The following is a 230,686-nucleotide window of genomic DNA, read 5'->3' as shown; positions in this document are numbered from 1 at the left end:
CGTCGTCGTTGATGGACGAGTCCTGCCAGCCGTCGAAGTCCTCGGTGACGTCGATGTCCCAGTCGGTCAGGTCGCCCGTGCCCACACCGGCCACCGACTCCGTCGGGGGCTCGCCGTCGTAGCAGTAGACGCCGAAGTCGGCGATGAGGGAGACCGTGCCCTCGCGCTCGGCGAGGTCGACGCCCTGGCAGAGGTCGGTCCTGGTCTTGTAGAGCGTCTTCCACTTGCTCCACGTCCCGCTTCCGGCGGCCCGGTGCCGCTCCTGCACGCCGGTGCCCTTCACCAGCCGCACATGGACCGTGCGGCCGTCGCTCAATTCGAGGGTCGACTCGTAGTCGTCGTCCACGGCATCGGCGGCCGGCTCATGCCGCACGTTCGCGTTCCGCGCGCCCGCCGCCTCCGCCGCGCCCGCCCGCACACCGTCGCCGGCGGAGACGCCCTGTGCCGTGCCGTACCCCGCCGCCAGTAAGCCGAGGGCGGCCAGCCCCGCGAGCCCCGCCCGGTGCGCCTTGCGAATTCCCACGCCCGTTCCCCTCTGATGGTCCCCGTCGGTCGGCCTCCACACCGCGGCGGAGACCTTCCGAAGACGCACCCCACGCCCTCCGCGGTTCCCTTCGACCCGTACGCCACGGGCACCAACACCCCGCTCTGCCCGACGAGTTCACCCGGGCCCGGCCCTGCTCGCTGCGATCAGGCCTGCACGGTGGGGCGGACGACGATCTCGCTGACGTCGACGCCTTCGGGCTGCTCGATGGCGTAGCCGATGGCGGACGCGATCGCGGAGGGCGGCATCGCGATCTCGTCGCGCTGCTGGATCATCGCGGCCGCGGCCTCGGGGCTGGCTCCCTTGCCGACGCCTTCGGTATCCGTAAAGCCGGGCGAGACGAGGGTGACGCGCAGGTCGGGACCCGATTCCTGGCGCAGGCCCTCGGTGAGCACCTTCACCGCCGTCTTGGTGGCCGCGTAGACCGCCTGCGGGGTCTTGACGACATAGGCCGCGGTGGAGCCGACGTTGACGAACTGGCCGAAGCGCTGCCTGCGGAAGACGGGCAGCGCCGCCCCGATGCCGTTGAGCAGGCCGGTGATGTGAGTGGAGACCATGGCGTCCCAGTCGTCCTGGCGCAGGTCGTCGAACGGCGAGACGGCCATCGTGCCCGCATTGGAGACGAGGACGTCGAGCCGGCCGTACTGGTCCAGGGCCGCGTCCGTCAGGCGCTGGAGGTCTTCGCGGCGGGTGACGTCGACGGTGACTCCGGCGGCGGTGCCGCCCGTCGCGGTGATGCTGCCCACGACGGCGTTCAGCCGGTCCTCGCGCCGGGCTCCGAGCACGAGTCGGGCGCCTCTTTCGGCGAGGTAGGTCGCGGTCGCCTCCCCGATGCCGCTGCTGGCACCCGTGATCGCGATGACTTTGCCCTGGATAACGGACATGATCGGCTTCCTTTCCCGGGGTGCACGCAGGTCAGTGAGGTGACCTACAGTGAAACCGGAGGCATCCCCGGTTAGTTCACACTAAGCGGGGGCGTCTCCGCTTAGCAAATCAGGAGGGCTTCCAAGAGGGGACGGCGATCACCCATGACCGACGGAACGCTTCGGCCGTTGCGAGCTGACGCACGGCGGAACAGGGAGAAGATCCTCAAGGCTGCCGTACGCGTGTTCACGACGGAGGGGCTGGACGCGCACCTCGACCGCATCGCCAAGGAGGCAGGCGTGGGCAGCGGGACCCTGTACCGCAACTTCCCTACCCGGGAGGCCCTGATCGAGGCGGTCTACCGCAACGAGGTGGCCCAGCTGTGCGACGCCGCCCCCGCTCTGCTCGCGCAGAAGCCGCCGCTAGAGGCCCTGCGCGCGTGGACACGCCTGTTCCTGGATTACGTCACCGCCAAGTACGGCATGATCGACGCCCTGCGCGCCATCGCCGCGACGGGAAACAGTCCTTATGGCCACAGCCGGGAAATGATCCAGGCCGCCATCACCTCCCTCATGGACGCTTGCACGGCCGCCGGAGAGATCCGTACGGATGTCCGCCCCACCGACATCGGCGCCGCCCTGGAGGGCATCGCCGTCACCTCGGCGGGCGCTGAACACCGGCAGCAAGCAGAGCGCCTGCTCGACCTCACCTTGGACGGCCTCACGGTCCGCCCCTGAGGACTCGCGCGCGGATCCGCTCCGCCGTCGACGGGAGCGGACGGACGGACTCGCCTGTTACGGGAGCCGGACCACAATGATGGCGGGTCAGCGAGGTGTGGCACGCCGCTCGGGGCTGTCCTCCAGGGCGCTCCGGTCCCACCTTGCGTGCTCGGCTGCGGCCTCGTAGCTGCTCTGCAGGAACTCCATCAGCGTCTGGTCGGGATCCTCCGCGGTACGCACGGCCTCGTAAGGGAGCAGGAACTCGCCCGCGTCCGCGCTGTATGCGGCAGCGGAGGGCTCCACCGGGTGGCCGGCGTAGCCGTCGGGCTCCGGGTAGGCGTAGGAGTAGAAGGTGCCCTCGGCAGAGCCGCCGGGCCAGAAGCCGCAGCTGGACACCTCGTGGGAGTAGGCCTCGACCATCACCCAGTCCGCGAGGTGCGGCGAACCTCCGGGGTGCGGTGGCGCCGCTCGGCCGGAGAAGCGAGTGACAGCGAGGTCCATGGCGCCCCAGAAGAAGTGCACAGGGCTGACCTTCCCGATGAACCTGGACCGGAACTCCGTCAGCACTCGCTGTACGGAGACGAGTTGCTCCCAGAACCTGCGGACGTGCTCCGGCTGGTAGGAAGCATGGCCCGTGTCCTCGGGGAAGGGGACGGCGGGCTCGACCTCTACCGGATTCGGCCGCAACCGCACGTCGATGCCGAGTGCGTCGAGGGCGGCCATGGTCTCGCGGTAGAAGGCGGCCACGGACTTCGGCTCCAGGGCCACCCGGCGCTCCCTGCCGTCGCTGGAGCGCACGTGCAACTGGTGGTCGCAGAAGTCGAATTCCATCTCGAAGGTGTGGTCCCGGCAGGGGATGGCCGAGGTAGTCAAGCCTCGAGCGGACACGTACAGGGGCACCTGCCACCAGTGGTTCACCATGGGCGCCTCGGCAAGCCGTACCTTGCCCACGATCTGGGTCCACATGTGGAGGGTGTCCCTCGTATCCGCCCACTCCTGAAGGGGCGCGATCGGCCAGTCCTCGACGATGTGCGAGGAAGGCCGAGGTGTTCGAGGCATCGCGCGATCCTCCGTTTCCTCGCCGGGCCATCGGCTCTCTCGGGGAGCGAATTCCCGGCTCGCAAAGAAACTAACTGGTTCCCGAGCGGATATCCATGGCCGGCCTCACGGCGAAGAAAAGAGAGATCAGACGGACTCGTGGTGAACAGCTGTAAGCGCGCTGTACACGTATTCTCCGGTTTTGCCGTCGCGAGCGACATTCCAAGGAATGCCCTACGGTCAACGTATGGCCCGGAAGAGCACGAGGACCGCGGAAGAACATCTGCACCGCGCTGACCCGGAATTGGGCGCGGTCATCGACGATGTCGTGCACGGCGGCGGTATACGTCCTACACTGCCGCCCGATCCCGCGCTGGCGGGCGATCCGAACATGCCGACCGACTGCTATGGCGTGCTGATCCGCGGAGTCGCCAGCCAGAACATTTCCGCTTTCGCATCGCGTGCCATCTACCGGAAATTGACTGAGCGGTTCGGTGGCCGGCCTCCGACGCCTCAGGAGATCCTCGACGACGATCCCGACGAGCTGCGCGTGGCGGCGGGTCTTTCGCACGCGAAGACGCAGTCCCTTCGCTCACTCGCCGAGCACATCCTCTCTGGAGAGCTCCAACTCGGCCAACTGCACGACCTGGCCGACGAAGACGTGATCGCACAGCTCACGGCGGTGAAGGGCATCGGCCCGTGGACGGCCGACATGTTTCTCATCTGGCACTTGAACCGGCCGGACGTCCTGCCGGTCGGCGACCTCGACATCCGCCGCGCGGTGGAGAACCTGTACACGCTGCCGGCTCTTCCCGCTGCCGCCGAGCTCGAGCGTATTGCAGAACCGTGGCAGCCGTACCGGACGCTGGCATGCCTCTACCTGTGGCGACTCACGGAGACGACACCGCAGGTCTAGAGAGCCAAGGTGCCGACGATCGTCGGCGACCGGCAAGCAACGCTGCCCTCTTGGTTTCCGACACGAGACGAGGAGTACATGGTGGACCTGCACATGGACGGCAAGACCGCCGTGGTGACGGGCGCGAGCAAGGGCATCGGACTCGCCACCGTCCAGGCCCTCACGGATGCCGGCGCACATGTGGTCGCAGGGTCGAGGACCCAGACCGAGGAACTCAGAGAAGTGGTCGAGGCAGGCAAGGCGACATTCGTGCCGGGCGATCTGACCGAACCGGCTGCTGCCACCTTGCTGATGGATGCGGCCATTGAGCGTGGTGGACCGGACATCTTGATAAACAACGCCGGAGCCACCGCCCCCCGGCCCGACGGCTTCCTCAGCATCACGGATGAAGAATGGAACAGAACCTGGACACTAGGGCTCATGGCGGCGGTACGCACCACCCGAGCAGCAATACCGGCGATGACGCGGCAAAAAAGCGGTTCGATCGTCATGGTCGGCTCGGTGAACGCATTCCTGCCGGATCCCACGGTGCTTGACTACTCCGCGGTCAAGGCAGCACTGACGAACTTCGCGAAGGGCATTTCAAAAGAGCTGGGCCCCAAGGGTGTTCGCGTCAACTCGGTGAGCCCCGGACCGGTCAAGACCGACCTGTGGCTGGGAGCCGGGGGTATGGCGCAGACGCTGTCCGCCGCCAGCGGCGACGATCCCCGGGAGGTCGCCGACTCCGCTGTCGCGAACACCCCTCTCGCACGGTTCAACAGTCCACAAGAAGTCGCAGACTTGATCACGTTTCTGGCAAGCGACCGTGCGGCCAGCATCACCGGCGAGGACATGACGATCGACGGCGGGATGATCGCCACGGTGCGATAGTGCGTCGTGCCCACCGGCTTCGCTGAAGCATCCCGCCCTCTGACCGGTGTGAGTCGCCAGGTGTTCCGCAGGGGATCGCGCCCTAGTCCTCCGCCCGTTGGGTGACGGGCGCCTCCGTACGCTCTGCCGGAAACTCGTACCACCGGCGTTTCAGGCAGACGTAGCGCACATCGGCTTCGACCAGGCGGAGAAAGGCGGCGACGGTCTCGGTGAGACGCTGTTGCAGGCCGGGGTCGCTGAGCGAACCGTCCTCGGCGAAGCCCTGGTGGGACCTGGCAAGGCCGAACATGTCGGGATAGACGCGCGTACCCAGGTGCTCCAGCGGAACCCTCAGCGCCCACAGTCCGCGGTTGCCTCCGACCAGGGACGGGGAGGCCGAGACGAGCAGGGCGTGCTTGCTCTTGAACGGCTGAGGCCGGACGCGTGAGACCCAGTCGATCGCATTCTTCAGCACCCCGGGCACGGAGGCGTTGTACTCGGGAGAGGAGATGACGAAGGCGTCACACCGCTCAAGCCGGTCGCGCAGCGCGAGCGCACCCGCCGGCAGCCCCTCGGCAGCCTCCACATCGCTGTCGTACGGCGGCATGTCGAAGTCCTGCATGGCGGCGAGATCGACGACGGCACCGTCGGCGTCAGCGAGGCGGGCTACGAGGGAGGCGAGGCGGGCGTTGGTGGATCCGGCTCGCAGCGCGGCACCGAAGACGAGCACTCGCAAGGGCCCCGGATGACCGTTCCCAGGCATCCCAACGCCCTGTCGGCTTGCGGGTTCTCCGGGCCGAGGTGTCATGCGGACCAGTTTCGTCCAGGCGGAGCCGGCGCGCGATCGGGGACTGGTCCTCCGAGCCGGGTCGCGGTCCCGCCGGCCGCGGTCATGGGCCGCACCGAAACGGCCTCACCGCAGAGGCCATGGAACCGGTTGTTTCATCGACGGTCAGGGACCGGGACAGTCAGGGACCGGGACAGTCAGGGACCGGCAAGCAGTCGAGGGAACGACCGCGGGCTAGCACGAACCTTCCCTCGACTCCTGGTCAGGGTGGGCACAACTGGGATCGAACCAGTGACATCTTGCTTGTAAGGCAAGCGCTCTACCGCTGAGCTATGCGCCCTCGAACGACGCCACAGACTACCTTGTCCCGCGGCCGGGGGCGCAAACCCTTGATCCGGCCGCCCCGCAGGCCGCAGGCACGCGGCCGGCGCGGTTGTTCGGTGTCTTTTGCACGTATCGTGAACGAACTGGCTCGTGTGTTCGTTGGCCCAAGGGTGGGACAATGACCGGCGATCGCTGTGCGGCACACGTGGGGACGCGGGGAGAGGTTCGGTGGCGGCTATGAACGGCGGCGGTTCCCGCCGCTGGGGCTGGGGCAGCGCCCGCGCGGAGCACCAGCGTGCCGACGCGCAAGCAGCCAAGGACGACGCCGCGGCCGCCTTCTACGAACTGGACACGGCCCAGCGTGACCTGCGGATCTCCATCGAGACGCTGAACGCGGTGGACGACTCTCCCGCCGCCCGCAAGGCCGTCGCGGACTTCGCCGAGTTCGGCTCCCGCATCGACCAGGTCAGCCAGGAGTACATCACGGTCGTGGACGCACACGACCTGGACCGCGACGACCTCGACTCCGGCGCCGCCGCCCGTGCGCGCGCCGAGCTGGCGCGGGCGCGGCAGGAGCTGGAGCGGGTCAGGGGCGAGCTGCAACGGTTCGGGGAGAGCCTGGGCCCGCTGCTGTCGCAGGCGGAGACGCAGCTCGCACGGCTCGCTCCGGCGGTGGAGCGGGCCAAGCAGAGCCTGATCGCGGCGTCCAACGCGCTGGACGCCACCCGGGAGTCCGGGCTCAAGGCCGACGATCTCGCCGCGCGGCTCGCGGCGCTGTCACCGGACCTGACCAAGCTCAACGAGGGCGCGGGGCAGCACGGCGTGCAGGAGACGCTCCGGCGTGCGGACCACGTCGTGCGCGAGGCCGAGGCCGTACGGGGCGAGGCGGAGCGCCTGCCCGAGCGCGCCAAGGAGATCGACAAGCGGCTGGCCTCTCTTCGTACGCGCACACAGGCCCTCAACACCCGCGCGGGACAGGTCGAGCCGATCCTCAGCGAGCTGCGGCGCCGCTTCAGCGCGGCGTGCTGGCAGGACCTTCAGCAGGTTCCGGACCAGGCGGCCCGGTCCGTACGGCAGGCGGAGGAGAAGCTGGCGGAGGGCCGCAAGGCGCGGGAGGAGCAGCGCTGGGCGGACGCGACGTCGCAGCTGTCGACGGTACGGGCGCTGCTGAACGCCGCCGACGAGGCGATCAAGGCCGCCGGCGACCGGTTGCAGAGGCTCAACGAGGTCTCCTTCGACCAGACGAAGGAGGTCGAGCGGACGCGCTTCGCGATCCGCGACGCCCAGCGGCTGGCGATGGCGGGCCGCAGCACACCCGACCCGAGCCACGCGGGGCCGCTGGACGACGCGGTCGCGCGGGTGGACCGCGCAGTGGCCGGGCTGACGGGCCGCCACCCCGACTACTGGCATCTGCTGACCGAGCTGGACGCGGTGAAGGAGACGGTCCAGCGCGTGGTCGAGCAGATCCGTGAGCAGCGGGCGGCGGGCCGCTGACGCGCGGCCGGAGCGGCCGGAACGTCCGGCCGCTCGGTGCGACGGCACGGCGGCGGCGAGGCCGCGTGCCGGATAGCATGCGGGCATGCCGCGATACGAGTACCGCTGCCGCGAGTGCGACACGCAGTTCGAACTGGCCCGTCCCATGGCCGAGTCCGGTGCGCCGGCCGACTGCCCGAGCGGGCACGCCGACACCGTGAAGCTGCTGTCGACCGTGGCCGTGGGCGGCGTCTCCGCGGCGGCGTCCGCCGCTGGCGCGAGCGCCGCGCCGGCCGGTGGCGGTGGCGGAGGCGGCTGCTGTGGTGGGGGCTGCTGCGGCTGACCGCGCGGCCCGCCGCCCCGCGATGCGGGTCGCGGCGAGGCGACCGCACAGCACATGCGGGGCACGCCCGCCCCGCAACCGGTTCGGTTTTCCGCTTCGAGCGAGGAGCACGGCTCCCGACTCGGCTCCAGTCCCCGCTTCTCCAGCCCCGGCTTCGAACTCGCGCCCCGAGCCGCAGGTCCAACGCCCTCTTCCGACTTGTCTCCGGCTCGCTACCAGTGCGCCGGGCGGCGGAGTGCGTCCGGGATGCGGGTCTTCGAGCTGCCCTTCGCCGCGTCGAGTTGCGGCTGGGTCAGGAAGAGGCTTCCGGTGAGGTCGGCTCCGCTCAGGTCGGCGTCGCGCAGGTCCGCGCCCGTCAGGTCGGCCAGGCGCAGGTCCGCGCCGGTGAGGTCGGCGGCGATCGCGCAGGCCCCGCGCAGTGACGCGCCCCGCAGGTCCGCGCCCGCGAGCCGGGCCCCGGCGAGGTCGGCTCCCCGGTGGTTCCTCTTCCGGCCCGGCAGTTCCGCCCGTACGAGTTCGCTGGTGCGCAGCAGCAGGGCGTTCACGCGGTCCCGGTACGACCAGACGTCCAGCCCGGCGAGTTCGTCCGGGCTGCCGTACGTGACGCGGGTGATGTCCTCGCGAGCGCTTCGCAGCGCGCCGTGGAGCGGCCGGGCCGCGGGCAGTGACTCCGCCTCCGTGAGATACAGCAGCAGTTCGTGGAGCTGCCGCACTACAGGGAAGACATCGAACATCCGCCGTGCCACTGCCGGGTCGTCCCGCCAGTCGTGCCCGGCGAAGGTGTGCCAGGTGACCTTCTGGCCCGCGCCGAAGCAGTCGTAGACGGTGCAGCCGGAGTAGCCGCGCTCACGCAGCCTCGCGTGGATTCCGCAGCGCGAGTCCGCCTGGAGGTTCGGGCAGGGCTGCCCGGCGTCCTTGTCGACGGGGAAGTCCGCGGACGCGGCGAAGGGCAGCGCGACGCAGCACAGGCCGGAGCAGTTCGCGCAGTCGGCCCGCAGATGCGGAGGCCGGAGTGGACTCACGGCGGTCTCCTGCGTTCTGGGTGATTCAGGGGGGTGGTCCGAATCCTCGCACTCGCTCGGCGCCGCCGGTAACGGATTTCCGCCCTCCCCGGTATTGCCTGCCCGGACTCGCGGACCGCGTGCTCAGAGCCCGGTGCGGCCGGTCGCCCAGTACGGCTGGGTTCGGATCGCGCGGCGGTCGAGGCCGTGCCGCGTGCGCAACGCGTCGCGCTGCCGCTGTATCGAACCGCCGTGTCCGGCGAGGAAGACGGTCTGCGGTGCGAGCGTGCCGATGCGCTCCTCGGCGTCGCGGAGCCACTCGTCGAGGGCGGCACCGTGCACCTCGTCCGCGGGCAGTACGACGGCGCCGGGCAGCAGCGTGCGGACGTACTCACAGTCCGGCGGCTCGACTTCGACCGCGACGAGCGAACGAGCGCCCTCCGCGTTGACGCGTTCGGTGAGGGCCGCCATCAGTCCCAGCGTGCTCGCGTCTCCCATGGCGAGCGTCGCGCTCGGCGAGGTCCAGCGGAATCCCCTCGCGGACTCCAGCCCGCACCAGACGATCTCGCTGTCCGGCGTGAGCGATTCGATCAGGGCGAGTCCGGGGGCGTCGGTGCGGCCGTGGTCGTGGAACAGGATGGTGGCCGTGCCGGCGCCGGGGTCGTGCGACTCGGGCGTGTAGTGGCGGAAGTCGTTGCCGCGCACGCGGAACGCCGTGGCATCGCACGGCGAGATGGTCCGGGATCTCAACGACGGGCTGTGAAAGGTGACGCGCAGAAGCGAGGGAGAGGGACGGTCGACGGCCGTCACCTTCGTAGTGAAGCCGCGCCGCTGCGCGTAGTCGGCGAGAACCTTCGGAACTCGCGCCATACGTCGCCTCCTTGACGTGTGCCGTCTGACGGCCGGATGCGCCGTCGCTTGCGATCCGAATTCTTATTTAGGTTAGGCTAACCTAAATAACGTCTGCCATGGGAGAGTTCGCATGCGCCCCTTCCGCCCCCGCGTCACACGGCCTGGCCCCGCCGAACGCGTGCGGTCGATCCTGGTCGCGGCCCACTCGATGACGGTGGTGAGCGACGGGCTCCAGGCCGAGGTGCGCCGGCTCCACGGAGAGGGGACGAGGGGACTCGTCCACCTCCACGCACCGTCCGGGGCCGCTCCCTCCAGGGGCGAGACGCGTGTCCCGGTGCGGCTGGAGCTGACCGACGTCGCGCCCACACCCGTGCGGGACCGGCTGCGGGCGCGGGTCACCGTGACCGGGCTGCTGACGGCCCCGTACGACAAGGAAGCCGAACACAGCACGTGCATGGAGTTCGGCCAGGCGGTCCTCGAGGACTCCGGCGGGCGTGCGTTCGTGACGCTGGACGAGCTTCAGGCGACGGCGCCCGACCCCTTGGCCACCTGCGAGGCCGCGATGCTCACTCATCTCCTGGACGAGCACGCCGACTTCGTGCCGCGGCTGCTGCGTCTCGTACGGCCGCAGCCGGACGCGGGCATGCTGCGCGCCGTTCCCGTGGCGCTGGACCGGTACGGCGTGACGTTGCGCCTCGAGTATCCCGGCAGCCATCGCGACGCCCGGCTGCCGTTCGCGAGGCCCGTGGGCGGCCCGGACCAGGTCGCCTCGCGGATCCAGGCCCTGCTGGCGGCACAGCGCCGCGCTCCCCACGCGGGACGGCTGCCGGCCTGATCGCCGCGGGGGCGCCGGCCGGTTCAGCCGCCGGCGGCCCTGTCCCGCGCGTGCAGGAAGCGGAACTTCGGTGCGGGGTGCATCAGGAAGTCGTGGTGGGAGATGTTCCACGCGTACGCGCCCGCCAGAGCGAACACCACCCTGTCGCCCGCCCGCAGTCCGGGCGCCGGTACGTCGCGGGCCAACACGTCCTTGGGGGTGCACAGTTGGCCGGTGAAGGTCACGCGGCTGCCCCGCACGGCGGGCCGGGGCGGCGGATGGCGCCAGCCGTCCACCGCGAGGACCTCGGCCGGCTGGTCGTGCCCCTTGGCAGCCGGCGTGCGCAGATGGTGGGTGCCTCCGCGGACGACCGCGAACTCCGCGCCGTGGCTGCGCTTCACGTCCAGCACCTCGGTCGCGTACCAGCCGCAGTACGCCGTCAGCGACCGCCCCGGCTCGATCCGCAGCACGGGGCCGGGGTACCGCTCGGCGATGCGGGCCATGCCCGCCCCGAAAGCGGACCAGTCGAAGCGTGCCGACGGGCGGGAGTAGTCGACGTGCATGCCGCCCCCGACGGTCAGTTCGCGCAGGCGGACGCCGCACCGCCCGGCGAGGCGCACGGCCTCGGCGACGACCTCCTCGACGAGCGCGAGCTGTGCGCCCGCGGCGAGTCCGCTCGCCAAGTGGGCGTGGAGGCCGGCGAGTTCGAGCCCGGGCAGTCCGTCGTCGGCGAACAGCCGGACGGCCTCGGCCGCCTCTGCCGGGTCCATGCCGAAGGGCGTGGGCCGGCCTCCCATGGCCAGGGCACTGCCCTCCAGTGCCGTCGCGGTGACAGGCGGGTTGAAGCGGATCAGGACACGCGGCCGCGCAGCGGCAGTACCTCGGTGGCGTGGGGCCAGCCGGGCCAGCAGCCGCAGTTCGTGGAGGCTCTCCACGTGGAAGCGCCGCACACCGGCGGCCAGGGCCGCCTCGATCTCCTCCTCTGTCTTGCCGGGGCCGCCGAAGGCGAGCGGCCGGTCGTGAACGGCCCTGTTCACGTGGGCCAGTTCGCCGCCGGAGGAGACCTCGAAGCCGTCCGTGTACGGTGCCAGCGCCCGCAGGATCTCCGGTTCCGGATTGGCCTTGGCCGCGTAGTACAGCTCCACCGCCCGCGGAAGCGCTCCGCGCACGGCGGCGGCGTGCTGCTCCAGCGCGCTCAAGTCGTAGAGGTAGCACGGCAGTTCGCGGTCGGCGAGGGCGAGGGCCGCGTCCCGTACCGCCGGGGTGAGCAGGCTCGGCTCGCTGGGCTCGCTCAACTCACGTGTCCGTTCGTGTCGTTCGTTCCGTCGGCCAGGCTCTCGTCCGTCAGCGGGGAGGGCAGCCGTACGTAACCGGCCTCGCGGTCCGGCACGCGCTGCCAGCGCGTGAGCAGGTTGGCCTTCGCGGGAAGAGCCTCCCCTGCGAGCAGCGACCGCAGCAGCGGCGGATCGCCCAGGTTCCCCGCGCACTCGGCGAGCGTGCGGCGCACGCACCGCCACAGTGCGGCTTCCGTGCCGGGGTACAGGTCGGCGACGGCCGCCAGCATGTCGGCGAGGTGGTTGACGAGGAGGCAGTAGACGACGCGGTCCCAGCCGCGGCGGACGTCGTACGTGAGGACGCGGGCGACCTCGCGGGGCAGCGTGGCCAGCGCCTCGCGGTGCGTTCCGGCGACCAGCTTGGTGCCCTCCAGATCGCGGAAGACGACGCGGACAGGCGCGCCCTCGTCGTCGACGCAGACGACGACGTTCTGGAGGTGCGGTTCGAGGATCAGCCCGTGCAGGAAGAACGCGGACAGCACGGGCGGGACGACGAGGTCGACGTACCTGCCCCACCATTCTGTGGCCGCGGACGGGCCCGCGCCGTCCAGCAGGGCGGCCACGCGCCCGGGGCCGGCGGGGTACTCGTCCGCAAGTGCCGCCGCCAGCAACGGCGTTGCCCCGGCCGGCACGTACGGGCCGAGCCCCTCGCGGACGATCACCCCGAAGCCCTCCAGCAGCGCTCGGTCCGCACGGCCGTCGGGGGCGCGCACGGCGAGGGTGCGGTAGGCGGGCTCGCGGAGCACGGCGGCGCCGGGGTGGCGCACGGCCAGGTCCTCCAGCACGGGACGGAGCAGCCGGGTGAGGGCGACCGCCCCTGTGAGCTCGTAATGGGCGTTCTTTCGCAGGCAGTTGGTGATGCGCACGTCGAGGCTGAACTTCAGGAACGCCGTGCCGTCGTACACCGTGCGGACCGACGCGGTAGGGGTGACCGGGGCCGTTCCGGTGCCGAGGTCGCGCACGTCGCCGTTCGAGAGGGCGGCGGCGAACGCCGGGTGCCGGTGCAGCATGTGGAACTGCCAGGGGTGTGCGGGCAGCAGCCGGAACCCGGCGGGCGCCTCGCCCAGTCCGTCCAGCGGCGCGAGCGCCCCGTGCTCCGCGGAGTCCTGGTCGACGAGGTCCTCGCGCACGGCGAGCAGCCGCAGCGGGAAGCGGGCGCCCTCCTCGGGCGCGTACGCCGCCCAGGTCGCGGGGTCGGCGCCGTGCGCCTTGGGCGTGGGGTGGAAGCGGTGCCCGAGCAGGAGCGACTGCTCGCTGCCGAGATACGCGGCGAGCCGGTCGCCGGGGCGCGGAGCAGGAACGCGGCCGTGCGACGTGCGGGGGCGGGCGAGCGCGCTGCTGACGGCCCGGTGGCTCGCCGCGACCTGGGCGAGGAACTCGTCGTTGTGGATGCCCGTGCGCAGCGAGAGTTCGGCGTGCACGCGGGCGGCCAGCGTGTACCAGCCGATCGGCGTCCAGCCCTGCGGCGTGTGTTCGTGCACGGGGCCGGTGAAGCGGTGGGCGCCGATCAGGGACGTACGGCGCAGCGCCACCCGCAACTCGGCGCCGGAGAGCGGCAGTCGCAGCAGGAGGAGGCCGTCCTCGTTGACGCGACGCGTGTGCTCGTCCGTCATCTCGCGCAGCACGCAGTTGAGAAGGGTGTGGGCGACCGCGTCGTCGGCGCTCGGCAGTACTGCGGGGGCGGGAACCGGCGGGTGGGCCGTGGTGGTGCCGGGCATCGATGGTCAAGCCTTCCGCAGCAGGTAGTTGGGGCCGGTGGTGTAGTGCTTGTTGACGTCCTCGGCGCCGGACCGTGCCTTCGTCAGCAGGGTTCCGGCCGTCACCATGGCCTTGACGGGCAGTTCGGGTGCCTCCAGGACCCGGGAGCGCAGAACGGCGGCGGCCGAGGGGTGCGCCGCGGCGAGCCTGTCCACGGCCTCGGCGAGCCGTCTGCGCACCAGGCCGATCAGGGCCTCGCGGGCCGGTGAGCCGTCGCCGGTGAGGCTGAAGGCCCAACTCCCCGCGCACAGATGCACGGTGACGGTGGTGAACAGGTCGGCGACCGGTCCGTCCTCCGTGACGCTGATGCGCGGATCGGCGAAGCCGAGACGGCCGGCGTCCACGCCGGGGAGCGCCTCGCGCAGCCGGACGGTGTTGACGCGCGGCCCGTCGTTGTCCTTGAACAGCAGCCGGGGCGCGGGACCTTGGGAGCCGCCGAGCACGAGGGAGACGTTCTGCTGGTGGGATTCCAGAGCGATCCCGTAACCGAAGAGCGTGGTCTGCCAGTCCAGCAGCAGCGTCAGCATGGCGTCGAGGAGGGCGGTGACGTCTCCGCCGTAGAAGCGGTCGGCGAGCGCGCCGATCACGGGGCGGCCGTCCGGTGACCGGGACGCCAGCGCCGCCAGCGGGACGACGACGCAGTCGTCCAGGCCCGGCGGCTGACGGCGGATCAGCACGGTCAGCAGCTCGTGGTTCGCCGTGGCGTGGCGGGTCTCGTCGGCGAGCAGCACCCGGCCGCTCAGCCGCCGTTCGCGTTCGAGCACCCGCTCCAGCAGCCGCTGGCAGGCGGCTCCGTCGCGCAGCGTGCCCGGCCGTATCGAGCGGCGGTTCAGCAGGCCCAACGTCGAGGTGGGCAGGGGCAGTTTGAGGTGGGTGCGGGGGTGACCGGTCAGGGCGACGGTCCGCATCGAAAGGGTGGGCACCGCCTCCAGATACGGCTGTTCCAGCAGCACGGCCGGGCCGCTCAGGCCGACCGCGTCCAGGGCCGCCTCCAACGGCCGCCCGGCGGTGAGGGGATGCACCGGCATCAGTACGTGGGTCCGGCGCCACCCCGAGAAGAGTTCCGCGTCCCCCAGGGCCGCAAGCCCCGCCCCGGCCTTGGCCGGCAGCCCGAGACCGGGGGCGCCGCCGGGGTCCGTACCGGACACGGCGACGTCCGCGGCGGGCAGGGCGAGCCAGCGCAGCGGGAACCTCGGCTGGAACTCCGGGCCCCAGGCCCGCAGTTGGCGCTCCGTCATGCCGAGGCGGGCACGGGAAGCGGGATACACCGGGTGATCGGTGCGGGCCGCGAGGCCGTCGAAGGCGACGGACGCGGCGAGGCCCTGCCAGCGTGCGGGGTCCGGCCCGTGGCGGGCCGTCACGTGTGCGTACAGCTCGTCGCGGGTCGCGGCGTGCAGACGGCGGGCGAGAAGATCCGCGCGGCACTCCGCCGCGAAGGCTTCAAAGCCACGCCTGTCCGCCGGATCGGCCACGGTGGACAGCGCGGTGAGCACGCCGGTGACCGTCGTCAGGACGGCGCCCTCCGGTTCGCGGCGCAGCAGCGGGAGGCGGGCCGCCGCCGTGCACTGGAACCCGTCGGCGCGTACGGGTAACAGCAGGGCACGACCGCTGCCCGCGGGGAGCCGGAGCCAGCGGCCGTCCGGGGCGCTGATCTCGTCCGAGCGGCTGCGCAGTCCGGCGACGTCCTCACGCAGCAGCGCGCTCAACACCCGTAGCAGCAGCTCGCGTTCGGCCGGGCACGCGCCGGGTGCCGCGGCCGCCGCGAGTGCCGTACGGGCCGCCGGGGCGGGTCCCGGGGTCAAGGGTCCGGGACCGGCGGTCACGGGGTGATCTCCCACCGCTGCGCGGCGAGGAAGTCCTCGGCGGCCCGGTCCACGGACGGCTGGTCGGGGCCGGTGGTGCGCAGGGCGCCCAGGTAGTCGCGGTTGGTGTGGTGGAGGTCGTGGCGTTCTCCCACGGCGCGCATCGGCCCGTAGACCTGCCGTACTCCTGCCCTGTCCTCGTCGGAGGCGGCCGGCGCCGCGGTGAGGGTGCCCGCGCGGTCGGCGCACGGATAGTCGATCCGTGCCGCGCCGCCCCGCCGTACGGGCAGCTCCGGCGGCAGCGGTTCACCGAGGTGGACCCCGAGTATGTACTCGAAGAGCGGGATGCCGAGCTGATCCGCGAGGAGCAGATCGCCGTGGTCGCCGACGGCGCGGTAGTTGACCTCGACGATGCGGGCGCGGCCGTCGTGCACCACGAACTCCGTGTGGCACGCCCCGAGTTGCACGCCGAGCACGCCGAGCTGGGCGAGGACGGCCTCCCTCAGCGGAGCGGGGAGCTCTCGCTCGTACGTCATCCGCTGCTCGACGAAGTACGGCGGCGGGGAGAGCCGGGTGCGGAAGCCGCCGAGGCCGTGCAGGCGGTCCGCGTCCCCCACGGTCTCGAGCGTGTGCAGCTCGCCGGGGAGGTACTCCTCGACCACGAGCGCGGCGCCCGGGCGCCGGGCCCGGATCTCGGCGCACCGCCGGGCCAGTTCGGCCGCGTCCTCGGCGAGGAAGACGTCCTCGCTGGCCACACCCTCGCGGGGCTTGACGACGCAGGGGAACGGAACCTCCAGTACCGCCAGCCGGGACGGCAGATCGTCCTCGGAGGTGATCTCGTCCGCCCGTACGGTGCCGGCGCCCGCGGCGGCGAGGTGCCGGCGCATCTCCGCCTTGTCCTTGGTGCGTAACGCGGCCTGCCAGTCCTTGCCCGGGAGCCCGAAGTACTCGGCGGCCAGGGCGGCTTGCATCTGAAGATGATCGCTGTTGGTGAAGACGGCGCCGGGCGGGCGGTGGCCGGAGATCCGGGCGATCACCGACGCCGCGTCCCGCACGTCGCACCCGAGCACCTCGACGGGCGCGCCGGGCTCACCGCCGGGGCCGGGGGCGGTCTGTGCGGTGTGCTCCTGCGGGCGGTCCGTGAGCAGCGTGACGTGCAGACCCATCCGCCGGGCCGCCGGCAGGAAGCCGCAGGTGACCGAGTCGGTCGGGTTCAGGGCGAGCAGATACAGCTGCAATGTCGGAACCCTTCCGGCGCCGTTCGACGAGAGCCGGAGCTGAGCTTAAGTTAGGTAACCCTAAATCCGCCAACTGGCCGAGGGGCGGAGGGCGTTCACACCCGATCATGTGAGTAAGGTTCACCTTACCCAGCGGGCGCCGCGCGGGTCGGCACGCCCGCGCGCCCGCCCCCGTGAGACCGCTCAGAACCGCAAGGAGCACCGTTGAACCTGGCCCCGGCGTCGGCCTCCGCACGAGGCGTCGAGAGCTGCACCGCACTGCTCACCTCGGCCTACCGGCGCCTGAGCACTCTGAGTCCCAATCTGAACCTCCACATCGCGGCCCCCGGTCGCGAGGCCGGAGAGGTCGAGGCGCGAGAGGACTGGGCCGATCTCGGCCTGGCGGCCCGTCAGCCGGACGTCCTCGACGCCCTCCTGGAGGCGGAGACGGCCCGGTACGCCGACCGCTGCGCGGCCCTCCCCCGGCCCGACGTGGTGGCCTCGCGCATGCTGCACCGCTTCCTGTGGTCCACCTGTCTGCTGCTGAGCGGGCCCTGGTACCTGGAGCGCCGTGTGCCGCGTCTGCGCGCGGAGGATGTGCGGGTCGGCCGCCGGGAGGAGGCCTGCCAGGTCGCTCCCGGGGGCTTCGCCTGCCTGCCGGGCGACAGCGCCGCCTCGCTTTCCGGGGCCGAGGTCGTGCCGGACGAGGAGGCGCTTCGCCGGGAGCTGCGCACCGCCGCCGCCGAGCAGGCGGCCCCGCTCATAGCGGCGCTCGGGCCCCGGCTGCGCCGCGGGCCGAGGGCGCTGTGGGGCATGGCGGAGGACGACCTCGTCTCCGGCATCTGGCACCTCGGCCGGGCCACGGGGGACGAGGAGAGGGCGGTCGCCGCGGCGGGCGAGCTGCTGCCCGCCCCGATCCCGCCGTTCCCGGCCGGCGCGGGTTTCCGCCGGCTGCGCGGCGGCGACGGGACGTCGTACCCGACGCGCACCCGCGCCGGATGCTGCCTCTACTACACGGTCCCGTCCGGCGAGGCGTGCGCCACCTGTCCGCGCCTCGGGGACGCGGAGCGCCTGGCGCGCATCGACGCCGGGTGACGCGCGGGGCCGCCGCGGCTCCCCCGGCGTAATCAAAGTGGTCAGGGAATGCGGGCGACCGCTCCGTACGAGCCGACCCGTACATCGTCCTCGGCCAGATCCTCCTCGGAGCGTTCCGAGCGCCAGCGATGCACCAGGACGATGCCGGGCTCCACGAGCTCCAGGCCGTCGAGGAGCGCCGCGACCTCGTCGCGCGTACGGGGCTTGACCTCGATTCCGGCCATCTTCTCGTACTGCCGGCACACGCTCTCCGTCCCCTCGGGATCGAAGTCGGCGGTGAGGTGGGAGAGCATCAGAAAGCTCCCGGAGGGCAGCTCGCCGGTGAAGCCGCGGAGCATCTCGTGCGCGACCCGGTCGTCGGGAACGAAGGGCAGCAGCGCCACCGCGGAGAGCGCGACCGGCTGGGTCAGGTCGAGGCTCTCGCGGACCTCGGGGGACGAGAGGACTCCGGCGGGGTCGGCGGCGTCGGCGTGGAGGAAGGCGGTGCGCCCGGCGGGGCTCCCGCCGAGCAGGACCTGGGCGTGCGCCTGGACGACGGGGTCGTCGTCGACGTAGACGACGCGCGCGGCGGGGGCCTCAGCCTGCGCGACCTGGTGCAGGTTGGGCTCGGTGGGGATGCCGGCCCCCAGGTCGAGGAACTGGCGGATGCCGGCCTGCGCGGCGAGATGCCGTGCGGCGCGGAGCATGAACGCGCGGTTCTCGCGGGCCATGACGGCCACGCCGGGCGCGGCTTCGACCGTCTTCTGGGCGGCGATCCTGTCGGCCGCGTAGTTCGTCCTGCCGCCCAGGAAGTAGTCGTACAGGCGGGCGGGATGAGCCGTGTCGGTGCGCGGCTGCGCGAGGTCCTCTCCCGGCGCCGCCTCCGTGACCGCGGCCGCTCCGGTGCGCGCCGCCTCTCCTTCGCTGCCGGTGACGGTGGAGGGACGGACGTGACCGGCCGTGTACAGCGCCCAGAGCAGTTCGTGCACGGCACCCGGCCTGTCCTTGCGCAGCGGCAGATGCGTGAACGTTCCGGCCTCCCGCAGCCAACTCGCCAGCGTCGCGGGGGAGATGTCGAGTGCCCGTGCGGTCTCCTCCCGGTCGAGTTCGTGCTCGACCCAGGTCGCCAGCGCGGAGATCAGGCGTGAGGAGAGTCCGGACAGCACGCCGTTGCCCCACACGGCGGCGCCCTCGTGGTCGAGGACCTGGCGCACGCCTCCGGCGGGCGCAACCCCCGGCACGGGCGGCGGCAGATCCGCCAGGCGCATCGCCAGATCCAGCTTCGCGCGGTCCGCGAGCAGCGCCCGGTCCAGGCCGACGCGCGCCGTCAGCTCGTCCAGCCGTGCGGTGACGGTGTCGCGGTGCAGCCCGAGCAGCCGTCCCGCGCCCTGCGCTCCCATGGCGATGCCCGCGCTGCACACCTCCAGCAGGCGCCGCCGCTCGGCATCCGCGAGGTTCCGCTCCAGCGGGGCCAGCAGTTCCCGCGCCCAGCCGCCGGCCGAGGCGTCGAGCAGCTCCGCGAGAGGCGGCCGTCCGTCGTGCACGGCGACGCCGCCCGGAGTGCGCCGGGCGGCCTCCACACTGACGACGGCCGCCTCGTACAGGCGGGCCGCGTGCTCCAGCGGTCCGCGGCCGCTGACGCCGACGGCGCGGTCGGGGTCCGCCTCCGCGACCGGCTCCAGCACGGTGTTCACCGGGGCCTGCGCGCCGTCCCAGATGATGATGAGCTGGGCGTCGTCCACGGGGCAGAGCACCGTCAGCGCCCGGGCCCATTGCAGGGCCTCCTCCACCTCGGCCGCGACCTCCTCGCGCTCCTCGCCCGGGGCCTTCTCCAGCACCGCGACCTGCACCACGCCCGCGGCCATCAGGCCGGGCGCCAGGGGTTCGACGGCGCGGCCCGCGGAGGTCACGTCGCCCACCATCAGGTACTGGAACGCCGAGGTGCGTGCCGCCTGCACGGCCGCGTGGAGGCGGCGTTCGCGCTCGGTCACGTCCTCCTCGCGCAGCAGCCCGGCGACCATCACCGCGACCTGTTCGAGGCCGAACCGGCCCCGTCCTCCCCACGGTCGGTCGCGGGACGCGATCAGCAGCCGGTGGGGCGGCCCGACGCCCACGGGCCACACCTCGACGTAACGCCCGTCCCCCTTGCCCCGCACCGGCCCCTGCTCCCGGCCCCGTACGAGCTCGCGCAGCAGGTTGGTCTGCCGGGACACCTCGGGCGGCCAGTCCTGCTCGCGGTAGCCGTCGACAACCTCCAGCTCCGCGCGGGTCTCGCGGGAGACCCACTCCAGTACGCCCTGCGGTCCGCCGCCCTCCGCCATCGCGTGCGCCGCGACGTTGGTGTACGTCTCGACCTGGCGCACCTCCGCCTGCAACACAGCGACCTGCGCACCCATGAGCGCCTCGGCCACCCGGACCGGACCGCCGGGGACCAGCGGGGTCAGGACGGGCACGAGGCCGCAGTCCGGCACCTCGTCGAGGTCGCCGATCTCGCCGCAGAGCACGACCCCGGCCGCGTTCTCCGCGCGCAGCCGCACCCACTCCAGGGTGCTGTCGGCGGACGTCACGAGCAGCACACGCTCCGTACGCTCACCGACCGGCGGGCCGTCCGGGCCGCAGCGCGTGATCCTCTCGACCACCCTGCCGGGGTCGTCGGGCGCGTCGCCCGTACTCGCCCATCTCAGCAGCGGCGGCGCACCGGCGGTCAGATGGCCGAGCGTCAACATGGGTCCAGCGTCATCCCGGGCACCGTCGCGCGCACCTCGGGGTGCCGGGACGGGGCCGGCCGGCTCCGTCCCGGGATCGGGCGGGACGGGGCGAGGCCGGCACAGCCCCGTATGCCACAAATGGGTGAATTCTCAAGCAGAGCCGCGGCAACTCCCCGCGGATATCCGGAATACCGCGCTCCCCATGGCCGCTGAGCCGGTCAGAACCGAAGCGTCACGATCAGGACCGGTCGTCCGAAAACCGCTCGTCCGAAGTCGCCGGGGCAGGACGCCGGTCCGAGACCGAACCGACCCCCGAAGACCGATCGACCGCACCCCGAAGGGATCCGCTGTGACCACCTCGTCCCCGCCTGTCACGGTCGCCGAACTCTCGCCACGGCTGAACAGCGCCACCGTCATCGACGTCCGCACCCCGGCCGAGTACGGCTCCGGGCACATCCCGGGAGCGTTCAACATCCCGCTCGACCGCCTCGACGACGCGCTTCCCGCGCTGCGTACGGCTGCCGGAAAGGGCGAACTGGTCGTCGTCTGCGCCTCCGGAACCCGTTCGGGCCTGGCGTCCGGCCGGCTCTCGGGCGAGGGGATCGCGGCACCGTCGCTCGACGGCGGAACCGAGGCCTGGGCCGCGGCCGGTCACGAACTCGACCGTCCCGCGGGCGCACGCCCTGTGTGGCCCATGGAGCGTCAGGTCAGGCTCACGGCCGGTTCCCTGGTGGTGCTCGGCATCCTCCTCGACCTGGCGATCCCCGGGTTCCGCGTACTGTCGTTCCTCATCGGCGGCGGACTGGTCTTCTCCGCGCTCAGCAACACGTGCGGCATGGCCGCCGTGCTCTCGAAGCTCCCGTACAACCGGCGTCAGCCCGCCGGCGCGGGACTGGACGCCACGCTCAGCAAGCTGACGGAGCGGGCCGGCACGAGCTGATCCGGAGCGGGCGGCGCCACGGAGCAGCGCGAGCGGGCCCAGCCGACGGGACGCGGCCCGGGGCTCCGGCGGTCGAGCCGGTGCGCGCCACTCTGTTCGCCTGTGTCATGCGCGTCGCCCGTACCGCCCGCGCCGTACGGCTCTGCCGCCTCACTCGCCGCCGCCGGCCGCCGCCCCCCACAGCTCCCGTACGATCCGCTCGCCCGCCGCGACCCCGCGCTCGCTGAGCGCGGTGACGTGGCCCGCGCCGAACCCGCTGTCCGCGAGTTCGCCGTGGCCCGGGAACCAGCCGCGCCCGGCGGCGAGCAGCAGGTCCGCGTCGAGCAGCGAGTCACCGGCGGCGTATGTGCGGGTCGCCCCCGTACGCCGGGCGATCTCGGCGACGGCGGCGCTCTTCGTCAGCGGCACCGGCACGGCGTAGATCTTGCGTCCCTGAAGCGACACCGTCCAGCCGAGGGGCTCCGCCCAGGCGGCCAGCTCCTTCACCCACGTCTGCGGCAGGCGGCCCCGGTCCACGACGAGGTACGCGAACAGGCCGTCCGCGACGCGCTGTTTGAGCACCCAGTCGCCGCCGCCGGACGACTCGCGCAGATGCGCGCACACGTCCTCCAGCGGCGCACAGCCCGCGAGGCCGCGCCGGACCTGCGCGTTCCACTCCGGGTCGGGCTCGCCGTCGACCAGCAGATGCCCGCCGTTCGCGCAGACCGCGTAGCGCGCGGGGCCGCCGGGCAGCCGCACCCTCCGGTACTGCTCGCGGGTCCTGGTGGTCGTGGGCACGAAGACGCAGCGCTCGGTCAGCTCCGCCAGCAGCCCCGCGGCCGTCTCCGTCATGTACGACAGCGGCCTGCCCTCGTACACCTCCACGCACAGCAGCCGCGGAGCCTCGGCGTCCGGCACGCTCAACCCGAGCGCCGCGGCGGAGTAGATCAGCGTGCGGTCCAGGTCGCTGGCGACGAGCGGACGGCCGGGCGCACCCCGCCCGGGCGGGCGGGTCATCCGGCGGCCCTGCCGTCCGCGCCCGTGGCCCCGCGCGTGAACCGGGGGTGGATCAGACCGACGCAGCTGTACGGGAGGCCGTCCGTCTCCTCGACGGGAACGCCGCGCTGCGCCGCCAGCAGCCGCACATGGTCCAGGTCGCGGCCCGCGCCGCGGCGCGTCAGCACCCGCCAGGGCACGCGGCGCAGCAGAACCCGCGTCGTCTCCCCCACCCCGGGCTTGACGAGGTTGACGTCGCCGATGCCGTACTCCTCGCTGATGCGATCCACCGCGCGCCACCCGGCCCACGTCGGCTCGCGGTCGGCGGCGAGCAGCGCGGCCGCGTCCTCGGCGGCGCCCGCGCGGACCTCGCCGAAGCGTTCCGTCACCGTGTCCAGGAAGAGGCCCGAGACATCGGAACCGGCGAGTGCGCGATAGCACTTGGCGCCGTGGTAGTCGTCCGGGCCGACCAGGTCCGCGCGCAGCACGGTGCGCGATATCAGCCCGGAGACCGTGGAGTTGAGGCACGCGGACGGTATGAGGAAGTCCTCGCGCGTTCCGTACGTGCGCACGCAGCCGCCCGGGTCCGCGAGCACCGCGATCTCCGGGTCGAACTCCCCGAAGTGAGCGAGTGCGTCGGCGAGTTCACGGGTGATGGCGCCCTTGCCCGTCCAGCCGTCGACGAAGACGACGTCGGCGGGGTCGTGGTGGGAGGCGATCCAGCGGAGCGCGTTGGCGTCGATGCCGCGTCCGCGCACGATCGACACCGCGTAGTGCGGCAGGTCGAGCCCGTGCGCCCGCTGCGCCCAGCGCCGCATCAGCACGCCGACGGGCGTGCCCGCACGGGCGAGCGAGACCAGCACGGGGCGGCCCGTTCCGCGCGTGCCCCGTTCGGCGAGCACCGCCTCGGTGACGGTGCCGACCGCGCGTGCGACGCGGCTCGCGGACGCCTCCAGCGCGCTGTGGAAGAGGCGCTCGTACTCGGCGCTCGGCTGGTACTCGACGGGCAGCGACTCCGCGTAGTGCGCTCCGCCGCTCTGGATCGCCTCCTCGCGCTCCTCGGTCGGGGCCTCCAACTCCCTCTGCGACAGGTCCTGAAGAAGCCAGCCGACCTCGTCGGGCGCATACGAGGAGAAGTCCGGACCGCGCAGCGGCGCCGGCAGCGGACGGTAGGACGGGACGACCGCGAGCAGCACGCTGTCCGTGTGCTCGCGCAGCCTGTCCAGCAGGCCGCCGGGCGCGTGCAGCGCGGCGGTGTCGGCGGCCGAGTCGACAACGACGACGACGGCGTCGAAGCGGCGCCGCGGGTCGGTGCCGGGCGCCACGTTGTAGGCGAAGCGCGTGGCGGCGCCTCCATCGCTCCCCTCGCCGCCGGCGCCGTCGTGCGCGGGGAAGGAGAGGCACGTACGGACCGCGTAGGCCGGGTCGTCCAGCGCGAGCACCGGCGAGCGGGTCGTCGTGGAGAAGCGCACCTCCGCGTCCCTGCCGAGACGTTCCTCCAGGGCGGCGGCCAGGCGCAGCGGCGCGTACATCAACTCCTCGCAGCCCAGCACCAGTACGCGCGGTGCGCGCGGTGCGCCGTCCGCTTCCGGGCGGGCGGGCCGCGCGCCGGACGAGGACAGGCACCCAGATGAGGACAGGGACCCAGATATGGACCCGGGCAGGGCCGAGGCCACGCGCTCGGCCATGCCGGGCAGCGCCGCGTCCAGGCGCGCGCGGTGCGCGGGCGTGAAGCCGTGCCGTCCGCCGTCGGGGAGCCGCAGGGGCCAGCCGAGGTCCACCCGTACGGGCGGGTCCGCGCGGCCCGGCGCCTCCGGGGCCCCCGGCTCCGGGGCCGCGGACGCCTCCGCCTCGGCTTCCCCCTCCGCCTCGGCTTCCGCCACGAGCCGCTGCCCCCGCTCCAGTACGTCGGGCGGGAGCGAGACGCGGCCGTGTGCGAGCGCCACCACGTCCACGCGGGCGCCGAGTTCGGCCGCGGCCTTCTCCAGCGCCGCCGCGTCGTCGGGCGAGCGCATGTCGGTGAGCGCCACGACGACGTACCGCTCCCGTGGACGCCGCCGGTGCAGCGCGGCGATGGTGTTGCGCACGGTGCGCCCGGTGGAGAACTCGTCGTCGACGAGCACGAGCGGCCCGTCCCGCTCCAGCAGCGCGGGATCCTCCGGCAGCAGCAGATGGGACGTGGCGTGGCTGTGCTCCTCCTCGAACCCGCCCGCGGTGGCCACCCCCCGCACCGGACGCCGGGTCGAGTGCAGATACGTCACGCCGCCGACGCCGTCGGCGACGCTGTGCCCCAGGCCCGTCGCCGTCTCCGCGTAGCCGAGCACCACCGCGCGGTCGGCGAGCGCGTCGCCGAGCAGCGCCCGCACCCGCCGGCCGAGCCGCAGGCCGACGCCGTAGACGGTCGCAGGACGCTCCGGCACATGCTTGCCCAGGACGCGCGAGACGAGAAGATGCGCGCGCTTGGGGTTACGGCGCAGGGCGAGACCCATGAGGTCCCGCAGTCCCTCGCCGCTCAGCGCGACGCCGAGCCGTTCGGCGACCCACTCACCTGACCACACCGCCTCACCGGAGCCGCCCGCGCCGCCCGTACCGCCCGTACCGCCCGCGTCGTACCTGCCGCTCGCGCCGCCGGTCACGCCCGTGCTCACGTCGCTCACCGCGTCGCTCATCCCGTCGTCCGTCCCTCTCGCGCCGGCTTCCCGGTCGCCCGTGTCCCCGCCGCCAGCAGGTCGACGAAGCCGACGCCCTCGCGTGCCACTCCGAACAGCTCCGCGCGCAGCAGGGTCCGCTCGGCCCACGCCCGGTGCGGCTTCACCTCGTTCATCTTGTTCGTGTACGCGGAGCGCACAACACCGCCTCCGCTGCGCTCGGGCCGCAGGATGTCCGTGGCGTCGCTGTGCTCCTCCAGGGTCACGACCGACAGCGCGTGCACGGGCAGTACGTGCGAGGGGTGGATGCACGTCTTGCCCTGTAGCCCGTTGGCCCGGTCCAGCTCGATCTCGCGCAGCAGCCCGTCCATGTCGTGGTCGATGAGCGCGGCGCGCAGCTCCTCCGCGCGCCCGGTGAAGATGCTCTGCCGCAGCTGGGGCTTGAACATCCGCTCCTGGGGCCGGAAGTACTCCCAGACCGGTCCGGTCACGGTGTAGCCCGTACCGTCCGCGCGGCCCAGCACGTTCACCACGTCGCCGATGACGGAGGCGACGAGCTGGACGTCGTACGCGGTCATCTCCGGTGTACGGCGCAGCCCGTGGGCCGAGCAGAAGTCCGTCACGCCCAGCCGCAGTGCGAGAACGCGCTCCCGGTACTTGTCGACGGTGCGGGCGATTCCGGCGAGCGTCGCCGCGCGCGTCTCCATGTGCAGCAGCTCGGGTGACTCCAGTACGGGCATCGCGAACAGGCGCCTGCCCGCGGCCGATTCGGCCTCCGCCAGCGCCTCCAGGAACGGAATGCCGCGCTCCTCGGTGAACTTGGGCAGCACGAACCCCGACAGCAGTCCCGCCGCCGGTCCCAGCCGCGCCACCAGGTCCATGATCTGCGCCGGTTCGCGGACCCGTATGAACAGCAGAGGGAGATCGGGCTCGCGCGAGCCGTCGCCTTCGGCTCGGGGGCCGGTCCCAGCGCCGGTCGCGCCGTCGTCCGCCCGCATCCGGTCCAGCTGCACCAGCTGGCGTACGAGATTGGCCTCGGCCGCGGCGACGTCCGCGTCCCCTATCGAGTCCTCCAGGCACAGCACCATCGAGACCACGCCGAGCCCGGACTGCTTCACCACGTCGTCCGCGAGGCACGTTCGCGTGGCGGGGCAGTAGAGGGTGCCGCCCAGCGCGATGGCGAGCGTGCCGGTGGGCGACTGCTCGCTGAACCCGGCGGGCTCGTACTGGAAGAGCTCCCGCCGCACCTCAGGCGGTAGATGGCCGAAATGCCGCATGCGTGACCCCGTTCCCCATCGCGCGGCATCGGTAGGGCCGACGCGACCGCTGTCAGTCGGGTGCCGCCCCTCCGCCGTACGGTCCGGTGGCAAGAAGCAGCCGCTCATCGTACGTACGGGAGGGGTCCATTGGTTCCAATCGGGGATGAAAAATGTGTTACCACCCCGTACACCGCCCGCTCCCCGCGTTGTCCCGACGCACGCGCGGAAGGCAGGATGAGCCCATGACGCACGCCATGGTGAAGGGCTCGAACGTTCGGCTGGAGACTGTGGCGGTGCGCGCCGTCCTGTGCTGGATCCCCGGGCAGGGTGTGCCCGACGTCGACGCCTCGGCGCTGCTGCTCGACGACACCGGACGCGTCGGTTCCGACGAGGACTTCGTCTTCTACAACCAGCCGCGGCATCCGTCCGGCGCGGTGCGCCACACGGCCCAGACGCAGGACCAGGACGGGATGCGCGAGGCGGTCGAGGCCGACCTGGACGGGCTCGGAGGGCATGTGGACCGGGTGCTGCTCGCCGCCTCCGCGGACGGCGGCACCTTCTCCGACGTCCAGCAGCTGCGGCTTCTGCTCTACCCGGCCGGGGAACCGTCCGCGGAGCCCCTGGTGCGCTTCGACATCGAGCCGGAGACGGGCGCCGAGACGGCGATGATCTGCGGCGAGCTGTACCGGCGCGGCACCGGCTGGAAGTTCCGCGCGCTGGGGCAGGGGTACGACACGGGGCTTGTCGGCCTGGCCACCGAGTACGGGATCACCGTCGAGGAGGGCGCGGGAGCGGGGAGCGGCGCGGGCGCCGCCGCACCGGGACAGCAGGCACCGCAAGCACCGCAGGCACCGGCGGATCAGCAGGCGGAACCGGCGCCCACGGCCCGGACAGCACAGCCGGCGCACTCGGCGCACTCGGCGCCGACGCAGCAGTCCGCCCCGCCCGCGTCCCCGGTGCCGCCCGCCCCGTCGGTGCCGCCCCAGCCGCCCGCTCCCTCGCCGGACGACGCGACCGTACCGGCAGTCGCGAGCCCGCACCGCTCCTCGGAGCCCGACGACTTCCCCCTCGCGGCTCCCGCGCCCTCGCCCATCGCGGCGGCCGGGCCGGGCCCCGCGGCACCGGGCACGGCGCCCGGTTACGGCTACCCCCAGGCTCCGCAGCCTCCCCAGCAGCCGCCGGCCACCCGGCCCGCGTACGGATATCCGCAGCCCGCATACGGCTATCCGCAGCCCGACCCGGACTTCGCGCTGCCGCCGCAGGGGCCGCAGTTCCAGCACGGCTGACCGGCCGGCGCGGCTCGCCGGGCCGCGCCGGCTCGCTGCCGGTCAGGTCTGCGGTGTCGTGCCGTCCGTCAGGCCTTGCCCGCCTTGTAGCCGCGGCCCCACTGGAGGCCCCAGCCGTAGAGCCGGTCCAGCTCGGACTGGAAGCCGTACACATAGCGCACCTGGCGCCGGACCATCAACTGCTCCTTCTCGTGCTGGAGAAGGAGCACCGCGCACGAGCGCGCCTGCGGAGCCCGCTGGTCGAGGGCGACTTCGACGCGGGGGCCGTTGCTCGGAAAGAGCGTGAGAATCGCGTGCGTACGGTCGAACGCCGGGGTGCCGTCGTAGATGTAGACGAAGAACAGCAGCCGCCTGATGTCGTCCTTGTGGTCGAGGTTCACGTAGATCGTCTCGCCGGACGGTGAACCGAACCGGTCGTCGCCCGTGAGCTTCACATACGGCGGTGAGCTCCAGTCGCCGAGAAAGTTACCCAGCGGCTGCACAACGCCCTTGGTCCCGTCGGCCAGTTCGTACATGCAGGCAAGGTCCAGGTCCACGTCGACGATGCCCTGCGTGTGCGCCTGCACGACCTGCGGCTTCAGTGCCTGGAGAGGATGCCGGAGCGAGCCGCGGCTCCCCGTTCTCCCGTCGAAGTCCGAAGAGCGCATGCGCCAGGAGAGGTTGACCCGCAGACTTCCGTTGTCCGCGCCCTGCTCCGTGAGCGACACAGCAGAGTGACGCTTGGTCAGCTCGACGGCATAGGTCGAAGGCCCGCCCACCGTGTCGAACTTCGGACCGCGCCGCATCCTGGCGCTGTTCCGCCAGTTCTCCCAAAGGGAGACCATCCCGCACCCCCACTAGAACTCCAACTGCCGCGGGGCGGCTCCGAGTCGGGACTCGGAACCGCCCCGTCAAGAGCGTTCCGCAAACAGGCCGCCGTGACACCCGGAAGGCGCGAGCCGCCGCGCCTTCCGGATTCACACGGGTCTCACGCCTTCGAGCCGACCTCCTCGTCTAAGGCCCTCTCGCCCTCGTCGCCGCCCCCGCTGCCCTGGGCCGCCTCCACTGCGCGGTTGCGCCGGACCGAGGACCAGAAGGACGCGGCGATCAGCGCGACGCCGAGAAGGCCCGTGACCACCTCGTTGATCTGGTACTTGATGGTGACGAGGAGGATCACCGCCAGCGCACCGATCGCGTAGTGCGCCCCGTGCTCCAGGTAGACGTAGTCGTCGAGGGTGCCCTGCCGGACGAGATAGACCGTGAGGGACCTGACGTACATCGCGCCGATGCCGAGGCCGAGCGCCATCCAGAAGATGTGGTTGGTGATGGCGAACGCACCGATGACGCCGTCGAACGAGAAGGACGCGTCGAGCACTTCGAGGTAGAGGAACATGAAGAAGGCGGCCTTGCCCGCGAGGCCGAGCGCCGACGGCTGCCGGCCCTCCTTCTTCGCCTCCTCCTCGGCCTCCTGCTCGCGTTCCTCCTCCTCTTCCAGCCTGTTCTCGAAGTGGCTGGAGAGACCGCCCACTATCAGGTACGTGATGAGCCCGGCCACTCCGGACAGCAGCACCGTGGCGGACTTGTCGGCGTGTGCCCCGCCGTGCTGGTGTGCCGCGACGGCGAAGGTCATCGCCGAGACCAGCAGGACGATCAGGGCGATGCAGACGGAGAGCATGTCCACCTTGCCGAGCTTGGCCAGGGGCCGCTCCAGCCAGGCGAGCCACTTGTACTCGCGCTCCTCGAAGATGAAGTCGAGGAAGATCATCAGCAGGAACATCCCGCCGAAGGCGGCGATGGCGGGGTGCGCGTCGGTGACGAGCTGCTGATACCTGTCGGGGTCCGCCAGCGCCAGATCGACGGCCTCGATGGGGCCGATCTTGGCGCTGATGGCCACGATCACGACCGGGAAGACCAGCCTCATCCCGAACACCGCGATGAGAATGCCGATGGTCAGGAAGATGCGCTGCCAGAAGGTGTTCAGCTTCTTCAGCACACCGGCGTTGACGACCGCGTTGTCGAAGGACAGCGAGATCTCCAGGATGGACAGGATCGCCACGACGGCGAGCCCCTGCCACCCCCAGAGCAACGCGGCGAGGGCGAACCCCGCGGCCGTGACGCCGAGGGACCAGCCGAAGGTTTTCAAGAGCACTGGGCTACCCAATCCGCTTTACGAACAAATGACCTTGGCTTACGAAACATTGACTCCGAAGTCTAGAGCGATGCCTCGCAGACCCGAGGCGTACCCCTGTCCAACGGCCCGGAACTTCCATTCGCCTTCGCGCCGGTACAGTTCACCGAAGATCATCGCGGTCTCCGAGGAGGCGTCCTCGGTGAGGTCGTAGCGCGCCAGCTCCTGGTCGTCCGCCTGGTTGACGACGCGTATGTAGGCGTCGGTGACCTGCCCGAACGTCTGCTGCCGGGGCTCGGCGTCGTAGATCGACACCGGGAAGACGATCTTGTCGACGTGTGCCGGGACGAGGGTCAGGTCCACCAGGACCGTCTCGTCGTCCTCGCTTCCCGTGCCGCCGACCAGTTCGTCGCCGGTGTGCTCGACGGAGCCGTCGGGACTCTTGAGGTTGTTGTAGAAGACGAAGTACTCGTCGCCGAGAACCCGGCCGTTCGCGCACAGCAGCGCGCTGGCGTCCAGGTCGAAGGCGGCGCCGGTGGTGGAACGGGCCTTCCAGCCCAGCCCGACCCTGACTTGGGTCAGATTCGGTGCGGCCTTCGAGAGGGAGACATTTCCCCCCTTGGCGAGCGTCACGCCCATGTTCTGATCCTCTCCCCGGTGTTGATGCACCCCAGTGTCCCGACATCACCAGGCGCCGCACACCTCCAGATCACGGAAGTCTGCGGCGCCGGTGGCTGCCGGGATCTGTCAGACGTTGACCCCGAAGTCCTGCGCGATGCCGCGCAGTCCCGACGCGTAACCCTGGCCGATGGCACGGAACTTCCACTCCGCGCCGTGCCGGTAGAGCTCGCCGAAGACCATGGCCGTCTCCGTCGAGGCGTCCTCACTGAGGTCGTAGCGCGCCAGTTCGTTGTTGTCGGCCTGGTTGACGACGCGGATGAACGCGTTGCGCACCTGGCCGAAGCTCTGCTGGCGGCTCTCGGCCTCGTAGATGGAGACCGGGAAGACGATCTTCTCCACGTCGGCGGGCACTCCCGCCAGATTGACCTTGATGACCTCATCGTCGCCCTCGCCCTCACCGGTGAGGTTGTCGCCGGTGTGCTCGACCGAGCCGTCGGGGCTCTTGAGGTTGTTGAAGAATACGAAGTTCTGGTCCTTGCTGACCTTGCCCTCGGCGTTCGCAAGCAGGGCGCTGGCGTCGAGGTCGAAGTCCGAGCCGGTGGTCGTACGGGCGTCCCAGCCCAGTCCGACGATGACCGCCGTCAGGTTCGGGGCCTCCTTGGTCAGCGAGACGTTGCCGCCCTTGCTGAGGCTGACTCCCACGAGTCCTCCAGGTTTCTGTTCGAAGGAGCACCGTGTACGTGCCCCAAATGCGTGTTTCCTGTTGCTGCCGGATCAACGAATCGATCCTAGTGAGCGGTTCCCCCGCACACAGCGCTTCGGTCAGAGGGCTTCGAGCGCCTTCACGTACTCGTTGAGGTCGCGGGCCTCCGGGATGGCGTTGACGACGCTCCAGCGCACCACGCCCTCGGTGTCGATGATGAAGGTCCCGCGCACGGCGCAGCCCTTCTCCTCGTCGAAGACGCCGAAGGCGCGGGAGGCCGCGCCGTGCGGCCAGAAGTCCGAGAGGAGCGGGTACTCCAGGCCCTCCTGGTCGGCGAAGACCCGGAGCGCGAAGGGCGAGTCGTTGGAGACGGCGAGCAGCTGCACGTCGTCGTTGACGAAGGACGGGAGCTGGTCGCGCAGCGCGCACAGCTCGCCCGTGCAGACCCCCGTGAAGGCGAAGGGGTAGAAGAGCAGAACGACGTTCTTCTTGCCGCGGAAGTCGGCGAGCGAGACCGCTTCGCCGTGCTGGCTCTTCAGCGTGATGTCCGGTGCCTTGGTGCCGACCTCGATTGCCATGGGAGGAAGAGCCCCTTCTGTGGAGACGATCTTTGGAAGACGGCGAGTGCCTGCCGGCTCCCGCCCGGCGTGAGGCGGCCGGACAGGGGGCGAGCACCGCCGTACGGACGTCGCGGCAGTCTTTCACTCCCGCCCGTACGACGAAGCCGGGCCCCCGGCAGTCTGGCTGCCGGAGGCCCGGAATCTGGTCTCGTGCTGTTCCCGCTTCCCCTCGGGCCGCTCGGGCTCCGCCTCGGGGAGGCTTGCCGCGGGCCGCCGTGCGGAGGGCTCACGCATGGGGGCGCCGGGAGGCCGCGAGCTACCGCTTGCCGGTACGAGCGGTTTTGGGCGTGACGAGGCGGCTGCCACTCCAGTCCTTGCCCGCGTTGACAGTGCTGGTCTGCGAGAGTCCGGCGGTCTGTGCCGCCTCGCCGATCTCGCTCGGCTCGACGTAGCCTTCGCGGCCCGTCTTGGGCGTCAGCAGCCAGACAGGAGAACCCGCATCGATCATCGTGGTGGCGTCCACCAGCGCGTCCGTCAGGTCGCCGTCCTCCTCGCGGAACCACAGCATCACGGCGTCGGCCACGTCGTCATGGTCCTCGTCGACGAGCTCCGTACCCGTGATGGCCTCGATTCCCTCACGGAGTGCCTGCTCGACGTCGTCGTCGTAACCGAGCTCCTGGACCACCTGTCCGGGCTGGAAACCCAGCCTTGCGGCGGGGTTGGTCCGCTCCTCCGCGTGGTCCGCGGTCGCGCTCACGGATTGCCTCCTGTCTCTTGCTGGAATCTGCCTTGTGCCCCGCGCGCACGCGAGGCAATGGCCGTAGTCCACACGGGCAGGGCGGATCGCGCAAGTACCCCACCATCCATCCCGCCCAAACGTTGACGTGTCGTCCCACAATGCCCGATGAGCAGTGATTCACGCCACATGCGCCGGGTGGATATACGCCGGTTCCATCCCTTCCGTACCGACTGCCCCGGCGGCGGCGCAGCGCCCTCCCGGCGGGCGTAGGGTGGCAATTCGGCCTCCCCATATGACCCTGCATTTCGAGGCGTTGTGAGACGGAACCGGGTTACCCCGCAGTAGAGGTGACGTGGACGCAGCGGCGGTACACGATGGAGGCGGCGCGACACCATGCAGACCGATCACGAACAGCGAAGGAACAGCGTGGCTTCCGGATCCGATCGCAACCCGATCATCATTGGCGGCCTTCCCAGCCAGGTCCCGGACTTTGATCCCGAGGAGACCCAGGAATGGCTCGACTCGCTCGACGCTGCCGTCGACGAGCGCGGCCGGGGACGTGCCCGCTATCTCATGCTCAGGCTCATCGAGCGGGCGCGCGAAAAGCGCGTCGCCGTACCGGAGATGCGCAGCACGGACTACGTCAACACGATCGCCACGCGGGACGAGCCGTTCTTCCCCGGCAACGAGGAGATCGAGCGCAAGGTCCTCAACGCGACCCGCTGGAACGCGGCGGTGATGGTCTCCCGTGCGCAGCGCCCCGGGATCGGGGTGGGCGGCCACATCGCCACCTTCGCCTCGTCGGCCTCCCTGTATGACGTCGGCTTCAACCACTTCTTCCGCGGCAAGGACGAGGGCGACGGCGGCGACCAGGTCTTCTTCCAGGGCCACGCCTCTCCCGGCATCTATGCGCGTGCGTTCCTGCTCGACCGCCTCTCGGAGGCGCAGCTGGACGGCTTCCGGCAGGAGAAGAGCAAGGCGCCCAACGGGCTCTCCAGCTATCCGCACCCGCGGTCCATGCCGGACTTCTGGGAGTTCCCCACGGTCTCGATGGGGCTCGGGCCGATCGGTGCGATCTATCAGGCCAGGATCAACCGCTACATGGAGGCCCGCGGCATCGCCGACACCTCCAAGTCGCACGTGTGGGCCTTCCTCGGCGACGGCGAGATGGACGAGCCGGAGTCGCTGGGCCAGCTGTCGCTGGCGGCCCGCGAGGGTCTGGACAACCTCACCTTCGTCATCAACTGCAACCTCCAGCGGCTCGACGGCCCGGTGCGCGGCAACGGAAAGATCATCCAGGAGCTGGAGTCGTACTTCCGCGGTGCCGGCTGGAACGTGATCAAGCTGGTCTGGGACCGCTCGTGGGATCCGCTGCTCGCCCAGGACCGCGACGGCGTGCTGGTCAACAAGCTCAACACCACGCCCGACGGCCAGTTCCAGACGTACGCCACCGAGAGCGGCGCCTACATTCGCGATCACTTCTTCGGCGGGGACCAGCGGCTGCGGGCGATGGCCGAGAACATGACCGACGACCAGCTGCTGCACCTTGGGCGCGGCGGCCACGACCACCGCAAGGTGTACGCGGCGTACAAGGCGGCCAAGGAGCACCAGGGCCAGCCCACCGTGATCCTCGCGCAGACCATCAAGGGCTGGACGCTGGGGCCGAACTTCGAAGGCCGCAACGCCACGCACCAGATGAAGAAGCTGACGGTCGACGATCTCAAGGGCTTCCGCGACCGGCTCCGGCTGCCGATCCCGGACAAGGAGCTGGAGTCCGGCGCCCCGCCCTACTACCACCCGGGCCGGGACTCGGAAGAGATCCAGTACATGCACGACAAGCGCAAGGAGCTGGGCGGCTACGTGCCCACGCGCCTGAACCGCTCCAAGCCGCTGAAGCTCCCGGGCGACAAGGCGTACGCGGCGGTCAAGAAGGGCTCCGGCCAGCAGCAGATCGCCACGACGATGGCCTTCGTGCGGCTGCTGAAGGATCTGATGCGGGACAAGGAGATCGGGAAGCGCTTCGTACCGATCGCGCCTGACGAGTACCGCACCTTCGGAATGGACTCCTTCTTCCCCTCGGCCAAGATCTACAACCCGCTGGGGCAGACGTACGAGTCCGTCGACCGCGAACTCCTGCTCGCCTACAAGGAGTCGCCGAGCGGCCAGATGCTGCACGACGGCATCACGGAGGCGGGCTGCACCGCCGCCGCGACCGCCGCCGGCTCGGCCTACGCGACGCACGGCGAGCCGCTGATCCCGATCTACGTCTTCTACTCGATGTTCGGCTTCCAGCGGACCGGCGACCAGTTCTGGCAGATGGCCGACCAGATGTCGCGCGGCTTCGTACTGGGCGCGACCGCCGGACGCACGACCCTGACCGGTGAGGGGTTGCAGCACGCGGACGGCCACTCGCAGCTGCTCGCGTCCACCAACCCGGCGGCCGTCTCCTACGACCCGGCCTTCGGCTACGAGATCGCGCACATCGTCAAGGACGGTCTCCAGCGGATGTACGGCTCCACCCCCGAACACCCGCAGGGCGAGGACGTCTTCTACTACCTGACCGTCTACAACGAGCCGATCCGGCAGCCCGCCGAGCCGGAGAACGTGGACGCCGAGGGCATCGTCCGGGGCCTGTACCGCTACCGCCTGGGCGAGAAGGGGACCATCCCGGCGCAGATCCTCGCCTCGGGAGTCGCCATGCCGTGGGCTCTGGAGGCGCAGCAGATCCTGGCCGACGAGTGGAACGTCAAGGCGGACGTCTGGTCGGCGACTTCGTGGAACGAGCTTCGCCGCGAGGCGGTGGACGCCGAGGAGCACAACCTGCTCCACCCCGAGGAGGACCAGCGCGTCCCGTACGTGACGCGGAAGCTCCAGAACGCCGACGGGCCGAAGGTGGCCGTCTCCGACTGGATGCGCTCCGTGCCGGACCAGATCGCCCGCTGGGTGCCCGGCACCTACCAGTCGCTGGGAGCCGACGGCTTCGGCTTCGCCGACACCCGCGGCGCGGCCAGGCGCTTCTTCCACATCGACGCGCAGTCGATCGTGCTCGCCGTGCTCACCGAGCTGGCGAGGGAGGGGAAGATCGACCGCTCGGCGCTGAAGCAGGCCCTCGACCGGTACCAGCTGCTGGACGTGGCCTCCGCGGACCCGGGCGCCGCGGGCGGCGACGCGTAGCCTCCACGGGCCTGCGGACCCGAACACCGATCGCGACGGCGCGGTACGGCACTGCCGGACCGCGCCGTCGCGCTGTCGGCGTCCCCTTCGGAGGCGGGACCAGGTGCGGAGACGGGACCAGGTGCAGAAGCGGGGCCGGGCTCGGAGGCCGGGCCGAAACGCGGACCGCTCCGGCATCGGCACCGGCCGGAGCAGGGCGCAGAGCACTGACACCGAGCTCACCGCAAGCCGGCCCGCCCACTCGGCCACGGACCGTCGACGACGGCACCGCATCAGCGCTCCCAGACCTTGAACGCCCGCACCCTGTACGCGCCTTCGGGAGTCCACGAGCCGGAAGGGTGGGTGTGGAACTCGGCGGTCTCCGCGCACTCGCCGCTCTCGTAGACCGTGACCGGACGGCCCGTGCGGTTGGCGAACGACTCGGCGCCCGCGCCCCCGGGAAGCCTCCGGCAGCTTCCGATCGTCACGCTGCCCTGCTCGTACGCACGCCGCTCGCCGCGGAAGCGGGGCTCCGGCCACAGGCAGAGCTCGCCCGCCGCGCAGTCGCCCAGCCTCGGCCCGGCCGCCGCGGGCGGAGGGACCGCCAGGGTCCCCGCAGCCGCCGCCCCCAGCGCCAGCGCCGCCGCGGTGCCCCGCGCCGCCGTCCGCCCAGGGCGCGCTCCGCGACCCACTCCGGGCATGGCTCGCCCGTGTCCGCGCATGCTGATCACACTTCCCCCGTACCGGCCGGGCTCCGACCGCCCGGCGACGTGACCAGCATCTACGCGGCTCAGCGCGGGGCCAAGAGAGATCCGCCCGATTCACCAGGACAGGTGGCGGAGTTGTCCACAAGCGGCACGGCACGGGAGCGCCGCAGCACACGGAGACCGGCCTCCGACGCACCGCGGGGGCGAGCGGTCCGCGCCGCCCGCCCCCGGTTCACGACCGTGGCCCGTCCGTCACACGTGGACGGACGGCCCCGCGTCGTTCGTGCCGCGCTTGGTGAAGAAGGCGACCGCCGACGCGAACACCGCCACGATGCCCGCGCACATGAAGGCGAGCCCCATGCCCGAGATGAACGAGTCGTGCACGACGTCCTTCATGGCCTCGGCGATCTGCGCCGGAGTGCCGCCCGGAGCGGGCGGAGCGACCCCCACCTCCGCAGCGCTCTTGAGCTTGTCCTCCTGGCCGGGCGGCAGCGGCGGAAGCTTGGCGTCCGCCCACTTCTCCGGCAGTACGGAGTCGACGCGAGTGGCCATGACGACGCCCAGCACCGCCGTGCCGAGGCTGCCGCCCACCTGCATCGCCGCCTGCTGGAGTCCGCCCGCGACGCCGGAGTGCTCCAGCGGCGCGTTGCCGACGATCACGTCCGTGGCGCCCACCATCACCGGCGCGAGGCCCAGGCCCAGCAGCGCGAACCACAACGAGGTGGCGGCGGCGCCGCTCTCCGCGTCCAGCGTCGAGAGCCCGAACATCGCGGCGCCCGCGATCAGCATGGCGGCGACGAGCGGTACGCGCGGCCCGATCCTGGAGATCAGCGCGCCCGCGACGGGCGAGGCGACGATCATCATCGCGGTCAGCGGCAGCAGCCGGATCCCGCTGTCGACGGGCGACATGCCGTGCACGTTCTGGAGATAGAAGGTGACGAAGAAGATGCCGCCCATGAAGCCGAAGGCCATCAGGACCATCAGCACGGTGCCCGCCGTGAGCGGAATCGAGCGGAACATGCTCAGCGGAACGAGCGGTTCCTTCGCCCTCGTCTCGCAGAACCCGAAGACGAGGAAGGCGGCGAGCGAGCCACCCAGGAAAGCCAGCGTGGCCGGGTCGCTCCAGCCCCACGTCGGCGCCTTGATCAGTGCCCAGATCAGGCAGAACATCGCGCCGGACAGCAGCACGATGCCCGGGATGTCGAAGGAGCGCGGCGCTTTCTCCGCCCGGTGGTCGCGCAGGATCACCAGACCCATAAGCAGCGCGAGGAGGCCGACCGGGATGTTGATGAAGAAGACCGACTCCCAGTTGACGTGCTCGACCAGGAGCCCGCCCACGATGGGGCCCGCCGCCGTCGAGGCGCCGATGACCGCGCCCCAGACGCCGATGGCGGCGTTGAGCTTCTCCGCCGGGAAAGAGGCACGCAGCAGGCCGAGCGCCGCGGGCATCAGCAGCGCGCCGAAGAGGCCTTGCAGCACGCGGAAGGTGACGACGAGGGACACGCTGCCGCCGAGCCCGATCGCCCCGGAGGCCGCGGCGAAGCCGACGACGCCGACGAGGAAGGTCTGCCGGTGGCCGAACCGGTCGCCGAGCTTGCCCGCGGTGATCAGGGCGACGGCGAGCGCGAGCAGATAGCCGTTGGTGATCCACTGCACGTCGGCGAGCGACGCTCCGAGGTCCTTCTGGATGGCGGGGTTGGCGATGGCGACGATCGTGCCGTCGAGGGCGACCATGGTGATGCCGAACGCGACGGTGACGAGGGTCAGCCAGGGGTGGCCGCGAACACCCGAGCGGGGCTTGGGAGCACCCGGTGCGCCCGGTATGCCTGGTTCACTCGGGCCGGGCCGTTCCGGCGGCCGGCCCGCGGCCGTGCTGGTCTGGGAGCTCATGCCGGCGAGGCTAATGACAGCGACTGACAATTGACAAACAGAATCCTTCGTCGGTAGATGTCACGCTGCTCACATCCCCGGCGGAACCCCCGCCTCCGCATTCGCACCCCACCGAGGCCTCCACCCAGGCAGCTACCGAGACCGGTGCCGAAGTCCCCGAAGTCCCACCGAAATCCGCACCCAAGCCCGCACCCCAAGTCCGCACCGAATCCGTGCTGTCGACCGTACGGTTCACGCCGTGCCGTCCATGCCGCGCCGTCCAGAGCGCCAAGGGCAGTGCCGTGGAGAGTGACAGCACCAACCACTGGGAGGTGGCCGAAGTTGACCGGTCTGCGTGAGCGCAAGAAGCAGCGCACCCGTGACTCGCTCGTCCGCGCCGCCCACGAGCTGTTCGTCGCGCAGGGGTACGAGGAGACCACCGTCGACGAGATCGTGGCCGCGGTCGACGTCTCCCAGCGCACCTTCTTCCGCTACTTCTCCAGCAAGGAGGAAGTGGCCTTCTCCCTCCAGAGGCTCGTCTCGGAGCGGTACGTCGAGGCGGTCCACCGCCGCCCGCCCGGAGGCTCACCGGTGCAGGTGCTGCGCAGCACCCTGGACGAGACGTGGGAGAGCATCGGCGAGGCCATCGAGGAGGTCGTCCCCCTCACCCTCTATATGAGGATGTGGCAGATCATCGAGACCACGCCCGCCCTCGCCGCCGCCCAGCTGCGGCACGGCGCGGAGATGGAGGAGCGGCTCGCCGCCGAGATCGCGAGACGCGAGGGCCTGGACCTCGAAGCCGACCCCAGGCCACGCGTCCTGGTGGCCGCGTTCTCGGGCGTGATGAACGCCGCCTTCCGCTCCTGGAGCGCGGGCGACGACCTCACGGTGAGCGCGGCACAGCAGGCCGTCGAGTCGTACGTGGACCAGCTCGGGCCCGCCCTCTCCGAGGACTGGGGCGGCCCCCGAGCCCCCAGCGCCGGCCGCCGCCCGCGGCGTACGACGTCCGCTCCCCCGTCGTAGAACGCGACATTCCGTCAGAACACCGCCGAACCGCACGGCACGGCACAGCCGCCGAAGCGTCCCCCGGCGCACCCTTCCCGTCCGGCTGCCAACCCGCCCCGCCCGCACGCCAGTTCGCGGAGACGCCGCTCCGCCGGGCGCCGTCCGGAGAACCGCCCGTACGCCCCCGCACCACCACGACCGCCCCACCCCCGCGCGAACTGACCCAATCAGGCATGGTGAAACGTGAGATGGGTCACGGCGCACACGAGCCCTCCGCCCGGTCTCCTAGGGTTGCTGCCCAGTGACTTCCTTCCCGGCCCTCAGCAACCCCCTGTCCGGCTCGGGCCTCCCGTCCGCTGGAGCCCCGGGCACGGCCTTCTGGCGCACGATGCTCGCGCTCGCGGTGGTACTGGTCCTGCTGGCGACGACGGGCTGGACGGCGATCCGCGAACACCAGGGCACCCCCGGTCCGTACGCGGCGGGGCTGATCGCCTGGGAGAAGGGCTCCATCGCGGGACGGCGGCTGCCCGCCCCGGACGCGAAGCCCGGCGCCGTCGCCCGGTTCTTCCGCTCGCTCGGCACCGGCCAGCAGCAGCGGCTGGCCGACCGCTACCCGCTCGTGGTGGGCAACATGGGCGGAGCCCCCGTACAGCTGCGCTACCGCGCCAACCGCACAGCGATCGCCGAGGCGCGGAACGTGGAGCGGGAACGGATGCACGACCAGCGGCTGACCGACGACGGACGCCAGACCGCGGCCAGCCGCATGGAACGCCTCGACGCCATGCTCCGACCGCACCGCCAGATCCTGGCCTTCGACCCCACGGGGCGCGGCCGCGTCGCCGAGGTCTTCGGCGATCTGGACCGGGCGCAGCGGGTGTCGGTCGTCGTCCCGGGCGTGGACACCAACCTGCTGACCTTCGAGAAGACCGACCGGCCTTACTCCGCGCCCGCCGGCATGGCCCGCGCCTTGGAGGAGCGGCAGCGCACCGCGGCACCGCGCACCTCCACCGCGACCATCGCGTGGGCGGACTACACCGCCCCGACGGGCCTGGGCGTCGACGCCGCCTCCGGCAACCTCGCCGCGGACGGCGCGAAGCGGCTCAAGGACTTCGTCCGCGGACTGCACAGCCCGCACATCGCGCTGTTCTGCCACAGCTACGGCTCCGTCGTCTGCGGCGACGCGGCGGACGAACTGCCGGACCGCGTCACCGACATCGCCGTCTCCGGCAGTCCCGGGATGCGCGTGGACCACGCCGACGACCTGGGCACCGGAGCCAACATCTGGGCGGTGCGCGACAAGGACGACTGGATCGCGGACGTGCCGCACATGGAGGTCGGCGGACTCGGCCACGGAGCCGACCCCGTCTCCCCCGGCTTCGGCGCGCGCCGGCTCTCCGCGCACGGCGCGCTCGGGCACACCGGCTACTACGTGCCCGGCACCGGCAGCCTGGACAACTTCGCCGGGATCGCGACCGGTTCGTACAACACCGTCGACTGCGCGTCCAGCGACCCGGGCTGCGTCGGCACTCCCACCAGGACGCTGTAGCTCCCGGTGCGGGCCGTGAGCGGCCATGCGCAACAGGGCATATGCCCGGCATAGACAGGCAATTACGCGCGTAGCGTCGAGGAGGGGGACGAGCGGGCGCCTCGCGCATACGATGGGCCGCATGGGTGACGTACTGGCTGGAATTCACTCCACCTGGGAGTTCGAAGCCGACTCCGTGCTCATCCGCTTCGAACGGGGGATCCGCACGCCGAAGCTCTTCCATGTGCTCGGGGAGCGGCGCGTTCCGTACGAGGCGCTGAGCAGCGTCGAACTCGCACCCGGTGGCAAGCGCGGCACCGTGGTGCTGCGAGCCGAGCCCCGCACAGGTGCCGACCCGCTGGTCGAGGCCGCGGCCGGCCAGCTGAAGCACGGCAGCGATCCCTACCGCCTGGTGCTTCCCGCAGAGCGCGAGACGCTCGCCGACTACTACGCCACGGAACTGCGCGCGGTCCTGGGCGCGGACGCCGACAAGCCCGCCGAGCACCATCTCGTCGCCGCCCCCAAGCCTCCGCACAGCTTCAAGGCGTACGACGGCAAGGCGTCCTTCGACGGCAGTACGGTCTCCTTCCGCTGGTTCTGGACAGGGGCCTCGTCGAGCAAGTGGAAGGCCGGGGACCAGAGCTTCCCGGTGAGCGAGCTGGAGGGCGTCGAATGGCGTTCCCCGGAGATCGCGAGCGGCCACCTGCGCGTGCTGCCGCGCCGCGGCAGGCCCCCGGAGAACGGGGAGCCGGACAAGGACCCGGCGTCGGTCGTCTTCGGCATCGGCTACGGGCTGGTGCACGAGTCGCTGCCGTTCGCCGCCTCGGTGCTGGAGGCCGTGCGCGCCGCGGAGCCGGCGACCGTGGCCGGTGCGTCGAATCCGTCCGGCTCGTCCCGGCACGGGCACTCGGGCACCCGCGCCGACCCCGCGGACATCGCCGAGCGCATACGGCACCTCAAGGAGCTGCACGAGGCCGGTCTCGTCACGGACGACGAGTTCGACAAGAAGAAGGCCGACCTGCTGTCCGAGCTCTGAGCGCGGCGAGGCCCCCGAGCGGACCGGGTCCGGCCGCCGCGCCGTTGCCCCCATGCCCTACCGGCGTAGGGGTGCACCGGTACCCACGTATGACGTGCGGTCATCGGCCGCGCCATAGCCTGAACCCGCGATGAACGCCTCCACCCCTACGGGACCGCCGGCACCCCCGCCCGCCGGGCCGTCGCACGGACCCGCGCGGGCGGCGCGGCACGGGCTGCGCGTCTTCTGGGCTGCTCTGACCACGCCCGCGAGCACGGAGGCGCGTCCCACCGCACCCGGTTCGACGGGGCGCGGACGGCGCTGGGCTCACCTGCTCGTCCTCGGGGTCGTCGCCGTGCTGATCCCGGTCACCGGCACTGTCCTCACGGAGGGGTACGGACTGCCCGGCCCGATCGCGGTCTCGCTGGGCTTCGCGCAGGCCGGGCCGCTGCTCCTGGCCGTGACGCGCCCGCTCCAGGCCTGGTGGATCGTGATCATCGCGGACACAGTCGGCGCTCTGCTGGCGCTGTTCCCGCCGCCCGGGGAGGAGCCGTGGCCGTGGCCGGCCACCGTGATCGTCGGCTATCTCGCGCTGTGCCTGATGCTGGCGCTGCGGGAGCGGCGCAGCACGCTCATCGCGGTGTGGACGGTCACGCTCGTGCTCTCGCTCGTGCTCGGCTTCGTCGCCCAGGACCGCAGCGACGGCACGAACGTGCTGCTGACCGTCCTCAGCGGGGTCGTGCTGCTGCTCTTCGGGGCGGTGCGCGAGCGGGGCGACGCGCAGCGGAGGCTGGCCGAGCAGGAGACGATCAGCGAGGCCGAGCGCGCACGGCGCACGCTGCTGGAGGAGCGGGCCCGTATCGCACGCGAGTTGCACGACGTCGTCGCGCACCACATGTCGGTGATCACCGTCCAGGCCGACAGCGCGCCCTACCGGCTGAGCGGGCTCCCGCCGCAGGCGCGCGAGGAGTTCGGCTCCATAGCGGAGACCGCGCGCGAGTCGCTGTCGGAGATGCGGCGGCTGCTCGGCGTGCTGCGCAGCGAGGAGGCCCACGGCGAACGGGCGCCGCAGCCCGGGCTGGAGCGTCTCGGTCAGCTGGCGGAGGCGACCGTACGGGCCGGCGTCCCCACCGAACTCTCCGTGGCGGACGGCCTGTCGGGGCTGCCGCAGGCAGTGCAGCTGTCGGTCTACCGGATCGTGCAGGAGGCGCTCGCCAACGTCGTACGCCATGCTCCCGGGGCCACCGCGCGGGTCTCGGTGACGGGCGGCGGGGACCCGGGGGACGGCGGCGGTGACGGTGACGCTGACGGCTCCGCGACTGCCTCTCCCGCCGGGCTCACCGTCCTGGTTGTCAACGGCCGCGCGTCCGGCCCCTCGGGACCGCCCCTGGAGACCACCGGCACCGGGCACGGACTGGTCGGCATGCGCGAGCGCGTACGCCTCATCGGCGGCACCCTCGACACCGGCCACCTGCCCGACGGCGGATTCCGCGTCGCCGCCCGCATACCGCTGCCGCCCGCACCGCCGACCGGGAAGGACCCCGCCCCCTCATGACGACCCGCGTGATCATCGTCGACGACCAGGCCATGGTGCGGGCGGGCTTCGCCGCGCTGCTCTCCGCTCAGTCCGACATCGACGTGGTGGGCGAGGCCGCCGACGGAGCGGAAGGCGTCGGACTCTGCGGACGCACGCACCCCGACGTCGTGCTCATGGACGTCCGCATGCCGGAGATGGACGGGCTGGAGGCGGCCAGGAGGATTCTGCGGCCCGGCGCGGGCGCGGGCAGCGCGGGCTCCGAGGGCGGCGGCACCCACCAGCCCAAGGTGCTGATGCTGACCACCTTCGACGTCGACGACTACGTGTACGAGGCGCTGCGCGCCGGAGCCAGCGGCTTCCTGCTCAAGGACGCGCCCCCCGACGACCTGATCGCGGCCGTACGGATCGTGGCGGAGGGCGAAGCGCTGCTCGCGCCCTCCGTCACCCGGCGCCTCATCGCGGACTTCGCCCGACAGCGCCCGATGCCGTCCGCGTCGCGCGGGCTGCGGCTCAACGGCCTGACGGACCGGGAGACCGAGGTCCTGGAACTGCTCGCACGCGGCCGGTCCAACACCGAGATCGCGGAGGCCCTCGTCCTCGCCGAGCAGACCGTCAAGACGCACGTGAGCCGCATCTTCACCAAGCTGCGGCTGCGCGACCGCGCGCAGGCCGTGATCTTCGCGTACGAGTCGGGGCTGATCTCCCCCGGCGAAGGCTGACGAACCGCCGGGCCGCGCCCGTTCCCTCTCTCTCCTGTCGTCTTACCTCTCCCACCTCCCCTCTCCTCCTCTCGTCCTGCCCTTCTCTCCGCTCTCCTCCTCGCGGACGGCATCCCGATACCCCGGTATCACCCGGGAGTTGGCTCCCCGGTGTGACGTGAGGACGACGGCCGCCGTCCGACTCTGCTCCCCGCAGGCCGCCGGTCCCTCCGGCAGCCGCCGGAGGGAGCACGGGGATGAAGCGCCGCCTGGACCGCCAGCCGACCAGCCGCAGGACCAGCCGCCCGACCGGCCCTGCGAAGGGCCGCCGGATGAGCCGGCTGAAGCGCACGATGACCGCGGCGGCGCTCGCGGGAACCGTCGTCGCGGCCACCGCAGGCTGGGCCACGGGGTCGGCGCAGCACGCCGTGACCGGACCGCCGCCCGGCACGGCCTCCTGGCGTGCCGACGGCGACACCCTCGGCCGCGCCCTCCCCGACCCGGCCACGGCACCGCCCGAGCGGATCGGCTCCTTCTTCGACGCCCTCACCGGCAGGCAGCGCGACGCGCTGCTGCACCGGCATCCCCTGGTGGTGGGCAACCTCGACGGCGCGCCGACGGCACTGCGCTACGCGGCCAACCGCCGGGCCCTGCGCAGCGAGGCCACGCGCGAACGGACCCGCGCGGCCGACGCCTCCCGTACACCGCAGGACCGCCGCCGGGCGCGGGCGAAGGCGGACCGCTACGCCCAACTGCTCGCGCCCGGACGGCACATCCTCGCCTTCGACCCGCGCGGCCGCGGCCAGATCGCCGAGGTCTACGGCGACCTGGCCACCGCCGAACGTACGGCCGTGATCGTTCCGGGCTCCGACATCGATCTGGCGACCTTCGACCGCAAGGGGCCCGGCCGGTACGGGACGCCCGCCGGGATGGCCGCCTCCCTGCGGTCCCGCATGGGGGACGCGGCACCCGGCACGCGTACGGCGGTGATCGCCTGGTCCGGCTACACGACGCCGGTCGGGCTCGGCCCCGACGCCGCGACCGCGCGCCTCGCCGCCGCGGGCGCGCCCCGTCTGGAGCGCTTCCTGCGGGGCCTCGCCCGCACCGGCGCACCCGCGCCCGCGGTGCTCTGCCACAGCTACGGCTCCGTCGTCTGCGGCAGAGCCGCCGCCGGGCTGACGCGGCGGGACGCCTCCGACCTGATCGTCTTCGGCTCGCCCGGCATGCACGCGGACTCGGTGCGCGGACTCGGCACGCGCGTGCGGGTCTGGGCCGCCCGCGACGCCGGGGACTGGATCGGCAGGGTGCCGAACGTGGAGTTCCTCGGCCTTGGTCACGGAACCGACCCGGCCTCGGCGGAGTTCGGCGCCCGCGTGGTCTCCTCGGAGCGCGCGGACGGCCACACCGGCTACCTCGCGCCGGGCACCGACTCGCTCGCCAACTTCGCCGCCGTCACGCTCGGTTCGTACGAGTCGGTGACGTGCGCGTCTCCGGCGGGCGCGTGCGCCGAGGGCACGGCGGCGTGAGCCCAGCGGGCGGCTTGAGCGGCGTGAGCGACCTGAGCCGCCTCGGCGACCCGGGCGGTGTGCGCGGCGTCATTCCCGTCCGGCCGAGCTGAACGACATGTCCGCGTACCGGTTCCCCGCCACCTGTCCCGCGATCGGCTCCAGCAACGCCAGCTCGCTGTCGGACAGTTCGATGCGGGTCGCCGCGGTGTTCTCCTCCACCCTGGAGCGCTTGCGGGTGCCGGGAATGGGCACGACGGTCAGCCCCTCCCACAGCCGCGACTGCTGCTGCACCCACGCCAGCGCGATCTGTCCGGGCGTCGCGCCGTGCGCCTCCGCGACCTGCTTCACGGGTTCCAGCAGCGCGGCGTTGGCCGCCGCGTTGTCCCCGGTGAACCGGGGCAGCGTACGCCGGAAGTCGTCGCTGGTCAGGTCCTTCTCGGCGTCGCCGATGGCGCCGGTGAGGAACCCCCGTCCGAGCGGCGAGTACGGGACGACGGTGACGCCCAGGTCGGCCGCCGCACCCACGACGTTCGTCTCGATGTCGCGGCTGAAGAGCGACCACTCCGACTGAAGCGCCGCGATGGGATGCACGGCCTGCGCCGCGCGCAGCTCTCCGGCCGTCACCTCGCTGAGCCCCAGATGCTTGACCTTGCCTTCCTGCACCAGCTCGGCCATGGCGCCGACGGTCTCCTCGATGGGGACGTTCACGTCGCGCCGGTGCATGTAGTAGAGATCTACCGCGTCGACGCCCAGCCTGCGCAGGCTGCCCTCGATGCACTGCCGGATGTACGGGCGGTCGTTGCGGATGGCGCGCCCGCCGGGGGCGGACGGGTCCACGCTGATGGCGAACTTCGTGGCCAGGGTGATCTCGTCGCGGTGGGCCGCCACGAACGGCGAGATGAACTTCTCGTTCTCCCCCGCCCCGTACATGTCCGCGGTGTCGTAGAGCGTGACACCCAGCTCCAGGGCCCGCTCCAGGGTCGCCCGTGCCTCGTCGGTGTCGGTCGGTCCGTAGGCGAAGCTCATGCCCATGCAGCCCAGGCCCTGGACGCCCACCTCCGGGCCGTCCGCGCCGAGCCTGGCCGTCGTGATCTTCGCTCCGTCGTCCGTGTGGGAAGTCATGCTGTCCTCTCGGGCTCTCTGATTGCTCAGGCCTCGGGCCTCAGATGTAAGGCGCCAGGCCTCGGGCGTCTCAGGCGCTCTCCGGCACCCTGTACGCCGCATAGATGTCGATCTTGTAATTCAGCACCGCGAGGGTCTCTTGCAGCTCGGCGACACGGCGCAGCACGTCCTCCCGGGTCGCCACGAGCAGTTCGTGCCGCTCGGGGCAGGTGTGCTCCCCGGCCCGTACGAGTTCGGCGTAGCGCACCATGTCCGCCACCGGCATGCCGGTCAGCCGCAGCTTGGCCACCAGATCCAGCCAGTCCAGATCCTTGTTGGTGAAGCGCCGCTGCCCCGTGTGCGACCTGTCCACGTGCGGCATCAGCCCGATCCGCTCGTACCAGCGCAGCGTGTGTGCGCTCAGCCCGCAGATCGCGGCGACCTCGCTGATCGTGTACCGGTCCTGGCCGTCGGGCCTGGGATGGGGCAGCCCTTGGGTCGCGCACACATCCGGTTCGACTGCTTCGACCGCTGTCTCCGTATCTGTCTCCGTCACGGTCATAAGTGAACGCTACGGACTTGGAGCGCACTCCAAGCAAGCGCAAAATCAGGGCCAATTCGCGCCGCGTTACGCTCGGGCCCATGAACAGCCTGCGGACGATCGACAATTGGCCCGTGCCGACCGCTGCCGCCGCCGTCGTGGCGCACTCGGGCGGCGCGGACGGCGCGGACGGCGCAGAGACCGCCGCCGTCACCGCCGCGCACGGCAGCACCGGCCACCGTTTCGCACTCGCGTCCGTCACCAAGCCCCTCACCGCGTACGCCGTGCTCATCGCCGTCGAGGAGGGAGCCGTCGAGCTCGACGAACCCGCCGGCCCCGAGGGTTCGACGGTCCGCCACCTCCTCGCGCACACTTCGGGGCTCGCGTTCGACGAGGACCGCCCGGTGGCGGAGCCGGGCACGCGCCGCCTCTACTCCAACGCCGGGTTCGAGGCGCTCGGCGACCACATCGCGAAGGTCACCGAGATCCCGTTCCCGCAGTACCTGTACGAGGCGGTCCTCCAGCCGCTCGCCATGGCGTCGACGGACCTTCCCGGCTCGCCGGCCAAGGACGGCGTCTCCACCGCGGACGACCTCGCCCGCTTCGCGGCCGAGCTTCTCGCGCCGCGCCTGCTGAGCAGGGCCACGCTCGACGAGGCGACCTCGGTGGCCTTCCCCGGGCTCAGGGGCGTACTGCCGGGCTACGGCAGCCAGTCGCCCAACGACTGGGGCCTCGGATTCGAGATCCGGGACGGCAAGTCCCCGCACTGGACGGGCAGTTCGTCCTCGCCGCGCACGTACGGCCACTTCGGGCAGTCGGGCACCTTCCTGTGGGTCGACCCGGACGCGGGCGCGGCCTGCGTCGCCCTCACGGACCGCGACTTCGGGCAGTGGGCGGTCGACGCGTGGCCGCCGTTCACGGACGCGGTGCTCGCCGAGCTGAGCGAGGGGTGAGTGGTGGGGCTGGGGCGGACGATGAAGGGCTGACAGATATCAGAATCTGTCAGCGCGACATTGTTCGCCGACACCTGCCGATCGTTCGCTGATACCCGACGATCGTTCGCCGGCATCCGGCCAACGTCAGCTGCTATCCGGCGAACGTCGGCTGACGCCCTGACGATCGCCGACCACCGCCCCTCAGCCGTACCCCGGCTCCGCGTGCATCTCCCACATCAGCAGCTCCACCGGGCCCCCGGCCCCGCGTGCCTCCAGGTCACGGGCGTCGGTGACGCGTGCCGCGTCGCCCGCGGTCAGCCGCTCGCGGACCGGCCCCGCGCCGATCTCCGCCTCCCCGCGCACCACATGCACGTACACCCACGCCGCGTCCGGCACGGCCGTACGCTCGCCCTCCGCGAGCCGCCGCACATGCATCACGGCCTCCGTGCGCGGTACGGCGAAGGGCGTGCCGTCCGCGATGCCGTGCACGACCTCGTACTCGGGCTCGTATCCCTGCTCGGAGCCGCGCGACCCCGGAACCAGCCACATCTGCACGAAGCACAGCGGCCCGGACCCCGCGTTGCGTTCGATGTGCCGCACGCCCCGCCCCGCGCCCATCCGCTGCACGTCGCCCGCGCGGACTCGCGACGTACGTCCCGTCGAGTCGACGTGCTCGAGCTCTCCCTCGACCACCCATGTCACGATCTCGACATCCCTGTGCGGGTGTTCGGGAAAGCCCGCACCCGGTGCGAGCCGCTCCTCGTTGCACGCCACCAGCTGCCCGAAGCCGACGTTGTCCGGGTCGTAGAAGCCCGAGAAGGAGAAGGCGTGCCGGGTGTCGATCCCCGCCGCCTCGTCACCGCCCCTGTACCGGTCGGACCCCCGCCACACCTGAAGCATGAGGCCACGGTAATCCGCTCCGCTGCCGCACAGCAGTGCCCCCCGGCCCGCACGTGCGGTCCGATGAGGCAGGCTTGGCACGTGCCCGAATCCTCAGATCCTCCCGCGAACCCGCCCCCCGACGAGCGCCCGGAGCACGCCGAGCACCCGCACGGCGCGACGCTGCGGCGCCTGGAGCAGTCCTCCGGCAAGCTCGCCGCCGCGGCCATTACGCGCATGGACGAGCAACTGCCGTGGTATCGGGCGATGCCGCCGGAGAACCGGTCCTGGATCGGGCTCGTCGCCCAGGCGGGCATCGCGGCCTTCACCGAGTGGTTCCGGCACCCCGAGACGCCGCAGGCCATCAGCACGGACGTCTTCGGCACGGCCCCCCGCGAGCTGACCCGGGCCATCACGCTGCGCCAGACCGTGGAGCTGGTGCGTACGACGATCGAGGTCGTCGAGGCGGCGATCGAGGAAGTCGCCGCACCGGGCGACGAGTCGGCGCTGCGCGAGGCGCTGCTCGTCTACGCCCGCGAGATCGCCTTCGCCACCGCCCAGGTCTACGCGCAGGCCGCCGAGGCGCGAGGCGCGTGGGACGCGCGGCTTGAGTCGCTGGTGGTCAACGCCGTGCTCTCGGGCGAGGCGGACGAGGGCGCCGTCTCCCGGGCCGCCGCGCTCGGCTGGAACTCGCCGGAGCACGTCGCCGTCGTCCTCGGTACGGCGCCGGACGGCGACAGCGAACTCACCGTCGAGGCCATACGGCGGGCCGCCCGCCACGCGAAGCTCCAGGTGCTCACGGGCGTGCTCGGCAGCCGCCTCGTCGTCGTGGCGGGCGGCAGCGACGACCCGCTGCGCGCGGCGAAGTCGCTGATCGGACCGTTCGCGCCGGGTCCCGTCGTGGCAGGCCCGATCGTCGGCGACCTGCTCTCCGCGACCCGCTCGGCGCAGGCAGCCGCGGCCGGGCTGCGGGCGTGCGCGGCCTGGCAGGACGCGCCCCGTCCGGTGCTCGCGGACGATCTGCTGCCGGAGCGCGCGATGGCCGGCGACCCCACCGCGCGGGAGCTGTTGGTGGAGGAGATCTACAGACCGCTCGAAGAAGCGGGCTCCGCGCTCCTGGAGACGCTGAGCGTCTATCTGGAACAGGCGAGCAGTCTCGAGGGCGCGGCGCGGATGTTGTTCGTACACCCCAACACCGTGCGCTACCGGCTGCGACGTGTGACAGACGTCACCGGATGGTCGCCCTCCGACGTCCGCTCGGCCTTCACACTGCGTATCGCCCTGATTCTGGGGCGTCTCAGCGACTTCGGGAACCAGGCCTAGACAGATTCGGGCCCCTTTGTCGGACCTCGACAATTTGCCCTCCGGTTCTTCGTACCGCTCCGTACCGGCGCGGAAGGCATCCGACAAGAGAGAGTGAAAGAGTGCTCGTACTCGTAGCTCCCGGCCAAGGCGCGCAGCAGCCCGGCCTCTTGACTCCCTGGCTCGAACTCCCCGGCGTCGCCGACAGGCTCGCGGAGTGGTCGGCCGCCATCGGCATGGACCTCGTCCGCTACGGCACGGAGGCCGGCGCCGAGGAGATCCGCGACACCGCCGTGGCCCAGCCGCTCCTGGTCGCCGCGAGCCTCGTCTCGGCCGACGCCCTGCTGGACGGCAGGCCGGTGGCCGAGGTGGCGGGTGCGGTGGCCGGGCACAGCGTGGGCGAACTGGCCGCGGCGGCCACGGCCGGCGTGCTCTCCCCGGCCGACACCATGACGCTCGTACAGGCCCGCGGCCGGGCCATGGCCGAGGCCGCGGCCGTCACCGGCACCGGGATGTCCGCGGTGGTCGGCGGCGAACCCGAGGCGGTCGTCGCGCACTTGGAGAAGCTCGGGCTGACCGCGGCCAACATCAACGGCGGCGGCCAGATCGTCGCGGCGGGCACCACCGAGCAGCTCGCCGCGCTCGCCGAGGACAAGCCTGAGAAGGCCCGCGTGATCCCGCTGAAGGTCGCGGGCGCGTTCCACACCCACCACATGGCACCGGCCGTCGACGTCCTGGCCACCGCCGTCGAGGGAGCACAGGTGCACGACCCCGTGCTGCCCTACGTGTCGAACCTGGACGGAGCCGTCGTCGACGACGGGCGGCAGATCGTGCGGCGCCTGGTCAACCAGATCTCCGCGTCGGTGCGTTGGGACCTGTGCACCGAGACATTCCAGAAGATGGGCGTCACGGCGCTCATCGAGGTCTGCCCGGGCGGCACCCTCACCGGCCTGGCCAAGCGCGGCCTTCCCGGCGTTCGCACCCTGGCACTGAAATCCCCTGATGATCTCGACGCGGCGCGCGAGCTGATCGCCGAGCACACGCAGACCGCCTGAGCCTCAAGGAGCTCGAGAGCATGACCGCGAAGATCAAGCCCGCCAAGGGTTCCCCGTACTCGCGCATCCTCGGCGTGGGCGGCTACCGTCCGACCCGCGTGGTGTCGAACGACGAGATCCTCAAGCACATCGACTCGTCCGACGAGTGGATCCGCTCGCGCTCCGGCATCGCCAGCCGCCACTGGGCCGGCCCCGACGAGACCGTCGCCGAGATGACGCTGGAGGCGGCGGGCAAGGCCGTCGCCGACGCGGGCATCACGCCGCAGCAGGTGGGCGCCGTGATCATCTCGACGGTCTCCCACTTCAAGCAGACCCCGGCGATCGCCACCGAGATCGCCGACCGCATGGGCGCCGGCAAGGCCGCCGCCTTCGACATCAACGCGGGCTGCGCGGGCTTCGGTTACGGGCTCACGCTCGCCAAGGGCATGATCGCCGAAGGCAGCGCCGAGTACGTGCTCGTGGTCGGCGCCGAGCGGCTCTCGGACCTGACGGACCTGACGGACCGTTCCACCGCGTTCCTCTTCGGCGACGGCGCGGGCGCCGTCATCGTCGGGCCCTCCGAGGAGCCCGGCATCGGCCCGAGCGTCTGGGGCTCGGAGGGCGACAAGGCGGACGTGATCAGCCAGACAGTCCCGTGGGACGCCTACCGCGAGGGCGGCGTGGAGAAGTTCCCCGCCATCCGCCAGGAGGGCCAGGCGGTCTTCCGCTGGGCCGTATACGAGATGGCGAAGGTGGCCCAGGAGGCCCTCGACGCCGCCGGGATCACCCCGGACGACCTGGACGTCTTCATTCCGCACCAGGCCAACATGCGGATCATCGACTCGATGGTGAAGACCCTCAAACTGCCGGAGCACGTCACGGTCGCCCGCGACGTGGAGACCACCGGCAACACCTCGGCCGCCTCCATCCCGCTCGCGATGGAGCGGCTGCTGGCGACCGGACGGGCGAAGAGCGGTGACACCGCGCTCGTCATCGGCTTCGGGGCGGGTCTCGTCTACGCCGCAACGGTGGTTACCCTCCCCTAGTCAAGATCCACACAGTCCGTACAGCGCCGTGCGGCAGCGTGTGGCGACCTCGCACAAGACAACACCCAGTCACGCATCACGCAGAACACCGAAGGAGCGCCGAGATGGCCGCCACGCAGGAAGAGATCGTCGCCGGTCTCGCAGAGATCGTGAACGAGATCGCCGGTATTCCCACCGAGGACGTCCAGTCCGACAAGTCGTTCACGGACGACCTGGACGTCGACTCGCTGTCCATGGTCGAGGTCGTCGTCGCCGCCGAGGAGCGCTTCAGCGTCAAGATCCCGGACGACGACGTGAAGAACCTCAAGACCGTGGGCGACGCGACCGAGTACATCCTCAAGCACCAGAGCTGAGACGGCGCCCGCGCGTTCGTCGCCATCCGCCGCGTCCCCGGGACCCGTACCGGGGCCGCGGTAGAGGTGGTTCGCAGGCTCACCCCCTACCAGTGGAGACATGAATCCAGTGAGTACGACCCAACACTCCGTGGTCGTCACCGGTATCGGCGCAACCACACCGCTGGGCGGCGACAGCGCATCGTTCTGGGAGGGTCTGGTCGCCGGACGTTCCGGCGTGGCCCTTCTCACCCAGGACTGGGCGGCCGATCTGCCCGTCCGCATCGCCGCCGAGATCGCGGTGGAGCCCACCGAGATCATTCCGCGTCCTCAGGCACGCAAGCTGGACCGCTCCGCGCAGTTCGCGCTGATCGCGACCCGCGAGGCGTGGGCGGACGCGGGCTTCACCTCCAAGGCCGGTGAGGACGCGAGCGTCTCGCCGGACCGGCTGGGCGCGGTCGTCGCCTCCGGCATCGGCGGTGTCACGACGCTGCTCGGGCAGTACGACATCCTGCGGGAGAAGGGCGCACGCCGCGTCTCGCCGCACACGGTGCCGATGCTGATGCCGAACAGCCCGAGCGCGAACGTCGGCCTGGAGGTCAACGCGCGCGCCGGTGTGCACACCCCGGTCAGCGCCTGCGCCTCCGGTTCGGAGGCGATCGGCTACGCGGTGGAGATGATCCGTACGGGCCGTGCGGACGTCGTCGTCGCCGGAGGCACGGAAGCCGCCATACACCCCCTGCCCATCGCCGCGTTCGGCAACATGATGGCGATGTCGAAGGACAACGACGACCCCGAGGGCGCGTCACGTCCGTACGACGCCGGCCGCAACGGCTTCGTGATGGGCGAGGGCGCCGGCGTCATCGTCCTGGAGTCGGCCGAGCACGCCAGGAAGCGCGGTGCGCGGATCTACGCGGAGGCCATCGGCCAGGGCATCTCGGCCGACAGCCACCACATCACCCAGCCCGAGCCGAGCGGCAACGGCATCGCGCTGGCGCTCCAGAACCTCATCGAGCAGACGGATCTCAAGCCTGCCGAGGTCATGCACATCAACGCGCACGCGACGTCGACGCCTCTCGGCGACATCGCGGAACTCAAGGCGCTGCGCAAGGTCTTCGGCGACGACACCGACCACATGGCGATCTCCGCGACGAAGTCGATGACGGGGCATCTGCTGGGCGGCGCGGGCGGCATCGAGACCGTCGCCTCGATCCTCGCCCTGCACCACCGCACGGCGCCGCCGACGATCAACCTCAACAACCTCGACCCGGAGGCGGACGCCGACATCGTCGGCGGCGAGGCCCGCCCCCTGCCCGGGGGCACGATCGCCGCGCTGAACAACTCGTTCGGCTTCGGCGGGCACAACGTCGTGCTGGCCTTCCGTACGGTCTGATCCGGCACGCGGCGACACACACGCGGCGACACAAGGTCGCAGCACGCGCACGGAATGAGGGGCGGCTCCCGACGGGGCCGCCCCTCTTCGTCTGCCGTGGAGCCTCAGCCGCCCGCCGGCGCCTTGCCCTCGGGGAAGCTGGCGAAGTACGAGGCCGCCATGTCCTCGCCGCCGTGGCCCAGTTCGGCCGCGCGCCGGAAGCGCTCCGCGCCCGCGGCGGCCACGTCCAGCCGCACACCCGCCTGCTCGCCCGCGGAGACGATGAGCCGTGCGTCCTTCTCCGCGGTGGCGACGGCGAAGCTCGGCGCGAACTCCCCGGAGCGGATCGCGTCCGCCTTGATCCGCAGATAGCCCATGTCGAGGGTGCCGCCCTCGACGGCGTCGAGGAAGCCCTGCGGGTCGACGCCCAGCCCCTCGGCGAGGGCCAGCGTCTCGGCGGTGCCGTGAGTGACGGCGAGGACCCAGGAGTTGCAGACGAGCTTGAGGCGGGTCGCCGCGCCGGCTTCCTCGCCGACCCAGACCGTACGGGAGCCGATCGCGTCCAGCACCGGCTCGATCCCCGGCCGCGCCCGCTCGGGCCCGGCGGCCAGCACGAGCAGCTTGCCGGCCTCCGCCGGCTGGCGGGTGCCGAGGACGGGGGCGTCGACGAAGGTGAGCCCGTACTCGCGGGCGAGTTCGGCAAGGGGCGGCAGCCCGTCGACGCCGGCCGTCGTGCACTGGAGCCACACCGTGCCGGAGCGCAGGCCCGGGGCCGCGGCACATACGGTCTCGGCGGTCGCGGGCCCGTCGTGCAGCATCGTCAGCACCACATCGGCGCCCTCGACCGCCTCGCGGGGGCTGTCCGCCACCCGGGCCCCGGCCTCGGCCAGCGGCTCCGCCTTGGCTCTGGTGCGGTTCCACACGCGCACGTCGAGTCCGGACTTGCACAGGTTGCGAGCCATCGGGGCACCCATGATCCCGGTGCCGAGGACAGCCACGGAGAGCGGTTCTGACATGGGGGCAGATTAGGCGCTGTCCGTACGGTGCGCGAACGCCGGCGCTACGCGGCACCGGGCAGTACGCCTGGGGAAACGTGTGTCAGACGACCTGATGGAGCCAGCGCACGGGGGCTCCCTCGCCCGCGTAGCGGAAAGGTTCCAGCTCGTCGTCCCAGGGCTTGCCGAGCAACTTCGAGATCTCCGCCTCGAGTTCGCTCTCGCCGCGGGAGGCGCGGCCCACCGCGGCGCGCAGCCGGTCCTCCGGGATGAGGATGTCTCCGTGCATGCCGGTGACGGCGTGGAAGATGCCGAGCTCGGGCGTCGAGCTGTAGCGCTCGCCCTCGGCTGCGGAGCAGGGCTCGGCGGTGACCTCGAAGCGAAGCAGATGCCAGCCGCGCAGCGCGGAGGCGAGCTTGGAGGCGGTGCCGGGATCGCCCTGCCAGGAGAACTCCGCGCGCCAGGTGCCCGGTGAGGCGGGCTGTCTGATCCAGTCGAGATTGACGCGGGCGCCCAGGACACCTGCCACGGCCCACTCGACGTGCGGGCACAGCGCGCGGGGCGCGGAGTGCACGTACAGAACTCCACGTGTCGTCACCGGGACCTCCAGTGCGGTTCGAGGGCGTCTTCGCCGACTGCCTCGACTACCTGCCGGTCACGCGCCGGGTCAGCGCCTGACATCCTGCACCACCGGTCACTTCGTCATGAGCGCCGAGGTTACGAATAGTAAACACCATTGGCACCAATTCTCCCCGAAAGGGACATGAGGTGACGCGGCGTAATATTTTGCTGTCACCGAACGCGCTCCCCTGCCGGGCCGGCACGGTGCGAAACTCGCAGGAGAGCACAGGGCAAAGCTATCGCGCGGCACGGGACGCCCGGTGACGTACCGTCGTACGGACAGCGGAGAACGAGGGGCAGATGCCGGAGAGACGCGCGGCCGCGGGCGGCGGCCCGAGCACCGGGGGCCGTAGAACACGTCGTGGACGGGCGGTCGCGGTCACCTCGGCGGCTCTCCTGCTCGCCGGAGGTCTCGCTCTCGCCGCAGCGTGCGGCATCGGAAGCGGGGGCACCACTGGGGAGCGCCCTCAGGACAGCGCGCGCCCCTCTCCCTCTCCCACTCGTCCCTGGGACCGGCATCCGGAGTCCGTGGCGGCGGTCGGCGACTCCATCTCCCGGGGTTTCGACGCCTGTTCACTGCTGGCGGACTGCGACCGCGTCTCCTGGGTCACCGGCACGGACCCTTCGGTGCGGAGCCTCGCCGCACGGCTCATCGACAAGTCCCCGGCGCGGCACAGCTGGAACTTCGCGGTCAGCGGCTCCGTGATGGCCGATCTGCCGGCACAGATGGAGCGCGCCGCCCGGAAGCGGCCCGAGCTGGTGACCGTACTGGCGGGCGCGAACGACGCGTGCCGGCCCACCGTCGAGCAGATGACGCCCGTCGGGGAGTTCCGCTCGGACTTCCGTGCGGCGCTGCGCACGCTGCACGAGTCGCGTCCGAAGGCGCAGATGTACGTGTCGAGCCTGCCCGATCTCAAGCGGCTGTGGTCGCAGGGCCGTGACGACGCGTGGGGCGAGCGGATCTGGGACCTGGGGATCTGCCAGTCGATGCTGCGCGATGCGCGGTCGATGAAGCCTGCCGCCCAGGAGCGGCGGCAGCAGGTCCACGAGCGCGTGATGGCGTACAACTCCGTGCTGAAGGACGAGTGCGGGAGGTTTCTGCGCTGCCGCTACGACGGCGGGGCCGTCTTCCGCTACCGCTTCACGAAGACCGAACTGAGCCGCTGGGACTGGTTCCACCCCAGCAGGGCCGGGCAGCGCAAGCTCGCCGAACTCGCGTACCGCGGCATCACCGCGCGGCGCTGAGCGCGCGCCTGACGGGTGCTGTGCCGTACGGCCCGGCACTCCGCGCAAGAAGCGCCGTACCACCCATTGACGCCGTTCACGGAGCATCAATACATTCGCGTCAGCATTTCGAACGTACGTCGAAATCTCGAACAGCAAGTGGCTACGAGCAGCATGAAGGGCCGATCGCCGTGCGCATCACCGGAATCACTACCCACGTCGTCGGCACACCCTGGCGCAACCTCACCTACGTTCTGGTGCACACCGACGAAGGCCTCACGGGCGTCGGCGAGACGCGGATGCTCGGCCACACCGACGCGCTCCTCGGCTACCTGCGCGAGGCGGAGGCCAACCACATCGCCGGATCCGATCCGTTCGCGGTTGAGGACCTGGTGCGGCGGATGAAGTACGGCGACTTCGGGCGGGCCGGCGAGATCGTGATGTCCGGCATCGCCTGCGTCGAGACGGCGTGCTGGGACATCAAGGGGAAGGCGCTCGGCGTACCGGTGTGGCAGCTGCTGGGCGGCAGGGTCACGGACCGGGTCAAGGCGTACGCGAACGGCTGGTACACCACCGAGCGCACGCCGGACGCCTACCACAAGGCGGCACGCGCGGTCGTCGATCGGGGCTACCGGGCCCTGAAGATAGACCCGTTCGGGACCGGTCATCTCGAGCTTGACAACGATGCCACCCGGTACGCGGTCTCGCTGATCGAGGCCGTACGGGACGCGATCGGGCCGGAGACCGAGCTGATGCTGGAGATGCACGGCCGGTTCAGCCCGGCGACCGCCGTACGGCTGGCGCGTGAGATGGCGCCGTTCCGTCCGGCGTGGCTGGAGGAGCCGGTGCCGCCGGAGAACCTCAAGGCGCTCGCCAAGGTCGCGCAGAAGGTGGAGCTGCCGATCGCGACGGGTGAACGCATCCACGACCGCATCGAGTTCAGGGAGCTCTTCGAGTCGCAGGCCGCCGACGTCATCCAGCCCGACGTCGGTCACATCGGCGGAATCCTGGAGGCGCGGAAGCTCGCCGCCACCGCCGAGACGCACTACACGCTCGTCGCGCCGCACAACGTGGGCGGCCCGGTGCTCACCTCGGCGTCTCTCCAACTCGCGGGCTGCACACCCAACTTCAAGATCCTGGAGCACTTCAACGACTTCGCGGACGCCAAGATCAAGCGGGTCGTCAGGGGCGCCCCGCAGGTCGTCGACGGCTACTTCGAGCTGCCCTCCGCGCCCGGCCTGGGCGTCGAGCTGGACACCGACGCGGCGGCCGAATTCCCGCAGCAGCAGGCCCGGTTCGACCTGTGGGCCGAGGGCTGGGAGAAACGCGATCCGGCGGCCGGGAAGGGTGAGCGCGCATGAGCGGCCGGTCCCGGGACACCGCCGGCGTGCCCTCGATGCGGTCCGTCGTCGTCGACAAGCCCGGCGAGCACCGGCTGGTCACCGCGGCGCAGCCGCAGCCGGGCCCCGGTGAGGTGCGGGTCGCCGTCCATGCGGCGGGGATCTGCGCCAGCGACCGGGAGGTCTACGACGGCACGCGGGCCGCGGGCTACGTCCGCTACCCCGTGACGCCCGGCCACGAGTGGGCGGGCACCGTCGACGCGATCGGCGAGGGCGTTCCGGCGGAGCTGCTCGGGCGCAGGGTCGTGGCCGAGGGCTTCCGTGCCTGTCTGCGCTGCGACCGCTGCCGCGAGGGCGCGACCAGTCTCTGCACGAGCGGCTACGACGAGACGGGCTTCACGCAGCCCGGCGCCTTCGCCGATGCGCTCGTACTGCCGGCTCGGCTGCTGCATCTCCTTCCGGACGACGCCGACTTGCGGGCCGCCGCGCTGCTGGAGCCCGCGGCGGTCGTCGCGGCGGCGGTGCTGGCGGCGGAGCCGCGGGCGGGCGAGCGGATCGCCGTCCTGGGAGCGGGGACGCTGGGGATGCTCGCGGTCCAGCTGCTCGCGGCGCACTCACCGGCCGAGCTGCTGGCCGTCGATCCGCGGGAGCCGCGTGCGGAGCAGGCCCTGACGATGGGCGCGACGCATGCCCGTACGCCGGGAGCGGCGAACGGCGCGAACACCGCGGACGACGCGGACGGCGAGAACGGCGACGGCGGCTACGACCTCGTCGTGGAGACCGCGGGCGCCCGCGGCACCGCGCACGACGCCTGCATGCTCGCGCGGCGCGGCGGACGGGTCGTGCTCACCGGCATGTTCGAGCCGGGCGCGCAGGGCATCGACCCCGTCCATCTGTCCGTCAGCCAGCTCACGATCCGGTCGGTCTTCGGGGCGTCGCCCGCCGCGTGGTCGTACGCCGTACGGGCCTTCGGCAACGGGCTGCTCGATCCGGCACCGCTCATCACGCACGAACTGCCGCTGACCGCGTTCGGCGAAGCCGTCGCGCTCGTCGGCAGCGGCGATCCGGCCGTCGGGAAGGTGCTGTTGAGGCCATGAGTTGCTGAATCCCGCGGGGCCCGGCCCCGCACACGACCGCACACCGGCACCGAGCACCCGTCGGCAACCAGAAAGTGCCGACCGCCGAGCACCGATCTTCCCCGCCCCGAACGTCAGGAGCACCGTGGCCACCCGTACTTCTGAATCCTCCGGTTCCCCGGGACCCCGCCGTCCCGCCGCCGACGCCCTGGACGCCCTGGGCATGGGCGCCCCCGCCCCCGATCCGGCCGACGCCTCACCGCACGCCTTCCCCGACGGCGGCACCTGGCGCACCGAAGTCCCCTCCTGCGAGGGGCCGGAGGCGCTGGCGACCGTGCTGAAGGAGGCGGCGGCCCTCGACGTGCCCGTGCACCGCATCAGCCAGGGCAGCGGCGTGTGGATGCTGACCGACGCGGAGATCACGGAGATGGTCGGCGCGTGCGCCCGGCAGGACGTCGAGCTGTGCCTGTTCACCGGCCCGCGCGGCACCTGGGACATCGGCGCCTCGACGCGTACGGACTCCGGCGGCGGCGGACTGCGCGCCCGCGGCCACGACGCGGTGGCGGGGTGCGTCGAGGACGCGCTGCGAGCGGCCGAACTGGGCGTGCGCTGCCTGCTGGTGGCGGACGAGGGCGTCCTGTGGACTCTCCACCGGCTGCGCGCCCGCGGCGACTTGCCCGCCGACACCACGCTCAAGGTGTCCGCGCTCGTGGGCCCGGTGAATCCGGCCTCGTACAGCGTGCACGAGCGTCTCGGCGCCGACTCGCTCAACATCCCGTCCGATCTGACGCTCGCGCAGATCACCGAGATACGCCGCGTCAGCGCGGCCCCGATGGACTTCTATCTGGAGGCCCCCGACGACCTCGGGGGCTATGTGCGGATGTACGACGCGGCCGAACTGATCCGGCGGGGCGCCCCGATCTACCTCAAGTTCGGGCTCAGCAAGGCCCCCGGCATCTATCCGTACGGCGCGCATCTGCGCGATCTGACGCTCGACACCGCGCGCGAGCGGGTACGGCGGGGCAGGCTCGCCCTCGATCTGCTCGCCCGGCTCGGCGCCGACGGCGGAATGTCACCGCCGGGTTCACGACTGCCCGGCACGCTCCAGCGTTTCCCCCTCCCCGAGAGGAACTGACACATGGGTACCCGCATCCCTCACCGAAGCCGGATCCGTTTCCGGATACCCGCTCCGTCACGGCGCCGCCGAAGCGCGCCCGTCGCCGCGCTCGCCGCAGCCGCGCTGCTGACGGCGTCACTCGCGGCCTGCGGCCAGGAGGCGAAGGGCGGCAGCCGCTACAAGGCCGAGAAGGGCAAGGGAGGCACGGTCGGACTGGCCATGCCGACCAAGTCCTCGGAGCGGTGGATAGCCGACGGCAAGAACATGGCGAAGCAGTTCAGGGCCGCGGGCTACAAGGCGGACCTCCAGTTCGGCGACGACAAGGTCGAGAACCAGGTCGCCCAGATCGAGAACATGATCGCCAAGGGGCACCGGCTGCTCGTCGTCGCCGCCATCGACGGTTCGGCGCTGACGGACGTGCTGCAGCGGGCGAAGGACGCAGGCGTCCCCGTGATCTCCTACGACCGGCTCATCCTGGGGACTCCGAACGTCGACTACTACGCCTCCTTCGACAACGAGCGCGTCGGCGAGCTCCAGGGCGGCTACATCGCCGACAAGCTGAAGCTGGACGAGAAGAAGGACGAGGAGTTCAACATCGAGCTCTTCGCGGGCTCTCCGGACGACAACAACACCAAGTTCTTCTGGGACGGGGCGATGAAGGTGCTGCGCCCGTACATCAAGAAGGGCCAGCTGAACGTCCGCAGCAAGCAGACGAAGATGAACCAGGCCACCACGCTGCGCTGGGACGGCGGCACGGCGCAGAAGCGGATGGACGACCTGCTCTCGAAGAACTACGGCTCCGAGGACGTCGACGCGGTCCTCTCCCCGTACGACGGCATCTCGATCGGCATCATCTCCGCGCTCAAGAGCGCCGGTTACGGCAGCGGCGACAAGCCCCTCCCCGTGGTGACCGGGCAGGACGCCGAGCTGGCCTCCGTGAAGTCGATCATCCGCGGCCAGCAGACGCAGACCGTCTACAAGGACACCCGCAAACTCGCCAAGCAGGCGGTGCAGATGGGCGACGCGGTGCTGACCGGCAAGAAGCCCGAGGTCAACGACACCAAGACGTACGACAACGGCAAGAAGATCGTGCCGTCGTACCTGCTGAAGCCGGTGAGCATCGACAAGTCCAACACCCAGCGGCTCGTCGACGACGGCTACTACACGGCTGGACAGCTCAAGTGACCGCCCCGGCAGAGCAGTCGGGCAGCGCGCCGGCGGATGCTGGCGGCACGGTCCTGGAGATGCGCGGGATCACCAAGACCTTCCCCGGCGTCACGGCGCTCTCGGAGGTCAATCTGACCGTGCGGGCCGGTGAGATCCACGCCGTGTGCGGCGAGAACGGCGCGGGCAAGTCGACGCTGGTGAAGGTGCTCAGCGGCGTGCATCCGCACGGGAGTTACGAGGGCGAGATCCTCTTCGGCGGCGAGCCCTGCGCGTTCAGGGACATCCGCGCGAGCGAGCAGCGAGGCATCGTCATCATCCACCAGGAACTCGCCCTGGTGCCCTACCTCTCCCTCGCCGAGAACATCTTCCTCGGCAACGAGCACGCGACCCGCGGCATCATCAGCTGGGGCGAGACGCTGCGGCGCGCGGACGCGCTGCTCAAGCGGGTCGGCCTGCCGGACAAGCCGCAGACGCGCATCGCCGACGTCGGCGTCGGCAAGCAGCAGCTCGTGGAGATCGCGAAGGCGCTGTCCAAGGAGGTGAAGCTGCTCATCCTCGACGAGCCGACCGCCGCGCTCAACGACGAGGACAGCCGCAAGCTGCTGGAGCTGATCCAGGAGCTGCGCGAGCAGGGCATCGCCTGCATCGTCATCTCGCACAAGCTGAACGAGATACGCCAGATCGCCGACTCCGTCACGATCCTGCGCGACGGCCGCACGATCGAGACGCTCACGGTGCGTGAACACCGCGGCGCCGAGCCGGAGATCTCCGAGGACCGCATCATCCGCGGCATGGTGGGCCGCGACCTCGACCAGCGTTTCCCGCCGCGCACACCGTACGAAGGGAAGGACGCGGGCCGGGTCGCCATGGCGGTCTCCGGCTGGACGGTGCGCCATCCCATCGACCACCAGCGCAAGGTCGTCGACGACGTATCGCTGGAGGTGCGGCGCGGGGAGATCCTCGGCATCGCCGGGCTGATGGGCGCGGGGCGCACCGAGCTGGCGATGAACGTCTTCGGGCGCTCGTACGGCGTGTACGAGCAGGGCACCGTCTCCGTGGGGGGCCGCGAAGTCCTCACCCGTACCGTGCCGGAGGCGATATCGCACGGCATCGCGTATGTGACGGAGGACCGCAAGACCTACGGGCTCAACCTCATCGACGACATCAACCGGAACATCTCGCTCGCCTCGCTGAGCGGGCTGACCCGGCGCGGCGTCGTCGACGAGCATGAGGAGCGGCGGGTCGCCGAGCGCTACCGGCGCTCGATGAACATCAAGGCGCCGACGGTCCACGAGCAGGTGCAGCGCCTCAGCGGCGGCAACCAGCAGAAGGTCGTGCTGAGCAAGTGGATCCACGCCGAACCCGAGGTGCTCATCCTCGACGAGCCGACGCGCGGCATCGACGTCGGCGCGAAGTACGAGATCTACACGGTCATCGACAAGCTCGCCGCCGACGGCAAGGCGGTGGTCTTCATCTCCTCCGAACTGCCCGAACTCCTGGGCATGTGCGACCGGATCTACACGATGTCGGCGGGACGGCTGACCGGCGAGGTCACGCGCGAGGAGGCGACGCAGGAACTCCTGATGCGGCACATGACCGAGTCCCTGGAGACCGGCGCGACCACCCGGGCGAGCACCGGCACGACGACGACAAGCACAACCACCCCCGCCGACGGCACGAGTGACAAGAGCTGAGGGCCGACCCATGACGACACCGACAGACACGCCCGCCCACACAGGTTCCGGTCCCGGGCCCGGCTCCGGTCCGGGCTCCGGCGGGGCCTCCTCCGGAGCCGGGACGCTCCTGATGGACGCCGTCCGCAACAACATGCGCCAGTACGGCATGCTCTTCGCGCTCGCGCTCATCGTCGTGCTGTTCCAGATATGGACCGACGGCTCTCTGCTGCTGCCGAACAACGTCTCCAACATCGTCCAGCAGAACAGCTACATCCTGATCCTGGCCATGGGCATGATGATCGTCATCATCGCCGGCCACATCGATCTGTCCGTCGGCTCGCTCGCCGCGTTCGTCGGCGCCGCCGCGGCGGTGATGATGGTCAAACACGACATGCCGTGGGTGCTGGCGCTGGTGCTCTCGCTGCTGATCGGCGCCGCCGCAGGCGCCTGGCAGGGGTTCTGGATCGCCTACGTCGGCATTCCGTCCTTCATCGTGACGCTGGCCGGGATGCTGCTCTTCCGCGGCGGCACGCAGATCCTGCTGGAGGGCCAGTCGATCGCCCCGTTCCCGAAGGGGTTCCAGGAGATCGCCCAGGGGTTCATCCCGGAGATGGGCCCCTACATCCAGTACCACAACCCCACGCTGGTCATCGGCCTCGTCGTGATCGCCTTCGTGCTCGTACAGGAATGGCGGGACAGGCGGCGGCAGTTGGCGTACGAGCTGGAGGTGCTGCCGTTCAATCTGTGGGTGCTCAAGTGCACGGCGATCGTGGCGGCCGTGGTGGCCTTCACGCTGACCCTGGCCAGCTACCACGGTGTGCCGGTGGTGCTGCTCATCATGTGCGTGCTGCTCATCGGGCTGGGCTTCGTGATGCGCAACGCCGTCGTGGGCCGTCATGTGTACGCGCTGGGCGGCAACAAGGCGGCGGCCAAGCTCTCCGGCGTGCGCGACAAGCGGGTCACCTTCCTCGTCTTTGTGAACATGGGCGTGCTGGCGGCGCTCGCGGGATGCGTGTACGCGGCGCGGCTCAACGCGGGCACGCCGCAGGCGGGCATCAACTTCGAACTGGAGGCCATCGCCGCGGCGTTCATCGGCGGCGCGTCGATGAGCGGCGGTGTCGGCACCGTGCTCGGTGCGGTCATCGGCGGTCTCGTACTCGGCGTCCTGAACAACGGCATGTCGCTGGTCGGCATCGGCACCGACTACCAACAGGTCATCAAGGGCCTGGTGTTGCTGGCGGCCGTCGGCTTCGACGTGTGGAACAAGCGTCGGGTCGGTTCCTAGGACCCCCCGCGGAGTCCCGCCTCCGTAGGGCGACCGCGAGGGCCGCACGGCACCACCGTGCGGCCCTCGTGCGTGGCGCCCGCACCCGCTGCCGCCGCGAACGGCCCTGTGCGACAGGCGAGTTGCCTACGTCAGGCGACGCCGAGGCTGACCTCGATGTTGCCGCGGGTGGCGTTGGAGTACGGGCAGACCTGGTGCGCCTTCTCCAGCAGGTCCTTGGCGGTGGCCTCGTCGACGTTCGGAATGTGCGCCTCCAGCGCGACCGTGAGGCCGAAGCCGCCCTCGGGTGTGCTGCCGATGCCGACGCGGGCCGTCACCGTCGACCCGGATATGTCGGCCTTCTCCTTGCGGGCCACGACGCCCAGGGCGCTCTGGAAGCACGCGCTGTAGCCGGCGGCGAACAGCTGCTCCGGGTTGCTGCCCTGACCGCTGCCCCCCAGCTCCTTGGGGGCGTTGACCACGATGTCGAGCTTGCCGTCGTCGCTGGCGACGCGACCGTCACGGCCGCCCTCGGCGGTGGCGACAGCGGTGTACTTGACGTCGATGGGCTGGATGGACATGGACTCTCCGTAGGTTGTCGCCGGGCGCCCGGAGGCGGCCCGGAGGTGGCTGAAGTTCTCTCAGTGGCTGTTCTGTCGGGTGGTTGTGCTGTCCGGGCGGCTGCGCTGCCAGGCGGGAGCGGGCCCGCGCCGGTGGGCGTGCACGCGGGTCAGTCCGCGAGGCTGACGATCATCTTGCCGGTGTTCTCCCCCTTGAGCAGACCGAGGAAGGCGTCCGCGGCCTGCTCCACACCCTCCACGACCGTCTCCCGGTACTTGAGTTCGCCCGAGCGGACCCAGGCCGAGACCTCCTCGAAGAACTGCGGCATCAGCTCCTGGTGATCCATCACCAGCATCCCCTGAAGGCGCAGCCGCTTGCCTATCACCATCGCCAGATTCCGCGGCGCGGCGGGCGGTTCGGTCGCGTTGTACTGGGAGATCATCCCGCAGATCGTGGCGCGGCCGTGCACGTTGAGCCTGTTGACGGCCGCCTCCAGGTGCTCGCCGCCGACGTTGTCGAAGTAGACGTCGATGCCGGCGGGGGCCGCCTCCTTCAACTGGTCGTTCACGGGGCCGGACTTGTAGTTGAAGGCCGCGTCGAACCCGTACTCCTCGGTGAGCAGGCGCACCTTCTCGTCCGAACCGGCGCTCCCGATCACTCGCGAGGCGCCCTTGAGCTTGGCGATCTGCCCGACCTCGCTGCCGACGGCGCCGGCGGCACCGGAGACGAAGACGGCGTCGCCCTTCTTCATGGACGCCACCTCCAGCAGGCCCGCGTACGCCGTGAGACCCGGCATGCCCAGCACGCCCAAGTAGGTGGTCAGCGGGGCCAGTTCGGCGGAGACCTTGGTGGCGTGCTTCGCCCGCAGGGTCGCGAACTCCCGCCAGCCCAGGTCGTGCAGCACATGGTCGCCGGGGGCGAAACCCTCGGCCTCCGAGGCCACGACGATGCCCACGGCACCGCCGGTCATCGGTGCGTCGAGCTGGAAGGGCGGGACGTAGGACTTCACATCGTTCATCCGGCCGCGCATGTACGGGTCGACGGAGAGATGGAGGTTGCGGACCAGGATCTCTCCCTCGCCGGGCGCCGCGACGGGACCTTCACGCAGCGCGAAGTCACTTGGAACCGGCCAGCCTTGGGGCCGGGAGACGAGGTGCCATTCGCGGCCGGCGGTGGGGAGGGACTCGGGCGAGCTCATGTGGGGGCCTCTCTATTTGTTTCAGGTACTGAAACAACCCTGCACCTTGATATTTCATGTTGTCAAGCAAAGAGCTAGACTGCCCGTATGGCCCCCCACACGAGCGCCGCCACCCGCAGAGTCGACCCCGACCCCGTCACACGGGAAGTCGTCGATCTGATCGGCACGGTCGTCGCCCGCTACCACGAGGAGTACGAGCTGGCCGCCGCCGATCACTCGCTGACCGGCGCCCAGGCCCGGGTCCTCGCGCTGCTCGCACGCGAGCCGACCCCGATGCGCCACGTCGCACGCCAGCTCAAGTGCGAGCCGTCGAACGTGACGGGGATAGTGGACCGCCTCGAATCCCGCGGCCTGGCCGTGCGCCGCCCCGACCCGGCGGACCGCCGGGTGAAGCTCGCCGCGGCGACGGACGAGGGCATCGACATGGCCCGACGGCTCCGCGCCGCCCTCGACTTCGCGCGCGAGCCGCTGGCCGGCCTGACCCCGGTCGAACGGACCATGCTGCGCGACCTGTTGCAGCGCATGCTCGGCGAAGAGCCCACGGAAGAGAGCTGACGCGGGCGCGGAACCGGCGTGCCGCGAGGGCGAGTTCGGGCGGCAGGGAACCAGCGGAGACCATGCCGGCACGGAGCAGGGCCCGGAAGCGCGCGGGACCGGGCGGGGCTCAGCCCTCGAAGGCCGGCTGCGGCAGCCCCTGACCGATCCCGGGCAGCACCAGCAGGGAGCCCGCGAGCGGTGTCGCGGAGGGGTCGGCCCCGGCGCTCGCGGTCGTCACGTACAGGTCCCGCAGATCCGCGCCCCCGAAGGCGCACGCGGTCGGACGGGGCACCGGCAGTCCGATCGTGCGGTCCAGCCGGCCCTCCGGTGTGTAACGGCGCACGGCGGCGCCGTCCCAGAGCGCGACCCACACGCAGCCCTCGGCGTCGACCGTCAGTCCGTCGGGATAGCCCGCGCCCTCTTCGATCTCGGCGAGCGGCCGCCTCCCCGTGACGTCCGCGCCGGAGGCACCGCCCTCGCCGGGCACGTCGAAGACGTCGATGCGCCGCGTCGGGGTGTCGTTGTAGTACATCAGCGAGCCGTCGGGGCTCCAGCCGATTCCGTTGCTGACCGTGACCTCCGGCAGCACCGTCACCGCCGAACCGTCACCGGTCACACGCTTGAGGTCGCCGCCGCCCGGCTGTTCGTCGTACGTCATCGTCCCTGCCCACAGGGCCCCGTCGGGGGCGACCGCCGCGTCGTTGCCGCGCCGCCCCGGCACGACCTCGCGGTGCAGCCACGAGAACCCGCCGTCCGCGGTGTAGAGGCCGACGCCGTCGCGGAGGTTGACGACGAGACCGCCGCCCGTCCTGGGCTTGGCGGCCCCCACATGCTGTTCGGTCGTCATCACCGTGCATGCGCCGTCGGACGGATCGAAGGTGTGCACACGGGAGTTGAGGATGTCCACCCATATCAGCCGCTTCCGCGCGCCGTCCCAGGTCGGCCCCTCGCCGAGCCAGGCCTGCGTCCGTACGGCCACCGCCACCTCTGCCGCCCGCGCTCCGCCCACACCGCTCACCCCTTCTTCTTTACGCGCGTCTTCCGTACGCGCCGCGTCCGTACGCTCGCCCTCCGCGCAGTCGTGTCCACGGCCGAGCCTGTGGCTTCCTACCCCGTCACCGGTGGCCGAGACGCCCGGACAGCTCCGCCGCGCCCTTGACCGCGAGCCCTTCCAGCTCGGCCCGCCGCTCCTCGCTCCAGCGGACCGTCGGCACGGAGATACTCAGCGCCGCGACGACCGTCCCGCTCGAATCCCGTACCGGCGCGGCCACACAGCTCACGTCAGGGTTGGACTCCTGCTGCTCCACCGCGACCCCGCGCTCGCGGACCTCTGCCAGAGCGGTGCGCAGGACGTCGGGTGAGGTGATGGAGGCGGGCGTCATCGCCGTCAGCGGACCGGCGCCCGAGAGCGTCTCCTCCAGCTCCTCCTCCGGCAGCGACGCCAGCAGCATCTTCCCCACGGACGTGCAGTGCGCGGGCAGCCGGCGCCCCGCCGCCGAGACCATGCGGACCGCGTGCGTGCTGTCGACCTTGGCGATGTAGATGACGTCGCGCCCTTCGAGGATGGCCACGTGGACGGTCTCGTCGCAGGTGTCGGCGACGCTGCGCGCCACCCGCTGCCCCTCGGCGGCCAGATCGAGCTGCTCGGCGTAGCGGCTGCCGAGCTGATAGCCGCGAACGCCGAGCCGGTAACGGCCCGGCTGGTCCGGCGGCTGCTCCAGATAGCTGCGGGCGGTGAGCGTGGTCACGAGTTCGTGCACCGTCGTACGGGGAAGCCGGAGCCGGCGGGTGATCTCGGGGGCCGAGAGAGTTCCCTCGCTGTCGAGGAAGAGTTCCAGCACGTCCAGGGCCCTGGTCACGGCCGGCACGAGACGACCCATGTCCCCGCCCCTCCCTCGCTCGCTTCGCGCGTTACCGCCGGTTCGAAATACCGACAAGTGGTCGGCATAGCGAACAGCCTAGCCACGGCCCCACGGGCCGACAATCCTCCGGGACCGGGGCCGACGGCGGCTACGCGGACTTACGCGTGCGGGCCGTCTTCTTCGCGGCGGTTCTGGCGGCAGGCTTCGATGCGGTCTTCGCCGCGGTCTTCGCCGCGGTCTTCGCGGGAGCCTTCTTCGTGCCGGGCGCGTTCTTCGCCGTCCCGGCCGTCTTCTTCGCCGCCGCGCTTTTCTTCGCGGACGTCCTGGACGGGGCCTTCGTGGCCGTCTTCGAGGCCCCGGTCGTCGAAGTCGCCCTCCGCGCGGGCGACTTCGAGGCGGGCTCCTTGCCCGCCTTGCCCGTCTTCCCCGCCGCCTTCTTCGCCGGTGCCTTCTTCGCCGCCGCCTGCTTCGCGGGTGCCTTCTTCGCCGTCGCCGAGGTCTTCTTACCGGCGGTCCTGGACGGGGCCTTGGCACCCGGCCGCTTCGCGCCGCGCTGCCTCGACAGCTCGTGCACGGTGGCGTCCTCCGCCTCGCCGCCGCCCTCCCCTCGGGACCGCCTGGCCGCCTGCACGCTGCTCTCCAGTACGGCCATCAGGTCCACGACCTGCCCCTTGCCGGGTGCGGCCGCCTCCTCGCCGAGGGCGGCGGTGTCCACTCCCTCGGCCTTCGCGGCGACGAGCTGTTCCACCGCCGCCCTGTACTCGTCGCGCAGCTCCGACCAGTCCAGCTCCCCCAGCGTCTCCATCAGGGTGTCGGCGAGATCCAGTTCGGCCTCGCGGATCGTGACGTCCTCCTCGGGCGCGACACCGCTCACCGACCGGATCTCCTCCGGCCAGAGCATCGTGTGCAGGGCGAGCACGTCCTCGTACACGCGCAGCAGCCCGAGACTCTCCCGCCCCCGCATCGCGAGCTTCCCGACGGCCACCTTGCCCGAGCGCTTGAGCGCCTCCCGCAGCAGCGCGTACGGCTTGGTGGCGGAGCGGCCGTCACCGGCCAGGTAGTACGAGCGGTCCAGCTGGATCGGGTCCACGTCCTCGGCCGGGACGAAGCCGAGGATCTCCACGGTCTTCGCGGTCGGCAGCGGGAGCGCGGCCAGATCGGAGTCCGTCAGCTGCACGGTCGTGCCGTCGCCGGTCTCGAACCCCTTGCCGATCTCCTCGCGCGGCACCTCGCGCTCCTCCAGCTCGCACACCTTGCGGTAGCGGATGCGCCCGCCGTCCGCCGTGTGCACCTGGTGGAAGGAGACGCTGTGGCTCTCGGTGGCCGAGACCACCTTGATCGGTATGGAGACCAGGCCGAAGGATATCGACCCTTTCCAGATGGATCGCATGGTTCGTCCCTTCCATGGGACTCTCAGGGTATGCCGTACACGGAGGTCGAGGGCCGCCGTCTCGCTCTCAGCAATCTCGACAAGGTGCTCTATCCGGCCACCGGATTCACCAAAGGTGAGGCACTGCACTATTACGTGACCGTCGCCGAGGCGCTGCTCCCGCATCTGCGGGGCCGCCCCGTCTCGTTTCTGCGGTATCCCGACGGCGTGGATTCCACAGCCTTCTTCGCCAAGAACGTGCCGCCCGGCGCCCCCGACTGGGTGACCGTCCGCGAGGTCACCACGGTCAGCAGCACGCCGCTGCGCCAGGTGCTCATCCACGATCTCGCCACCCTTGTCTGGGCGGCGAACCTCGCCGGGCTGGAGCTGCACACTCCTCAGTGGCGGGTCGAGCACGAGGCTCGGGCGGACCGGCTCGTCTTCGACCTCGACCCCGGCCCGGGAGCCGGCATCCTCGAGTGCCGCACCGTCGCGCTGTGGCTGCGGGAGCGGCTGGCGTCGGACGACATCACTCTGCTCCCGAAGACCTCCGGCGGCAAGGGGCTGCATCTGCTGGCGCCCATCGAGGTCACACCGTCCTCGTCCGTCTCCGCATACGCGAAGAAGGCCGCCCTGGAGGCCGAGGCGGCCATGCCCGACCTGGCGCTCAGCAAGATGGCCAGGGCGCTGCGCCCCGGCAAGGTCTTCGTCGACCACTCGCAGAACGCCGCGGCCAAGACCACCGCCGCGCCCTACACGCTCCGGGCCAAGCAGCGGCCCAGCGTCTCCACGCCGCTCACATGGGACGAGCTGATCGCGGCGCGGACCGCGGACGAACTGGTCTTCCTCGCCGAGCAGCTGCCCCTGCGGCTGGAGCGCGAGGGCGATCTGATGGCGCCGCTGCTCGATCCCGAACTGGTCCGCCCGCTGCCGGGTTCCTGAGTACGGCGCCGCGTCCGGCGGCACGCGCTGCGGGACGTTCGGCGCGCGACCGTACGCGACGGCGGGCGGCCGGAAGAAGTTCCGGCCGCCCGCCGTCGCGTGGGGTTCGTACGGGGCTATTTGCTGCCGCTGCCCCAGTCGTCGTCCATAGGCGTTCTGTGGTCGCGGAGCGAGCGGACCCGCTCGTTGACCGATTCCGGCAGCCGGTGCCCGACCTTCTCCGTGACGACGCCCGCCGCCTTCGAAGCGGCTTCGCGGCCGGTCTGCGCCGCGCTCTCGGTGGCGTTGCGCACGGCGGGGTTCTCGGCCAGCCGCTGTGCGGTCTCCCGCAGTCGTTCGTAGCGCTCGCGGCCGGCACGCGTACCGAACACGTACCCGACGGCAAGCCCAGCGACGAACGTGAGCCGGTAGCGCATGGCTCCACCCTTCTCTCGGATCTCTCGGTTCAATCGGTTACCCGGAGGGCGCGGGGCCGAACCGATACCGATTTCGGAGTACCCCCTGGCATGCGCTAATGTATGCCCGCGGCAAGGGAACGCCGCCCATGGCCAAGTGGGCGCGTCCGAGCAGCGCATTCCCGTGTAGCTCAATCGGCAGAGCAGCCGGCTGTTAACCGGCAGGTTACTGGTTCGAGTCCAGTCGCGGGAGCAACCGAAAGAGCCCTCCACGGGGCTCTTTTTCTTTGCCGGGCAAGTCCGTTGGGACGGGCGGGAACCGATGACAGGGTGCCCGCAGTCCTCCCTCCCGTACGGCAACCCCCGGCAGGGGCGGGAGATCGTATGAGCAGCTATGCTGCGGCAGACGCGGGCGCGCACAGATGTGCGTGACCCGGCGAACGGGGCGGTAGCTCAGCCGGTTAGAGCAGCGGACTCATAATCCGTCGGCCGTGGGTTCGAGTCCCACCCGCCCCACGACCTCAGAGGACGCGTGTCCGCGGAGAGCACGGACCGGGCCGGTCGTTGCACGGGACGTCTCGTCCCGTGGTTCCGGCCGGTTTTCCAGTGGCCGTCCGGCGGTCCCGGCAAGCGGGTCTCCGTCGGCCGGGACCGTGTTTGCGGGTGGCAACTCCGCGGGTGCGGAGACGCGCGGCGAGTACAGCGTTCTCAGGGACGGCGTGAGCGTCTCCGGTGTGCTGTGCCGGCCGTCCGCTTCCGCGTGGTCGGGCCCAACTGCGCTGATCTGCGGGGAGTTCACCGTGCGGTGCCGTTGCCCTCCCCTCATCCGGGACGGGAGTGGCCGCGCGCTACCATCCCGCGATGGTCATGGACATCGCCACGTTTCTCCTCGCCGCCACCGGCGCCGTGCTCGCCATCGTCCTGATAATCAAGCAGAACGACCTCGAGCGCAGGGCCACCGCGCTGCGGCAGGACGTCGCCGTGATCCTGGACCACTTGGGCATCAGCGGGCGCGGTCCCAGCATCGAGAAGGTGAGCGCGCTGGCGGCGGAGGGCAAGAAGCTCGAAGCGATCAGGATGTACCGGGAGATCACCGGCGCCAATCCCGTGGAGGCGAGGGAGGCCGTCGAGCGGGCCATGGACAAGGGCAGCGCGGACGACGATACGGATGGCACCAAGGGCGATGGCACGAAGGGCGAAGGCAGCGCGGGCGAAGTCTGAGGCCTGCCACGCCTGTTCGCCTGGTCGGCGGGGCAGCCTGCCTCAAGTGGCGTACGGAGGCCGGTCGTCAGGGCTTGCGCCCGATGGCGCCGTACATGGCGATGTCCTCGTCGTTGACATGGTCGATGGTTCCCGGCTCGGGACGCCACTTGTGCATCTGGACCAGCCCGGGCTCCTCCAACTCCAGGCCGTCGACGAAGCGTTCGGCCTGAGCCCTCGTACGGAAGACCAGCGGCTCGCCGCGGGACTCGTACTCGCGTGAGACACCGGCCAGCACGACGGGGTTGAAGTCGTCGGTGGCGACGGTGATGGCCACGTAGCTGCCGGCGGGCATGGCGCCCACCAGGCGCTTGACGACCCGGTAGGCCTCGTCGTCGTCGAGGATGAAGTGCACGACGGAGACCAGGGTCAGGCCAACGGGCTCGTTCAGGTTCAGCGTCCGCTCGACCTCGGGGCTGGAGAGGATGGCCTCCGGGTCCCGCATGTCGGCGAGGACGAAGTCCGTACGGCCCTCACCGGCGCTGACCATCAGCGCCTCGGCGTGCACCAGCACGATGGGGTCGTTGTCGACGTAGACGATCCGCGCTCCGGGGTCGACCTGCTGAGCGACCTCGTGGAGATTGGGCCGGGTCGGGATGCCGGTGCCGATGTCGAGGAACTGGCGGATGCCCTTCTCCGCCGCGAGATACCGGACAGCACGGTGCATGAAGGAGCGACCGGCCTGCATATGGGTCCGCAGCGCCGGCCAGACCTCGAGCGCGGCGTCGCCCGCCTGCTTGTCGATCGGGTAGTAGTCCTTGCCGCCCAGGATGTAGTCGTAGATCCGGGCGCCGTGTGCACGCTGCGTGTCGAGGTCCATCTGTATGTCGTTGCGGTTCCGCTCGCCGCCGGCCGGCTCTCCACCTGGTGTCTCGGTCATCGGCGTACCTCGCATGGTGATGGGTCAGCGGTCCAACGGCCAGGGCACACAATACAGTTGGCCGGTTTTCCCGTTTCCCGGCTTCCCCGCTGATCCGCGAGCGGCTCGCGTCCTGAGGTGCGGCGGAAGCTTCAAGCGTCGCACGTCTGTCAATCGCAGTTGACACGGCCGCCTTGTCATCCTAAGTTGACAGCATGGCCGCATCGGACGCACGAGAAGCAGTGGATACAGCCGAGGCCGCCCTGAACAGCGATCCGGGCGTGGGGCTGCGGGCCGTCGCCGCGCTGCGGCGGCTGACCGAGCGCCTGGAGGTGCTCCAGGTCGACAGCGCCCGCGCGCAGGGCTGGTCCTGGGACGAGATCGGGGCCGCGCTCGGCGTGAGCAGGCAGGCCGTACACAAGAAGCACGCGAGGAGGTAGGCGGCGATGTTCGAACGTTTCACCCGGCCTGCACGGCAGGTCGTCGTGGGAGCACAGGAGGAGGCGCGGAGCCTCGGCCACGACTGGATCGGCACGGAGCACCTGCTGCTCGCCGCCTTGCGCCAGCCCGAACAGCCGGGAGCCGCGACGCTCGTACGGCTCGGCGTGAGCGAGGAGAACTGCCGGGCGGCCGTGTCGAGCGTGGTCGGCGGCGCGGACGGCGACAAGCTGGGCCCGGAGGACGCCGAAGCCCTCAAGGCGTTCGGGATCGATCTGGACGAGATCCGCCGGCGTGCCGAACGCGCCTTCGGCGACGGCGCGTTGGACGGCCCGGTGAGCGATCCGGGGGCCGGCGCCTCGCGCCGTCGGCGCCTGCTGAAGCGGAACCGGCGGGAGGAGAAGCGGGAGGGGAAGGAGGGTGGCCCGGGCGTCCCCGGCGCGACTCCCGGGCCGTCGGGGCACATCCGCTTCACCGGACGTGCCAAGAAGGCGCTGGAGCTGTCGCTGCGCGAAGCGATCGCACGCAAGGAGCGGCACATCGGCGTCGAGCACGTCGTGCTCGCGCTGCTGCGCGGCGACGACAAGATCTCGCAAGGGATGTTCCAGCAACTCGGGGTCGCGCCGAAGGAGATGCGCGATCTGGTACTGGCGGATCTGCGCTCGGCCGCGTGACGGGGTCCCTGCCGGGACGGGGTTCTGGGTTCTGGGCTCTGGTCCGGTTGCGGCCCGAGCGGGTCGCCGACGTCCCGTACCGGCTCAGCCGGGGTGCGCTCTCGGGGTGGTCGGGCCTACGGCCCGACTCCCGTCCATGCCAGGGAACTTGGCCCCGGGTTCCCACGTCCCGCGCAGGACCCTGACGCACCTGGTCAGGGGCAACAGGCCCAAGACCCAGAGCCGCCAACACGACTCAGCGGGCCGCGCCCGCGTCGGGCCGAAGGCCCGACTCCCGTCCATGCCAGGGAACTTGGCCCGGGGCTCCCACGTCCCGGGTAGGACCCTGACGCGCCTCGTCAGGCCAACAGGTCCCAGGTTCAGGACCACCCACCCCGCCCAGCGGGCCGTGCCCACATCGGGCCGAGCGCCCGACTCCCGCTCGTGCCGGGCGACTTGCTCCCGTGCACGGCTCCTCGGGCCCCTCGCGGGTCCCGTTCGGGGCAACAGCCCCGAGCCCAGGGCCACCGAGACCGCTCAGCGGGGGGCGCCCGCGTCGGGCAACGGTCCGGCGACCGTTCGCACGGGACTTGGCCCCGGGTTCCCACGTCCCGGGCAGGACCCTGACGCGCCTGGTCAGGGGCAACAGGCCCCAGACCAGGGGCCGCCGAACACCACTCCGCGGGGCGCGCCCACGTCGGGCCGAAGGCCCGACTCCCGTTCGCCCAACCGGACTTGGCCCAGGGGGCGTACCGCGCGGGTGCCCCCTGCTTCGGGCAGGCGCGGAGACCAGAGCGGCAGCGGGTCCCGCGGAGGGGGATCGGCGGCCCCGCCGAACTGTCGTGGATCCGCGTACAACCACTCGGCCATGTCGGGTGTCTTTCATGATGTCGGATTCTTCCGGGCAATAGCCCACAAGATTCGTCTGTCCTGATCCGTCATGCTTTATAGAACTTGAGGGGGAGTAATGCGTATTCGTTATGCAAAGACCGCCATAGCAGCGCTGACCTGCGCCATGCTGGCGGTCCCGGCGGGAGCCGCCTACGCGGGCAGCGGGCCCGCGCCCAAGCCGTCCGAGCGCGGCGTCGCCAAGTCCACCGCGCCGTCGGCCAAGGGGAACCCGGAGAGCAGGCTGGCCGAGGCCGCCGGAGTGTGCGACGACGCGTACCAGATCGGCACCACCGGATACGTGAAGCGCAGCGGCGTCACCATCGCCTCGGTCAAGCAGTTCTACTCGCCGGACTGCCAGGAGAACTACAGCTACGTATGGGTCTGGGACAGCTTCCGCAACACCGCGGGCGACTACGACGTCACCGCGGCCGTCTACAGCTACTCCCAGGACGAGGTGCTCGGCAGCAGGGCCTGGACGAACACCACGCAGCAGGAGTTCTGGTCCTACGGCACGGCCACGGTGTCCGAGTGCACCGCGGCCGTCGGTTCCGTGCGCAAGGCGGGCGACCCGACGCCCAACCACGGCGCCTCGTCGAAGCGTTGCTGAGCCTGCCCGGCAGCCTGCCCGGCTGACAGGGGTGCGGCGATGCTCCCTGTGCGGAGGTCCGTCCGCACGGGGAGCATCGTGTGTCCCGCACGTCATGCCGCCTGCGTAAGGCGGAGGCGTCAGACAGCGGACGCCATCCGCCGCACCGCCTCGTCCAGGATCTCCGGTGACGTCGCGATGTTGAGCCTCGCGTGCCCGGCGCCGCCGGTGCCGAAGGCCGGGCCCGGGATGAGCGCGACGCGGCCCCGGTCCAGGAAGGCCGCCGCCGGGTCGTCGCCGAGGTTCAGCGCGCGGCAGTCCAGCCACGCGAGGAACGTCCCCTCGTGGGAGCGGTAACCCACCTCCGGCAGATGCTCCTTGAGCAGATCGGCCAGCAGCCGCCGGTTCTCGTCCAGCCCGGCCAGCAGCGCCTCCAGCCAGGCGTCGCCGTGCCGCAGGGCCGCAGCGTGCGCGATCACCCCCAGGTGGCTGGGCCCGTGGCTGACCTCCTCCGGCATCCGGCCGAGGTCCTCGGCGGCCTCCGCGCCCGCGACGGCCATGGCCGCCTTCATCCCGGCCAGGTTCCACGCCTTGGACGCCGAGATGAGGGAGAAGGCGCGCTCCGTGCCGGGTACCGACAGATACGGCACGTGACGGGCACCGGGCAGCACGAGCGGTGCGTGGATCTCGTCGGCGACGACGCGTACGCCGCAGCTGTTGGCCAGTTCCGTGGCGGCGGCCAGCTCCTCGGCGGTGTGTACGGTGCTGGTGGGGTTGTGGGGGCTGCACAGCAGATACGCGGCAGCGCCGCCGTCCCCGTCCCCGCCCGTACGGAAGGCCGCGGCGAGGGTGTCCATGTCGAGCCGCCCCTCCGCGGTCAGCGGCGCCTCGACGACCCGGCGGTCCATGTGCGTCACGAACTGGTAAAAGGGCGGATAGACGGGCGAGTTGACGACGACGGCGTCTCCCGGCGAGGTGATCAGCTTGAGCACCTCGACGGCTCCGGTCATCACGTCCGGGACGATCGCCGCACGGTCCGGCCGCACTCTCCATCCCCAGTGCCGCTCGGCGAAGCCGTCCAGGGCCTCGATGTAGGAGTCCGCCATCGCATAGCCGCTGTCACCGGCGTCGACGGCCGCGTGCAGCGCCTCGGCGACCGGGGCGGCCAGGTGCACGTCCATCTCCGCGATCCACATGGGCAGCACGTCGTCCGGGTAGACGCGCCACTTCGCACTCGTACGGCGGCGCAGCTCGTCCAGGGAGCACTGCCGCAGCGGGTTGCTCACATAGGTGTCCACGGTCACCACGCTAGGGCGCTTCTCCTCGCGGCAGCAGACCGCCGTACGGCGACAGCACCGGGCGAAGGCCGCTGACGGCGGGTGAGGGCGGCATCTCGGCGCCGCCGCCCGTAGGGCATCATTCCGCTCATGGGGATAGTCGCCGGTCTGGAGAGCTCTGCCGAGTACACGCGCATCACCGTCTGCGACGCGGACTCGGGCGCCGTCGTCAAGCACGGGTACGCGGAGCATCCCGCCGAGCGCGACGATCCGCAGTCGTGGCTGCTGTCTCTCGGACGGGCCGCCGGCTCGGGCCAGTTCGCCGACGTCGAGGCCATCGGGGTGGCCGCCCAGCAGCAGGGGCTCATAGCACTGGACTCGGCGGGCAATCCCGTACGGGCCGCGCTGCTCGGCAACGACAGACGGATGCAGCCCGCGGCCGCCGATCTGGTGGACGCGCTGGGCGGCCGCCACGCGTGGGCGGAGGCGGTCGGCGCCGTGCCCGAGGCGGGCCATCCGATCTCCAAGCTCCGCTGGCTCGCCCGCAACGAGCCGCAGAACGCCGCCAGGGTCGCCGAGGTGCTACAGCCCCACGACTGGCTGGTGTGGCAGCTGATGGCCAGGCCGTCGCGGCGTACGACGGACCGCGGCGAGGCGTCCGGCACCGGCTACTGGTCGGCGGCCGTGGAGACCTACCGGCCCGACCTCGTCGAACTCGCCCTCGGCCACCGCGTCGCGCTGCCCGAGGTCGTCGGCCCCTCCGAACCCGCCGGGCGCACCCCCGAGGGCCTGCTGATCTCCGCCGGTACGGGCGAGACGATGGCCGCGGCCCTGGGCCTGGGGCTGGAGGTGGGCGACGCGGTGATCTCGCTCGGCGCCTCGGGCTCGGTCTGCGCCGTGCACCACGGGCCCCTGACCGACCCGAGCGGCACCATCACCTCGTACGCGGACGCCACCGGAATGCACATGCCCGCCGTGCGCACCCTCAACGCGACGCGCGTGCTGCGCGGTGCCGCCGAGATGCTCGGCACCGACGTGAAGGGGCTCTCGGATCTGGCGCAGCAGTCGACGCCCGGCGCGTACGGACTGGTGCTGCTGCCGTATCTGGAGGGCGAGCAGACCCCGGACCTGCCGCACACGGCGGGATCGCTGCACGGCCTGCGGCGCGAGAGCATGAAGCCCGAACACATGGCGCGCGCGGCCTTCGAGGGGATGCTGTGCGGGCTGGCCGACGCGCTCGACGTGCTGCGCGGCAGAGGCGTGCGGGTACGAAGACTCTTCCTGCTGGGCCCTGCCGCGGGGCTGCCCGCGGTGTACCTGGCGGCGCCCGCGCTCTTCGGCACGCAGGTCGTGGTGCCACGGCCCGCGGACTACGTCGCGATCGGCGCCGCACGGCAGGCGGCCTGGGCGCTCAGGGGCGGGGCGCAGCCGCCGCAGTGGCCGCCCGCCGAGTGCGAAGTGTTCGACCCCGGCGAGGACCTGGCCGCCGGGCAGGCGGTCCGGCAGCAGTACGTGACCGTACGCGAGGAGACCCATCCCGGCGCCTTCGGCGCCTGATGCGCCTGAGCGGCCGGGACCGCCGGCCTTGATGATCCGGGAGACCTCGGGACCTGCGCGGATTCAGCCGGCAGCGATCAGCACGGTCTTTGCCCGCAGTTGGGGGAGCCTCCGGGCCGGGCGCCGGAAAATGGGAATACACGGCCGCTGCCCCACGGGTAATGTCGATCGGCCGCGTTCGATCCGCACCGTCTTCGCATCGCCACCGCACACCTTCCGCACGCCACCGAACTCGACGCGCCGCAGGGCGGCGTGAGCCCTTCTTCTTCACGTCTTCACGGGGGACCTTTGTGCTGATACGTCTGCTCCGCGAGCATCTGGGCCCGTACCGGCGCCCGGTGACTGCGCTGGTTCTGCTGCAACTGGTGCAGACGTCCGCGACGCTCTATCTCCCCACGCTCAACGCGGACATCATCGACCACGGTGTCGTGCTGGGCGACACCGGCTACATCCTCACCTACGGCGCCGTCATGCTCGGCGTCTCCCTCGCGCAGGTCGTCTGCAACATCGGGGCCGTGCTCCTGGCGGCGCGCACCGCCGCGGCCGTCGGCAGGGACATCAGGGCGAGGGTCTTCGACCGCGTGCAGACGTTCTCCTCGCGCGAGGTGGGGCACTTCGGGCCGCCGTCCCTGATCACCCGCACCACGAACGACGTCCAGCAGGTGCAGATGCTGGTGCTGATGACCTTCACGCTGATGGTGTCGGCGCCGATCATGTGCGTCGGCGGCATCGTCATGGCGCTGGGTCAGGACGTGCCGCTCTCCTCCGTGCTGCTGGGCGTCGTGCCGGTGCTGGCCGTGCTGGTCGGCCTGATCGTGCGGAAGATGCGGCCGCTCTTCCGCACGATGCAGAAGCGGCTCGACGGCGTGAACCGGGTGCTGCGTGAGCAGATCGGCGGCATCCGCGTCATACGGGCCTTCGTCAAGGACGAGTACGAGCAGCGGCGCTTCCACGAGCACAACAGCGGGCTGACCGGTGTGCAGCTGCGCGCCGGGCGGCTGATGGCTCTGATGTTCCCGACCGTCATGACCGTCGTGAACGCCTCCAGCGTCGTGGTCGTCTGGTATGGCGCGCACCGTGTCGACAGCGGCGGAATGCAGATCGGGGCGCTCACGGCGTTCCTGTCGTACCTGATGCAGATCGTGATGTCCGTGATGATGGCCACCTTCATGTTCATGCTGGTCCCGCGCGCGGAGGTGTGCGCCGACCGCATCACGGAGGTGCTCGGCACCTCGTCGAGCGTGGTGCCGCCGTCCAAGCCCGTGCGGGCGCTGCGCGGCCATGGGGTGCTGGAGCTGCGCGGCGCCGGCTTCCGCTATCCGGGCGCGGAGGCGCCCGTGCTGCAAGGTGTCGATCTGCTGGCGCGGCCGGGCGAGACCACGGCGGTCATCGGCTCGACGGGCAGCGGCAAGTCGACGCTTCTGGGCCTGCTGCCGCGGCTGTTCGACGTCACCGAGGGCGCCGTGCTCGTCGGCGGCGAGGACGTACGGAGCCTCGATCCGCGGTTGCTCGCGAGCACCGTGGGGCTGGTGCCGCAGCACCCGTACCTCTTCTCCGGGACGGTCGCCTCGAATCTGCGCTACGGACGCCCGGACGCCTCGGACGACGAGCTGTGGGAGGCCCTGGAGACCGCGCAGGCACGGGAGTTCGTGGCGGCGATGGACGGCGGACTGAACGCCCCGATAGGCCAGGGCGGCAACAACGTCTCGGGCGGGCAGCGCCAACGGCTCGCCATCGCCCGCGTGTTGGTCCACCGGCCGGAGATATATCTCTTCGACGACTCCTTCTCCGCCCTCGACTACGCGACGGACGCGGCGCTGCGCACGGCGCTCGGCCGCAGGACGGCCGACGCGACCGTCCTCATCGTCGCCCAGCGCGTCGCGACGATCCGCGACGCGGACCGGATCCTCGTGCTGGACGAGGGCCGCGTCGTCGGCTCCGGTGGGCACCGCGAACTGATGGACGGCAACGAGACGTACCGGGAGATCGTGCTCTCCCAGCTCACCGAGGAGGAGGCAGCGTGAGCGGCCCCGGCAGAATGCTGGGCGGCGGTGCCCCGCCCCGGCGCGCAGGCGACTTCCGCGGATCGGCGAAGCGGTTGCTCGCGCAGTTCCGCCCCGAACGGGCCACGCTCACCGGCATGGTGGCGTTCGGCCTGCTCGGCGTCGGCTTCAGCGTGCTCGGCCCGAAGATCCTCGGCGAGGCCACCGACCTGATCTTCGCGGGCTTCATCGGCAAGCAGCTGCCCGGCGGGGTCAGCCGGGAGCAAGTGCTGGACCGCATGCGCAGCGAGGGCGACACGGGCGTCGCCGACATGCTCTCCGGCACGGACTTCACCCCCGGCCAGGGTCTCGACTTCGGCGCGCTCGGCCTAGTACTGCTGCTGGTGCTCGCGGTCTACGCGGTGGCGGGCGTGATGATGCTCGTCAGCGGCCGCCTGTCGGTCCGGGCGATCAACCACACCGTGTTCCGGTTGCGGGAGCAGGTGGAGGCGAAGCTGTCGCGGCTGCCGCTGTCGTACTTCGACAAGCAGACGCGCGGCGAGGTCCTCAGCCGCGTCACCAACGACATCGACAACATCGGCCAGACCCTTCAGCAGACCATGGGGCAGATCGTCAACTCCCTGCTCACCGTGGCGGGTGTGCTGGTGATGATGTTCTGGATCTCGCCGCTGCTGGCGCTCGTCGCGATGGTGACCGTGCCGCTGTCGCTGCTGGTGGCCACGCGCCTGGGCAAGCGGGCGCAGCCGCAGTTCGTGCGGCAGTGGTCGGACACGGGCAAGCTCAACGCCCATGTGGAGGAGATGTACACCGGGCACGCGCTGGTGAAGGTCTTCGGACGGCAGGAGGAGTCGGCCGCGGTCTTCCGCGAGCACAACGAGGCGCTGTACCAGGCGAGTTACAAGGCGCAGTTCGTCAGCGGCATCATGCAGCCGGCGATGATGTTCGTCGCGAACCTCAACTACGTGCTGGTGGCCGTGGCAGGCGGACTGCGGGTGGCCTCGGGTGCGCTGTCGATCGGCGACGTCCAGGCGTTCGTGCAGTACTCGCGGCAGTTCAGCCAGCCGCTCAACCAGATCGCCTCCATGGCCAACATGGTGCAGTCCGGAGTGGCCTCCGCGGAGCGCGTCTTCGAGATCCTCGACGCCGAGGAGCAGTCGCCGGAGCCGGCGGCCCCCGAGCGGCCCGCGGAGGTGCGCGGCCGCGTCGAGCTGGACCGCGTCTCCTTCCGCTACTCCCCCGACCGGCCCCTCATCGAGGATCTGTCGCTCACCGTCGAACCGGGCAGCACCGTGGCCATCGTCGGCCCGACCGGCGCCGGGAAGACCACGCTGGTCAATCTGCTGCTGCGCTTCTACGAGACGCGCAGCGGGCGGATACTCCTGGACGGAACGGACACCGCCGCCATGAACCGCGAAAACCTGCGCTCCCGCATAGGGATGGTCCTCCAGGACGCGTGGCTCTTCGGCGGCACCATCGCCGAGAACATCGCCTACGGCGCGCAGAGTTCGGGCCGGGAGCAGGTCGAGGAGGCGGCGCGCGCGGCACACGCCGACCGCTTCATACGGACCCTGCCCGACGGCTACGACACGGTGCTCGACGAGGACGGCACCGGCGTCAGCGCCGGCGAGAAGCAGCTGATCACCATCGCCCGCGCGTTCCTCTCCGACCCGGTCATCCTCGTGCTCGACGAGGCGACGAGCTCCGTCGACACCCGCACGGAGGTGCTCATCCAGCAGGCCATGGCGCGGCTGGCGCACGGCCGTACGAGCTTCGTCATCGCGCACCGGCTCTCCACGATCCGGGACGCCGACGTGATCCTGGTGATGGAGAACGGCTCGATCGTGGAACAGGGCGCGCACGGCGAGCTGTTGGCGGCCGGCGGCGCGTACGCGCGCCTGTACCAGGCGCAGTTCGCCGAGGCCGTGGCGGAGGTCGACTGAACTAAGCCCCAACTGGCCCGGGGCCGCGACGAGTTGACCCGGGTCCGGTCAGCCTGCTGCCGTCGGCGGGGGCCGCCGATGAGCGCCGGCGTCGGCCGCCTTGCGACCGTGGCTCTCAGTCGAGGTAGCCGCGCAGCTGGTCCGCGAAGGCGTGGTCGCGGAGCTTGCTGAGGGTCTTGGACTCGATCTGCCGTATCCGCTCCCGGGTCACGCCGAAGAGCGTGCCGATCTCCTCCAGGGTGCGCGGCCGGCCGTCGTCCAGCCCGTAGCGCAGCTGCACGACCTTGCGTTCGCGCTCGCCGAGCGTGGAGAGCACCGCTTCCAGGTGCTCGCGCAGCAGGAGGAAGGCCGCCGTCTCGACGGGTGAGGGCGCGTCGCCGTCCTCGATGAGGTCGCCGAAGTTGACGTCCTCCTCCTCGCCGACCGGGGCGTGCAGCGAGACCGGTTCCTGCGCGAGGCGCAGCACCTCGCTGACGCGTTCGCCGGTGAGGTCGAGATGCGCGGCGACCTCGTCGGGCGTCGGTTCGCTGCCGCGCTCCTGGAGCAGCCGGCGCTGGACGCGTACGACCCGGTTGATCAACTCGACGACGTGCACGGGGACTCGGATCGTGCGGGCCTGGTCCGCGAGAGCGCGGGACATCGCCTGCCGGATCCACCAGGTCGCGTACGTCGAGAACTTGTAGCCGCGGGCGTAGTCGAACTTCTCGACTGCCCGAATCAGTCCGAGGTTTCCCTCCTGCACCAGGTCCAGCATGGTCAGTCCGCGCCCGACGTACCGCTTCGCGACGGAGACGACGAGCCGGAGGTTCGCCTCTATCAGACGGCGCTTGGCGATCCGGCCCATCACGACGAGCTGGTCCAGCTCGTGGGCGAGGCTGCCGTCGGGGTGGGTCGCGGGGTCGGTGAGCTTCTCCTCGGCGAAGAGACCCGCCTCCACACGGCGCGCGAGCTCGACCTCCTCGGCGGCCGTCAGCAGCGGGATGCGGCCGATCTCGCGCAGATACTGCCGGAAGAGATCGGCGGAGGCGCCGCTGCCGGGAGCCTCCTGCCTGTCGCTGTGGGGCTCGTCCTTCTCCTGCTGGGCGGGGGCGTCGGTCCCGGGCTGCGGCACCGGGGCGAGATGTGCCGCGCGCGCGGCGGGAGTTCGTACGGGCGGAGGCTGGACGGGCGGAGGCGCGGACGCGGATGCGGGAACGGGCGCGGGAGCGGCTGCGGTTGCGGCTGCCGGCGCCGCAACCGTCGGGGCGGCGGGAGGAGCCGCGCTGGTCAGGGTCCGGGTCTGCACGGGGGCGACCTCCAGTGTGCTCGCTGCCGGTTCGGGGGGCGGCGTACATGCTGTTCGGATCCGCGGGGGACTCTCCGGCACGTGCGGCCGGCGCATGCCCCGCGCCGAGGACTCAAGCACCGCCCACCAGTGTGCGGTACGACACACTCCGCCCACGAGGGTCGTGCGCCCGGTTTTTGAGATGGACGGTGACTTTTCGCATACGTACGGCTACGAACCACTGGCCCGGGAGAGAGCCCGGACGAGCGCGCAACGAAAGGGGCGCCAGTGGCGCCACCGGCAGGGGAAGCCCTCCACGGGAGGACCTACAGGGCCGCGGCGCCCCGTTCCTGGAGGGAGCGGCCGTACTGCGTGAGCGTCCAGATCTCCTGCCGCACGGCGGCCGAACGCTCGTAGTCGCGCTGGGCCTCCAGGCGCCGGGCGCTGCCTTCGAGGTCGGCGATGCGGGCGTTGACGGCGGCGAGGCGGACGGCGACGAGCTGCGTCCCCGCGTACATCTCGTCCGGTTCGCGGCCGCGTGCGCTGCGCAGCGGCTCGACGACGAGTTCGTGTACGAGCGCCCGCACGGTGTCGTCGGGGGCGGCGGCGCGGACCCGGCTCAGAAAGTCGTCGTCGCCGGCGGCGTCGCTCACGCCGCCCGCGGCCTCGATGGTCTCTCGCACCGCTGCGTACGGCGGGGCGGTGAACTCGTCCGCGCCGTAGGCGTCGAAGGCCGGTGCGACCAACTCGGGCCACTGGAGGGCGAGTTTGAGCAGCTCCCGCTCCACGCGGTGCGCGGGGCTGCGGAGGTTGAGCGCCGGACCGCCGCCCTGGGCGGACGCGGAAGCGGGGCGGCCGGTCTGCGCGGCGGAACCCTCAGCGGCGCCTGCGCGGGCCGCCCCCGGTCTGGGCGCGCCCGTGCCCTGCGTGCGCCGCCGCGCGAGCTGGCCGAGGCGCCGCACCACGAACTGCGTGTCGAGGATGCCGAGTAGGCCGGCGAGACGCACCGCGTACTCGTGCTGGATCGCGGGGTCCTTGATCTGCGCGACGGCGGGCGCGGCCTGCTCCAGCGCGGCCGAACGGCCCTCCGCCGTATCGAGGTTGTGCTGCGCGACGATCGAGCGGATCGCGAACTCGAAGAGCGGCGAGCGGTCTTCGACGACCTTCGCCACCGCCTCGTCGCCCTCGGCCATCCGCAGCTCGCACGGGTCCATGCCCTGCGGCGTGATCGCGATGGAGGTGCGGGCCGCGAACTTCTGGTCGTCCTCGAACGCGCGCAGCGCGGCCTTCTGGCCGGCGGCGTCGCCGTCGAAGGTGAAGATGACCTCCGAGCCCGAGTTGTCCATCAGGAGCCTGCGGAGGATCTTGATGTGGCCCTCGCCGAAGGACGTGCCGCTCGTGGCGATGGCGGTGGTGACACCGGCGAGGTGGCAGGCCATGACGTCCGTGTAGCCCTCGACGACGACCGCGCGGTTGGCTTTCGCGATGTCCTTCTTGGCGAGGTCGATGCCGTACAGCACCTGGGACTTGTGGTAGATCGGCGTCTCGGGGGTGTTGAGGTACTTCGGGCCGTTGTCGTCGTCGCGCAGCTTGCGGGCGCCGAAGCCTACGACGTCGCCGGTGATGTCTCGGATGGGCCACATCAGCCGGCCGCGGAAACGGTCGATGGGCCGCCCGTTGCGCGCCTCCTGGGCGAGCCCGGAGGCCGTCAGCTCGCGGTCGGAGAAGCCCTTGCCGCGCAGGAAGCGCACGAGGTGGTCCCAGCCGGCGGGGGCGTAGCCGATGCCGAAGTGCTCCGCCGCGGACTGGTCGAAGCCGCGCTCGGTCAGGAAGCGGCGGCCCGTCTCGGCCTCGGCGCTCTGCAACTGCTCGGCGTAGAACCGGGCGGCGGCCTTGTGTGCCTCGACCAGGCGGGTCCGCTCGCCCTGCTGGCTGGCCCGGCCGTAGCCCCCCTCCTCGTACCGCAGCGTGATGCCCGCCTGCCCGGCGAGGCGCTCGACGGCCTCCGAGAAGGAGAGATGGTCGACCCGCATCACGAAGTCGAGGGTGTCGCCGCCCTGCTGGCAGCCGAAGCAGTGGAAGAGGCCCTTGGCCGGACTGACGTGGAACGAGGGCGACTTCTCGTCGTGAAACGGGCACAGCCCCTTGAGATTGCCGCCGCCGGCGTTGCGCAGCTGGAGATACTCGGAGACCACGGTGTCGATGGGGACCGCCCCCCGCACCGCCTTCACGTCCTCGTCGTTGATCCTGCCCGCCACACCGGAATTGTACGGCCGGCCGCCGACACGTCTTCCGGCCCGGGCGGGGCCGGGACCGCTGCTCGGGCCGCTCCCCGCCCGGCGCGACCTGCCGCAGGCGCCCACGTCGCACCGTCCGCACGCGGCTCGCGGCGGCGGACGCTGGCGGCGCCGCTGCCCCACACACACTGCGCGTCACACACTGCGCGTCGCGAACTCGCCCCCGGCCCCCGGGCGGTGCCCGTCAGGCCTTCTGTGCTTCCTTGTCCTCGCCGTCGCCGTCGCCGTCGCCGTCGCCGTCGCCGCCGCCGAGTTCGGCGAGCGGCACCCCCGGATCGGCGAGCGCCTCGGGCTCGACGGGCGTGCCGGAGCGGATCAGGTCCTGCACGGCGCCCGTCACGTCCCAGACGTTGACGTTCAGCCCGGCCAGTACGCGGTTCTCGCGCAGCCAGAAGGCGATGAACTCCCGCTTGGCGACGTCCCCGCGGCAGACCACCTGGTCGTAGGTGCCGGGCGGCGCGTAGCCCGAGTACTCCAGGCCCACGTCGTACTGGTCGGAGAAGAAGTACGGCACCCGGTCGTAGACGACGTCCCGTCCGAGCATCGAACGGGCCGCGGCCGGGCCGCTGTTGAGGGCGTTCGCCCAGTGCTCGACGCGCAGCGACGTGCCCCACGGGGTCTCCCGCAGCGACGCGACGTCACCTGCCGCGTGGATGTCCGGGTCGGAGGTGCGCAGCGCGGAGTCGACGGCGACGCCGCCGCCCGGCCCGTCCGCGAGCTCCAGCCCGGCCGCCTCGGCGAGAGCCGTGCGCGGAGCGGCGCCGATGGCCGCGAGCACGTCGTGGGCGGGGTGTTCGTCGCCGTCGTCCGTGCGTGCGGCCTGCACCATGCCGTCGCTGCCGGCGATCTCGGACAGCCGCGCCCCGAAGTGGAAGCGCACGCCGTGCTCCTGGTGGAGGTCGGCGAAGAGCATGCCCATCTCGGGGCCGAGCACGGAGTACAGGGGCGTCGGCTCCGGTTCGACGACGGTGACCTCCGCCCCGTACACCCTTGCTGCCGCGGCGACTTCGAGCCCGATCCAGCCGGCGCCGGCGATGACGAGGTGGCCGTTCTCCTGCCCGAGTGCGGTGAGGCGGCCGCGCAGCCGGTCGGCGTGTGCGAGGCGGCGCAGATGGTGCACGGAGGCGAGGGAGGTGCCGGGGACGTCCAGGCGGCGCGGTTCGGCGCCGGTGGCGAGCAGCAGCTTGTCGTAGTGGAGGCGGGTGCCGTCGCCGAGTTCCACGCTCTTGGCGCGGCGGTCGAGGCGTACGACGGTCTGACCCAGGTGGAGTTCGATGTCGGCGCCCGCGTACCAGGCCGGTTCGTGCACGAAGACGCTCTCGCGCTCGTCGGAGCCGGCCAGATATCCCTTGGACAGGGGCGGACGTTCGTAGGGGTGGTCGCGCTCGTCGCCGATCAGGATGACCCGGCCGGTGAAGCCTTCGGCACGCAGCGCCTCCGCGGCTTTCGACCCCGCGAGCCCTCCGCCGACGATGACGAACGTCCGGTGTGCGTCGACCACTTGATTCCTCCTCGCTGACCTGACCCCCCGACTGAAACGTCCACTTGCGAGCGTCCCGCATCGGGCGGGCAGCGGGAAGAGGCCCCGGGCAGGTGGCGGGCACAACCGGACACGAACGGGTCATGGGACGGCCGCGGCCGGGCGGTACGGCGGCGGCATACGGGCGCCGTGCGCTGCCGCGACGCGGAACGGGCCCGCGTGGCCGCGGCGGTCAGGCGCGCGCCCGGGTGAGGCGGCCGTGAAGGGAGCGCGCCGAGACGTCCGTCAGCGCGGCGATCTGGTCGACGACCACACGCAGCCGGGCCGCGTCGTCCTCCGCCTCCCCGAACAGGGCCCGGAACTGCGGATCGAGCCCCTCGGGAGCGCGCGTGGTCAGCGCGTCCGCGAGCTCGCCGAGCACCACGCGCTGGTCGGCGCGCAGCCGCTCCAGGTCCGGACGCTGCATCACATAGCGGTCGGCGACGGCCTTGAGCACGGCGCACTCCAGCCGGACGCCGCGCGGCACGACGAGTTCCGCGGCGTAGCGGGTGAGCGGTCCGGAGCCGTACGCGGCGCGCGTCGCGCCCTCGGCCGCGAGGCAGAAGCGGCCGATGAGCTGGCTCGTGGCGTCCTTGAGGCGGGCCTGCGCGACGGCGGACCCGTCGTAGCTGTGCGGCCACCACTCCTGCTCCAGCAACCGGTCGAGCGCCTCGGCGAGTTCGTCGTGCGCGGCGTCGGGTGCGTAGCGGCCCGCGGCGACGGCGAAGATGTCGCGGCGCTCGGGCTCGGCGAGCAGCACGTTGGGGTCGAGGTGGCCCGCGTGCAGACCGTCCTCGACGTCGTGCACGGAGTAGGCGACGTCGTCGGACCAGTCCATGACCTGCGCCTCGAAGCACGTACGGTCGCCGGGCGAGCCGCGCCGGATCCAGTGGAAGACGGGCAGGTCGTCCTCGTAGACGCCGAACTTGTGCGAGGCGGGGTCGGTGGGGTGGGAGCCGCGCGCCCAGGGGTACTTGGTGGCGGCGTCGAGCGCGGCGCGGGTGAGGTTGAGGCCGACGGGGATGCGGAGGGTCCGCCGGCCGGATGCGTCCCCGTCCTGGTGCGCGGCCGCCGGGTCCGGGCCGTGCGCGAACTCCGGGGCGACGCCTCGTGCGGCGGCGGCGTCGGCGCCCTCGGCGGGATCCACCTCCAGGAAGCGCTTCGGCTCCAGCCGGGAGAGCAGCCGCAGCGACTGCGCGTTGCCCTCGAACCCGCCGCAGGGCGCGGCGATCTCGCTCAGCACGCGCTCGCCGTTGTGCCCGAACGGGGGGTGCCCGAGGTCGTGCGCGAGGCACGCCGTCTCGACCAGGTCGGGGTCGCAGCCGAGGGCCGCTCCCAGCTCCCGTCCGACCTGTGCGCACTCCAATGAGTGGGTGAGGCGGGTGCGCGGGCTGGCGTCCCACGCCTGTGCGCTGGTGCCGGGCGCGACGACCTGGGTCTTGCCGGCGAGCCGCCGCAGCGCGGCCGAGTGCAGCACACGCGCACGGTCGCGCTGGAACGCGGTGCGGCCCGGCCGCTTGTCGGGCTCGGGCGCCCAGCGCTCGATGTCGGCTGGGCCGTAGGGGCCGGGCGCACCGCCGGGCCCGGAGCCCGTGCCACCGCCCGGGGTGGTGCCGGTGCCCGTGCCGTGGGCCTCTGTGTCGTACGTGCCGTGCATACGCCGACGGTAGCGGCAGGCCGGGTGCGCACGGCCGGCACGTTGGACGTCCGCGCCGCGGCCCTGCGGGCCGGTCGGTCCGCAGGGCCGCAGGGCCGTCGGCCCGTCTGTCCGTCTGTCCGTCTGTCCGTCGGTCCGTCGGTCCGTCGGTCCGTTCAGCGGATGACGTACGCATCCTCGCTCCTCGCCCGGCCCTTCCCCGGATATCCGGAGCCGGTCCCCGACTCCTCTGGTCTTCTTGGGAGCTTGATGGTGTATTGGGTCCTCGTATCGAACGTGGGGGGCTTGGGTGGATCCGCTGCGGCCCAGCGATCCGAGGCGCGTCGGCAAGTACCAGCTGGTGGGGCGGCTCGGCGAAGGCGGCATGGGGCAGGTGTTCTTCGGTCGTTCCCCAGGGGGACGTCCGGTCGCGGTGAAGCTGATCCGGTACGAATACGCTCACCGCGAGCGGTTCCGCGCCCGGTTCGCCCGCGAGGTCGAGGCCGCCCGCAGGGTCGGGGGGTTCCACACCACACTGGTCGTCGACGCCGATCCCGGCGCCGATCCGCCGTGGATGGCCACCGCGTACATCCCCGGCCCTTCGCTGCACGGTGCCGTGACCGAGCACGGTCCCCTCGCCACGCGGGCCGTACGGACTCTGGGCGCCGGGCTCGCGGAGGGGCTGGCCGCCATCCACGCGTGCGGTTTGGTGCACCGGGATCTCAAACCGGGCAACGTGATCCTGGCCGCCGACGGTCCCAGAATCATCGACTTCGGCATCGCCAGCGCGCAGGATGCCAGCAGGATGACCGCGACCGGCGCCGTCCTGGGCACCTACGCCTACATGTCTCCGGAACAGGTGAACGGCCATCCGCCCGAAGCCGCCGGCGACGTGTTCGCCCTCGGCGCGGTCCTGGGATTCGCGGCCACCGGTCGCAGCCCGTTTGACGCCGAGTCGATTCCCGCCATCCTCCGCCGCATCGCCGGCGAACAGCCCGATCTGGGCGATGTCGCCGTGGAGGGCGAGCTTCGCGAGTTGATCGTCGCCTGCCTGGCGAAGGACCCCGCCGCCCGGCCTCCGCTGGCCGACGTGCTCGACCGGCTGGCCGGCCCCTGGCCGAGTGCGGACTGGCTGCCTCCCGCCGTGATGGACATGATCGCCTCCACGGAGTCCGAGTCCGCCTGCGCACTGGCCTCGGAAGCGGAGGCACCGGGCCACGGGCCGCATGGGCTGCACGGGATGCACGGGATGCACGGGCAGACCACGGTGGAATCCGCTGCCGCGGACCCCGACCCCGGCCCCGGCCCCGGCCCCGGCCCCGGGGAATCAACCTCCGGGGAGCCCGCCTCCGGGAATCCCGCCTCGGGACGCGGGATTCCGCGCCGTGCCGTGCTGCTCACCGGGCTCGTGGCATGCCTGGTCGCCGTTGTCACGGGGGCGACGCTCCTCGTTCCCCCCGATTCCGACGAGCCCTCGGCGGACTCCAAGCGCATCGTCACCGACGACGGCCGCGCGTTCGGGCCCGGCGGATGGAGCCAGTTCGAAGTGACGGTCGATCCGGACAACACCGGCGTGCGTCTGACGCGCCGTCTCGATTCCAGCGTCTCCGGGCAGCGCGCGTCGATCTCCGTGAACGGCGAACGGGCCGGATTCTGGGAGCCTTTGGGGAGAGCCCTCACCAGATGGGCGGATCAGACCGTCGAGCTGTCGAAGTCGTCCACGAAGGGCCGCAGAACTCTCACCATCAGGAACACCTTCGAATCCTCGACAAAAGACTTCAACGAGTTCACGTACTTCGTGGATCACAAAATCGACGGTGCCTGGCGCCGTGCCGACGTGGTCGACATCGGACCCGGTCACCGCGCCGAGGAAAAGGCGCATGGATACCGCATCAAGAGGAAGGCCTGGGAGGGAACGCGGTCGTTCAGTTACCGGCGTGGCTGACCGGCGATCAGGACCGCGATCAGGACCTCTCGGCCAGGGACCGGGCCTCCGCCGGGGACACGGCCTTGCCGAAGGCCCGCACATCGTCGATGGTTCCGCCGACTCCCCTGAAGAACTCGTTCTCCGCCAGCCCGCGGCCCACCACGAAGTTCCCCGGTGACGCGAAGTCCTCTTCGTGGTCGACCGATTCACCGGGGCGGCCGTCGACGTACAGGCGGACCTTTCCGGCGGCCTCGTCGTAAACACCCGTCAGATGCGTCCATTCGCCCGCCTCGACCTCGACGTCGGAGACGGCCTCGTCCGCGTCGGCGTCCACGTCGTCCGAGGGTCCCTCCGGAATCCGCATCTCCCACTGCGACTCTTCCGCGTCGTATTGCAGCAGGAAACCGCTGGACTCCGGTCCGTCCTGGCTCACCACCGTCTGGGAGCGGTCCGTGTCGTTCAGCCTGACCCGTGCCGATACGGAGAAGCTGCTGCTCGTGTCGACCAACGGGCCGTCCGACGCAACGAATTGGCCCCCGTCGAACCTCAGCGCTCCTCCCGTCACACTGCTCGCGGGGGTCCCGCCGAAGAGAGTGCCGTCCTTGTCGTTGCCCGAGGTGTCGGGAGTGATCCGGCCGTCCACCTCGCCGAAGAGCCACTCCACTGCCGAGCCGTCGGCGGGCGGCGAGGGGGCCCGTCCCCTGCTGGGTTCCGACGGCGGGCCGGGCTTCTTCCCCGTGGGAGAGGGCGTCGTGCTGGTGGCCGAAGTACTCGAAGGGGAGGGCGTCTTGGAGGGCGACGACGTGGGCTGCACGGGCGGTCCCGGCTCCTTGCTCTGCGGCTTCCCCTTCGGGGGGTCGTCTCCGGTGAAGCCCAGAACGACGACGGCCGCGACGCCGCACAGTGCGGCGACTGCCGTACACCGGACGACGAGATCGGTCCGTCGCCTGCCGTTCATACGTGCACCGGCGCCCGCCGCGCCAAGGACCGCGGGCCGGGGCCTGCCGCTCGCCGGGGCGCCCCTTCCCGGGCCGTCCCTCCCCGGGATGTCCCTCTCCGGACTGTCCCTCTCCGGACCGCCCTTGCCCGGGCTTCGGTCGGCCCAGAGTTCGGTCGCGAGGGCCTCGGCCACCAGGGGTTCGGGGGCCGGGCCCTCGGGTCGCCCGTCCCCGGGCGCGAAGGGCCCCTGGCCGACGTCGTCCCTCGTACGGCGGGCGGCGTACTCCGGGCCGCCCCACGGCAGCAGAGCCCGCGCCAGCAGCGCGCCGCAGTCGTCCCGCACGGACCCGAGATCGGTGACGGCCTGGGAGCACCGAGCGCAACTCTCCAAGTGCGGTGCGAGTTCCGCGGCGATGTTCGAGGACTTCTCGTCCGCGTAGGCGAGCACCATGCGGTGGAAGCGGCGGCATTCGTCCCGCATCCCGCTCTGGAGGATCTGGACGTACGAGTTGTGCAGCTCCCTGCGTGCACGGCCGGTGAGCGCGGACACCTCATCGGGGCCGGCACCGGCCAACCGGCCCGTCAGCGCGCTGTCGTCGCGCTCGACCGTCTGGTGCCACAGAACCACCTGGCTGCGGTCCGCGAGACCGGCGAAGGCACGTGCCACGAGTGAGCCGGGGAGCGATCCCGGCGCCGGGGCGTCCGCGTCCTGGAGCGCCAACGGCCCGTTCGTCCCGATCCAGGTGGCCAACTCCGGTTTCAGCGCGCTCCGTTGGCTCTCCCCCGCCCACCCGGAAGCGGTACGCAGCACCGAAGCCAGCGCGTGGGGCCGTACGGCACCGCCGGCGCTGCCGTCCTCGTACTGCCGCAGCGCCTCCTCCCACGACGGGTACGCCAGCTCGCCGGCGGCTGTCTCGCTTACGGTGCCGGCGGACGCGAAGGCCCGTACGGCAGGGAAGTGGCGCCGCTCCAGCTCATCGAGCGCAGCGGAGGAGGTCTCCCCCATCTCCCGTACGAGACGGAGCAGTTCGGCATCGGACAGGCGTGCGCGATCCATCTCTCCCCGTTCGACTTACGCCGGTACCCGGCGTCTCCTTCGCGGATCCCGCGGCTGCGCGGCACACGCTCATGCGGTCACGCGGTCACGCAGTCACGCGGTCATGCGGTCACGCGGTCGGGTGGTCAGACGGCGCGGTCACGCGGTACGAGAAGAAGCGGTACGAGAAGAATGCTTCGTGCGCCGACTCAACGATCCGGATCCGCGCCGCGGTCATGGTCGGTCGTCTCCTGGCCCCACGCAAGGGCTTCGAACGCCAACGGCCCCTGAGCAGCCGTTCGTTGACGACGGACTTGACGACAGACGCCCGGGCCGTGGGCTGCCGTGCTCCGCGATTCGCCGGTTACCGGCGGGTCGGGACCGGTCCCGGGCGACGTCCCCTAGCGTCACCGCGCACCAGCAGACCAGGACCTTGTCGCGCCATGTCCAAGGGTCAACCGCCGGCGCGCTGCGTCCTGCCGTGAGGAGGCGCCAAGCATGCATCTACGGAGAGTTCCGGACCCACCCGGCCGATCCCCGAAGGCGGAGGCACGTTCCGGTCCCGGCTCAGCGGTCGGTTCACCGGGAGATCACGCGGGTCGTGCCTGTCTGGTGCTCGTCCGGGACCCTCGACTCGCTGACGCCGTCGCCGTGGGGATGCGGTCGCGGTTCGCCGAGTCCGGCAGGGACGTCCCAGTGCTCGTACCGCCCATGTACGGGGACGAGTTGGCCGCTCCAGGGGCGGCGCGGCGGCTGCGGGCCTGGTGGGACCGGCAGAGCACCGGTGTGGAGCTGTCGGCGGCCACGCTGCTGATCGTCGGCGTAGAGGAGGAACTGGCCCGCCTCGGGCGGGTCACGTACGTCGCGGTGCAGCCGGAGCTGACGAAGACTCGTTCGCGCCGGCACGGGGACGCGGTGATCGAGGTACCGGCGGCCACCGTATGCGAGTTGGTGGACGCCGTGGCGTCGGGCACGGTCGGTGCCCGCGATCGCGGCGGACCGTCGAAGAGGGCGGGGGCGGCGTTCTCTTCCCCCGGCGGCGCCGGGAGGTCCCCTCAGTCGCGATCGGAGTGGCACGCGAAGCCGCTGTGGGACCGCCGTCTGGTCCGTACGGCGGTGCTGACGGGGGCGTTGGGGTTCGGCGCCTGGCTGCTGCCGGCCGTCTTCGCTCCGAGCAATGCGCAGGCCGCGACCGTGCAGCAACGGCAGGAGCAGCCGGAACTGCCGGGGCAGTCGGGCCAGTCGGGCCAGTCGGGCCAGCAGCAACGGCAGGAGCCGCTGGAACCGCAGCCGTATCAGCAACAGCCGCGGTATCCGCAGCAGTCCGGCGACGCGGCGTCGGCGCAGCGCGCGGGAGCGGACTTCTCGCGGTCCGGGCAGCCGTCGTTCGAGCAGGAGGTCCGGGAGCGCGTCGCCCAGCGGTTGCGTGCCGCCGGGGTGGACGAGGAGGCGTTGCGCCAGATCCAACGGGGGCTGCGGGCGCCGGACTTGGCCGACCGTAGTTCTTCAAGTCCCGCTGATCCCGCGGGTGACGGGACGCGCGAGGCGCAGGCCGAGGACGGGACGCCTCAGGCCGCGGACCGCGCCGCGGACCCGCGTACTCTTCCGGCCCCCGTATCGCAGGACCCCGAGGACGACTCCGGGGACGACTCCCAGGACGCCGGGGATTCCGAGGACGAAGCTGTCGACGGCGCCGACGAGGACTCCGCGGACGACTTCGAAGACTCCGACGACGGGTCCGAGGACTCCGCCGACAGGTCCGACGACGGTGACGACGAAACCGACGCGGACGCCGGTACGCCCGTGCCCGACGTCCCTTCGCCGGAAGGGGCCGACAGCTACCCCGAGGCGCAGAGCGACCAGCCGTACGGCGGACCGGGTACTACGCAAGCGCCTGAGGACGACGGGGCCGGAGCACCGTCCGCGGCTCCCGACTCGTCCTCTCCGGGTGCGCCCCCGGCCGCTGCCGGCCAGGGCCCTGAGACCGGACGGGACGTTCCCGCGGACAGGCCCGCGCCGCCGGCCGAGGGGCAGAGCCCGGCTCCGGCTCCGGGGGCTCCGGCTCCTGAGGGCGGTGCTCCCGCTCCGGCCGGGCCGCAGCAGGCGCCGCCCGGTTCGTCACCTTCGGAGCTGGCGCGTGCGGAGGAAGCCCAGGCCGAGCAGGCGCAGGCGCCGCAGCAGGCGCCGCCCGCTCCTGCGCCTCCGCCTGCGGAGTTCAACTGGGGCGACTTCGCGGGGCGCACCTTCGACGGTGCTTACACCGGCTTCGTCAACACTGATCAACTCGTCGAGGCCACCGGGAACTTCAGGGACCCGGAGAATGCCCGCCCGCTTCCCCAACCTGAGGGCAGTGATGCAGGCAAGGCCGCATCGAAAGGCGCTTCCAGGTGGATTGCACCCGTCGCCGGTGCCGTAGGCGGCGTGTGGAACGCGAGTGAGTACGTCGGCTCGACCCTCAGCCCTGAGGAGAGGGAGTCCATCGGGGAGTGGAACAAGGACGGGCCGATGATGGAATCTCAGGAGCCCCCAGCTCCGGAGAACAGCCCACCCACGTACATCCCCGGGCCTGTCAACAACGGCTGGGCGGGCAGTCTGCCCTTTGCCGAGCTCTGGCAGCAGGAGCCCCCGGCGGCGGGGCCTGGTTCGTCGCCTTCGGACCTGGCGCGTGCGGAGGAGGCGCAGGCTCCGCCGGTGGCACCGCCGCCCGGAGCGCCGGCTCCTCCTGGAGCGCCGCCGCCTGAGGGCGGAGCTCCCGCTCCGGCGCCTGCGCCCGCGGCTCCCGCTCCGCCCGCCCCTGAGGGTCAGGCCCCGGCTCCGCCCGCACCCCAACCAGAGCCCGCGCCTGCGCCAGCACCCGAGCCCGCACCGGAACCGGCGCCTGCACCCGAACCCGCACCCGCACCCGCACCGGCACCTGAACCCGCGCCCGTCCCCGCTCCGGAACCCGCGCCCGCACCGGAGCCCGCACCGGAACCGGCACCTGAACCGGCCCCTGAGCCCGCACCCGAACCGGCACCTGAACCCGCGCCTGAGCCCGCTCCGGAACCCGCACCGGCACCGGAACCGGCTCCCGCGCCGCCTCCCGCGCCGTAACCGCCGGCCCGCTGCCGCCCGCCCCTCCGGGCGGCAGCGGGCCTTTCCCGTCTACGAGTTCGGAAGCTCAGAAGCTCGGAGTGACGCCATGCCGGCCCAGGAGGAAGGCCACGGCCCCGCGGCGGAACGGGGACAGCTTGATCGGACTGATCGGACTGATCGGGCAGGTCGGCGACGCTCCCGTCCGGAAGTGGCTAGCGTGACCCCGGACATCCGGGACGAGGAGGCAGAGCCGATGACGCTGTCGCCGCGGCCACCGAGCAAGGTCAGCCTGCTGCCGAGGGACTACGGGAGCCTGTCTCGGGACCTTCCGCCCACGCAGCCCGGCACCCTGTTCGTCATGGGCGTGAACGGCGGCATGAGCATGGCCCCCGACGCCGCCTTCCCCCTCGTGTTCGGCCGCAACGAGCCCGAAGTCCACGTCTGCGTCGCGCCGGACGACCCGCATGTCAGCCGAAAACAGGGCTACATCACGCGGGAGCACTCGCGATGGGTGCTGAACAACACCGGGCGCCTGCCCGTCCGGCTCCCGGGGGGACGCCTGGTGCTGGGCGGTGACCGGGTCGAGCTGCGGTCCGGCTTCACCCCGCTGTTCATCGTCGCCCCGAAACGGGAGCACCTGCTGGAGGTGCGTGTCGCCGCACCGACACCCGGCGCAGGTGACGACGGCCTGCATGAGGCCGCCACGCACGAGGGCGACGTGTGGGACCTGACCGCGACCGAGAAGCTGGTCCTGATCTGCCTCGCCCAGCGTTATCTGCGCAACGACCCCATGCCCCAACCTCTCCCCTGGGCCGAGGTCGCGGCCGAACTGGCAGATCTGCGCCCGGCGGAGACCTGGAGCAAGCAGCGGGCGGCACGCATCGTCGCCGGCGTACGGACGAGGCTCAGCTCCACGGTGCCGGGGCTCATGGAAGACGAAGTCCCCCAGCCCGTCGGCAACGCGCTCAACCACAACCTGATCACCGAGCTCCTCGTGACCACGACCATCGTCAAGTCCGACCTCGGCCTCCTGGAGAGCGACGGCCATCGCTGAGAGCGCCTGCACGCCGCCCGCGAGGCCTGCCGGCTGACCGGTGTTGGCACGCCGTACCGAATCGCAGTCCCGCCAACACGCCGCAGCCTGCTCGCAATTCGGCCCATGCAGTGCGTGCGTACGGGCCTACGCCGGTACGAGCCGCCGCTGTTCCGCCGAAGCGGCCCGTGCGCGTGCCTCGTCGAAGCGGTGCAGTACGAGCCGCGCCAGTGCCGGATGCGCGCCGATCGGCGCCGACGCCGCCCAGGGCGCCTCGGCCGCGCAGCGGGCCGCGAAGTACCCGGGCGCGGTGAAGCACGAGGCGAGCGCGATGCGGCGGTGCCCGGCGCCGCGCAGTGTCCGTACGGCCTCGGCGACGGTGGGGCTCGCGGCGGAGGCGTACGCGGGGAGTACGGGAGTGCTGCCGCCGAGCCGTTCGCCCAGGTCCGCGGCGATGCGCCGGGCACCCTCGGCGGACTCGGGGTCGCGCGAACCGGCGGAGGCCAGCACGACGGCGTCCGGGCCGGGGTTCCCGGCGTCGTTCGCCGCGTCCTCGCGGGACCCCCCGTTCTCGCGGGACTCCGCGTTCTCGGCGGTCTCCCGCCGGACCGCTTCGGTGAGCCGCTCGTGCAGGGCCTCGGCGAGGAGCGGATGCGGTCCGAGGGGTTCGGCGACCGTGCCGCGGAGATGGGGAGCCGCTGCGAGCGCGCCCGGGACGTCGTGCTTGACGTGGTGTCCCCGGCCGAACAGCAGCGGTACGAGCACGACTTCACCGCGCGGCGGCAGCGCGGCAAGGGTGTCCGGCAGCGCGGGTTCGTTCAGCTCGATGTGCCCCAGCTCGACGCGGAGGCCCGGCCGCATGGCCCGTACGGATGCGAGCAGCGCCATGACGGTGCGCAGCGCGCCGGGGTCGCGCGAGCCGTGGGCGACGGCGACGAGCGTGGGGGCCGGGACCGGACGGATCGCGGTCAGCTGGGTGTGGAGCTGGGAGGTGAGGCGGGTCATGAGCTGCGCCGTACTGTCGAGGTCGTGCAGTGAGAGGGGGCCGGGACCGGGCCCCGGTTCGGAGCCGGGATGGGGGCCGGGACGGGATTCCAGGGGTAGCGACGCCGTCATGGAGAGAGGTTGCCGGACGGTCTTTGCCGCGCTGTTGCGCCCGCGCGCTCGCTTCGTTGCGGTGCCCTCACAGTCCGTCCGCCTCACCGGCGAGACGGTACGGCGCTGAGGACCGGTTGCCGGGGGTGTTACCTGCGCAGCGGACGCTCGTAACAGGCGTGTTCCACGCTGGCGCCATGCACGTGAACCCCGTCGCCGCCGCGTCCGGAACCGACACGCACTGCCCGTACTGCGCGCTCCAGTGCGGCATGACGCTGCGGCCCGCATCCGGCGGCCACGGCCGTGGCGACTCCGAGGGCGGGGGCGAAGGCCACAGCGAGCGGCCGGGCCTGGAGGTGGCCGAGCGCCCGGACTTCCCCGTGAACCGCGGCGCCCTGTGCGGCAAGGGACGGACGGCGCCCGAACTGCTCGCCCCGCACTCCCGCCTCACGCAACCCCTGGTGCGGCGGCGCCCCGGCGGCGAACTGGAGCCCGCCGGCTGGGACGAGGCGCTGGAGGCGGTCGCCGCGGCGCTGAGGCGCACACGCGCGGAGCACGGCCCCGACGCGGTGGGCGTCTTCGGCGGCGGCGGGCTGACGAACGAAAAGGCCTACGCGCTGGGCAAGTTCGCGCGGCTGGTGCTCGGCACGTCCCAGATCGACTACAACGGCCGGTTCTGCATGTCCTCGGCAGCGGCCGCCGGTACGAGGGCGTTCGGCGTCGACCGCGGACTGCCGTTCCCGCTCGCCGACGTCGCCCGTACGGACTGCGTCGTGCTCGTCGGGTCGAACCTCGCCGAGACGATGCCGCCCGCGCTGCGCTATCTGACCGAACTGCGGGAGAACGGCGGCACGTTGATCGTCGTCGACCCCCGCCGAACCCGCACCGCCGAGCAGGCCGACCTCCATCTCGCGCCGCGGCCGGGCACCGATCTGGCGCTCGCGCTGGGCATGCTGCATCTGGTCGTCGCCGAGGGCCGGGTGGATACGGAGTACGTCGAGTCGCGCACCGCCGGCTGGCCGGAGGCCCGCAGCGCGGCGATGGCGCACTGGCCGGAGCTGGTGGAACGCCTCACCGGCGTCCCGGTGCCCGAACTGCGCCGCGCCGTAGGCCTGTTCGGCGACGCCGAGCACGCCATGGTGCTCACGGCGCGCGGACCGGAGCAGCACTCCAAGGGCACCGACACGGTCGGCGCGTGGATCAACCTGTGCCTGGCGACGGGGCGTCCGGGCCGTCCGCTGTCCGGCTACGGATGCCTGACGGGTCAGGGCAACGGGCAGGGCGGACGCGAACACGGCCAGAAGGCCGACCAGTTGCCCGGCTACCGCAAGCTGGACGACCCCGCGGCCCGCGAACACGTCGCCGGGGTCTGGGGCGTCGACCCGGCGAGCCTGCCCGGGCCGGGGCGCAGCGCGTACGAACTTCTCGACGCGCTCGGCGGCGACGTGCGCACGCTGCTGCTCGCGGGATCGAACCCCGTCGTCTCCGCGCCGCGCGCCGCGCACGTCGAACAGCGGCTGCGGTCACTGGACTTCCTCGCGGTCTGCGACGTCGTGCTGTCCGAGTCGGCGCGGCTGGCGGACGTGGTGCTCCCCGTGGCGCAGTGGGCCGAGGAGACGGGCACCACCACGAACCTGGAGGGCCGGGTGCTGCTGCGCCGCAAGGCAGTCGATCCGCCTCCGGGCGTACGGACGGATCTTCAGGTGCTGGAGGAGCTGGCGGCCCGGCTCGGCTGGGAGAAGGGCTTCCCCGCGGCGCCGGAGGAGGTCTTCGACGAGCTGCGCCGCGCCTCCGCGGGCGGCCTCGCCGACTACTCGGGCATCAGCTACGACCGCATCGCCGAGGAGGACGGCGTCTTCTGGCCGTGTCCGGAGCCGCCCGGGCGGGAGCCCGGCGGGGGCGGCGGCGCACGGCGCCCCCATCCCGGTACCCCGCGGCTCTTCCTCGACCGCTTCGCGACGCCGGACGGCCGTGCGCGCTTCGCGCCCGTGGTGCACCGTCCCGCCGCCGAGGAGCCCGACGCGGGCTATCCGCTGCTGCTGACGACGGGACGGGTGCTCTCCCAGTACCAGTCGGGTGCGCAGACGCGGCGTGTCGGCGCCCTCAACGACGCCGCGCCCGGCCCGTTCGTCGAGCTGCACCCGCGCCTCGCCGAGCAGTTGGGGGCCGAGGACGGAGACGCGCTCGCGGTCGTCTCGCGGCGCGGGCGCGCGGTGGCGCCGGCGCGCGTCACGCGCGGCATCCGGCCCGACACGGTGTTCATGCCCTTCCACTGGGACGGCGAGGGGCGCGCGAACTCGCTGACCAACGCGGCGCTCGACCCGGTCTCGCGGATGCCGGAGTTCAAGGTCTGCGCGGTACGCGTCGAGGTGGAGCGGCACGCGACGGGCGGGCGGGCCCCGGACCTGCCGTAAGGCGTGTCCGAGCGTCCGCGGGGCTTGCGTCCGGCAGCAGTGTCCGGCGGCCATGTTCCGCCAACTCCGCAACCGCGCCCGCGCGTTGCGGCGTCGCATCAGTCATGCACGACGGACCGCACGACAGACCTGCCGCGCACACCCCCCGCCTTGCACGCCTCGCACGCCTCGCACGCATTCCGCGTACTCGACGCACGGACCGCCCGGAGCGTACGGAGCACACGGCCCGCACCGGCCGCGCCGCCCGGACCGCCCGCCGCAGACGTGCCGCACAGGCCGCGATGCTGTGCTGCGTGCTCGGCCTGCTGCCCGCCACCTGGCTGCGGCTGAGCACCGACGACCTGCGCGCGGACGCGGGCACCGCCGACGCGCCGGCGGCGCCGGTCGCCCTGGTCTTCGGTGCCGGACTGTGGGACGGCGAACCCTCCCCGTATCTCGCGCACCGGCTCGACGCCGCCGCCGACCTGTACGAACGCGGCAAGGTACGGGCCGTCCTCGTCTCCGGCGACAACAGCCGCAAGGAGTACGACGAGCCGGAGGCCATGCGCGCGTACCTCACCGAACGGGGCGTCCCCGCACGGCAGATCGCCGCCGACTACGCGGGCTTCGACACCTGGGACTCGTGCACCCGCGCCGCGCGCGTCTTCGGCGTCGACCGGGCGCTGCTGGTCAGCCAGGACTTCCACATCCGCCGCGCCACCGCGCTGTGCCGGGCCGCCGGGATCGACTCGTACGGCGTCGCCGTGCCCGAGCCGCACGACGCCACCTGGTACGCGGGCGGACTGCGCGAGATCCCCGGCGCAGCGAAGGCCGCGTTCGACGCCGGTGCCACACCGGACCCGCGCTTCCTCGGGCCGCACGAGCACGGCGTGGACCGCGCTCTCGCGGACGCCCGCCGCCGGGGCGCGGGACGCTAGCCGTACGGCCCACTGCCGGCCGACCCGTGCCGCACCGGCGCGGCCCAGCACGACCACGCCTTCACGGGATGCCTCGCCGTCATCTGCCGCCTACGCTTGGTCACTTGTCGTTGTCCGTACGTGAAGTACACGTCAGTCAGCAGCAACGGGGGCTCATGGAACCCATCAGCATCGGCGCGCGTGTCTCCTCGGCCGTCGCAGGACCTCTCGTGCGACGCCTCTTCGCTCAGCCGGGACCGGGGGCCGGCCTGGTCGACTCGCCGGTACGGCTGGACTCGCTCGTCGCCTGGAGCCAGAAGCGGACACTCGGCGAGAACGAAGTCCGCCGTGTGGCCGAGCAATTGGTGCGCGAGGCGTTGTGCAACGAGCCCGGCGAACCACCCGTACAGGCCGACGAGGAAACGGCGGTGGCGGAGGCGCTCGCGGCGACCCTGCTGTCCCTCGGCGAGATCGGAATGGACGAGGTGCAGGCGGTGCGCCTGCGTCCGGACGGGCTGGCGCTCGTCCTGCGCCGAGCGGCCGACGACTCCGCCCGTGCCGCGGTGCGCCATCTCTCGGGCGACGGAGAGGCGTTGTACGAGAGCCTCCTGGAGCTCGCCTGCCTGCACATCCTGCACTTCTTCACCCGGCGCGACACCTTCCCCCGCGCCACGGCCGTGGAGACGGTGCGGATGCTGGACGAACTCGTGCAGCGCGTCGACCAGGCGCTCACCCGGCTGTCCGACCAGTCGGCCGAGGATGCCGATTTCGAGCAGCGCTACCTCGCCCGCTTAGCCGAGAAGCACGACGAACTGCGCATCTTCGGCGTGGACTTCTCCGATCCGCGCCGCGCGCACTGGCCGCTCAGGGAGGCGTATCTGAGCCTTGAGACGCGCCAGATCGGCGGTGCAGACGCGGGGAGGCGCCGGCGTGTGGAGGAGGCACTCGCCCGGCATCCCCGCGTGATGCTGCGCGGCGTGGCGGGTTCGGGGAAGACCACGCTGGTGCAGTGGCTCGCCGTCTCCGCCGCCACTCGGAGCCTCTCCGGCACGGGCCTGGAACGCCTGGCGGCGCATGTGCCGTTCGTGCTGCCTGTCCGGACGCTGACCCGCACGTCGGAGGAGGAGCTGCCGGGACCCAGCCAGTTCCTCTCCTCCGTCGGCCATCTGATCCAGGACGAGGAACCGGAGGGCTGGGCGCTGCGCGTCCTGCGGTCGGGTCGCGGCATGCTGCTGATCGACGGCGTGGACGAGGCGCCGGAAGCGGACAGGGAGCGGGTACGCGCGTGGATCACCGAGCTGCTGAGCCTCTACCCCGAAGCGTATTGCCTGGTCACGAGCCGTCCTTCCGCGCTTGACACGGGCTGGCTCCAGGAGTCGGCCTTCAGCGAGGTCGCGCTGCTCGACCTGAACCGTCATGACATCGAGCGCTTCGTCCACCGCTGGCACGCCGCCGTGGCCACGACCGTACGGGAACGGGACCGGGACGCCGTCACCGAACTGCGCGACTCGCTCGTCAACACCCTGCACAGCAAGCCCGATCTGCGTCAGCTCGCCACCAACCCGCTGCTGTGCGCGCTGATCTGCGCCCTGCACCGCGATCGCAACAAGGAGCTCCCGCGCGACCGGATGGCGCTGTACGAGGCGGCTCTGGCCATGCTGCTGCTCCGCCGCGACGAGGAGCGCGACGTCCAACTGCCGGAGGGCATCAGCCCGTCGGCCGCCGCCGAGAAGCAGATGCTTCAGCGCATCGCCTTCTGGCTGCTCCAGAACGGCCGTTCAGAGGTGCACAGGAACAGCGTCGAGCGGATCATCGAGCGCGCGCTGGCCGCCATGCCTCAGGTGGCGAGTGCGGAGCAGGCACCCGACGTACTGCGCCACATGCTGCTGCGCACCGGACTGCTGCTCCAGCCCACCGACCGCACCCTCAGCTTCGTGCACCGCGTCTTCCAGGACTTCCTGGCCGCACGGCAGATCGTCGACGACGAGCTGTTCGGGATGCTCGTGGACAACGCGCACAAGGACCAGTGGGAGGACGTGGTCCGGATGACCCTCGGTCACTGCCGCGAGCACGAGTGCGCCGAGGTGCTGAACGGGCTGCTGGAGAAGGGCGAGACGGCGCGGCGGGCGAGCCTCGGGCTGCGCTGGCGGCGGCTTCATCTGCTCGCCGTCTCGGGCCTCGAGCACGTCACCACCCTCGACCCGGAGGTACGGGCCAGGACCCAGGCCTGCGGCCGGGCGCTGTGGCCGCCCGAGGACAACGACAGGTCCGCCCGGATGCTGGCCGACGTGGGGCCCGTCGTCCTCGACATCGTGCCGGAGGCCGACGAGGTGGAGGACGAGCGCGAGGCCGAGTCCGCGGTGGTGATCGCCGGACGGCTCGGCGGAAACAGGGCGTTGCGCCTGCTGCGGCAGTACCGGACCCACAGTGCGCGCGGCGTGCGGCAGCGTCTCGCCGACGCCTGGGGGAATTTCGACACCGACCGGTATGCCGACGACGTGCTCTCGTACACGTCTTTGGACGACGTCCGGCTGCACCTCGGCAGCGCGCGCGAGTTGGCCGCTCTGGAGCGGCTGGGACGTGTCTCCGAGGTGGTGGTCGAGAGCGAACTCGCCGCGGAGTGCTCGGCGTTGCACATCGTGGAGCGTCTGATGCCACGGGAGCCGTGGTACCTGCGGATCGAGGACTGCGCGGGGCTGGAGAGCTGCGACCCCCTGGAGGGGCTGCCGCTGCGGGAGTTGGAGCTGTTCGGTGTGCCGGAGGATCTGGACCTCACACCCGTCGCTCGCATGTCGCGGCTGGACAGGCTCACCCTTCAGGGCAAGCTGCCGGTTCCGCTGCTGCCGGGCGCGCGCGAGATCCACGGGAAGAGCGGGTCACCGCTGCGGGAGATGCGCATCGAAGGGCTTCGGGCCGAGCCGGCGGGGCTGGAGGGCGTCGAACGGCTGCGAGGGCTTGAGCGTCTGGTCGTTCAGCGGCCGACGACCGGCGCCGGCGCGCTGGCACGCCTCGCCGGACTGCCCAGGCTGCACTCGCTGATCCTGCACGTGGCGGACACCGCGGAACTGGCCGCCGTGCCGCCGCTCCCCCAGGTGCGGCACCTGGCGCTGCGCACCGTGGTGGGAGCCGAAGGCCTCGGCCCGTTGCCTGACGCCTTTCCCGGCGTCGAGGACGTCGTCCTCTCCCTCTCGGCGCGCTCGGGCGCCCGGACCATCGATCTCGCGCCGCTGCACCGCTGGTCCTCCCGCATCCGGTACGTGGCGGTGGAGAGTGCGCACAGGGTGAGGGGACGCAGGCCCTTCACCGACCGCCTCCACATCAGGCCGGAGCGCGTCGGCGGGCCGACCTTCGACGACATGGTGGGCTCGTACTACGGGGGCGGCGCCGCGCCTCTGGTGCCCGGGGAGGACTGACGCGTCGCACTGACGCGGTCGCACTGACACAGTCGCTATGTGGCCAAGTCCCGGTCTCCGACGGCGAGATGGGCGAACCGATCGGTCTCCGGGCGGGCCGACGGTCAGCCGGCCGCCTTGCAACCGGGCGCCGGGCGCCGGGAATTCGCACGACACCGGCCGTGCCCGGCGGCACACTGCCCGCCATGGACCGTCACGTGATCAGCAGCCTCGCCCACCGCGACCACCCCGTCGCGGCCCCGCTCTCCGGCGCGGCCGTCGACCGCCTGCTCGACCGCGCGCTGCCGCGCGGCGACGAGCGCGTTCTCGACCTTGGCTGCGGAGGAGCGGCCTGGCTCGTGCGGGCGCTGACCGGCCGCCCGCGGGCCCGCGGCGAGGGCGTCGACGTCTCTCCGTCCGCGCTGGCCGGAGCGCGCGAAGCGGCAGCCGCCGCGGGGCTGGAGGGGCGGCTGGAGCTGCACGAGCGGGACGCGGCCGGGTTCACCTCGCCGCACGCCTTCGACCTCGTCGCCGTGGTCGGCTCGACGCACGCCTTCGGCGGTCTGCTGCCCGCACTGTCGGCGGCGCGCACGCATCTCGCGGCGGACGGGCACGTCCTCGTCGGTGAGGGCTTCTGGGAGCGCGAGCCCTCTCCCGCCGCGCTCGCCGGACTCGGCGCCTCCAAAGGCGAGTTCGACGATCTCGCCACCACCGTCGAGCGCGTCTCGTCCGACGGCTGGACACCGGTGTACGGGCACGTCAGCACGCCCGCCGAGTGGGACGACTACGAGTGGTCGTGGACGGGCTCGCTCGCCCGCTGGGCCCTGGACCACCCGGACGATCCGGACGGCGCCCGCGCCCTCGCGGCGGCGACCGCCCACCGCGAGGGATGGCTGCGCGGCTACCGGGGGACGCTCGGCTTCGTCACGCTGCTGCTGCGTGCGTCGTAAGGAGCCCACGACCCAAGACTTCGCACGCACCGATGAGTTGCCGCCTCGCCCGCGGTCTCCCTCCGCACAGGAAACCAGCAGAAAGGCGGCGAACCGTGTCCACGAAGATCTTCGTCAATCTCCCCGTGAAGGACCTCGCCAAGTCCAGGGACTTCTTCTCCCGGCTCGGCTACTCCTTCAACCCCCAGTTCTCCGACGAGAACTCCGCATGCCTCGTCATCAGCGACGACATCTTCGCCATGCTCCTCACAGAGCCCTTCTTCAAGACGTTCACGAAGAAGGAGATCGCCGACTCCCGTACGAGCACGGAGGCGATGATCGCGCTGAGCGCCGACAGCAGAGCGGACGTCGACGAACTGGCCGACAAGGCGCTGGCGGCGGGCGGCCGGGCCGCGGGCGACCCGCAGGACCACGGCTTCATGTACGGGCGCAGCTTCTACGACCTCGACGACCACCACTGGGAGGTCCTGTGGATGGACCCGGCCGTCATCGAGCAGCAGAGCTGAAGACCGCGGGACCGGCCCGGAACAGGCCGGTCCCGCGCGGATCTGACCGGAACAGGCCGCCCCCGGAGGTCAGGAACTCCCGGGGGCAGACGTCTCCTCGCGGGCGGCGGACGTCTCCTCCTCGACCCACGCGAGATACCCCTCGCCGCCGCGCACCACGGGCGTCGCGATGATCTCCGGCACGTCGTAGTCGTGGGCGCGGAGCAGATACGCCTCCAGCGCCTCGTACCGCGCGCGTGCCGTCTTGAACAGCACCTGCCACTCCGGGTCCTGCTGCACCGCGCCGTCCCAGCGGTAGACGGAGGTGACGGGGGCGCTGATCTGCGCGCAGGCGGCCACACGTTCGCGTACGGCACAGGCGGCCAGTTCGCGGGCCTTCTCCTCGCTGCCGGTGGTCGTCAGCACGGTCAGAATCCTGGCGTCGTCGCTCATGGCCCCACCCTGCCATCCCCCGGCGGCCCGTACGCCCGGGCCGCCGGGTTACGGCGGGCGCAGCACGTCCGAGCGGCACACCACGTCCGATTCGTTCAAGACGCGCGGCGCGGGCGCGGCCTAGCGTGCCGGGCATGACACCACGATTCGACCTCATCGGCCTCGTCACCGCCGACATGGCGGCCACGCTGGCCTTCTACCGACGGCTCGGTCTGGACGTCCCCGCCGGCGCCGACGGCGAGCCGCACGTCGAGGCGGCGCTGCCGGGCGGTCTGCGGATCGCCTGGGACACGGAGGAGACCGTCCGCTCCTTCGACCCCGGCTGGGATCCCGGCCCGCGGGGCGGCGGCCGCATCGGCCTGGCGTTCCTCTGCGACTCCCCCGCCGAGGTCGACCGCCTGTACGCAGAGCTGACCGGGGCCGGGCACGAGGGCCACAAGGAGCCCTGGGACGCCTTCTGGGGGCAGCGCTACGCGGTCGTCGCCGACCCCGACGGCAACGGCGTCGACCTCTTCGCGCCACTGTCCTGACCCAGCAGCCTCCCCAGCGGCACCCCTGCCAACGCCCGGACGTCGCGCGAGAGATGGGCCTGGTCGGCGTACCCCGCGAGGTGGGCCACCTCGGCGGGCGGAACTCCTCCGCCCGCCAGCAGCAACGCCTCCTGCATCCGCAGCACACGCGCGAGGGTCTTCGGCCCGTAGCCGAAGGCGTCCAGGCAGCGCCGGTGCAGCTGCCGCTCGCTCAGCCCGACCTCGCGGGCCACCTCCGCCACACCCCGCCCGCGCGCCAGCAGCCGGGCGACGGGACGGACCGGGCCCGCGACCGGACGGACCGGAGAGGACCCCTGCTCCGCGAGCCGCCCCGCGGCCACGGCCTCCAGCGCCCGCCCGGCGTCCGGCGCCTCCGCGACGCGCTCTTGAAGCAGCCGCACGGAACGCCCGGACCACACCTCGGCGAGCGGCACGCGCCGGTCACGGAACTCGTGCGCGGGCGCGCCGAAGACGAGCGGCCCCACGCCGGGCGGAAGCCGCAGCCCGGTGATGCGGGAACCGGGCTGCCGTGCGAAGAGATACGCCCGGGTGTCGGGCCCGGCGACGACCAGCCGCCCGTCCCACATCAGCAGATCCATGCAGCCGTCGGGGAGCACGCGCCCCTCTCCCCCGGGCTCGCCGGTGTGCGCCCACACCACGGCGCCGCCCACGCGTGACTGCCGCTCCCGGTACATGTCTCCCAGCATGCCGCCCGCCACCGACAACGGCGACGCCCGCGCGTCGGCAGCCCAGCGACCGCGCGGGAACGGGCCCCCACCCGCACCGTCCCCTCACACTCCGCCGCCCGGTCCGCTGAGGGCACCGTTCCCCCCGGGAAACAGGCGTGATGCGGTCGGGTAACAGGCGCAGCCCAGGCTCGTGCCATGACCTTGCGGAGTTCGCGGCAGCGTGTGGTGGTGATCGGCGGCGGCATGGCCGGCTCGCGGCTCGCCCAGCAACTCGGCACCGCGGACGCGGGCGTGGACGTCACCGTCGTCGGCGAGGAGCCGCACGCCCCGTACAACAGGGTGCTGCTCGCGGACGTGCTCGCGGGACGGTACGCACCGGACGTCGTCACCCTGCCCGGCAGCCCCGCGCGCCGGCTTCCCGGCGTACGCGCCGTGCGGATCGACCGCGCCGAGCGCCGTGTCGTGTGCGACGACGGCAGCGTGCTGCCGTACGACTCGCTGGTGCTGGCCACGGGAGCCAATCCCGTACTGCCGCCGCTGCGCGGCCTGTTCACCCCCGGCGGCGGCGACCTGCCCGACGGCGTACGGGCGTTCCGCACCATGGACGACTGTCTCGCCCTGCGCGACGAGGCGCGGCCCGGCACGCCCGCGGTGGTCGTCGGGGGCGGTCTGCTCGGCGTCTCCGCGGCGCGGGCCCTGGCCCGGTGCGGCGCCCAGGTCGTCCTCGCGCACCAGGGCGAGCGCCTCATGGAGCGCCAACTCGACGCCGGCGCCGCCGCGTTGCTGCGGCGGCACCTGGAGGAGCTGGGCGTCGAAGTGCACACAGAGTGCCGGGTGCGCGGCCTGCTCACGCGGCAGTCCAGGTCCGGTGAGCGGCACGCCGACCGCGCCGAATCCGCCCCGCACGGCGACCGCGCCGCCCGTGCCGTGCGGGCCGTCGAACTCGCCGACGGCTGCACGCTCGACGCGGAGCTGACCGTCCTCGCGTGCGGCGTGCGCCCGCGCACCGGCCTCGCCCAGGCCGCCGGACTCGACGTCGCGCGGGGCGTGGTCGTCGACGACAGCCTCCGTACGAGCGATCCGCACGTGTACGCCGTCGGCGACTGCGCCGAGCACGACGGCGTCCTCTACGGCCTCGCGGGCCCCGCGCTCGACCAGGCCGACGCCCTGGCCCGCGTGCTCGCCCAGGACGCGGGCGCCGACGCGGGCGGCGACCCCGGCAGCGGCACCGGCGGCGGCAGCGCCGGGGACGCGAACCCCCCGCGCTACCACGGCACCCGCGCCCTCACCCGCCTCACGCTCGCGGGAGGCGACGGTGCCCTGCTGCCCCTGGATCTGGCCGCGTTCGGCGACCCGCTCCCGCGCCCGGACGACGACGTCGTCCACCTCACCGACGCCACCCGAGGCGTCTACCGCAAGGTCGTCGTACGCGACGACCGGCTCGTCGGCGGCATCCTCCTCGGCGACCTGACCACGGTCGGCGCGCTCGCCCGCACTTGGGAGAGCGACGAACTGCTGCCGTCCGAACCGCTGCTGCACCTGCTCACCCACGACGGAGAGGCCCCCCGATGACACCGCCGACAGAGCCGGCACCGGCGACGCCGACGATCGTCCTGGTCGGCCACGGCATGGTCGGCCAGCGCTTCCTGGAGGCCCTGGCTGCGCGCGGCGTCACCGCCTGCGCGCGGATCGTCGTGTTGTGCGAGGAGTCGCGTCCCGCATACGACCGCGTCCGGCTCACCTCGTATTTCTCCGGCACGACGCCCGACGAACTCGCCCTGTGCGACGAGGACTTCATCTCCGAGCACGGCATCGAACTGCACGTGGGCGACCCCGCCACGGGCATCGACCGGGAGCGGCGCACCGTCACCTCCCGCTCGGGGCGGACGGTCCGCTACGACGCGCTCGTCCTGGCGACCGGCTCCGACCCTTTCGTGCCGCCGGTCCCCGGCAGCGACGCCACGGGCTGCTTCGTCTACCGCACCATCGACGACCTCTTCGCCGTCGAGGAGTACGCGAAGAGCGCGCGCACCGGCGTGGTAGTCGGCGGCGGGCTGCTGGGCCTGGAGGCGGCGGGGGCGCTGCGGGGGCTCGGACTGCGCACGCACATCGTCGAGTTGAGCGAACGCCTGATGGCGGTCCAGGTCGACGCGGGCGGCGCCTCCGCGCTGCGCCGCACCCTTGAGGAGATGGATCTGGAGGTCCACACGGGGGTGGCGGGCAAGCAGATCGACACGGACGCGGCGGGCGCCGTGTCGGCCATGACGCTCTCGGACGGGTCTCGACTCCCCGCCGACATGGTGGTCTTCGCCGCCGGGGTGCGCCCCCGCGACGGGCTCGGACGCGAGGCGGGCCTCGCCGCGGGCGCGCGCGGCGGCATCGTCGTCGACGAGCAGTGCCGCACCGCCGACCCGCGTGTGTACGCCATCGGCGAGTGCGCCGAGACCGCCGACGGAAGGGTCTACGGACTGGTCGCGCCCGGGTACGACATGGCGGAGACCGCCGCGGGCGCCGTCGCCGCCGAGCTCGCACCGCCGCCCGCGGACCCGGAGTTGCGAACGTTCACGGGCGCGGACACCTCCACGAAGCTCAAGCTGCTCGGCGTCGACGTCGCGTCCTTCGGCGACGCGCACGGCACGGCCGACGGCAGCCTCGACGTCGTCTACTCCGACTCACGCGCGGGCGTCTACAAGAAGCTGGTGGTCTCCCCGGAGGGCACGCTGCTCGGCGGCGTCCTCGTCGGCGACGCCGAGGCGTACGGCACGCTGCGCGCGCTGACCGGCTCCGTGCCTCCCGTAGCGCCGGAGTCGCTGGTGCTACCGGCCGGCGCCTCGGGCGGGCAGCCCGCGGCCCTCGGACCGGCCGCCCTCCCCGACTCCGCGGTCGTCTGCAACTGTCATCACATCGACAAAGGCACCATCCGCGCAGCCGTCTCCGAACACGGCTGCGCCGACGTGCCGTCGGTGAAGAAGTGCACCAAGGCCGGTACGGGCTGCGGCAGTTGCGTCAAGGTGCTCGGACAGATCGTGGACGCCGAGCTGGAGGCCAACGGCGTCACGGTCGACAAGGGCCTGTGCGGCTGCTTCGCCTACACGCGCGCCGAGTTGTACGAGATCGTGCGCACCCTGCGCCTGACGACCTTCGCGGCGCTGCTCGACTCGCACGGCCGCGAGGAGGCCAGGCAGGGCGACGGCTGCGAGGTGTGCAAGCCGGCCGTGGCCTCGGTCATCGCCTCGCTCGCACCGTCCATCGGCGCCGGCGGCCACGTACTGGACGGCGAGCAGGCGGCGTTGCAGGACACCAACGACCACTTCCTCGCCAACCTCCAGCGCAACGGCTCGTATTCGGTCGTGCCGCGCGTCCCGGGCGGTGAGATCACCCCCGAGAAGCTGATCGTCATCGGCGAGGTGGCACGGGACTTCGGCCTGTACACGAAGATCACGGGCGGGCAGCGCATCGACATGTTCGGGGCCCGAGTGGACCAGCTTCCGGCCATCTGGTCGCGGCTGGTCGAGGCGGGCTTCGAGTCGGGCCACGCGTACGGGAAGGCGCTGCGCACGGTCAAGTCCTGTGTGGGCAGCACCTGGTGCCGCTACGGCGTGCAGGACAGCGTGCGCATGGCCATCGACCTGGAGCTGCGCTACCGCGGCCTGCGCTCCCCGCACAAGCTGAAGTCGGCGGTGTCGGGATGCGCCCGTGAGTGCGCGGAGGCGATGGGCAAGGACTTCGGGGTGATCGCGACCTCGTCCGGCTGGAACCTGTACGTCGGCGGCAACGGCGGCGCGACGCCCCGCCACGCGGACCTGCTGGCGCAGGATCTGAGCGACGCCGAACTGGTGCGCCTGACCGACCGGTTCCTGATGTTCTACATCCGCACCGCTGACCGGCTGGAGCGCACCTCCGCCTGGCTGGAGCGGATCGAGGGCGGCCTCGAACACGTCAGGGACGTGGTGGTGCACGACTCCCTCGGTCTCTGCGACGAGTTGGAGGCGCTCATGGCCGACCACGTGGCGCACTACCGCGACGAGTGGTCGGCGACCCTGGACGATCCGGAGAAGCTGGCCCGGTTCGTCTCGTTCGTCAACGCGCCGGGCGTCCCCGACCCGACGGTGCGGTTCGTCGCCGAACGCGAGCAGATCAAGCCGGACTTGACGCTGCTCTCCGGCCCCGACATCCCCGTGCGCACGGCAGCCCGCACACCCGAACTCGAAGGGACGGCCACCCGATGACCATGACGATGACGGCTCTCGCGGCGGACACACAGACCGGCACGGAGACCGCGTCCGCGGACAGCACCACGGCAGCAGGTGCCACCGCGGCCCGCCGTGTCGAAGTACGCGACGCACAGGGCTGGTTCGCGGTGTGCCGCCTGGGGGACCTCGTTCCGGGGCGCGGCGTGGCGGCCCTGCTGCGGGACGGTTCGCAGGCCGCGGTCTTCATGGACCGCGCGGGCCGTACGTACGTCATCGGCAACCGCGACCCGTTCACCGGCGCCTACGTCCTCTCGCGCGGGCTGCTCGGCTCGGCGCCGGGCGGCACGGGCCACTCGCCCTTCGTGGCCTCTCCCCTGCTGAAGCAGCGGTTCGACCTGCGCACGGGGCACTGCCTGGACGACGACGCCGTGAGCGTGCCGGTCTTCGACTCCCGCACACGCTGAGCCGCTCCGGTACCGAATGAGCCGCGCGCGCCCTCGCCGTCGGCGCCGCGAGGGCGCGCGCTCTCAGCCGCGTGGACGCGCTCCGCGGGCCCGACCCCGGGGCCCGGCCGCGATGTTCGGGCCGGCGTTCGCGCCGCGGGCTTCAGCCCCGCAGTTCCTCCGCCGCCTCCGCGACCCTCGCGATGAGCCGGAGCAGGGTCTCCTGCTCGGCGGAGTCGAGCGGTGCGAGGAAGACGCGGTTCATCCGCGCGGTCCGCGTGACGAGCCTCCGATGCAGCCGGCGGCCGTCGTCCGTCAGCTTCAGTACGTTGCGCCGCCCGTCCTCCGGGTCGCGCACCCGCTCGACCAGCTTCCGTCCGGCGAGGCGCGCCACGAGGTCGGCGATGGTGGAGCGGTCGAGATGGACGTGCTCGCTGAGGGTGCGCTGGTCCATGCCGGGCTTCTCCTCCAGCGCGTTGAGCACCGCGAACTGCGGCGACGTCGTCTCCTCCGAGACCATCGCGCCCCACAGCAGCGAGTGCGCCTGCTGGAGCCGGCGGGCGAGATGCCCCGGGTGTGTTCTGAGATCGACCGCCGCCATTCGCCCTCTCCGCTCCACGCTCCGTGCGCCTCGCACGGCCCACGACCACCGGCCACGACGTGCTTCGCCCGCCCACGATTTTCGATCGTGTACTGACTGATTCTCGCGGCTGACGGCACCGGGTGTCGAGGGCTGTACTCGCTCTCCCTAGGCGCTTCCAGTCTCTTGACGCACCTGTGCGCGAGTGGCAGCGTCAGAAACTCCCCCGCAGAAATACTCAGCATACTGAGCAATCGCAATCGAACCGTCGTCTCCGCCAGTCGTCACCGGCCCGCGCACCGCCGCGCGAGGCAGACAGGAGTGCGTCCATGCCCCTCACCCAGCGAGACATCGACCGCGAGGTCGCCGAACTGCGCGATGCGTACGAGAGGTCACGCGCCGCCGGAGCCCCCGCCGCCCACCACCCCTCGCGCGACTACGCGCCGTACCGCAGCAGCGTGCTGCGCCACCCGAAGCAGCCGCTCGTCCCCGTCAAGGCCGACCCGGAGACCGTCGAGCTGCACACACCCGTCTTCGGCCCCACCGATGTGACCGACACCGACAACGACCTCACCCGGCGGCACACCGGAGAGCCCCTCGGCGAGCGGATCACCGTCTCCGGCCGGCTCCTGGACCGCGCGGGACGGCCCGTGCGCGGCCAGCTGATCGAGCTGTGGCAGGCGAACGCGGCCGGCCGTTACGCCCATATGCGCGACCAGCACCCCGCGCCGCTCGACCCCAACTTCACCGGCGTCGGACGCACTCTGACCGACGACGACGGCGGCTACACCTTCACGACGATCAAGCCCGGCGCCTACCCCTGGCGCAACCACGAGAACGCCTGGCGCCCCGCCCACCTGCACTTCTCGCTCTTCGGCAGCGCGTTCACGCAGCGCCTGGTGACCCAGATGTACTTCCCGGGCGACCCGCTCTTCGCCCACGACCCGATCCTCCAGTCCGTCACCGACGAGTCGGCGCGGCAGGCGCTGGTGGCGGCGTACGACCACGAGCTGTCCCGCTCCGAGTGGTCGCTGGGCTACCGCTGGGACATCGTGCTCGACGGACCGTCCGCCACGTGGATCGAGGAGGGCCGCTGATGACGGAGCAGACCGGGCAGAGGAAGCAGGGGACGCAGACGGAGGCGCAGGCGCCGGGCCCGGGGCCCGCGTCCCTCCAGCCGACCCCGTCCCACACGGTGGGCCCCTTCTACGGCTACGCCCTGCCCTTCCCCGGCGGCGGGGACGTCGCCCCCACGGGCCACGGGGACACGGTCACGGTGCACGGCGTCGTCCACGACGGGTCGGGCGCGCCCGTGCCCGACGCCCTGATCGAGCTGTGGCAGGCCGACCCGGACGGGGATCTCTCGGGGGCGCCGGGTTCCATGCGGCGCGATCCCGTCGACGGCGGCCATCTCGGCCGCAACGGCGTGGACTTCACGGGCTTCGCACGTGTGGCGACGGACGCGGACGGCCACTGGGCGGCCCGTACGCTCAGGCCCGGCGGGCGCCCGGGACACGCCCCGTACATCAGTGTGTGTGTCTTCGCGCGCGGACTGCTGCACCACCTCTTCACCCGCGTGTACTTTCCGGAGGACACTCAAGCGCACGCCGACGATCCGCTCCTCGCCTCGCTCGACGCAGAGCGGCGCGAGACCCTGGTGGCAACGGCTGAACGTGCCACAGGCTCGTACCGCTTCGACATCCGGCTTCAGGGCGAGAAGGAGACGGTTTTTCTTGACTTCCACTGACCCGGGCCCCGGGCCGGACCCCGGCCCCCGCCCGGAGGACGTCGGTCTGCTGGCCCCGGCCCGGGCGGGCTCGGCCGCCGAGTCCGGCACCGGCGACGCCGCGGTGCTCCAGGCGCTGCTGGACGCCGAGGCCGCCCTGACCCGGGCGCAGGCGGAGCTGGGCATGGCGCCGGGTGCCGTCGCGTCGGCGGTCACGGAGGCGGCCCGCGCGGACCGGTTCGACGTACGGGGGCTGGCGCTGCGTGCCCGCTCGGGCGGGAATCCGGTGATCCCGCTGGTCGCGGACCTGACGGACGCCGTCGGGCGGGAGGCGGCGCCGTATGTGCACAGGGGCGCCACCAGCCAGGACATCCTCGACACCGCGCTGATGCTCGTCGCCGCCCGCACGCTCGACGCGGTGCTCCCCGACCTGGACCGCACCGCGCGGGAGCTGGCCATGGTCGCCGCGGAGCACCGCGGCACCCCCATGCCGGGGCGGACGCTGACCCAGCACGCCGTGCCCACGACCTTCGGGCTCAAGGTCGCGGGCTGGCGCAGCCTGGTGCTGGACGCCCACGACCGGCTCTCGGCGGCACGGGCGGCGCTTCCGGTCCAACTGGGCGGCGCCGCGGGCACGCTCGCGGCGTTCGCCGCCTACGCCGAGGCGGACGCCGCCGCGTCCGACGGCGACGGTACGGGGACGGGACGGGGGCCGGGGCCGAGGACGGCGCCGCGGACGGGGCCCGGCAGCCACGGCCCGGAGGCCGAGTCCCCGGACGGTGCGGCACACGGCGTCCCCGCCACCGACCTGGGTCTGCGGCTGCTCGCCGCGTACGCCCGCGAACTCCCCCTCGCCGAACCCGCCCTGCCGTGGCACACCCTGCGCACGCCCGTGGCCGACCTCGGCTCGGCGTGCGCGTTCGCGTGCGGCGCGCTGGGCAAGTTCGCCGCGGACGTGCTGGTGCTCTCGCGGAGCGAGGTCGGCGAGGTGGGCGAGGGCGGAGGCGGCAGCTCGTCCGCGATGCCGCACAAGACCAATCCCGTACGGGCCACGCTCATCGCGGCGTCCGCGCGGCAGGCGCCCGCCCTCGCCGCGACGCTGCTGTCGTCGCTGGCCGCCGAGGACGAACGGCCCGCGGGGGCCTGGCACGCGGAGTGGCAGCCCGTGCGCGAACTCCTGCGGCTGACCGGCGGCGCGGCGCACGCGGCGGCCGAACTCGCCGAGGGGCTCCAGGTCTTCCCTTACCGCATGCACGAACACCTCGCCCTCACCGAGGGACTCATCGTCAGCGAACGCTTCACCGTCGCCCTCGGGCCGCTCCTCGGCCGGGCACGGGCGCGCAAGCTCCTCGACGCCGCCTCGCGGAAGGCCGTCGACGAGGGCATCACGCTGGACGAGGCCCTGGAGGAGGAAGAGCCGGCCCTGCGCGAGATGCTGTCCGGGGAACGGCTGCGGGACCTCACGGACCCCACGCACTACACGGGATCGGCGCCCGCCCTGACCGACCGCGCGCTGCGGCGCGGACCCGCGCGCGTGCACACCACTCCGGCGGGGAAGGCGCAGAGCACGGGGGCGGCGCCGTCGCAGGCACCCGGGGCGGCGCCCCGGCCCGTCACCGGGGAAGACACAGGCCACGACACCGGAGAGCGGTGACAGACCATCGGCATCGGAATCCCATCTCCCGCGTCGCCCGGAGACGACGAACGCGGCGCGCCTCGCAGCTCACGAAGTCCCGGAGAGATCACCGTGACCGCATCCGCCGCGGCCGGCATGGCCCCGCTCCCGTACCACCGGCTGGACGGTCCCGCGGACGGCAAGCCGATGATCCTGGGCCCGTCGCTGGGCACCTCCCTGGCGGTCTGGGAACCCCAGCTGCCCGCGCTGATCCGCACCCACCACGTGCTGCGCTGGGACCTGCCCGGTCACGGGGCCTCCCCCGCCGAGCCGATGGCGGGCTCCTCCAGCGAGCTGATCCCGACCGACGGCTCCGCGACCGTCGGCCACCTCGCCGAGCTCGTGCTCCGCGCCGCCGACGCGCAGGGCTGGGACGAGTTCGCCTACGCCGGGGTCTCGCTCGGCGGCGCCGTGGGCCTGCACCTCGCGGTGCACCACCCCGAGCGGCTCACCGCGCTCTCCCTGGTCTGCTCCTCGGCCCGCTTCGGCGAGCCCGCCGCCTGGCGTGAGCGGGCGGCGGCCGTACGGGCGCAGGGAACCGAGTGCATGATCGCGTCGCGTCCCGGGGTGTGGTTCGCGGCCGAATTCGAATGCACGCCGCACGGTACGGCCTTGATCGAGGACCTGCGCTGCACGGACGCGGCCGGGTACGCGGCGTGCTGCGACGCCCTCGCGGCGTTCGACCTGCGCGACCGGCTGGCCGAGGTGACGGTACCCACCCTCGCCGTCGCGGGGCGCCTCGATCCGGCCACTCCGCCCGCGCACGCCCGCGAGATCACCGACGGCATCCCCGGAGCCGCGCTGGTCGAGGTCGCGGGGGCGGCGCATCTGGCCAACGCCGAATTCCCGGACGCGGTGACCTCCGCGCTGCTCGTCCACCACGGCGGGCTGCCGGGACAGCAGGAAGGGTGGTGAAGCGGGGGGAGCCCGTGAGCCCGGGGGCGTCCGAGAGCCACGGGGAGCCTGAGCAGTCCGAGGGGCACGCGGGCCCTCCGGGGTGCGGTTTCCCGGCGCCAGTCCTCCGGCCGCTCTCTCGCGCGGTGCGCCGGGCCGCCATACGCTGAGTCGCATGAGCTGGACAGCGCGCAGCATTCCCGACCAGAGCGGTCGTACCGCGGTGGTGACGGGAGCCAACAGCGGCATCGGATATGTCACTGCGCGCGAACTGGCGCGCCGCGGGGCGAGCGTGGTGCTCGCGTGCCGCAGCGAGCAGCGCGGCGCGTCGGCCCTGGACCGGCTGCTCTCCCAAGTGCCCGAGGCCCGCGCCGAGTTGCGCATGCTGGACCTCGCGGATCTGTCGTCCGTAAGGGAGTTCGCCCGGACGCTGCCCCACGGGAGCATCGATCTGCTGATCAACAACGCGGGGCTGATGGCGGTGCCGTACGCGCGTACCGCCGACGGCTTCGAGATGCAGTTCGGCGTGAACCACCTCGGCCATTTCGCCCTGACGGGGCTGCTGTTGGAGCGGCTGCTGGCCGCGCCGGGTGCGCGCGTGGTGACCGTCGCCAGCATGGCGCACGTGATGTCCAACATCGACATGAGCGATCTCGGCAGCGCACGCCGCTACCGCCCCATGGCGGCGTACGGCGCGTCGAAGACCGCCGGCCTGCTCTTCGTCCGGGAGCTGGCGCACCGTGCCGACAGCAAGGGTCTCGATCTGACCGCCACGGCCGCACATCCCGGCTACGCCCGCACCGAGTTGCAGGCCAAGGGCCCGCGGCTGGCCGGGCAGCCGCGGCGTGAACGGCTCACGCGGCTGTTCACGGACGCGGTCGGCGCCTCGGCCGACCAGGGCGCGGCTCCCGTCCTGTACGCGGCGACGGCGCCGTATGTGCAGGGCGACTCCTTCTACGGGCCGCGCATCCTGGGGGTGCGGGGTGGTCCGGGGCCGGCGTGGCGGGCGCCGTGGGCGCGCAACGACATCGCGGCGGCGCAGCTGTGGGCGGCCTCGGAGCGGCTGACGGGGGTCACGTACCGGGGGCTGTGACCCGGTGCGGCCCCTGCGGACGGCGTGAGCCGGGCCGGGCCTTCCGTGCCGAATCCCACCTCAAGCCTCCGTTCAGAAGCCTCGGTTCAGAAGCCTCCGTTCCGGGCCCTTGGTGCACGGGCGCGGCGTCGGGCATGGTTTCCTGCGTCCGTCCACTCGTCCAGTACGCGCAGTACGTGCGGCCCGTCCAATCCGCCAGGTCCGTCCCGCGCGACCCGCCTGAACACCCGCAACAGCCCGCCCGGCCCGAAGAGGAGGCAGCCGTGATCCGTGTGCTCGTCGTCGACGACGACTTCATGGTGGCCCGGCTGCACAGCACCCTCGTCGAGCAGGTGCCCGGCTTCACGGTGGCGGGAGCCGTGCACAGCGGCACCGAGGCGCTGGCGGCCGTCCGCGAGCTGCGCCCGGACCTCGTGCTGCTCGACATGTACCTCCCCGACGTGCCCGGCCTGGAGGTCCTGCGGGAGCTGCGCGGAACCGCGGCCCCCGAGGAGGGCCCGGACGTGCTGGTCGTCACCGCCGCCCGCGACGCCGAGACCGTACGGGGGGCACAGCGCGGCGGAGCCGTGCAGTACATCATCAAGCCCTTCGAGGGGCAGTTGCTGAAGGAGCGGCTGAGCCGCTACGCGGAGCGCCGGGCGGCGCTGGCCGCCCTCCAGAAGCCCGAACAAGGCGATGTGGACCGGCTGTTCGCCGATACGGCGGACCCCGCGGGCGCTCCGGGCGACGCGGCACCGGCAGGCACGGCAGGCACGGCAGGCACGGCGGACTCCGCCGGCCACGCCGCCCAATTCGGCCCCGGCGGCGCCGACGCCTCCCGTACCGCCGCCCCCGGCGCACCCCACCCGCACCCGGCGGGGCCCGGCCCCGCCGGCCCGGCGCGGCTGCCCAAGGGCCTCACCGAGCAGACGGCCGCCCTGGTCCGCGCCACGCTGGAGGCGGAGACCGACCCCGGCGGCCTGTCGGCCTCCGAGTGCGCCGGGCGCAGCGGCCTGTCCCGGGTGAGCGCGCGCCGCTACCTGGAGCACTTCGTCTCTCTCGGGACCGCCCGCGTCACGCTCCGGTACGGCACCACGGGCCGCCCGGAGCGCCGCTACCACCGCGTCGACCTGCCCCGTCCCGAGGCGGAGGCGGAAAAGCGGCCTGACGACCGCGGTGAACACGTGATTCACACCACAGAAAATCCGTGACCCGCATCACACCGAATACGAGGCCTTCGATCCGTCCCGCTCAATTCCCTTGTACCGCAAGGAGAATGGAACAAGGCCGGTTAACCCGTACATGCCAATTCGGGTGATCTTCTCCTGCGGTGGCTTCTGCGCCTTTCTTGTGGTGACGAATTCCTTCTGATTAACGTGCAACCGCACCGCGTCTCCCGTGCGGTGGTCCGCAGACCGGGACGCCGAATCCTGCCGCCCGGTTCGCGGAAAGCTCACAATCCCAATCCGGCAGGAGCGGGGGACCCAAGGTAAGCGCCGCGCGTTCCGCATCCGAGAAGCGCACGGCTAGGGGTGAAGCCGCACACGAATGCCCCCTCGCATTCGCCACGGCCGGGCAACTCCAGCCCGAATCCGACAGCTCACCTCGCAGGCGCAGGAGAGGAACTGAACTATGTCCGGACGCGGTCGACACCGTCGTCAGCCCAATCGCCGTATCTCGCGCAGAGTTTCGCGCACCTCCCTCGCAATCACCGCGGGCGGCGCGGGAATCGCCCTTCCCTTCATCGGCACCGGCACCGCGCACGCCGCCTCCGTGGACACCTGGGACAAGGTCGCCCAGTGCGAGTCCACGGGCAACTGGTCCATAAACTCCGGCAACGGCTACTACGGCGGCCTCCAGTTCAGCCAGAGCACGTGGGCCGCGCACGGCGGTACGGAGTTCGCCCCGCGCGCCGACCAGGCCACCAAGGAAGAGCAGATCCGCGTCGCCGAGAAGGTGCTCGACAGCCAGGGCCCCCAGGCCTGGCCGTCCTGCGGCCCGAAGGCCGGACTGAGCCGGGACAGCGCCGCGCCGGACCTGTCGTCCGGCTCCGGCAAGAAGGCCAAGCACGCCAAGCCCGCCGCGGACGACTCGGCCAAGAAGGCCGAGAAGGAGTCGTCCAAGAAGTCCGAGAAGAAGAGCACCGAGAGGTACACCGTCGAGACCGGCGACACCCTCAGCGCGATCGCCCGCGACCACGACACCGAGGGCGGCTGGCGCAAGCTGTACGACGCCAACCGCAAGGTCGTCGGCTCGGACCCCGACCTGATCCACCCGGGCCAGAAGCTGTCGCTCTCCGGCGACGGCGGCGGCTCCGGCGGCGCCGAGGGCTCCAAGTCGCAGGGCGGCGAGGCACCCGGCGCGGGCACGGCGCAGCCGTCCGGCCAGAAGTACGGCAACAACCTCGACGGGTGGATCCGCGAGGCCCTGGACGTCATGAGGGCCAAGAACATCCCCGGCACTTATGAGGGCATCAGGCGGAACATCATGCGGGAGTCGGGCGGCAATCCGAACGCCGTCAACAACTGGGACATCAACGCCCAGAACGGCACACCGTCCAAGGGTCTGCTCCAGACGATCAAGCCCACATTCGACACCTACCACGTCGAGGGCACGTCCTTCAGCATGACCGACCCCGTCGCGAACATCGCGGCCGCGTGCAATTACGCGGCGGCCAGGTACGGTTCGATCGACAACGTCAACGGCCCGTACTGACAGGCCCGTCCGGCAGCCCTGACGCTGCCGGCGGACAACTCGATAAATGCGCGGTGCGGTTCGCCGGCACGAGGATTCGGCGGAACGAATCCCCGAATCAGTGAATGAGCGGATCACGCATTGCGGCACGGATGGCGGCCTGTTCACCGAGCAATTCGGTGGACGGCCGCCATCGGCTTTTCCCCCGCGGGAAACCTTCCACCGAAACCCACAACTGGAACTCGCAACTGGAACGCCGCAGTTGGACGTCACGGCTGGAACGTGTCGTCCGCCCGCACCGCCACTTCGAGAACCAGTGGCCGTGTGCTGTCGGGGAGTTCGGGCAGCAGCGCGTCCAATTCCGAGAGCAGTTCGGCATATCCGCCGACACTGCGCGCGGAACACCCCAGTGCCCTGGCCATTCCGGAGACGCTGACTTCCTCGAAGTCGGGCCACGGGGCGGTGTCTTCGTGTCTGTCCGCGAGCCGGTCCATGATCGCGTACCGGCCGTTGGCGAGGACGACGAAGACGACGCCCACCCGGTACCGCACAGCCGTCCAGAGCGCCTGTATCTGGTAGAGCGACGACCCGTCGCCGACGACGGCCACAACCGGCCGCCGCGGCGCACCCATCCGTACGCCGATCGCGGCCGGCAGCGCGAACCCGAGCGCGCCCATCGCGGCGCTGAGGAAGCCCATCGGACGCCGCGCCGGCACGAGCGCGTGCAGATCGGGACGGCTGGACGGGGTCTCCTCCACCAGCACCGTCTCCTCGGGCAGCCGCCGCGCGAGCTCCGCCAGCACATGCGCGGCCCGCAGCGGCTCGCCCTCCCCGGGCGGGTCCGGCGGTGCGGCGCGGCCCGCGCGCGCCTGCGCGGCCTGGGCTCCGGCCCGCTCGACGCCCACGTCGTCCTTGCGTACGGTCTCGGCCAGTGCCGTGCAGAACGCGGGCAGCGCGGCCACCACGGCGAGATCGGCCGGTGCCCGGTGCGCCTCCGCTGGGTCGTCCGTGACGAGCGCGAGCCGTGTGCCCGGGTGCACCAACGGCCCGTCCTCGTACGGGTATTGGCGGAAGACGGGAGCGCCGACGCTCAGCACCGCGTCATGCGGGCCGAGAGCCTCCCGAAGCCGCGTACGGTCCGCCGGCAGATGCCCGGCGAAGAGCGGATGGTCCTGCGGAAAGCCCGCCCGTGCGCCGAACGACTCCTGCCACACGGGACAGCCGCGCCGCTCCGCGAGGAGCGTCAGCGCCTCCCAAGTGACGAGGTGGTCCGCACCCGCCCCGACGACCAGCGCCGGCGCGGAGGCCCCGTCCAGCAGCCCGGCGACCTCCCGTACGGCCCCGGTGTCGGCGGCGCCCGGCAGGCGGAGCTCCGCGGGCGCGGGCAGCGGCAGCTCCTCGGCGGGCTGCGCCCAGTCGTCCATCGGGACGACGACCAGCACGGGACCGCGCAGCGTACGGGCGGCGTGCGCGGCCCTGGCGATCGCTCCGGGCACGTCCTGTGCACGCGGCGGCGTCTCCGTCCGTACGGGATAGTCGCCGGCCAGCTGCTCCAAGTGCCCTGCGAGAAACGGCTCCTGGACGAGGTGCCGCCGGTCCTGCTGCCCGACGATCACGACCAGCGGCGCGCGGTTGACCCGCGCCGTGGACAGCGCTCCCACCGCGTTCCCGAGGCCCGCGGTGGTGTGCAGCAGCGCGAGCGCGGGAGCCTCGCGCGCGAGGGCGTAGCCGATGGCCGCCCCGACGACGGAGCCCTCGTGCAGCGCGAGCACGAAGCGGATGTCGTCGGGGAGGCCGGCGAGGAAGGGCACCTCCGTCGAGCCCGGGTTGGCGAACACGGTGGTCAGGTCGTGCCGGCGCATCACGTCGAGCGCCGCCTCGCGGACGGTGGGCATGGATGGGGAACTCCTGTTGCCGTGTCGGGGCAGGACCGGCGGCTGCCGGTGCTCGGTACTTCCGTCTCGGAGTCGGTGCTGGTCAGGGTCCAAGGGCACTGGTCAGGGTCCAAGGGCGCGTGGGCGTGCGGCCCGTCCCGGGCTCAACCGGGCTGCGGCATCACCGACTTGGGGCCGTCACTGGGCCACCGCCTCCGTCGAGCGGTGGCGTACCTGCGACAGGACGAAGAAGCCCGCGACGACGATCGCCGTGTCCAGCCAGACCGCCGCCTCCCAGCCTCCCGTCTGGTCCCGCAGCACACCGCTGATCGCGGGAGAGAGCACCGCGCCCGTCTCCCCGATGAGGTTCTGCATGCCGAACGCCGAGCCCCGCAGCCGCTGCGGTGCGATCTCGGCGGTCAGGGCGTGCCCGACGGGCTGGAGCGCGTTGAAGAACAGGCTCGCGCAGAACAGCAGCAGACCCATGACCCACAGCGACGGACGGGCGGCGGCGCTGAGGTACCAGGCGAACGCGATGGTCAGTACGGCCTGCGCCCCGGTGAAGGTCAGCATCATCCTCTTGCGGCTCCAGCCGCGCCGCAGCCCGTGGTCCGAGAGCCAACCGCCCGCGGGGAAGCCCAGGATGCCCGCGCCCGCGTTGAACGCCGCGGTGAGAGCGGCGCTCATGAACGACGAGTGCGCCGCACCGGCGACGATGGAGACCGACCAGAAGCTGAAGAACCACAGGTTCCACAGGATGGCGATGTAGACGAGGTAGATCAGGAACAGATCGCGGTTCTTGATGACCGGGCCCACTTCCGTGCCCTTGCGTACGAGCGCGAAGATCACCAGGCCGACGGCGAGGGCGACTTCGAGCAGGGCGACCCACAGCTCGGACAGGCCGACGCCCGTGCCCAGCCAGTACACGCCCATGATCAGTGCCAGCGAGACGGCCGAGTAGGCGCCCAGGTGGAGCGTCGCACGGCTCAGCCCGGAGAGCGTGAGGTGACTGCGGAACCAGAAGGCGATGACGACGCCCACCACGACGGTCCCGGCTCCCAGCACCCAGAAGACCATCCGCCAGGCCTCGACGTGCGAGAGGAACAGCTTCCCGAATTCGACGAGTTCGGGCGTGAAGACGATCGCGATGGTGATGCCGAGCGCGAGCCCCGTGATGACCACGCCCATGCCGAGGCTGCGCTGCCGCGCGGGCGTGGTGGCGGTGATCAGGCTGCGGTCGTTGGAGTAGAAGGCGCCCTCGCCGAGACCGGTCACGACGCGTATGACGATGAACGCGACCAGCCCGCCGATGACGCCCGTGAGGATGGTCGCGACGCCCGCCCAGAGCAGGCTGACGACGATGAGGGTGCGGTGCCCGTAGCGGTCGCCGAGGTAGCCGCCGGGGAACTGGGTGAGCATGTAGCCGGCGAAGAAGAGCCCGCCGACGAGGCCGCCGAGCGCGTGCGGATTCTCCGCGTCGGCGAGGAAGCCCACGCCGTTGTCGATCATCCAGGTCACGACGGGGCCGGTGACGGCCCGGTCGGCCGCGCTCACCGTCCAGCCCAGGAGCAGCAGCACCCACAGGGTGTGCCAGGAGCGCCAGCCGCCTCCTTCCTCGGGGGCGTCCGTACGTGGCTCGACTGAAGAGGGGTCTCCCGGTACAGCCTTCATGGGTTCTCCATCAGCGGTTGATGCGGTGCCGGACGCCTGGCCGCGGCCGGGCTGCGGGCCGCCGGTCAACGTAGACGCGAGGAGTGGTAGGCGGAACTGGTTGCGATACGTTTTCTGCTATGCCGAAAAAACCGCGTGCGGAACCGGAAAGACAGGGCCGGCAGGAGAGACAAGGCGACGTCTACGCCGCCAGTTCCGTCGACAACGCGCTGCGCGCCCTGGTCTATCTCCGCGGACATCAGCACGCCCGCGTCACCGACATCAGCGACCACCTGGGCGTGGCCCGCTCCACCGCGCACCGGCTGCTGACGACGCTGCGCGGCCACGGATTCGTCGAGCAGGAGCCCGGCGGCCGCCGTTACCGCCTCGGCCCCGTGCTGCTGGGCCTCACCCGCGGAGCGGTCGACGAGCCGACGCTGGTGCAGGTCGCCCACGGCCATCTCGCCCGGCTGCGGGACGAGGCGGGCGAGACGACCAACCTCCTCGTCCTGGACGGGGCCGACTCCCGCTTCGCGGACGGATGCGAGGGCCCGCACCCGCTGCGCGTGGCCACTCGTACCGGCGACCGCGTGCCCGCCTACGGGACGGCCGGCGGCAAGGCCCTGCTCAGCGAGCTCTCCCCCGAGGCCGCGCGCACGCGCTACCGCCGCGGCCTGCCCGCCCTGACGTCCACGACACTCCGCGACGTGGACGCTCTCGTCGCCGACCTCGCGGTGTGCCGGGCACGCGGCTACGCCCTCAACTTCGACGAGAGCGTCACGGGCGTGCACGGCGTCGGTGTCCCCGTCCGCGACCGCTTCGGCACCTGCGTGGCGGCGGTGACGGTCGCCGCTCCGAGCATCCGCCTCGACGTCGCCCGCGCGGCCGAACTCGCCCCGCTGCTGCGGCGGACGGCCGACCGCATCGGCGCCGAGCTGTGAACGGGACACGCTCTGTGTGAGCCCGCCGGGGCCGCTCATCATGCGGCTTCCGTACGGCGGCGGGAATGCCCGGCCACCGGCGGTTTGCTGTTCGGAGCAGGACCCGACACGGCCTCCGGCGCCGGTGCACGCGCGAGAGACGGACGGACGGTACGGACATGACGGAAGCGGCGGCCCCGAGCGGCGGCCTGTGGCGCGGGGACGAGGTCCATCTGGAGCCGTATCTGGACCGGATCGGCTACACCGGCGACCGCGCCCCCACCGCGGAGAGCCTCCGCGCGCTCCAGCGGGCCCACGTGCTGTCCATGCCGTTCGAGAACCTCGACCCGGTCCTCGGCCGAGGGGTGTCGCTCGAACTGCCCGCACTTCAGGACAAGATGGTGCGCGGCGGTCGCGGTGGCTACTGCTTCGAGCACGTCTCGCTCTTCGCCGCCGCCCTGGAACGGCTCGGCTTCGGCGTGACAGGGCTGATCGGCCGCGTACGGCTGGGCTCCGACAAGATCAAACCCGCCACCCACGCCGTACTGCGGGTCGAGACGGCCGAGAGTCCCCGCACGGGCCGCGCATGGCTCTGCGACGTGGGCTTCGGCATGAGCCCCCTCGTACCGCTGGAACTGGCGGACGGCGCCGAGGCGTCGGCCGGTGACTGGCGCTACCGGCTGGAGCACGCGGAGGTCACGCCGGGGGCCGAGGGCTGGGTTCTGCACGTATGGAGCGCGCAGGACGGCCGCTGGTTCGACCGCCACACCTTCACGCCCGGCCCCGCCTACCCCGTCGACTACCAGGTGGCCAGCCACTTCGTCTCGACGCACCCCCGCTCGCCGTTCGTCACGCGCCCCTTCCTCCAGCGCGTCTACGACGACAGGGGCGTCGTACTCGACGGCCGCACGCTCTCGACGTTCCGCCCGCGCGACGGCTCCACGGAGAAGCGCGAACTGGAGCCGCCGGAGGCGGTGAAGACCCTGGCGACCGTCTTCCGCGTCCACGTCACTGCGTCCGACGAGCAACGCCTGACCGCCCTGCTCGCGGAGGCGGGCGACGATCGGTAGTCGCCACCGCGAGAGCGCGCCTGCTCCGCATCACCGCTCGGCCCGGCATACGCCGTGGGCCCGGTCTACCGCACGGCGGCTCTCTGCTCGCGGCCGGCGGCATGCCGTGTCACGGTGGAAGAGCAGGGCAGCCGCCGGCGGGTGGGTTCTCGTGTCCGCCTCTGTCACGGCGAGAGGACGGAGGATGTGGGCTGGGTGATGCGGGTTTCTGGCGAGAGCTCCCGGGCACTGCCCGGACCGGCAAGGGCAGGTGCCTGGATGGACATCAGGGGACAGCGGGGCGGCGGAGGCAGCCGTGCGGGTCGTCGTGACCGGGCAGGGGAACCCGCGCGTTCCAACGCGACCGGGGGGGGCGCACAGGTGACCACTGACTACGCGTTCCGCCTGTATGTGGCCGGGCAGTCGGAGCGGTCCAGCACCGCAGAGGCGAATCTGCGCGCACTGGCCGGGGCCCGGCTGCCGGGCGGATACGAGTTGGAAGTGGTGGACGTGGTGGCGCGGCCCGGGCTGGCGGAGGAGCAGCGGATCCTGGCCACGCCGACCGTGGTCAGGCTGCTGCCGCTTCCGCAGTTGCGGGTGATCGGGGACCTGTCCGACCCGCCGAGGGTCGCGTACGCGCTGGATCTGCCGGACGAGCCGCAGGAAGTCCGGATGGAGAACCGGCTGGAGAGGGAGGCCGGCGATGGCTGAAGGCGACACGGTCGAGCGGGTTCCCACCGGGATCAACGGGTTCGACCAGGTGGCGATCGGGGGGCTGCCGGCGGGAAGGCCGACCCTGGTCACCGGCACGACCGGCAGCGGTAAGACGATCTTTGCCGGGGAGTTCCTCGCCCGCGGTATCACGAAGAACGATCAGCCGGGGGTGTTCGTCACTTTCGAGGAGCCGCCGGAGGCGATCCGCCGCAACTTCGCCTCGCTGGGCTTTCCGATCGAGCAGTGGGAAGCCGAGGGGAAGTGGGCGTTCGTCGACGCCGCCGAGAGCAAGGACGAGGAAGCCGCCGTCATCGGTGCCTTCGATTTCGGCGCGCTGACGTCCCGCATCGCAGACGCGGTCCGCCGGATCGGCGCCTCCCGCGTGGTGCTGGACTCGCTGGGGGCCGTGTTCGCCCGGTTCACCGACTCCGGGATCGTCCGCCGGGAGAGCTACAGGCTCGCTTCCGCGCTGAATTCGCTGGGGGTCACCTCGGTCATCACAGCCGAGCGGAACACCGAGTACGACGGCGTATCCCGGTACAGGGTCGAGGAGTTCGTCGTCGACAACGTGATCGTCCTGCGCAACGTGCTGACTGGAGAACGGCGGCGCCGGACCGTCGAGATCGTCAAGTTCCGCGGTGCCCCGCACCGCACGGGGGAATGGCTGTTCACCATCGACTCGCGCGAAGGGTTCGTCGTCATCCCCCTCGCTTTCCTCGGCATGCCGTCCGCGCCTGCCTCCAGTACCCGCGTGTCCTCGGGCAACTCCGGGCTGGACAGGATGTGCGGCGGCGGGTTCTACCGGGACGCCGTCGTCCTGCTGTCCGGGCCCTCCGGGTCCGGCAAGACACTGACCAGTCTGAAGTTCCTGGAGACCGGTGTCGCAGCGGGGGAGCGCTGCCTGGGCTTCACCTTCGACGAGACCCGCGAGCAGATGAGGCGCAACGCGGCCGGCTGGGGAATCGACCTGGAGGGCATGGAGGAAGCCGGCCGGCTTCAGGTGGTGTGCGACTACCCGGAAGTGGCCTCCCTGGAGGACTACTTCATCCGGATCAGACGGGCCGTGGCGGATTTCGAGCCCCAGCGCTTGGTCATCGACACCCTGTCCGCGCTGGAACGCATCGCCACGCCGAGGGCGCTCCTCGACCTGGTGATCGCGCTGGGCGCGGTCGTCCGCGAGCACCGCGTCACCACGCTGTTCACCTCCGCCCCCATGAGCCGTTTCACACCTGCGCAGACACCTTCGATCGCGCGCGAACTGGCCAGCCTCACCGACGTCACCATCGCGCTGCGGTACTTCCAGACGGCCGGGATGATCAAGCGCACCGTGGCCATCGTGCAGAACCGCGGCTCCGCCCACGACGAGGCCGTGCGCCAGATCACCATCGACGCGGGAGGCATGCACATCGGCGCCCCGGTCGGCACCCTCGACGACATGGAAGCCGTCGGCTTGGACGCGCCACCGTGGCCGGGCGTCATCGGCGACGACATCTGAGCGCGGCGCCCCCTCATGACGAGAGACGACCCCGGTGCCGGGACCAGCGGATTCGGAGGCGACCTCCTCGACCTGGTCGTCTCCGCATCCGCTGACGGCGTCATCGCGGTGGACGATCAGGGGATCGTCCGGCTGTGCAACCCAGCCGCGACGGAGCTTTTCGGCCGCCCCGCCCGGGAGCTGCTGGACGCACCGTTCGGCTTCCCGATCGTGGCCGGCCAGTCGACAGACGTGGAGCTGACACAGCCCGGAGGCGGCGTCAGGGTCGTCGAGATGCGCGTCAGCGCGACCACGTCGTACGGCGCTGCGCTGCGTGTCATCACACTGCGGGACGTCACGTCCCGATGGCTCGCCTTCCAGCGGCTGCTTCTGCCGACGCTGCCGGACCTGGCCCCTCACCAGGCGGCCGTCGTCTACCGGCCGGCCGCCGAGCAGCTGGGCGGCGACTGGTACGACGCCCTCCCGCTGCCCGGCGGCGCCGTCGGCGCCGTGATCGGCGACGTCGCCGGGCACAGCCTGCAAGCCGCCGCCGCGATGGCCCAGATCCGCAACATGCTGCGCGCCCTGCTCTACGACCGGCCCGCCGCGCCCGGCTCGGTGCTGGCCACACTCGACCGGACGCTGCACGCGATCAACGAGAACCCCGTCACCACCGCATGCGTGGCCTGCATCGAGCCGAGCGGCGACGGCTGGCGGCTGCGGTGGAGCAGCGCGGGCCATCTCCCGCCGCTGCTGCTCACCGCCGCCGGCACCCCGGAGTACCTGCACACCGAGCCCGGCCTGCCGCTCGGCGTCGAGCCCGGCCGGCCCCGCTTCGCCAGCACCCGCTCCCTGCCCGGGGGCGCCACGGTGATCTTCTTCACCGACGGGCTCATCGAACGGCCCGGCGAGTCCATCGACGTCGGCCTGGCCGCCCTCGCGGCGATCGCCGAGAGCAGCGCCGGCCTGCCGCTGGACGAGCTGTGCCGGACCCTCGCCGACCAGCACCCCGGCGACGGCCACGACGACATGGCCATCCTCGCGCTGCGCATGCCTGCCGGGCCGCACGACGGAGACGCTGCGCGATAGGGGCGCGGGCGCAGAGCCGGCCGGACAGGACGCGCCGCAAGCCGGTCCCGGCCACCGAACGTGACGTCAAGTCCCGGGATCCAGTGCGGCGTTGACCGAAGCAGCGTTGACGATGACGCCGCCCATCAGCACCATCGCGAGCAAGCCGGGTGCCGCGGGATCGGCTCCTTCCGGCCCGCCGAGACGAACAAGCGCGGCCCCGGACACCCCGGCATCGACGGACCCGCCGGGCCGGGCTTCCCCTGGTCGGCGACGCACTGCTCACCGCCGGGACATCCCGGCAGCGAGGTCCGCCGAATCGCCGGGGCCGGCCTGGCCCGCTTACCCGGCGCCACGTACCACTGAACGGAACCGCGATGCTTCCCTACCTCGACGCAGCGCTTCTGAACGAGCTGCTCCCCTACCCGCGCGCGATCGACGTCCTCCGGGACGCGCTCCAGGACGGGCCGCCTGACGTCACCGCACCGGCCCGGTCGGCCGCCGACGCCCCCCGGCGGACACGTCCTCATCATGCCCGCAGCGGATCAGGACGTGTTCGGCATCAAGGTCGCCGGAGTCGCCCCGGGCAACCCGTCGCACGGCCTGCCGCGCATCACCGGCACCTATCTGCTCCACGATGCCGACACCCTGCAACCGGTTCTGGCGATCGACGGCCCCGCGCTCACCTTGCTGCGCACGGCGTCCCTGTCCGCCCTCGCGGTCGATGCCCTCGCCCTCCCGCAGGCCTCCCGCCTCCTGGTCTACGGCACCGGCCCGCAGGCGGCGGCGCACCTGCAAGCCCTGGGCTCCGTACGGGACTTCGAGACAGTCACCGTCGCCGGCCGCACCGCCCGATCCGCCCGCGGCTTCGCCGAGATCCACGGAGTCGGCGTCGCCACCGCGGACGACCTTCGCCGGGCCGACGTCGTCGCGTGCTGCACCAGCACCTCCACGCCCCTCTTCGACGGACGTGACCTCTCGCACCGCTCGACCGTCGTCGCGATGGGCTCGCACACCCTCGACGCCCGCGAACTCGACACGTACGCACTGACCGGCGCGCAGGTCGTCGTCGAGGACGTCCCCACCGCCACACGCGAAGCAGCCGACGTCGCCGAGGCGTTGGCCTCCGGCGGCCTGGACGAGGCCGTCGCACTCCACCGGATCGTGACCGGACAGACCCCGGTGCGCCACGACAGGCCCCGCGTGTTCCGGTCGGTGGGCATGGCCTGGGAAGACCTCGTCGTCGCCAAGGCGGCCCTGGCCCGGTGGCGACCGACGCAGGGACAAGATGACTGACCTCACTCAAGAGGCTTCGCCGGGCGCGCGTCGCCCCCGCCACCGCCCGGTGGCGGGGACTTGTCGTCGCCGGGGGTCAGGCGCTGGGGCAGGGCTTGTCGCCGGCGTCGCCGGCGTCGCCCGTGCCGCCGGTGTCGCCCGTGCCGCCCCGTGGGCGTGGCCGGCGGTCGTCGATGAGGATGCGGATGGCGTTGCCGTTCTCAGCGTTCCTGTCGACCTCGCCGAGTGCGTCGCCGATGCGGTTGTAGATCTTGGCGGCGAGGTGGCTGGTTGCCGGGGTCGTGGAGGTGCGCCGGGTTCGCCAGAGCGCGTCGATCACTGCGATGAGGGAGCGGCCCGAGATGTCGACTTCGACGATGCCGTCATCGTCGGTCTCGATGTCGACGGGCAAGTGGAAGTGTTCGCCGCCGCTGGCCTGTTCGACGAGGAACGCCCAGGTGTCGCGGTGACAGACGAGTTCGGCGTAGGCGGTACCGGCGGCACGGCGTAGGAGGTCGTTGTAGTCGTGGTGATCGTGGTGGTCGCGGCAGTCGTCGTCGGGTGCGGCGCTGGTCGAGGCGCGGGGTGCGGGTTCGGCGTGTGGCGTTGCCCTGATCTCGGCTATCTCGCGGCGTAGCGCTTCGATGTCGGCCAGGACGGCCCGGTTCTGGTAGTTGGCGCCTGTGGTCGTGTCGGCGATGCTGCGGCTGAGCTGATCGCCGAGGTTTCGTACCGTCTTGTTGATACAGCAGAGTTGGTCCCTGATCTCAGTGAGGACTTCGCTGCTCCTCCGTGGCATGCATCCCCTCCCGGTTATGGCCCGACAAGGAAGGCTCCCCGCAGGTGGCAGGGACGACGCGGCGGCTTTCGGTCGTTCCGCGTGCCTGAAATCCACGTGCCTGAACCCGCGTGCCTGAAAGGGGGTGGCACCTCCGCACAGGTGCCACCCCCGGGTTCCCGGCCCCGCCGCGCGCCGTCGGTGAGGAGGCGGACGCATGACGGGTCGGGAAGATCGGTCACGGGCGCGCTCGGCGCGCCCGCGACTCAGTCCGTCGCCGCCGCGCGGCCCGCCTCCAGGCGGGCGACGGGGATGCGGAACGGCGAGCACGAGACGTAGTCCAGTCCGACCTCGTGGAAGAAGTGCACGGAGTCGGGGTCGCCGCCGTGTTCGCCGCACACGCCGAGCTTGAGGTCGGGCCGCGTCGCGCGGCCCTTCTCCACGGCGTGGCGCACGAGTTCGCCGACGCCTTCCCTGTCGATCGTCTCGAACGGGGATACCCCGAAGATCCCCTTCTCCAGGTACGCGGTGAAGAAGCTGGCCTCCACGTCGTCCCGGCTGAACGCCCACACCGTCTGCGTCAGGTCGTTGGTGCCGAAGGAGAAGAAGTCGGCGCACTCGGCGATCTGGCCCGCCGTCAGTGCCGCGCGCGGCAGTTCGATCATCGTGCCCAGCGTGAGGTTCAGCTCCACATCGTGCCGCTCCTCGACCTCCGCGATGACCGCCTCGGCCTCCTCCCGTACGATCTCCAGCTCCTGCACGGTGCCCACCAGCGGAATCATGATCTCCGCCCGCGGGTCGCCGCCGCCGGTCTTGCGCTCGGCCGCCGCCTCCGCGATGGCCCGCACCTGCATGGTGAACAGGCCCGGCACGACCAGCCCCAGCCGTACGCCGCGCAGCCCCAGCATCGGGTTCTGCTCGTGCAGCCGGTGTACGGCCTGGAGGAGCCGCAGATCGTTCTCGTTGGCGTCCTTGCGGGACTCGGCGAGCGCCACCCGCACCGACAGCTCGGTGATGTCCGGCAGGAACTCGTGCAGCGGCGGGTCCAGCAGCCGTACGGTCACCGGCAGCCCGTCCATCGACTCCAGCAGCTCGACGAAGTCGCCCTTCTGGAGCGGCAGCAGACCCTCCAGCGCCTCGTCGCGCTCCTGCTCGGTGTCCGCGAGGATGAGCCGCTCGACGAGGCTGCGCCGCTCCCCGAGGAACATGTGCTCGGTGCGGCACAGGCCGATGCCCTGCGCTCCGAAGCGGCGGGCGCGTGCGCCGTCCTCGGCGTTGTCGGCGTTGGCGCGTACGCGCAGCCGGCGCACCCGGTCCGCGTACGCCATGATCCGGTGGACGGCCTTGACCAGTTCGTCGGCGTCGTCGGCGCCCGCGTGCATGCGGCCTTCGAAGTACTCGACGACGGGCGAGGGCACGACCGGCACCTCCCCGGCGTAGACCTTGCCGGTGGAGCCGTCGATCGAGACGACGTCGCCCTCCTCGATGACCCTCCCTCCGAGGGTCTTCAGGCAGCGCCGCTTGGTGTCGACCTCCAGCTCCTCGGCGCCGCACACGCAGGTCTTGCCCATGCCGCGGGCGACGACGGCGGCGTGCGAGGTCTTGCCTCCGCGGGAGGTGAGGATGCCCTCGGCGGCGAGCATGCCGTCCAGGTCGTCCGGGTTGGTCTCGCGGCGGATGAGGATGACCTTCTCGCCGGAGCGGGACCACTTGATCGCGGTGTACGAGTCGAAGACGGCCTTGCCGACCGCCGCACCCGGGGAGGCGGCGATGCCCCAGCCGATCTCGTCGGCGTCCCGGACTCCGCCGTCGCTGTCGAAGCGGGGGAACATCAGCTGCGCGAGCTGGTTGCCGTTGACGCGCTGGAGCGCCTCGGCCTCGTCGATGAGGCCCTGGTCGACGAGCTGGGTGGCGATGCGGAAGGCCGCGGCGGCCGTGCGCTTGCCCACGCGGGTCTGGAGCATCCACAACTTGCCGCGCTCGATGGTGAATTCGATGTCGCACAGGTCCCTGTAGTGCGTCTCCAGGGTCTCCATGATCTGCATCAGCTGGTCGTACGAGGGCTTGTCCAGCCGCTCCAGCTCGGCGAGCTGCACGGTGTTGCGGATACCGGCGACGACGTCCTCGCCCTGCGCGTTCTGGAGGTAGTCGCCGTAGACGCCCTGCTGGCCGGTCGCGGGGTCGCGGGTGAAGGCGACGCCGGTGCCGGAGTCCGGGCCGAGGTTGCCGAAGACCATCGAGCAGACGTTGACGGCCGTGCCCAGGTCCTGCGGAATGCGCTCCTGACGGCGGTAGAGCTTGGCGCGCTCACCGTTCCACGAGTCGAAGACCGCCTTGACCGCGAGGTCCATCTGCTCGCGCGGGTCCTGCGGGAAGTCCCGGTCCGTCTCCTTGAGCACCAGGTTCTTGAACTTCTCCGCGAGCGCCTGCATGTCCGCCACGTCGAGGTCGACGTCACTGGTGACGCCCTTGAGGCTCTTGGCCTGCTCGATCGCCTCGGAGAAGACCTCGCCGTCCATGCCGAGGACGGTGTCGCCGAACATCTGGATGAGGCGGCGGTAGGAGTCCCACGCGAAGCGTTCGTCGCCCGACTGTGCGGCCAGCCCGTGCACGGATTCGTCGGAGAGCCCGATGTTGAGGACGGTGTCCATCATGCCGGGCATCGAGAACTTCGCCCCCGACCGTACGGACACCAGCAGCGGGTCGTCGGCCTGGCCCAGCTTCTTGCCCATCTTCCGCTCCAGCGCGTCGAGATGGGCGCTCACCTCGTCGCGGAGCGCGGCCGGTTCCGTGCCGCTGTCGAGGTACACCTTGCAGGCCTCGGTCGTGATCGTGAATCCCGGCGGGACGGGGAGTCCGAGGTTGGTCATCTCGGCGAGATTGGCCCCCTTGCCACCGAGGAGGTCCTTGAGATCCTTGTTGCCCTCTGTGAAGTCGTAGACGAACTTCTGCGCTGCATCGTGATCCGGCACGGGCTCGACCCCTCGTCAACGGCTGGCCTGACGGCGGGGAGCGTACCCAGATCGAAGGCACAGAGTTACGTCCAGCGGTACGCCAAAGGGCCGTAACCACCCGGACGGCGAGGATCGAAGGCAGCGGTCTCCTCGTACGGCCGTAAAGATCGACTCCACATGTCGAATCCAAGACTCCGCCGCGCCACGGACCCGTCGGCGACGGTCACGCTGAGTCAGAGTGCTCTTCGGGGGATGAATCTAGGACGGGTAAAGTCGCGGGCTGCTCCTTGGAGATCTGGACCGCACAGGTGAGCGCTCACATGAGCAGGTGGTTGATCAGAGTGGCGAGAATCACGCCTTCGAGGGACCGGCCGGTCTCATCATGCGGACGTGCTGCTCCGGTCTCCGGACGTCTCGGATCCACGCCGCCCCGGCGGTGGCGCGGCAGCCCGGACCGCGCCCGGCGCACGCTCACGCGGCCGACTGCCGCGCCTGCTCCAGCAGTTCCTGGAGGCGCAGACCGCGCCGCGCGTCCGGGTCGGGCGAACGCCGGCCGCGTACCGTCTCGGCGAACTCGCGGCGCAGCACCGGCCAGCTCTCCTCCGGGTCCAACTCCGCGGCGTCGTAGCGCAGTTCGTCCTCGTCGTCCTCGCAGTAGAGCTCGATCCGGGTGCGGGCGCGCGGGAGCCGCACCGCGCCGGAGAGCGACGCCTGGCTGACGGCGCCGTTCTCGTGCTCGCACGTGAGCTCTATCCACCGCCGCGGGTCTCCCGTGCCGCGTACGGAGACGATTCGGCCGACGGCGAGGTCGAGCAGGTCCAGCAGATGCGGGCCCAGATCGAGCAGCGCGCCGTGCTCCAGGCGCCAGCCGGTCGCCATCTCCCCGCCGAGGAAGGCGCCGTGGAGGTAGCAGGAACGGGCTCCGGTCACCGTCGACTGCCGTGCGCGGGCGAGGAATTCGCGGGTTCCGGGGTGGTACCGCTTGCTCAGCACGAGCTGGGAGACGGCTCCGGCGCCGTCTATCGCACCGGCGAGCGCGCGTGCCGAGGCGAGGTCGGGGCCGAGCGGCTTCTCCAGCAGCAGCGCACGGCCCGCCCGCGCCGCACGTACGGCCAACTCGGCCTGCAACGCGGGCGGTACGGCGAAGGCCACCGCCTCGCATCCGTCGAGGAGTTCGGCGTAGGAGGCCGCGACGGCGGCGCCGTACGGGGCGGCGACGGCGGCCGCGGCGCCGGGCCTGCGTGCCCAGACGGAGACCAGCTTCGTCTCGGGACCGGCGGCGAGCATCCGGGCGTGCATGGTGCGGGCCCACGGGCCGGCTCCGACGAGGCCGACCCGTACGGGCTCCCCGGTCCAGGGGGCGGAGGGCTCGCTCACGGTGGCGGTCACGCGCCTTTCGTTTCCGGGGAGTCGGGTGGATACGGACGGGGCCCGGGCGGCGGGCCCGCCGGTCAGCCGGCGAGTGCGGCGAGGCGGGCGTCGGCCCGCTCCGGCGAGTACAGGTCCTCGACGACGATGCCGGCGGCGCCCAGCAGCCCGGCCCGGTCGCCGAGCCGCGAGGTGACGACGCTCAGGTGCGCCGTCGTACGCGGCATGGCGCGCTGGTACAGCAACTCCCGTACGCCGGTGAGGAACGGCGTCCCGGCGAGGTCCCCGGCGATCATCAGCACGCCCGGGTTGAGCACCGTGACGACGGTGACGAGGACCGCGCCCACCCTGCGCCCCGCCTCCCGCGCGAGCCGCACCGCGTCCGGCTGCCCGGCGGCGAGGTGGTCGCGGACGCCGGAGCCGGAGGTGGTGGCGACGCCGGCGTCCGAGAGCTGCGCGGCCAGCGCGCGGCCGCTGGCGACGGCGGCGAGACAGCCGTAGGAGCCGCACATGCACAGCGCCTCCGGGCAGTCGTGCAGCCGGATGTGGCCGATGTCGCCCGCGCCGCCGTCGGTCCCGCGGTAGAGCCGGCCGCCGGCGACGACGCCGGCGCCGATGCCGGTGGAGACCTTCACCAGCAGGAAGGCGGCGCAGTCCGGGTATCCGGCGCGCTGTTCGGCGTAAGCCATCAAGTTGGCGTCGTTGTCGACGAGTACGGGCACCTCGGGCCCGTCGGAGGCGACGTGCCGCTGCCATGCCTCCTGGAACCGCCGCCGTATCGGATAGCCGTCCCAGCCGGGCATGATCGGGGGCTGCACGACGAGCCCCGAGTCCCAGTCGACCGGCCCCGGCACGGACAAGCCGATGCCGCACACGCGCTCGTGCGGGACGCCCGTCTCCTTCAGCAGGCCGGCGAACCACCGCGCGAGCGCGTCCAGTACGTGGTCCGGCCCGTCCGCGATCAGCATCTCCCCCGAGCATTCGGCCAGTACGGTGCCCGCGAGGTCGACCACGGCGGCGCTCGTGTGCCGCGTGCCGAGATCCGCGGCCAGCACGACGGCGTGCTCGGCGTCGAACTCCAGCCGCGTGGACGGCCGTCCGCCCCCGGAGCCCTCGACGGGCGCCGCCTCGCCCTCGCGCAGCCAGCCCGCCGCGAAGAGCTGGTCGAGCCGGTGCCCGACGGTGGACCGCGAGAGCCCGGTGGCCCGTTGCAGCGCGCCGCGCGTGGTGGCGCGGCCGTCGCGGATCAGCCGCAGGAGGTGTCCCGCGCTGGCCTGGTTCCCGGTCATCTGCTCCTCAGCTCTTGTCCGCCCCGCTGGTGAGGCCCTCTGTCAGCAGCCGTTCCGCGGCGAGGAAGAGGAGGACCACCGGAACGGTCAGTACGACCGATCCTGCCATCAGCACGGTCTTGGACACCTCGATGCCGTTGGCCAGTTGCTGGAGGCCGAGGGAGACCGTCCAGTTCTCCGGCGTCGCGGCGAGGAAGAGCAGAGCGAACAGGAACTCGTTCCACGCGATCATGAAGATGTAGAGGCCCGTCGCCATCAACGACGGTGCGGCGAGCGGCAGTACGACCTTGCGGATCGTCTGGAGCCGCGAGCAGCCGTCCAGCGCCGCGGCCTCCTCGACGCTGAAGGGGATCGTCGCGAAGTAGTTCCTGAGCATGTAGACCGAGACGGGCACGGTCTGCGCGATGTAGACGATCGCCAGCCCCGCGATGCTGCCCTGCAACCCGATCTTCGCGAACATCACGAAGAGCGGCACCGCCAGCAGCGTCGCCGGGAAGAGATAGACCGCGAGGAAGAGCGCGCTCACATGCCGTCCGCCGAAGAAGCGCAGCCTGCTCACCGCGTACGAGCCGGGGATCGCGGCGAGCAGGGTGAGCACCACGGCACCGATCGAGGCCAGGGCCGAGTTGCGGAGCATGCCGAGGAATCCCTGGCCGCCCTCGGCGGTCGGCCTGAGCACCTCCTCGTACGTGCTCAGCGTGAACTCCTTGGTGGACACCCACAGTCGCCCCGGGTCGAGGAGGAGCGCGTCGATGGGTTTCACCGACAGCAGCAGCATGTAGTAGAAGGGCACGAGCGTGATCAGCGCGAGGAAGGCGATCACCACCCAGCGGAGCACGCCGAAGAGCCGCTCCTCGAACTGGGCCCGGCTGAAGGCGACTTGGACGCGGCTGCTCATGAGTGCTCCTCCTGGACCTTCCGGCCGAAGAACGTGAAGTACAGGCCCAGCAGGGCCATGAGGATCACGGCGAGTACGAGCGCCTGGGCCGCGGCGGCGCCCACGTCGAAGCGGGCGGTGAGGAAGTCGTAGACGCGCACGGCGACGACGTCGGTGCCGGAGCCCCCGCCCGTCAGCAGATACACGTCGTCGAACTTGTTGAACTCCATGATGAAGCGCAGCACGCTCAGCAGCGCGATCACGGGCATGAGCTGCGGCAGCAGCACGTGCCGGAAGCGCTGCGTGGGCGCGGCCCCGTCGACCTTGGCGGCCTCCTCCAGACCGTCGGGCACCGCCTGGAGACGTGCCAGCAGGAAGAGGAACGCGAACGGGAAGTAGCGCCAGGTCTCGAAGGCGATGACGGTCAGCAGGGCCAGCGGCAGCTCGAAGTCCAGCCCGAACAGGGAGACTTCGAAGGAGCGGGTGGAGAGGAAGGCGATGGGGTCGTCCCAGCCGAGCAGCTTCGAGCCCCACTCGTTGACGATGCCGAACTGCGGGCTCAGTGCGATCTGCCATACGAACGCGACGGCGACGACGGGCGCGACGTACGGCAGCAGCATCGAGCCGCGCACCAGTCCGCGTCCCCGGAACGGCTTGCGCAGCGCGAGCGCGGCGACCAGGCCGAGCGCGATCGAGCCGGACGTGGCGCCGACGGTGTAGAGCAGCGTGGTCCACAGGCTGGTCCAGAAGCCGGGTGAGCCGAAGACGGACCGGAAGTTCTTCAGCGACCAGTCGCCCAGCACGCCCATGCCCTGGATGTCGATGAGACGGGCGTTCTGGAAGGCCAGCAGCACCGTCCACAGGATCGGCAGCACGACGACGACGGTCACCACCACGACGGTGGGCGTGACGAAGGCGAGTCCGGCGCGGTTCTCCCGGCTGCTCGCGGTGGGCGTACGGCGCGGGCCGCCGCGACCGTTCCTGCCGCCACGGCCGCCCAGGCCGGGGACGCGGCGCGGGCGTCGTTCGTCTGCGGTGCCGCGGCCGGAGCCCGGGCCGGGCCGCGGGGCGCCGTCCGGTGCGGTGGTCGTGGAATGCGTCATGGTGTGCGTACCTCGGGTTCGTGCGTACCTCGGGTGACGTGGGCGGGCGGGCCGCCGTGGAAGCCGCGGGCATGGCGGGTGCGGCGGGTGTCGCGCGTGCGGCGGGTGCGGCGGACAGGGCCGGTGCCGCTTCCGTGGCCGCTCACCGCAGGGACCGCCGCAGCGCGTCGATCTCCTCCTGCGACTCACGGGCCGCCTCGTCCGGCGACGTCTGGCCGCCGGCCATGGCGCCGATGGCCTTGGGTATCGGCAGCTCGCCGTTCATCGCGCCGACGAGGGCGCCCTCGCCCTCCCTGAACCCCCAGCGCCGCATCACGCTGACGCCGTCGGTCAGTTCGTCCAGCAGGGCGTCGGGGTAGATCGCGTTCAGCGGCTTGCGGACCTTCGCCTCGACGCCGAGGCGGCTGGAGTGCCAGGCACGCGTGTACTTGCGGGGGTCGTCCGAAGTGCCCTCCCGTACGGGGATCTTGCCTTCGGGAGCCATCCCGAACCAGTCCTCGTAGCCCTCGCCGAGCATGTACGTCACGAAGGAGCGGGACGCGGCGCGCTCCGCGGTCTTCGTCACCGCCCACGAGGTGATCTCGCCGAACTGGACGGGCTTCCCGCCGTCCGGCCCCTTCAGCGCAGTGGCGATGCCGCTGTTCTCGGCGAGGAACGCCTTGTTCTTCTTGCACTCGGGGCAGCTGGGCACGGCGTCGGTGCGCTGTCCGGACAACTCGTCCAGCAGGAAGGAGGACCAGATCATCATCGGCGACCTGCCCGCGAAGTAGGTGGCGCGCGTGGTGTCGACGGTCTGCGTGCCGGCGGCCCCGTGCTCGCGGGCGAGCTTGTCGTACGTGGCGAAGGTGCGGCGGCACGCGGCGGAGTCCAGCGTCACCTCGCCCTTCCGCACCAACTGGCAGTCGTTGGCGAGCGCGAGGTCCTCGAAGCTCTGCTGGGTGAAGGCGTCGGCGGGGTCGGTGGCCAGCGAAATCCCGTGCATGCGGCCGCGGTCCAGCTTCTGCGCGGCCTTCAGCATCGAGTCGTAGCCGTCGGGCGCGGGCAGGCCGGCCTTCTTCAGCAAGTCCTTGCGGTAGACGAGGAGTTGAAGCCACGCGTCGGAGGGGACCGTGAGCCGCTTGCTGCCGTCCGAGGTCAGCCGCAGCGCGTTCGCGTTGAAGGTGTCCTCGCCCAGCTTCCGGACGATCTCGGCCGGGGCCCCGGTGTCGAGCAGCCCGTTGCCGTACATCTGCCAGGCCTGGCCGAGCGGGAGGGCGCCTATGACGTCCGGCAGGTTTCCCGACGCCGCGGCGGACATGATCAGCTGTGGCAGCTGGCCCTCGTCGACGCCGACGAGTTCGACCCGCACACCGCTCCGCTTCTCGAAGCGGGAGACGATCTTCCGCTGCGCGGCCATGCGCGCGGGCAGGTTCTCCAGCGTCCACACCGTGATCTTCTTGTCCGGCTTGTCCGGCCCCGCCTGCGCGTTCGCCGAGCAGCCCGCGAGCAGCGCGGCGGCCAGCGCGACGGCAACTGCCGCCGCGGCGGGCCTTCTTGGGCCCCTCGCACGGCTCGCGCCCTCCACGAGCTTCGCGACCTTCGCACTCAACGCGCTCCGGCGCCGCGTCCACATCCGCATGGCTGCCTCGTCCTCACTCGGCTTCCGCTTTACGGGTATGCATCTCAGCACCAGTTCTGTCTTTTAACAAGACGTAATTCTCATGTATCTTCGACGGAACTTGGGAAGCCCACGTCAGAGCCGAGCCCTACGGAGTGCGTTGTGGAGCGAGTCGTCCAGTTCACCGGCCCGCGGCGGGTGGAGGTCGCCGAGTACGAACGTGCGCCGCTGCCGCCCGGCCATGTGCGGCTCCGCACGCTCTACTCGGGCATATCGGCGGGCACGGAGCTGACCGCCTACCGGGGCACCAACCCCTATCTCACCCGCACCTGGGACCCCGAGGCGCGGCTCTTCCGCGACGGCGCTCCCGGCGTGGAGTATCCGGTGACCGGCTGGGGCTACTCCGAGGTCGGCGAAGTCGCCGAGATCTCCCCGGAGTCGAGGGACCTGCCCGGCATGCCCGCCGTCGGCGACCTGGCGTGGGGCATCTGGGGCCACCGCAGCGAAGGCGTCGTCCCGGGCGAGCGGCTGGCCGGGCACGCGCTTCCCGCCGGGCTCGAACCGCTCGCCGGGGCCTTCGCCCGTGTCGGGGCCATCGCGTACAACGCCGTGCTCGGTGCGGGCATGCATCTCGGCGAGGACGTCGCGGTGTTCGGGCAGGGCGTCATCGGTCTGCTGGCCACCCGCCTCGCCCGGCTCAGCGGCGCCCGCGTGATCGCCGTCGACGCCCTCGCCTCGCGGTTGCCCGTCGCACGCCGCTACGGGGCGGAGCTCACGCTCGACGCCCGCGAGGACGAAGTCGCCGAGCGCATACGGGAGTCGACCCAGGGGCGCGGAGCGGACGCCGCCATAGAGATCAGCGGGGCCTATCCCGCGCTGCACGAGGCCCTGCGCTCGGTGGCCGTGGGCGGTCGCGTCGTCGCGTCCGGCTTCTACCAGGGCGACGGGACGGGGCTGCGGCTCGGCGACGAATTCCACCACAACCGGGCGCAGTTGATCTGCTCGCAGATCGGCGGCGTGCCGCAGGAGCTGGCCGGACGGTGGAGCGTGGAGCGGCTTCAGCGAACGTTCCTGCGGCTCGTCGCCGAGGAGCAGGTGGACGTGAAGTCGCTCGTGAGCCATGTCGTCCCGGTCGCGGAGGCCGTCGGCGCCTACTCGCTGCTGGACGAACGCCCCTCCGAGGCCCTCCAGATGGTGCTCGAATTCTGAGGCCTGCCCGGAGCCGCGGGACGCGGGACCGCGTCCCGAGCTCACCGACCGCACAGCACACACCGAACGCACCGGCGCACGAGCGCACTTCGCGAAAGGCCGACCATGTTCACGACCGCCTGCCAGGAGCAGCTGCTCCCGGGCGAGACCCTCCAGCAGAAGTGGGAGTTCGCACAGTCCGCGGGCTACGACGCCATCGAACTGCGCGGCAAGGGGGACTTCCACTTCCGCGGCCGGCTGCCCGAGTTGCGCAAGGCGCTGGCGGACGGCGTCGTCATGCCGACCGTGTGCGTCGAGATGCAGCACTTCTTCGGCGCCTTCGACGGCGAACTGCGGCGCGACGCCGTGGAGCAGATGAAGTCGCAGCTGTCCGTCATCGGCGAACTCGGCGGGCGCGGCGCCATGACGCCCGCCTCGTACGGGATGTTCTCGCGCCGTCTGCCGCCCTTCGAGCCGCCGCGCAGCGCGGAGGAGGACCGCGAGGTGCTGCTCGCGGGCCTGACCGAACTCGGCGAGCACGCCCGCCGCGAGGGCGTCGTCCTCTACCTCGAACCCCTCAACCGGTACGAGGACCACATGGTCAACAGGCTTGACCAGGCTGTGGAGTTGATACGCGAGACGGGGCTGGACTCCGTCCGCGTCGGCATCGACAGCTACCACATGAACATCGAGGAGGCCGATCCGCCGGGGGCGATCCTCGCGGCGGCCCCGTACATCGGGCACGCACAGGTCAGCGACTCCAACCGCTTTCAGCCCGGCGCAGGGCACCTGGACTGGCCCGCGTGGCTGGGAGCCCTGGACGCGGCCGGATACGCCGGGGATCTCGCCCTCGAATGCAGGCTGACCGGCGACCCGGCCGAGGCAGTGCGCTCCGTCCCGCCGTTTCTCGCCCGGGCCGCCGCATGACGGCCGCCGCAAGGGCATCGGCGTACTCCGCGCACCCGGCGTCCCCCGGGGCCCCGGTTCCGCCGCCCGCACACGGAAGGCGCGCCAAGTCCCTTCCCCCGCACCGGTTTCCGGGCCGCGCGGAGCGCAGCGGACTCAGGCGCGAGGCGCGCCGCGTACTTCTGAGCAACTGGACGGGGACCTCGACGGTGCCCTCGCACGGCCTGTATCCGCACCAGTGGAGCTGGGACTCGGCGTTCATCGCCATCGGGCTGCGCCACCTCTCGCCCGTACGCGCACAGCGCGAGCTGGAGACCCTGCTGGGGGGCCAGTGGGCCGACGGGCGGATTCCGCACATCGTCTTCAACTCCCGTGTGCCCGCTGACGCTTACTTCCCCGGCCCGGACTTCTGGCGCTCCTCCACGGCCGGCAGGGCGGCCGGCGCCGGTGCGCCGCCGGGCGCGGAGACCTCCGGCATCGTGCAGCCGCCCGTGCACGCGCTCGCCGCCTGGCTGGTGCACCAGGCCGATCCGGCCGCGTCGCGCCGACGCGGATTCCTGGCGAGGGTCCGCCCGCGGCTCGCGGCCTGGCACCGCTATCTCTCCGGTGAACGCGACCTGGGCGGGGGCGGACTGGCCGCCGTCGTCCATCCGTGGGAGTCCGGCATGGACAACAGTCCTTGCTGGGACGGCCCGTTGGCCCGCGTCGAACCGGCCGCGGCGGGCTCCTTCCGGCGGGCCGACCTCACGCACGGCGCCGCCGCCGACCGCCCCACCGACCTGGACTACGGGCGGTACGTGACCCTCGCGGCCGACTACCGCGACCACGGCTACCGGGACGCGGACGCACCGCACCCCTTCGCCGTCGAGGACCCCTCCTTCAACGCCCTCCTCATCGTCTCCGAGCACGCGCTGACCGCGGTCGCCCGCGAACTCGGCGGCGACCCCGCGCCGCACCGCGAGCGCGCCGCCGTACTGACGGACGCGCTCGTGCGGCGGCTGTGGTCCCCGGAAGCGGGCCAGTTCCTGAGCAGGGACCTGCGCGGCGCGGCCCGTACGGGTCGTGATCCGGCCACGCCCGCGGACGGGACGCCCGGCCCGCCCGCTGTCGCCTCGCCTCAGTCGCCCAACTCGCCCGCGGAGACCGCGGTTTCCGGATCGCTGGTGGACGCGCGTGGCGCCGCCGGGCTGCTGCCCCTGATCGCCCCCGGCCTGCCCGCTCACATCACGGCCGCGCTGCTGCGCACCGTCACCGGTGGGCACTTCGGGCTCGGCACGAGCGTGCGGCTGCTGCCCAGCTACGACCTGTGCGGCCCGGCGTTCGACCCGTACCGCTACTGGCGCGGTCCCGCGTGGTTCAACGTCAACTGGCTGCTGGAGCGCGGACTTCGCCGCTGCGGCGAGACCGATCGCGCCGACGCCCTGCGCGCCGACGTGCTGGGTGCTGCCGCCGCGTCCGGCCTGGCCGAGTACCTCGATCCGTACACCGGCGCCGGCCGCGGCGCCCGCGACTTCAGCTGGACCGCGGCGCTCGCACTCGATCTGCTGAAGGGGCCGGATTCGAGCCAGGAGTCCGAACTGGAGGTTCATCAGGGCGGTTTCACGTCAATGAGCCCTGGGAGTCCCTCCCGGACCGACGGTCCCGGGAGGGAGTCCGCATCCGAGTCTTACGAATCATCCGAGTCATCTGTGTCACCCGTGTCACCCGAGTCATCCGAGTCCGAGGAAGGACCCTGACCCTGTGAATGCGACCGAGCACCGACTGCTCGTGCACGACGGCACCTTCGCCGTGCTGGGCCCGTCCGGCGACGTCAGCGGCCCGCCGGGCTGGACGCTGCCCAGCTCGCAGTCCGAAGGCACCGTCCCCGAGGGCCTGTTCGTACGGGACGCACGGCATCTGAGCCGCTGGCAGCTCACCGTCGACGGCTACTCCCCCGCCGTACTGGTACCGGCCTCCGACGGCACCGGACCCGGCAGCGGCGCCGCCGTCCTGACACCGCACGGCACCCGCGAGCAGCCGCCCGCCTTCACCCTCTTCCGTGAACAGGCCGTGGTCAGCGGCGAGTTGACCGAACGCATCCGGCTCACCAGCAACAAGGGCGAGACGACGACCACCCGGCTGACCATCACCGCCGACGCCGACTTCGCCGACCAGTTCGAGCTGCGCTCCGACCACCGCTGGTACGAGAAGCCCCACGCGGTGCACACGCACGAAGTCCTCCCGGACGGTGTGGAGTTCGGCTACCGGCGCGGCGAGTGGCACTCCCGTACGAGCATCAGCGCGGAGCCGCCTCCCACGACGGTCGAGGAAACCGGCAGCTCCGCACGGCAGTTGAGCTGGCAGCTGGAGCTGCCGCCGCACGCCACCGCGGAGTTGACGCTCCGCGTGACGGCACACCCGCACGGCGCACCGCCGCGCGCCGCGGCCGCCGCCGAGCCGGGCAGCGCTCCCGGATCCGACGGCGATCCGGCCTCCGTCGTCGCGCGGCTGACGGCGCAGACGGACGCGTTCACCTCGGCCGAGCCCGTCCCCTCCCGCCTCACCGACTGGCCGGAGCTGGCCCGCGCGTGCGAGCAGGGACTCGTCGACCTGGCCGGGCTGCGCGTGACCGCGCACGGACCCGACGGCGAGGAACTGCTCATACCCGGCGCGGGTGTTCCCTGGTTCCTGACGCTCTTCGGCCGTGACTCCCTCCTCACCTCGCTCTTCGCGCTGCCCTACCGCCCGCGGCTCGCCGAGTCCACGCTGCTCGCGCTCGCCGCGACCCAGGCGCGTGAGGAGGAGCCCGAACGTCTCGCCCAGCCCGGCAAGATCGTCCACGAGGTGCGCCACGGCGAGCTGGCCCACTTCGGGCAGGTCCCGTACGGCCGCTACTACGGGTCGGTCGACGCGACGCCCCTCTTCCTGATCCTCCTCGGCGCGTACAGCGAGCAGGAGGACCCGGCCCGTACGGCCCACGTCCGCTCCCTCGCGCGCCGCCTCGAACCGCACGCGCGCGCCGCCGTGGAGTGGATGTTCACGCACGGCGGCCTGGACGAGCACGGCTATCTCGCCTACCACGCGCACGAGGGCGGCCTCGCCAACCAGAACTGGAAAGACTCGCCGGGCGCCGTGTGCACCGCCGACGGCACCCGCCCCACGGGCGCGGTCATGGTCGCCGAGGTGCAGGGCTACGCCTACGACGCGCTGAGCCGCACGGCCCGGCTGGCCCGTACCGTCTGGCAGGACGAGCCGTACGCGGAGCGGCTGTCGAAGGCCGCGGCGTCGCTGCGCGAACGCTTCGAGGCCGACTTCTGGATGCGGGAGAAGGACTTCCCGCTCCTCGCCCTCGACGAGACCGGCACACCCGCCGACGCCCTCGCCTCCGACGCCGGCCATCTGCTGTGGTCGGGCATCCTCGACCGGGAGCCGGGCGAGCGGGTCGGCCGCAGGCTGCTGGAAGAGGACTTCTTCTCGGGCTGGGGCGTACGCACGCTCGCGACCGGCCAGGCCTCCTACCACCCGCTCTCCTACCACCGCGGCAGCATCTGGCCGCACGACAACGCCGTCATCGCGCTGGGCCTCGCCCGCTACGGCCTGCACCGGGAGGTCCGCACCCTCGCCGCGGGGATGGTCGAGGCCGCGGCCAGGCAGAACTACCGGCTGCCCGAGGTGCTCGCGGGCTACGGCCGCTCGGACCACCCCCACCCCGTTCCGTATCCGCATGCCTGTTCCCCGCAGGCGTGGGCCGCGGCGACGCCACTCGCGCTGCTCACAGCCGTGAGGGAGGCGCCGGGCACCTGACACCCCGCGCGCCTTCCTCACATCCGCCGCCCCCGGCCGCCGCCCCCCCCTGCGGCCGGGGGCGGTGCGACTGCCGGTACGTACGGACGGGCGGACGGCTCCGAGGGCGATCCGCTGCGGATACGTACGGACGGTGCCACCGCGTGGTCGGGACGCCCGGGTGCGTCGCGTGCCTGGGCACATCGCATGGCTGGGCCATCGGACGGCTGCCTACTTCGGGCAGATCCGGGCACCGGGGAGGAACACATAGGACGAACGACGCCAGCGGAGGTCCGCATGAGCGAGCACACCTACCGGGTGACCGAGATCGTCGGCACGTCCCACGAGGGAGTGGACGCCGCGATCCGCAACGCGATCAGCCGCGCTTCGGAGACGCTGCGGCACCTGGACTGGTTCGAGGTGACGCAGGTGCGCGGGCAGATCGAGGAGGGCCAGATCGAGCACTACCAGGTCTGCATGAAGGTCGGATTCCGGCTGGACGAGGGCGAGTCCGCCGGAACCTGACGCCGGGCGCCGGCGGCGCTTGACTTCAACTTCAGTTGAACTTCTAGGTTCGCTCCTGTCAGCCGCACACCGCGACGGAGGGACCGACGCCACCATGGAGTTCTCACACCCCGACAGCGAACTGCCGGGCCAGCCGATCGGCTACTGGAGCTGGGCCGCGCACAAGGCCGTCGTCGGCTACATCCGGGAGGCGCTCGCCGAGCGCGGAGTCAGCCAGCCCCAGTGGTGGGTGCTGTCTCAGCTCGCCGGCAGCGAAGACGGCCGCACCCGCAAGGAGTTGACGGCCGTCCTGGGCGGCTACCTCGACGCCGCCCCCGTCCTGGACTCGGAGATGGACACGGTCGTGGCCCGGGGCTGGGCCCGTCAGGACGAGGCCGAGCGGCTGCGGCTCACCGGTGAGGGAGCCGCACTCCAGGCCGAACTGGCCGAGCTCCAGCGGTCGTTGCGCGCCCGCATCCATGCGGACATCCCCGACGAGGAGTACGTACGCACCCTCAAGGTGCTGCAACGCATGATCCACAACGTCGGCGGGAAAGCCTGGCACCACTGAACCGCGCGGAGAGCAGCGGCAGTTGGGCGGGCGTGCGCCGCGGCGCACGCGGGTCAGCGGCTCGGAGCCCTGCCGGCTCCGGACCGGCGCGAGTCCGGACCGGCGCGGGCCCGAACCGCCGCGCCCGCCTCAGGACTTCGGCGAATCCGGCTTGATCACGGTCACCCCGGGCGTGGCCGGCACCGGGATGTCCATCTCCATCAGCGCGGCCGGCGCCTCCGTCATGTCGATCGTGCGCCGCACCAGCAACTCGGGCTTGAACACGCCGGATTCGACGAGGCCGAGCAGCCCCGGGTACTCGTGCGCCTGGATGCCGTGGCTGCCGAGCACCTCCAACTCGTGGGCCACGACACGGTCCATCGGGATCGCCGGCGTTGTCTCCTCGGACGACAGCAGGCCGACCTGCACATGGCGTCCCCGCCGGCGCAGGCTCCGTACGGACGCCCAGCACGTGCGCGGATCGCCGAGGCAGTCCAGCGACAAGTGCGCGCCGCCCTGGGTGAGTTCGACGACTCCCGAGGCCGCGTCGTCCACGTCCGAGACGTCCACGGTCGCCTCGGCGCCGATGTCGCGGGCGATCTTCAGCGCCGCCGCCGAGATGTCCACCGCCACGACCCGCGCGCCGCAGGCGACCGCGACCATCACCGCGGAGAGCCCCGTACCGCCGCAGCCGTGCACGGCGACCCACTCGCCCGCGGTCACCCGGCCCTGCCGGACCACCGCGCGGTAGGCCGTACCGAAACGGCAGCCGAGCGCCGCCGCGGCCGGGGACTTGAGGGAGTCGGGAAGCGGGACGAGGTTGCCCTCGGCGTTGTCGATCGCGACGTACTGCGCGAAGGAGCCCCAGTGCGTGAAGCCGGGCTGTGTCTGCTGCTCACACACCTGCTGATTGCCCGTGACGCACTGCGTGCACATGCCGCAGCCGCACACGAAGGGCACAGTCACGCGGCGGCCGACCCAGGGCAGGCCCGAGCCGGAACCGGCGGCGACGACGGTCCCCGCGAACTCATGGCCTCCCACGTGCGGCAGCTTCACATCCGGGTCGTGGCCGCGCCACGCGTGCCAGTCGCTGCGGCACAGGCCCGTGGCATCGACTTCGATCACCACGCCGCCTGGGGCCGGTGCGGGGTCGGGTACCGAACGGAGCGCGGGGTGCTGCCCGAACTCCTCGTAGACGATGGCCTTCACAAGTGACGAGTATCTCAGTCACTCCGCCTGCACACAGCGTTGGTTAGCCGGACCGGATAAAACTCCGCCTGGTCCCGACCAAGCCCTGTGAACGGGGAAGTTCGGCCGCTGTGACGCGGATGCTCAACCGCCCGAAGTGTCTAGTTCCGCGTCCACGCCGACGCCGGCGCAGTCGTACGGGTCGTCCAGCCAGCCCTCCGGCAGCACGACCTTGTTGCGCCCGTGGGTGCGGCCGCGCGGGCCGTCCGCTCCGTGCGGCCACGGCTCGTCGTGGTCGAGGGCCTCCAGCAGCCCGGCCAGCTCCTCCAGCGAGGCGGCCACCGCCAGCCGTTGCCGCGCCTGCGAACCGAGCGAGAAGCCCTTGGTGTACCAGGCCACGTGCTTGCGGAAGTCGATCACGCCGCGCGCCTCGTCGCCCAGCCACTCCCCCAGCATCGTCGCGTGCCGCAGCATCACGCGCGCCACCTCGCCGAACGACGGCCGTGCGTACGCCTCTTCGCCCGCCCCCGCGAACGCCTCCACGAGATCGCCGAACAGCCACGGCCGCCCGAGGCAGCCGCGCCCCACGACGACGCCGTCGCAGCCCGTCTCGCGCACCATGCGCAGCGCGTCGCCCGCGGACCAGATGTCGCCGTTGCCCAGCACGGGGACCTCCGGCACGGCCTCCTTCAGCCGTGCGACGGCGTCCCAGTCGGCGGTGCCTCCGTAGTGCTGCGCGGCGGTACGGCCGTGCAGGGCGATCGCGGTGATCCCCTCGTCGGCGGCGATGCGGCCGGCGTCGAGATAGGTCAGGTGGGCGTCGTCGATGCCCTTGCGCATCTTCATCGTGACGGGAAGACCGCCCGCGCTGCCGACCGCCTCGTGCAGGATCGCGCGCAGCAGCCTGCGCTTGTACGGGAGGGCCGAACCGCCGCCCCTGCGCGTCACCTTGGGGACCGGGCAGCCGAAGTTGAGATCGATGTGGTCGGCGAGGTCCTCGTCCGCGATCATGCGGACCGCCTTGCCGACGGTGACCGGATCCACCCCGTACAGCTGGATGGACCGCGGGCGCTCGCTCTTGTCGAAGCGCACGAGCTGCATTGTCTTCGCGTTCCGCTCCACGAGCGCGCGCGTGGTGATCATCTCGCTGACGAAGAGCCCCTTGTTGTACGGCGGCTTCTCGTCGCCGCTGCCGTCTCCCGGAGCGCTCCCACCCTGCACCGGGCCGGCGCCCTCGGCGAATTCCCGGCACAGCGTGCGGAACGGCGCGTTCGTGATCCCGGCCATCGGCGCCAGCACGACGGGCGGCTGGACGGCGTGGGGACCGATGTGGAGCGGCGGCGTCATGACGTCGGCGTCCTCCGAGACGTACGGGCGGCGGGGCGCGGGCTGGGGTTCATGGGGCGGGCACACCATTCTCCCGCATCGGCGCGGCACGCGTGAGCGGGGCGCCGCGGGTGGGGCACTCGGGCGGGGCGGAGACGCGGGAGAGCGGGCTGTGCCCGCGTTCCGGGCTGCGTTCCGGGCCTGCGTTCCGTGTGCTGTCAGCGAACAAAGATGGACTGACAGATATTGATATCTGTCATCCGTCATGCCATTCTTGACAGCGGTCACCCCATCTCCCTTCATCCCTCGTCCCTCGCACCGCCCCCTCCACCAAAGGAGCCCAGCACGATGCAGACCCGCACTCTCGGCACCACCGGCCCCCGTACATCCGCCCTCGGCCTCGGCTGCATGGGCATGTCCGCCCTCTACGGCGCCACCGACCGCGCCGAATCCGTCGCCACCATCCACGCCGCCCTCGACGCGGGCGTGACCCTGCTGGACACCGGCGACTTCTACGGCATGGGCCACAACGAACTGCTCATCAACGAGGCCCTCCGCACCGCACCGGCCGCCCACCGCGAACAGGCCCTGACCAGCGTGAAGTTCGGCGCCCTGCGCACCGTCGAGGGCGGCTTCAGCGGCTACGACGGCCGCCCGAAGGCGGTCAAGAACTTCGCCGCCTACTCGCTCCAGCGCCTCGGCACCGACCACATCGACATCTACCGCATCGCGCGCCTCGACCCCGACGTCCCGATCGAGGAGACCGTCGGCGCCATCGCGGAACTGGTGGAGGCGGGCCACGTACGGCACATCGGTCTCTCCGAGGTCGGCGCCGACACGATCCGCAAGGCCGCCTCCACGGCCCCGATCAGCGACCTCCAGATCGAGTACTCGCTGATCTCGCGCGACATCGAGGAGCAGATCCTGCCCGTCTGCCGCGAGCTGGGCATCGGCGTCACCGCGTACGGCGTGCTCTCGCGCGGCCTCATCAGCGGCAACTGGTCACGCGACCGCGAGCTGAACCAGGGGGACTTCCGCAGCATGAGCCCCCGCTTCTCCGGCGAGAACCTGGACCGCAACCTCGACCTCGTCGACTCGCTGCGCCGGATCGCCGACGAAAAGGGGATCACCGTCGCGCAGACCGCGATCGCATGGGTGCTCTCGCGCGGCGAGGACATCGTCCCGCTGGTCGGCGCCCGCACCCGTGACCGGCTGAAGGAGTCCCTGTCGGCGCTTGACGCTACTCTCGACCGAGACGATCTCGACGCCATCGAGCGGGCGGTGCCCGCCGGTTCGGCTGCCGGCGAGCGGTATCCGGCTGCGCAGATGGCGCACCTCGACAGCGAGAAGTAGCGAACAGGGGGCCTTGATGGTGTCGGAAGGGCTGACTCCGGAGCGCATCCTCGAGGCCACCGAGGACGTGCTGCGCCGCTACGGCCCGGGCAAGGCCACCGTGGTCGACGTGGCCCGCGCCCTCGGGGTCAGCCACGGCAGCGTCTACCGCCACTTCCGCACCAAGGCCGCCCTCCGCGGCGCCGTCACCCAGCGCTGGCTGGACCGCACCAGCGAACGGCTCGTCCCCGTCGCGGACGACTCCGGCCCGGCCGAGGAACGCCTCGACGCATGGCTGACCCGTCTCTTCGAAGCCAAGCGCGAGAAGGCGGGAGCGGACCCGGAGATGTTCGCCACGTACTCGGTGCTCACCGGCGAGGCGGACGACGTCGTCGACCGCCATATCGCGGACCTGGTCGGCCAGTTGGCGCGCATCATCGAGGACGGCCGCCGTCAGGGCGTCTTCGCCGCCGACTCCGTCGGCTTTCCGTCCGAGACGGCCCGCGCCGTCTTCCACGCGACGGCCCGCTTCCACGACCCCGCGTACGCCGCGGAGTGGTCGCGCCCAGGCATCGAGGAAGACTTCGCCGCCGTCCGCACGTTGATCATCCGCGGCCTCCGCGCCGGATGACCTCGGCGCCGGATCGGGACAGTCGCTTCTCGCCGGGACAAGCCTGCCGGAGTTCTCCTATCGGACGGAGACCGACAACCTGTCAGCCGCCCAAGTGGGCGCGCACGAGGGGTTATCCATGATCGACGTCTACTTCCCGGCTCGGGCGATGGCGGGCAAGGAGCAGCGTGGCGTCGTCGGTCGAGTTCAGCGGGCGCAGTGCATCGAGGGCTTCTGTGCACAACGCCTCCAAGGGCAGGCCGGAGCGATGAGCGAGAGCGGCGGCGAGACGCTCCATGCCGGCGTCGATGTCCTCGCCCGGGGTTTCGACCATGCCGTCCGTGTAGAGGGCGATCAGGGTGCCGTCCTCGACGCTCAGCTCCGTGGATTCGAAGGGCGGAAGGCCGACGCCTATCGGTACTCCTGGCGGCGTGTCCGGAAAGCTCACCTCGCCTTCCCGGCTGACAAGCAGGGGAGGCAAGTGTCCGGCTCGGGCGATCTGGAGGCTGTTTTCGGCCGGGCTGAAGACTGCGTACAGGCACGTTCCGCTCATCAACGCACCCTGCTCGTCGGCTTCGGGAACGGCGTCATCCCTGTCTCCTCGCCGGAGGCGGGTGACCGTACGGTCGAGCCGTGTCAAAAGCTCGTCGGGGGGCAGATCCAAGTCCGCAAGGGTCTCAATCGCCGTGCGAAGTCTGCCCATTGTCGCGGCTGCGCCGATTCCGTGTCCGACCACGTCGCCGACGACCAAGGCCACTCGGCCGTGTGACAGTGGGATGGCGTCGTACCAATCTCCCCCCACCCCGTGCTCCATGTCCGCCGGCCGGTAGCTGTAACTCACTTCGACGGCACTGCCACCATGCAAGCTGTCCGGGAGCAGGTGGCGTTGCAGCGCGAGTGCGGCGGCATGCTCGCGGGAGTACCGGTTGGCACTGTCCAGGCTCAGGGCGGCCAGGCCGACCAAGTCTTCGGCGACGCACAGGTCACCTTCATCGAAGGCAGCCGGGTTCTCCGTCCGGACGAAGACTGCGATGCCGAGCGTGGTGCCACGGGCCGTGATCGGCACCATCATCACGGTGTGCATGTGCGTTCTCTCGATGACGCGGCCACGCTCGGGATCCAGCAGGCGCCAGGTGGCGGTGTCGAGGACCGGTTCCAAGTGGGAGACACCGGAATCGAGTACAGCGGTGAAGGGTGACTGCGGAGGGACGAATACCGGTGCCCCCCGCGTCCACAACGACTCCGGAAGATGCTGATGTATGGACGCGAGGCCCGCGCGACGGAACACGGCGACGCGCCCCGCGTCCGTCCCGACGCGGGTCAGGGGCTCGGAACCGAGCGGGACCGACTCGGCCAGGTCAACCGTGACGTAGTCGGCCAGGCGCGGTACCGCGTAGTCGGCCAACTCCTGGGCGGTGACCATGACATCCAGGGTGGTGCCTATACGGGTGCTGGCCCCGCTCAACATGGCACGACGGCTGTCGTCGGCGAGGGGGAAGGTGGCGACGGCCAGCCATCTGGCTGCATTCCGTTGTCCCGACAACCGCAAGAACTGCACGTTCACATGCAGAGGGTGGCCGTCGCGGTGACGCACGCTCATCGCTTCGCGTTCGTCTCCCCGAACGCGACAAGGTTGCGTGGCGCCCCGTTCTGCCGAGTCAACGTGCCGAGACATCAGGAGATCCGCAGCGGGCCGCCCCAGCACTTCTTCTGAGGTGTACCCGAGCAGCTGCTGTGCGCTGTCCGTCCAACCCCTGACGATGCCGTCTGCATCGATGATTGCCGCGGCTGTGCTCTGCGCCTGCGGTGCACCTTCGGCGTCCGCTTCAAGAATGTCGTTCATGGCTGTCCCTTGAGCACTTGGAGGGGCCACAGACGTCACCTTCGCCGGGCTCCTGCATGCAGCTCAGCGGCGTTGGGAGCAGAGCGAAGCAAGAGCCCGTCATTCACCTCTGGCGCGTCGGTTCTCAGCCTTCAATGGGGAACACGATCGATCTCTGCGGGATTGCCTCGACCGCTTTCCCCGAAAGGGCGTAGAGGCGGCGTCGCTGGGACCGCATCCGGCTCCATCGGGCGGCGCTGTTGCATCGCCTGCGCACGGCGGTTTCGCAGCCGCGTCGGAAGTCGTCGGGGGTTGTACGCGGCGCCGAAGCAGTGCATGCCGACCGCCTCAGCGGCGCCGACATCGGTCATGTCACCTTCTTCTGCCGTGTGCAGCTGTGGCGCTGTCTCCAGATTGCACGGCCGGTGAGCTCCCCGCATCCCGGGGCGACCACCAGCGGTCACCGCGGGCCGGTCGTGCGCACCGTGCGGTCCACGCCCAGAGGCCGGCGGGGCGGGCGGGCCAGCCCCGCGACAGGTGACTACGCCGTGAGGCGGTCCGCTTCGGCCAGCAGCAGATCGCCGAAGGGCTGAAAGCCGATACTGCAGGCGTAGACGCCGCTGACGACCCGGTGGACAGTTCCCCATTCCCAGATGGCAGTGGCATCGACGCCCGTGCGAGAAGCCAGTTGCTCGGTCCGCGCCCAGAGGTCGTCGCCGAGGTCCGGGTTGCAACGCACGATGGTGCCGAGATCGCACGCCGGTTCGGCGCGCAGCCCGGCTGGATCAATGAGCTTGTAGCTGCCGTCACTTGCCTGCAGGGCGTTCATCTCGTGGATGTCACCGTGGACCAGAACCGCGGACCGATCGTCGTGGGCGAGGCGACGGCGATTCATGCAATTCAGCGCGTCCGCCACAGTGGCCGGCGAACACGGTCGCCCCGCCTGCTCCCATAGTTCTGGCAGCCGGTCGGCGTACTGCTCAGCCAACTTCGCACCGGTTGGAAGGTCAGTGCCGGGACCGATCGGACGCCACAGGCGAACCGCCACTTCGCACAGCAAGTCGTGGCGGCTTGCAGGGTCGGCGACGATGTCGTGCATCGGAGCCCCGAGGCGCTCCAGCAGAAGGGCTTGCCGACCCACGTCCTCGCCCAACAGCTCCGCGCATCCCCCTCCGTTCGCCAGGCGCAACACCATGGCCTCCTGCCCGACGTCCCGACCTGGCACACCGATCTTGAGGACCGCGGGAGTTCCGTCAACGAGCGTCACCTCGACGACCAGGGCGGCGTGACCGCCCGCGAAACTGGATCCGATCGTCAGAGACCACTCCTGGGCCAGCGAGTCGACCACGCCTGGCAGTTCGTCCAGCCAGGATTCGTTCCCGTCGGCCATGACCGTCTTGCGCACCTGGTCGGGAATGTCGAGGCTCACACCGCCAACCTAGTGCCGCGACCGCATCGGTTCGCCGGTTTGGTTCAGGCTGCCGTCTTGAGGGGGCGCCCGCCCCGGCGAATTCCGCTCTCGCTGCGGATGCGGTCCCATTTCTTGCGTTCGGCGGCCAGGACGTCGCGGTGGCGGGCGTGCCGAGCAGCTCGACGCCCGCGTCGGAGGTCGCTCGGCGGTGGTGGCGTAACCCATCATGACGGTGCCAACGACTCGGCGGGAGGGCCTGAGTTGACCTCGACGGGAACGAATCCCAGCACCCACACGGTCGAGGTGGGCCCGCACACCGTGACCAAACGCTTCCGCGAGGGAGACCACGGAGGGTGCGAACGGGAGTGGCGGGCCCTGCGGTTGCTCGCCGCACCCGCGCCCGGCCTCGCGCCCGCTCCAGTGAGCGCGGAAACGGGCGGCGTCGAACCCGTCATCAGGATGTCGCGGCTGCCGGGTCTACCGCTGCGCGGCCGGGCACAGGACGAGGGGGCCGTCGACGCCCTTGCGGAGGCGGTGAGAGCACTCCACTCGGCTCTCCCGCCCGCCGTCCTCGCCGGGCTCCCCCAAAGGCCGGGGCTCGACCAGGAGTTGATCAGGCACATCCGCTCGTGGACCCGTCGCACCCGGGTTCCGGCCGGGAGCGAAGTGGCCGTCGCCATGGCCCTCGGCCTGCGGTGGCTCGCCCGCTCGGGCATGGATGAGCGCGCGGACCGGCCGTACGTCCCTGAGGTCTTCGGCGCCGGAGACGGCAACCTCGCCAACTACCTGTGGGACGCGTCCCGCGTACGAATCGTCGACTTCGAGGACTCGGGTACGGAGCGACCGCGCCTTCGAACTGGCGGAGATCACCGAGCATGTGGGCTCCTGGGTGGACGGCCCCTTGGACGTCGACGCGTTCCTCGACCGGTTCGTACTCACAGCGGTGGAGGCCGCCCGGCTGCGGGACTGCCGCCGTCTTCTCGCCCTGGTGTGGCTGTTCCTGCTCTCCTTCGACGAGGAACGGGACCATCCCCGGAACCCTCCGGGCACGACGACGCGGCAGGCACGGCGCCTGACGGCTCTCCTCACGGCGCCCGATCCCCGGCAGGGCTCAGCGAGGGCGACTGTCAGTGCCGCCGAATACGATGGGTGACCACTGGATCACCCAGAAGGAAAGGCGCATCATGACGGTAATGCTTGAGCGACCGACGTCACCGACGCCCATAGAGACCCCTGACGGCCCGCCCGGATTCGAGGCGCTGTGCCGGACTCTGCTGAGCATGGACGTGCCCGACGGCTACCGGGCGGAGATCATCAGGGGGAACATCGTCGTGTCACCGTGGTCGCGGGCCTACTACTACGTGGTCATGGAGTCGATCAGGGAGCAACTGAGGCAACGGCTGCCCACGGGCGATACCTGCGGCGACGCCCCGTTCCTCTTCACCTTCCCCGGCCAGGAGAGGGCGTACGGCCCTGATCTCTACGTGGCCGCGCAGGGCGCGTTCAACTCCACGAGGCGGTACGTCGACGGTGAGGCGCTCACCCTCGTCGCGGAGCTCACCTCGCCCTCGACGCGCGATGACGACCGGGGCGACAAGGTGACCGTCTACGGCCTTGCCGGTGTCCCCGTATATCTGCTGCTGGACATGGAGGAGGAGTCGGCCACCGTCTACTGGGCGCCGTCCGAGAAGGGTTACACCTCGCACACCACGGTGCCGTTCGGGAAGGCGCTGCACCTTCCGGCGCCCTTCGACTGCGAGTTGGACACCGCCGGGTTCGGCGCCCCGGACGAGGACGGCGCGCCTCAGCACGAGGGCGCAGAGCCCGAGCAGGACTGACACACGACGAGCCGAAACCACCCGTACCAGCCAAGAGCGCGAAAAGGGGGCCGCCTCCGCTCCGCGGCGGAAGCAGCCCCCTCCAACTGAGGCTCGGCGGCGGCGAGTCAGCAGCCCAGCAGGCGGCCCGCCAGGTAGCTCTCCATCTGGTCCAGCGAGACGCGGTCCTGCTTCATCGTGTCGCGCTCGCGCACCGTGACGGCGTTGTCGTCGAGGGTGTCGAAGTCGACGGTGACGCAGAAGGGGGTGCCGATCTCGTCCTGGCGGCGGTAGCGGCGGCCGATGGCACCCGCGTCGTCGAACTCGATGTTCCAGTGCTTGCGCAGCGTCTCGGCCAGGCCGCGGGCCTTCGGGGACAGCTTCTCGTTCCGCGACAGCGGAAGCACCGCCACCTTGACCGGCGCGAGCCGCGGGTCGAGCCGCATGACGTTGCGCTTCTCCAGCTTGCCCTTGGCGTTGGGCGCCTCGTCCTCGATGTAGGCGTCGAGCATGAACGCGAGCATCGCGCGGTTCACACCGGCCGCCGGCTCGATGACGTACGGGACCCAGCGCTCCCCGGCCTCCTGGTCGAAGTAGGAGAGGTCCTGCCCGGAGGCCTTGGAGTGGGCGGTGAGGTCGAAGTCCGTGCGGTTGGCGACGCCTTCGAGCTCGGAGAACTCGCTGCCGCCGAAGTGGAAGCGGTACTCGATGTCGGCGGTGCGCTTGGAGTAGTGGGAGAGCTTCTCCTGCGGGTGCTCGTACCAGCGCATGTTCTCTTCGCTCAGGCCGAGGTCCGTGTACCAGTCCCAGCGCTGCTGCATCCAGTACTCGTGCCACTTCTCGTCCTCGCCCGGCTTGACGAAGAACTCCATCTCCATCTGCTCGAACTCGCGGGTGCGGAAGATGAAGTTGCCCGGCGTGATCTCGTTGCGGAAGGACTTGCCCGTCTGCGCGATGCCGAAGGGCGGCTTCTTGCGCGAAGTCTGCTGCACCGCCGCGAAGTTGGTGAAGATGCCCTGTGCGGTCTCGGGCCGCAGATAGGCGATGGAGCCGGCGTCCTGCGTCGGGCCGAGGTGCGTGGAGAGCAGGCCGGAGAACTGCTTGGGCTCGGTGAAGCCGCCCTTGTTGCCGCAGTGCGGGCAGTTGACGTCGGCGAGGCCCTGCGCCGGGAGCCGTCCGTGCTTCGCCTCGTAAGCCTCTTCGAGGTGGTCCGCACGGAAGCGCTTGTGGCAGGAGGTGCACTCGGTCAGGGGGTCGGTGAAGGTGGCGACGTGGCCCGACGCCTCCCACACCTGCGGTGCCAGGATGACGGACGAGTCGATGCCGACGATGTCGTCGCGAGAGGTGACCATGGCACGCCACCACTGACGCTTGATGTTCTCCTTCAGCTCCACACCGAGCGGCCCGTAGTCCCAGGCGGCACGCTGACCGCCGTAGATCTCACTGCACGGGTACACGAAGCCACGGCGCTTGCTCAGGCTGACGATGGTGTCGATCTTGTCGGCGGCCACAGTGCTCTCTTCATCAACGGCGGACGGAATACTTCAGGTTACCGAGCCATGAGGGGGGCGGATCAAATCGGTACGGCCATCGGTACGGCGACCGGTCCACGGCCATACGTGACCTCCTCCACAGCCCTATCCATTTGACAATCGTTTCCAAGTAGTCTGAAAATGACTGTCATGAACGCTTCCGGACGGCTCATACGTTCCCTCGCCGCCACCACCGCTCTCGGGGTCGGTGCGCTCACCCTCACCGCGTGCACGGGCGACTCGGGCGACGCGAAGAAGGCGGACGGGAAGGTGGACGTCATCGCGTCCTTCTATCCTCTCCAGTTCCTCGCGCGGCAGATAGGCGGTGAGCACGTGGAGACGGAATCCCTCACCAAGCCCGGCACCGAGCCGCACGATCTGGAGCTCAGCCCCCAGCAGACCGGGCGGCTGTCCGAGGCCGATCTCGTCGTCTACCTCAAGGGCCTCCAGCCCGCCGTGGACGAGGGCGTCGAGCAGGCCGGCCCGGAGCACGTCGCGGACGCGTCGACGTTCGCGCGGATGGAGAAGCACAGCGTGGACGTGCACGGAGACGAGCACGGCGGCGGCCACGGAGACGAGCACGGCGGCGAGCACGCGGACGACCACGGGGGCGAGCAGGGCGGCGATCCGCATCTGTGGCTCGACCCCGTACGCTTCGCGCAGATCGCCGAGGGCGTGGGCAAGAAGCTCGCCGAAGCCGATCCGGCACACAAGAAGGACTACGAGAAGAACACCCGGTCCCTCACCCAGCGCCTGCACTCTCTCGACGAGGAGTTCAAGAAGGGCCTGGCACGCAAGAAGACCCGCACCTTCATCACCACGCATGCGGCGTTCGGCTATCTCGCCGAGCGGTACGGGCTGGACCAGGCCGCCGTCTCCGGCGTCGACCCGGAGTCCGAGCCGAGCGGCGCCCGCATGAGGCAGCTGCACAAGATCGCCAAGACCCGCCACGTCGACACCGTGTTCTTCGAGTCGAGCGCCAGCGACAAGACGGCCAGGACCCTCGCGACAGATCTGAACCTCAAGACGGGGGTACTCAGCCCCCTGGAGAGCGTGAAGAAGAACGAGGACTACTTCTCGGTCATGCACCAGAACCTGATCTCCCTGCGGACGGCTCTCGGCGCCGACTGAGCCGCGGCCCGTCCGCAGACTTCCGATCCCCGATCCCCGATCCCGAGGAAGGGCCTTTCCATGGCCGCAGCTCAGCCCGTGATGTCCCTCCGGGCCGCCACCGCCTCCCTGGGGGCGCGCACCGTGCTGCGCGGCATCGACCTGACCGTGGACCGCGGCGAGGTCGTCGCCGTGCTCGGCTCCAACGGGTCGGGGAAGTCGACGGCGATCCGTGCCGTCATCGGCCAGGTGCCGCTCTCCGGGGGCGAACTGGAGCTGTTCGGCACTCCCTTCGCCCGCTTCCGCGACTGGCGGCGCATCGGCTACGTGCCGCAGCGCACCACCGCCGCGGCGGGCGTGCCCGCCACCGTGCGGGAGGTCGTCTCCTCGGGCCGCCTCGCGCATACGAAGCTGCGCCCTCTCCGCCGCGGTGACAAGGCCGCCGTTGCCCGCGCGCTCGACGTCGTCGGGCTCACGCACCGCGCCAAGGACTCCGTCAACGCGCTCTCCGGCGGCCAGCACCAGCGCGTACTGATCGCACGGGCGCTGGCCGCCGAGCCCGATCTGCTGATCATGGACGAGCCGCTCGCGGGCGTGGACCTGGCGGCACAGGACGTACTGGCCGACGCGCTGCGCGAGCAGGTCGCACGCGGCGCGTCCGTGCTCCTCGTCCTGCACGAACTGGGCCCCCTCGCCTCGCTGATCGACCATGCCGTGCTGCTGCGGGACGGCCTGGTCGAGCGCGTGGCCGACCCCGGTCGCCTCCACGACCTGGCCTGCCATCCGCACGACAGCCCCTTCGCGGAGAGAGAGGCCGCGGCCATCCAGTCCGGACTCTCCGTGAGCGAAGCCGACCCCGGGACGCACGTATGACCGAGCTGCTCCAGTACCCGTTCATGCAGCGCGCCCTGCTCGCCGCGCTGCTGGTCGGCATCGCGGCGCCGGCCGTGGGCATCTACCTCGTACAGCGCCGGCAGGCGATCATGGGCGACGGCATCGGGCACGTGGCGCTCACGGGCGTCGCGCTCGGCTTTCTGCTCGGCACCAACCCGGTGTGGATGGCGGTCGCCGTCGCCTCGCTGGGCGCCGTCGCGATGGAGCTGATCCGCTGGTACGGCAAGGCGCGCGGGGACCTGGCCCTCGCGATGCTCTTCTACGGCGGCATGGCCGGCGGCGTCATGATCATCAACTTGGCGCCGAACGGCTCCAACGCGAACCTCACTACGTATCTCTTCGGGTCGATCACGACGGTCTCCGACTCCGATGTGATCGCGATCGTCTGCCTGTCGGCGTTCGTACTGGCCGGGTCGCTGGGTCTGCGGCGGCAGCTGTTCGCCGTCTGCCAGGACGAGGAGTTCGCGCGCGTCACCGGGCTGCCGGTGCGGCTGCTGAATCTGCTGCTCGCCGTGACCGCGGCGGTGACGGTCACCGTCGCGATGCGGGTCGTCGGCCTGCTGCTGGTCAGCGCGCTGATGGTGATCCCGGTGGCCGCGGCGCAGCAGGTCGCCCGCGGCTTCGCGGGGACCCTCGGGCTGTCGGTGCTCTTCGGGGTGGCCGTGACCCTGTCCGGGACCAGCACCTCCTACTACGCGGACGTGCCGCCCGGCGCCAGCATCGTCGTCCTGGCGATCGCGCTGTTCGCCCTGGTGATGGGACTGGCGGCACCGCTCGCGAGGCGCAGGACGCCGCACGGCGCCACGGACGGCGACCCGGGCGGCGGCAACGTGGGCGGCGGGGACCCGGGCGGCGGTGCGAACGGTCCGGGCGCCGCGGTCGGTGCCGGCGACCCGAGCGCTGTTCCCGCCGGAGCGGACGGTGGCCCGGCCTCCACGCGGAACGGCACGAGTGCCGAAGGCACGGCGTAGGGCGTATCTCTGCGGAGGGCCGCGCAGGACCGCCGTGGACGGCGTCGGCGCCGTACTGCCGGGCTTCCGGGCGCGGGCCCTGGGGCCTCCGGTGCCTGGCACAATGACGGCAGGTCCAGTGAGCGAGCGAGACGAATGAAGGAGACGGCGTGACCACCGCAGGTCCCCCAGTCCGCGGCCGGTCGACGCGGCAGCGTGCCGCGGTCTCGGCCGCGCTGGCCGAGGTCGAGGAGTTCCGCAGCGCGCAGGAGCTCCACGACATGCTCAAGCATCGCGGGGACTCGGTCGGACTGACCACGGTCTACCGCACCTTGCAGTCCCTCGCCGACGCCGGCGAGGTCGACGTGCTCCGTACCGACGAGGGCGAGTCCGTCTACCGCCGCTGCAACAGCGACGACCACCATCACCACCTGGTGTGCCGCCACTGCGGCAAGGCCGTCGAGGTCGAGGGCCCGGCCGTGGAGAAGTGGGCCGACGCCATCGCCGAGGAGCACGGATTCGTGGACGTCGGCCACACCGTCGAGATCTTCGGTACGTGCGGGGAGTGCGCCGCCGAGAGGTGACGTGCCCCGCGGCCCCGTCCGGGGCCGCCCGAGCCCCCGTCCGGGGCCGCCCGTAGTACGCCGCCCGGAGCGCGCGGTCTCAGCGCTTGCGCTTCTTCCCGTCGCCGTCGAGCGCGCCCCCGAACCTGCGGTCGCGCTTGGCGTATTCGAGGCAGGCCCGCCACAGGTCGCGGCGGTCGAAGTCCGGCCACAGCACGTCCTGGTAGACCATCTCGGCGTAAGCGCTCTGCCAGATCAGGTAGTTGGACGTGCGCTGCTCGCCGGAGGGCCGCAGGAACAGGTCCACGTCGGGCATGTCCGGGTAGTAGAGGTACCTGGCGAGGGTCTTCTCGTTCACCTTCGCGGGGTCGAGCTTGCCGGCCCGTACGTCCTCGGCGAGAGCCTTGGCCGCGTCCGCGATCTCCGCTCGTCCGCCGTAGTTGACGCAGAAGTAGAGCGTCATGGCGTCGTTGTCCACGGTCTGCTCCTGCGCGACCTGCAATTCGCGCACCACGGACTTCCACAGCTTCGGCATCCGGCCAACCCACCGGATGCGGATGCCCAGTTCGTCCATCTCGTCGCGGCGGCGGCGGATGACGTCGCGGTTGAAGTTCATCAGGAAGCGCACCTCTTCGGGCGAGCGCTTCCAGTTCTCGGTGGAGAAGGCGTACAGCGAGAGGTTCTTCACGCCGATCTCCAGGCAGCCCTTGAGGACGTCGAGCACCACGCCCTCACCGACCTTGTGCCCCTCGGTGCGCGGCAGCCCTCGCCGCTTCGCCCACCGGCCGTTGCCGTCCATGACGCACGCCACATGGTTGGGGACGAGCTCCGGGGGGATCTCGGGCGGGCGCTCGCCGGAAGGATGCGGCTCGGGCGTGACGTACTCGCGACGCTGACCTTGCAGCATTGCGCGGCGTGCCATGGTCGTTCAGCTCCAGGGATGGACGTGTCCGGTCGGGGTTCGGGTTCGGGTCGGGGTCGGGGCAGATGCGGTACGGGGTCGGGTCGGTTCCGGGGTCGGCCGCCGTCGCGGGTGCGGGGAAGCGCGGGGCCACGGCGAGCGTAGCCGACGCCCGTGCGTTGCCGCCGGTCAGGCCGCCGGCCAGGGCTGCCGTCAGGACCGTCCGGGCTCCGGCTGTGTCTGCTGCCGCGGGGCCGCGGGGCCCGTCGTGCGGTCGACGTAACGCAGCGAGCGCAGCCCCCGTTCCATGTGCCAGTGCAGATAGGCCGATACGAGCCCCGTGCCCTCCCTGGCATGCCTCGCCTCGCTCGCGTCGGCGGTGTCCCAGTCCCCGGTGAGCAGTGCGCCGAGCAGCCGCAGCGTCTCCGGCGACGGTACGACGCTGCCGGGAACGCGGCAGTCGCCGCACACCACGCCGCCGGAGGCGACGGAGAAGAAGCGATTGGGGCCGTGCAGGCCGCACTTGGCGCAGTCGTCGAAGCTCGGCGCGTAGCCGCCCATGGCCAGCGAGCGCAGCAGGAAGGCGTCCAGCACGAGCCCCGGCGCGTGGTCGCCGTCCGCCAGCGTGCGCAGCCCGCCCACCAGCAGCAGATACTGCTGCACGTTGGGCTCGCCCTCGTGGTCGGTGAAGCGCTCGGCGGTCTCCAGCATCGCCGTACCGGCGGTGTAGCGCGCGTAGTCGGCGACGATGCCCTGCCCGTACGGGGCGATGGTCTCGGTCTGGGTGCACAACGGCAGCCCGCGGCCGACCAGTTCACCACCGCGTGCGAAGAACTGCACGTCGACGTGGCTGAACGGCTCCAGCCGCGCCCCGAACTTCGACTTCGTACGCCGCACGCCGCGCGCCACCGCCCGTACCCGGCCGTGACCGCGCGTGAGCAGGGTGATGATCCGGTCCGCTTCGCCCAGCTTCTGGGTGCGCAGCACGACGCCGTCGTCGCGGAACAGACTCATGGCGTCATTGTCGCCTACGGCCGTCCGGGGCGGGGACGGTGTGCACCGCCGGTCCCGGAGGCGCTCGCCGCCGCGGCCAGGACAGGGGCTCTCATGTGAGTACGAGGGGCCGTCGTCATAATCTTCAGCGGTGGGTCAGGTGACACAGTCGCGAACGTGAACATCACTTACCGGTACGGGTGCGACGCCTGAGTCGCGAGCGGAGCGAATGATGAAAGCAGTGCGTTTCAGCCAGTTCGGGGGCCCGGAGGTCCTTGAGATCGTGGATCTGCCCGATCCACATCCGGGTCCCGGCCAGGTCCGGATCGCGGTGCACGCCGCCGGCGTCAACCCGGGCGACTGGAAGAAACGCAAGGGCCTGATGGATGACGAACTCCCGCAGACCCTGGGCCACGAGGCGGCGGGCGTCGTCGACGAGCTCGGGGAAGGCGTTACGGACGTAGCCGTCGGCGATCGTGCGTTCGGCTTCTCCGCCGAGGAGGGGGCCCAGGCCGAGCTGGCGGTGCTGTCCTACTACACGCCGATCCCGCCGTCGCTCGACTTCGCCGGCGCTGCCGCGCTGCCGGCCGCCATCGAGACGGCCACGCGTGCGCTGGACCAGCTCGGCGTCGAGAGCGGCAGCACGCTGCTCGTCAACGGCGCTTCCGGGAGCGTCGGCAGCGCCGCGGTTCAGCTCGCCGTGGTGCGCAATGCGCGCGTGATCGGAATCGCCGGTCCGGCGAACCACGAGTACCTGCGCTCGCTGGGGGCCGAACCCGTCGCCTACGGCGTGAGGCTCCTGGAGCGGGTTCGCGCGCTCGCTCCCGGCGGAGTCGACCTGGCGCTCGACGTCGCCGGGAGTGGGGTGCTTCTCGAGCTCATCGAACTCGCCGGCGGCACCCAGCGCGTCATCACGGTCGCCGATTTCGCCGGAGCCCAGGAGCATGGGGTGAGGTTCAGCCGCGGGGACACAGGCCGCGCCGTCCACGCTCTCGGCGAGATCGGTGAGCTGGTCGAGTCCGGACGCTTCTCGCTCCCGGTCGCTCAGACCTTCCCACTCGCCGGTGTCGCCGACGCGCACCGGGCGAGCGAGCAGGGCCAAGTGCGCGGGAAGCTCGTACTGCTGATCCGCTGAGATGGCGCCCGCGAGGTCGATGGGCGCACGAAGTCCCGCTCCACATCGGCCAGTTCATCGCGACGTACCACCCGACCGTGATCCACCAGCCGAGATCATTTGAAGACACAGCCCAGCGGTGGAAGCAGTCGCTGTGGTTCCGGCGCACAAGGCAGGCGCGAACCGCTCTCACACTGTGGGTGCCCCGCCCCGGCACGGCCACCATCGGCGTCGAACGGCCTGTCCTCCCCGGGGGGCGTGGAAGGGCCGCCGCTTTCGGTCCGCGCCCGCCGCACCGGAATCTGGCTCAACGAGCGGGACTTCTGCGGGTCGCAGCCTGTATGGTCCCGAGGATTTGCGTTCCACGGGGGGATCGATGGGTTCCGAAGCCGCTTACCAGAGTGTTCCGTCATGTATCGGGCCGTATACGGTCATTGCACGCCTCGACGCCGACGTACCCGGCGTCCCGCTGCCCGAGCAGCGGTTCATAGCCCGCAGTCAGGACGGTGCCCGCACCGTCCTGGTGTGCGTTCCGCTTCCGGGAGCCGACCCCGGGCGGTTCCTCGCGGAGGCCGAGGGGTCGCGCTATCTGCTCGGCCAGTGGGTGTCACCGGCGACGGAGGTGTCGGCACCGGGCGAACTCCCGTGGCACGCCCGTCCGTTCCTGCCCGCACTGCCGCTCCCCACCGCCCTCGCCCTGTACGGCGGGCCCCTGCCGGAGCACACCGTCCGCGCGATCGGCGCATGCCTCGCGGAGACCCTCGCGATCGCGCACGGGCAGGGGTCGTCCCATGCGGGCATCTCCCCCGGCGCCGTACTGCTCGCCCATGACGGGCCCCGTCTCGGCTGTTTCGGCGCGGTACGGGCCGCGGCGCCGGACGGCGAGCCCCGTTCCGGGCTGCCGGGCCTGGAGTCGGGCAGCCTGCCGCCCGAGCAGGCCTCGGGGGGCCGTCCGCAGCCGCTGGGCGACATCTACGCGCTCGGCGCGACCCTCGCCTACGCCGCCACCGGGCACACCGTGCCGGAGCGGCAGGAGCTGCCCGCGTCGGTGCGCGGCATCGTCACGGGCTGCCTGGCGCGTGACCCCGCGGCGCGTCCGCGTGCGGGCGAGCTGATACGGGCGTTCACCGAACCCGCCGGGCCGTCTGCCGCCTCCCGTACGGCGCCCGTCGCCGAGGTGGACTCGACGCCCGGGAACGGCGCGGGCGTCACGCCGGCGCCCGGCTGGCTTCCGGCGCGGCTGACCGCGGCCGTCGCCCGTCAGTCCGCCGAGGTGCTGGCCGCGGAGATCGCGGCCACGCAGACCGCCCCTCCGGTGCCGACGAGCACGCCGCCTCAGGTCGTCCACGACGTACCGGCGTATCCCGGCCAGGCGCCCGGCCGGCCACCCGGCGCGGAGACCGGCGGCCCTCAACTCCCGGGCGCCGCCGAGGGGTCCGCGTCCGGCGGGTCCGCGTCCGCGCCACCGGTCCCGCCTGTGCCCCCCGCTCCCCCGCCGTCCCCGTCCCCCAATTCCGTTCACCCCTCCCACTCCCCGGTCCCGCACCTCCCGAAGTGACGACCTGATGCTCTCTCCTCTCACCCACGACGACCCGGCCGGCTTCGGCTCGTACCAGCTCCTCGCCCGGCTCGGCAGCGGCGGCATGGGGACGGTCTATCTGGCACGGTCCACCGGCGGGCGCACCGTCGCGCTGAAGACGATGCACGCCCGCATCGCCGCGGACACCGAATTCCGCACCCGGTTCCGGCTGGAGACCGACGCCGCGCGCGTCATCGGCGGGCAGCACGGCGCCGAGGTCGTCGACGCCGACCCGGGCGCGGAGACCCCGTGGCTCGCCACCGAGTACGTGCTCGGCCCGCCGCTCGACGACGCCGTGGAGCTGTCGGGGCCGCTCCCGGAGACCACCGTCCGGGCCCTGGGGGCCGCGCTGTGCGGAGCCCTCGGGCAGCTGCACCGCTCGGACGTGGTGCACCGGGACCTCAAGCCGTCCAACATCATGCTCACCTCGTACGGGCCGAAGCTCATCGACTTCGGCATCGCCCGCGCCATCGGCGACGCCCGCCTCACCCGTACGGGTAACGCGGCCGGCACCCCCGCGTTCATGTCGCCCGAGCAGGCCTCAGGGCAGGAACACGCCCCGGCGGGCGATGTGTTCGCGCTCGCAGGCGTGCTCGTCTTCGCGGCCACGGGACAGGCGGCGTTCGGCTGGGGGCAGCCCGCGGACCTGCTCTACCGCGTGCAGTACACCGAGCCGGACCTGTCGGACGTACCGGCCGGGCTCGCTCCGATCCTGGCGCAGGCGCTCGACAAGGACCCCGCGCGGCGGCCCACGACCGGCGAGCTGGCCGCCCGGCTCCACGACGGCAGCGGGGACTTCGCCGACCACCTCACGGTGCCGCTGCTGACGGCGATCGGCGAACGGGCCGCCGGCGTCTGGCAGTTCACCCCCGAACGCCTCCCGGCCCCGGTGGGCGCAGCGCCGCCGGAACCCGTGACGGCGCCGCAGGCGGACGGCCCCTCCCGGCGCAAGTTGCTGATGATGGGCGGCAGTTCGGCAGTGGCCGCCGCGGCAGGTGTGGGCGCGTGGGTGTGGTTCGGCACGGACGAGACGCCCTACAAGAAGCCCGGGGCGGGCCCAAGCGTCAGCGCGCGGCCGGTGAACAAGGGTGACTCCGAGTGGCAGATCCAGGTCGACGGAGTCGCGGACGACCTGACCGCCCCGGCGGCTCCGCTCGCCGTCGGGGACCTGGTCGCGGTGCTGGGCGGGAAGGGCCTCAACGGTATCCGTGCCGAGAACGGCACGGTCGAGTGGCGGTCGGACTGGGAGGAGAACATGTGGGAGGTCGCCACCGACGGCACGAAGCTCTACCGGATCGGGGAGCCGGCGGAGGCCGACCGGAACAGCGGCAAGCCCGGCGGCTTCCCGCTCCTCCTCGCCACCATCGATCTCAGCAGTGGCGAGCCGAAGGTGTTCGGCCAGATCACGGACGTCAACGGGCCCATCTACATGAACCAGTTGCTGTGTGCGGCCGGCGGGATGCTCTATCTGGCGGGAGGAGCGGGCGAGTACGGGGAGGGAACCAAGTTCAACGACGGCCAGTCCTGGAAGCTGCTCGCCGCCGACGCCGGGACCGGCAAGAAGCGGTGGTCCACGCCCATCGACGGCCGCGCCGAGGGCAGGCAGCGGCTGCTGTTCCTCTCCGGCACGGCCGTCGGCGACCGTCTCGTGCTGCTGCGCGAGCAGGACGACGGCAAGGTGCGCATCGTCGCCCACGACGCCGGGTCCGGGGACCCGGTCTGGGACGAACCGCTCGACGTCGCCAGGAAGGACCTGGACCGCGATCCGCTGACCGCCGACGGCGACCACCTGTACGTCGGCGGCAGCCGGCTGCGCGCGCTGCGGCTGAGCGACGGGCGGGAGGCGTGGTCCGCGCGGCCCCGCGGTTCGGGCGGCCGTTTCGGGCTGCCGTCCGTCAAGAGCGGGGTGGTGTACGCGGTGGAGAAGGGCCGCGGACTGGTCGCTCTCGACGCCGCCGACGGCAAGCGGAAGTGGACCGAGAAGGGCGGCGACGGCGCGAAGGCCGCCACCGGCGACAGACCCGTCGTCGGCTCCCGCTACGTGTACAGCGCGAGCCGCGGCGTGCTGCGGGCGATCGACATGTCGTCGCACACGACGGCCGCCGAGTACGAGACGCGGGGAACCCGCTTCATCGCCCACCGGCGAGCCAAGATGATCATTGCCCAGGACGGAAGCTTCGTCCAGGGCTACCCCCTCAAGTGAACGCCGTGACAGCCGAGTTCCGCACCGTCCGTGCGCACCGGACGCCCTCCGCGGGCCCGGTGCCCTACCGCGTCACCCTCCGTGCCCCCGAGCAGACAGCAAGGCGACCATGAGACCCCTCAGTACCGGAGATCCGCTCCGCCTCGGCCCGTACCGCCTGCTCGGCGTCCTCGGGGAGGGCGGCATGGGCAAGGTCTACGTCGGACAGGACGCCGCCGGAACCGTCTCGGCGGTGAAGGTCCTGCACCCCGAACTCGCCCACGAGCAGAACCTCGCGCAGCGCTTCGTCCGCGAGGCGCAGGCAGCGCAGGCCGTGACGAGCCGCGGTGTCGCGCGGGTCCTCGGGGCGCAGACGGAGGGCGGACGGCCGTGGATCGCCACCGAGTTCCTGGCCGGGCCGACGCTCGACCAGGCCGTCGAGGCGCACGGCCCGTTCGAGGGCGCGGCGCTCCGCGCCCTGTCGGCGTCGCTCGCGGCCACCCTCGCGGACGTACACGCCACGGGCCTGATCCACCGCGACCTCAAGCCGCAGAACATCGTCCTCACCTCCGGCGGGCCGCGCGTCATCGACTTCGGCATCGCCCGCCCCGAGCACGGCCTCACCCTCACCACCACCGGCCAGATCCCGGTCACGCCCGGATACGGCGCGCCCGAGCAGGTGCTGGGCAAGCGGGTGGCGGCACCAGCCGACGTGTTCTCGCTGGGGGCCGTCCTCGTGTACGCGGCGAGCGGCGAGCGGGCGTTCAACGCCGGGCACGTGGCGGCATTGCAGTACGAGGTGGTGCACGGCGAGCCCCAACTGGACGGCATACCCGAGGCGTTGCGCGCCCTCATCGCGCCGTGCCTCGCCAAGGACCCGGCGGCCCGGCCGACTCCGGCGCAGATCGCGACCGCCTTCGCCCCGCCGCGCGGCGCCGAACGCGTGTGGAGGCGAGGGGCGCTCGCCGCCGACATCAAGGAGCGCGAGCACAAGGTCAGGGAGCTGACCACCGTCACCTCCGGCGTGGGGGCGGCGCGTCCGATGGCGCGGCGGCGGCTGCTGATCGGGCTGACGGCGGGCGGCGCCGTCCTCGCCGGGAGCGGCGGCGCCGGCGCGTGGTGGCTGACCTCCAAGAGGGCGGAGGAGAACCTCTTCGCCTTCCCGCGAGCCGTCGACACCCCGAAGGCCCGCGTCCTGTCCGCGGACAACGGCGACTACGTCACCGGCGAGTCGCCGCCCGAGGCGCTGTGGAAGCGCGAGGGGGTGCTGCATCTGGAGAGCCCGGCGGTCCTGCCCGTACGGGACGTCGTGGTCTTCGGCAGCGTGGACGACGGTCTCGTGGCCCACAACGTCGTGGACGGCAAGCAGCGCTGGAAGGCCCCGGAAGTGCGGTCGGAGGCCCGCTATCTGTCGCTCTCCGACCGGCTGATCGCCGCCGCCGACGAAGAGGGCACTCTGCGCACGTACGTCGCGTCCACGGGCGAGCCGAAGTGGACGGTGCGCGCGAAGGCCGAGTCTCTGCTGGCCGCCGACGCCGAGGCGGTGTATCTGGCCACGGAGGACGGCGAGTTGCGCAGCGTGCGCCGCTCCGATGCGAAGGTCCGCTGGACGAGGCGCGTTCCGCGGGGATTCGGCAAGGTGCTCGCGCCGGGCATCGCGGGCCGCGGCCGTCTCATCGTGTCCACCGAGGACGGCGACGTACTGGCCGTCGACACGAACGACGGCGGCAAGGCGTGGGAGGTACGCGAGCAGTCGGACGGCCTGATCCGTCCCGCTCTGCACCACAACACCGTCTACCTGGGCGGCGACTCGCTGACCGCCCGTGCCGTCACCGACGGATCGGAGCTGTGGACGAAGACGTCGAGGGACATCACCTCCGGAAAGCTCGAGAAGTGGGGCCCGCCGATCGCCTCCGGGGACAGCGTGTACGCCACTCACGGCTTGTCGCCGCGCCGCCTGAAGACGAGCGACGGCAGCAAGGTCTGGGAGGGGAACGGGCCGACCATGATCGGCAGTCCGCTGGCCGTCCAGGCCGACTCGCTGTGGTCGGTCGGCGACGAGGCGGCGAACGAGGTGTCCGCCGCCAAGGTGGAGGACGGCGGCGCGCTCTGGGACTACCCGCTGCCCTGGGCCGCCCCGGAGGACGAGGTGAACAACTGGCTCGTGGGCGACGGCAATCGCGTGTTCGTCATGAACGACACCACCCTGCACGCGCTGCCGGTCGCCTGAGTCCCGGTACGGCCCCTCCAGAGTGCCGAGCGCCAGGCCCGGTCGTGGCCTTCGCTCAGGAGGGCGTACGGGTCAAGAGGGCGTACGGGTCAGGAGGGCGTACGGGCCTGCGCCAGGAGCCGGTCGACGTCGTCCTCGTCGATCCGCAGCGACCTGCCCACCGCTGCGAGCGCCTCGCGCTCGGCCGCGCAGTACGGGCCGTCCACGAGCGCGATGCGCGCACCGTGCAGCAGCAGCGACTCGCGCCCTGCCGCGGCCAGATGGGGCGCGAGCGGTGCCAGCGCCTCGTGCAGCTCGATCTCCGCGGAGACGCTGTCCGCCGCCGAGTCGCGCTCGGCGGAGAGCGCGGCCAGCAGCGTCAGCAACTGGTCCTCGGTGCAGCCGGTGTAGCCGGCGCTGTGCACGGTGCGGACGGCGGCCTCACGGGCGGCGCGGCTTTCGCTGCCGCCGGCGGTGAGGACGGTGAGCGCGATGGCGTGAACGGCGTCGCGCAGCAGCAGCGACAGGCGCTGGGTGGTGGGGTGGTCGAGGGCTTCCGTGCCGAAGTGCCCGTGGCACGCGGCGCATTCGAGGACGGGGGCCACCTCGCCCCGGGAGATCAGCGGCACTCCCAGCAGCACGAAGCGGCGCCTGCCCCTGCGACGGCGGTAGCTGCGGTCGCCGCCGCAGCCGGGACAGAAGAAGTCCCCGTCGTCCACGGTGTGCCAGCTGGTGCGAACACCTGCCAGGCGCCCGCCGGGACGCTGTCCTCGCTGGTCACGGGAGTGTCTCGCGCCACCCACGCCGTACCTCCGTCACGATTCGGCCACGCTGCCGGTGAGCGTGATGTTAACCACGGCGGAAGTGCGCCGTCAGCACCTCGTTCCGGACGATTCCCGTTGACGGTTCCCGGGACGCCGGGGCGCCGGGGACACAGCCGGGACGGGAAACGCCCGCGGGCCTCACCCGGACGTGGGTGAGGCCCGCGGAACCGCGAGATGACGCCGTCGCCGTGCGGCCCGGAGACGGCCGGCAGCTCCTGTACGCCCTGCGCGAACTCCCTCAGCGCGCGGCGCGGTTGACCGCCGAGACCACCGCCTTGATCGACGCTCGGACGATGTTGGCGTCGATGCCGACGCCCCACAGCACCTTCCCGTCGATCGCGCACTCGATGTACGCGGCGGCCTGCGCGGCTGCGCCCTCGCTCATGGTGTGCTCGACGTAGTCCAGCAGCCGCACGTCGACGTCGACGGCCTGGAGGGCGTCGAAGAACGCGGCCAGCGGCCCGTTGCCGCTGCCCGCCAGCACCGTGTCCTCGCCGTCGACCGTGGCCTCGACGGTGACCGCGTCCTGCCCGTCGACCGTGGTCGTGGTCTGCCCCGTGCGCAGCGCGATGCGCCCCCAGGCGTCCTCGGGAGTGGGCAGGTACTCGTGCTGGAAGATCTCCCAGATGTCGGCGGGAGTGACCTCGCCGCCCTCGCTGTCCGTCCGCTCCTGGATGATCTTGGAGAACTCGACCTGCATCCGGCGCGGCAGGTCCAGGCTGTGCCCGTCCTTCAGCACGTAGGCGATTCCGCCCTTGCCGGACTGGGAGTTGACGCGGATGACGGCCTCGTACGAACGCCCCACGTCCTTGGGGTCGATGGGCAGGTACGGCACCGCCCACTCCAGCTCGTCGACGCTCTTGCCCGCACGCTCGGCGCGCACCTCCATCGCCTCGAAGCCCTTCTTGATGGCGTCCTGGTGGGAGCCGGAGAAGGAGGTGTAGACGAGGTCGCCGACGTAGGGGTGCCGGGCGTGCACGTCCATCTGGTTGCAGTACTCGGCGGTGCGCTTGACCTCGTCGATCTGCGAGAAGTCGATCTGCGGGTCGACGCCCTGGCTGAAGAGGTTCATGCCCAGGGTGACCAGGTCGACGTTGCCCGTGCGCTCGCCCTGCCCGAACAGGCAGCCCTCGATGCGGTCCGCGCCCGCCATGATGGCCAGTTCGGCGGCGGCGACGGCGGTGCCGCGGTCGTTGTGCGGGTGCACGGACAGACATACGTGCTCGCGCCGCGAGAGGTTGCGGGACATCCACTCGAACCGGTCGGCGTGCGTGGAGGGCGTCGAACGCTCCACCGTGGCGGGCAGGTTGAGGATGATCTCGCGGCCGGGGCCGGGCTGCCACACGTCCATGACGCTCTCGCAGACCTCCAGGGCGAAGTCCAGCTCGGTGTCGGTGAAGATCTCCGGGCTGTACTGGTATCCGAAGGTCGTGCGCTCGTCGAGCAGCTTCTCGGCGTACTCCGTCACCAGCCGGGTGCCGTCGACGGCGATCTGCCGCACCTGGTCGCGGGTGCCGCGGAAGACGACCTCGCGGAAGACGGGGGCGGTGGCGTTGTAGAGGTGGACGGTCGCGTGGCGGGCGCCCTTCAGCGACTCCACGGTGCGCTCGATCAACTCCTCGCGGGCCTGGGTGAGGACGGAGATCGTCACGTCGTCCGGGATCGCGTCCTCTTCGATGATGGAGCGCACGAAGTCGAAGTCGGTCTGGCCCGAGGCGGGGAAGCCGACCTCGATCTCCTTGTAGCCCATCGACACCAGCAGGTCGAACATCGTGCGCTTGCGCGCGGGCGACATGGGATCGATCAGCGCCTGGTTGCCGTCGCGCAGGTCGGTGGAGAGCCAGCGGGGCGCCTTGGTGATGCGGTTGCCGGGCCAGGTGCGGTCGGGGATGTCGACGGCCTCGTACGGGCCGTACTTGTGGATCGGCATTCCGGACGGCTTCTGCCGTACCGTCGCGGCCGTGATGGGCGTGGGTGCGCCGAAGGAAGCTGAGGAAGTCATGATGCGTGGGCTCCTGATCGCGGAGAGGGCTCCGCGCGAGTGGGCTTCGAGGGCCGACGGTGGCAGCACCGGTCTCCGCGGGGAGGGGGTCGGCCGTACGACTACAGACCCTCGCCGCGGCAGCTAAGAAGCAGCAGCCCGTAACGCATGATTCGCGAGTCTAACGGAGAAGGCCCGGATACCCGAGCCCGTATCACCATGCGGGACTGTGCATTCGTTCACGCCTCGCGACGAGCTGACGGCGACAGCGAGTCACGGGCCCCGAGTCACGGAACGTACACGCGAGTTGGGCGCCTCTGCGCATTTTCACGCCCTTTTCGAAGCCGTTCGTGCAGCAGGGAGTGACATGAGGATGACTCTGTGCCACGTTCCTTGTATGAGCGAACACTCAGCGCACACGCCGCACCCACACTCCGTGAACTCCGTGACCCCCGCCTTCTGCGCCATCGTCCCGCCGCATCTCCTCGACCATCTCTCGCGTTCCACCGATCCCGCGCTCTACGAGCGGGCCCGCCGCACCCTGGAGCACGACGCGCTCCAGCGCACGCGCCGCCGCATCACCACCGTCCGCATGCCGGCCGGTACGCGCGCGGAACCGGCCGCGGACGAGCCCGCGGAGAAGAAGCCGCAGCGCACGATCAGCGACGCCGGGCACACCGAGCAACTGCCGGGCGAGACAGTGCGATCCGAGGGCGAGGAGCCCGTCGAGGACGCCAGCGTCAACCGCGCGTACGCCGGCCTCGGCGCCACGTTCGAGCTCTATCTCGCCGTCTACTCGCGCTATTCGATCGACGGCGCGGGCATGCCGCTCGACGCGACCGTCCACTACGGACGCGACTACGGCAACGCCTTCTGGGACGGCGAGCGCATGGTCTTCGGTGACGGCGACGGCGAGGTCTTCCGCGACTTCACCCTGCCCGTCGACGTCATCGGCCACGAGTTGACGCACGGCGTCACCCAGCACACCGCGAATCTCGCCTACTTCGGGCAGTCCGGAGCCCTCAACGAGTCCGTCTCCGACGTCTTCGGCTCCCTCATCAAGCAGTACGGCCTCGGCCAGACCGCGGACGCGGCCGACTGGCTGATCGGCGACGGCATCTTCACCGACCAGGTCGAGGGCACGGCGCTGCGCTCGATGAAGGCCCCCGGCACGGCGTACGACGACGACGTGCTCGGCAAGGACCCGCAGCCGGCGACCATGGAGGACTACGTGCACACCGGCTCCGACAACGGCGGCGTGCACATCAACTCCGGCATCCCCAACCACGCCTTCTACCGCCTCGCGACGGAGCTCGGCGGCCACGCGTGGGAGCGCGCGGGGCAGATCTGGTACGACACCCTCACCTCCGGCAGCCTCTCGCCGGACGCGGACTTCGCGGCCTTCGCGGGGGCCACGGCCCGTGCGGCGACGACCCGTTACGGGGAGGGCAGCGCGGAGCGGGAGGCGGTGCAGAAGGCGTGGTCGCTCGTCGGCGTCACGCCTGACGAGTCGGACGACGCGTAGCCGGACGCACGACCGCAGGGACAACCGCACGCATGACCGCGGGCACAGCCGGACGCACGACCGGACGCATGACCGGCCCGTGGCCGCCGGAGCCGAGCGAGGATGGAGACATGCGTATCACCGTCACCCGCACCGGAGGCTTCGGCGGCCTCACCCGCCGGGCCACACTCCGCACGGACGGCAGGCCCGACGCCGACCGTCTCGACGCCCTCGCGCGCAGCGCGCTCGCCGAGGGGGGCACCGAGCGGCCCCTCGGGGTGCCGGACGGCTTCCACTACGAGATCGAGACGGACGACGGCACCTCGTACTGCGCCGACCCCCGCCTCACCGAGGCCCAGTCGGCGCTCGTCCGCACGGTGCTCCGGGAAGGCGGCTGAACGGCGCGCTCCCGGGCGGCTGTTGGGATCTGGCAGCGGCTAGAAGCCCAGCCTGCGCAGCTGCTTGGGGTCGCGCTGCCAGTCCTTGGCGACCTTCACATGGAGATCCAGGTAGACGGGCGTTCCCAGCAGCGCCTCGATGTGCCGCCGCGAGGTCGTGCCGACGTCCTTGAGCCGCTTGCCCTTCGGGCCGATGACGATGCCCTTCTGACTCGGGCGCTCGATGAAGATGTTGGCGTGGATGTCGAGCAGCGGCCGGTCGGCCGGGCGGTCCTCGCGCGGCAGCATCTCCTCGACCACGACCGCGATGGAGTGCGGCAGTTCGTCCCGCACGCCCTCCAGGGCCGCCTCGCGGATGAGTTCGGCGACCATGACCTGCTCCGGCTCGTCCGTCAGATCGCCGTCCGGGTAGAGCGGCGGGCCCTCGGGGAGCATCGGGGCGAGCAGGTCGGCCAGCAGGGACACCTGCCGGTCCTCCACTGCCGAGACCGGCACGACCTCGGCCCACTCCATGCCGCACTCCTTGCCGAGCCGGTCGACGGCGAGCAACTGCTCGGCGAGCGCCCTGGAGTCGGCGAGATCCGACTTGGTGACCACGGCCACCTTCGGCGTGCGCTTAAGCCCGGCCAGCTCGGCCGCGATGAAGCGGTCGCCGGGGCCGATCCTCTGGTCCGCGGGCAGGCAGAAGCCGATGACGTCGACCTCCGCCCACGTCGTACGGACGACGTCGTTGAGCCGCTCCCCCAGCAGCGTGCGCGGCTTGTGCAGGCCGGGGGTGTCGACGAGGACGAGCTGCGCCTCGGGGCGGTGCACGATGCCGCGGACCGTGTGCCGCGTCGTCTGCGGACGGTTGGAGGTGATCGCCACCTTCGTGCCCACCAGCGCGTTGGTGAGGGTCGACTTGCCCGCGTTGGGACGGCCGACGAAGCACGCGAACCCGGAACGGTGCGGCGCCTCGGCGGAATCGGCGGTGGGGGAAGGTGCATCCATGGCGACCATTGTCCCCGATCGGGTGAGTGTCCCTGACCGGCCGGACGGGCCGGTCCCAGCGGCGGGGACGGGACAGGAGCAGGAGCAGGAGCGGGTCAGCGGGCGGAGACCGTCGCCCGCAGATTCCCGTCCGGTCCCGCGAGCAAGACCGTGACCGCCTGCCCTGACAGATCCTGCACGGCCGAGAGATCCGCCGCCGGGATCAGCTCCGCCTCCGTGACGACCGCCGCGGCCTCCAGCGACTGCGCCCCGGAGGCGACGGCCATCGCCACGGCCGTCCGCAGGGCGCTGAGCTTCAGAGAGGCCAGCTCCACCGACCCGGCCACATACGTGCGGCCCGTCTCGTCCCGTACGGCCGCGCCCTCCGGGACGCCGTTGCGGGCGCGGGTGCTGCGGGCCAGCGTGAGGAGCTTGCGGTCCTCGGGGTCCAGTGCCTGATCACTCTGGTCGCTCATGTGCCCGAGCATATGACGCGGCTCGCGGGGCGCCGCCGGGGGTCACCGAGGGGATGCCGGGCCGCCGCCGGACGCCGCAGAAGGGCGTTCAGGGGCGGTCGAGCAGCAGCCGCTCGCGGCGGGGCAGCCCGGCGACCACGAGGTCGTACGAGTCCTCGATGAGGTCGCGCACCATCCGCTCCGGAAGGGAGCCGTCGTCGGTCACGACGGTGTTCCAGTGGCGCTTGTTGAGGTGGTAGCCGGGCGTGATCGCCGCATGGGCCTGCCGCAGCTGCACGGCCAGTTCCGGCTCGCACTTCAGGCTGATCCGCAGCGGGCGCTCGTCGAGAGGGCAGAAGGCGAAGATCTTCCCGCCGACCTTGAAGACCGACAGCCCCGGGTTACGCGGGAAGGGGCGCTCCTCGGAGGTGCCGTTCAGCGCGAGGCAGTGCCCGCGCAGCTCGTCGGGGGTCATGCGTCCAAGGATCGCATCCGGCGTGGACGGGCGCCGTGCCTCCGGGCCCGGCGGCCGACGCCGCGCCCGCCTCGTCCCGTACGGCCGCACCCTCCGGAACGCCGGTGCGGGCGCGCGCCGCGCCCCGGTGCTGCGAGCCGCAGGAATCCCCACCCAAGCGCGGGCGGCAGCCCGTTCCGGCCGCGGATTCCCGGCCGCAGGCCGGTCACGCGTTGGCCGGCTCGTCGGTGGAGGACTCGTCGGCGTCCTCCGCGGAGCGCACCGGCTCGACCAGCACCGTGACGATCCTGTTCCGCCGCCCCGCCGGCGCCTCCGCAGTCAGCCGCAGCGCCGTCAGCGTCGGATCGGAGCGGTCCTCGGTGACGTCGACCGTGGCCGTCGCGCCCGCGATGGGCACGCGGCCGAGCGACTTCGCGAGCAGGCCGCCGACCGTCTCCACGTCCTCGTCGTCGAGGCCCACCAGGTCGTACAGCTCGCCCAGATCGCCGATGTCGAGCCGGGCGGTGACGCGGTAGCGGCCCTCGCCCAGATCCTCCACGGGCGGCAGCTCACGGTCGTACTCGTCGGTGATCTCGCCGACGATCTCCTCCAGGATGTCCTCGATGGTCACGATCCCGGCCGTGCCGCCGTACTCGTCGATGACGACGGCGACGTGGATGCGGTCCTGCTGCATCTCGCGCAGCAGATCACCCGCGTTCTTCGTGTCCGGCACGAACGTCGCCGGACGCATCGCCGTCGAGACCAGCTCGGTCTCCGCCTCGCGGCTGATGTGCACCCTGCGCGCCAGGTCCTTGAGATAGACGATGCCGACGACGTCGTCCTCGCTCTCGCCCACCACGGGGACGCGCGAGAAGCCGGAGCGCAGCGCGAGAGTCAGCGCCTGTCTTATCGTCTTGAACCGCTCGATGGTGATCAAGTCGGTGCGCGGCACCATCACTTCGCGCACGATCGTGTCGCCGAGCTGGAAGACGGAGTGCACCATCTTCCGCTCGTCGGCCTCGATCAGGGACTCCTGCTCGGCCAGGTCGACCATGGCGCGCAGCTCCGCCTCGCTCGCGAACGGGCCCTTGCGGAACCCCTTTCCGGGCGTGAGCGCGTTGCCCAGGAGGATCAGCAGCTGCGGCACGGGGCCGAGGATGCGCACCAGCGGAACCAGCACGTACGAGGCGGCCGTCGCCGTGTTCAGCGGGTGCTGCCGTCCGATGGTCCGCGGCGAGACCCCGATGGCGACATAGCTCACCAGCACCATCACGCCCATCGCGACCGCCAGCGCCTCCCACGTCTCCGCGAAGACCCGCAGGGACGTGTACGTCACCAGCACGCCGGACGCGACCTCGCACGCCACCCGCACCAGCAGCGCCAGATTGAGGTAGCGCGTCGGGTCGGCCGCCACGACCGCGAGCCGTTCCGCGCCCCGGCGGCCCTGCCGGACCGCCTCCTCCGCGCGGTAGCTCGTCGTACGAGCCAGGCCCGCCTCGGCGCAGGCCGCCAGCCAGGCGACGACGACCAACAGGACCGCCGCCGCGATCAGTTGCGCGGTCACGACGTCGTGGTGGGGGCGGGAGAAGGCCCCGTCAGACCGCGCTCAGCGCGCCAGCCGTCCAGGATCGCCGACTGAAGGCCGAACATCTCGGCCTTGTCAGCGGCCTCCTCGTGGTCGTAACCCAGCAGATGCAGCAGGCCGTGGACGGTCAGCAGCTGAAGCTCCTCGTCCATCGAGTGCTGCGTCGGGGCGTCGGCTCCCTGCCGCTCGGCGACCTCGGGACACAGGACGATGTCGCCGAGCAGGCCCGGCGGCGGCTCCTCCTCGTCGCGCACGGGCGGGCGCAGCTCGTCCATCGGGAACGACATCACGTCCGTGGGGCCGGGCAGATCCATCCACTGGATGTGGAGCTGCTCCATCGCGTCGGCGTCGACGACGATCACCGAGAGCTCCGAGAGCGGATGGATGCGCATGCGGGTCAGGGAATAGCGGGCGATGTCGAGGAGCGCCTGCTCGTCGACCGTGCGCCCGGACTCGTTGTTGACGTCGATCGTCATGGGGCGCGGATCAGTGCTTTCCGTGTCCATGGCCGTGGCCCTGACGGTCGCCGCCCTGTCTGCCGCCGCCGCTGCCGCCCGTGCCGGGGCCGCCCGAGGGGCCGCGGGCGGCCCCGTCCGCGGCGGCGTCGCCGTTCCGTACGTCGTAGCGCTCGTACGCGTCGACGATGCGGCTGACCAGCTTGTGCCGCACCACGTCGGAGCTGTCGAGCATGCTGAAGTGCACGTCGTCCACGCCGTCCAGGATCTCCCGCACCTGCCGCAGTCCGCTCTTCGTGCCGCCCGGCAGGTCGACCTGGGTGACGTCCCCGGTGATCACGATCTTCGAGTCGAAGCCGAGGCGGGTCAGGAACATCTTCATCTGCTCGGGGTTGGTGTTCTGCGCCTCGTCGAGAATGATGAACGCGTCATTGAGGGTGTTGTGCGTCAGCAGGTAGTCCTCGGTGACGTAGAGCGAGTCCTCCGCGGCCACCTGGATGCAGACCGCCTCTTCGCGGCCGGCCGGCTCGATATTGTCGATGAACCGCATCGGACGTCCGCCACCCCCTGCCGCGAGGTACTTGTCCCGCTTGCGGGCGAGACGGAAGGGCTCGATCCCCTCGGGGAGCCGGATGTCCACGACGTGAGCGTCGTGCCGGTAGCCGACATCCCGACCCCTGACGCGCCCGGGAGCGCGGCCTTCGGCCGCCCTGCGCCGGGTGTAAGCCACTCCGCCGAGGGACTGGACGAGCGAGACGACATCGTCGCGCAGCAGGATCGACGTGGTCGTGTACTGGATCCGGCAGGTCCGGTCGGCCTGGACCACCGGGCCCCCGTCGGAGTCGAGCAGCCCCTGGAGCAACGCAAGCCGGACATCAGCGGAGTTCTGCAGGTAGGCATCCGGCACGAGCTTTGTGTTCGAGCGGCTGCCCAGCAGATCCAGCTTCCGCATCACACCTGTGACCGGGTTCTCCAGGGTCACCACATCCCCTGGCTCCTTGATCCGGTTCAGGACGTAGTTCGGCCCGGTCCTGTGCCGGACTGCGACACCCGGCAGCGAGGTCTCCAGAGCCTGGGCGAGTTCAGGGTCGGCAGTGGAGAACGACGGGGTGGTGGAGCCGGTGAGGCATCCGTCGCCGAGCAGAAGCCCCATGGCATAGGGATCCATCGGCACTTCCTGCGCGGGGAACTCGGCAGGGGCGGTGAGCAGCGGCAGTTCGTACCGACGGGCATGCGCGGCACGGAGCTTGCCGATCATCTCCTTGGTCTTAAGAACCCTCCACGGCCGGTCGCGACGCCGGTCGGAAGCCGTGCGGACCGTCCACAGGTGCTCACCGCAGCACAACGTCCAGGAACCGTCCTGTGCGGTGACGCGGTAGATGTCCTTCTCCCCCTGCGGATACACCCCGAGCACCGGCGTCGGTGCACCGTCCGACCCGGTGACCATGTCGCCCACCTGGAGCTCCCCGATGGGACGCCAGCCGTCGGGCGTCATGACCTTGGTGAAGACGGGCTGGGCCCTGCCCCGCATATAGGCCAGCGGCGCGACCTCGATCGTCCCGGCGGCCATCAGGCGCGGGATGGAGTCGGGGTCGAGCATGTCGTGCAGCGCGTCGTAGAGCGGGCGCAGGTAGGGGTCGATCTTCTCGTAGAGCGTGCCGGGCAGGAAGCCGAGCCGCTCCCCCGCCTCGACGGCGGGCCTGGTCAGGATGATCCTGTTGACCTGCTTGGACTGGAGGGCCTGAACGGCCTTGGCCATCGCGAGGTAGGTCTTGCCGGTGCCGGCGGGGCCGATGCCGAAGACGACGGTGTGCTTGTCGATCGCGTCCACATACCGCTTCTGGTTCAGCGTCTTGGGACGGATGGTGCGGCCGCGGTTGGAGAGGATGTTCTGCGTGAGCACCTCGGCCGGGGTCTCGCTCGCGCCGCCCGTGCCCTCCTGCTGGTCGCGGAGCATCGAGATGGAGCGCTCGACAGCGTCTTCCGTCATGGGCTGGCCCGTGCGCAGGACCAGCATCATCTCGTCGAAGAGGCGCTGGATGAGATCGACTTCCGTGGCCTCGCCGGACGCGCTGATCTCGTTGCCGCGCACGTGGATGTCGGCGGCGGGGAACGCCTGCTCGATCACGCGCAACAGGGAGTCACCGGAGCCCAGCACGGTCACCATCGGGTGCTTGGCCGGAACGGTGAAGCGGGCCGTGGCCTGAGGTGCCTTCGAGGAGCCCGCCTGATTCGTCGTTGTCTGCGTCATGGGTGACCCGGTCGGGCCTTCCTCATCCCTCTCTGTCTCTCCTGGCGATTGGCTTTCAAGAATACGACGCGGCACTGACAAGCCAGAACGTGATTTCGGTACCGGGAAGATCGGTTCGCGGGAGATCGGTACCGAGGGAGAACGGAGGGCCGCAGCGCGCGGGCGGCAGGCGGCCCGTGCCGCCGCCGGGGGCCGCGCTCCTACGCTTCCGGGGCGGTGCGTCCGAAGCCGATCGTGGGGAGCGCGCGGCGCCGGGGGGCCGGGCCGTGGCAGCCGGTGAGGACCGCGTCCAGGAAGGCGTACCTGCTGCGGCTCCCGCCGTCGCCGCCGTTGTGCGCGCGGTCGTGGCCGCCGTCGTACGGGCTCTCGTACGCGCTCTCGTCGTACGGGCTCTCGTCGTACGGGCTCTCGCCGCTCGGGACGGTTCCGGCCCGCGGGCAGGGGCGGCGCTCCGACGCCCGCGCGTGCTCCCGCCACGCCGCGATCTCGGACCAGCCCGGCGCGGACAGCGACCCCCCGAACTCCTGGACGGAGAGCGCGGCCGTGAGCCCCGCGAAGGCCAGCCGGTCCGCGAGGGGCCAGCCGGCGAGGGAGCCCATGACGAAGCCCGCGACGAAGACGTCACCGGCGCCCGTGGTGTCGAGGGCGTCGACGGGGATGCCGGGGACCTCCACGGCCTCGCCGGTACGGCCGTCCACGGCGCAGCAGCCCCGGGCCCCGAGCGTGACGACGGCCAGCGGAACGCGCTCGCTGAGCGCACGGGCGGCGGCGCGCGGACAGTCGGTGCCCGTGTAGCGCATGGCCTCCTCGGCGTTGGGCAGGAACGCCTCGCAGTGCTCCAGGTCGGGCAGGGCGCCGAGGTCCCAGCGACCCGTCTCGTCCCAGGCCACGCAGGCGAAGACGCGGCTGCCGCGGCGGGCGGCGGTGGCGATCCACTCCTGGCGCTCCCCTGGCACAAGGGACGCCACGCAGGCGCGGGCCGCGGGCGGGCAGCCGGGGGCCTCGGGGTCGATCGGCGGGGTCCCTCTCGCTCCGCCTCCGGGCTTCTCGCCGCGGCGCGGGGAGGGAGCGGGCCCTGTGAGCGGAGCCGAGGGGGCGGTCTCGCGGGGCGGCGCCTCGTGTCCGTGGGAGACCATCGTGCGCTCGCCCTCGTACGCCATGGAGACGGTCACCGGCGAGTGCCAGCCGGGGACGGTGTGGGACAGCGTGAGGTCGATGCCTTCGCCCATGCCGAGGGCCTCGCGGCAGTAGTCGCCGTACATGTCGTCGCCGAAGGCCGCGGCGAGGGACGTGCGCAGTCCGAGCCGCGCCAGGGCGGTCGCCATGTTGGCCACGCCACCGGGGCTGGAGCCCATGCCGCGGGCCCACGACTCGGTGCCGCGCACGGGTGCGGAGTCGAGGCCCGTGAAGATGATGTCGAGGAACACCGTTCCGGCCAGATAGACGTCGCAGGCCGGGTCGCCGGGGGCGCGGAGCGCGGCCAGCGGGTCGAAGGGGTGCGGTTGCGGCGGCAGGGTGCCGTGGGGCGGCACGGAACGCCCGGATTCCGGGCCCGAGTCCGGCTCCGATTCCGGAACCGGGCCCTGCGCCTGCCCGGGTTCCGGCTCCCGGCCGCGCCCTGGCTCGGCCCCGGGGACCGGCCCGCGCTCGGGCCCGGGTCGGCCCCGCATCGGTCCCGGCTCTGGGTTCGGTCCCGGCTCCGCGGCGGGGACCGGCCCCGGTTCCGGAACCGGACCCTGCGCCGGCCCGGGTTCCTGGTTCGGCCCTGGTTCCGCGGCGGGTGCGGAACCGGGCCCCGGTGCCGCACCCTGGCGGCCGGGCTCTGGGCCCTGCCGCGGACCTTGTTCCGGCTCTGGTTCCCACTCCCGCCCGCGCACCGGTCCTGGTTCCGGATTCGTCCCCGGCTCCGCCTCAGCCGTCCCGGGGACCGGCCCGCGCTCGGGCCCGGGTCGGCCCTGCTTCTTGCCCGCGCCCGCGCTCACCCTGGACTCCTTCTGCACCTGTACGGCTTCGAGTGGTGTCTCCGGTGTACCGCGCGGCTCGGGCATCGGGCCAACCAGGTCGCCCGCTCGTGGGCGCGGACGGGGTGGACACCGGTGCGGGCCCTCCGGCCTCCGCCGGGCAGGCCGGGGCCCACCGGCGCGGCCTCGGCCCGGGCCGCGGACGGCCCGTCCGGTCCCGTCCGGACCCGTCCGGACCTACGCCCGGCGATACGGGCGCGCGCGACCCGGCAGCCAGGCGGGGTGGGCCACCCCCGCCGGACGTACCCCTCAGAGAGCCGGCCGCAGGACGAACGCGCCCCAGCCCAGCAGATCGCGTCCGTAAGCGAGATGGCACGTCCGCGCGTGACGGACGAAGTCCCGCATGTCCGGGGCGTCCGGGTGTCCGGGATGTGCGCGCAGCCAGTCGCTGACCGTGCGCCACTGGGAGGCGGCGTACCGGTCCCAGCTGTCGGGGTCCGCGAGGACCATCTCGACCAGTTCGAGACCGGCCTCCTCGAAGCGCTCGTTCGTACCGGCGAGGCTCGCGAAGTCGTCGGGCTCCAAGTCCAGCGCGCCGCACGCCTCTTCGGACGGTTCCGAGCGCCTGTAGACCTCGCCGACGACGAGCGTGCCGTCCGGGCGCAGCGCGCGCCGCATCAGCTCCAGCGTGCCCGCGAGACCGCCGCCGATCCAGGTGGCGCCGAGGCAGGAGACCAGGTCGTAGCCGCCGGGTTCGGCCTCGTACGCCGCGGCGTCGGCCCGCTCGAAGCGCAGCCGGTCCGCCACTCCCAGCTCGTCCGCCCGCTTACGGGCCGCGTCGAGGAAGACCTCGCTGATGTCGACGCCGACGCCCGTGGTGCCGTGATCGCGGGCCCACGTCGAGAGCAACTCGCCCTTGCCGCACGCGAGATCGAGTTGGCCGGCGCCGGGCCGCGGGCGCGTCACCTCCCCGAGCAGCCGCAGCTTCTCGTCCGTGAGGGGATTGAGGATGCGGTTGCCTGCTTCGGCGATCTCGTGGTGGCGCAGTGACATGGGCTTCCCTTCGGTGCGTACGGGCGGAACCCTGCCCGTACGCACCCGGGCCGCGCAACGCGGATTCCTCCGCGCCACCGCACACGGCCCCTTCGCGTCAGAACTCCACCACGGAGCGCAGGACGTCCCCCGCGTGCATGCGGTCGAAGGCCTGCTCGACCTCGTCGAGGGCGATCCGCTCCGTCACGAACTTCTCCAGGGGCAGGCGCCCTTGCTTGTGCAGGTCGATGAGCATCGGGAAGTCGCGGGACGGCAGACAGTCGCCGTACCAGGAGGACTTGAGCGCGCCGCCGCGTCCGAAGACGTCCAGCAGGGGCAGTTCGAGGCGCATCTCGGGCGTCGGCACTCCGACCAGCACGACGGTGCCGGCCAGATCCCGGGCGTAGAAGGCCTGTTCGTACGTTTCGGGGCGGCCGACCGCCTCGATGACGACGTCCGCGCCGAATCCGCCGGTCAGCTCCCTGATCGCCTCGACCGGGTCGGTCGCGCTGGAGTCGACGGTGTGGGTCGCCCCCATGGACTCGGCCTGCCTGAGCTTGCGTTCGTCGATGTCGACGGCGATCACGCGGGCCGCTCCGGCCAGCCGCGCGCCGACGACGGCCGCGTCACCGACACCACCGCATCCGATGACCGCGACGGTGTCGCCGCGCCCCACCTGGCCGGTGTTGACGGCGGCCCCGATGCCGGCCATGACGCCGCAGCCGAGCAGCCCCGCGACCGCGGGTGAGACCTCCGGGTCGACCTTGGTGCACTGGCCCGCGGCCACCAGCGTCTTCTCGGCGAAGGCGCCGATGCCGAGGGCCGGGGAGAGTTCGGTGCCCCCGGCGAGGGTCATCGGCTGACCCGCGTTGTGCGTGTCGAAGCAGTACCAGGGGCGCCCGCGGGAGCAGGCGCGGCACTGGCCGCACACCGCACGCCAGTTGAGGATCACGAAGTCGCCGGGCTCGACCTCGGTCGTGCCCGCGCCGACGGACTCGACGACGCCCGCGGCCTCGTGGCCGAGGAGGAAGGGGAAGTCGTCGCTGATTCCGCCCTGTTTGTAGTGCAGATCGGTGTGGCAGACGCCGCACGCCTGGACCCGTACCACGGCCTCGCCGGGACCGGGGTCCGGCACCACGACGGTCTCCACGCGCACCGGTTCGTCCTTGCCCGGCGCGATGACGCCGCGCACCTCCTGTGACATCCGGACCCTCCGTACTCGGCCCGCGCTCACCCCGTCGTGACCGCGGATTGTCGGTTGCGCCCAACTGTGCCCGCCCGGGAGGCGAACCGTCGACCATGCGTGGGCCCGGTGTTGCGGGCTGTCGCCGTTCGGCAAAGTGCGTGTCCCTGGCAAGGCAGCGGATTGCGATAGGGGCTGGTGATCGGCCGGGGGCTGTCACTGCCGGCCGCGGCCTGGCCCTGCATTTCATCAAGCCGCTACTGGTGCGGACTCTCGTCTCCAGTGGGAGGCCGAGCGGTACGCATCGTCAGCACGGTCACCGACGAGGCGCTCAAGGAAACGAAGCGACCGGCTCCTGCTGGACGTTGACGACGGCCTCTCATCCGAGGTGAGGGGTCCGGCACTTGGGGCCAGATGACTAGGTCCTGTCCGGTGAGTCGCGTTTCCGGCGTGCCCGGTGCTGGGCGACGTTGTGGCGGTTGCCGCAGATCTGGGGGCTGCAGTAGCGGCGGCGTCCGGCGCGGCTGGTGTCCACGAACACCCCCGCGCACTCGGGTGCCGCGCAGTCCCGGAATCGGTGGTGGCCCAGGGCGTGGAGCGAGCCGAGCAGCCCGGCGCCCGTAAGGACCGCCAGTTCGTCTGCGACGCCCGCCTCGGGCGCGGTGCCGACCACCCAGCGCCAACCGTCCGCCGCCGGCACCAAGAGGGGCCCCCGGCCGGCACGTTCGACCAGCGTGTTGGCCCGCTCGACCGCCTCCTGCTCGGTGGGTGCCGCCAGCGCTGCGCGCACCTCCTCGCGCAGCGCGTGCACCTGGGCGAGATCGCGTCGGGTGATCCGGCGGGTACCGGCGGGCTCGACAGCGTGCTCGGCGAGGAAGCGCGCCAGCGCGGCAGGGTCCCCCATCGCCTCACTTGTCCGTAGACGGATCGCCGGTGAGCTGTTCGCCAGAGCCGTGGCCACACCCGCACCAACCGCGTAATCGGAAAAATAGATCTGCACGCCTTACCTCCCGCTGCCGCAACGGCTACGGTAACCGATGTAAGTAGAGAAAGAAGACTTTACCTCTTAGCTCGGAGGCGAGGCCGCATGTCCGCGCACGCTCAGCACGACAGTCCACACACGCCCGACGACAACGTCCGGAGCGATCGGTACGACGAGTGGCAACTTCCCGACCGGATACGAGTCGAGGGCGGAGAGGTCGCCACGGGCGTCTTCGGCCACGGCCCGCCCGTCGTCCTTGTCCACGGCACGCCCGCGTGGTCCTACCTGTGGCGCAAGGTCGTTCCACTGCTCGCCGAACACTGCACGGTGCACGTCTGGGACCTGCTCGGCTTCGGCGACTCACGCCCCGACTCCGGCGTCCGCCCCTCCATCGCCCGACAGGCGGCGACCCTCACCCAACTCGTCGCCCACTGGGGGCTGACGGACCCCGCACTGGTCGGCCACGACATCGGCGGCGGCATCGTGCTCCGCGCCCACCTGCTGCACCGGACCCCTGCACGCCGCCTCGCGCTGCTGGACGCCGCCGTACTGGGGCCGTGGAACACCCCGTTCACGGAGCACCAGCAGCGCCACGCGGAGGCGTACCGCACCATGCCGCACGACGCCTTCACCGACCTGATCACCACACGCTTCCAGTCCGCCACCCACCACCCCATGCCACCCGAAGTCGTCGCCGCGTATCTGCGGCCCTGGGCGGGAACGGCCGGGCAGCACCGCTGGCTCGATCAAGTGGAGAGCGTGAGCTTCGAGGACACCAGAGAGGTCGTCGCCCAGCTGGCCGAGATCTCCGTCCCCACGCTGGTCCTGTGGGGGGAGCGCGACGAGTGGCTCAGTACCGCGACCGCCCGGCGCCTCGCCCGTGCCATCCCGGGGGCCCGACTGGAAACCCTGTCCTCGACGGGGCACTTCCCTGCCGAAGACGCTCCTGAAGAGACCGCCCACGCCCTGCTGCGCCTGCTCAGGTGAAGCGGACCAGGTCGAATCCGGCAGCCCCGTCCCCCCCCCCCGGCGGTCGACCGCCGGAACCACCGTCCCCCGATCACCGGCAGGCACCCAGGGTGGGCCGAGCGACGGAAGGCGAGCCTGTTCACCCGCCGTCGCACGGCGAACCAGGCCAGTCCCGGCAGGCCCAAGGGCGACCAACGACCCTGACGGATCCGAGATTTCGACGGCAACGGACTCCGAGCTCCGCGCCCGTGAACGCCTCTCGTCGGGTCGCATTCCGGCGAACGCCGTCGCCCGCCCGCACCCTCTCCCGTCTGCCTCTCCCGTTCCCCTCCGCTGCTCCAGCCGGGCTCGGTTCCGCGGCGGCCCTTGCGGGTACCCCGGATTGCCCGTCTACGAGCAAGGGAACTCTCATGCCTCTCGATGCTTCATCGGAACGTGCCGGCGACGGTCTGCGGATCGTCGTCGTGGGCGCCACTGGCAATCTGGGAACCAGCGTCGTGCGGGCCCTGGCCGACGACCCACGGATCACCTCGATCCTCGGCATCGCTCGTCGCGTCCCGGTGTGGGAACCGCCCAAGACCACCTGGGCCGCAGCCGACGTGGGACAGGAGGACGCTCAGCACGACCTGACGGAGCTCTTCCGCGGCGCGGATGCCGTCATCCACCTCGCCTGGCTCTTTCAACCCACGCACCGCCCCGTGATCACCTGGCACACCAATGTGCTGGGCAGCCTGCGGGTCTTCCGTGCCGCGGCTGAAGCCGACGTGCCCGCCTTGATCTACTCCTCCTCTGTCGGCGCGTATTCACCCGGTCCCAAGGACCGCACCGTGGCTGAGAGTTGGCCGACCCACGGCTGGCCGGAGGCCGCGTACTGCCGCGAGAAGTCCTATCTCGAACGCTTCCTGGACGGCTACGAGCGCGAGCATCCGGGGATGCGCGTAGTACGCATGCGCCCCGGTTTCCTCTTCAAGACGGAGTCCGCCGCCGAGCAACGCCGTCTGTTCGCCGGCCCCCTGCTGCCGCACCGTTTGGTGCGTCCCGGCGTGGTGCCGTTCGTGCCGGATCTTCCCGGGCTGCGCTTCCAGGCGCTGCACACCGACGACGCCGCTGAAGCCTTCCGGCTCGCCGCCACGGGCTCCGCACGCGGCGCCTTCAATCTCGCCGCCGACCCCGTCGTCGACGCCGGGGTGCTCGCCGGGCTCCTGAACGCCCGTGTCGTACGGATGCCGCTGCGGCCCCTGCGCACCGCACTGGCCACCTCCTGGTACTCCCATCTACTGCCCGCCTCCCCGCAGCTCTTCGACGCGGTACTGCGGCTGCCGCTGATGGACGCGGCGCGCTCACGACAGGAGCTGGGCTGGTCACCGCGGTGGAGGGCGGATGAGGCACTCGGCGCCTTCCTCACAGGACTGCGCAGGGGTGCCGGTATGAACACCCCGCCCCTCGCGCCACGGCTGCCGGGCGGCGGCCGGATGCGGGAGCTGCTGACCGGGGTCGGCCAGCGCCCGTAAACCGGTGGCGGTCGCACGCACGGTGAGCGCCACCGGGAGCTGGGCGCGCTCTGCGGTGGTCTCAACGTCCCTCGGGCCGGCGCTTGTTCATCTTCGAGCGCCCCTCGATCCCGCGCTGCCGTGCCTCGTTGTACAGCTGATCACGGATCGGGCCGCCACCTTGTTGGCAGCGGCATGATGCCCTCCCGTATTCGGAGGTCCATCGGGCAAGCCGCCGTCGGCCTGCGGCAAACGGTGCCGCTTGGTGGGTCGTTCGGCTGTCAGGCGGCGATCGACGCGGTCGTACGGCCTCCCGACCGAGTCGCGGGACTGGTGCTGGTGGGCCCGACCGTCGACGACACCGCCAACCGCCAAGAGGCCGACCGCTCTTGAACCGCCCTCACGAGAAGTAGCAGCGAGATGTTGAGAGTTCTGCGTATGCGTTACGCCCGTGAATCATCCGTCACATTCCCTGCTACGTCGTTGTGGGGCCGTTTCACTCGTTCATTCATTCGTGTGACCGGCGGTAGCAGACGGGAAAGGTAGAGTTCCTGTCACTCAATCCGCTTGATGTCGGTCTGACTCCCTTGAGCGGACGAGTACAGCGGATTGGGCAATTGTCGGCCGATTCTGAGCGGCCTCGGCCGGCACTTCTCGTGTTGACCGAGCGATCTGCTCCGGGATCGGCGGGATGCCGAGCAGGAAGCTCCCCGCTGAGCCTCATACAGCGGGGAGCTTCTTGGCGACGGACCAGCCAGGGAACGATGTTCTCAATTGCCGACGAGTCCCGTCGCCGCTTCGGCCAATGTGTGCCCGGCCTGATTGAGCTGCCGCTTGGCCGTACGAGCCGCTCGTCCGCCCCCTGGCACAACGAGATTAGCGAGCGGGATCAGCGGTCGGCCAGAGCCTGTCCGATGGGACGGTGCCGCTGATCACCATGCGGTCTTGCCGCCGCGCTCTGCTCGACGATGAACAAGGGACCATTGGCGTATGGATCAGGGGAGCGCCGCGGTATGGGCGGCAGGGTTCGGGGTTCTCGGTACGCTCGCTGGCTCGTTGGGCGGGGCGTACTTGCAACGGAAAGCTGCTTTACAGCAGGTTCGCGAGCAGGCCGCCGCGGAGGCACGGGGCCAGCTTCGCGACGAGCGTCGCACCGCCTTCGCCACGGTGCTGGACCGTCTGGACGCAGTGGGCGTCGCCTTGAACCAGATCGTCGAGGCGCGCGCCCAGCCCGACTGGCGCGATGCCGAAGCGGGAGACGAACTGTCCGCCAGGCAACGGGAGGTGTGGGAGCCCGCCGACGCGGCCCTGCGAGCGCTTCGCCGGGCGGCGTGGACGCTCGCGGTCACCGGGCCGGACTCCATGGCCGATCTGGCGACCGAGATACACAAGGCGTCCGCGGCCCGGGTACTTCTCGCGCTCCGGTCCACTGGTGAGTGGGAAGCGGTCCACGCCGAGCTCACTGCAGCCAGAGCGCAGCTCGATGATCTACGCTCGCGATTCATTCAAGGGGCGCAGGCCGTCTTGGTGTCCCCGGAGACCTGAGCGGTTTGATCGCGTTGATCACAGTGCGATGGTCCTTCCACCGGCCGCCCCTACCAACGGCCCTACAGCAGCAACGCCGAACGCACCGCCGCACTCGACAACTTCCTGCACGCCTACAACCATCACCGCTGCCACACAGCGCTCGCAGGCAAGCCACCGATCAGCCGTGTGAACAACGCCCAAGGCCAATACGTCTAGGGCCGACTTCGCGTCGCCGTAAATCAGGTCGCTCAGCTTGACACCACCGACGGATCACGCAGTGCGCGAGCGCTTGTGACGCTCGGGGTCGGCCGTTCGACGAGTTGAAGTTCGCGCTCCGCACCGTGCGTTGGAGCTGTGATGTGGCGGCTGCGTTCCGTCGAGCAGCAGCAATGCAGGCCACCTCGGTCCAGGCTGTTTGTCGCCGTTCGGCAAAGTTCCCGGCAAAGTTCCATCTCCGCGCGTAGAACAGCGGGGCCGGTCTCTGTTAGCTTCCCCCTGCACCACGCCGATGCCCTACGCCCGTGCGCCACCCGGACACCACACCCGGACACCGCGCCGAGGCAGCCCAGCCCGGCCGCACGTGCCGCACCTTCCTTGGAGCCCCCCATGCCGTCTGCCGAAGACACCAGCACACCCCGCCCGTTCACCCTTCTCCGGGGGCGCCGCGCGCTGATCGCGGCCCTCGCCGTCACGGCCGCCCTCACGGGCACCGCGCTCTTCGGCGCGGGCCAGGCGACCGCCGAACGCTCCGCGCCGGGAACGGATCGCGAGATCCCCAACATCGACAAGGTCAAGGAGCAGATCGCCGACTACTACGGCGACATCGAGACCCCCGACGGCGAGCACTACGCCTCCCCGAAGAGCGACTACGCCAAGCAGGTGCGCGGCATCGCGGCCGACATCCAGCGGGATCTGAAGCGCTCGATGGCCAAGGAGGACGAGAAGAAGGGCGACGCGAAGCCGGGCGATCGGCACAAGCCCGCCGTCGTCCTGGACGTCGACGACACCACGCTGCTCACCTACAACTTCGAGCGGCAGATCGGCTACAACTTCGACCCCAAGCTCCAGGACGAGTACCTGCGCACCACCGACATGGACGCGGTGTTCGGCATGAAGAAGCTGGTCAACTGGGCGGACAAGAGCGGCATCACGGTCTTCTTCCTCACCGGCCGCGAGGAGCACCAGCGCGACTGGAGCGTGCGCAACCTGAAGAACGTCGGCTACAAGGCCCCCGTCGACACCAAGCACTTCTACCTCAAGGACAAGGAGCACCCGCCGCCGTACCTGGAGTGCGGTGCGGACTGCACGACGATCGAGTACAAGTCCGGGACGCGCAAGCACATCGAGAAGCAGGGCTTCAGGATCCTCGCCAACGTCGGCGACCAGTTCAGCGACCTCAAGGGCGGCCACGCCGAGCGCACGTACAAGATGCCGAACCCGATGTACTTCCTGCCGTAGAAACCCGTTCGGTTCCGCGGGCGGGCGCAGGCGAGGATGTAGCTCCGAGAAGGCGCGCGGACGGGCCGCGGGGTCACGGTCGGGCCCGAGGGTCCGGCACGGCCGCCGCGGACCGTCCTGGGAGGAGCGAGGCATCCATGAGCAGCAGCCCGAGTACGGAAGGCCCGGACGCGCCGGGCACCGGGCCCGTCACACTGGAGGACATCCGTGCCGCGGCCGGCCGCCTGAAGGGAGCGGCGCACCGCACTCCGGTGCTCAGCTCCCGGACGCTGGACCGGCTGGTGGGCGCGGAGGTCCACCTCAAGTGCGAGAACTTCCAGCGGATGGGGGCGTTCAAGTTCCGCGGGGCGTACAACGCCCTCTCGCAACTGCCGCCCGCGCAGCTGGCGAACGGCGTCGCGGCCTACTCGTCCGGCAACCACGCGCAGGCCGTCGCGCTCGCCGCGCGTGAGCTGGGCAGCAAGGCCGTCATCGTGATGCCCGAGGACACCCCGCGCTCCAAGCTGGAGGCCACGGCGGACTACGGCGCCGAGATCGTCACCTACGACCGCTACACACAGGACCGCGAGGCCATCGGCGCGCGTCTGGCCGCGGAGCGGGGGCTGGCGCTGGTGCCTCCGTACGAGCATCCGCACATCATCGCGGGCCAGGGCACGGCCGCGCTGGAACTGCTGGAGGAGACGGGCGAGTTGGACGCCCTCGTCGTCCCGGTCGGCGGCGGCGGTCTCGCCGCGGGCTCGGCGACGGCGGCCAGGGCGCTGTACCCGGACATCCGCGTCGTCGGCGTCGAGCCGGAGGCGGGGGACGACACGCGCCGCTCGCTGGCCGAGGGCCGCCGCGTCTCGCTCGGCGCGGTGCCGCGCACCATCGCGGACGGCCAAGCCGCCGTGACACCGGGCGAGTTGACCTTCTCCGTGAACCGACGGCTGCTGGCGGGCGTGGAGTTGGTGAGCGACGAGGAGATCCGGGCGGCCATGCGCCTCGCGTTCGAGCGGCTGAAGCTCGTGATCGAGCCGAGCGGCGCGACGGGCCTGGCGGCGCTGCTCGCCGGGAGGATCGACCCGGTTCCGGCGCGCGTCGGCGTCATCATCTCCGGCGGCAACGTGGGCGTGCGGCGCTTCCTGGAGCTGATGCGGGAGGACGACGGGGGTTCCTGACCCCCACCGGCGCCTGGCTCGCGCGCCGTCGCGGCACAAGGCGAACGGCCGACACCTGGGCAGGAGGTGCCGGCCGTTCCTACTCGGCGAGCCGCCCTGAGCCGCCGAGGTTCATGGGTGTGCGCTCGGGCGTTCGGGGAAGGAGGCAGTGCCGCCCGGCGCTCGGCCTCTCAGCGGTTCGGATGCTCGGCGGCCCGGCCGTTCACTGGCAGCCCGCCGCCTGCCTGCGTTGCTGGATCAGGTCGACGACCGCCTGGCGGTTGGCGATGCGCGCCTCCGACTGGGCGTCCGGATTGGCCTTCTGCTGGGCGATGAAGTTCTGGTTGTTCTGAAGGGCCTGGTCGAGTCCCGCGCAGGCCTCTCCCGCCTGACTCGTACCGACGGACACCGCTGTGATCCCCGCCGCGAGAACAGCGGCGCCGACACCAGCGAGAGCCTTCACCCTCAGACTGCTCTTCCGTTTCCGGGACATTGCTGCTCCTGTTTCTCAGAGGAACGGACGGTCCCCCACACGCGACTGAAGGTACGTACAAATCTCGGCCGTTGCAGAGTTGTTATCAGGGATCGGCAAGGAACTTGACGCGGGAGCGCGCCGTGTATGTCCGGAGTCGCGGGAGTTCAGGGCCGGTTCAGAACCGGTTCATGGCCGTTCAGGACCGCCTCTTCGGAACGGGGACGCGCGACAGGTCCTCCGCCACCGTCAACTCCCCCTCGAATCCCGCCTGCCGGGCCTGCCGGGCGAAGACGGAGGCGTCCCGGTAGCGCTGCGAGAAGTGTGTGAGGACGAGGCTGCGCACGCCCGCCTCGGCCGCCGCAGCGCCCGCCTGGCCGGCGGTGAGGTGCCCGTACTCCTCGGCGAGCGCCGCGTCCTCGTCCAGGAACGTGGCCTCGATGACGAGCAGATCGCAGTCCTGCGCGAGAGCGAGGACGCCGTCGCACATGCGGGTGTCCATGACGAACGCGAACCTCTGCCCCGGCCGCGGCTCACTGACCTCTTCGAGCCGTACGCCGCGCAGTTCGCCGGAGGCCTTCAGCCGGGAGACGTCGGGGCCGCGGATGCCGCGGGCCTCCAGCCGCTCCGGGAGCATGCGGCGCGAGTCGGGCTCGGTGAGCCGGTAGCCGTACGCCTCGACGGGGTGGGACAGCCGGTGCGCGAAGAGCGTGAAGGGCGGGGGCTCCGCGGACTCCGCGGACTCCCCGGGCCCGGCAGCACCGACGGGTACGGCGGGTACGGCGGGTACGGCGGGTCCGGCCGGACCGGGGGAGGCCAACTCCCCCGTACCGGCGACGGGTTCGGGACGCAGCCGCACCGTCTCGCGATACGCCGTCGCATAGCGCAGCCGCTCGAAGAAGCGCTCCCCGCTCGCCGGATAGTGCGCCGTGACGGCGTGCGGCACCCGGTCGAGATTGATGCGCTGGATGACACCGGCCAGCCCCAGCGCATGGTCGCCGTGGAAGTGCGTGACGCAGATACGGGTCAGATCGTGGGCCGAGACTCCCGCGCGCAGCATCTGGCGCTGGGTGCCCTCGCCGGGGTCGAAGAGGATGCCGTGCCCGTCCCAGAGGAGCACATAGCCGTTGTGATTGCGGTGCCGGGTCGGCACCTGGCTGGCGGTGCCCAGCACGACAAGTTCACGTGAGGACATCTGTGTGCGGAGGCTCTCTGCGGCGGACGGTCACCCGGGCGGCCAGTTGAATCCGCGCCCGCCCAGGACGTGTGCGTGCGCGTGGAAGACCGTCTGGCCCGCGCCGGAGCCGGTGTTGAAGACGACGCGGTAGCCGGTGCCGGGGCCCCTGTCGCTGGCCGCGATGTTCTCCGCCTCGGCGACCTCGCCCGCTTCGAGCAGCACGTCCACGGCGAGCTGCGGCTCGGCGGCGGCGAGAGTGGTGGCGTCCGGGTAGTGCGCCTTGGGGATCACGAGCACATGCGTGGGCGCCTGCGGGTTGATGTCGCGGAACGCGATGATCGTCTGCGACTCCCGTACCACCGTCGCCGGGACCTCACCGGCGACGATCTTGCAGAACAGGCAGTCGGCCTGCGGTTCTCCAGCCATGCCGGGGATGCTACCTGTGCTCGCCGCCGCGGGACCCACCCGAACCACCGCTGCCGGCAGCGCCCGCGCGAGGGGCGCGCTACCTGCCCGAGGGGCCGGTACGGGGGCGCGAGCGCCGGTCGTCAGCCGTGAGCGGCCGGTCGCCGGCCGTCCGTTCCCGGCGGCCAGCCCGTGGGCGGACCCGCGTCGCTAGTCCCAGCGTCCGGTACGGCCCAGCAGCAGCGCCGTCGCCGCCGTACCGGCCGTCGAGGTGCGCAGCACGCTCCGTCCGAGACGGCAGGTCCGCGCGCCGGCGTCGGCGAACGCCGTCAACTCCTGCGGGGCGACGCCGCCTTCGGGGCCCACGACCAGCACGATGCCGCCGTCCGGCGGCAGTTCGGCGGCGGCCAGCGGCAGATCGCCCTCCTCGTGCAGGACGACGCCCAGCTCCGCGCCCGCCAGCAGCCCGGCGACCTCCGCGGTCGTGGCGAGCTCCGCGACCTCGGGGAAGCGCAGCCGCCGCGACTGCTTGCCCGCCTCGCGCGCCGTGGAGCGCCACTTGGCGAGGGACTTGCGCCCCCGCTCTCCCCTCCACTGGGTCACGCAACGCGACGCGGCCCACGGCACGATCGCGTCGGCCCCGGTCTCCGTCATCGTCTCTACGGCGAGTTCGCCGCGGTCGCCCTTCGGCAGTGCCTGTACGACGGTGATGCGTGGCCGCGGCTCGGCCTCCGTGCGTACGGACGTGACGGCGACCTCCAGGCGGTCCTTGCCCGAGACGGCCCGCACCGTGCCGTGCGCGCCGGTGCCCGCGCCGTCCGTGAGGACGATCTCCTCGCCGGTGCGCAACCGCCGCACCGATACCGCGTGCCGTCCCTCGGGACCCTCGATCACGACCGTGCCGCCGTTCTGCCGTGCCGCGTCCGCGAGTTGGGCGGTGTCCGCCAGGAAGACGGGAGCGGTCACAGCGAGCCGCCACCGCCGGCGCCGCTGCCGCCGCCCACCCCGCCCTGCTTGGCGATCCGGTCGCGCGCCATCGCCAACTCCGTGACCAGGACGTCCATCAGCTGCGCCGCGGGCAGATCGCGCGCCAGCCGGTGCCCCTGCCCGGCCCACAGCGCCATGCCCTGCGGGTCCTTCGCCCTGGCGGCAGCCTTGCGCACGCTCGCGGTGAGATGGTGCACGTGCGGATAGGCCGCCGGGGCGTACGGGCCGTGCTCGCGCAGGAAGCGGTTGACGAGCGCACGGCCGGGCCGACCGGAGAAGGCCCGGGTGAACTCCGTACGTGCGAAGAGGGAGTTGGTCATGGCCTGCTTGTGCAGCAGGTCGGCCCCGGACTCGGGGCACACGAGGAACGCCGTGCCCAGCTGGGCCGCGCTCGCGCCCGCCGCCAGCACCGCCGCGATCTGCTTGCCGCGCATCAGCCCGCCCGCGGCGACGACCGGCAGCCGTACGGCCTCCCTCACCTGCGTCACCAGCGTGAGCAGCCCGAGGCCGCTGCCGGTGCCGTCGGCCTGCGGATCGTCCCGGTGGGTGCCCTGGTGGCCGCCGGCCTCGATGCCCTGCACGCACACGGCGTCCGCACCGGAGAACTCCGCGGTCTGCGCCTCGCCGACGGAGGTGACGGTGACGACGGTGTACGTCCCGCGCTTCGTGAACCGCTCCAGCACATGCCGGGTCGGGCAGCCGAAGGTGAAGGAGACGACGGGGACGGGATCGTCGAAGAGGATGGCCAGCTTGGCCTCGTACGCGTCGTCGGTGGTGTGGTCGGTCTCGCCGAGCTCGGTCTCGAACCACGCCGCCTCGCCGGCGAGCTGCGCCCGGTAGCGCGCCAGCGCACCCGAGTCGGCGTTGTCGGGCTGCGGCATGAACAGGTTGACGCCGAAGGGGCGTTGGGTCTGGCCCCGCAGCTGCTTGATCTCCTCGTACATGGCCTCCGGCGTCTTGTAGCCGGCGGCGAGGAAACCCATGCCGCCCGCCTCGCTGACGGCCCCCGCCAGCTCCGGGCACGAAGGCCCGCCCGCCATGGGGGCCTGCACAATCGGATGCTCCGTGAGGTCGGAGAACGAGATCGGCGCGGAGGGCATGGGCACATCCTGTCACGCGGTGCGGAGCCGCCCGGGCCCGGACCTGCTCTTCAGTGCAGGGCACCGGGACGGACGGGATCAGGAGAGCGGATGAGAGACATGACGGATGTCACGGACGCGACGGTTCCGCCGGACTCGAGGACCCGAAGACCCGGAGCCCTCGTCTCCGCGGGGGCGGAGGCCGAGGGCCGCGAGGCCCAACAGCCCGGAGCCACCGGACTGTTCACACCCTTCCTTGAGCTCAGCGGCCGTTGAACGCGTCCTTCAACCGGGAGAACAGCCCCTGCTGACCGGGCTGGAACTGGCCCGTCGGCCGTTCCTCGCCGCGCATCTCCGCGAGCCGCCGCAGCAACTCCTCCTGCTCGGGCTCCAGATTGGACGGCGTCGTCACCTCGACGTGGACGATCAACTGCCCCCGTCCGCCGCCCCGCAGATGCGTGACGCCGCGCTCGTGCAACGGGATCGACTGCCCGGACTGCGTGCCGGGCCGGATGTCGACCTCCTCCATGCCGTCCAGCGTCTCCAGCGGGACCTTCGTGCCGAGGGCCGCCGCCGTCATCGGGATGGTGACCGTGCAGTGCAGGTCGTCGCCCCTGCGCTGGAAGACCGGGTGCGCGGTCTCGTGGATCTCCACGTACAGATCGCCCGCGGGGCCGCCGCCCGGACCCACCTCGCCCTCGCCGGCGAGCTGGATGCGCGTGCCGTTGTCGACGCCCGCCGGGATCTTCACCGTCAGGCTGCGCCGCGAGCGGATGCGCCCGTCGCCCGCGCACTCCGGGCAGGGCGTGGGCACGACCGTGCCGAACCCCTGGCACTGCGGGCAGGGCCGCGAGGTCATGACCTGCCCGAGGAACGAGCGCGTGACCTGGGAGACCTCTCCCCTGCCGCGGCACATGTCGCAGGTCTGCGCGGAGGTGCCGGGCGCCGCGCCCTCGCCGTTGCAGGTGTTGCAGACGATGGCCGTGTCGACCTGGATGTCCTTCGTCGTACCGAACGCGGACTCGTCGAGCTCGATGTCGAGCCGGATCATGGCGTCCTGGCCGCGGCGCGTACGGGATCTGGGCCCGCGCTGCGAAGCGGTGCCGAAGAAGGCGTCCATGATGTCGGAGAAGTTGCCGAAGCCGCCCGCTCCGCCGAAGCCGCCGCCTGCTCCTCCGGCGGCGCCCGCCGCCGGGTCACCGCCGAGGTCGTACACCTGCTTCTTCTGCGGGTCGGAGAGGATCTCGTAAGCGGTGTTGATCTCCTTGAACCGCTCCTGCGTCTTCGGATCCGGATTGACGTCAGGGTGCAGCTCGCGCGCAAGCCTGCGGAAGGCCTTCTTGATGTCGTCCTGCGAGGCGTCGCGCTGCACGCCGAGGACCGCGTAGTAGTCCGTCGCCACTTACGACTCCGCGAGGATCTGTCCGACGTACCGTGCCACTGCGCGTACAGCTCCCATCGTTCCGGGGTAGTCCATGCGGGTCGGTCCGACCACGCCCAGCTTGGCGACTGCTTCGTCGCCCGAACCGTAGCCGACCGAAACCACCGATGTGGAACTCAGCCCTTCGTGGGCATTCTCATGCCCGATTCTTACGGTCATTCCCGGGTCCTTCGCTTCCCCGAGCAGCTTCAGCAGCACGACCTGCTCCTCCAGCGCCTCCAGCACGGGCCGGATGGTCAGCGGGAAGTCGTGCCCGAAGCGGGTGAGGTTGGAGGTGCCGCCGATGATCAGCCGCTCCTCGGTCTCCTCGACGAGACTCTCCAGCAGAGTCGCCAGCACCGTGGAGACGGTGCCGCGGTCGGCGCCCTCGAACGCGTCCGGCAGGTCCTGCACGAGGGAGGGCACCTCGGTGAACCGCTCGCCCACGACACGGCTGTTGAGCCGGGCCCGCAGATCGGCCAGGGCCGAATCCCCGATGGGCTCCTGGCAGTCGATGAGGCGCTGCTCCACCCGGCCGGTGTCCGTGATCAGTACCAGCATCAGCCGCGCGGGCGCGAGGGAGAGCAGCTCCACGTGCCGCACCGTCGACCGCGTCAGCGACGGATACTGCACGACGGCGACCTGGCGGGTCAGCTGTGCGAGCAGCCGCACCGTGCGGCCCACCACGTCGTCCAGGTCGACGGCGCCCTCCAGGAAGTTCTGGATGGCCCGGCGCTCGGGCGGCGAGAGCGGCTTGACGCCCGCGAGCTTGTCCACGAAGAGCCGGTAGCCCTTGTCGGTCGGGATGCGCCCGGCGCTCGTGTGCGGCTGTGCGATGTAGCCCTCGTCCTCCAGCACCGCCATGTCGTTGCGGACCGTGGCCGGTGAGACCTGGAGGTTGTGCCGCTCGGTGAGCGCCTTGGAGCCGACCGGCTCCTCCGTCCCGACATAGTCCTGGACGATGGCGCGCAGCACTTCGAGCCTTCGTTCGCTCAGCATTGCGCACCTCCCGTCGGCTTCGTGTGTCCTCGCCTGCGACCTGCACCGCGGGGCGCCGGCGCCACTGCCGTCCCCTGGCGTCTCCGGCGTCCCTGGCACTCTCGCCGATGGAGTGCCAGATCCCCTGGGTCAGTGTACGGCCGGTTGAGGCGGCGTGGGCAAGAGCCATCCGTATCGACGGTATCGCGGGGGCGCGCTACTGGGTACTTCCCAGTAGCGTCAACCCATGGCCGCGAACTGGCACGGGCACGGCACGACGGCACCCGGCGAGGCCGGGTGGGAAGAGCTGGTGCCCGGCGTCGTACGGCGCAGGCTGCCGCACTGGGACGCGACGGTGGGCGCGGTCCGCGGGACCGCGGGCGTGCTCGTCGTCGACACCGGATCGGGTGCCGAGGAGGGCGCGGGCATCCGCGAGGGCCTGCGCGGCCTGTACGGGCTGCCCGTGACGCACGCCGTGCTCACCCACTCCCACTTCGACCACGTCTTCGGCACGGCCGCGTTCGACGGCGCCCACGTGTACGGGGCGCAGGGGCTCGGCGCGCATCTCGCGGGCGCGCGCGAGGAGTTGAGGGAGGACGCGGTGCGCCACGGCATGGCGCCGGACGCGGCCGGGGAGTCGGCCGCCCGGCTCGTACCGCCGCGGCACGGCGTCTCCGTGCAGCTCACGCTGACGCTGGGCGAGCGGTCCGTGCGGCTGGTGAACATGGGCGCCGCACACAGCGGGTTCGACCTCGCGGTGCTCGTGAACGGCAGCGGCAGGGGGACCGGCCGGGCCGTCGTCTTCTGCGGCGACCTCGTCGAGGAGTCCGGCGATCCGCAGGCGGGCCCGGACGCGGACCCGTCGCGGTGGCCGCAGGCCCTGGACCGGCTGCTGGCGCTCGGCGGCGAGGACACGCTGTACGTGCCGGGGCACGGCGCGGTCGTGACCGCCGACTTCGTACGCGCTCAACGGGACGTCCTGGCACGCCGATTCGCCGGGTCGTGAAGAATGCCGCCATGCGCAGCCGCTCTTACGATCCCGACCTGACGCCGCCGTGGAAGAAGCAGCAGCCGGTGCCCGAGGTGCCGGCCGACCCCGATCTCGTCGTCGAGGAGATCACCACGGGCTTCTGCGGCGCCGTGATCCGTACGGAGAAGACCGCGCAGGGACCGACGGTCACGCTGGAGGACCGCTTCGGCAAGCACCGCGTCTTCCCGATGGAGCCGCGGGGATTCCTGCTGGAGGGCAGGACGGTCACGCTCGTACGTCCGGCCGCCGCCGCTCCCCGAGGCGCCTCCGCCGGGGAGGGCGCGGCGACGTCTGCGGCCCGGCCGTGGACGGCCTCCGGCTCGCTGGCCGTCCCGGGCGCGCGGGCGCGGGTGGCGCGGGCAGGGCGGATCTATGTGGAGGGACGGCACGACGCGGAGCTCGTCGAGAAGGTGTGGGGAGACGACCTGCGCATCGAGGGCGTGGTCGTCGAGTACCTGGAGGGCGTCGACGATCTCCCCGCGGTCGTACGGGACTTCGCCCCCGGCCCGGACGCCCGTCTCGGCGTCCTGGTCGACCACCTGGTCCCGGGCTCGAAGGAGTCCCGCATCGCGTCGGAGGTCACGGACGCCCACGTCCTCGTGGTCGGCCACCCGTACATCGACATCTGGGAGGCGGTGAAGCCGTCCTCTGTCGGCATCGAGGCGTGGCCACGGGTACCGCACGGCCAGGACTGGAAGACGGGTGTCTGTCACGCCCTGGGCTGGGACACCAACACGGGCGCGGCATGGCAGCGCATCCTGGCCTGCGTCCACGACTACCGCGACCTGGAACCGGCCCTGCTGGGCCGCGTGGAACAGCTCATCGACCACGTGACGGTGGGGTTCTCCTGAGGGACGGGGCAGGGGGACCTGATTCGGGGCGCGGGCGCAGGCGGCTATGCCGCGGAGGGCACGCGCCCGAGGGGCGCGAGGCCCGGAAGGCACGCGAACGCCCGCGCCGGGGACGGCCGGGACGGTGACGAAGACCGCGAGGCGCAACCACCCAAACCGGGTCGATGGCCGAAACCGGCGGCCGCGGTGACGCGCACGCGCCGCGGCCCAGGAGGCGGAGCGCTACAGGACACCCGAGCCGGGCGGGACGCGGCTACGCCGCGGAACGCACGGCAAGCCACGGACACGCGCCCGGCGCGCACGCGCGCACAGAACAGCCGGAGCCACGGCCGGAAACCTGAGACGTGACGCTCACGGTCGTGGCCAGCACAGGGCCCGCCCGGGGCGCTCGCCCGGAGCCGACAACAACGCCGCGTCCGACCAGGCCCCGCATCGCGGACAATGGAACGCATGCCCTCCGCACCGCCCGACGGCGATCCCGTGCCCGAGAGCGGCTCGCTGCCGCCCGAGGCCCTCGCGGGCCGCGCCTCACGCCCGCTCGGCTTCTATCTGCACGTGCCGTACTGCGCGACCCGCTGCGGCTACTGCGACTTCAACACCTACACCGCCGCCGAGCTGCGCGGCCCGGGCGGCGTGCTCGCGTCCCAGGAGCGCTACGCGGCGACGCTCTGCGACGAGATCCGCCTCGCCCGCAAGGTCCTCGGCGACGACCCGCGCCGCGTCGCCACCGTCTTCGTCGGCGGCGGCACCCCGACGCTGCTGCCGCCCGAGGACCTCGGCTCGATGCTCGCCGCCGTACGCGACGAGTTCGGGCTGACGGCGGACGCGGAAGTGACCACCGAGGCGAACCCCGAATCCGTGAGTCCGCAGTACCTGGAGCGGCTGCGCGAGGCGGGCTTCAACCGGATCTCCTTCGGGATGCAGAGCGCTCGCCGCCATGTGCTCGGGGTCCTGGACCGCACCCACACGCCGGGCCGCCCGGAGGCGTGCGTGGCGGAGGCCCGCGCGGCGGGCTTCCGGCACGTCAATCTCGACCTGATCTACGGCACGCCCGGGGAGAGCGACGACGACTGGCGGGCCTCGCTGGAGGCGGCCCTGGCGGCGGAGCCCGACCACGTCTCCGCGTACGCGCTGATCGTCGAGGAGGGCACGCGGCTCGCCCGCCGGATCCGCCGCGGAGAGGTGCCGCCGACGGACGACGACGTGCACGCCGACCGCTATCTCATCGCCGAGGAGACGCTCTCCGCGGCGGGCATGAGCTGGTACGAGGTGTCCAACTGGGCCTCGGCGTCGGACCCTTCGGCGCGCTGCCGCCACAACGAGCTGTACTGGACGGGCGCGGACTGGTGGGGCGCGGGCCCGGGCGCGCACTCCCATGTGGGCGGTGTGCGCTGGTGGAACGTGAAGCATCCGGCCGCGTACGCGCAGGCCCTGGCCGAGGGCCGCTCCCCCGGCGCGGGCCGGGAGGTGCTCACCACGGAGGACAGGCGTGTCGAGCGCATCCTTCTGGAGCTGCGGCTCTCAGCGGGCTGCCCGCTCCAACTGCTCGCGCCCGCCGGTGCGGACGCCGCGCGCCGGGCCGTCGACGAGGGGCTGCTGGAGCCCGGCCCGTACGGGGAAGGGCGCGCGGTGCTGACGCTGCGCGGACGGCTGCTGGCGGACGCGGTCGTACGCGACCTCGTCGACTAGCCGTCCGATGCCTCCGGCCGGAGCCGTGTGCCGATGCGGTGCCGGAGCCGGTGCCGGTGCCGTCGCAACCACCGGTGCGCGCGTAGGCGGCGACCAGCAGGCCACGGACGCACACGCATGTGCACGCCTCGAAGTGCGTGTCCAGCAGCGGCACTTGCCGACGGGGGCCCGTTCCGGCCGGGTTGTCCGGGAGCCTCCGCGCGCGGCATGCGCGGGATGGCCGCAGCCTCCGGGACTTCACACAACGAAGGCAGCCATCGAGCGGAAACTCTCACCTGACGGAGGCTCATCATCGGAGTTGACACACCACCTCGCCGGTGAGTCGGACCGCGGCGTGGATTCGACAAGTGAACTCATCGCGGCCTCTTGACGGTTCGGTGACGCTGCATGACAGTGACTTGTGAATGAGAGCGCTCTCAGCAGACCGCTCCGATCGGCCGTGCCGAGCGTGTCCATCCACCTTGTACGTGCTTCTCCCGCTTCTGTCGGGCTCGCGTGTCCGTACGTCACCAACCGACGTTCCTCCGAGTGAAAGCAGCCCCCCATGTACAGGCTCACTCCCCCACGCAGGACGGCGAACAGCCAACTCCGGCCCCGGCGACGCTTCTTGGTCCTTGTGGCCGCCGTGTCACTCCCCCTGAACGCGTTCCTGGGTCTCACCGCGTCCTCCAGTACTGCCGCCGCCGGCGAACCCCCCGGACCCGCCGCTGCGAGCAAGGCGGCGGCGGCCGACGTGGCGGCAGGCGACACCGCCTCCGCAGCGGACTGGACCACCGTCTTCAAGGACGACTTCGACGGCGCGGCCGGCACCGGCCTCAACCGCGACAACTGGCTCTACGACATCGGCACCAGCTACCCGGGCGGAGCCGCGAACTGGGGCACCGGCGAGATCGAGACGTCCACGGACTCGACCGAGAACGTCTACCAGGACGGCGAAGGCCACATGGTGATCAAGCCGATCCGCGACGACTCCGGGAAGTGGACCTCGGGCCGCGTGGAGACCCAGCGCACCGACTTCGGCGCCCCGGCCGGCGGCCAGATGGAGATGAGTGCCTCCATCAAGCAGCCCAACCCGGAGAAGGCGCTTGGCTACTGGCCCGCGTTCTGGGCCATGGGCGCCGACGCCCGCCCCGTCGGAGCCACCAACTGGCCGAGCATCGGAGAGATCGACATCATGGAGGCCGTCAACGGTCTCAGTCAGCACTCGACCACGTTCCACTGCGGCGAATGGGCCGGAGAGTGTCACGACCCGGACGGCATCAGCAGCGACCTGCAGCCCTGCGAAGGCTGCCAGACCAGCTACCACACCTACTCCGTCATCGTGGACCGTACCGACACCTCCGCCGAGCAACTGCGCTTCTACCTCGACGGCAACCAGACCTTCACCGTGAACCAGAACCAGGTGTCCGCAGCAACCTGGCAGAAGGCGGTGGACCACGGGTTCTTCGCCATCTTCGATGTCGCGATCGGCGGTTCCTACCCCAACAAGGTCTGCGGCTGCACCTCGCCGTCGGCGGACATCACTTCGGGCGCAGGGATGAGCGTCGACTGGTTCGCGGTGAACGTGAGCGAGTAACAGCGGAGCCCATGGTTCGGGGTAGCGCCTGACCACGCTGTCTTGGCAGACCACCAAGAGACCCCGTCGCACCACGTGGGACGGGGTCTCTTCGCCGCTGCAAGTTGCCTTCCGGCGCCATGGTCGGGTGGCCAGCCGACGTTCCCCAGCCGTAGCTTCACGCTTCCTGGATCAAGCAGCGGCCTGGGACGTCAGGGGTTGATGCCGTGAGCGCGTGAAGTGTGCTGGGACCAGTTGGCTGCGCGCAGTGCCGTCGGCGACAGACCGGTGGCCTCCTTGACCTTGCGCGCAAAGTGGAAACTCGTCTTGAAGCCCGAGCACGCCGCGATCGAGCCGACGGGCAGCCCCGAGCTGGTCAGCAGCTCGATGCCGCGGGTGACGCGCCGGTCCCAGAGGTAGCGCATCGGCGTGGTGTCCATGTGCTGGCGGAACAGGCGGACCAGGTGTTCGGGGCTGACCTTCGCGGCCGCGGAGATGGCGGTCAGGTCGATGTCTCGCTCGACGTTGCGGTGGATGAACAGCCGGGCGTCCTCGATGTATGCCGGCAGCGCAGCGGGCAGGTTGCGGTCCACCCGCCGGGCAGCCGCCGGGCAGCCGCCGGACTTGCCCGGAAAGAAGATGACCCTGGCTATTGCGTCAAACGTTTGACGTTTTTACTGTCGGGGTCGCTTGATCAGCCGACCAGCGGGAGGTGGCCCATGGTGACGATGCGGGACATCGCCACTCGCTGTGGCGTCTCCATATCGGCCGTCTCCCTGGTGCTCAACGATCAGCACGAAGGACGCGTCAGCATCGACACCGCCGAGTGCATCCGGTCGGCGACCGAAGAACTCGGATACCTGCCCAACCTTGCTGCGAGGGGACTGCGGACGCGGCAGACCCGCACCCTGGGCCTGCTGTCCGATGGAGTCGCGAGCGTCCCCTTCTCGGGGCAAATGCTCGCCGGTGCCCAGTCCACGGCCTGGCGGGAGGGGTATGTCCTCCTCCTCGTCGACATGGCCGGCAACCCGGACCTGGAGGAGCCCGCGGTACGGTCCCTGCTGCAGCGCAGCGTCGAGGGACTGATCGTGGCCGTCGACTATCACCGTGAGGTCGATCTCCCGGTCCTCTCCCGTCCGGTACCGCAGGTGATCCTGGGCGGCCGGCCGCGGAGGGGGAACGCCGACTGGGTCGTGCCCGACGAGTCGGCCGGCGCGAGGACGGCGACACGTCATCTCATCGACGCCGGTCATCGGCGGATCGCCTTCTGCAACGTCTCGGCACCGGCTTTCGCGATCGCTGAGTCGCTGCGCCGCGAGGGCTACGAGAGAGCGCTCGCGGAGGCTGGACTTGGCCTCGACGAGTCGCTCGTCGTGGAAGCGCCCGAGCCGAACTCACCTGCCGCGCGGGATCCCGCTCGCAGGCTGCTGCGCCGCAGTGACCGGCCCACCGCGGTCTTCTGTTTCTCGGACCGCCTCGCGCTCGGCTTCTACCAAGTGGCGGCCGAACTCGGACTCGAGATCCCGAGGGATCTGTCCGTCGTGGGCTTCGACAACCAGCAGAATTTCGCCGAGAACCTGTTCCCGGGTCTGACGACCGTCCAACTCCCCCACTACCAGATGGGCGTCCGCGCGGCGGAAACGGCGATCGCCCGGCTGCGGGGAGACGAGAGCGAGGGCCCGACCGGCAACTCCGTCACCTGCCCCTTGGTCGTCCGGGACTCGGTCGCCGCCCCCTTCGGCCGGACGCCCAGGCAGTTATCCGCAGGCCGACGAACTCCCGCGGTCTGACCTCGCGCGGCTCCTGAAGGCGCCCCACTACGTTCCCCCGCCGGTCCCCGGCCGGCATCAGCCTGCCCTGATCGGGACAGGCCGGCATCCATCAGCACCCCCGTTCAATGACGAGTCGAGAGGGAGCTTCCTCATGAGAGCTCGACCCATAGCACGGCGCTGCCTCAGCGCCTGCCTCTGCACCGTGCTCGCCCTGGCCGTCACCGCCTGTGGAGGCGCCACAGCTGAGAAGTCCGACGGGACGTTCACGATCCTGCAGTACGAGGACCAGACCTCGGCGCAGGCCCAGGGCTGGAAGAAAGCGGTGGCGATCTTCAAGAAGCGGCATCCCGACGTCAAGGTGAAGTTCCAGACGACGAGTTTCGACGCGATGCGCCAGAACGCGAAGATCACGCTGTCCGGAAACGACGTCCCTGACGTGATCGAGTTCAACAAGGGCAATGCGGACGCGGGCCAGCTCGCCAGCCAGGGCCTGCTGCAGCCGTTGACCGAGGAGGCGAAGGCACGGGGCTGGGACAAGAAAGTCACGGGTCCGATGGCCGCGTTCGCCAAGTACGACCAGAACGGGCTGGCCGGGTCCGGCGACTGGTACGGCGTCCCCGACATCGGCGAATACGTGACCTTCTACTACAACAAGAAGACGTTCGCGGACGTCGGCATCACGAAGCCGCCGAAGACCCTGGCCCAACTCGAGGCCGGCATGGACAAGTTGAAGGCCGCGGGCCACGTCCCGATCTCCAGCTCCGCCAACACCAGCCAGGGCTTCAACCAGATGTGGCTGTGGTACTCGCTGGTCTCCGCCTCGGCGTCCCGCCGGCAGATCGACGACTTCATGTTCCTCAAGGGCAACGTGAACTTCCAGTCCGGCCCCTGGAAGGAAGGGACACGGAAATTCCAGGACTGGATCGACAAGGGCTACGTCGGCGACAAGCTCGGCGGCCTCTCCTACGAGCAGGCCATCGTCAACTTCCTCCGCGGCGACGGCGCGATGCTCATGTGGAACCAGAGCCAGTTCTCCCGTATCCGCAAGGACGCGGACTTCTCGTGGGGGTACTTCACGCTGCCGGGCGCCAAGCAGGTCATGGGTTCCTCAGGCCATCTGTGGGGCGTCCCGGCCAAGTCGAATGACAAGGACCTCGCGTACGACTGGATCGACATCACGCTCGGCGACGAGGTCCAGAACCACACCGGAGACGAAGGCGGACTGCCACTGGCGGGTGACGCCTCGGCCATCAAGGACCCGGTGACCCGCCAGTACACGGAGCGGTTCGACGACTTGGTCGAGCAGAACGCCATGTCGTTCTACCCCGACTATCCGGTGCCCGGCTTCCTCGACTTCATCCAGAACCACATGCAGGCCATGTCCAACAAGAGCGAGACGGCCGACGAGTACCTGAAGGCACTGCAGAAGTTCTACGACGACGGCAAGAAGACGGCCACCCAGCAGTAGACGCCGGACCTGCCGAGACCGCGCAGCACGACCTCGGAACGTCCACCCGCAGAAGAGAGACCTCTATGTCCGCACTGGTCCCCGACGGGCCTCTGCCCGGGAGAAGGCGGGGCAGATCCAGCTCGTACTGGCGCTACCTGATTCCCATCGCCGTCGGCTTCACCGTCGTCGTCGCCGCACCGTTCGTGATGAACGTCGTGCTCAGCTTCTACCAGTGGAAGGGAGGCTTGGCGCCGAAGCATTGGTACGGCCTCGGCAACTATCTGGACTTGATGGGCGACACGAATTTCTGGCACTCGTTCCTGAACTCGCTGTTCATGATCGTCGCTGTCGTCGTGATCCCGACGCTGATCGGCATCGTCCTGGCGGCATTGCTCTTCGACTACATCGGCAAGACCTTCGGCACCCGGGCCGCGAGCTTCCTGCGCGCCACGTACTACCTGCCGCAGATCCTGCCGATCGCGGTCGCCGGCTTCATCTGGAGCACGGTCCTCGACCCGCGCCAGGGCTCGATCAACACCTATCTCCGCTCGATCGGCATCACGTCCGGACCCGACTGGCTCGGCGATCCCGACCTCGCGCTGTACTCCGTCATGCTCATGCTCGTCTGGCTCCAGATCGGCTACCCCGTGGTGATCTTCATGGCTGCACTGCAGCGGGTGGACCCCGAGCTCTACGAAGCGGCCGAGCTGGACGGGGCCGGCTGGCTCCGGCGGTTCCGCGCGATCACGGTGCCTCAGATCCGTCCCGAGGTCTTCTTCGTGGTCCTCACCGCCACGGTGAGCGCGCTGAAGGTGTTCGCCCCGATCCTCATCCTCACCGGCGGCGGCCCCGAGAACTCGACTGTCGTGCCGTCCTACTACGCCTACCGCAACTTCTTCGAACTGTCCCGCGTCGGATACGGCGCCGCGATCGCTACCTTCACATCCCTGGTGATCTTCGCCATCGCCGCCCTGCTCATCGTGTGGCAGCGCCGCTCCGAACGGCAGGAGGGCTGAAATGAAGGTCCAGACACCACCGGCGCCCTCGGTCGCGACGGCTCTCCCCCGCACCGATCCCCAACCCGTCAACCGGGGCCGGTACAAGCGCCCCCCGCTGCGGTGGCTCATACTCCTTATCGCCATCGCGGTTGCCGCGGTCATGCTCGCACCGTTTCTGCTTCTGGTCCTCAATGCCTTCAAGACCAGCGCGGACTACTCGACGCACGGCCCGCTCTCCTGGCCGACCGCGTTCACGGTGGACACGTTCTCCCGCTACCTGTCGCTCGTCGACTTCCCCCAAGCCCTGGCGAACTCGGTGCTCGTCTCCGGGGCCGTCGCCTTCCTGGGGGCCGCGCTGGCCCTCATCAGCGCCTACGCCATCGGCATCGGCAAGGTGCGGTGCAGTGGTGCGATCCTCGCCGTGCTTCTCCTCGCCACGATGGTGCCGCAGGAAGCGCTCATCTACCCGCTGTACTACGGCGCGGAGAAGGCGGGACTGCTCAACAGCGTCTGGTCCGTGGTGATCGTCTTCACCGTGATCCAGGCTGCGTTCGGCACATACCTGCTCGCCAGTGTCATGACCACCATCCCCAAGGAACTGCTCGAAGCGGCCGTGATCGACGGCGCGTCCCGGTGGCAGATTCTCCGGCGGGTCGTCTTCCCCGTCCTGCGACCGACGCTCGCCGTCCTCGTCGTGTTCTTCTTCGTCTGGACGTGGAACGAGTTCTACCTCCCCCTCATCCTGCTCAACGACCCCTCGGCACAGACCGTACCGATCGCCCTGGCCACGCTCCGTGGCCAGCATTCGATCGACATCACCGTCCTCAACGCCGGGTCCTTGCTCTCCCTTCTGCCCACGCTCGTCTTCTTCCTGGTGTTCCAGCGGACCCTCAGCCGGGGTGTCACCGCAGGAGCCGTCAAGTGAGCCCGCATACCCGGCCCTTCGCGTCGCGGCCGCGCACAGTCCGAGGAGCATAAGAAAACGTGTTCAGCAACTGGAGTGCCCTGAGCCCGAACAGAGGCGTTCGCAGCCGGTCCATCAACGCCGAGAACCCAACCGGCGCAGCGGGCGCGGCAGGTCGGGCGGCGTCGGCGCTCGGCCCCGGCCGCAAGGGGTCGGCCTACCTGCCCCTGCCCGCAGGTGAATCCATCACCCTCGCGGAGATCGACGGACCAGGCGTCATCCGGCACATCTGGATCACCGTCGCCGACCGGACACCCGACGGTGGACCGTTCGTCCTCCGCGACCTCGTGCTACGCGCCTACTGGGACGGCGCCGAGACGCCGGCCGTCGAAGTACCGCTGGGCGACTTCTTCTGCAACGGGTTCGCCACCCGCGCTCTGGTGACGTCCGTCCCGATCGTCGTCGCGCCGACGGGCGCCATGAACTCGTACTTCCCCATGCCCTTCCGCACCCACGCCCGGCTCACGCTGGAGAGCGAGCACGGCGCTGAACTGCCGCACGTCTTCTACCAGGTCGACTTCACCACGGGCGACGAGATCGGCGCGGACACCGGCTACTTCCACGCGCAGTGGCGCCGCTCGAACGGGTCCACGCCGCTGGGCACGGACCACGTCGTGATCGACGGAGTGCGGGGCCGCGGAACCTACGTCGGCACATACATCGCTCTGGCCTCGCTGCAGCGGTACTGGTGGGGCGAAGGAGAGGTCAAGTTCTTCGTGGACGACGACGAGGAACTGCCGACGCTGTGCAGCACCGGCCTGGAGGACTACGCCGGCGGCGCGTGGGCGTTCCAGGACGAACTGCGCAGCGACCCGGAACCCAACGTGCTCACGTTCAGCGCCCCGTACTCCGGCTACCCCTACCACTCGGCGCGCGACATCACGAAGGCATCGCCCTTCGCGACACACATGCCGCCCATGCACGGCCTCTACCGCTGGCACCTGCCGGACCCGATCTACTTCGAGGAGCGGCTGAGGGTGACGCTGCAACAGATCGGCGCATGGGACCACGGTCTGTTCGAGCGCCAGGACGATCTGAGCACCACGGCGTACTGGTATCAGGACTCACCGAACTGCCCTCACGCCCCGCTGCCGCCCGCTTCCGAGCGCCGGCCTCGCTGAACACCGGCATCCACACACGTCTCTGCCGGGTCCCGGTGTCCCAACCCTGTCCTGTCGTCAAGCCGCGGCAAAGCCGGAACGGCGAGCGTCGCGTTCCCTGTCAGGTCCGGCGCCTGGCGGCCTGCCAGGTGAACGAGACGTAGCACGAGGTCTTCGACGACGAAGGGCGATCTGGCCTGACCTTGGAGTTTCGGTCCCCTCCGAAGAGCGTGGTCCAGGGAGTTGAGGCCGCTCTATCGTCCTATGGAACGGGAAATGCCAGGACACAGGAAGGCCCTGTCCATTTCCACGGTCCGAATTGACATGCCGGACAGTCGGGTTGGGCCGGAAGAACTGTGAAGACCACATGGGGGAGAGAACATGCGTATGCGGACACTCGCAGCCACGGCTGCTTGCGGAATCGCTCTCGCGGGTGGGGGGTTGACGGCCGCCCATGCTGAGGTCGGCTCCGGGTCACCCGGAGGCGGGCTCGCCTCGGTCGAGGAGGCGGACGGCTCGCCGAGCGACGGCCTGACTCCGGTCAAGGGCGCGTCGAGCGTGAAGAAGAAGTGGAAGCACTGCCCCAAGGGCGCCTTGTGCCTCTATACGAAGCAGGGCGGGCAGGGGACGGTCTACCGGGTTTGGGGGGCGACGAACAAGAACTTCAAACACATCAGCTCCGCCTGGAACAACGGCAAGTCACAGGGCCCGGAGAACGCCCTCACCAAGATCCAGTACAACGGCCACACTCAGTGGACGTGCTGGCCGCAGGGCTATCGGGCGAGCGGCGTGGACCGCACTGTTGATGCGGTGCGATGGAAGGAATCCGGCTGCGGCTGACCGGTCGGCAGGCCCTCAGTGGCACGGCCTGCCATCGAAGCCACCGAGGTCGCCGGCCTGCTCGGCGACGCGATCCACGCGATGAGCCCGGCAGCAGGTGCCGATCGAACATGGCGCTGCGTGACGCGGCCGCGCTCTCGACCTCGCTGGCCCGGGCCGCTCACAGGACTCCGCTCGTGAACATCGTGCGCGACTACGAGCGGCGCATGGTCGCGGAGGGCTTCGCCGCGGTGAGGCGTTCGTCGGCGAACGGCGTCCGCATGCTGGGTGAGAACCCGCTCCCCGGCTGACGCGCTCCCCGGCTCCTCGCCGCGGTGGTCCCCCCTCATCGCTGCGGGGAGCAAGGGGGCCGGTTCCGGCGGGAGTTGACAGTGGCTCCGGTTAGCGTGGCGCCGTTCGGCATTCGGCTGTCAAGGAGGAGCAGAAGGAGGAGCGATGCTGCGCGCGGTGTTCGTCCGTACCCTGAAGGCGGGCGTGACGTATGAGCAGTTCAGGGATGCCTGGCTTCCGGAGGTCATGGACGGATATCCCGCGAAGGTCAGCGTCGCCCGCAATGTCGCCGACGAGCGACAGGTGATCACGACACTCGAGCTGGACATGCCTCTCGCGGAATTCCAGGAGATCCGCGCGGAGTTGACCCGCCCGGACTCGCTGGAGCGTCTCGCCCAGATCGTGGAGACCACCGAGTTGGAAGGCCTGTACGAGGGCGTGTTCGAGGATCACGATCTGCGTGGTTCCAGCTCCAGGTGAGTACCCGTTCGCGGCGCGGCCACGCCGGCCGCTCACCATCCCAGGTGTGTGAAGCCCGCCCAGGCCGCGAGATCGTCCGGATCGGCCGTACGAGCTTGGTCGGCCAGTCGCGGAGGCATTCCGTCCGGGACGGTGCGCGCCGGGTCCAGCATCCACAACTGGGCCCGGCGCAGCGCCCGTCCGGGAGGCTCCTTCTCCCGGCGCAGGAACCAGTGGGTCATGAACATCAGCACGGACGCCGCGTCGTCCGGCACCTGCCAGAGAGAGCCCACCACCGACCGGGCTCCGGCGGCGAGGAACGCGGTGGAGAGGCTGTACGCGTCGTTCTGGCCACCTCCGGAGACACCGCTGCGGCAGGCGGCCAGCACGACCAGGCCGGGTCCGGCGCCGTCACCGGCTGAGCCTTGGCCCCGTGCCCAGGTGAGCTGTTCGGCCGTCAACTCGCCGCCGTCCAGGGAGAGGCAGGCGGAGTGCCGCGCGCGTCCGGTGCGTTCGGAGTCTCCGGCGAGTCCGGCGGCCGTCCCGTGGCAGGCGAGATGGAGCACCGCGCCCTCGCTCTCCTCTCCGCTCAGCCAGTCCAGCACCTCCTGCGGTGTGCCCCTGCCGTCCGCGGGGCCCGACTCCCGCAGGCCGAGGAAGCGGGCGCCGGGATACAGCAGCCGTTGCAACGCGTCGGCTTCCTCGCCCGCGTGACGCAGCTCGCCCGTCGGGTCGCCGACGACGAGCGCGCTGTCCGCGAGCGCGGGCGCCTCGCGTGCGGCGACCTCGCACAGCAGCCGTGCGGAAGCGGCGTACGAGATCTCCGCGGCCTCGATCGCGTACCGCTTCCCGCCGCCCTCCACGCTGTCGTCCACGGGGCCGGGGCCCTGCACACCGCCCTCCAGCGGGCCCCGCACCGGACTCCACGCCGCGTGCCAGGGAACGGCGCCGAGCCTGCCCATCGGTACCAGCACCACTCTGGGCGGGCCGTCGCCGTCCGGCAGAAGGGACTCGAGCGCCGAGATCAGCGGTCCCATGGCCGCGTACCACGCCCACGAGCACAGCCGGTTCAACTGCCCCCGCAGGGGCGCCGGTTGAGGTGCGGCATCGCCTCCGGGTACGGGGCCCGTCGTACGGACGCCGTGACCGGCCGGGCGGTATGCCCTCAACGGAGCCGCGTCCTCGCTCAGCATGGGCAGCGGTATCGAGCCGAGGCGTCCGTCCGCGGTGACGAGCACGGCCGCGCCGCCTCCCCCGTCCGAGGCGGGCACGAGGTATGCGAGCGCGTCGGTCTCCGTCGTACGCAGCGCGCGGCAGATCTCTTCCCGAGAGGGAGGTTGCAGGAGCCTGCTCCGTGACTGCGGGCTGCCGCCGGGGCTCGTGAGCGCCTCGACGACCCGCCCGCGCAGAGTGCTGTCCCGCCCGGCGGCCTTGCGGAATGCGCTGCCGCTCGCGCTCCCGTCGCCCGCCGCGCGCCACTCCCGCGCCAGGTCCTCGAACCCCGCCGCCAGCAGCAGTTCGGGGACGGACGCCGAGTTGAGTGCCGAGTGCAGCGCCAGTCCCCGGCAGGCTTCCAGCGCCAGGACCGCCTCATCGGGCGCGCCGTCCGTCACGCACCACGCCGCCACGCGGAGCGCGCCGGCGGTCGCGGCGGCTGCGGCTTCTGCGGCGTGCGGCGTACCCGCCCGCAACAGCGTCGACCAGGCGTGTCCGCGCAGGGCGTCCGTGCCCGTACGGCGGCTGCGCTGCCAGTCGTCGCCCTCTCCGCGGGTGCGGTAGGCGCGGGCGAGGGCGAAGTTGGTGCTGGTCCAGTACCGGTGCGACGGCCCGTCCATGAGGCGGACGCACTTCTCCAGCAGGCCGGTCCCCTGGGCCATCCGCTGGTGACGGTGGGAGAGACGGGTCTCGCCCGCGCCCAGGGAGCAGTAGTCGACGCCCAGGGCGCTCGCGTACCGCAGCCAGTCGTCCCCGTTCTCCGGCAGGAGCTCCAGCGCCTCCTCCAGCAGCTCGGTGGCGTCGGCCAGCCCCTTGAAGTCCTGCTTCGCCGCCGCACGGCCACCGCGTACGAGTCCCGCCGAGCCGAGCACCCAGGCACGCTGACCGCGCGGAAGCCGGGCCGCGTCCCGCCGCAGTTCCGCGGTGGACGGACGGCCGCGGGGCCGCCGGAGCCGCGGCACTCCCAACTGCCCGGCCAGCCGGTCGCGTTCGAGGATCAGGTTCTCCAGCACCGTCCACAGCTCGACGCGCGAGGGGTCCTCGCTCTGCAACCCGGCGTAGACGTCGGCGAGCCGGGCGACCGCGTCGTCGGCCAGTGCGATGTCTCCCGTCCGCAGAGCGCGCACTCCGTCCGTGATCGCCTTCTCGGTCTCGGCCAGCAGGCTCCCGTACGTGCCGGGACGGGCCTCCGGTCCCGGCCTGCCGGGAGCCCCGGGTCCGGACCCGGCCAGGTCACCGTCGATGTGGCCGTAAATCTGCTCCAGCCGTACGGGAGCACCGGTCATCTGCTCCCCGGCAGTCTGCGACGGAGCCGCGGAGATGTCCTCGTGAGCGCTCCAACTGTCCTCATGCCCGGGTGTGTTGACTGCATGTCCGGGTGTGTTGACGGCCGAGTCGATGAGCGCCCGCTTCTGCTGCCCGGCGAGGTACGTGCCGTGCTCTTCGAGCCACGGGAGCAAGCCCAGGATGGACCAGGCGAATTCGGCGCGGTTGTCGCTGCCCGGCTCCTGCTCCTCCCACCGCGCGTACATCTCGTCGAGGACGCGGCGCAGCCTCTCCTCGTCGGCGGGGGGCCCGCCGGCCGTGGCACTCGCCCCGGCCCGACGGCCGAAGCCGAAGTAGCTGCGCCCGTCGACGTAGCGCTCCAGCAGGGTGCGCAGGGACTCGCGGGAGAGCGTCAACTGCCCGCCCAGGCCGCCGTGATCGCCGCTCCCGCCGCCGTCGCCGCCGTCGCCGGCGTCGCCGACGGCCCCGGACAGCCCGCGGCCGATCCGCTCCTTGCGCGCCCACGCCCGCACCATCCGGCACACGTGGCGGACGTATTCGTCGCCGTAAGGGCTCTCCAGGACGACGCGCGCACCGAGGTCGACGTCCGTGAGCCGGGCGGGATCGGCGTCGTCCCCGTAGCGGTTCTGCTGGAGCGCGATCAGTACCAGCGCGGCGTGCCACGTACCGTCGTCGTGTACGGGGTCCCTGGTTTCGGTGACATGTCTGAGCAGCCCGAGCGCACGTTCGCGGCCCGCTTCGTCCGCGCGGCTCGAAGCCAGCTCGTAGAGCAGCCGGGCGAAGAGATCCAGAAAGCCCGCGGGAGCGGTGTCCGTGAAGTCCGGCTCGGCCAGGACCTCTTCGACCCCGTGCTCGGCGAGCGCCATCTCCTGGGTGTCGCCGCGCTCCAGCCCCAGTCCTGCCGTGATGAAGGCGCGCCGTGCCCGTGCCTCCAGGCCCCACTCCGGCTCGTCCGCTGCATCGCCCCAACCGCCCGCCTCGTCCAGCGCCATGGCGAATTCCGAGCCGGCTTGCTTCAGCAACTCCCGGTCCGCGCCCGTCAGTCCACCGAGCATCAGGGCCTTCGCGAGCCCGAAACGCAGCTGCGCGACGTCCGCGTCCGGCGGCTGGACGGCGAGCGCCGCCCGTGAGTGGCCGGCGGAGAGGTGGAAGTCCTCCGGGTCGCCGGTCCTGGCTCCGCGTTCGCGGTACAGATCGGCGAGTTGGAGACGCAGCTCGACGTCTCTGCCGCTGCCGTCCCCGCCACGGCCGAAGGCGGCCTGCAGCCGCGGCAGCACCTCCTCATGAAGCCGTACGCACTCCTCGGGGTCCTCGAACCGCTCGCAGCGCATCCGCATCACATACGCGAGCTGGAGCCGCCCCACATGCAGCAACTCCTCGTAGCCCGCGTGTTCTTCGCCCTCCTCCAGCTCGCTCACGCCCAGGAGCAGCGTGTCGTACGCCTGCCGCGCCCGCGCGGGACCGGGTTGCAGATCGAATCCGAGTGCCTGGACATGCCCGAGCAGTACGCGCCAGACGGCACGCTCGGAGGAGTCGGCCGTCCCGTCCACCGCACGCTCCAGCGCACCGGCGGCCTGCGCCAGGTCCCCGGCCTCGCCCTCGCGCATATGGAGCGCCAGACTCCACTCACCGGCGACGCCCCACGCGGTCGCGGTGTCGAGTCCTCCGACGGGGCCGCTCGGACCCGGGCCCGGGCCGCCGAGGACGGACACCAACCGGTCGCGCTCCGCGCGGAGTTCGGCGTCCGTGAGGTTGCCGGCGTCGGGCAGACCTTCCGGGTAGGAGGCGTCGGGCATCGGGCGTACTCCTGATCGGGCCTACGGACCTACGGGCCTGCGAGCTGTCTGCGTCGGCGGTGAACTGAGGGGCGGGCAACCGGAGTTCACCGTCGGAGCCACGCAGCCGTACGAGCCCTGACGCCCGCAGCTCCCACCTCGCCACCGCAGCATGCCCGTTCTCGACGGCAGTGCTGCCGGCGGGCGCCGGTGAATCGGACCGGACGCGGCACCGACCATCTCATGGCCGCCGGGACGGGGACGATCAGGTCGCCGGCTCCCGCGTCGTCGGCCCGTGGGCCCAGAACACATCAAGGTCATCCATCCGTGACCAGCAGTCACGGGACACCCCTTAGCTCGACTTGTCGCAGATTCCTGTCCATTGATTACGTGCAGCGGCGAGCCGGTTGTTGGAGGAGACCGAGTAGGTGTCGTTCCGCGCGTACTCGTCAGCCATGTCTTCGGCCGCATCCGCGTCGTCGAGCATGAGGCTCTTCAGCTTCTGATCTCCGGCTTTCCCTGCCGCTGAACGGATCTTCGGGGCGTAGTCGCCGAACGCTTCGCTACCGTCGAAGTCGTTCGATCCCTCCTTGTCACGGAGCTCTTGGGTTGCCTTCGCTGCCTGTTCGCAGGCATCCGACGAGGCGCCCGCCGGATCGATCGCGTTCCGGAGCTCGTCGAAGCTGGTGATGCCGAAGAACGCGAGCACGGCTACGGCTGATGCCGCGACGCCGATCCACGCCATCGCCTTCTGCCCTTCCGCCATGGTCTCCCCCGATTGGTAAGCGGCTGTGCGGTTGCTCGTGTGGTCGCTCGTGTGGTCGTGTCGACTCCCAGAATCGGGCAGCGGTTGGCCCGTTGGCTAGCCTCGATCTCTCGTGCGGCGGTCGGGACGTCGCGGGTGTTGCAGGTGATCCGGCGGCCTTCGGCGTCGGTGATGTGCAACTGGGCACAGGGGTGGGGCCGTTCCTTGCGGGCGTCTGCTTACGTGATCACCTGTTGGACACCGAGCCACGCGAAGGCGCGAGGTTGGCCGCTGTCGCGAACCGCCAGGACGCCGATCCGTTGGTCATTTGTGGTTCGTTGCCTACCAGGGCGTAGGGAGGGGTCTCAGGTGGCGCCCCGTAGCGTCGCCGGGCCCAAAGGAAGCCTGGAGCTTGTCCTGCCATGTTCAGCGGTGAACGGGCTGGGGCGGTGCGCCCGGTCGTGAAGAGGTGCCACGTATGAATCTACGGAAAGTCCCGGGTCCAACTGGCCGTCATCGTCAGGTGAAGACGCCTTCCGGATCGCCGGGAGAGGGCGTGAGTCAGGCCTGCCTGGTGCTGGTCAGGGACTATCAACTGGCCCATGCGGTGGCTGCGGGGCTGAAGTCGCGGTTGGCCGAGGCCGGCGGGGACGTGAAGGTACTCGTACCGCCCATGTACGGCGACGAGTTCGCCGCCCCGGGGGCGGCGCAGCGGCTGTGGGCCTGGTGGGACACGCAGCGCACCGGTGCTGAGCTGTCCGCTGCCATATCGCTGATCGTCGATGTGGAGGAAATGGCCGGCCTGGGGCGGGTCTCCTACGTGGCGGTGCCGCCCGGAGAGACGACGGAGCGTTCGTATCCGCGCGGCGGTGAGGTGATCGAGGTGCCGTCCGGCACGATACGCGAGCTGGTGGACGCCGTCCTGCCGGGCATGCTCCGTGACTGCCGACGCGGCGAGCCGTCGCAGGCCGGACGGTCGGTGTTCGCGTTGCCGCGGCCGGAATGGCAGGGGAAGTCGCTGTGGGACCGGCAGTTGGTTCGTACGGCGGTGCTGTCGGGAGCGCTGGGCTTCGGTGCCTGGCTGCTGTCGGCGGCCGTGCAGCCCGGCGAGGCACAGGCCGCCACCGTGCACCAGCAGCAGCCTCAGCAGTATCAGCAGCAACAGGAACTGCCGCAGCAGCAGTACCAGCAGCAAGTCAGTGACGCTGCGTCGGCGCAGCACACGGGGGCGGACTTCTCCCGCTCCGGGCAGACGTTGCTGAACCGGGAGGTACGGGAGCGCGTCACAGAGCGGTTGCGGGCCGCCGGGGTGGAAGAGGCGGCGTTGCGTCAGATCCAGCGGGGGCTGCGGGCGCCGGACCTGTCCGATCGGGGACAGTCGGAATCCGCTCCAGCGCGCGAGGCCATGCCCGCCTCAGGTGCCGCAGGCCAGGCGGAGACTGACGCAGACCAGGCGGAGACTGCCGCAGACCAGGCGCCGCATGCGGACCGTCATTACTCGATGCCGGGGACGCAGCATCCCTCGGCCGATCCGGCCGCCGGCCGCGCCGAGGACCCGCGCACCCTGCCGGCCCCCGAATCTCAGACCTCCGGCGACTCAGACCACGCCTCCGACGAGGCCGGCGTGGACTCCGCGGTACCGACTGAGGATCTGACGGGCCTCGCGGAACGATCCGTACAGGACTCCGATGACGGAGACGAGGACGGCGAGGACTGGGAATACACCGGCGGCGACGCCGGGGACGCTGACGACGAGACCGAGCCGGACGCTGATGATCCTCTGTCCGACGCCCCTTCCGTAGAGGGGACCGACAGCGACGCCGAGGCACAGAGCGACCGGCCGTACGGCGGAACGGGCACTGTACAGACGCCCGCTGACGGTCCGTCTGAAACGCCGGCCGCGGCTCCCGGCGCACCCTCACCGGGTACACCCCCAGCTACAGGTGCCCCGGAACCCGGGACCGGCCAGGACTCTCCCTCGGACGAGGCCGCGCCACCACCTGAGGGCGGTCCGGCTCCGGCTCCGGCGGATGGCGCTCAGTCCGGTGAGCCGGTCGTCAACCCCGCGAACGAGCCCGCTCCGGGGCCGAAATGGGACTGGGGTGAATGGGGTGGGCGCACCTTCGACGGTGCCTGGACCGGCTTCACCACGCCTGATGCGCTCGTCGGTGCTGTGAACGATCTCAGGGACCCAGAGAACGCACATCGGCATCCCGACCTGGCGGACACGGATGACGCCAAGAAGGCGTCCAAAGCGGCTCTCAAGCGGGCTCCGTATGTCACCGCTCTCGTAGGTGCCCTGTGGAACTCGAGTGCCTACGTCGCCGAGCGCCCGCAGTCATCGGAGGCTCAGGCTTGGAGCGAAGTCGACGGCGGGGGTCCGGATCCTGTGGAGGACCAGTCCGTGGCGTTCCAGCCCACTCGGGGCGAGGTCTCCGCAGGGGTCGCCAAACCACCCGGTCAAGAGCGATACCCGTACATCCCCGGACCGGTTAACAACGGCTTCCTGCCTATGCCGGCCGGAATGGCTTCGCCTTGGGCTCCTGGGAATGCCGCGGGTCAGGCTCTCGAAGAGCAGCGGGCCGAGCGGCAGGCGTCACAGCCGACACCGGAGGAGATTTCCGCTGGTGTCGCACCGGCCCCGGTGCCAGGAGCGCCGGTCGGTCCGGCTCCGGGACCGACTCCTGAGGGTGCTCCAGCTCCTACTCCTGCGGTGGCTCCACCTCCGGCTCCTGGTCCTGGTCCGACTCCTGAGCCAGCTCCAGCTGGTCCGGTTCCTGAGCCAGCTCCGCCTGGTCCGGTTCCTGAGCCGCCTCCGGCTCCGGCTCCCGAGACACCCCCTGCTCCTGAGCCGCCTCCGGCTCCCGAGCCAGCTCCTGCACCGGCTCCCGAGGGTGGTCCGCCTCCGGCTCCCGAGCCTGCACCGGAGGCACCTGCTCCTGCGCCGCCTCCGACTCCCGAGACACCTCCTGCACCGGAGGCACCTGCTCCGCCCCCTGCCCCGTAGGCCGACGCCCATCCGGCCCGCTGCCGCCCCGAGTGTCCAGGCGGCAGCGGGCTTCCTGTGCGAGTTCCGAGGCTGGCGTCCGGTCTTCCCCTTACCTGTTGCCCTCGGGTGGAGCGGGGGACCAAGGACCTCAGCAGTCCTCATACTCGCTGGCCAGTGGCACTTTCTGCTTAGTACTCCGGCCGTAGTTCGTGATCTCGATCGTGAGGGGTGCCGAGGAGGCAGCTGGCAGCGTCGATCATCTGGACGAGACCGACCACGCCCTCGCGGGCGTTCGTTTTCTTCTCCGCCTACCCGAGTCCACCGAGACGGAGGGCGTTCTCAATCTCGCTGAGTTTCGCGGAGGACAGGGCGCCCGCTCGCTCGATCAGGTCGTCCCGGGACACGATGGTCAGCCACGTGCAAGGGGTAAAGCCCGGACGCGGGAAGGCGAACCGGAGCACGCCTTCAAAGGGCAGTCCTTCCACGTCGCCTACTGTCACTTCGACGCCCAGGCCGGTGATGTCGACACCCGCTGGAGCGACGACCTGCATTACCCGGATCCCGGACGCGTCGTCTCCCGACAGCAGCACGACCGGCCGCCGCTCGTCGAACTCCACCCACCAGACTTCGCCACGTTGCACATGTCCTCCTGAGACAGGACGACGGGCGGACGCTGCGCGACCCCGACGCGCTGTGGAGACGGGTGCGGTCACCCGTTGATCATCGGTGTGTGAAGACAAACGATCACGCGGTGGCCGCAGGTCACAGCGTAGACCCTGCCCGCCGGCAGGAGGCGTTCGAGGGCTTGATGAGCCGGATAGCGGGACGGTTCACACGGGGAGAGAGCACGAGGACGTCGGCGGGGGGTGGCGATCCTCTCGGCGGCTCGCCGGCACATGAGGTGATACGAGTTCACGGACCATCGGCCGCCGACGCTGCGCAGACGTACGAGCGGCTCGGCGACCGGCTCAGTTGGGGGCAAGCACGGAGCAAAACTCCTCCGTAGTGGTCAGCAGGGCGTCGCCCGCGAATCGAAGCGCAGCCAGTGAACGCTCGGCGGCCTCTATGTCACCGCCTCCACAGGCATCCGTGACGACAACCGGGATGTAGCCCAGGTCCGCCGCATGACGGACGGTGGGCTCGATACCGATCTCCATGGCGACGCCGATGACGGCAACGGTGGTGATCCCGCAGTCGCGCAGCACGATGTCGAGCCATGTGCTCTCGAACGCGGACATGGTGATCTTGTCGATCACGGCCTCGCGGTCAGTGGGCAGCAGCTCGGGGATGAGCTGCGTCTGTGCCACATCCGGCGGGAAGGGGGAGATCACGTCGGCCGCTCGCTCGACCCGCTGCCAGCCACGCCACATGCGCAGTTGAGACATGCCCATCAGCTCTGGGGGAAGCGTCACGTGACGCAGGAAGATCGTGCGTACCCCCGCGGCCCTGGCTGCCTCGACCACCTCGACAGCCCGGCGGATGACACGATCACGCTCGCTGATCTGATCCAGGATTCCGACCTGCATGTCGTAGACCAGCAGCGCCGTGCGCCGCGGCTCGCACGCTTCCTCCAGCGAACGCGGAACCACAAGCCCATTTCGCTCATCCACGGGCATAACGCTACCCCGGCTCTCCCCGCCATGGGTGCACCCCCAGCAGTCCCCGGCTACGACGCGCTGCGAGGACACTCCATGAGCCGGATTCACCGTGCAACTTGCCCGCCCTGCGTCGACGTCGACCGCAGCGGGAACGGATCGGTGGTACGCCCTGGACCAGAGGTATCAGCGCCTGACCGTCGTGGGTGTTGGCCCTGAGATGCCGATGGACAGGGGCAGGCCGGCGCGGTCGGTAATCAAGTGGATCTTCGACCCGTTCTTGCCCCGATCGACAGGATTCGGCCCCGTCAGATCCCCCCTTTGAGGGCCCGCATGTTCACCGAATCGATCGCGCAGCGCGTCCAGTCCAGCTCATCCGGCACCATGCGTTCGACGATCCCCACAGCCGCAGGCTATCGACGCGCAAGCCAAATGAGACGAGCTCTTACGCAGCCACCCATCGGACACCGCGTTTGGTGAAAGCGCGAGGCCGGTGCCCCGGCGTCGGCCTCCTGCGCATGCGGAACGGCCATTCCTCGCCCCCAACTCCGCGGCAGATCCCTGCGCCGCCACGACGGCCTCCCTGTGGCGACCCTCCTGCCGCTCCACGACGTACTGCGCCCGCGCGGTCATCTTGGCCTCTCGGCCTGATGCCGGCGCCCTAGAAGCGGTCGGGACGGCAGCCCGCCAGCGCCGGCTCGACGGCACCGTCGGCCAACTCCCGTGCGACCAGGCGGCCCACGACCGGGCCGAGCGTGACCGCGGAGTGCAGCACCGCCACGTAGAGGCCGGGCACCTCGGCGACCGGGCCGACGATCGGCTCGCCGTCGGCCGGCATGGGGCGTACGCCGACCCGGGTGCTGAGCAGCTCGACGTTCTCGGCGCCGCGGAACGTGGACCGGACGGCGGCGAGAGTCCGTTCGGGAGAGTCCGCGGCGGCGATCAGACGGTCCGCGGCGACCTGCCGGAGATCGAAGTCCCGGTTGTTGACCACGGTGTGGACCAGACCGGCCGGAGCGCTGAACTGGAAGAGCGTCGCCGGCGACGGGTCGACCGGGACGCGTATGCCGAGCGGCGCGCTCAGCGCGGCCGTGGCCACGCCTGCCGCGAGCACCACCGTCGCACCGGAGAGGGGACCCGCGGCCGTCTCGACCCCGACGACCCGGCCCGCGGCGTCCCGGCTGAGCGCGGTGACCGGGGTGTCCGGACGGACCCGGGCGCCGTGGTCGCGGGCACCCGCGACCAGCCGCTCGGTCACGCCCACCGGGTCGACGGCGCCGTCACCGGGTGACCAGACGGCCCACTCCGGGGGCTGCCGCAGGTTGGGCTCGAGCGTCGCCACCGTGGCGGCGTTCACGATCTGCTGCCCGGGCCCCGCCGTTGGCGCCCGGTCCGCAGTGCCCCAGGACAGGGAGCCGGACCAGGTCACCGGGAGTCCCGGCAGCTCGGCCTCGAGCCGGCGGTACTCCTCCGTCGCGGTCGCCCGCAGCGCGGCAGCTGGACCGGTACGTACACCGGACGCTCCGATCCAGGCGAACGAGTTCGCCGTCACACCGGCGCCCGGCCGCGCGGCGTCGAGGAGAGTCACGACGGCACCGGCGCGGGCGGCGTGATAGGCCACCGAGGCACCGACGATGCCGGCGCCGACGACCACCAGGTCGCTGCTCACCACCGGTTCAGCACCTTCAGGGCCGTAAGCACGGAGCCGGACTCGTCGTGACTTTTTATCGGGCTGAACTCCCCCGGGGCAGGCGGGCGCACGGCTGGCCCGGTCCGCAATGTGCGTCGCACGATCACCCGCAGCACGGTACCGATGGGCCGCGACATCCCCCACAGATTTTTTCGAGCGCGAGAGACGTGGCCTCGCAGCAGCGGGGGTAGCTCAGCTGCCCAGCCCCCGGCGGACTCGCCGGTCGCGTCAGGGAGTTGGGCCTGCGGCGCGGAGAGCCGCGCGGGCCATGGCCGGGCGGAGAGCCGGGCGTCGCCCGAGCGAGAGGTCGCCGGACGGTGTGGGCGCGAAGCGAGCCCACACCGCCGTAGGGCCCGTTACCTCAGCGACGACGGCGGCCTGGGGCTGCTCCGGCACCCGCGTCGTCAGTGGTCGCTGCCAGCATGACGACCTGTCTCCGGTCACCCGGACCGGGGCGGCCGAGGGCACGCTGCACGGCACGGGCCGGTGAGGTGATCGGGGATGCGAATCGAGGACAAGGTCGCTGTCGTGACCGGCGCTGCCGTGGGCAGTGGCCGGGCCATCGCGGAACGGCTCGCGGTCGAGGGCGCAGCCGTGCTGCTCGCCGATGTCGAGGCGCGGGAGGGCGAGGAGACACTGCGCCGCATCCGGGACAGGGGCGGGCGAGCGGCGTTCCGCGAGGTGGACGTGACCGACGCCGCCGAGGTGCGGGCCATGGTGGATTCCGCCGTGCACACCTTCGGCGGTGTGGACATCCTGGTCAACAACGCGGGTGGCGGCGGCCACATCCCGCCGCACTTCCCCGACGCCGCTCCGGCGCAGTGGGGTGCCCTTCTCGACCTGAACCTGCGCGCGCCGCTCCTCGCCACCCAGCTCGTCCTCGCCACCATGAGCAGTCGCGGCGGCGGCGCCGTCGTCAACATCGGCTCCACGGCGGGTCTGGGCACCCGCCACCACCCGTCGGCGGAGTACGCCGCGGCCAAGGCGGGCCTGATCCGGGCCAGCACGTCGCTCGTACACCTGGAGCGCACCCACTCCGTACGCGTCAGCTGCGTCGTGCCCGACTGGATCGAAACGGACCGTGCGCGCCGGGAGTTGGCCGCGATGAGCCCGCAGGAGCGGGCGGCTCAGCCGCCGCTCGTACCGTTGAAGGAACTGTGCGACCACGTCGTCGCACTGATCACGGACGAGACCGCGGCGGGCAGGGCGGTCGTGCTCGACCGGGGCGTACCACCGCGGGTGCTTGCGGACGATCCCGGTCAGGGTCGAGGCGGCCAGGAACCGAACCCCGAACCGTCCCGATGAGGCCGGGTCATGCGTCCGCGTCCGCAGCCACCTCCGCGGTCTTCGCGGCCGCCGGCATCGAGTTGAGACCGGCCCGGTCATGCCGTGCATGACCGGGCCGGCTGTTCTCAGCAGTGCAGTGCGTTCACCACGGCCTGTACTGGCCGTTGAACCACTGCCCGTTGCCGTTGTCGGCGTAGTCGTCGGCGTTGAACGAGTAGTTGCCGTGATCGCCGTTGATGTACCCGCCCCAGCCAGACGGCGCACTGCTGTCACAGATCACGTCGCCGGTGCAGACCGATGTGGTGGGGACGTTGCCGAAGTTCTGGTCCACGCCGGAGGTGGGCGGGCCCGCAACTTGCCCGAGCGGCTGGCCGGACAGGCCGTCCGTGCCGGTGCCGGGGCCACCCTGACGCTTCGGATCGGCGATGAGCACGGAGTTGACGTTGTCGATCGTCCCGGCGTTCTCCGACGTCCAGGTGTGTACGACGGCCGCGCCCTGCGAGTAGCCGATGACCTTGATGTGCTGGTCCGGGTTTGCCGCCCGGTGCTCCCGGACCAGCCGGTTCAGCTCGTCCACGCCCTGCCGGGTGCTCGGTCCGAAGAGGGCCGCCGAGTAGCCGACGGGCTGGTCCACGGCTGCGGCGTTGGCGTCCGTGAAGACCCTTGCCTGCTGGTCGCCGGCACCGCCCACGGCGATCGTCCACGTGTCGTCGCTGCGCACCGGGGGCTCCGCCGGCGGGGGTGCGGGTGCCCCAGGCGGCGGGGGAACAGGTGCCCCCGGCGGGGGCGGGGCCGGTGCCCCGGGCGGTGGGGGAACAGGTGCTCCCGGCGGGGGCGGAACAGGTGCCCCCGGCGGGAGCGGGGCCGGCGGACCACCAGCAGGCGGCGGAGCGGCGGGCCCGGGAGCGGGAGGACCAACAGGCGCCGGAGCCGGAGCCTGTCCCGGCGGCGGAGCATCGGGCCCAGGAGCGGGAGGCCCAGCAGGCCCCGGCGGCGGCGCCGGAGCATCGTTCGCGGGCCCCGGAGCTGGAGGACCCGGAGGCGGAGCCGGAGCATCATTGGCGGGCCCCGGAGGCGGACCAGCGGGTCCCGGAGCCGGAGGACCATCGTTGGCAGGCCCCGGCGGCGGCGCCGGAGCATCGTTCGCGGGCCCCGGAGCCGGAGGACCCGGAGGCGGAGCCGGAGCATCATTGGCGGGCCCCGGAGGCGGACCACCGGGACCCGGAGCCGGAGGACCATCGTTCGCAGGCCCTGGCGGCGGACCGGGAGCCTCAGCGGGCGCCGGACCATCATCCCCAGGCCCCGGAGCCGGAGCACCATTCACGGGCCCCGGAGCCGGAGGACCCGGAGGCGGAGCATCATTGGCGGGACCCGGAGGCGGACCAGCGGGTCCCGGAGCCGAAGGACCATCGTTCGCGGGCCCCGGCGGAGGACCGGGAGCCTCAGCGGGCGCCGGACCATCGCCCCCAGGCCCCGGAGCCGGAGGACCATCGTTCGCAGGCCCCGGCGGAGGACCGGGAGCCTCAGCGGGCGCCGGACCATCATCCCCAGGCCCCGGAGCCCGAGGACCCGGAGGCGGACCATCATTCGCAGGACCCGCAGGCGGACCACCAGGCCCCGGAGCCGGACCATCATTCGCAGGACCCGCAGGCGGACCCCCAGGACCCGGAGCCGGACCATCATTCGCAGGACCCGCAGGCGGACCCCCAGGACCCGGGTCCGGAGCATCATTCGCAGGACCCGGAGCCGGACCACCAGGACCCGGGTCCGGAGCATCATTCGCAGGCCCGGGTGCACTCGCGCTTGAGTTGGGTCCCGGCCCGGTGTCGTCTGCGGATGCCGTTCCGGCGGCCACGACACTCGCGACAACGGCACCCGCCACAACGAATCCAGTGCGCAGAGCGGTGGATGCCGGCAACTTACGGTTCAACGCCGCTCTTGGGCGACCACGATGTCGTCCTGCCATTCGTCTTCCTTTCCTCTGTCGACGCGCATTTGGCGCCGGTTTATGGGCTTGCTGCGGTATGGAGTTGAGGAGCCGTGTTTTGCGGTTGTCTACGGGCTGGCCTGTCCGTTCCGTTGCCGGCCAGCCCACTGGCACGACGCGCCTCTACGACGAAGCGGATTCGTGCCGGATGCCGGGGTCCACAGGACCTACAACCGCGATTCCTCGGACTGACGCATCGACGCGCGCGACGAACCCGGCCCGGCCTGACCCGCCGCGGTGATCGCGATCTGCCGGGCCAGAGTCATGAACTTGAACTTGTCGACGCTGTTCAGCGTCCTGCCGAATTCTGTGAACATGTGCAGCACCTTCGTGAGCTCCGGCGTGCGCAGTTCCTTCGGAAGGGCGCTGAATGCCTTCGCGCCGTTCTTGGTGGTCGGGTCCGGCAGGCCGAGCATGTCGGCCGCCTGAGGCGCGTTCGGGCTCGCCTCGTACATCGGCAACCCCGTTGTCAGCAGGGAGAGTTCGGCGGCCCCACCATTCCGCCGCCCTTCACCGTGCCCACGATGCTGTCCACGCTGGGCGGCCGGTTGGCGGCGCTGATCGCGGCGATCTGCACGATGGACGTCGCCAGGACCCTGCCGTACGCGCCGAGTTGAGCGAGCTGCTGCGGGTCGGGCTTCGCCGCGATGTCGGCGACATCGCCGATGGCCGCAGCGGTCTTGTGAACCAACTCGGGCGAAAGAGAGGGGTCTTCGCCGGCGATCTGCTCGGCAAGCAGCTTGGTCCGCTTCGGTGCCGGGCGAACCGGCACCGAACAGGGCCCATACAAGCGCGGTTCCTGCCCATCGGCTCAGCTGCGTCACGCCTGACCTCCCCCGCCTCAGTCAACTGCTGGTCAGCACCCCACTGTCATCAATATAATGACGGGGCGTCATTATTGCGAAGTACGGCGGGCACGCTACGAACCCCGGTGAGCACGGGTCAAGACAGCGCCCGCAACTGTTACCCCGAGTTGACTCACGGCAGCGGCCCGTACGGACAGGAAAGCCGTGACCTGACCTGTTCCCTGCCCGTATGGGACGTGGACGGACGCTTCGGCATCGAGACCCGATGCGACTGTGAGGACGTGGCGGCCGCTGCGGTTGTGGTCTGAGCCGCGATACGGCTGGGCTGTTGTTGCCCTGTGTCTTGATCTGTCGACCGCTGTCCGGGGCGGTACTGGCTGCCACCACACCGGCGAGCGTGTCCCGATACTGGCTTCGCCACAGCCACCCACCGCCGCGAGCGGCCGCCCTGCATCACCGTCAGCGACGACGGCAAGAGCCTCGATCCCCTTGTGTACGCGGGCGGTTGAGGGGCTCAAGAGCTTGGCCGTGGCCTCCGGTCTCCGTGGCTTCGATCATGGGCCGTCACACGCTCAGCGCCTGCCGGCTTCCGACAGGCCCGCCTGGAGGGCATCCAGAAGTTGGTCCAGGTCCGTCAACTGGTCGTATTCCATTGCCCCGAAGACCAGCCGCAGCACGTGTTCCCCCGCCGCCGTCCCCGCGGCGAGCGCCTTGCTCCCCTGCGGCGTGAGGCGGACCAGTTTAGAGCGTGCGTCATCGGGATCTGCCGCCCGCTCGACCAATCCCTCACGTTCCAGCGCCTCGACGAACTGGGTGACTGAGCGGGGGGCCTGGCTGAGTTCCCGTGCCAGCGTCGACTGCCTGACCGGGCCTCGGCGTTCGAGAACCTGCAAGACCTTCGTGCGGGCAAGAGAGAGTCCCCCGGCCGTCATCTCGTCGTCGACCACTTTGCGCAGATGGTGCGCGAGCGACAGGTACCGCAGCCCGATCTCTACGGGCGTCACTTCGCGACCGCTCTCGGCCATCTCTCCTCCGGTTCTGGTCGGGGCTCTTCCGGCTCAGTTGTTGAGGTACCTCATAGAGTGTTATTAATGAGGTACCTCAACAATAACGGGGAGGGAGAAGACCTTCATGGATGTGCGGCCCGTCACCGTCATGACCGGTGCCACGAACGGCATGGGCCGGCTCGCTACTCTCGACCTGGCCCGCCGCGGCGCCCACCTCGCCGTCGTCGCCCG

The 230,686-nt window shown here is 71.4% G+C and carries 193 protein-coding genes, 3 tRNA genes, 2 pseudogenes and 1 riboswitch (2 of these 199 only partly in view); of the genes and pseudogenes, 107 read left to right on the top strand and 91 right to left on the bottom strand.

The genetic code is table 11. The features are described 5' to 3' along the window. Positions 1-523: the 5' portion of a hypothetical protein gene (locus tag QQM67_RS05630; protein WP_314172472.1), read on the bottom strand. 101 nt of this gene lie to the left of the window's left edge; 523 of the gene's 624 nt are visible here — the first part of the coding sequence; its start codon is at positions 521-523; its stop codon lies beyond the left edge, outside the window. Between the two features lie 167 nt (positions 524-690). Then, positions 691-1,428: an SDR family oxidoreductase gene (locus tag QQM67_RS05625; RefSeq protein ID WP_314172471.1), complete on the bottom strand. Its 738-nt coding sequence runs from the start codon at positions 1,426-1,428 to the stop codon at positions 691-693. Between the two features lie 144 nt (positions 1,429-1,572). Here QQM67_RS05625 and QQM67_RS05620 point away from each other — a divergent pair, with 144 nt between their 5' ends. After that, a complete protein-coding gene (locus tag QQM67_RS05620; RefSeq protein WP_314172470.1) occupies positions 1,573-2,145 on the top strand; it encodes a TetR/AcrR family transcriptional regulator in 573 nt (190 codons plus the stop codon). 87 nt (positions 2,146-2,232) lie between these two features. On the opposite strand, the gene QQM67_RS05615 is transcribed toward QQM67_RS05620, so the two are convergent. Then, positions 2,233-3,186, bottom strand: coding sequence for a DUF5996 family protein (locus QQM67_RS05615; protein WP_314172469.1), 954 nt, complete (start codon positions 3,184-3,186; stop codon positions 2,233-2,235). A gap of 226 nt (positions 3,187-3,412) precedes the next feature. On the opposite strand from QQM67_RS05615, the gene QQM67_RS05610 reads away from it, so the two are divergent. Further along, complete coding sequence (locus QQM67_RS05610; protein ID WP_314172468.1) at positions 3,413-4,081, top strand: DNA-3-methyladenine glycosylase family protein; 669 nt, start codon at positions 3,413-3,415, stop codon at positions 4,079-4,081. 9 nt (positions 4,082-4,090) lie between these two features. Further along, positions 4,091-4,951: an oxidoreductase gene (locus QQM67_RS05605; protein WP_314172467.1), complete on the top strand. Its 861-nt coding sequence runs from the start codon at positions 4,091-4,093 to the stop codon at positions 4,949-4,951. Positions 4,952-5,033: 82 nt separating this feature from the next. Here QQM67_RS05605 and QQM67_RS05600 read toward each other — a convergent pair whose 3' ends face one another. Together QQM67_RS05600 and QQM67_RS05595 are read right to left on the bottom strand one after the other, a co-directional pair. Beyond that, positions 5,034-5,693 (bottom strand): NADPH-dependent FMN reductase, encoded by a 660-nt coding sequence (locus QQM67_RS05600; protein WP_314172466.1) that lies wholly within the window; start codon positions 5,691-5,693, stop codon positions 5,034-5,036. Between the two features lie 292 nt (positions 5,694-5,985). Beyond that, positions 5,986-6,057, bottom strand: a tRNA-Val gene (locus QQM67_RS05595). Positions 6,058-6,278: 221 nt separating this feature from the next. On the opposite strand from QQM67_RS05595, the gene QQM67_RS05590 reads away from it, so the two are divergent. Both QQM67_RS05590 and QQM67_RS05585 read left to right on the top strand, forming a co-directional pair. Continuing rightward, complete coding sequence (locus tag QQM67_RS05590) at positions 6,279-7,535, top strand: hypothetical protein (protein WP_314172986.1); 1,257 nt, start codon at positions 6,279-6,281, stop codon at positions 7,533-7,535. 85 nt (positions 7,536-7,620) lie between these two features. Next, positions 7,621-7,857 carry an FmdB family zinc ribbon protein gene (locus QQM67_RS05585; RefSeq protein WP_314172465.1) on the top strand — a complete coding sequence of 79 codons (237 nt, stop codon included), beginning with the start codon at positions 7,621-7,623 and terminating at the stop codon, positions 7,855-7,857. 212 nt (positions 7,858-8,069) lie between these two features. On the opposite strand, the gene QQM67_RS05580 is transcribed toward QQM67_RS05585, so the two are convergent. Both QQM67_RS05580 and QQM67_RS05575 read right to left on the bottom strand, forming a co-directional pair. Continuing rightward, a complete protein-coding gene (locus QQM67_RS05580; RefSeq protein ID WP_314172464.1) occupies positions 8,070-8,879 on the bottom strand; it encodes a pentapeptide repeat-containing protein in 810 nt (269 codons plus the stop codon). A 123-nt stretch (positions 8,880-9,002) separates the two neighbouring features. Next, positions 9,003-9,728 (bottom strand): SIP domain-containing protein, encoded by a 726-nt coding sequence (locus QQM67_RS05575; protein WP_314172463.1) that lies wholly within the window; start codon positions 9,726-9,728, stop codon positions 9,003-9,005. 112 nt (positions 9,729-9,840) lie between these two features. Here QQM67_RS05575 and QQM67_RS05570 point away from each other — a divergent pair, with 112 nt between their 5' ends. Continuing rightward, a complete protein-coding gene (locus tag QQM67_RS05570) occupies positions 9,841-10,545 on the top strand; it encodes a DUF2470 domain-containing protein (protein ID WP_314172462.1) in 705 nt (234 codons plus the stop codon). A 23-nt stretch (positions 10,546-10,568) separates the two neighbouring features. Here QQM67_RS05570 and QQM67_RS05565 read toward each other — a convergent pair whose 3' ends face one another. The 4 genes from QQM67_RS05565 to QQM67_RS05550 are packed head-to-tail and all read right to left on the bottom strand — an operon-like array spanning position 10,569 to position 16,656. Then, on the bottom strand, positions 10,569-11,819 hold the full coding sequence (locus QQM67_RS05565) for a type III PLP-dependent enzyme (protein WP_314172461.1): 1,251 nt from the start codon (positions 11,817-11,819) through the stop codon (positions 10,569-10,571). Next, positions 11,816-13,576, bottom strand: coding sequence for an IucA/IucC family protein (locus QQM67_RS05560; RefSeq protein WP_314172460.1), 1,761 nt, complete (start codon positions 13,574-13,576; stop codon positions 11,816-11,818). The genes QQM67_RS05565 and QQM67_RS05560 overlap by 4 nt, the downstream gene beginning before the upstream one ends. Before the next feature lie 6 nt (positions 13,577-13,582). Beyond that, entirely contained in the window at positions 13,583-15,439 is a 1,857-nt protein-coding gene (locus QQM67_RS05555; RefSeq protein WP_399065397.1) for an IucA/IucC family protein, read from the bottom strand. Next, positions 15,436-16,656 carry an ATP-grasp domain-containing protein gene (locus QQM67_RS05550; RefSeq protein WP_314172459.1) on the bottom strand — a complete coding sequence of 407 codons (1,221 nt, stop codon included), beginning with the start codon at positions 16,654-16,656 and terminating at the stop codon, positions 15,436-15,438. The genes QQM67_RS05555 and QQM67_RS05550 overlap by 4 nt, the downstream gene beginning before the upstream one ends. A 204-nt stretch (positions 16,657-16,860) precedes the next feature. Here QQM67_RS05550 and QQM67_RS05545 point away from each other — a divergent pair, with 204 nt between their 5' ends. Then, on the top strand, positions 16,861-17,730 hold the full coding sequence (locus QQM67_RS05545; protein ID WP_314172458.1) for a (2Fe-2S)-binding protein: 870 nt from the start codon (positions 16,861-16,863) through the stop codon (positions 17,728-17,730). 41 nt (positions 17,731-17,771) lie between these two features. Here QQM67_RS05545 and QQM67_RS05540 read toward each other — a convergent pair whose 3' ends face one another. Then, positions 17,772-20,435, bottom strand: a complete 2,664-nt coding sequence (locus QQM67_RS05540) for an SAM-dependent methyltransferase (RefSeq protein WP_314172457.1) — start codon at positions 20,433-20,435, stop codon at positions 17,772-17,774. A 331-nt stretch (positions 20,436-20,766) separates the two neighbouring features. Between QQM67_RS05540 and QQM67_RS05535 the strand changes: the two genes are divergently transcribed. Continuing rightward, a complete protein-coding gene (locus QQM67_RS05535) occupies positions 20,767-21,357 on the top strand; it encodes a rhodanese-like domain-containing protein (protein ID WP_314172456.1) in 591 nt (196 codons plus the stop codon). Between the two features lie 150 nt (positions 21,358-21,507). On the opposite strand, the gene QQM67_RS05530 is transcribed toward QQM67_RS05535, so the two are convergent. The 3 genes from QQM67_RS05530 to QQM67_RS05520 are packed head-to-tail and all read right to left on the bottom strand — an operon-like array spanning position 21,508 to position 26,257. Then, the gene (locus tag QQM67_RS05530) at positions 21,508-22,353 is read right to left on the bottom strand and encodes an HAD family hydrolase (RefSeq protein ID WP_314172455.1); all 846 of its coding nucleotides are present in this window, start codon (positions 22,351-22,353) and stop codon (positions 21,508-21,510) included. After that, the gene (locus QQM67_RS05525) at positions 22,350-25,001 is read right to left on the bottom strand and encodes a phosphoribosyltransferase (RefSeq protein ID WP_314172454.1); all 2,652 of its coding nucleotides are present in this window, start codon (positions 24,999-25,001) and stop codon (positions 22,350-22,352) included. Before QQM67_RS05525 ends, QQM67_RS05530 begins: the two co-directional genes overlap by 4 nt. Beyond that, positions 24,998-26,257 (bottom strand): HpcH/HpaI aldolase/citrate lyase family protein, encoded by a 1,260-nt coding sequence (locus QQM67_RS05520; RefSeq protein ID WP_314172453.1) that lies wholly within the window; start codon positions 26,255-26,257, stop codon positions 24,998-25,000. The genes QQM67_RS05525 and QQM67_RS05520 overlap by 4 nt, the downstream gene beginning before the upstream one ends. Positions 26,258-26,481: 224 nt before the next feature. Between QQM67_RS05520 and QQM67_RS05515 the strand changes: the two genes are divergently transcribed. Beyond that, a complete protein-coding gene (locus QQM67_RS05515; RefSeq protein WP_314172452.1) occupies positions 26,482-27,525 on the top strand; it encodes a TerD family protein in 1,044 nt (347 codons plus the stop codon). 68 nt (positions 27,526-27,593) lie between these two features. Here QQM67_RS05515 and QQM67_RS05510 read toward each other — a convergent pair whose 3' ends face one another. From QQM67_RS05510 to QQM67_RS05485, 6 genes are all read right to left on the bottom strand, one after another. Then, positions 27,594-28,349, bottom strand: a complete 756-nt coding sequence (locus tag QQM67_RS05510) for a Tellurium resistance (protein WP_314172451.1) — start codon at positions 28,347-28,349, stop codon at positions 27,594-27,596. 143 nt (positions 28,350-28,492) lie between these two features. Further along, positions 28,493-29,653 (bottom strand): DUF475 domain-containing protein, encoded by a 1,161-nt coding sequence (locus QQM67_RS05505; protein ID WP_314172450.1) that lies wholly within the window; start codon positions 29,651-29,653, stop codon positions 28,493-28,495. A gap of 39 nt (positions 29,654-29,692) precedes the next feature. Beyond that, positions 29,693-30,271, bottom strand: coding sequence for a TerD family protein (locus QQM67_RS05500; RefSeq protein ID WP_314172449.1), 579 nt, complete (start codon positions 30,269-30,271; stop codon positions 29,693-29,695). A 108-nt stretch (positions 30,272-30,379) separates the two neighbouring features. Next, entirely contained in the window at positions 30,380-30,955 is a 576-nt protein-coding gene (locus QQM67_RS05495; RefSeq protein ID WP_314172448.1) for a TerD family protein, read from the bottom strand. A 120-nt stretch (positions 30,956-31,075) separates the two neighbouring features. Continuing rightward, positions 31,076-31,534, bottom strand: a complete 459-nt coding sequence (locus QQM67_RS05490) for a peroxiredoxin (RefSeq protein ID WP_314172447.1) — start codon at positions 31,532-31,534, stop codon at positions 31,076-31,078. A gap of 298 nt (positions 31,535-31,832) precedes the next feature. Then, positions 31,833-32,273 (bottom strand): DUF3052 domain-containing protein, encoded by a 441-nt coding sequence (locus QQM67_RS05485; protein ID WP_314172446.1) that lies wholly within the window; start codon positions 32,271-32,273, stop codon positions 31,833-31,835. Positions 32,274-32,681: 408 nt separating this feature from the next. On the opposite strand from QQM67_RS05485, the gene aceE reads away from it, so the two are divergent. After that, a complete protein-coding gene (gene aceE, locus QQM67_RS05480; RefSeq protein WP_314172445.1) occupies positions 32,682-35,429 on the top strand; it encodes a pyruvate dehydrogenase (acetyl-transferring), homodimeric type in 2,748 nt (915 codons plus the stop codon). Between the two features lie 272 nt (positions 35,430-35,701). On the opposite strand, the gene QQM67_RS05475 is transcribed toward aceE, so the two are convergent. Then, positions 35,702-36,109, bottom strand: coding sequence for a peptidase inhibitor family I36 protein (locus tag QQM67_RS05475; protein ID WP_314172444.1), 408 nt, complete (start codon positions 36,107-36,109; stop codon positions 35,702-35,704). Positions 36,110-36,367: 258 nt separating this feature from the next. Next, entirely contained in the window at positions 36,368-38,005 is a 1,638-nt protein-coding gene (locus tag QQM67_RS05470) for an MFS transporter (protein ID WP_314172443.1), read from the bottom strand. Positions 38,006-38,326: 321 nt separating this feature from the next. Between QQM67_RS05470 and QQM67_RS05465 the strand changes: the two genes are divergently transcribed. From QQM67_RS05465 to QQM67_RS05440, 6 genes are all read left to right on the top strand, one after another. Next, positions 38,327-39,007 (top strand): TetR/AcrR family transcriptional regulator, encoded by a 681-nt coding sequence (locus QQM67_RS05465; RefSeq protein WP_314172442.1) that lies wholly within the window; start codon positions 38,327-38,329, stop codon positions 39,005-39,007. Between the two features lie 283 nt (positions 39,008-39,290). Then, on the top strand, positions 39,291-40,535 hold the full coding sequence (locus QQM67_RS05460) for an alpha/beta hydrolase (RefSeq protein WP_314172441.1): 1,245 nt from the start codon (positions 39,291-39,293) through the stop codon (positions 40,533-40,535). Between the two features lie 112 nt (positions 40,536-40,647). Beyond that, the gene (locus QQM67_RS05455; RefSeq protein WP_314172440.1) at positions 40,648-41,550 is read left to right on the top strand and encodes a DUF4429 domain-containing protein; all 903 of its coding nucleotides are present in this window, start codon (positions 40,648-40,650) and stop codon (positions 41,548-41,550) included. A 130-nt stretch (positions 41,551-41,680) separates the two neighbouring features. Then, positions 41,681-43,084, top strand: coding sequence for a sensor histidine kinase (locus QQM67_RS05450; protein WP_314172439.1), 1,404 nt, complete (start codon positions 41,681-41,683; stop codon positions 43,082-43,084). Further along, positions 43,081-43,785 carry a response regulator transcription factor gene (locus QQM67_RS05445; protein WP_314172438.1) on the top strand — a complete coding sequence of 235 codons (705 nt, stop codon included), beginning with the start codon at positions 43,081-43,083 and terminating at the stop codon, positions 43,783-43,785. Before QQM67_RS05450 ends, QQM67_RS05445 begins: the two co-directional genes overlap by 4 nt. A gap of 311 nt (positions 43,786-44,096) precedes the next feature. Next, the gene (locus QQM67_RS05440) at positions 44,097-45,290 is read left to right on the top strand and encodes an alpha/beta hydrolase (RefSeq protein ID WP_314172984.1); all 1,194 of its coding nucleotides are present in this window, start codon (positions 44,097-44,099) and stop codon (positions 45,288-45,290) included. Positions 45,291-45,359: 69 nt separating this feature from the next. Here QQM67_RS05440 and QQM67_RS05435 read toward each other — a convergent pair whose 3' ends face one another. Together QQM67_RS05435 and QQM67_RS05430 are read right to left on the bottom strand one after the other, a co-directional pair. Next, positions 45,360-46,394 carry an aldo/keto reductase gene (locus tag QQM67_RS05435; RefSeq protein ID WP_314172437.1) on the bottom strand — a complete coding sequence of 345 codons (1,035 nt, stop codon included), beginning with the start codon at positions 46,392-46,394 and terminating at the stop codon, positions 45,360-45,362. Positions 46,395-46,464: 70 nt separating this feature from the next. After that, positions 46,465-46,935 (bottom strand): MerR family transcriptional regulator, encoded by a 471-nt coding sequence (locus QQM67_RS05430; RefSeq protein WP_314172436.1) that lies wholly within the window; start codon positions 46,933-46,935, stop codon positions 46,465-46,467. Between the two features lie 80 nt (positions 46,936-47,015). Here QQM67_RS05430 and QQM67_RS05425 point away from each other — a divergent pair, with 80 nt between their 5' ends. Next, a complete protein-coding gene (locus QQM67_RS05425) occupies positions 47,016-47,867 on the top strand; it encodes a serine hydrolase domain-containing protein (protein WP_314172435.1) in 852 nt (283 codons plus the stop codon). Between the two features lie 183 nt (positions 47,868-48,050). On the opposite strand, the gene QQM67_RS05420 is transcribed toward QQM67_RS05425, so the two are convergent. Next, the gene (locus QQM67_RS05420; protein ID WP_314172434.1) at positions 48,051-48,749 is read right to left on the bottom strand and encodes a pirin family protein; all 699 of its coding nucleotides are present in this window, start codon (positions 48,747-48,749) and stop codon (positions 48,051-48,053) included. 81 nt (positions 48,750-48,830) lie between these two features. Between QQM67_RS05420 and QQM67_RS05415 the strand changes: the two genes are divergently transcribed. The 5 genes from QQM67_RS05415 to fabF all read left to right on the top strand — a co-directional run bounded on the left by QQM67_RS05415 (position 48,831) and on the right by fabF (position 53,835). Further along, positions 48,831-50,051, top strand: coding sequence for a helix-turn-helix domain-containing protein (locus QQM67_RS05415; protein WP_399065379.1), 1,221 nt, complete (start codon positions 48,831-48,833; stop codon positions 50,049-50,051). A 101-nt stretch (positions 50,052-50,152) separates the two neighbouring features. Further along, positions 50,153-51,085, top strand: a complete 933-nt coding sequence (locus tag QQM67_RS05410) for an ACP S-malonyltransferase (RefSeq protein ID WP_314172433.1) — start codon at positions 50,153-50,155, stop codon at positions 51,083-51,085. A 20-nt stretch (positions 51,086-51,105) separates the two neighbouring features. After that, positions 51,106-52,110 carry a ketoacyl-ACP synthase III gene (locus tag QQM67_RS05405; protein WP_314172432.1) on the top strand — a complete coding sequence of 335 codons (1,005 nt, stop codon included), beginning with the start codon at positions 51,106-51,108 and terminating at the stop codon, positions 52,108-52,110. 104 nt (positions 52,111-52,214) lie between these two features. Continuing rightward, a complete protein-coding gene (locus QQM67_RS05400) occupies positions 52,215-52,463 on the top strand; it encodes an acyl carrier protein (protein ID WP_314172431.1) in 249 nt (82 codons plus the stop codon). Between the two features lie 109 nt (positions 52,464-52,572). Then, the gene (fabF, locus tag QQM67_RS05395; RefSeq protein ID WP_314172430.1) at positions 52,573-53,835 is read left to right on the top strand and encodes a beta-ketoacyl-ACP synthase II; all 1,263 of its coding nucleotides are present in this window, start codon (positions 52,573-52,575) and stop codon (positions 53,833-53,835) included. A 104-nt stretch (positions 53,836-53,939) separates the two neighbouring features. Here fabF and QQM67_RS05390 read toward each other — a convergent pair whose 3' ends face one another. Then, a complete protein-coding gene (locus tag QQM67_RS05390) occupies positions 53,940-54,830 on the bottom strand; it encodes an NAD(P)-dependent oxidoreductase (protein ID WP_314172429.1) in 891 nt (296 codons plus the stop codon). Positions 54,831-54,912: 82 nt separating this feature from the next. Continuing rightward, a complete protein-coding gene (locus tag QQM67_RS05385) occupies positions 54,913-55,407 on the bottom strand; it encodes a DUF3145 domain-containing protein (RefSeq protein ID WP_314172428.1) in 495 nt (164 codons plus the stop codon). A 323-nt stretch (positions 55,408-55,730) separates the two neighbouring features. Between QQM67_RS05385 and QQM67_RS05380 the strand changes: the two genes are divergently transcribed. The 7 genes from QQM67_RS05380 to mmsB all read left to right on the top strand — a co-directional run bounded on the left by QQM67_RS05380 (position 55,731) and on the right by mmsB (position 64,315). Beyond that, the gene (locus QQM67_RS05380) at positions 55,731-56,675 is read left to right on the top strand and encodes an SGNH/GDSL hydrolase family protein (RefSeq protein WP_314172427.1); all 945 of its coding nucleotides are present in this window, start codon (positions 55,731-55,733) and stop codon (positions 56,673-56,675) included. A 170-nt stretch (positions 56,676-56,845) separates the two neighbouring features. Beyond that, positions 56,846-58,015, top strand: a complete 1,170-nt coding sequence (locus QQM67_RS05375; RefSeq protein WP_314172426.1) for a mandelate racemase/muconate lactonizing enzyme family protein — start codon at positions 56,846-56,848, stop codon at positions 58,013-58,015. Continuing rightward, positions 58,012-59,091, top strand: a complete 1,080-nt coding sequence (locus QQM67_RS05370; RefSeq protein ID WP_314172425.1) for a zinc-dependent alcohol dehydrogenase — start codon at positions 58,012-58,014, stop codon at positions 59,089-59,091. The genes QQM67_RS05375 and QQM67_RS05370 overlap by 4 nt, the downstream gene beginning before the upstream one ends. Positions 59,092-59,293: 202 nt before the next feature. After that, complete coding sequence (locus QQM67_RS05365) at positions 59,294-60,205, top strand: hypothetical protein (protein ID WP_314172982.1); 912 nt, start codon at positions 59,294-59,296, stop codon at positions 60,203-60,205. A 3-nt stretch (positions 60,206-60,208) separates the two neighbouring features. Continuing rightward, on the top strand, positions 60,209-61,372 hold the full coding sequence (chvE, locus tag QQM67_RS05360) for a multiple monosaccharide ABC transporter substrate-binding protein (RefSeq protein WP_314172424.1): 1,164 nt from the start codon (positions 60,209-60,211) through the stop codon (positions 61,370-61,372). Between the two features lie 59 nt (positions 61,373-61,431). After that, positions 61,432-63,048 (top strand): multiple monosaccharide ABC transporter ATP-binding protein, encoded by a 1,617-nt coding sequence (mmsA, locus tag QQM67_RS05355; protein ID WP_314172981.1) that lies wholly within the window; start codon positions 61,432-61,434, stop codon positions 63,046-63,048. 10 nt (positions 63,049-63,058) lie between these two features. Beyond that, entirely contained in the window at positions 63,059-64,315 is a 1,257-nt protein-coding gene (gene mmsB / locus QQM67_RS05350; protein ID WP_314172423.1) for a multiple monosaccharide ABC transporter permease, read from the top strand. Positions 64,316-64,446: 131 nt separating this feature from the next. Here mmsB and QQM67_RS05345 read toward each other — a convergent pair whose 3' ends face one another. Together QQM67_RS05345 and QQM67_RS05340 are read right to left on the bottom strand one after the other, a co-directional pair. After that, complete coding sequence (locus QQM67_RS05345) at positions 64,447-64,875, bottom strand: organic hydroperoxide resistance protein (protein ID WP_314172422.1); 429 nt, start codon at positions 64,873-64,875, stop codon at positions 64,447-64,449. A 149-nt stretch (positions 64,876-65,024) separates the two neighbouring features. Beyond that, positions 65,025-66,053, bottom strand: coding sequence for an NADP-dependent oxidoreductase (locus tag QQM67_RS05340; protein ID WP_314172421.1), 1,029 nt, complete (start codon positions 66,051-66,053; stop codon positions 65,025-65,027). Positions 66,054-66,140: 87 nt separating this feature from the next. Between QQM67_RS05340 and QQM67_RS05335 the strand changes: the two genes are divergently transcribed. After that, the gene (locus tag QQM67_RS05335) at positions 66,141-66,608 is read left to right on the top strand and encodes a MarR family winged helix-turn-helix transcriptional regulator (protein ID WP_314172420.1); all 468 of its coding nucleotides are present in this window, start codon (positions 66,141-66,143) and stop codon (positions 66,606-66,608) included. A 109-nt stretch (positions 66,609-66,717) separates the two neighbouring features. On the opposite strand, the gene QQM67_RS05330 is transcribed toward QQM67_RS05335, so the two are convergent. The 3 genes from QQM67_RS05330 to ku form a co-directional block, all read right to left on the bottom strand. After that, positions 66,718-67,608 carry an SMP-30/gluconolactonase/LRE family protein gene (locus tag QQM67_RS05330; RefSeq protein ID WP_314172419.1) on the bottom strand — a complete coding sequence of 297 codons (891 nt, stop codon included), beginning with the start codon at positions 67,606-67,608 and terminating at the stop codon, positions 66,718-66,720. 97 nt (positions 67,609-67,705) lie between these two features. Further along, on the bottom strand, positions 67,706-68,470 hold the full coding sequence (locus tag QQM67_RS05325) for an IclR family transcriptional regulator (RefSeq protein WP_314172418.1): 765 nt from the start codon (positions 68,468-68,470) through the stop codon (positions 67,706-67,708). Between the two features lie 130 nt (positions 68,471-68,600). Continuing rightward, positions 68,601-69,842 carry a non-homologous end joining protein Ku gene (gene ku, locus QQM67_RS05320; protein WP_314172417.1) on the bottom strand — a complete coding sequence of 414 codons (1,242 nt, stop codon included), beginning with the start codon at positions 69,840-69,842 and terminating at the stop codon, positions 68,601-68,603. 30 nt (positions 69,843-69,872) lie between these two features. Between ku and ligD the strand changes: the two genes are divergently transcribed. Beyond that, on the top strand, positions 69,873-70,763 hold the full coding sequence (gene ligD, locus QQM67_RS05315) for a non-homologous end-joining DNA ligase (RefSeq protein WP_314172416.1): 891 nt from the start codon (positions 69,873-69,875) through the stop codon (positions 70,761-70,763). A 116-nt stretch (positions 70,764-70,879) separates the two neighbouring features. Here the strand turns inward: ligD and QQM67_RS05310 are convergent, their stop codons facing one another. Further along, complete coding sequence (locus QQM67_RS05310) at positions 70,880-71,179, bottom strand: YtxH domain-containing protein (protein WP_314172415.1); 300 nt, start codon at positions 71,177-71,179, stop codon at positions 70,880-70,882. Between the two features lie 159 nt (positions 71,180-71,338). Here QQM67_RS05310 and QQM67_RS05305 point away from each other — a divergent pair. From QQM67_RS05305 to QQM67_RS05295, 3 genes are all read left to right on the top strand, one after another. Next, a tRNA-Asn gene (locus QQM67_RS05305) sits at positions 71,339-71,411 on the top strand. Positions 71,412-71,600: 189 nt separating this feature from the next. Continuing rightward, positions 71,601-71,674: transfer RNA gene (locus QQM67_RS05300), tRNA-Ile, on the top strand. A 345-nt stretch (positions 71,675-72,019) separates the two neighbouring features. After that, positions 72,020-72,379: a hypothetical protein gene (locus QQM67_RS05295; protein ID WP_314172414.1), complete on the top strand. Its 360-nt coding sequence runs from the start codon at positions 72,020-72,022 to the stop codon at positions 72,377-72,379. A 67-nt stretch (positions 72,380-72,446) separates the two neighbouring features. Here QQM67_RS05295 and QQM67_RS05290 read toward each other — a convergent pair whose 3' ends face one another. Beyond that, positions 72,447-73,238 carry an SAM-dependent methyltransferase gene (locus QQM67_RS05290; protein WP_314172980.1) on the bottom strand — a complete coding sequence of 264 codons (792 nt, stop codon included), beginning with the start codon at positions 73,236-73,238 and terminating at the stop codon, positions 72,447-72,449. Between the two features lie 254 nt (positions 73,239-73,492). Here QQM67_RS05290 and QQM67_RS05285 point away from each other — a divergent pair, with 254 nt between their 5' ends. From QQM67_RS05285 to QQM67_RS05270, 3 genes are all read left to right on the top strand, one after another. Then, positions 73,493-73,717: a hypothetical protein gene (locus QQM67_RS05285; RefSeq protein ID WP_314172413.1), complete on the top strand. Its 225-nt coding sequence runs from the start codon at positions 73,493-73,495 to the stop codon at positions 73,715-73,717. A 6-nt stretch (positions 73,718-73,723) separates the two neighbouring features. Then, positions 73,724-74,389 (top strand): Clp protease N-terminal domain-containing protein, encoded by a 666-nt coding sequence (locus QQM67_RS05275; RefSeq protein WP_399065363.1) that lies wholly within the window; start codon positions 73,724-73,726, stop codon positions 74,387-74,389. A gap of 946 nt (positions 74,390-75,335) precedes the next feature. Continuing rightward, the gene (locus QQM67_RS05270) at positions 75,336-75,866 is read left to right on the top strand and encodes a hypothetical protein (protein ID WP_314172412.1); all 531 of its coding nucleotides are present in this window, start codon (positions 75,336-75,338) and stop codon (positions 75,864-75,866) included. Between the two features lie 119 nt (positions 75,867-75,985). Here QQM67_RS05270 and QQM67_RS05265 read toward each other — a convergent pair whose 3' ends face one another. Further along, positions 75,986-77,143: a MalY/PatB family protein gene (locus QQM67_RS05265; RefSeq protein WP_314172411.1), complete on the bottom strand. Its 1,158-nt coding sequence runs from the start codon at positions 77,141-77,143 to the stop codon at positions 75,986-75,988. Between the two features lie 129 nt (positions 77,144-77,272). On the opposite strand from QQM67_RS05265, the gene QQM67_RS05260 reads away from it, so the two are divergent. The 3 genes from QQM67_RS05260 (at position 77,273) to QQM67_RS05250 (ending at position 82,622) form a co-directional block, all read left to right on the top strand. Beyond that, complete coding sequence (locus tag QQM67_RS05260) at positions 77,273-78,679, top strand: FGGY family carbohydrate kinase (RefSeq protein WP_314172410.1); 1,407 nt, start codon at positions 77,273-77,275, stop codon at positions 78,677-78,679. A 290-nt stretch (positions 78,680-78,969) separates the two neighbouring features. Then, positions 78,970-80,703 (top strand): ABC transporter ATP-binding protein, encoded by a 1,734-nt coding sequence (locus QQM67_RS05255; RefSeq protein WP_314172409.1) that lies wholly within the window; start codon positions 78,970-78,972, stop codon positions 80,701-80,703. Positions 80,704-80,717: 14 nt separating this feature from the next. Then, complete coding sequence (locus QQM67_RS05250) at positions 80,718-82,622, top strand: ABC transporter transmembrane domain-containing protein (RefSeq protein WP_399065783.1); 1,905 nt, start codon at positions 80,718-80,720, stop codon at positions 82,620-82,622. Between the two features lie 115 nt (positions 82,623-82,737). On the opposite strand, the gene QQM67_RS05245 is transcribed toward QQM67_RS05250, so the two are convergent. The 4 genes from QQM67_RS05245 to QQM67_RS05230 form a co-directional block, all read right to left on the bottom strand. After that, entirely contained in the window at positions 82,738-84,003 is a 1,266-nt protein-coding gene (locus tag QQM67_RS05245) for an RNA polymerase sigma factor (RefSeq protein ID WP_314172978.1), read from the bottom strand. A gap of 209 nt (positions 84,004-84,212) precedes the next feature. Continuing rightward, positions 84,213-86,144, bottom strand: a complete 1,932-nt coding sequence (gene dnaG, locus QQM67_RS05240; RefSeq protein ID WP_314172407.1) for a DNA primase — start codon at positions 86,142-86,144, stop codon at positions 84,213-84,215. A 223-nt stretch (positions 86,145-86,367) separates the two neighbouring features. After that, positions 86,368-87,684 carry an NAD(P)/FAD-dependent oxidoreductase gene (locus tag QQM67_RS05235; RefSeq protein WP_314172406.1) on the bottom strand — a complete coding sequence of 439 codons (1,317 nt, stop codon included), beginning with the start codon at positions 87,682-87,684 and terminating at the stop codon, positions 86,368-86,370. A 211-nt stretch (positions 87,685-87,895) separates the two neighbouring features. Further along, positions 87,896-89,359 (bottom strand): deoxyguanosinetriphosphate triphosphohydrolase, encoded by a 1,464-nt coding sequence (locus tag QQM67_RS05230; protein ID WP_314172405.1) that lies wholly within the window; start codon positions 89,357-89,359, stop codon positions 87,896-87,898. Between the two features lie 289 nt (positions 89,360-89,648). Here QQM67_RS05230 and QQM67_RS05225 point away from each other — a divergent pair, with 289 nt between their 5' ends. Beyond that, positions 89,649-91,283 (top strand): serine/threonine-protein kinase, encoded by a 1,635-nt coding sequence (locus tag QQM67_RS05225; protein WP_314172404.1) that lies wholly within the window; start codon positions 89,649-89,651, stop codon positions 91,281-91,283. A 19-nt stretch (positions 91,284-91,302) separates the two neighbouring features. Here QQM67_RS05225 and QQM67_RS05220 read toward each other — a convergent pair whose 3' ends face one another. Continuing rightward, a complete protein-coding gene (locus QQM67_RS05220) occupies positions 91,303-93,261 on the bottom strand; it encodes a LamG domain-containing protein (protein WP_314172403.1) in 1,959 nt (652 codons plus the stop codon). Positions 93,262-93,891: 630 nt separating this feature from the next. On the opposite strand from QQM67_RS05220, the gene QQM67_RS05215 reads away from it, so the two are divergent. After that, positions 93,892-96,333, top strand: coding sequence for a hypothetical protein (locus QQM67_RS05215; RefSeq protein ID WP_314172402.1), 2,442 nt, complete (start codon positions 93,892-93,894; stop codon positions 96,331-96,333). Between the two features lie 199 nt (positions 96,334-96,532). Further along, complete coding sequence (locus QQM67_RS05210) at positions 96,533-97,369, top strand: hypothetical protein (RefSeq protein WP_314172401.1); 837 nt, start codon at positions 96,533-96,535, stop codon at positions 97,367-97,369. 126 nt (positions 97,370-97,495) lie between these two features. Here QQM67_RS05210 and QQM67_RS05205 read toward each other — a convergent pair whose 3' ends face one another. Beyond that, positions 97,496-98,464: a CbiX/SirB N-terminal domain-containing protein gene (locus tag QQM67_RS05205; protein ID WP_399065353.1), complete on the bottom strand. Its 969-nt coding sequence runs from the start codon at positions 98,462-98,464 to the stop codon at positions 97,496-97,498. Positions 98,465-98,640: 176 nt separating this feature from the next. On the opposite strand from QQM67_RS05205, the gene QQM67_RS05200 reads away from it, so the two are divergent. The 5 genes from QQM67_RS05200 to QQM67_RS05180 all read left to right on the top strand — a co-directional run bounded on the left by QQM67_RS05200 (position 98,641) and on the right by QQM67_RS05180 (position 106,601). Then, a complete protein-coding gene (locus tag QQM67_RS05200; protein WP_314172400.1) occupies positions 98,641-100,857 on the top strand; it encodes a molybdopterin oxidoreductase family protein in 2,217 nt (738 codons plus the stop codon). 104 nt (positions 100,858-100,961) lie between these two features. Next, positions 100,962-101,774, top strand: a complete 813-nt coding sequence (locus tag QQM67_RS05195) for a SanA/YdcF family protein (RefSeq protein ID WP_314172399.1) — start codon at positions 100,962-100,964, stop codon at positions 101,772-101,774. A gap of 155 nt (positions 101,775-101,929) precedes the next feature. Continuing rightward, positions 101,930-105,166, top strand: coding sequence for an NACHT domain-containing protein (locus QQM67_RS05190; protein ID WP_314172398.1), 3,237 nt, complete (start codon positions 101,930-101,932; stop codon positions 105,164-105,166). A gap of 185 nt (positions 105,167-105,351) precedes the next feature. Then, on the top strand, positions 105,352-106,095 hold the full coding sequence (locus QQM67_RS05185) for an SAM-dependent methyltransferase (protein WP_314172397.1): 744 nt from the start codon (positions 105,352-105,354) through the stop codon (positions 106,093-106,095). Between the two features lie 95 nt (positions 106,096-106,190). Beyond that, positions 106,191-106,601, top strand: a complete 411-nt coding sequence (locus QQM67_RS05180; protein ID WP_314172396.1) for a VOC family protein — start codon at positions 106,191-106,193, stop codon at positions 106,599-106,601. A 69-nt stretch (positions 106,602-106,670) separates the two neighbouring features. On the opposite strand, the gene cutA is transcribed toward QQM67_RS05180, so the two are convergent. Then, on the bottom strand, positions 106,671-107,033 hold the full coding sequence (cutA, locus tag QQM67_RS05175) for a divalent-cation tolerance protein CutA (RefSeq protein ID WP_314172395.1): 363 nt from the start codon (positions 107,031-107,033) through the stop codon (positions 106,671-106,673). A gap of 134 nt (positions 107,034-107,167) precedes the next feature. Here cutA and QQM67_RS05170 point away from each other — a divergent pair, with 134 nt between their 5' ends. After that, a complete protein-coding gene (locus QQM67_RS05170) occupies positions 107,168-107,563 on the top strand; it encodes a VOC family protein (protein WP_314172394.1) in 396 nt (131 codons plus the stop codon). Here QQM67_RS05170 and QQM67_RS05165 read toward each other — a convergent pair. Continuing rightward, positions 107,503-108,258, bottom strand: a complete 756-nt coding sequence (locus QQM67_RS05165) for a helix-turn-helix domain-containing protein (RefSeq protein WP_314172976.1) — start codon at positions 108,256-108,258, stop codon at positions 107,503-107,505. The two genes, QQM67_RS05170 and QQM67_RS05165, sit on opposite strands and share 61 nt — an antisense overlap. A 189-nt stretch (positions 108,259-108,447) precedes the next feature. Between QQM67_RS05165 and QQM67_RS05160 the strand changes: the two genes are divergently transcribed. From QQM67_RS05160 to QQM67_RS05150, 3 genes are read left to right on the top strand one after another with little or no spacing between them, the layout of a single operon-like run. Beyond that, positions 108,448-109,824, top strand: a complete 1,377-nt coding sequence (locus QQM67_RS05160; protein WP_314172393.1) for an NAD(P)/FAD-dependent oxidoreductase — start codon at positions 108,448-108,450, stop codon at positions 109,822-109,824. Continuing rightward, a complete protein-coding gene (gene nirB, locus QQM67_RS05155; RefSeq protein WP_314172392.1) occupies positions 109,821-112,481 on the top strand; it encodes a nitrite reductase large subunit NirB in 2,661 nt (886 codons plus the stop codon). The genes QQM67_RS05160 and nirB overlap by 4 nt, the downstream gene beginning before the upstream one ends. 8 nt (positions 112,482-112,489) lie before the next feature. Next, positions 112,490-112,909, top strand: a complete 420-nt coding sequence (locus QQM67_RS05150) for a nitrite reductase (NAD(P)H) small subunit (RefSeq protein WP_399065778.1) — start codon at positions 112,490-112,492, stop codon at positions 112,907-112,909. A gap of 142 nt (positions 112,910-113,051) precedes the next feature. Here QQM67_RS05150 and QQM67_RS05145 read toward each other — a convergent pair whose 3' ends face one another. Continuing rightward, positions 113,052-113,489, bottom strand: coding sequence for a MarR family winged helix-turn-helix transcriptional regulator (locus tag QQM67_RS05145; protein ID WP_314172390.1), 438 nt, complete (start codon positions 113,487-113,489; stop codon positions 113,052-113,054). Between the two features lie 308 nt (positions 113,490-113,797). Between QQM67_RS05145 and pcaH the strand changes: the two genes are divergently transcribed. The 7 genes from pcaH (at position 113,798) to QQM67_RS05110 (ending at position 121,550) form a co-directional block, all read left to right on the top strand. Next, complete coding sequence (gene pcaH, locus QQM67_RS05140) at positions 113,798-114,565, top strand: protocatechuate 3,4-dioxygenase subunit beta (RefSeq protein WP_314172389.1); 768 nt, start codon at positions 113,798-113,800, stop codon at positions 114,563-114,565. Beyond that, positions 114,565-115,215, top strand: coding sequence for a protocatechuate 3,4-dioxygenase subunit alpha (gene pcaG / locus QQM67_RS05135; RefSeq protein ID WP_314172388.1), 651 nt, complete (start codon positions 114,565-114,567; stop codon positions 115,213-115,215). The genes pcaH and pcaG overlap by 1 nt, the downstream gene beginning before the upstream one ends. Next, positions 115,202-116,848 (top strand): lyase family protein, encoded by a 1,647-nt coding sequence (locus QQM67_RS05130; RefSeq protein WP_314172387.1) that lies wholly within the window; start codon positions 115,202-115,204, stop codon positions 116,846-116,848. The genes pcaG and QQM67_RS05130 overlap by 14 nt, the downstream gene beginning before the upstream one ends. A gap of 93 nt (positions 116,849-116,941) precedes the next feature. After that, positions 116,942-117,784 (top strand): alpha/beta fold hydrolase, encoded by an 843-nt coding sequence (locus tag QQM67_RS05125; protein ID WP_314172386.1) that lies wholly within the window; start codon positions 116,942-116,944, stop codon positions 117,782-117,784. A 154-nt stretch (positions 117,785-117,938) separates the two neighbouring features. Further along, positions 117,939-118,856: an oxidoreductase gene (locus QQM67_RS05120; protein WP_314172385.1), complete on the top strand. Its 918-nt coding sequence runs from the start codon at positions 117,939-117,941 to the stop codon at positions 118,854-118,856. Between the two features lie 263 nt (positions 118,857-119,119). Then, positions 119,120-120,046, top strand: a complete 927-nt coding sequence (locus tag QQM67_RS05115) for a response regulator transcription factor (protein ID WP_314172384.1) — start codon at positions 119,120-119,122, stop codon at positions 120,044-120,046. Positions 120,047-120,283: 237 nt separating this feature from the next. Then, a riboswitch (cyclic di-AMP (ydaO/yuaA leader) is annotated at positions 120,284-120,462 on the top strand. A 146-nt stretch (positions 120,463-120,608) separates the two neighbouring features. Next, a complete protein-coding gene (locus QQM67_RS05110; RefSeq protein WP_314172383.1) occupies positions 120,609-121,550 on the top strand; it encodes a transglycosylase family protein in 942 nt (313 codons plus the stop codon). Between the two features lie 248 nt (positions 121,551-121,798). Here QQM67_RS05110 and QQM67_RS05105 read toward each other — a convergent pair whose 3' ends face one another. Both QQM67_RS05105 and QQM67_RS05100 read right to left on the bottom strand, forming a co-directional pair. Next, positions 121,799-123,424 carry a thiamine pyrophosphate-dependent enzyme gene (locus QQM67_RS05105; protein ID WP_314172382.1) on the bottom strand — a complete coding sequence of 542 codons (1,626 nt, stop codon included), beginning with the start codon at positions 123,422-123,424 and terminating at the stop codon, positions 121,799-121,801. Between the two features lie 177 nt (positions 123,425-123,601). Next, complete coding sequence (locus tag QQM67_RS05100; protein ID WP_314172381.1) at positions 123,602-125,074, bottom strand: MFS transporter; 1,473 nt, start codon at positions 125,072-125,074, stop codon at positions 123,602-123,604. A gap of 119 nt (positions 125,075-125,193) precedes the next feature. On the opposite strand from QQM67_RS05100, the gene QQM67_RS05095 reads away from it, so the two are divergent. The 6 genes from QQM67_RS05095 (at position 125,194) to QQM67_RS05070 (ending at position 131,574) form a co-directional block, all read left to right on the top strand. Next, on the top strand, positions 125,194-125,994 hold the full coding sequence (locus tag QQM67_RS05095; protein ID WP_314172380.1) for an IclR family transcriptional regulator: 801 nt from the start codon (positions 125,194-125,196) through the stop codon (positions 125,992-125,994). 158 nt (positions 125,995-126,152) lie between these two features. Then, positions 126,153-127,043, top strand: a complete 891-nt coding sequence (locus QQM67_RS05090) for an arylamine N-acetyltransferase family protein (RefSeq protein ID WP_314172379.1) — start codon at positions 126,153-126,155, stop codon at positions 127,041-127,043. 360 nt (positions 127,044-127,403) lie between these two features. Continuing rightward, entirely contained in the window at positions 127,404-127,733 is a 330-nt protein-coding gene (locus tag QQM67_RS05085; protein WP_314172378.1) for a circadian clock KaiB family protein, read from the top strand. Beyond that, positions 127,726-129,231 carry a circadian clock protein KaiC gene (gene kaiC / locus QQM67_RS05080; RefSeq protein WP_314172377.1) on the top strand — a complete coding sequence of 502 codons (1,506 nt, stop codon included), beginning with the start codon at positions 127,726-127,728 and terminating at the stop codon, positions 129,229-129,231. Before QQM67_RS05085 ends, kaiC begins: the two co-directional genes overlap by 8 nt. A 15-nt stretch (positions 129,232-129,246) precedes the next feature. Beyond that, positions 129,247-130,299: a SpoIIE family protein phosphatase gene (locus QQM67_RS05075; protein WP_314172376.1), complete on the top strand. Its 1,053-nt coding sequence runs from the start codon at positions 129,247-129,249 to the stop codon at positions 130,297-130,299. Between the two features lie 510 nt (positions 130,300-130,809). Then, positions 130,810-131,574: an ornithine cyclodeaminase family protein gene (locus QQM67_RS05070; protein ID WP_399065333.1), complete on the top strand. Its 765-nt coding sequence runs from the start codon at positions 130,810-130,812 to the stop codon at positions 131,572-131,574. A gap of 76 nt (positions 131,575-131,650) precedes the next feature. On the opposite strand, the gene QQM67_RS05065 is transcribed toward QQM67_RS05070, so the two are convergent. The 7 genes from QQM67_RS05065 to QQM67_RS05035 form a co-directional block, all read right to left on the bottom strand. Continuing rightward, positions 131,651-132,352 (bottom strand): hypothetical protein, encoded by a 702-nt coding sequence (locus tag QQM67_RS05065; RefSeq protein ID WP_314172375.1) that lies wholly within the window; start codon positions 132,350-132,352, stop codon positions 131,651-131,653. Between the two features lie 245 nt (positions 132,353-132,597). Further along, positions 132,598-135,303, bottom strand: a complete 2,706-nt coding sequence (ppdK, locus tag QQM67_RS05060; RefSeq protein ID WP_314172374.1) for a pyruvate, phosphate dikinase — start codon at positions 135,301-135,303, stop codon at positions 132,598-132,600. Between the two features lie 453 nt (positions 135,304-135,756). Then, positions 135,757-136,674 (bottom strand): Gfo/Idh/MocA family protein, encoded by a 918-nt coding sequence (locus QQM67_RS05055; RefSeq protein ID WP_314172373.1) that lies wholly within the window; start codon positions 136,672-136,674, stop codon positions 135,757-135,759. Between the two features lie 62 nt (positions 136,675-136,736). Next, positions 136,737-137,942, bottom strand: coding sequence for an ROK family transcriptional regulator (locus tag QQM67_RS05050; RefSeq protein WP_314172372.1), 1,206 nt, complete (start codon positions 137,940-137,942; stop codon positions 136,737-136,739). Between the two features lie 7 nt (positions 137,943-137,949). Then, positions 137,950-138,840: a carbohydrate ABC transporter permease gene (locus tag QQM67_RS05045; protein ID WP_314172371.1), complete on the bottom strand. Its 891-nt coding sequence runs from the start codon at positions 138,838-138,840 to the stop codon at positions 137,950-137,952. Beyond that, positions 138,837-139,922, bottom strand: a complete 1,086-nt coding sequence (locus QQM67_RS05040; protein WP_314172370.1) for a carbohydrate ABC transporter permease — start codon at positions 139,920-139,922, stop codon at positions 138,837-138,839. The genes QQM67_RS05045 and QQM67_RS05040 overlap by 4 nt, the downstream gene beginning before the upstream one ends. A gap of 142 nt (positions 139,923-140,064) precedes the next feature. Next, positions 140,065-141,540, bottom strand: coding sequence for an ABC transporter substrate-binding protein (locus QQM67_RS05035; RefSeq protein ID WP_314172369.1), 1,476 nt, complete (start codon positions 141,538-141,540; stop codon positions 140,065-140,067). A 141-nt stretch (positions 141,541-141,681) separates the two neighbouring features. Here QQM67_RS05035 and QQM67_RS05030 point away from each other — a divergent pair, with 141 nt between their 5' ends. The 6 genes from QQM67_RS05030 to QQM67_RS05005 all read left to right on the top strand — a co-directional run bounded on the left by QQM67_RS05030 (position 141,682) and on the right by QQM67_RS05005 (position 148,450). Then, positions 141,682-142,728, top strand: coding sequence for a zinc-dependent alcohol dehydrogenase (locus QQM67_RS05030; RefSeq protein WP_314172368.1), 1,047 nt, complete (start codon positions 141,682-141,684; stop codon positions 142,726-142,728). A gap of 105 nt (positions 142,729-142,833) precedes the next feature. Continuing rightward, on the top strand, positions 142,834-143,634 hold the full coding sequence (locus QQM67_RS05025) for a sugar phosphate isomerase/epimerase family protein (RefSeq protein ID WP_314172367.1): 801 nt from the start codon (positions 142,834-142,836) through the stop codon (positions 143,632-143,634). Beyond that, entirely contained in the window at positions 143,631-145,349 is a 1,719-nt protein-coding gene (locus QQM67_RS05020; RefSeq protein WP_399065324.1) for an MGH1-like glycoside hydrolase domain-containing protein, read from the top strand. The genes QQM67_RS05025 and QQM67_RS05020 overlap by 4 nt, the downstream gene beginning before the upstream one ends. Before the next feature lie 4 nt (positions 145,350-145,353). After that, positions 145,354-147,396, top strand: a complete 2,043-nt coding sequence (locus QQM67_RS05015) for an amylo-alpha-1,6-glucosidase (protein ID WP_314172365.1) — start codon at positions 145,354-145,356, stop codon at positions 147,394-147,396. A 276-nt stretch (positions 147,397-147,672) separates the two neighbouring features. Continuing rightward, positions 147,673-147,900 (top strand): dodecin, encoded by a 228-nt coding sequence (locus QQM67_RS05010; protein ID WP_314172364.1) that lies wholly within the window; start codon positions 147,673-147,675, stop codon positions 147,898-147,900. 94 nt (positions 147,901-147,994) lie between these two features. Further along, positions 147,995-148,450 (top strand): MarR family winged helix-turn-helix transcriptional regulator, encoded by a 456-nt coding sequence (locus QQM67_RS05005; protein WP_314172363.1) that lies wholly within the window; start codon positions 147,995-147,997, stop codon positions 148,448-148,450. A gap of 129 nt (positions 148,451-148,579) precedes the next feature. On the opposite strand, the gene QQM67_RS05000 is transcribed toward QQM67_RS05005, so the two are convergent. Both QQM67_RS05000 and dusB read right to left on the bottom strand, forming a co-directional pair. Beyond that, positions 148,580-149,638 (bottom strand): zinc-dependent alcohol dehydrogenase family protein, encoded by a 1,059-nt coding sequence (locus QQM67_RS05000; protein WP_314172362.1) that lies wholly within the window; start codon positions 149,636-149,638, stop codon positions 148,580-148,582. 123 nt (positions 149,639-149,761) lie between these two features. Continuing rightward, positions 149,762-150,964 (bottom strand): tRNA dihydrouridine synthase DusB, encoded by a 1,203-nt coding sequence (dusB, locus tag QQM67_RS04995; RefSeq protein ID WP_314172361.1) that lies wholly within the window; start codon positions 150,962-150,964, stop codon positions 149,762-149,764. 327 nt (positions 150,965-151,291) lie between these two features. Between dusB and QQM67_RS04990 the strand changes: the two genes are divergently transcribed. Then, entirely contained in the window at positions 151,292-152,296 is a 1,005-nt protein-coding gene (locus QQM67_RS04990) for an aldo/keto reductase (protein ID WP_314172360.1), read from the top strand. A gap of 16 nt (positions 152,297-152,312) precedes the next feature. Beyond that, entirely contained in the window at positions 152,313-152,906 is a 594-nt protein-coding gene (locus QQM67_RS04985; protein WP_314172359.1) for a TetR/AcrR family transcriptional regulator, read from the top strand. Positions 152,907-153,018: 112 nt separating this feature from the next. Here the strand turns inward: QQM67_RS04985 and QQM67_RS04980 are convergent, their stop codons facing one another. Together QQM67_RS04980 and QQM67_RS04975 are read right to left on the bottom strand one after the other, a co-directional pair. Then, positions 153,019-154,728: a SpoIIE family protein phosphatase gene (locus tag QQM67_RS04980; RefSeq protein WP_314172358.1), complete on the bottom strand. Its 1,710-nt coding sequence runs from the start codon at positions 154,726-154,728 to the stop codon at positions 153,019-153,021. A 520-nt stretch (positions 154,729-155,248) separates the two neighbouring features. Continuing rightward, entirely contained in the window at positions 155,249-156,136 is an 888-nt protein-coding gene (locus QQM67_RS04975; RefSeq protein WP_314172357.1) for an aminoglycoside phosphotransferase family protein, read from the bottom strand. An 871-nt stretch (positions 156,137-157,007) separates the two neighbouring features. Between QQM67_RS04975 and QQM67_RS04965 the strand changes: the two genes are divergently transcribed. Together QQM67_RS04965 and QQM67_RS04960 are read left to right on the top strand one after the other, a co-directional pair. Beyond that, entirely contained in the window at positions 157,008-157,271 is a 264-nt protein-coding gene (locus QQM67_RS04965; RefSeq protein WP_314172356.1) for a hypothetical protein, read from the top strand. 31 nt (positions 157,272-157,302) lie between these two features. After that, positions 157,303-157,956, top strand: a complete 654-nt coding sequence (locus QQM67_RS04960; RefSeq protein WP_314172355.1) for a Uma2 family endonuclease — start codon at positions 157,303-157,305, stop codon at positions 157,954-157,956. A 107-nt stretch (positions 157,957-158,063) separates the two neighbouring features. Here the strand turns inward: QQM67_RS04960 and QQM67_RS04955 are convergent, their stop codons facing one another. Continuing rightward, entirely contained in the window at positions 158,064-159,446 is a 1,383-nt protein-coding gene (locus tag QQM67_RS04955; protein WP_314172354.1) for a glycine--tRNA ligase, read from the bottom strand. Between the two features lie 171 nt (positions 159,447-159,617). On the opposite strand from QQM67_RS04955, the gene QQM67_RS04950 reads away from it, so the two are divergent. From QQM67_RS04950 to QQM67_RS04935, 4 genes are all read left to right on the top strand, one after another. After that, the gene (locus QQM67_RS04950) at positions 159,618-160,598 is read left to right on the top strand and encodes a metal ABC transporter substrate-binding protein (RefSeq protein ID WP_314172353.1); all 981 of its coding nucleotides are present in this window, start codon (positions 159,618-159,620) and stop codon (positions 160,596-160,598) included. Positions 160,599-160,658: 60 nt separating this feature from the next. Continuing rightward, a complete protein-coding gene (locus QQM67_RS04945; RefSeq protein ID WP_314172352.1) occupies positions 160,659-161,450 on the top strand; it encodes a metal ABC transporter ATP-binding protein in 792 nt (263 codons plus the stop codon). Beyond that, positions 161,447-162,442, top strand: coding sequence for a metal ABC transporter permease (locus QQM67_RS04940; protein ID WP_314172351.1), 996 nt, complete (start codon positions 161,447-161,449; stop codon positions 162,440-162,442). The genes QQM67_RS04945 and QQM67_RS04940 overlap by 4 nt, the downstream gene beginning before the upstream one ends. A gap of 149 nt (positions 162,443-162,591) precedes the next feature. Then, positions 162,592-163,005, top strand: a complete 414-nt coding sequence (locus QQM67_RS04935; RefSeq protein WP_314172350.1) for a Fur family transcriptional regulator — start codon at positions 162,592-162,594, stop codon at positions 163,003-163,005. 79 nt (positions 163,006-163,084) lie between these two features. Here QQM67_RS04935 and QQM67_RS04930 read toward each other — a convergent pair whose 3' ends face one another. Together QQM67_RS04930 and recO are read right to left on the bottom strand one after the other, a co-directional pair. Continuing rightward, positions 163,085-163,906: an isoprenyl transferase gene (locus QQM67_RS04930; RefSeq protein ID WP_314172349.1), complete on the bottom strand. Its 822-nt coding sequence runs from the start codon at positions 163,904-163,906 to the stop codon at positions 163,085-163,087. A 192-nt stretch (positions 163,907-164,098) separates the two neighbouring features. Continuing rightward, positions 164,099-164,899 (bottom strand): DNA repair protein RecO, encoded by an 801-nt coding sequence (gene recO / locus QQM67_RS04925; RefSeq protein WP_314172348.1) that lies wholly within the window; start codon positions 164,897-164,899, stop codon positions 164,099-164,101. Between the two features lie 211 nt (positions 164,900-165,110). On the opposite strand from recO, the gene QQM67_RS04920 reads away from it, so the two are divergent. The 4 genes from QQM67_RS04920 to QQM67_RS04905 all read left to right on the top strand — a co-directional run bounded on the left by QQM67_RS04920 (position 165,111) and on the right by QQM67_RS04905 (position 171,983). Next, the gene (locus QQM67_RS04920) at positions 165,111-166,013 is read left to right on the top strand and encodes an NADP-dependent oxidoreductase (RefSeq protein WP_314172347.1); all 903 of its coding nucleotides are present in this window, start codon (positions 165,111-165,113) and stop codon (positions 166,011-166,013) included. A 355-nt stretch (positions 166,014-166,368) separates the two neighbouring features. After that, the gene (locus QQM67_RS04915; RefSeq protein ID WP_314172346.1) at positions 166,369-167,550 is read left to right on the top strand and encodes a serine/threonine protein kinase; all 1,182 of its coding nucleotides are present in this window, start codon (positions 166,369-166,371) and stop codon (positions 167,548-167,550) included. 7 nt (positions 167,551-167,557) lie between these two features. Then, complete coding sequence (locus QQM67_RS04910; RefSeq protein WP_314172345.1) at positions 167,558-169,774, top strand: protein kinase domain-containing protein; 2,217 nt, start codon at positions 167,558-167,560, stop codon at positions 169,772-169,774. Between the two features lie 109 nt (positions 169,775-169,883). Continuing rightward, a complete protein-coding gene (locus QQM67_RS04905; protein WP_314172344.1) occupies positions 169,884-171,983 on the top strand; it encodes a serine/threonine-protein kinase in 2,100 nt (699 codons plus the stop codon). An 89-nt stretch (positions 171,984-172,072) separates the two neighbouring features. On the opposite strand, the gene QQM67_RS04900 is transcribed toward QQM67_RS04905, so the two are convergent. Then, a complete protein-coding gene (locus QQM67_RS04900) occupies positions 172,073-172,765 on the bottom strand; it encodes a TerB family tellurite resistance protein (protein WP_314172343.1) in 693 nt (230 codons plus the stop codon). A gap of 259 nt (positions 172,766-173,024) precedes the next feature. Beyond that, positions 173,025-174,788 carry a 2-isopropylmalate synthase gene (leuA, locus tag QQM67_RS04895; protein WP_314172342.1) on the bottom strand — a complete coding sequence of 588 codons (1,764 nt, stop codon included), beginning with the start codon at positions 174,786-174,788 and terminating at the stop codon, positions 173,025-173,027. A gap of 376 nt (positions 174,789-175,164) precedes the next feature. Between leuA and QQM67_RS04890 the strand changes: the two genes are divergently transcribed. Next, on the top strand, positions 175,165-176,292 hold the full coding sequence (locus QQM67_RS04890; RefSeq protein WP_399065307.1) for a M4 family metallopeptidase: 1,128 nt from the start codon (positions 175,165-175,167) through the stop codon (positions 176,290-176,292). 110 nt (positions 176,293-176,402) lie between these two features. Further along, positions 176,403-176,669, top strand: coding sequence for a protealysin inhibitor emfourin (locus QQM67_RS04885; RefSeq protein ID WP_314172340.1), 267 nt, complete (start codon positions 176,403-176,405; stop codon positions 176,667-176,669). A 39-nt stretch (positions 176,670-176,708) separates the two neighbouring features. On the opposite strand, the gene era is transcribed toward QQM67_RS04885, so the two are convergent. The 10 genes from era to QQM67_RS04835 form a co-directional block, all read right to left on the bottom strand. Continuing rightward, on the bottom strand, positions 176,709-177,668 hold the full coding sequence (era, locus tag QQM67_RS04880; RefSeq protein WP_314172339.1) for a GTPase Era: 960 nt from the start codon (positions 177,666-177,668) through the stop codon (positions 176,709-176,711). An 86-nt stretch (positions 177,669-177,754) separates the two neighbouring features. Then, positions 177,755-178,114: a cytidine deaminase gene (locus tag QQM67_RS04875; protein ID WP_314172338.1), complete on the bottom strand. Its 360-nt coding sequence runs from the start codon at positions 178,112-178,114 to the stop codon at positions 177,755-177,757. 88 nt (positions 178,115-178,202) lie between these two features. Further along, the gene (locus QQM67_RS04870; protein ID WP_314172337.1) at positions 178,203-178,568 is read right to left on the bottom strand and encodes an MmcQ/YjbR family DNA-binding protein; all 366 of its coding nucleotides are present in this window, start codon (positions 178,566-178,568) and stop codon (positions 178,203-178,205) included. Positions 178,569-178,773: 205 nt separating this feature from the next. Beyond that, complete coding sequence (locus tag QQM67_RS04865) at positions 178,774-180,111, bottom strand: hemolysin family protein (RefSeq protein ID WP_314172336.1); 1,338 nt, start codon at positions 180,109-180,111, stop codon at positions 178,774-178,776. Next, positions 180,108-180,608, bottom strand: coding sequence for an rRNA maturation RNase YbeY (ybeY, locus tag QQM67_RS04860; protein WP_314172335.1), 501 nt, complete (start codon positions 180,606-180,608; stop codon positions 180,108-180,110). Before ybeY ends, QQM67_RS04865 begins: the two co-directional genes overlap by 4 nt. A 10-nt stretch (positions 180,609-180,618) precedes the next feature. Continuing rightward, complete coding sequence (locus QQM67_RS04855; RefSeq protein WP_314172334.1) at positions 180,619-182,838, bottom strand: PhoH family protein; 2,220 nt, start codon at positions 182,836-182,838, stop codon at positions 180,619-180,621. A 200-nt stretch (positions 182,839-183,038) separates the two neighbouring features. Next, on the bottom strand, positions 183,039-184,508 hold the full coding sequence (locus QQM67_RS04850; protein ID WP_399065299.1) for a PfkB family carbohydrate kinase: 1,470 nt from the start codon (positions 184,506-184,508) through the stop codon (positions 183,039-183,041). 600 nt (positions 184,509-185,108) lie between these two features. After that, positions 185,109-185,852 carry an SAM-dependent methyltransferase gene (locus tag QQM67_RS04845; RefSeq protein WP_314172332.1) on the bottom strand — a complete coding sequence of 248 codons (744 nt, stop codon included), beginning with the start codon at positions 185,850-185,852 and terminating at the stop codon, positions 185,109-185,111. A gap of 97 nt (positions 185,853-185,949) precedes the next feature. Continuing rightward, the gene (locus QQM67_RS04840; RefSeq protein WP_314172331.1) at positions 185,950-187,035 is read right to left on the bottom strand and encodes an S-(hydroxymethyl)mycothiol dehydrogenase; all 1,086 of its coding nucleotides are present in this window, start codon (positions 187,033-187,035) and stop codon (positions 185,950-185,952) included. Between the two features lie 397 nt (positions 187,036-187,432). Then, entirely contained in the window at positions 187,433-187,975 is a 543-nt protein-coding gene (locus QQM67_RS04835) for a CGNR zinc finger domain-containing protein (RefSeq protein WP_314172974.1), read from the bottom strand. A gap of 126 nt (positions 187,976-188,101) precedes the next feature. Here QQM67_RS04835 and QQM67_RS04830 point away from each other — a divergent pair, with 126 nt between their 5' ends. The 6 genes and pseudogenes from QQM67_RS04830 (at position 188,102) to QQM67_RS04800 (ending at position 194,597) form a co-directional block, all read left to right on the top strand. Further along, complete coding sequence (locus QQM67_RS04830; protein WP_314172330.1) at positions 188,102-188,983, top strand: alpha/beta fold hydrolase; 882 nt, start codon at positions 188,102-188,104, stop codon at positions 188,981-188,983. A 392-nt stretch (positions 188,984-189,375) separates the two neighbouring features. Continuing rightward, entirely contained in the window at positions 189,376-190,476 is a 1,101-nt protein-coding gene (locus QQM67_RS04825) for an NAD-dependent epimerase/dehydratase family protein (protein WP_314172329.1), read from the top strand. 969 nt (positions 190,477-191,445) lie between these two features. Beyond that, on the top strand, positions 191,446-192,000 hold the full coding sequence (locus QQM67_RS04815) for a hypothetical protein (RefSeq protein ID WP_314172328.1): 555 nt from the start codon (positions 191,446-191,448) through the stop codon (positions 191,998-192,000). A gap of 51 nt (positions 192,001-192,051) precedes the next feature. Further along, positions 192,052-192,198: pseudogene (locus QQM67_RS04810) on the top strand (IS481 family transposase); the annotation flags it as partial. 390 nt (positions 192,199-192,588) lie between these two features. Then, positions 192,589-193,440, top strand: a complete 852-nt coding sequence (locus QQM67_RS04805) for an HAD family acid phosphatase (protein WP_314172327.1) — start codon at positions 192,589-192,591, stop codon at positions 193,438-193,440. Between the two features lie 137 nt (positions 193,441-193,577). Further along, positions 193,578-194,597 carry a pyridoxal-phosphate dependent enzyme gene (locus QQM67_RS04800; RefSeq protein WP_314172326.1) on the top strand — a complete coding sequence of 340 codons (1,020 nt, stop codon included), beginning with the start codon at positions 193,578-193,580 and terminating at the stop codon, positions 194,595-194,597. Between the two features lie 202 nt (positions 194,598-194,799). On the opposite strand, the gene QQM67_RS04795 is transcribed toward QQM67_RS04800, so the two are convergent. From QQM67_RS04795 to QQM67_RS04775, 5 genes are all read right to left on the bottom strand, one after another. Further along, positions 194,800-195,069 (bottom strand): hypothetical protein, encoded by a 270-nt coding sequence (locus tag QQM67_RS04795; protein WP_314172325.1) that lies wholly within the window; start codon positions 195,067-195,069, stop codon positions 194,800-194,802. Positions 195,070-195,247: 178 nt separating this feature from the next. Continuing rightward, entirely contained in the window at positions 195,248-196,243 is a 996-nt protein-coding gene (locus tag QQM67_RS04790) for a ribonuclease Z (protein ID WP_314172324.1), read from the bottom strand. A gap of 30 nt (positions 196,244-196,273) precedes the next feature. Then, positions 196,274-196,651: a histidine triad nucleotide-binding protein gene (locus QQM67_RS04785; protein ID WP_314172323.1), complete on the bottom strand. Its 378-nt coding sequence runs from the start codon at positions 196,649-196,651 to the stop codon at positions 196,274-196,276. Positions 196,652-196,840: 189 nt separating this feature from the next. Next, positions 196,841-197,596, bottom strand: a complete 756-nt coding sequence (locus tag QQM67_RS04780; protein ID WP_314172322.1) for a 16S rRNA (uracil(1498)-N(3))-methyltransferase — start codon at positions 197,594-197,596, stop codon at positions 196,841-196,843. Then, positions 197,593-198,717, bottom strand: coding sequence for a nitronate monooxygenase (locus QQM67_RS04775; RefSeq protein WP_314172321.1), 1,125 nt, complete (start codon positions 198,715-198,717; stop codon positions 197,593-197,595). Before QQM67_RS04775 ends, QQM67_RS04780 begins: the two co-directional genes overlap by 4 nt. A gap of 90 nt (positions 198,718-198,807) precedes the next feature. Here QQM67_RS04775 and QQM67_RS04770 point away from each other — a divergent pair, with 90 nt between their 5' ends. Beyond that, positions 198,808-198,972, top strand: coding sequence for a hypothetical protein (locus QQM67_RS04770; protein ID WP_314172320.1), 165 nt, complete (start codon positions 198,808-198,810; stop codon positions 198,970-198,972). On the opposite strand, the gene dnaJ is transcribed toward QQM67_RS04770, so the two are convergent. After that, complete coding sequence (dnaJ, locus tag QQM67_RS04765) at positions 198,959-200,098, bottom strand: molecular chaperone DnaJ (protein WP_314172319.1); 1,140 nt, start codon at positions 200,096-200,098, stop codon at positions 198,959-198,961. The two genes, QQM67_RS04770 and dnaJ, sit on opposite strands and share 14 nt — an antisense overlap. Further along, positions 200,099-201,115 carry a heat-inducible transcriptional repressor HrcA gene (hrcA, locus tag QQM67_RS04760; RefSeq protein ID WP_314172318.1) on the bottom strand — a complete coding sequence of 339 codons (1,017 nt, stop codon included), beginning with the start codon at positions 201,113-201,115 and terminating at the stop codon, positions 200,099-200,101. A gap of 226 nt (positions 201,116-201,341) precedes the next feature. On the opposite strand from hrcA, the gene QQM67_RS04755 reads away from it, so the two are divergent. The 4 genes from QQM67_RS04755 (at position 201,342) to QQM67_RS04740 (ending at position 206,240) form a co-directional block, all read left to right on the top strand. After that, the gene (locus QQM67_RS04755; RefSeq protein WP_314172317.1) at positions 201,342-202,100 is read left to right on the top strand and encodes an MBL fold metallo-hydrolase; all 759 of its coding nucleotides are present in this window, start codon (positions 201,342-201,344) and stop codon (positions 202,098-202,100) included. Positions 202,101-202,111: 11 nt separating this feature from the next. After that, positions 202,112-202,975 (top strand): DUF3097 domain-containing protein, encoded by an 864-nt coding sequence (locus QQM67_RS04750; RefSeq protein WP_314172316.1) that lies wholly within the window; start codon positions 202,112-202,114, stop codon positions 202,973-202,975. Between the two features lie 450 nt (positions 202,976-203,425). Beyond that, positions 203,426-204,664, top strand: a complete 1,239-nt coding sequence (hemW, locus tag QQM67_RS04745; protein ID WP_314172315.1) for a radical SAM family heme chaperone HemW — start codon at positions 203,426-203,428, stop codon at positions 204,662-204,664. Positions 204,665-205,289: 625 nt separating this feature from the next. Further along, positions 205,290-206,240: a glycoside hydrolase family 16 protein gene (locus tag QQM67_RS04740; RefSeq protein ID WP_314172314.1), complete on the top strand. Its 951-nt coding sequence runs from the start codon at positions 205,290-205,292 to the stop codon at positions 206,238-206,240. A 191-nt stretch (positions 206,241-206,431) separates the two neighbouring features. Here the strand turns inward: QQM67_RS04740 and QQM67_RS04735 are convergent, their stop codons facing one another. Further along, on the bottom strand, positions 206,432-206,812 hold the full coding sequence (locus QQM67_RS04735) for a helix-turn-helix transcriptional regulator (RefSeq protein ID WP_314172313.1): 381 nt from the start codon (positions 206,810-206,812) through the stop codon (positions 206,432-206,434). Positions 206,813-206,938: 126 nt separating this feature from the next. On the opposite strand from QQM67_RS04735, the gene QQM67_RS04730 reads away from it, so the two are divergent. The 8 genes from QQM67_RS04730 to QQM67_RS04695 all read left to right on the top strand — a co-directional run bounded on the left by QQM67_RS04730 (position 206,939) and on the right by QQM67_RS04695 (position 214,093). After that, positions 206,939-208,009 carry a LacI family DNA-binding transcriptional regulator gene (locus tag QQM67_RS04730; protein ID WP_314172312.1) on the top strand — a complete coding sequence of 357 codons (1,071 nt, stop codon included), beginning with the start codon at positions 206,939-206,941 and terminating at the stop codon, positions 208,007-208,009. Between the two features lie 133 nt (positions 208,010-208,142). After that, complete coding sequence (locus tag QQM67_RS04725) at positions 208,143-209,459, top strand: ABC transporter substrate-binding protein (protein ID WP_314172311.1); 1,317 nt, start codon at positions 208,143-208,145, stop codon at positions 209,457-209,459. Between the two features lie 65 nt (positions 209,460-209,524). Then, positions 209,525-210,457: a carbohydrate ABC transporter permease gene (locus QQM67_RS04720; RefSeq protein WP_314172310.1), complete on the top strand. Its 933-nt coding sequence runs from the start codon at positions 209,525-209,527 to the stop codon at positions 210,455-210,457. Positions 210,458-210,599: 142 nt separating this feature from the next. Beyond that, complete coding sequence (locus QQM67_RS04715; RefSeq protein WP_314172973.1) at positions 210,600-211,364, top strand: carbohydrate ABC transporter permease; 765 nt, start codon at positions 210,600-210,602, stop codon at positions 211,362-211,364. A 59-nt stretch (positions 211,365-211,423) separates the two neighbouring features. After that, positions 211,424-212,524 carry a glycoside hydrolase family 172 protein gene (locus tag QQM67_RS04710; RefSeq protein ID WP_314172309.1) on the top strand — a complete coding sequence of 367 codons (1,101 nt, stop codon included), beginning with the start codon at positions 211,424-211,426 and terminating at the stop codon, positions 212,522-212,524. A 360-nt stretch (positions 212,525-212,884) separates the two neighbouring features. Then, positions 212,885-213,343 (top strand): peptidase inhibitor family I36 protein, encoded by a 459-nt coding sequence (locus QQM67_RS04705; protein WP_314172308.1) that lies wholly within the window; start codon positions 212,885-212,887, stop codon positions 213,341-213,343. Between the two features lie 110 nt (positions 213,344-213,453). Then, positions 213,454-213,633: a hypothetical protein gene (locus tag QQM67_RS04700; RefSeq protein WP_314172307.1), complete on the top strand. Its 180-nt coding sequence runs from the start codon at positions 213,454-213,456 to the stop codon at positions 213,631-213,633. Between the two features lie 145 nt (positions 213,634-213,778). Next, positions 213,779-214,093 carry a hypothetical protein gene (locus QQM67_RS04695; RefSeq protein WP_314172306.1) on the top strand — a complete coding sequence of 105 codons (315 nt, stop codon included), beginning with the start codon at positions 213,779-213,781 and terminating at the stop codon, positions 214,091-214,093. Positions 214,094-214,125: 32 nt separating this feature from the next. On the opposite strand, the gene QQM67_RS04690 is transcribed toward QQM67_RS04695, so the two are convergent. The 3 genes from QQM67_RS04690 to QQM67_RS04680 all read right to left on the bottom strand — a co-directional run bounded on the left by QQM67_RS04690 (position 214,126) and on the right by QQM67_RS04680 (position 222,069). After that, complete coding sequence (locus tag QQM67_RS04690) at positions 214,126-218,370, bottom strand: CHAT domain-containing protein (RefSeq protein WP_314172305.1); 4,245 nt, start codon at positions 218,368-218,370, stop codon at positions 214,126-214,128. A gap of 331 nt (positions 218,371-218,701) precedes the next feature. Then, positions 218,702-219,115, bottom strand: a complete 414-nt coding sequence (locus QQM67_RS04685; RefSeq protein WP_314172304.1) for a hypothetical protein — start codon at positions 219,113-219,115, stop codon at positions 218,702-218,704. A gap of 2,681 nt (positions 219,116-221,796) precedes the next feature. After that, a complete protein-coding gene (locus QQM67_RS04680; RefSeq protein ID WP_314172303.1) occupies positions 221,797-222,069 on the bottom strand; it encodes a hypothetical protein in 273 nt (90 codons plus the stop codon). A gap of 223 nt (positions 222,070-222,292) precedes the next feature. Here QQM67_RS04680 and QQM67_RS30585 point away from each other — a divergent pair, with 223 nt between their 5' ends. Then, on the top strand, positions 222,293-222,736 hold the full coding sequence (locus QQM67_RS30585; RefSeq protein ID WP_399065278.1) for a hypothetical protein: 444 nt from the start codon (positions 222,293-222,295) through the stop codon (positions 222,734-222,736). Between the two features lie 315 nt (positions 222,737-223,051). Here the strand turns inward: QQM67_RS30585 and QQM67_RS04670 are convergent, their stop codons facing one another. The 3 genes and pseudogenes from QQM67_RS04670 to QQM67_RS04660 form a co-directional block, all read right to left on the bottom strand. After that, positions 223,052-223,693, bottom strand: coding sequence for a cysteine hydrolase (locus QQM67_RS04670; protein ID WP_314172302.1), 642 nt, complete (start codon positions 223,691-223,693; stop codon positions 223,052-223,054). 85 nt (positions 223,694-223,778) lie between these two features. Further along, positions 223,779-224,052, bottom strand: a pseudogene (locus QQM67_RS04665) (transposase); the annotation flags it as partial. 287 nt (positions 224,053-224,339) lie between these two features. Next, entirely contained in the window at positions 224,340-225,347 is a 1,008-nt protein-coding gene (locus QQM67_RS04660; RefSeq protein ID WP_314172301.1) for an NAD(P)/FAD-dependent oxidoreductase, read from the bottom strand. A 522-nt stretch (positions 225,348-225,869) separates the two neighbouring features. Here QQM67_RS04660 and QQM67_RS04655 point away from each other — a divergent pair. Then, on the top strand, positions 225,870-226,673 hold the full coding sequence (locus QQM67_RS04655) for an SDR family NAD(P)-dependent oxidoreductase (RefSeq protein WP_314172300.1): 804 nt from the start codon (positions 225,870-225,872) through the stop codon (positions 226,671-226,673). A gap of 124 nt (positions 226,674-226,797) precedes the next feature. Here the strand turns inward: QQM67_RS04655 and QQM67_RS04650 are convergent, their stop codons facing one another. From QQM67_RS04650 to QQM67_RS04635, 4 genes are all read right to left on the bottom strand, one after another. Next, on the bottom strand, positions 226,798-227,376 hold the full coding sequence (locus tag QQM67_RS04650; RefSeq protein WP_314172299.1) for a cutinase family protein: 579 nt from the start codon (positions 227,374-227,376) through the stop codon (positions 226,798-226,800). Positions 227,377-228,809: 1,433 nt separating this feature from the next. Then, on the bottom strand, positions 228,810-229,097 hold the full coding sequence (locus QQM67_RS04645; RefSeq protein ID WP_314172298.1) for a hypothetical protein: 288 nt from the start codon (positions 229,095-229,097) through the stop codon (positions 228,810-228,812). Positions 229,098-229,111: 14 nt separating this feature from the next. Beyond that, positions 229,112-229,414, bottom strand: a complete 303-nt coding sequence (locus QQM67_RS04640) for a hypothetical protein (RefSeq protein WP_314172297.1) — start codon at positions 229,412-229,414, stop codon at positions 229,112-229,114. Between the two features lie 606 nt (positions 229,415-230,020). Beyond that, the gene (locus tag QQM67_RS04635; protein ID WP_314172296.1) at positions 230,021-230,473 is read right to left on the bottom strand and encodes a MarR family winged helix-turn-helix transcriptional regulator; all 453 of its coding nucleotides are present in this window, start codon (positions 230,471-230,473) and stop codon (positions 230,021-230,023) included. 106 nt (positions 230,474-230,579) lie between these two features. Here QQM67_RS04635 and QQM67_RS04630 point away from each other — a divergent pair, with 106 nt between their 5' ends. Further along, a protein-coding gene (locus tag QQM67_RS04630) for an SDR family NAD(P)-dependent oxidoreductase (protein ID WP_314172295.1) crosses the window boundary here: on the top strand, positions 230,580-230,686 show its start. 775 nt of this gene lie beyond the right edge of the window; the window shows 107 of its 882 coding nt (coding positions 1-107); it begins with the start codon at positions 230,580-230,582; its stop codon lies beyond the right edge, outside the window.

It is taken from the genome of Streptomyces winkii, assembly GCF_032248595.1.
Classification (GTDB): Bacteria; Actinomycetota; Actinomycetes; order Streptomycetales; family Streptomycetaceae; genus Streptomyces; species Streptomyces winkii.
Note: the sequence above shows the minus strand (reverse complement) of the source record. Positions and strands in the feature narration are given on the sequence as shown.

Bases quoted from the DNA above. Each gene is read 5' to 3' on its own strand.
- QQM67_RS05335 (WP_314172420.1), top strand. From the start codon at position 66,141: ATGGCCCCCCACACGAGCGCCGCCACCCGCAGAGTCGACCCCGACCCC.
- QQM67_RS04855 (WP_314172334.1), bottom strand. From the start codon at position 182,838: ATGACGCAGACAACGACGAATCAGGCGGGCTCCTCGAAGGCACCTCAG.
- QQM67_RS05575 (WP_314172463.1), bottom strand. From the start codon at position 9,728: ATGGCGCGAGTTCCGAAGGTTCTCGCCGACTACGCGCAGCGGCGCGGC.
- pcaH (WP_314172389.1), top strand. From the start codon at position 113,798: ATGCCCCTCACCCAGCGAGACATCGACCGCGAGGTCGCCGAACTGCGC.
- hrcA (WP_314172318.1), bottom strand. From the start codon at position 201,115: ATGCTGAGCGAACGAAGGCTCGAAGTGCTGCGCGCCATCGTCCAGGAC.
- QQM67_RS04805 (WP_314172327.1), top strand. From the start codon at position 192,589: ATGCCGTCTGCCGAAGACACCAGCACACCCCGCCCGTTCACCCTTCTC.
- QQM67_RS04870 (WP_314172337.1), bottom strand. From the start codon at position 178,568: ATGACCCCCGACGAGCTGCGCGGGCACTGCCTCGCGCTGAACGGCACC.
- QQM67_RS04695 (WP_314172306.1), top strand. From the start codon at position 213,779: ATGCTGCGCGCGGTGTTCGTCCGTACCCTGAAGGCGGGCGTGACGTAT.
- QQM67_RS04875 (WP_314172338.1), bottom strand. From the start codon at position 178,114: ATGAGCGACCAGAGTGATCAGGCACTGGACCCCGAGGACCGCAAGCTC.
- QQM67_RS04775 (WP_314172321.1), bottom strand. From the start codon at position 198,717: ATGCCCTCCGCGCCGATCTCGTTCTCCGACCTCACGGAGCATCCGATT.
- QQM67_RS04790 (WP_314172324.1), bottom strand. From the start codon at position 196,243: ATGTCCTCACGTGAACTTGTCGTGCTGGGCACCGCCAGCCAGGTGCCG.
- QQM67_RS04845 (WP_314172332.1), bottom strand. From the start codon at position 185,852: ATGTCACTGCGCCACCACGAGATCGCCGAAGCAGGCAACCGCATCCTC.
- QQM67_RS05365 (WP_314172982.1), top strand. From the start codon at position 59,294: ATGGGCGCCCCCGCCCCCGATCCGGCCGACGCCTCACCGCACGCCTTC.
- QQM67_RS05625 (WP_314172471.1), bottom strand. From the start codon at position 1,428: ATGTCCGTTATCCAGGGCAAAGTCATCGCGATCACGGGTGCCAGCAGC.
- QQM67_RS05455 (WP_314172440.1), top strand. From the start codon at position 40,648: ATGGGCCGCATGGGTGACGTACTGGCTGGAATTCACTCCACCTGGGAG.
- QQM67_RS05445 (WP_314172438.1), top strand. From the start codon at position 43,081: ATGACGACCCGCGTGATCATCGTCGACGACCAGGCCATGGTGCGGGCG.
- QQM67_RS04830 (WP_314172330.1), top strand. From the start codon at position 188,102: ATGTCCGCGCACGCTCAGCACGACAGTCCACACACGCCCGACGACAAC.
- QQM67_RS05120 (WP_314172385.1), top strand. From the start codon at position 117,939: ATGAGCTGGACAGCGCGCAGCATTCCCGACCAGAGCGGTCGTACCGCG.
- QQM67_RS05245 (WP_314172978.1), bottom strand. From the start codon at position 84,003: ATGCGCCGGCCGCACGTGCCGGAGAGTCCCCCGCGGATCCGAACAGCA.
- QQM67_RS05510 (WP_314172451.1), bottom strand. From the start codon at position 28,349: ATGGTCTCCCTTTGGGAGAACTGGCGGAACAGCGCCAGGATGCGGCGC.
- QQM67_RS05590 (WP_314172986.1), top strand. From the start codon at position 6,279: ATGAACGGCGGCGGTTCCCGCCGCTGGGGCTGGGGCAGCGCCCGCGCG.
- QQM67_RS05190 (WP_314172398.1), top strand. From the start codon at position 101,930: ATGGAACCCATCAGCATCGGCGCGCGTGTCTCCTCGGCCGTCGCAGGA.
- QQM67_RS04850 (WP_399065299.1), bottom strand. From the start codon at position 184,508: ATGCGGGGCCGACCCGGGCCCGAGCGCGGGCCGGTCCCCGGGGCCGAG.
- nirB (WP_314172392.1), top strand. From the start codon at position 109,821: ATGACACCGCCGACAGAGCCGGCACCGGCGACGCCGACGATCGTCCTG.
- QQM67_RS04890 (WP_399065307.1), top strand. From the start codon at position 175,165: ATGAGCGAACACTCAGCGCACACGCCGCACCCACACTCCGTGAACTCC.
- QQM67_RS05070 (WP_399065333.1), top strand. From the start codon at position 130,810: ATGCCCGCAGCGGATCAGGACGTGTTCGGCATCAAGGTCGCCGGAGTC.
- QQM67_RS05540 (WP_314172457.1), bottom strand. From the start codon at position 20,435: ATGTTGACGCTCGGCCATCTGACCGCCGGTGCGCCGCCGCTGCTGAGA.
- QQM67_RS05160 (WP_314172393.1), top strand. From the start codon at position 108,448: ATGACCTTGCGGAGTTCGCGGCAGCGTGTGGTGGTGATCGGCGGCGGC.
- QQM67_RS05295 (WP_314172414.1), top strand. From the start codon at position 72,020: ATGGTCATGGACATCGCCACGTTTCTCCTCGCCGCCACCGGCGCCGTG.
- QQM67_RS05620 (WP_314172470.1), top strand. From the start codon at position 1,573: ATGACCGACGGAACGCTTCGGCCGTTGCGAGCTGACGCACGGCGGAAC.
- QQM67_RS05615 (WP_314172469.1), bottom strand. From the start codon at position 3,186: ATGCCTCGAACACCTCGGCCTTCCTCGCACATCGTCGAGGACTGGCCG.
- QQM67_RS04910 (WP_314172345.1), top strand. From the start codon at position 167,558: ATGCTCTCTCCTCTCACCCACGACGACCCGGCCGGCTTCGGCTCGTAC.
- QQM67_RS04690 (WP_314172305.1), bottom strand. From the start codon at position 218,370: ATGCCCGACGCCTCCTACCCGGAAGGTCTGCCCGACGCCGGCAACCTC.
- QQM67_RS05285 (WP_314172413.1), top strand. From the start codon at position 73,493: ATGGCCGCATCGGACGCACGAGAAGCAGTGGATACAGCCGAGGCCGCC.
- QQM67_RS04645 (WP_314172298.1), bottom strand. From the start codon at position 229,097: ATGTACGAGGCGAGCCCGAACGCGCCTCAGGCGGCCGACATGCTCGGC.
- QQM67_RS05340 (WP_314172421.1), bottom strand. From the start codon at position 66,053: ATGAGCTCGCCCGAGTCCCTCCCCACCGCCGGCCGCGAATGGCACCTC.
- QQM67_RS05430 (WP_314172436.1), bottom strand. From the start codon at position 46,935: ATGACCGTGACGGAGACAGATACGGAGACAGCGGTCGAAGCAGTCGAA.
- dusB (WP_314172361.1), bottom strand. From the start codon at position 150,964: ATGACGCCGCCGCTCCACATCGGTCCCCACGCCGTCCAGCCGCCCGTC.
- QQM67_RS05025 (WP_314172367.1), top strand. From the start codon at position 142,834: ATGTTCACGACCGCCTGCCAGGAGCAGCTGCTCCCGGGCGAGACCCTC.
- QQM67_RS04940 (WP_314172351.1), top strand. From the start codon at position 161,447: ATGACCGAGCTGCTCCAGTACCCGTTCATGCAGCGCGCCCTGCTCGCC.
- cutA (WP_314172395.1), bottom strand. From the start codon at position 107,033: ATGAGCGACGACGCCAGGATTCTGACCGTGCTGACGACCACCGGCAGC.
- QQM67_RS05010 (WP_314172364.1), top strand. From the start codon at position 147,673: ATGAGCGAGCACACCTACCGGGTGACCGAGATCGTCGGCACGTCCCAC.
- QQM67_RS05145 (WP_314172390.1), bottom strand. From the start codon at position 113,489: ATGGCGGCGGTCGATCTCAGAACACACCCGGGGCATCTCGCCCGCCGG.
- QQM67_RS04655 (WP_314172300.1), top strand. From the start codon at position 225,870: ATGCGAATCGAGGACAAGGTCGCTGTCGTGACCGGCGCTGCCGTGGGC.
- QQM67_RS05500 (WP_314172449.1), bottom strand. From the start codon at position 30,271: ATGGGCGTGACGCTCGCCAAGGGGGGAAATGTCTCCCTCTCGAAGGCC.
- QQM67_RS04885 (WP_314172340.1), top strand. From the start codon at position 176,403: ATGCGTATCACCGTCACCCGCACCGGAGGCTTCGGCGGCCTCACCCGC.
- QQM67_RS05475 (WP_314172444.1), bottom strand. From the start codon at position 36,109: ATGCCCGGAGTGGGTCGCGGAGCGCGCCCTGGGCGGACGGCGGCGCGG.
- QQM67_RS04705 (WP_314172308.1), top strand. From the start codon at position 212,885: ATGCGTATGCGGACACTCGCAGCCACGGCTGCTTGCGGAATCGCTCTC.
- QQM67_RS04750 (WP_314172316.1), top strand. From the start codon at position 202,112: ATGCGCAGCCGCTCTTACGATCCCGACCTGACGCCGCCGTGGAAGAAG.
- QQM67_RS05075 (WP_314172376.1), top strand. From the start codon at position 129,247: ATGACGAGAGACGACCCCGGTGCCGGGACCAGCGGATTCGGAGGCGAC.
- era (WP_314172339.1), bottom strand. From the start codon at position 177,668: ATGGTCGCCATGGATGCACCTTCCCCCACCGCCGATTCCGCCGAGGCG.
- QQM67_RS05520 (WP_314172453.1), bottom strand. From the start codon at position 26,257: ATGCGGCATTTCGGCCATCTACCGCCTGAGGTGCGGCGGGAGCTCTTC.
- QQM67_RS05065 (WP_314172375.1), bottom strand. From the start codon at position 132,352: ATGCCACGGAGGAGCAGCGAAGTCCTCACTGAGATCAGGGACCAACTC.
- QQM67_RS05050 (WP_314172372.1), bottom strand. From the start codon at position 137,942: ATGACCGGGAACCAGGCCAGCGCGGGACACCTCCTGCGGCTGATCCGC.
- QQM67_RS05405 (WP_314172432.1), top strand. From the start codon at position 51,106: ATGACCGCGAAGATCAAGCCCGCCAAGGGTTCCCCGTACTCGCGCATC.
- QQM67_RS04755 (WP_314172317.1), top strand. From the start codon at position 201,342: ATGGCCGCGAACTGGCACGGGCACGGCACGACGGCACCCGGCGAGGCC.
- QQM67_RS05270 (WP_314172412.1), top strand. From the start codon at position 75,336: ATGCGTATTCGTTATGCAAAGACCGCCATAGCAGCGCTGACCTGCGCC.
- QQM67_RS05230 (WP_314172405.1), bottom strand. From the start codon at position 89,359: ATGCACGGCACGTACGACACAGAGGCCCACGGCACGGGCACCGGCACC.
- QQM67_RS05035 (WP_314172369.1), bottom strand. From the start codon at position 141,540: ATGCGGATGTGGACGCGGCGCCGGAGCGCGTTGAGTGCGAAGGTCGCG.
- mmsA (WP_314172981.1), top strand. From the start codon at position 61,432: ATGCGCGGGATCACCAAGACCTTCCCCGGCGTCACGGCGCTCTCGGAG.
- QQM67_RS04685 (WP_314172304.1), bottom strand. From the start codon at position 219,115: ATGGCGGAAGGGCAGAAGGCGATGGCGTGGATCGGCGTCGCGGCATCA.
- QQM67_RS05390 (WP_314172429.1), bottom strand. From the start codon at position 54,830: ATGTCAGAACCGCTCTCCGTGGCTGTCCTCGGCACCGGGATCATGGGT.
- QQM67_RS05440 (WP_314172984.1), top strand. From the start codon at position 44,097: ATGAGCCGGCTGAAGCGCACGATGACCGCGGCGGCGCTCGCGGGAACC.
- pcaG (WP_314172388.1), top strand. From the start codon at position 114,565: ATGACGGAGCAGACCGGGCAGAGGAAGCAGGGGACGCAGACGGAGGCG.
- ybeY (WP_314172335.1), bottom strand. From the start codon at position 180,608: ATGACGATCGACGTCAACAACGAGTCCGGGCGCACGGTCGACGAGCAG.
- QQM67_RS05100 (WP_314172381.1), bottom strand. From the start codon at position 125,074: ATGAAGGCTGTACCGGGAGACCCCTCTTCAGTCGAGCCACGTACGGAC.
- QQM67_RS05380 (WP_314172427.1), top strand. From the start codon at position 55,731: ATGCCGGAGAGACGCGCGGCCGCGGGCGGCGGCCCGAGCACCGGGGGC.
- QQM67_RS05425 (WP_314172435.1), top strand. From the start codon at position 47,016: ATGAACAGCCTGCGGACGATCGACAATTGGCCCGTGCCGACCGCTGCC.
- recO (WP_314172348.1), bottom strand. From the start codon at position 164,899: ATGAGTCTGTTCCGCGACGACGGCGTCGTGCTGCGCACCCAGAAGCTG.
- QQM67_RS04840 (WP_314172331.1), bottom strand. From the start codon at position 187,035: ATGTCACAGGAGGTGCGCGGCGTCATCGCGCCGGGCAAGGACGAACCG.
- chvE (WP_314172424.1), top strand. From the start codon at position 60,209: ATGGGTACCCGCATCCCTCACCGAAGCCGGATCCGTTTCCGGATACCC.
- QQM67_RS05290 (WP_314172980.1), bottom strand. From the start codon at position 73,238: ATGGACCTCGACACGCAGCGTGCACACGGCGCCCGGATCTACGACTAC.
- QQM67_RS04700 (WP_314172307.1), top strand. From the start codon at position 213,454: ATGGCGCTGCGTGACGCGGCCGCGCTCTCGACCTCGCTGGCCCGGGCC.
- QQM67_RS04960 (WP_314172355.1), top strand. From the start codon at position 157,303: ATGACGGTAATGCTTGAGCGACCGACGTCACCGACGCCCATAGAGACC.
- QQM67_RS05435 (WP_314172437.1), bottom strand. From the start codon at position 46,394: ATGACTTCCCACACGGACGACGGAGCGAAGATCACGACGGCCAGGCTC.
- QQM67_RS05095 (WP_314172380.1), top strand. From the start codon at position 125,194: ATGCCGAAAAAACCGCGTGCGGAACCGGAAAGACAGGGCCGGCAGGAG.
- ku (WP_314172417.1), bottom strand. From the start codon at position 69,842: ATGCGATCCATCTGGAAAGGGTCGATATCCTTCGGCCTGGTCTCCATA.
- QQM67_RS05370 (WP_314172425.1), top strand. From the start codon at position 58,012: ATGAGCGGCCGGTCCCGGGACACCGCCGGCGTGCCCTCGATGCGGTCC.
- QQM67_RS05260 (WP_314172410.1), top strand. From the start codon at position 77,273: ATGGGGATAGTCGCCGGTCTGGAGAGCTCTGCCGAGTACACGCGCATC.
- QQM67_RS04905 (WP_314172344.1), top strand. From the start codon at position 169,884: ATGAGACCCCTCAGTACCGGAGATCCGCTCCGCCTCGGCCCGTACCGC.
- QQM67_RS04920 (WP_314172347.1), top strand. From the start codon at position 165,111: ATGAAAGCAGTGCGTTTCAGCCAGTTCGGGGGCCCGGAGGTCCTTGAG.
- mmsB (WP_314172423.1), top strand. From the start codon at position 63,059: ATGACGACACCGACAGACACGCCCGCCCACACAGGTTCCGGTCCCGGG.
- QQM67_RS05165 (WP_314172976.1), bottom strand. From the start codon at position 108,258: ATGTACCGGGAGCGGCAGTCACGCGTGGGCGGCGCCGTGGTGTGGGCG.
- QQM67_RS05045 (WP_314172371.1), bottom strand. From the start codon at position 138,840: ATGAGCAGCCGCGTCCAAGTCGCCTTCAGCCGGGCCCAGTTCGAGGAG.
- QQM67_RS05005 (WP_314172363.1), top strand. From the start codon at position 147,995: ATGGAGTTCTCACACCCCGACAGCGAACTGCCGGGCCAGCCGATCGGC.
- QQM67_RS05530 (WP_314172455.1), bottom strand. From the start codon at position 22,353: ATGACCCGCCCGCCCGGGCGGGGTGCGCCCGGCCGTCCGCTCGTCGCC.
- QQM67_RS05170 (WP_314172394.1), top strand. From the start codon at position 107,168: ATGACACCACGATTCGACCTCATCGGCCTCGTCACCGCCGACATGGCG.
- QQM67_RS05570 (WP_314172462.1), top strand. From the start codon at position 9,841: ATGCGCCCCTTCCGCCCCCGCGTCACACGGCCTGGCCCCGCCGAACGC.
- QQM67_RS05325 (WP_314172418.1), bottom strand. From the start codon at position 68,470: ATGGGTCGTCTCGTGCCGGCCGTGACCAGGGCCCTGGACGTGCTGGAA.
- QQM67_RS05275 (WP_399065363.1), top strand. From the start codon at position 73,724: ATGTTCGAACGTTTCACCCGGCCTGCACGGCAGGTCGTCGTGGGAGCA.
- QQM67_RS05610 (WP_314172468.1), top strand. From the start codon at position 3,413: ATGGCCCGGAAGAGCACGAGGACCGCGGAAGAACATCTGCACCGCGCT.
- kaiC (WP_314172377.1), top strand. From the start codon at position 127,726: ATGGCTGAAGGCGACACGGTCGAGCGGGTTCCCACCGGGATCAACGGG.
- QQM67_RS05525 (WP_314172454.1), bottom strand. From the start codon at position 25,001: ATGAGCGACGCGGTGAGCGACGTGAGCACGGGCGTGACCGGCGGCGCG.
- QQM67_RS05585 (WP_314172465.1), top strand. From the start codon at position 7,621: ATGCCGCGATACGAGTACCGCTGCCGCGAGTGCGACACGCAGTTCGAA.
- QQM67_RS05490 (WP_314172447.1), bottom strand. From the start codon at position 31,534: ATGGCAATCGAGGTCGGCACCAAGGCACCGGACATCACGCTGAAGAGC.
- QQM67_RS04800 (WP_314172326.1), top strand. From the start codon at position 193,578: ATGAGCAGCAGCCCGAGTACGGAAGGCCCGGACGCGCCGGGCACCGGG.
- QQM67_RS05400 (WP_314172431.1), top strand. From the start codon at position 52,215: ATGGCCGCCACGCAGGAAGAGATCGTCGCCGGTCTCGCAGAGATCGTG.
- QQM67_RS04635 (WP_314172296.1), bottom strand. From the start codon at position 230,473: ATGGCCGAGAGCGGTCGCGAAGTGACGCCCGTAGAGATCGGGCTGCGG.
- QQM67_RS04815 (WP_314172328.1), top strand. From the start codon at position 191,446: ATGGATCAGGGGAGCGCCGCGGTATGGGCGGCAGGGTTCGGGGTTCTC.
- QQM67_RS05020 (WP_399065324.1), top strand. From the start codon at position 143,631: ATGACGGCCGCCGCAAGGGCATCGGCGTACTCCGCGCACCCGGCGTCC.
- QQM67_RS05515 (WP_314172452.1), top strand. From the start codon at position 26,482: ATGACGCACGCCATGGTGAAGGGCTCGAACGTTCGGCTGGAGACTGTG.
- QQM67_RS05200 (WP_314172400.1), top strand. From the start codon at position 98,641: ATGCACGTGAACCCCGTCGCCGCCGCGTCCGGAACCGACACGCACTGC.
- QQM67_RS05040 (WP_314172370.1), bottom strand. From the start codon at position 139,922: ATGACGCATTCCACGACCACCGCACCGGACGGCGCCCCGCGGCCCGGC.
- QQM67_RS05450 (WP_314172439.1), top strand. From the start codon at position 41,681: ATGAACGCCTCCACCCCTACGGGACCGCCGGCACCCCCGCCCGCCGGG.
- QQM67_RS04825 (WP_314172329.1), top strand. From the start codon at position 189,376: ATGCCTCTCGATGCTTCATCGGAACGTGCCGGCGACGGTCTGCGGATC.
- QQM67_RS05250 (WP_399065783.1), top strand. From the start codon at position 80,718: ATGCTGGGCGGCGGTGCCCCGCCCCGGCGCGCAGGCGACTTCCGCGGA.
- QQM67_RS05090 (WP_314172379.1), top strand. From the start codon at position 126,153: ATGACGGAAGCGGCGGCCCCGAGCGGCGGCCTGTGGCGCGGGGACGAG.
- QQM67_RS05185 (WP_314172397.1), top strand. From the start codon at position 105,352: ATGGACCGTCACGTGATCAGCAGCCTCGCCCACCGCGACCACCCCGTC.
- QQM67_RS05420 (WP_314172434.1), bottom strand. From the start codon at position 48,749: ATGCTTCAGGTGTGGCGGGGGTCCGACCGGTACAGGGGCGGTGACGAG.
- QQM67_RS05470 (WP_314172443.1), bottom strand. From the start codon at position 38,005: ATGAGCTCCCAGACCAGCACGGCCGCGGGCCGGCCGCCGGAACGGCCC.
- QQM67_RS04770 (WP_314172320.1), top strand. From the start codon at position 198,808: ATGAGAGACATGACGGATGTCACGGACGCGACGGTTCCGCCGGACTCG.
- QQM67_RS04715 (WP_314172973.1), top strand. From the start codon at position 210,600: ATGCTCGCACCGTTTCTGCTTCTGGTCCTCAATGCCTTCAAGACCAGC.
- hemW (WP_314172315.1), top strand. From the start codon at position 203,426: ATGCCCTCCGCACCGCCCGACGGCGATCCCGTGCCCGAGAGCGGCTCG.
- QQM67_RS04980 (WP_314172358.1), bottom strand. From the start codon at position 154,728: ATGAACGACATTCTTGAAGCGGACGCCGAAGGTGCACCGCAGGCGCAG.
- QQM67_RS05220 (WP_314172403.1), bottom strand. From the start codon at position 93,261: ATGGATCGCGCACGCCTGTCCGATGCCGAACTGCTCCGTCTCGTACGG.
- QQM67_RS04930 (WP_314172349.1), bottom strand. From the start codon at position 163,906: ATGGCACGCCGCGCAATGCTGCAAGGTCAGCGTCGCGAGTACGTCACG.
- QQM67_RS05105 (WP_314172382.1), bottom strand. From the start codon at position 123,424: ATGCCCACCGTCCGCGAGGCGGCGCTCGACGTGATGCGCCGGCACGAC.
- QQM67_RS04785 (WP_314172323.1), bottom strand. From the start codon at position 196,651: ATGGCTGGAGAACCGCAGGCCGACTGCCTGTTCTGCAAGATCGTCGCC.
- QQM67_RS05310 (WP_314172415.1), bottom strand. From the start codon at position 71,179: ATGCGCTACCGGCTCACGTTCGTCGCTGGGCTTGCCGTCGGGTACGTG.
- QQM67_RS04730 (WP_314172312.1), top strand. From the start codon at position 206,939: ATGGTGACGATGCGGGACATCGCCACTCGCTGTGGCGTCTCCATATCG.
- QQM67_RS05560 (WP_314172460.1), bottom strand. From the start codon at position 13,576: ATGCCCGGCACCACCACGGCCCACCCGCCGGTTCCCGCCCCCGCAGTA.
- QQM67_RS05195 (WP_314172399.1), top strand. From the start codon at position 100,962: ATGCACGACGGACCGCACGACAGACCTGCCGCGCACACCCCCCGCCTT.
- QQM67_RS05345 (WP_314172422.1), bottom strand. From the start codon at position 64,875: ATGTCCATCCAGCCCATCGACGTCAAGTACACCGCTGTCGCCACCGCC.
- QQM67_RS04945 (WP_314172352.1), top strand. From the start codon at position 160,659: ATGGCCGCAGCTCAGCCCGTGATGTCCCTCCGGGCCGCCACCGCCTCC.
- QQM67_RS05205 (WP_399065353.1), bottom strand. From the start codon at position 98,464: ATGACGGCGTCGCTACCCCTGGAATCCCGTCCCGGCCCCCATCCCGGC.
- QQM67_RS04985 (WP_314172359.1), top strand. From the start codon at position 152,313: ATGGTGTCGGAAGGGCTGACTCCGGAGCGCATCCTCGAGGCCACCGAG.
- QQM67_RS04950 (WP_314172353.1), top strand. From the start codon at position 159,618: ATGAACGCTTCCGGACGGCTCATACGTTCCCTCGCCGCCACCACCGCT.
- QQM67_RS05600 (WP_314172466.1), bottom strand. From the start codon at position 5,693: ATGCCTGGGAACGGTCATCCGGGGCCCTTGCGAGTGCTCGTCTTCGGT.
- QQM67_RS04915 (WP_314172346.1), top strand. From the start codon at position 166,369: ATGGGTTCCGAAGCCGCTTACCAGAGTGTTCCGTCATGTATCGGGCCG.
- QQM67_RS04725 (WP_314172311.1), top strand. From the start codon at position 208,143: ATGAGAGCTCGACCCATAGCACGGCGCTGCCTCAGCGCCTGCCTCTGC.
- ligD (WP_314172416.1), top strand. From the start codon at position 69,873: ATGCCGTACACGGAGGTCGAGGGCCGCCGTCTCGCTCTCAGCAATCTC.
- QQM67_RS05150 (WP_399065778.1), top strand. From the start codon at position 112,490: ATGACGGCTCTCGCGGCGGACACACAGACCGGCACGGAGACCGCGTCC.
- leuA (WP_314172342.1), bottom strand. From the start codon at position 174,788: ATGACTTCCTCAGCTTCCTTCGGCGCACCCACGCCCATCACGGCCGCG.
- QQM67_RS04720 (WP_314172310.1), top strand. From the start codon at position 209,525: ATGTCCGCACTGGTCCCCGACGGGCCTCTGCCCGGGAGAAGGCGGGGC.
- QQM67_RS04795 (WP_314172325.1), bottom strand. From the start codon at position 195,069: ATGTCCCGGAAACGGAAGAGCAGTCTGAGGGTGAAGGCTCTCGCTGGT.
- QQM67_RS04990 (WP_314172360.1), top strand. From the start codon at position 151,292: ATGCAGACCCGCACTCTCGGCACCACCGGCCCCCGTACATCCGCCCTC.